This window comes from Microvirga sp. TS319, assembly GCF_041276405.1.
In the GTDB taxonomy this organism is placed as follows: Bacteria; Pseudomonadota; Alphaproteobacteria; order Rhizobiales; family Beijerinckiaceae; genus Microvirga.
Map to the genome: position 1 here is coordinate 3,823,337 of NZ_JBGGGT010000002.1, position 230,686 is coordinate 4,054,022.

Below are 230,686 nucleotides of genomic sequence, written 5' to 3' on the forward strand. Positions count from 1 at the left end.
ACTGGTACAGAACACGGCTGTCGGGCGCGTCGAACGGGCCACCAGCGCCTGTCCCGCCGCCCGGCCCGATTCGATGGTGTAGTCCCCCGGCAGCACCAGCGCGGGATCAAAAGGCAAGCCTGCAGCCTCGAGACCGTCCTGATATCCAAGGAAGCGCTCCCGCTCGAGAACGTTGTTCTGCGGCCCGCTCACGTAAGCGATGCTTCGGTGACCGAGCGAGGCGAGATGCCGCGTCATGCGGCGGGCCGCGCCACGGTTGTCGATCTCGATCTGAGGAATATCGGCGAAAGGAATGGCCTCACAGAGCGCCACCAGAGGGATGCCGATCCTGGCCGGCGCTCCCTTCCCCTCACGGTTCTGCCCGAAAAGATGCCCATTGAGGAGAATGGCGCCGTCCACGCGACCTGCGGCCGTGAAGGCCGCGAAATGAGCCTCCTTCTCGGGGGATCCGTCGAGATCGCTGATGATCATGCCGTAGCCCGCCTCGAACAGCCGCTCCTCGATGCCGCGCAGAATCCTGGAGAAGAATGTGTTCGCGAGATCCGGCAGGACGACGAGCACCATGTAGGTCTTCTGGGAGCGGAGCGAGCGCGCGGCAGGATTGGGCACATAGCCGGTCTTTGCAATCGCCTCCAGAACACGGGCACGCGCCTCCGGCGACACGCGTTCCGGCGAGGCCAGCGCTCGGCTGACCGTCGCCGTGGAGACTTCCGCGAGCCGTGCCACATCCTGAATACGCACGGCACGACTGCCGGAAACGACCGCGCCGTTCGTTTTGCCCGAAGGCCCGCTCTCGTCCATGATCCTCCCCTACCTTGGTCCTGTTTGACAGAAGCAACCGTTTCGGTAAAGTTTCGATGTAATCGATTACATGGAGGCATTGCCAAAGAACGGCATGTTCCTAGATCGATCGTTCAAGTCCCGCCAGAGGACGCATCGACAAATCGGAGGGAATGATTGCCAGCACGCGCCACGTCCTACTGAGCACTCCGTCTCGAATTGCCTGAACACCGCTGACGCAATCGCGCCTGCGAACGATGTCGTCTACCCGGAGCCATGCATGGATCCTGTTCTTCGCGCAGAGAACATTTCCAAATCCTTCGGCCCCAACGAGGTGCTGAGCGGTATTTCGCTCGATCTGCACCCGGGAGAGGTCCATGCGGTGATCGGCGAGAACGGCGCCGGCAAATCCACCCTCATGCGCATCCTCTCCGGGCACATCGCTCCCACGAAAGGCGGTCTTTACCTCGACGGGCGGCCCATCGCCTTTTCCGGCCCCGCGGATGCGGAAGGCCACGGCATCGTTCTCGTGCACCAGGAAATCCTGCTGGCGGAAGACCTGACGGTGGCGCAGAACCTATTTCTCGGCCGCGAGATCAAGCGTTTCGGGTTCGTGGACGACAAGGCCATGCGCGAACGCACGCGTGGAGTCCTGGCGGAACTCGGCACCCGGATCGACCCGGACTGCGAGGTGCGGCGCCTCTCCATCGCCGACCGGCAGCTTGTGCAGATCGCCCGCGCCCTCCTGGTACCGCACAAGGTCGTGGCCTTCGACGAACCGACCGCTGTTCTCACGCCCGTCGAGGCGGAGAGCCTCTTCGCCATCATCCGGAAGCTGCGCTCCCACGGCGTGGCGGTGCTCTACATCTCCCACCGCCTCAACGAGGTGAAGGCCATTGCGGATCGCGTGACCGTCCTGCGCGACGGCCGCCACATCGCCACCCGCGACATCGAAGGTTTGGAGCCCCTTGAAATGGCCCGCCTGATGGTCGGGCGCGACATGTCGAAGCTCTATCCCGACAAGCCCGCAACGGCCTCGGAACATATCATCCTGTCGGTGCGCGATATGGCCGTCCCCGGTCATGTGGAGAACGCCTCGTTCACCTTGAAGCGCGGCGAGATCCTCGGCTTCGGCGGATTGATCGGTGCCGGTCGCACGGAGCTTTTCGAGGGGCTCGTCGGGCTGCGTCCAAGCCAGGGCGCGATCATTCTCCGTGGCCAGAGCGTACGCTTCCGCGATGCGAGCGACGCCATGGCGGCGGGAATCGTCTATCTCTCCGAGGACCGGAAGGGAAAAGGTCTGCTGCTGCAGCAGAACCTCAGGGTCAATCTCTCTCTGGCCGCCCTCGGCAAGTTCAGCCGTGGTCCCTTCATCGACGCGGGCGCGGAAGAGCAGGCGCTCGACGACGCGATCAGGGATTTCGACATTCGCACCCGAAGCCGCGAACTCCTGGCGGGCCAGCTCTCCGGCGGCAATCAGCAGAAGCTGCTCTTGGCCAAGATGATGCTGATGGAGCCGCGCATCATCATCATCGACGAGCCGACCCGGGGCGTCGACATCGGCACGAAGGAGCAGATCTACCGCTTCATCGCGCGGCTTGCCGAGAACGGCCTTTCCATCGTCGTCATCTCCTCGGAGATGCAGGAGCTGATCGGCCTCTGCCACAGGGTCGTGGTGATGCGCGGCGGTCGTATCGCGGGCGAAATCGACCAGGCCGATCTGTCGGAGGATTCCATCGTTTACCTCGCCACCGGCGTTCATGAAGAAAGGGCGGCGGAAATCGCCGCAGGCCACGCATGACCGAAACCGTGCTTCGCACCAGCGCCGAGAAGCGCAAGATCAAGATCGACATGCGGGCGCTCTCGCCCTTCATCGCGCTCATCGTTCTTGCCGCGGCCGGCGCGATGATCAATCCCGACTTCCTGACGGCCTCGAACATCCTGAACGTGGTCACCCGCTCGGCCTTCATCGCCATCATCGCCGTCGGCGCTACCTTCGTGATCTCCGCCGGTGGCCTCGATCTCTCGGTCGGCTCCATGGCGGCGCTCACGGCGGGCGTCATGATCCTGACCCTGAACACGCTCGGCGGTGCCGATGTGGGCACGCTGGCGATCGGCATGCTGGCCGCCATCGCGCTCAGCGCCGCCTGTGGACTGGCGAACGGCCTCATCGTCACGTTCGGGCGCATCGAGCCCTTCATCGTCACGCTCGGCACGATGGGAATCTTCCGCTCGCTCGTGGTCTGGCTCGCGGCAGGCGGCACCATCACCCTGCGCAATCTCGAGCTCCGCGAGCTTTATCGGCCCGTCTATTTCGGCAGCGTGTTCGGCATCCCCGTTCCGATCATCGCATTTCTCCTGGTTGCCGCCATCGGCGCGCTGATCCTCTATCGCACATCGTTCGGCCGTCATGTGGTGGCCCTCGGCTCCAACGAGGACGTCGCGCGGTATTCCGGCGTCCCGATCTGGCGCGTGCGCACGCTCACCTACATCATCCAGGGCATCTGCGTCGGCATCGCGGTCCTGGTCTATGTGCCGCGCCTCGGCTCCGCCACGCCGACCACGGGACTGCTCTGGGAGCTGCAGGCGATCACCGCCGTCGTCATCGGGGGCACGGCCCTCAAGGGGGGCGTGGGGCGCGTCTGGGGCACCGTGGTCGGTGCGGTGATCCTCGAACTCGTCGCCAACATCATGGTGCTGTCGAATTTCGTCTCCGAGTTCCTCGTGGGCGCAGTTCAAGGTGCCATCATCATTATCGCCATGCTCGTGCAGCGGTCGGTCCACCGCGGGCGATGAGGCCGGGGAGAACTCCACCGGGCAAAGGACAGAGGGCTTACAACCAGAACCCTTCAGGGAGGAACAGATGAAGGCAACACTTCTGAAAGTCGCAGTGGCGGCCGGCCTGACGGCCGGTGTCGCAACCGGTGCCATGGCACAGCAGAAGAACGTGACGATCGCCGTCTCGATTCCGGCCGCTACCCACGGCTGGACCGGCGGCGTGGTCTATCATGCGCAGGAAACCGCCAAGCAGCTCGAGAAGGGCTACCCGGGTCTGAAGGTGATCGTGAAGACATCGCCCGACGGCGCATCCCAGGCGAATGCTCTGGACGATCTGATGGCTCAGAAGGTGGATGCGCTCGTCGTCCTTCCCTTCAATTCGGACGAACTGACCGACCCGGTCCGCGAGGTCAAGAAGCACGGCACCTTCGTGACGGTCGTCGACCGCGGCCTGAAGGACGCGTCGATCCAGGACATCTATGTCGCGGGCAACAATCCGGAATTCGGCCGCGTCGCCGGCAAGTACTTCGCCGACAATCTGAAGGAAGGCAATGTCGTGGTATTCCGCGGCATCCCGACCGTGATCGACGAGGAGCGCGTATCCAATTTCGAGAAGGCGCTCCAGGGCTCGGGCGTGAAGGTCATCGACAAGCAATATGCCAACTGGAACCGTGACGACGCCTTCAAGGTGATGCAGGACTTCCTCTCCAAGCATCCCAAGATCGACGCCGTCTGGGCCTCCGACGACGACATGGCGCTCGGCATCATGGAGGCGATCCGCCAGGCCAAACGCGAAGACATCAAGTTCGTGCTCGGCGGCGCCGGCATGAAGGACATGGTCAAGAAAGTGATGGACGGCGACAAGATGATCCCGGCGGACGTATCCTATCCGCCGTCGATGATCTCCACCGCCATGGGCATCACGGCGGCGCATTTCTACACCAATGCCCCGATGCGCGGCACCTACGTGCTCAATGCCCAGCTGATCACGAAGGATAACGCCAAGGAGCACTACTTCCCCGATTCGCCGTTCTAACGGCGTCGGACTCTCGCCCCTCCCCAAGGAGGGGCGAGGCAACGGCAAGCCGCATGCCGCCCGCAGGCGGCTTCCCGTTGCCTGTCATGTCTTTCTCAATCGCATCTCGGGAGTTCACCCATGAAGACCATGAAGGGGCCCGGTCTCTTCCTCGCTCAATTCGCGGGCGACGAAGCGCCGTTCAATTCGCTCGATTCCATCTGCCGCTGGGCGGCCTCCCTCGGCTACAAAGGCGTTCAGATCCCCACTTGGGACGCGCGCCTCTTCGATCTGGGGAGAGCCTCCGAGTCGGACGCCTATTGCGACGAGGTCCAGGGCATCGTCCGCTCGCACGGACTGGAGATCACCGAGCTCTCCACGCACTTGCAGGGCCAGCTCGTGGCCGTTCACCCGGCCTTGGACGAAGCCTTCGAGGGTTTCGCGGCACCGGAGGTGCGCGGCGACCCGAAGGCGAGGCAGGCCTGGGCCGTCGACCAGATGCTCATGGCCGCCAAGGCGTCCAGGCGCTTCGGGCTGAAGGCGAGCGTCACCTTCTCCGGCGCGCTCGCCTGGCCCTTCGTATATCCCTGGCCGCAGCGCCCGGCGGGCCTCATCGAAACGGCCTTCGAGGAGCTGGGCCGTCGCTGGCGCCCCATCCTCGACGCATATGAGGACGCCGATTGCGACGTCTGCTACGAGATTCATCCCGGCGAGGATATCCACGACGGCGCGACCTTCGAACGTTTCGTGGATGCCGTGGGCGGCCATAAACGCGCCTGCATCAACTACGATCCGAGCCACTTCCTGCTGCAGCAGCTCGATTATGTCGCGTTCATCGACCTCTATCACGAGCGCATCAAGGCGTTCCACGTGAAGGATGCGGAGTTCAACCCGACAGGACGCGTCGGAGTCTACGGTGGCTACGAGAGCTGGATCAACCGCGCGGGCCGCTTCCGCTCGCTCGGAGACGGGCAGGTGGATTTCGGCGCGATCTTCTCCAAGCTCGCACAGTACGACTACGATTCCTGGGCGGTGCTGGAATGGGAATGCGCCCTGAAGCACCCGGAGGACGGTGCACGGGAAGGCGCGGAATTCATCAGGTCTCACATCATCCGCGTCACCGAGAAGGCATTCGACGACTTCGCCGGCGGCGGAACGGACGAAGCTGCCAATCGGCGCCTTCTCGGCATCGATGCGGCTTGAGAGGAGAAGGCCATGACCATTGCAGGATCCCGAACCGAGACGCTGAACCGCCGGCTCCGACTCGGCATGGTCGGCGGCGGCCGCGGCGCCTTCATCGGCGCCGTTCATCGCATCGCGGCCCGCCTCGACGACCGCTGGGAGCTGGTCGCAGGCGCACTCTCGTCCGATCCGGAGCGGGCGCGCCTGTCCGGCGCGGACCTGCTGCTGCCACCGGAGCGGACCTATGACAGCTTTCAGGACATGGCTCGACGCGAGGCGGAGCGTGGCGATCGCATCGATGCGGTTGCGATCGTCACGCCGAACCACGCCCATGCGGCGGCGGCCGAAGCCTTTCTCCAGGCAGGCATCCATGTGATCTGCGACAAGCCCCTCACCACGACGCGGCAGGAAGCCGAGAGACTGGCCCAACTGGCGCACGAGTCGGGGCTGATCTTCGCCGTTACCCATAATTACACCGGTTATCCGCTGGTGCGGCAGGCGCGCGCCATGGTGGCGGGAGGCGAGCTTGGCGCCATTCGTCTGGTTCAGGTGGAATACGCCCAGGATTGGCTCGCGACCCGTGTGGAAGACACCGGCAGCAAGCAGGCCGAGTGGCGCACGGACCCTGCCCGCTCGGGACCTGCGGGCGCGGTCGGCGACATCGGCACCCATGCATTCAACCTGGCGGAATTCATCGCCGGGGATGAGGTCGCTTCGCTGGCGGCCGAACTGCACACCTTTGTGGAAGGCCGTCGGCTCGACGACAATGCCCACATGATGCTGCGCTTTGCGTCCGGCGCGAAGGGGATGCTCTGGTGCAGCCAGGTGGCGGCCGGACAGGAGAACGGTCTTCGCATCCGTGTCTATGGCGAGAAGGCCGGCCTCGAATGGCATCAGGAAAATCCGAACATCCTGCTGTTCTCGCCCTTGGGCGAGCCGCCCCGGATCATCCGCCGCAACGGGTACGGCGCTAACGAAGTGTCGCGCGCAGCCTCGCGCATCCCAGGCGGTCACCCGGAAGGCTATCTGGAGGGCTTCGCTCAGCTCTACACCGATGTCGCAGAGCAGATTGCCGCGCGGATCGAAGGCCGTGCCCCCGATTCCTTCTCCCTCCAGGTTCCGACTGTCGAGCACGGAGTGCGCGGCGTGCGCTTCATCGAGGCAGCGGTCCGATCCTCGCAGGACGAGGCTGCCTGGATCGACGTATGATCCGGTCCCAAAGGAGGCGGATCCATCGGCCGTGGCGGCACGGGCTTTCGCAGGCCCTGCGCCTTCAGAGCGCAGGCTTCTGTCCCGCGCCTTGAAATTACCCCTGCAATGATGACGTATAGGGCGACCCAAGCCTTCCCTGGAAACCTATCCCGTCATGGCAGCGAATCACCACCACGCCCTCGAGGAGTTGAACGACACCCAAAAGCGCGTTCATCGTATTCTCAGCGCGGCCGAGAATCCTCTTTCAGCCTACGAGGTCCTCGACAAGCTGCGGGCCAAGGGGGCTGTCACACCCCCGACCGTTTATCGCTCCCTCGACAAGCTCATCGAGAAGGGGCTCGCTCATCGGCTCGAGAGCCTCAACGCCTATGTGGTGTGCAAGCACCCTCATCATCACGAGATGGCGGCCTTTGCAATTTGTGAGAGCTGCGGCCTAGTCACGGAATTCAGCGATTCGAGCATCAATGAGCGTTTGACGCAGTGGAGCGATGATCATTCCTTCTGTCCCAAGAAGGCTATCGTTGAGATAAGGGGACTCTGCTCGGTCTGCTCGAAGTGATCATGATCTTGTAATATCAGTTCAAACGAAACGTTGCTTCGTGCCGCCCGGCCCGGCTTTGGAGAGATCTCTGCCAAATCGCCAAATTCCGCTGGGGAAAATGCAGAAATGCAATAGAATATTGCAACGATAACACATTGTGCGGAAAACGCTTCACCTATATGAATAGGTAGGTTTTGAAATAACAGGAGCGTGGCCCATGAGCACCAGAGCCCTCAGAAAAGAAGAAGAAGAGAACCTCCTCCGCCGTGCGGACGACCTGTGCCGTCAGAACAATCTTCGTCTGACGCCCATCCGGGAGCGTGTTTACCGCGAGCTGGTCCAGAGCGGCGGCCCGGTGGGTGCTTATGATCTCGTCGACCGTCTCAGCAGCGACAAGAAGCGTTTGGCGCCCGTGACGATCTATCGGGCCCTCGACTTCCTGCGGGATGCCGGCCTCGTTCACCGCCTGGCCACGCAGAACTCCTACGTGGTCTCCCACGGCCAGCCCGACGTGAACGCCATGAAGATCATGTTCGTGGATTCGAAGACCGGCGAAACCATCGAGGTCCATTCCACCGAAGTGGCGGAGGCCGTCCGTAAGGCCGCCGAGCAGGCCGGCTTCAAGTCGGTCTCGCCCTTCATGGAAGTCGAAGGCGAGCTCGTCCGCCAAGGCTGATCCTGGCCGGGTTCAACCAAGGTCGGGTCCGAACAATGGATGGTGCGGAAGCTCCATCCTCCGATAGAGACAAAAAGGCCGGACATCTCTGTCCGGCCTTTTTCGTTTTATTCCGCCGCGAGCGCCGCCTGACGATGGGCGTGCTCTTCACTCGTCCGCCCGCTCCTCACGGTCTCCTTGGAGATGTAGGTGTAGAACATCGGCACCACGAAGAGCGTGAAGATCGTGCCGATCGACATTCCCGACGCGATCACAAGTCCCATGGAGAAGCGAGCCGCCGCACCCGCACCGCTGGCATAGAGCAGTGGCGCGACGCCGAGCACCATGGCGGCCGTGGTCATGAGGATCGGCCGCAGACGCACGCGGGCCGCCTCCTGAATCGCCTCCCGCTTGCTGACGCCGCTCTTCTCCTTCAGTTCGTTGGCGAACTCCACCATCAGAATGCCGTGCTTGGTGATCAGCCCCACCAGGGTGATCAGGCCAACCTGCGTGTAGATGTTGAGCGTCGCCAGGCCCACGTTCAGGAAGATCATGGCACCGAACATGGAGAGCGGCACCGACATCATGATGATGAACGGATCGCGGAAGCTCTCGAACTGCGCGGCAAGCACCAGATAGATCACAATCACGGCAAGGCCGAAGGCGAGCAGAATGGAGCTTCCTTCCTGCACTTCGAGGCGCGACTGACCGGCATAATCCTCATAGAACCCTTGCGGCATTACCTCCTGCGCGATGGAGCGCAGGGTCGCCAGTCCTTCCGAGGTGGTCACGCCGGGCAGAGGCAGCGCCGAGATGGTGGCCGCGTTCAGCTGGTTGAACTGCTCGATCGTCGCGGGCGCGGCATCCGTCTCGATCCTCACCAGAGCCGAGAGCGGAACCATCGACCCATCCGCCGCCCGCACGTAATACTGCCCCAGAAGCTCCGGGTTCAGGCGGTCGGACTGGCGGACCTGGCTCACGACGTCATAGCTGCGGTTGTCCCGATCGAATTTCGAGATCGGAGCACCGCCGACGAGCGCACCCAGCGTGGTGCCGATCTGGCTCACGGGAACCCCGAGAGCGGCGGCGCGATCACGATCGACCGTAATGCGCGCCCGAGGCGTCTCGTAGGAGATCGAGTTCTGCACGACGATGAACTTGCCCGATTTCTGCGCACGCTGACGCACCTGCTCCCCGACCTCGTAGGCCTGAGCCGGATCTCCAATGGTCCGCAGCACATATTGGATCGGGAGGCCGCCGCCGGCGCCCGGCAGGGATGGAGGCGCGAAGACGAAGGCCTGTAGGCCGCCGTTCTCGTTCAGGAGATTCTGAATCTCCTGCTTGGTCTGAGGGCCCTTCTTCTCGCGCTGGTCCCACGGCTTCAGCTTGAAACCGACGAAGCCGCCGCCGCCGCCGTCGATGCCGACGATGAGGAAGCTGGCGTCGATCTCGGGAATATGCTCGGCAGCTCCCGTGAACTGTTTCGAGAACTCCTGCGTATAGTCCGCAGTCGCATATCGCGGCGCGTTGACGAGACCGAGATAGGCACCCTGATCCTCTTCCGGTGCAAGCTCGGACGAGGTCTTCGAGAAGAGATAGCCTGTGGTCCCGAGCAGCGCGAACACGATGATGAGCGTGACGGGGCGATAGTCCAGCGAGCCCTTCAGGCGACGCCCATACCAGTTCTCGAGCCGGGTGAAGGTGCGGTCGACGAAGCTTGCAAACCGGCTCTGCCCGCCGTGAGGCTTCAGGAGCTTCGACGACATCATGGGCGAGAGCGTGATCGCGATGATGCCCGAGATGATCACCGCACCCGCAAGGGTGAAGGCGAACTCGCGGAAGAGCGAGCCGGTCAGGCCCTGCGTGAAGCCGATGGGCGCATACACGGCGGCCAGCGTGACCGTCATGGACACGATCGGCAGGAAGATCTCCTTCATGCCGACGATGGCGGCATCGACCGGCTTCAGCCCCTCCTCGATGTGGCGGTGGATGTTCTCCAGAACCACGATGGCGTCATCGACCACGAGGCCGATGGCGAGCACCATCGCCAGCAGGGTCAGAAGATTGATCGAGTAGCCCAGCGCATAGAGGAAGAAGCACACGCCGATGAGCGAGAGCGGGATCGTCACGATGGGAATCAGCACCGAGCGGAACGAGCCCAGGAACAGCAGGATCACCACCACCACGATGAGCGCGGCCTCAGCGATCGTCTTGAACACCTCCTCGATGGAGGCGGAGATGAAGTCCGACGCATCGTAGACGATCTGCACGGTCATGCCCTTGGGAAGGGTCGGACGGATCTGATCGATCGCTTTCGTCACCTCCGCGGCGACCGTGAGCGGGTTGGCCGAGGGCGTCGGGGTGACACCGATGAAGGTACCCTCCTTGCCGTTGAAGCTCACCTTCACGTCCGTGCTCTTGGGGCCGAGTTCCACATCGGCCACGTCGCGCAGGCGCACGACCTGATCGCCGTTCGAGCGGATGGGCAGCGCACCGAAGGTCTCCGGCGTCTGCAGGGTCGTCTGCATCTGCAACGAGTAGGCGACATACTCGTTCTGCGTTTTGCCGGGCGCTGCGAGGAAGTTGTTGGCACCGATCGCCGACACCACGTCGCCTGCCGTCACACCGCGGGCGGCGAGACGCACGGGATCCATCCACACGCGCATGGCAAAATCTCGGCCGCCGAGAATTTCGGCATTGCCGACACCGTCGAGCGTGGCAAAGCGCGGCTGCACCACGCGCGTCAGGAATTCCGACACCTGCTCCGGGTTCATCTCCGTGCTGGCGAAGGTGATGTACATGAGGGCGAAGGTCTGGCCCGTTCCCTTCATGATCACAGGGTCCTCGGCCTCCTGCGGAAGCTGAGCGCGCACCTGCTGCACCTTTGCGGTCACTTCAGTGAGAGCCGCATTGGGATCGGTGTTCAGGCGCATGCGCACGGAGACCGTGCTCACGCCGAGACGGCTCTGCGTCGTGACATAATCGACGCCCTCCGCGCTCGATACGGACTTGGCGATGGGCGTGCTGATGAAGCCCTGGATCAGGTCCGCGCTTGCGCCCGTGTAGGTCGTCGTGACGGTGATCGTGGTTTCCTCGACCTCAGGATACTGACGCACCTGAAGGTTCATCAGACCCTGCGCGCCGAGCAACAGGATCAGGAGGCTCACCACCATCGACAAGACGGGGCGACGAATGAAAAGCTCTGTGAAACTCATGGCGTTTTGCCTATTGCCCGTTCGCGAGCCTGGTCGCATCGAGCTTCGTCACGTCAATGCTGTTATTGATCTTGACCGTCGCACCGGCCTGCAGCTTGTTCTGCCCCGAGGCGACGACCTGCTGACCCGGCGTAATGCCGGAGAGGACCTCGAGAACGCCGCCGCGGCGGCGGCCGGTCTTCACGAAGACCTGATGTGCGACCTGAACCTGGTTGCCAGCCCGCTCTTCCTGATCGATCGTATAAACGTAGTCGCCGTAGAGACTGGTGATAACGGCCGTCTGTGGCACGGTAATGACGTTGGGTTCCTGGGGCAGGATCACCTCCACGTGGAGGAACTGTCCGGGCAGAACCGCCCTTGCCTTGTTGTCCTCGATGAGAGCCTGCACGGAAACGAGGCGGGTCTTCGGATCGACCCGTGGATCCTTGCCGATGACATGCCCCTTGAACGGAAGGTCTGCCTCGTTCACGCCGATGTGCACTTCCTGGCCGAGCTTGACATCGTTGGCCGTCTGCTCGGGGACCGTGAAGTCAACTTTCATCGAGTCCAGGTCCTGAAAGCTCGCAATCACCGAACCGGGCTGGAGATATTGCCCGACATCGATCCGCGGAATGCCGATCACGCCCGAGAAGGGAGCCTTCAGGGCCTTCTGCTCGATCGTCGCCTGAAGGCGCGCAAGACGGGAGCGAGCGGTGGCGAGCAATGCACTCGCCTGATCGAGGTTGGCCTCGGTGCCATAGCCGCGGGACGACAGGGTCTTGGCGCGCTCGAAGGCGCTCTCCGCGGTCTTCACGGCAGCCTGAACGTCCTGAAGATCTGCCCGCTCGACCGTATCGTCGAGCTGGACGAGAACGTCGCCTTCGCGGATGTTCTGGTTGGCCTTGAACTTGATTTCCTTGACGATTCCCGGTGTCTCGAAGGCAAGCTCGACCCCATTCGCCGCCCTGGCCGTGCCGATGGCGCTGATGCTCGGCGTCCAGGTCTTGGTCTCAACCTTGGCGGCAGTCACGGCCTGCGGCGGCTGCTGCATAGTGGCGAAGAACTGGGTGATCATCTTGTCCCGGAAGATGTTGAACCCCACCAGTCCGGCACAGAGCAAGATCGCGAAAATGAAGACGAGACTGACGATGATGCGCCGTTTCATAGGCTTCTTCCAGGAGTTTGAGACCCGACGGGCGGGCTTAAAGATTGAGTTGGAGGTGCGGCATTAGCGCGACTTGCCCTTGACGCCAATGCTGCGGCAGCATTTATATACCGACTGGACGGTTTAGTTGCAAGAGTAGCGAATGTTCGAGAACGCCCGAGGCCGCAAGAGTTCCCGCGAGAAGATTCTCGACGCGGCCGCGGAACTTGTCGCTGAAATCGGCGCCGGTCGCGTGACCCTCGATGCGGTGGCCGAAAGGGCCGGCCTCAGCAAGGGCGGCCTCCTCTATAACTTTCCGAGCAAGGATGCGCTGCTCCAGGCCATGATCCAGCGCATGATCGACCAGGTTTCCGAGGCCAAGGAGGCTTTACGCGACCAGATGGAGCCTGGTCCCAACCTGGAAGCGCGCGTGGCCACGACGAGCCTGCTGAACATGTGCTGTGGTGGCACGATGCAGGAGATCGCCACCGGCATGATGGCCGCCGCAGCCGAAAACCCGCGCCTGCTCGATCCGGTGCGGGAGGTGATCGCCACAACGGTCGAGCAGTTGATGACCCGGTCGGACGATGTCGAGGCAGCCCTCCTCGGCTGGCTCGCGGTCGAAGGCCTCAGCAATCTGGAAATGCACCAGCTCAGCCCGTTTTCGGATCAGGACCGGGAGCGGATCGTCGGCATGATCAACCGCCTGCTCACCAAGGGCATCGCGCCATAGAGCCGCTTCCAACGATGCGAGAACGGCCCATTGCTTAGAGCATCGGACGCGGGAAGTGGATTTCACTTTTGGGATGGAATCCGACGCTCACTCCTAGAAGAGCGCATCGTTCTGGAAAAACCGGGGCCACTTTTTCTAACGATGCGCTAGGCCATCCAGGCCGGATCGTTCAGGACCTCCTCCGTATGCTCGCCGAGGCGCGGCGAGGGACGCGCAGCCGCCATGGGCTCGCCATTCATGACGATCGGCGAACGCACGGACGGAATCGCACCGCCCTTTGCGTCGGGCGACGGAAGATCGATCTTCATGCCCCGCGCAATCACATGAGGGTCGGCAAAAACATCCGCAACGGTGTTGATGGGGCCGGCCGGAACGCCTTGCTTTTCAAGGGCCGCCAGGAGAGCCTCGCGTGTGGTCTGAAGCGTGAGCCCGGTGAGGATGGGCACGAGTTCGGCACGGTGGCGCACGCGTCCCGCATTGGTGGCGAACCGTTCGTCGTGCGCGAGTTCCGCCTGTCCCAGGACGGCGGCGAAGCGGGAGAACTGCCCATCGTTGCCTACGGCCACGATGACATGGCCGTCGGCAACCGGAAACACCTGGTAGGGCACGATATTGGGATGCGCATTGCCCATGCGGCGGGGCGACTTGCCGGAGGCCAGGTAGTTCATCGCCTGATTGGCCAGTACGCTCGTCTGGACGTCGAGCAGCGCCATGTCGAGATGCGCCCCCTCCCCCGTCTGATCGCGACGGCGCAGGGCCGAGAGAATGCCGACCACCGAATAGACGCCCGTGAAGATATCGACATAGGCCACGCCGATCTTCTGCGGCTCGCCCTCCGGATCGCCCGTGAGGTCCATGATCCCGCCGAGGCCCTGGATCATGAAGTCGTAGCCGGCGCGCGACGCATAAGGCCCGTTCTGGCCGAAGCCCGTGATGGAGCAATACACGAGGCGCGGATTGACCTTCTTGAGGCTCTCGTAATCGAGCCCGTATTTCTTCAGCCCGCCGACCTTGAAGTTCTCGATCACCACATCCGCATGGGCCGCGAGCTTGCGCACGAGCGCCTGCCCCTCCGGGCTCTCGAAATCGACCGCGATGGAGCGCTTGCCCCGATTGCAGGAATGGAAATACGCCGCCGACAGGTCGCCGCCATCGGCGGCCTCCACGAAGGGAGGTCCCCACCCGCGCGTGTCGTCGCCGGCGCCGGGGCGCTCCACCTTCACCACGTCGGCGCCGAGATCGGCGAGCATCTGACCGACCCATGGACCGGCGAGAATGCGGGCGAGTTCAAGGACCTTGAGACCTGCAAGCGGCTTCATGACAATCAATCCATCACGGCATCGAGGCCGCGCTTCAATCCGATGAAGGAAAAGACACGGCGTGCCGCCAGCAAGGTGCCGGCGACATAGGGAGCAGCGGACGATCCGGCATCGTGACGGATCACGAGGCGTTCGTTGTCGGCGCCGAAGACCGCCTCGCAGGAAAGAACGAAGGACGGCATGCGCAGAGAATGGACCTGCACCGGCTCCTTGGCCCCGAGGGCACCGCCGCGCGTCTCACGAACGCCGGTCAGCTCGCCGACCGGCCTCGTGGTCGCTGGCTGACGGATGTCGCTCAGGAGTTCGGCCAGTTCGCGCGCCGTACCGGACGGCGTATCGGGTTTCGGTGCGGACGCGTAATCGATCACCTCCACATCCGGCACGTAGCGGGCGGCCTCCAGCGCGAACCGGCGCAGCAGCGTCGCCGTGATCGAGAAGTTGCCGGCCGCGAGAACGCCCCGTTCGGCATGAAGGGCATGACGGTCGATCTCCGCATAGTCGTCGGCGGAGAGGCCCGACGTGCCGATCACGACGGAGCGGCCGCGAGACAGCGCAGTCAGGGCATGCCCTTTGACCGAGCCCGGCTTGGTGTAATCGATCACCACGTCGGACGGCACCTGCAATGCCTCTTCGAGCGTCGCGCTGACCGCGACGCCGATCCGGGGAAGGCCGGCGGCTTCGCCGGCGTCCCGGCCCGCCGCATTGCGGCTGACCGCACCGACGAGTTCCAAATCGTCGGCGGCCGCGATCGCCTCCACCAGCGCCTTGCCGACCCAGCCGGTCGACCCCGCCAGAGTGATCCGAAGAGGCATGCCGCCTACCTTTCTCAGAAGAAGGCCTGCAGGCCCGTCTGCGCGCGGCCCAGGATGAGAGCATGCACGTCGTGCGTGCCCTCATAGGTATTCACCGTCTCCAGGTTCTGCGCGTGGCGCATCACATGGTATTCCTCCTGGATGCCGTTGCCGCCGTGCATGTCGCGGGCCGCCCGGGCGATCTCGAGCGCCTTGCCGCAGTTGTTGCGCTTGACGAGCGAGATCATCTCCGGAGCCATGCGGCCCTCGTCAAAGAGCCGGCCGACGCGAAGGGAGGCGTGCAGACCGAGGGTGATCTCGGTCATCATGTCCGCGAGCTTCTTCTGCACGAGCTGGGTGGCCGCGAGCGGCTTGTTGAACTGCTTGCGGTCGAGCGTGTATTGAAGCGCCCGGTGCCAGCAATCCTCCGCCGCCCCCATGGCGCCCCAGGAAATGCCGTAGCGCGCGCGGTTGAGGCAGCCGAACGGACCTTTGAGACCGGATACGTTCGGCAGCAGCGCATCCTCGCCGACCTCGACGCCGTCCATGACGATCTCGCCGGTGATGGAGGCGCGCAGGCTGAGCTTTCCGCCGATCTTGGGCGCGGAGAGACCCTTCATGCCCTTCTCCAGCACGAAGCCGCGGATCTGGTTGTCATGGGCCTCCGATTTCGCCCACACCACGAACACGTCCGCGATGGGAGAGTTCGAGATCCACATCTTCGAACCCTTCAGGCGATAACCGCCATCGATCTTCTCGGCACGGGTCTTCATGCCGGCCGGATCGGAGCCGGCATCCGGCTCGGTCAGGCCGAAACAGCCGACGAATTCGCCCGATGCGAGCTTGGGCAGATACTTCCGGCGCTGCTCCTCGGAGCCATAGGCGTAAATGGGATACATGACGAGGGACGATTGCACGCTCATCATGGAACGATAGCCTGAATCGACGCGCTCCACCTCGCGGGCGACGAGGCCATAGGCAACGTAGGAAGCACCCGCGCAGCCGTATTCCTCCGGCAAGGTCACGCCGAGGAGACCGAGCTCACCCATCTCGTTGAAGATCGCGCGGTCCGTATGCTCTTCGCGATAGGCCTCGATCACGCGCGGCAGGAGCTTGTCCTGGGCGTAGGCGCGGGCCGTGTCGCGGATCATGCGCTCATCGTCCGTGAGCAGATCGTCAAGGAGAAGCGGATCCTCCCACTTGAGCTTCGCGATGTCCTGATGTGCACCTGCCATGATGAGCAATCCTCTTCGGTAAAAGCCCGGAAGGCTGTTCCGGAACCCGGTCAAACCCATTGAATTTTGCCGGAAAAATCGCGCTGGACAGGAGAGAAGTAAAGCGACATCTTCGCAGCAGGTTATTCGGAAATGGAATGAACTGGTGCTCCGTCGCGGCTTTCTGCCCAATATCGGCAATCTTCTCGCCTTCGAGGCCACGGCCCGTCATGGCAGCGTCTCCCGCGCCGCGGAGGAGCTGAATCTCACTCAGAGCGCCGTCTCCCGGCAGATCCAGCAGCTCGAGGACTCCCTTGGCGTCTCCCTGTTCAGCCGCTCCCGCCAAAGGGTTGTGCTGACGGATGTGGGACGTCTCTATGCATCGCAGGTCCGCAGCACCCTTTCCGAACTCTCCGATGCCACTCACCAGGCCATTGCGCTTTCGGGCACGAGCGGCGTCCTGAACCTTGCAACCCTGCCGACCTTCGGCACCCGCTGGCTCATTCCCCGCATTTCGCACTTTCTGGCCCAGCACCCGAACGCGACGGTGAATTTCGGCGTGCGCCTCGTGCCGTTCGACTTTTCCGCAGAGCCCTTCGATGCGGCGATCCATTTCGGCGAGCCCCACTGGCCGGGCGCGGTCTGCGATTTGCTGCGGACCGAAGAGGCCGTTCCCGTCTGCAGCCCCGCCTATCGGGAGCGCGAGACAATCCAGGCCCCGAAGGACCTCGCCCGTGCGACCCTGCTGCAACAGAGCACTCGGCCGACTGCCTGGGCGGAATGGTTCGCGAGCGTGAGCGTGGATGCCGGCAACCCTATGCGGGGCCCTCGCTTCGAGCAGTTCGCCATGGTCACGCAGGCAGCCGCGGCAGGGCTGGGGGTCGGCCTGATCCCCCATTTTCTGATCGCGGACGAGCTGGCTGCGGGACGGCTCGAGATTCTTTTCCCGCAAAGCATCCTGAGCGTGGGAGCCTATTATCTCGTCTATCCGGAGCACAAGGCCGAGGCCCCCCTGGTGCGCTCCTTCCGGGACTGGATTCTCACGGAAAGCCGTCAGGGATAAGCGCGTTTCGGCTTCAGAACGCGCATGCTCAGGGTGAAGGCGACCCAGCCGCAGACCGCAATACCGCCCACCATGGACAGCGACGTACCGTCGTAGAGGGCACTCACGAGCGCGATCAGTACCGCACCGGTGCTGAGCTGCAGGGTGCCCATGAGCGCGGATGCCGTCCCGGCAATCGGCCCGTGCTCCTCCAGCGCCAGCACCGCCGTCGACGGAATGACATAGCCGAGACAGCCGAACGAGAGGAACAGGAGCCCCCAAAGGATATAGGCGTTGTCCGCACCCGCCAGGGTCATGATGAGCAGCAGGCTCACCAGAGCCGCAAAGGCGGAGATGGCGGTCCGCACCACGCGCTCGGCGCCGAAACGGCGCATGAACACGCTGTTGAACTGTGCGCTGCCGATGAAGGCGATCGCATTGGAGGCGAAGATCATGCTGTAATGCGACGGCGACAGGCCGAAATGCTCGATGAAAATCACGGATGAGCCGGCGAGATAGGCAAAGAAGCTTGCCTGGCTGAATCCGCCGATGAAGGCGAGCCCCCGAAAATGCCGATCCTTGAGAAGGCTCCTGTAGGCGGCAAAGGTCTGTGCCAAGCTCTGCCGGCCTGCACCGGCGGGTTTCGTTTCCGGAAGCAGGAACAGAATCACCGCCAGACCACCGAGGCCGATCGCGGCGATGGCCCAGAAAATGAACCGCCAGCTGAAGAACTCGGCCAGGGTGCTGCCCGCGAGCGGCGCCAGGATTGGCGACACGCTGAAGACCAGCATCGTGGTCGCCATCAGCCGCGCGGCCTCATGGCCGGTATGCAGATCGCGAATGATCGCCCGCGGGATCACCATGGCCGCGCAGGACCCGACACCCTGCAGAAACCGGAAGGCAATCAGCGTTTCCACGTTCGGGGCATAGCTGCAGCCGATGCTCCCCAGGATGAACAATCCCAGGCCGCCATAGAGGGGGGGCTTGCGCCCGAACCGATCCGAGAGCGGCCCATAGGCCAGCTGGCAGATGGCTACTGCCAGGAAGAAGCTCATCAGGCTCATCTGCACGGCGCCGATATCGACCTGGAACTCGCGTGCAATCGCCGGGAAGGCCGGCAGGTACATATCGATGGCGAACGGCCCGATGGCGGACAGCATGCCGAGAACGAGCGCATTGCGCAGAAAAGCGGATCGCATGGGATAAAGGCTCTCAGGCCTGGGTTCTTGAAGCGGAATCGAAAGACGGCCCGGCCACGGGTCTCAGGTCGGGAGAACGGCTTTTGGAGGCGCCCGGGCTGGCGGTCAAAGCCGCACGACGGAGAAGGCACCCTTGCTTTTAGGCCCTTGAGACTCTCCGTCAAGCGGGCTCCGGGAGGTTTCCAAGGACAACGTTCCCTGAACCGGGACGGCGCTTACTCTTCGTTAACTATGTTTGTCCATGTCTGGTTAAAGTTTTCCCAGAAGTGCCGGACCCCGAGGAGTTGCCCCATTGGAGCGATCTCGTTCGGGAAACCGGCCGGCTGCAAGAATTGGCTCTCCTCATGCTGTTTTCCCGCCCCTGTGATCGGAACGACCTCAGCGCCTCGGCGCTTGCGGTAAGCAGCCGTTCGAGGCGCTGGCTCGGCGCCGGCTTCAGGGGAGCGCTCCTCCTGGCGCCGCTGCTGACGGCCGCCTGCACGACCCGATCCGAGATCGGCTTCGCCACGCTCATGGGCGAGGTTCCGGCCACCCGTGCAATCGTCATGCCGCCTCCCGGCGGTCCTTCCATCGTGGCCGTCCTGGAGCGCCGCTATCAGAATGGCGTTTCGCAGGAAATCGCTCTGTCGACGGCTTCCCTCACGCCCGGACAGAACGCCGTCTATGTGAGCCTCGCCAGCGGAAGCACTCCCCAGTCGGAGATCGAGGATATCCTGAGCCTGCCGTCCATCGCGGAGGATCGGATTTACAGAGAGATGGAAGAGCGTCTGCCCGGCATCGAGATGCAGACGTCCCTCGTCTACGCGCAGAACACGTACGGCCCCTTCGGCTTCGCCACGGGCCGGTCGGCCAGCGGCGACGTGTGCCTCTATGCCTGGCAGCGCATCGAACCCAACGAACCGGCCGTCCTGATGCCGGGCGGCGCCATATCCGTCCGCCTGCGGCTGTGCGATGCGGCCGCCACCGCGGAGCAGCTCCTGCGCATCATGTACGGCTTCTCCATCTCTGCCTACAACGTGTCCGGCTCCTGGAATCCCTATGGCGAGCCACCTCGGGTGCCCGCTCACCTGGGCGAGATCGATGCCCCGATCTATCCGCTGGGCATGAACAGTGCCGCCCCCACGGTCGTCGTTCGCGAACGACGGGTTCAGGCGCGGTCCAATCCGGCTCCGGCGCGCCGCCTCATCGACAAGGATACGGTTCTTCCCGAACAGTCTCCGCAAGCCATCATTCCGGCGCCCCAGGAGCCGATTGCGTCTCCCCTGACCGGTTACCCAGTGGTGCCGCCACCGCCTTCACAGTAAAAGCCAAGAGACGTCGTCGTGATTATATTACGCATATCAGAAAAAATTTACCAGGGTGACAAAAAATCCTAAAGACCACAGGAACAATATTGTATCTCCGCTGATAGACCTTCAGCTGCTCTTCGCGTATGCGTGAGCTCAAGCATACAGCAACCTAGACTGAGAACATGGATGCGTAGGGGTGCACTCGTAGTCTTATGGGCGGTGGCGGCGATGCTCGTCGTCCTGCTGGTCGCCCTTCCCATCAGCCTTCAGACCCATCTCGTGGCAGGCCTCGTCGTCGTCGCGTGCATGATCGTCCTGAAATTCTTCAGGGCGCAGGGGGTCTGGCGTGTCATTGCGCTGTCGCTGGGCACGGCCATCGTGCTGCGCTATGTCTTCTGGCGCACGACGAGCACGATTCCGCCGGTCACCGAGCTCGCGAGCTTCATTCCCGCGTTCCTCCTGTACATTGCCGAAATGTACAGCGTGATGATGCTCTTCTTGAGTCTTTTCGTCGTGGCGAGTCCGATGTCTTCGCGCAAGTCGCCGAAGATCGACCCCGAGAATCTCCCGACCGTCGACGTATTCGTGCCGAGCTACAACGAAGATGCGAGTCTTCTGGCCACGACCCTCGCAGCCGCCAAGGCCATGAGTTATCCGGCGGAGAAGTTCACCGTCTGGCTTCTTGACGATGGTGGAACCGACGAAAAGTGCAATTCGGACAACGCCAAGGCCGCGGCATCCGCCCGCGCCCGGCGCGCCGAACTCCAGGCGCTCTGCGCGGCGCTCGACGTCAAATACCTGACCCGCGCCCGCAATCTTCACGCCAAGGCGGGCAACCTCAACAATGGCCTCGAGCATTCGACGGGCGATCTCGTGGCCGTTTTCGATGCGGACCACGCTCCGGCTCGCAGCTTCCTGGAAGAGACCGTCGGCTTTTTCAGCACCGACAAGAACCTGTTCCTGGTCCAGACGCCTCACTTTTTCATCAATCCCGATCCGCTCGAGCGCAATCTCGGCACCTTTCAGACGATGCCGTCGGAGAACGAAATGTTCTACGGCATCATTCAACGCGGCCTGGACAAATGGGACGCGGCGTTCTTCTGCGGCTCGGCCGCCGTGCTCCGGCGAGAGGCCCTGCAGGAAACGAACGGCTTCAGCGGCCTGAGCATCACCGAAGACTGCGAAACCGCGCTCGAACTGCATTCCCGGGGCTGGAGCAGCGTCTATGTCGACAAGCCGCTGATCGCGGGGCTCCAGCCTGAGACCTTCGCCAGCTTCATCGGCCAGCGTTCCCGCTGGGCCCAGGGCATGATGCAGATCCTGCGCTTCCGCTTCCCGCCCCTGAAACGCGGGCTGAAGTTCACGCAGCGCCTGGCCTATATGTCCAGCACCCTGTTCTGGCTCTTCCCCTTCTCGCGGTTCTGCTTTCTGCTGTCCCCGCTCTGCTATCTTTTCTTCTCTCTGGAGATCTTCACCGCATCGGGCGGCGAGTTCCTGGCCTATACGTTCACCTACATGATGGTGAACTTCATGATGCAGAACTACCTCTATGGTCGTTACCGCTGGCCCTGGATCTCTGATCTCTACGAATACATCCAGACCATCTATCTTCTGCCTGCCATCCTGTCGGTGATCGCCAACCCGAAGAAGCCGACCTTCAAGGTCACGTCCAAGGGCGAATCCATGCTCGAGAGCCGGGTCTCGGAACTCGGCATGCCCTATTTCATCATCTTCGGCATCCTGCTGCTCGGCGTCGTCGCTACAGGCGTCCGCGTGTGGATGGAGCCCTACAAGGCCGATCTCACTCTGGTGACCGGCGCGTGGAACGTGCTCAACCTCATCATCGCGGGTTGCGCATTGGGAGTGGTATCGGAACGCGCATCGCGGCGCATGAGCCATCGCGTGCATATCGACCGCACCTGCCGCTTCCTGTTCGGCGATGAGACCATCGAAGCGTCGGTGCGCGATATTTCCGTGGGCGGAGCCCGCCTGCACGTCGCGCCTTCGCATGAGCCCAGCCTGAAAAAGGGAGCGCTCGGCACCCTCGAGTTCATGCCTCATGCCGATTTGCCGACACAGCATATGCCGGTCGAGATCCGCAAGGTCGGCATGGACGACAAAGGCCTGCTGCTGGGCTGCCGCTTCATGATCGCAACGCCGGAGCACCACAAGCTTGTCGCCGATCTGGTCTTCGCCAATGCGGATCAATGGAGCGCATTCCAGAAGCGCCGCCATCAGGACATCGGCGTGCTTCGCGGGACGCTATGGTTCTTCATGGTCTCTCTCTACCAAACAGGACGAGGCCTTTCCTATCTCTTCGGCCTGCAACGGATCGGCATGTCCAAGCCACCGGTTCCGTCCGTTGCATCGACCGCGAAATAGAGGCCTGCCGTGCGCTCCCTTCTGATCCCTCTCCTCGTCGCCTTCGAATTGCTCGGGGTGCGAATGGCAGGGGCGCAAGTCGCCCCTTTCAATATGGGCGGGCCGCCCGCCACGCCGCCGGCTGGCGCGAACCCGCCCGTGCAGCCGCAGTCCCCGCAGCGGGCAGCCCCTTCCGGCACGTTCGACATGCGCGGCTCCTCCCCCGCGCCGCAGGCACCGGTTCCGCAAAGCGGCCCCTCGTCTCCTGGGAGCTCCGCGGCGCCCTTTCAGACTGCGCCGGGCGCCACATCCAGGCCCTCCGTCCCGACGATACCGGCCCGCCCTGCCCTGGTCCGTATCGAGCGCCCGATCCTGCCCTTTGAAACCATCCGGCTCGAAGGCGAGACGGATGCGCAGTCCTGGACGTTTCATCTGACCCAGGACGAGGCCACGAGTGGCGCATCGATCGCGGTCGGATACAAGAACGCCGTTGTGGTGATGCCGGAAGGCTCCCGGCTGAGGATCGTGATCAACGGCGAGACCGTGGTCGACACCCCCATCCAATCCTCCGAAGACATCAAAAGCGTCACCGCCACGATCCGGCCGGGTCTCTTGCGCGCCGGATCGAACTTCATCCGCATGGAGGCCTTCCAGCGTCACCGGACGGACTGCACCATCGCGGCCACCTACGAACTTTGGACCGATGTCGATTCGGCATCGACCAAGCTCATCTTTGCCGAAGGCGCCACGAAGACCCTGCGCAGCCTCGAGGATCTTCCTGCCGTCGGCGTCGATGCCTCCGGCGTCACGACGATCCGCGTGGTCGCCTCCAAGGTCTACCGCCCCGAAATCCGCGACCGTCTGCTGCGCCTCGTGCAGTTGATCGCCGTGCGCGGACGCTATGCCCGCCCCGTGATCCAGGTGGTCGAAGCCGACCCAGGCCCCTCGCCTGTCGGGACCATCAAGGTGGTGATGGGGCTCGCCGGCGAATTGCGCGGGATGCTTCCGGGCGTCCCGGACAGCGCTCTGGCCCAACCCCTGACCATGATGATGCAGGAACCGGGCTCCATCGGATCGACCCTCGTCGTCTCCGGTCCGAGCTGGAGCGATCTGGATTCCGCCATCTCCGTCATCGGCGCGCAGGCCATCAACACGGGGAAGGTGGGCCAAGGTATCGTCGATACCGCCTCCTGGCACTGGCCCGAGGTTCAAACCGCCTTCAGCCGCCATTCCTTCCGCTTCGCGGATCTCGGTATCGCGACCCAGGAGTTCTCGGGCCGCCGTCTGAAGAGCCGGTTCATCCTGAATCTCCCTCCTGATTTTTATGCGACGGAGTACGGAGAGGCGCTCCTCTACATCGATGCGGCCTATACCACGGCGGTGAGGCCGGGCAGCCACGTGAACGTCTTCGTCAACGACAAGATCAGCACGCAGCTCGTGATCACGGCGCAAGGCGATGTCGTCAAGCGCCACGCCATCCGGCTGCCGTTGAAGCACTTCAAGTCGGGCCTCAACACCGTCTCGGTGGAAGTGGGTCTCCTGGCCGATGCGGATGATCGCTGCGCTCCGGGCGAAACATTGTCGGAGACGAACCGCTTCGTGCTCTTTGACACCAGCAGCCTCGAGTTCCCCGACTTCGGCCGAATCGGACGGCAACCCGATCTCGGCGTGCTGAGTGCCGGCCATTTCCCGAACGAAGACGTTCCGACCACCGTCGTTCTGGCCCGTCCGGACACGCTGAATATCGCGGCCGCCGGTACGTTCCTGGCCCGCATGGCGCGCAACGCCGGCACGCCCATGCGGACCCAATTCGCCAGCGCTGCCTCGGCGGAGGATCCTTCCGTGGTCTTCATCGGCGCCGTCGAACAGATTCCGGCAGGCCTCCTCAACCGTGTGCGGGTCTCCGAACACCTGCGCCTGGTCTGGCCGGCGACCCCGCTTCAGGCGGACGCTGCCTCTCATCGGGCTGCGAATTCGGACTTCTCCATGACCGTGAAGCCGACCTCGGCGGACAGCAGCAGCACGGCCTCGACCGACGAAGTCCGGAAACGCTGGTCGGAATCCTTCCGCCGTCAGGGTTTCCTGCAGCAGACGATCGGCACCCTGCAGGACTGGATGGAGCGGACGTTCAGCCTGTCCCTCAACTCCCTCTCGCTCAACAAACGTCTCGACACTCCCTACGAACCGCCGCAGCGGTCGACCCTGCTCATCGCGCAGAATCGGACTCCCGAAGCGGGCGTCTGGACGCTCGTGACCGCCCGCACGGAGGAAGCTCTGGCCGATGAGATGGCCCGCATGGCCGATCCGCTTCTGTGGTCGAAAGTGTCCGGCCGCGCGATCGCTCTCGACCCGCGAGAATCCAATCTGCAGGTCGAGCCGATTCAGGATTACGTGTTCGTTCAGACGCAGCCGTTTTCCCTGCTGAACATGCGGCTCGTTGCGGCGAACTGGATGTCGGCCAACATTCTCCAATATGCTCTGCTCATGATAGCGTGCTGTCTGTTTCTGGGAACCGGAACGTATCTTCTCCTGAAGCGCCTGGGACGGCCCTCATGAGGAGCCTCGTCGGGCGCAACTCACGGCGCCTGTCCTGGCTTCTTGCCGGGATCATCGCGATCGCCGCCCCGATATCGCCGTCCTGGAGCCTGTCCGTGCAGTCCCTGAACGTGGTCGGTACGCTTTCGCCGGGTGAGTGGGAGGCTTATCGCTCCCACTTCATCGAGGACGATGGGCGCGTCGTCGACAATGCCAACGGCAATATCAGCCATAGCGAGGGGCAGGGCTACGGCCTTCTGCTGGCACTGGCCGCGAACGACCGTGTCACCTTCGAAAGGATCTGGTCCTTCGTCTTCACCGAATTGCTGATTCGCGACGACGGACTGGCCGCCTGGAAATGGGACCCGAAGGCCAAGCCTCGGGTCACGGACCGTAACAACGCGACCGATGGAGACATTCTCATCGCCTATGCGCTGGCGAAGGCCGGCGCGGCCTGGAAGGAGTCCCGATATACGACAGCCGCCCAGAAGCTCGCCAGGGCCATTGGCAAGAACACCTTCGGGCGCGATCGTGGATCCGTCTTCCTCCTGCCGGGCGCCGAAGGCTTCAGCGCGGGCGAGCGCCCGGACGGACCGGTGGTCAACCTGTCCTATTGGATCTTCGAAGCATTCCCCGTGCTCGCGAGCCTTGCGCCGGAATACGAGTGGAACCGCGTCTGGCGGGAAGGTGTCGAACTGCTTCAGCAGGCCACGTCCGGCCGGATTCGGCTCCCTGCCGATTGGATCTCCATTCAAAGCAGAATGCAGACCAAGCCCGCAGACGGGTTTCCTCCGGAGTTCGGTTACAACTCGTTAAGGATACCGCTTTACCTTCTCCGGGCAGGAATGACCGATTTGGAGTGGTTGCGAGCTCTCAAGCAGCGCTGGTCTGCAGAGAACGAGGGGGTTGCCATCGTCAACGTCGTGACAGGAAGTATCCGGGAGCGGCCGAACGATCAGGGCTATGCTCTTCTCTCGGCTGCACTGGCCTGTGCGCTGGACGGAACGCCTGTTCCCGGACAGCTGAAGACGTTCGATCCCCAGCTCTACTATCCGTCGACCCTGTATCTGATAACGAAGTCCTGGCTCGGTGAAAAACGTCCGCAATGCGTCTAGTTAGCAGTGCCATAACGATTGCGGTCCTTATTCTGGGCTTCGCGGCAATCGCGCAACAGGATGGAAAGGAAGGCGGTCAATCCCCGTCCACGCCCTCTCCGTCGCCTGCCCCCGCCCCTGCGGCTTCTCCTGCTCCTTCGAGCAGTCAGCCGCAGGTGGACGAGTCCGCGCTGCGCTACTTCGCATCCCAGGGCGACACGCGCCGTGTGAATGCGGAGATCGCCCGCCTTCGCGCGCTCTACCCGAACTGGACGCCGCCGAGCGACATGTCCCAGCTTTCCGGGACGGTCACGGTCGACCCGATCATCGATCGGTTGTGGAATCTCTATAAGGAGGACCGCATCGCCGAGGTGCGCGCGGCCATTGCGGAACGCCAGTCGTCGAACCCGAACTGGAAGCCGCCGGAGGAGCTGACGACGGCCCTCGAGACCACCGAGGCGCGCCGACGGCTCACCAATGCATTCGATTCCGGCCAATGGCGCACGGTGCTGACGATCGCCACCGAGAATCCTAATCTTCTCACCTGCGTGAACGTGGACGTGCTCTGGCGTGTCGCCGAGGCCTTCGTCAAGACAGAACAATCCGACCGCGGCCGGGACGTCTATACCTATCTCCTCACCAATTGCGCCAACCCCGGCGAGCGCCTTGCGACCCTCCAGAAAGCCCTCGGCCTTCTGCCGGACAACCAGGTGGCGGACCTGCTGCAGTTCGAGCGTAAAACCGGCAACGAACCCGACAATTTCGATTCCATCCGCGAGGAACTGGCGCGCCGCCGTGTCGAGCGTGCATCGAACGACGAGAAGATGACTGCAACCGCAGAGGATCTTGCCGTCGTCGAGCGCATGACCCGCAACTCGGACGAGCCCGGCCCGGTTCTGGTCCTGGCCTGGTACAATTATCATCACGGCAATCCCGCGCGAGCGCTCGACCTGTTCAAGACCGCTCTCAACCGGAAGGGCGGGAACAAGGCTGCGGAAGGCTACGCCATGTCCCTGCGGGCGCTCGAGCGTCTCGCCGAGGCCGAGGCCTTCGCCTATGACTGGCGCGACAAAGCCCCGGAGAACATGAAGGTCTATCTCGACGTGGCCACGGCCCTGTTGTCCCAGGACCCGCCGCCGCGCCTCGAGCCGCGCATCGTGGCCCGCATCGTGCCCATCGTCATAAGCCAGCGCTTCCCGGACGGCGCTCAGGCGCTTGGCTGGTATGCCTACAACACGAGCCAGTTTCAGACGGCCCGGGGCTGGTTCCGTCAGGCTCTCGACTGGCGGGCCGACGACGAACCATCGGCCTACGGCCTCGCCCTCACCACCCAGCGCCTGAACGACCGGGCCGGCTTCAGCACCATCGTGGCCCAATGGCGCGACCGGTCGGAGCGGATCGCGGATCTTGCAGACGGCACCGTTCCCCGGGCGGCCCCGCAGCGCATCCCATCGGTCCAGACGGCTCAGCCCGCGGACACTCTTCCGCAGGTCCCGATGCGCCCCGCTCCGGCGCGGGCGGAAACCTCGCGCACGGTCGTAGAGGCCAGCTCCCTTCCGGTGGAGACCCGTCCACGGACCGTGACGGTCGAGACACGCACAGGGGCACGCCGCGGCTGCCTCGTGACCCGCAATCCGGAGGGGCTTGCCCCCGGCGCTGCGGTTACCCTCGGGTGGTGCCTGATGGAGGCCAACCGTCCCCTGGAAGCGGTCAGCGCCTTCGACGAAGCCATTCGGAGGGGTGGCGGCCGCACCCGTCAAGAAGCGGCCTATGGAAAGTCTCTCGCTTACCTGCGCAAGAATCTGACGTCCGAGGCCGCCGTGGCTGCGGCCCAGGCGCCGCAGACAGGTGAGCGTCGCATCGAACTGAGCGCCTCGATCCTCAGCCAGCGGGCGGTCGCCGCCTATCGCAACGGGCGCTACGTCGAAACCATCCTGGCCCTGAGCGAGCGGGCCCGGATCGTGCCGGAACAGACCGACCTCATGCTGATCCGCGGCTGGTCCTACTACAAACTCGGCCGCTACCAGGATGCCGAGAAAGTCTTCCGTGCAGTGCAGCGCACCGGCAATTCCGAAGACGCCAGCGTCGGCTTGAACGCGGTGATGGAAGCGAGAATTCCCGCTCGCCAGTAGTCCAAGCGCCCGGCCCACCCCATGGGACGGGCCTTAAGCGGGGAGTCGACTGCCCCGCCCGCTGTTTCAGGACCATTGGCCGCAGCCGGGCCAGCTCCAACGCGCATCCTGCCCTTACGGAAGCCGCACTCCGCCCCCTATTTCAGGCAGGAATTGTCGCGACATGCGCCCGCTGTGGATGGCTTGCGGCCCGGCACGCCCCAGAGCCCGTAGAATCTCGGAAATTTGAAACGGCTCGTTTCTTAAAAGAAACTGCGCAAACGGGCACAAAATGGTAAATTTATTCCAAAAATTAGCCAAGGTTGCTGGGACAGATTGACATTATTGAGGCTTCGCACCTTAACTTCGTCACAGAACGGCCACGAGTAGCGCCGTCTCAGAGGACCATCAGAATGAAGAAATCAGCCCTTTTCGCAGCGATCTGCGTTCCGGCTTTCCTGGCCGCAGCTCCGCTGGCCGCCAAAACCCTCGTGTACTGCTCCGAGGGCAGCCCGGAGAACTTTTATCCCGGCGTGAACACCACCGGCACGTCGTTCGACGCCAGCGAGCAGATCTACAACCGCATCGTCGAGTTCGAGCGCGGCGGCACGAAGGTCAATCCGAGCCTCGCCGAGAAATGGGACGTGTCCGCCGACGGCACCGTCTACACCTTCCACCTCCGCAAGGGCGTGAAGTGGCACTCCAACAAGACCTTCAAGCCGACCCGCGAGATGAACGCCGACGACATCGTGTTCATGTTCGAGCGTCAGTGGAAGGAAGACAATCCGTACTTCAAGGTCACCAGCCCGAACCACTCCTACTTTGGCGACATGGGCATGCCCGCCCTGCTGAAGTCGGTCGAGAAGGTCGACGATTATACGGTCCGCGTCACCCTGAACCGCCCGGAGGCTCCGTTCCTGGCCGACCTCGCCATGATGTGGGCGAGCGTCCAGTCGAAGGAATATGCGGATGCCATGCTGAAGGCCGGTACGCCTGAGAAGATCGACCAAGATCCGATCGGCACGGGCCCGTTCTACCTGGTGCAGTACCAGAAGGACGCCATCATCCGCTACAAGGCGTTCCCGGATTACTGGGCCGGCAAGGCCAAGATCGACGACCTCGTCTTCTCGATCACGCCGGACGCTTCGGTGCGCTGGGCCAAGCTCCAGAAGGGCGAGTGCCACGTCATGCCGTATCCGAACCCGGCTGACCTCGACGCCATGAAGAAGGACCCGAACGTCCAGATCCTGGAGCAGCCCGGGCTGAACATCGGCTATCTCGCCTATCAGACGACGAAGAAGCCCTTCGACGACGTCCGCGTCCGCAAGGCCGTGAACATGGCCATGAACAAGAAGGCCATCGTCGACGCCGTGTTCCTGGGCTCCGGCGTTCCGGCCAAGAACCCGATCCCGCCGTCCATGTGGGGCTACAACGATTCCGTGAAGGAAGACGAGTACAACCCGGACGCCGCCAAGAAGCTGCTCGCCGAGGCCGGTTATCCGAACGGTTTCGAGACCGACCTTTGGGCCATGCCGGTTCAGCGTCCCTACAACCCGAATGCGCGCCGCATCGCCGAGCTGATGCAGGCCGACCTTGCCAAAGTCGGCGTGAAGGCCGAGATCAAGAGCTTCGAATGGGGTGAGTATCGCAAGCGGGCCCAGGCCGGCGAGCATCAGATGGCTCAGCTCGGCTGGACGGGCGACAACGGCGATCCGGACAACTTCCTTCACACCCTTCTGGGCTGCGCCTCGGCGGCGAGCGCGTCCGGCTCGAACATCGCGAAGTGGTGCTACAAGCCGTTCGACGATCTCGTGACGAAGGCGAAGGTGACGACCGATCAGGCCGAGCGCACCAAGCTCTACGAGCAGGCTCAGGTGATCTTCAAGGAGCAGGCTCCCTGGTTCACCATCGCTCACGCTGTTCAGCTGAAGCCGGTCCGCAAGGAAGTGGTTGACTTCAAGCTCTCGCCGTTCGGCCGTCATACCTTCTACGGCGTGGACATCAAGGGCAAGTAAGCCTTCCCACTCAACCTATAGCGGAGCGGCTCGTTCAGCCGCTCCGCTTTTTTACATTCAGACGATGCTCAGATTCATCCTCACCCGTGTCAGCCTGATCATCCCGACCTTTCTCGGGATCACGCTGCTTGCCTTCTTCCTGATCCGCCTCGTGCCGGGGGATCCCATTGAAACTCTCGCCGGCGAGCGCGGCATCGACCCCGCCCGCCACGAGCAACTGCTGAAGGAATACGGCCTCGACAAGCCTGTCTTCGTGCAATACGGGATCTACCTGTCCCATGTCCTGCAGGGCGACCTCGGCAAGTCGATGATCACGCAGGAACCGGTTCTGAGCGAGTTCAAGGCCCTGTTTCCGGCGACCGTCGAGCTGGCCCTCTGCGCCATCCTCTTCGCGCTGATCATCGGCCTGCCTGCGGGGATCATCGCGGCGCTCCGACGAAATTCCATCTTCGACCACGGCGTGATGGGCATCTCGCTCACCGGCTATTCCATGCCGATCTTCTGGTGGGGTCTCATCCTCATCCTGGTCTTCTCCGTTCAGTTCGACCTCACGCCGGTCTCCGGCCGCATCGACGTCCTCTACTACATCGAGCCGACGACCGGCTTCCTGCTCATCGATACGCTCCTCTCCGACGAGGAAGGCGCATTCTGGTCGGCGGTCCAGCATCTCATCCTGCCGACCATCGTGCTTGGCACGGTGCCGCTCGCCGTGATCGCCCGCATGACCCGTTCCGCGATGCTGGAAGTCCTCGGCGAGGACTACATCCGAACCGCCAAGGCCAAGGGCCTCTCCCGCTTCCGCATCGTCGCCCTGCACGCGCTGCGCAACGCCCTCATCCCGGTGGTGACCGTGATCGGCCTGCAGATCGGCGTGCTCTTCACCGGCGCGATCCTCACCGAGACCATCTTCTCCTGGCCGGGTGTGGGAAAATGGCTCATCGACGCGATCTTCCGGCGTGATTATCCCGTTCTGCAGGGTGGCGCCCTGCTGCTCGGCGTCGTGGTGATGGGCGTGAACCTGCTCGTCGACCTCGCCTACGGCCTTATCAATCCTCGCATCAGGCATACGCGATGACCACTGAAACCATGGAAACCCCGGCCGTCGCGGCCCCGACGGCCACCCCTCCCCACCCCTTGCGTGAGTTCTGGGGCTATTTCAGCGCCAATCACGGCGCCGTCGCCGGTCTCATCATCATCGTCGCCGTCGTGCTCGTCGCCTTGCTGGCGCCCGTGATCGCGCCGCACGATCCGAACCTCACGAACACCGCCATCGCCCTGAGACCTCCATTCTGGCAGGAGGGCGGCTCGATCTCTCATCCCCTCGGCACGGATCCGATCGGGCGCGATATTCTCTCCCGGCTGATGTTCGGTGCGCAGCTGTCGCTTCTGATCGGCATCGCGGTCGTGACGGTCTCCATCGTCATCGGCACGGTGCTCGGCCTGGTGGCGGGCTTCTTCCGCGGCCTGACCGAGATTTTCATCATGCGTCTGATGGATATCGTCCTCACGCTGCCGAGCCTTCTGCTCGCGATCGTCATCGTGGCGGTTCTCGGCCCCGGCCTGATGAATGCCATGCTCGCGGTCGCCCTCGTGATTTTGCCGCATTACGTGCGCCTTGCACGCGCGGCGGTGATCACCGAAACATCGAAGGACTACGTCATGGCGGCGCGCGTGAGCGGCGCCGGCACGACGCGCCTCATGTTCAAGGAAGTCCTGCCGAACTGCACGGCCCCTCTCATCGTGCAGGCCTCACTCGGCATCTCCACGGCGATCCTCGACGCGGCAGCCCTGGGCTTCCTGGGCCTGGGCGCGCAGCCGCCGTCGCCCGAATGGGGCACCATGCTGGCCGATGCCCGCGAATTCGTGCTCCGTGCGTGGTGGGTCGTGACCTTCCCGGGTCTTGCGATCCTCATCACGGTTCTTGCCTTCAATCTTCTGGGCGACGGCCTCCGCGACGCCCTGGATCCAAAGCTGAAGCGCTGATCATGGCTCTTGTCGAAATCGAAAATCTGTCGGTCGAATTTCCGACCCAAGGCGGCATCATGCGTGCCGTGGACGGGGTCAGCCTTACCCTCGATGAGGGCGAGGTTCTCGGCGTCGTGGGCGAATCCGGCTCCGGAAAAAGCGTGACGATGCTGGCCCTCATGGGCCTCATCCCGTACCCCGGCCGCGTGAAGGCGGACAAGCTCACCTTCAACGGACGCGACCTCCTGACGATCTCGGAACGCGAACGCCGCAGGCTCACGGGCAAGGACGTCGCGATGATCTTCCAGGAGCCGATGACGAGCCTGAACCCATCATTCACCATCGGGTTCCAGCTCACGGAGACCCTGCGCCTGCATGAGGGAATGAACCGCAAGGCCGCCCGCCACAGGGCTATCGACCTGCTCGAGCAGGTCGGCATTCCCTCCCCGGAAAGCCGCCTTTCCGCGTTCCCGCACCAGCTCTCGGGCGGCATGAACCAGCGCGTGATGATCGCCATGGCGATCGCCTGCAATCCGAAGCTGCTCATTGCGGACGAGCCCACCACCGCTCTCGACGTGACGATCCAGGCGCAGATCCTGGACCTTCTCATGACGCTCCAGAAGGAGCGCAACATGGGCCTCGTCATGATCACGCACAACATGGGGGTCGTGGCCGATACCGCCAAGCGCGTGATGGTGATGTATGCGGGCCAGATCATGGAGGAGCGCTCGGCGGCCGACCTCTTCGCCTCGCCGCAGCACCCCTACACGGCGGCCCTGCTGGCGGCCCTGCCGGAACGCAGCGAAGGCGGACGCCTCGCAACGATCCCGGGCGTCGTGCCCGGCCTCTACGACCGTCCGAAGGGCTGCCTGTTCAGCCCGCGCTGCGCCTATGCGACGGAGCATTCGCGCAATGTGCGGCCGGACCTGCGCTCGTGGGCCGGCGGCAAGATCCGGTGCCATTATCCGCTCGGCGACCCGAACCGGAGCGCCGCCATCCAGCACGATCATCCCATTCGGACGGAGACTGCGTCGTGAGCGCTCCCGTTGTTGAGGCCAAGGGCCTGAAGCAGATCTACAAGGTCAAGCGCGGGCTGTTCAAGGAGCCTGCGGCCCTGCAGGCCGTGGGCGGCATTTCGTTTTCCGTCGAGCCGGGCAAAACCCTGGCGGTGGTGGGCGAATCCGGCTGCGGCAAGTCCACCCTCGCCCGCATGGTGACGCTGATCGAGAAGCCGACCGAGGGCGAGCTCTCCCTCGACGGCATCGATGCGGTCAATCCGCCGTCGAATTACGCGCGAGAGCTACGCCGCATGGTGCAGCTCGTTTTCCAGAATCCCTACGGCTCGCTCAATCCTCGCAAGAAGGTCGGCTCCATCCTCGAGGAGCCGCTCGTCATCAACACCAGCCTCTCCTCGGCCGAACGCAAGGAGCGGGTGCGCGCGATGATGGCGAAGGTGGGCCTGCGGCCCGAGCATTACAATCGCTATCCCCACATGTTCTCAGGCGGCCAGCGTCAGCGCATCGCGATCGCGCGCGCGCTGATGCTCTCACCGAAGCTCGTCGTGGCGGATGAACCGGTCTCCGCGCTCGATGTTTCGATCCAGGCCCAGGTGCTGAACCTTCTCGCCGATCTGCAGCAGGAGATGGGCCTCGCCTATCTCTTCATCTCGCACGATCTCGGCGTGGTCAGGCACATCGCCCATGACGTGCTCGTCATGTATCTCGGCTTTGCGGTCGAGCATGGGCCGAAGGACAGGATCTACGAGCGTCCGCTGCATCCCTATACCCAGGCGCTCCTCTCCTCCACGCCCGGCATCACCGGCGTGAAGCGCAAGCGCATCGTGCTGAAAGGCGAACTTCCGTCGCCGCTCAATCCGCCGAAGGGATGCGTGTTCTCCACCCGCTGTCCCTATGTGACGGAGCGCTGCAAGGTCGAGCGTCCGCAGTTGCGGGAGCTCGATGGCCGGCTGGTGGCCTGCCACTACGCCGAGAACTTCCTGAACGAAGCAGCGGCTTGAGGTCAAGCGGGCAGCGGCAGGCGCTTTCCTGCCGCTGCCACGTTCGCGGCCTTGCCGGTCGTGACGGTCTGCGGAAGCTCCTCCTCGCCAGTGGCGACCTTCAGGCATTGAACCACCGCATCGCGCATCGCGGAGACGTAATAGTCAGCGCCCAGCGTGGCGCGCATGGCCTCGCTCTTCAATACCGCGTCCTCCGCGGGCCACAATCCCACGAGAATGGGCGCCTTTGGCGCCTGCCGTCTCAAGCGTCTCAGAAGATAGCGCAGATGCGCGGGCGTACCGCGGATTTCCAGATAGCTGATGCAGATCATCTGAACGCCGGTCATATCGAGATTATAGATCCCCGAGCGTGAGACGGCCTCGTGCGGCACGAGACGGCTCCCGAGCCCATGCTTGTTCAAAAGCTGAGCCAGCATCTCGGAGGCTGCCTCATCGAGGGGACCCCGCCCTGCGATGCACATGACGGCCCCTTCGGCCTTCCATTCTGCGCCGATCCTGTCCTCATGGGGCATCTCCCCCACGACGGCGGGCTCCTTGATGGCGGGCTTCTCGCTCTGGGGAGAGGCAACCGGCTCATCCCGGGTCTCGTGCGGTGGAGGCTCGATATCCTCATGGCCGCCGAGATCCTGCACGAGCGCCTTGACGACCGCCCGCACCTGATCGAGCTGTCGATGAGTGAGCACGCCGCGCGTGGCATCGTTGGCGGCAAGCTGCAAGCCTCTGAGTGCGACCTCGTCGTAATAGGATGTGAGCGAACGCTCCTTCAGAAGAACCTCCGCCGAGTCCAGCGCCTCGTCGGGATCGCCCGCGAGCATGCGCTGGTAAAGGTTTTCCGCGGGTGTCAAAGCAGGCCTGTCGCCGAGCAGCACGTCGAGAAACTCAAGCCGCTCCACATGACGCCCGAGCACAACGAGGCACAACGTGAGCGGCGTTGCGATCAGCAGCCCTACAGGACCCCAGATCCAGGTCCAGAAGATGGCCGAGATGACGACCGCGAAGGGTGAGAGACCGGTGCTCTGCCCGTAGACGATAGGCTCCACCACCTGTCCCATGAGCGGTTCGCCGATCACGAACAACGCCGCTGCCATGATCGCCATGGACCAGCCGGGATCGACGGCGGCCGCAAGCAGAACCGGCGGCGCCGCCGCAAGGAACGAGCCTATATACGGAACGAAACGCATCAATGCGGCGAAGACGCCCCATAATGCGGGGCTCGGCACTCCAATGACCCACAGGCCGATACCCGCGATCAGGCCGAAGGTGGCATTCAACGCGAGCTGGGTGAGGAAATAGCGGCTGAGACGCCGCGCGCCGTCGTCCATGGCTACCGTCGTCCGGTGCAGATCGCTCGATCCGAAAAGACGGATCATGCGGTCGCGCAGGTCTTCCCGCTGCATGAGGATGAAGACGAGAGCCACGAAGACGATGCCCATGGTTGCGAAAGGCTTGAGCAGGGGCAGCAGGAGGTCGCGAGCAACCTGAAACGGTGTCGGCTCGGGCTGATGAACCTCGACAGGCATCGGCTTTTGTTCCTCGGCCGGAGGCGCGGACGTGCCGGGTGAGGACGGGGCTCCCGCTTCCTGCTGATCGCCGACAGCCCTGTCGAACCGGCGGCCGAAATCGCGGAGCATGTTCGGCAGCTTGCCCAGGCTTCCCTCGCGCAACGAGCCGATCTTTCTCTCGATCGTGGTCTGATAGCGCGGCAGGTCCGAGGCGAGACCGGCGAGCTGAAAGCCGATCACGCCAGCGACGGAGGTAATGATCCCGATAGCCACGAGGACGGCAATGATGACGGACGGCACGCGCCCCAGATGCCATCGCCGCATCAGATCGACAAAAGGAGCGAGCACGAAGGCCAGCAGGATGGCGAGCACCATCGGCAGGAAGACCTCACGGCCCACGTAAAGCCCCGCCAGGACGACGACGCCGACGGCCAGGGTCATCAGTCCGGAGAGCCCCGGAACGCCCGGAGGCTCGATTTCCTGCTCGGGAGGCGGCACTGGATCGGAGGCAGGGCGCATCGTTTCAAGGTCTCTGCTGGCTGCGAGACAATCTCGCGGCTCAGCAGACAACGTGCGGAACCGGCAAAACGATCCTTGGCCGTTGTCAGGCGGGGGAAGATCCCGAAAAGCTGGGACCTTTTGCCATCTGCAACCGCCGCGCCCCACTCCCATCTTGAAGATGATCTCGGTTCATTCCCACGAAGCCCAGTCCCGAAGTCCAGCCCCTATGCCGCTCACGAGACGCAGCCTTCTGGCCGGGGCAGCGCTCGCCGCCTCCCCGTCCCTTCTTCACGCCCAGTAGGATTCATTCCACGCGATGCCAGTTCAGGAAAAGCGCAACACCTTCACCAGCGGCGGCAAGACCATTGCCGTGGACACGTTTCAAACCTCGAAAGCGGGGCAGCAACCGTCCGTGCTGATGCTGCATGGCGCAGACGGCTTGAGCTACAACAATCAATATCGCGAAGGCGCGCGGGGCGTCGCCGCATCAGGTTACCAGGTCCATCTCGTCCACTACCTTGACCGCACCGGCGAGAGACGGGCCTCTTTCGCCACGATTTTCCAAAACTTCAAGCCTTGGATGGACACGGTGGAGGATGCGCTCACCTTCGCGACCACCTATCCCGGTGCGGATGCGAACCGGATCGGGATCATCGGCATTTCGCTCGGCGCGGCCCTCGGCCTTGCGGTCTCCTCGACGGACCGGCGGGTCAAGACTCTGGTCAACTACTTCGGGCCCCTGCCTCAGGGCGCCATCGCCACCACGCCGCGCCTTCCCCCGACGCTGGTCCTGCACGGCTCGGCCGACCCGATCGTGCCGGTGGCGAACGCTTACGCAGTGGAGGCGCTGCTTCGGCAGCAGAACGTGCCGCACGAGGTGAAGGTCTATCCCGGCCAGGGCCATGGCTTCCGAGGCGCCGCCGAGAAGGATGCCATGCACAGAGCGCTTGCTTTTCTGCGCCGCTATCTGACCGGCGCCGACACCGCACCTCTTCCGATAGGCGGCTGAGGCTTCTACAGCATCGGGTGTTAAATCGAACCCACATACGATGCTCCCCTTGCTTGAGCATCTTTTCACGCAAAACCGGTTCCCACTTTTGCGTTCGATGCTCTAAGACTTGGAACAGAAAACGATCAGGCGGAGCACCTCAACGATGGCGTCCAACGCGAACCTCTCGGGCAATCCTCTCCTTGCTGCCTGGAATACTCCCTTCGGCATTCCCCCCTTCGAAAACATTGCGCCTGAGCATTACAGACCGGCCTTCGATCGGGCCCTGGCCGAACAGCAAGCCGAGATCGCGGACATTGCCGAGAGCGAGGCAGCTCCCACCTTCGTCAACACGATCGAGGCTCTGGAGCGGAGCGGCGCGACGCTCAAGCGGGTAGGCGGCGTGTTCTTCAATCTCGCAGGCTCCCATACGAACGAGGCGATCCAGGCCGTCGAGCGCGAGATGGCACCGATTCTTGCCAAGCACCGCAACAGCATCTTCATGAACGAGGCGCTCTACAGGCGCGTCGCGGCCCTCTATGAGCAGCGCGAGACCCTCGGCCTGAATGGCGAGCAGGCACGGGTGCTCGACCGCTATCATACGATCTTCGTGCGGGCCGGGGCCAAGCTCGGCCCCAACGAGAAGAAGCGCCTCGCCGCCATTACGGAGCGTCTTGCGAGCCTCGGCACGCAATTCTCCCAGAATGTGCTCGCCGACGAGAAGTCCTATCAGCTCGTGCTGGAGGGTGAAGAGGATCTCGCAGGTCTTCCCTCCTTTCTGCGCGAAGCCGCGGCACAGGCTGCGGAAGAACGCGGCCTGAAGGGCAAGCACGTCATCACCCTCTCACGCTCCAGCATCGAGCCGTTTCTGCAGTTTTCCAGGAGGCGCGATCTGCGCGAGCAGGCCTTCAAGGCCTGGGCGTCGCGCGGCGACAACAACGGTCCGACGGACAACAAGGCGATCATCGCCGAGATGGCGGCGCTTCGCGTCGAGCGCGCGAGGCTGCTGGGTCACAAGACCTTCGCCGATTTCAAGCTGTCCGACACCATGGCGAAGACTCCGGACGCGGTGCTGAAGCTTCTCAACGATGTATGGAGCCCCGCCCGCGCCCGTGCGGAGGCCGAGCGGGACGATCTGCAGGCACTCGCCCAGGCTCAAGGCGACAATATCGTGATCGAGCCGTGGGATTGGCGCTTCTATGCGGATCAGGTGCGGATGGCCCGTCACAATCTCGACGAAGCGACGATCAAGCCGTATTTCCGGCTCGACCGGATCATCGAAGCTGCCTTCGAGACGGCGCACCGGCTCTTCGGCCTGAGCTTCCGGGAATTGGAGGATTTCCCGAAATACCATCCCGATATCCGCGCCTGGCAGGTGCTCGATGCGGACGGCGCCCCTATCGGCACCTTCATCGGCGATTACTTCGCGCGCTCCTCCAAGCGCAGCGGCGCCTGGATGAGTGCCTTCCGGTCGCAGGAGAAGCTCACAGGCGACGTGCGGCCCATCATCGTGAACGTGATGAACTTCGCGAAGGGCGGAGCGGGGGAGCCGTCCCTGCTCAGCTTCGATGACGCGCGCACGCTCTTCCATGAATTCGGTCATGGCTTGCACGGGCTTCTCTCGAACGTGACCTATCCGCTCCTCGCGGGCACATCCGTTTCGACGGATTTCGTGGAGTTGCCGTCGCAGCTCTTCGAGCATTGGCTATCGCAGCCCGAGATCCTTCGCGGCTATGCCACTCATTACCGGACCGGCGAGCCGATGCCGGAGGAACTGCTCGAGCGCCTGATGGCGGCGAGAAACTTCAATCAGGGTTTCGCCACGGTGGAGTATCTGGCGTCCGCCTTCGTCGATCTCGAGCTGCATCGCCGCAAGGACGTAACGGATCTCGACATTAGTGCCTTCGAGAAGGACACGCTGAATAAGATCGGCATGCCGCGCGAAATCATCATGCGCCATCGCACACCTCATTTCACCCACGTGTTCTCGGGCGACGGCTATTCCTCGGGCTATTACAGCTATCTCTGGTCTGAGGTTCTGGACGCGGATGCCTTCATGGCGTTCGAGGAGACCGGGGATGCCTTCAACGAGGAAATGGCCGAGAAGCTCAAACGCTTCATCTATTCCGCCGGAAATCTTCGCGATCCGGCTGAAGCCTACACGGCATTCCGGGGACGTCTGCCGACCGCAGACGCGCTCTTGGCCAAGCGCGGGCTGGCGGCTTAAGGCTCGACGGTCGGGATGCGAAACGATGCGCTCTTTCCAAGAAGGGAGCATCGGATGGGGTCCCAAAAGTGCAAATCCACTTTTGGGTCCGAGGCTCTAGACCAGATCGGGCATAAACTGCTTCGGTCGGCTGGACAGGCGGAAATGCATCCGGACGTTCTGGGGGAGGCGTCTCGACGGGGCAGCTTCCCTCGGCTCCGTCGGGGCGACAGGCACTGGGCGCAATACGCTCAAGAGGAAAGCCATTCCTTGAGGATCGTTTTCGAGGGCTTTCGCATCGAGCACAGGCATAGGGAGCATCCCCTTCGTGGTTGGTGTTTTTCTTGTACGCAACGCCGCAGGGAAAAACGGCCGACACGAAGTGAAGTTCCCGTAGCGCATCGTGCGGAAAAGTGGACCCGGTTTTCCGCTCAAACGATGCGCTCTTTCCAGGAAGGAAGCATCGTGCGGAAAAGTGGACCCGGTTTTCCGCGCAAACGATGCGCTTCTCTAGGAGGAAGCATCGGATTCAATCCCAAAAGTGGATTCCACTTTTCACGTCCGATGCTCTAGCTTGAGAACCTCAACTCGCTGACTTGGTTTGAAACCTGCCCCGGTTCCAGAATTGACGATGGAAAATGGGCTTTATTGGGGCTGTCGGGAAATCTCTGGGGCTCCAGGCAAAGACCCGCATGAGGCCGGTATTGTGCACCGTTCAGGCCTGGAACCGGCATCCTGATCAGGTGTCCGTCATAGAACTGCAGGCCAGGCTCCGTCGTCCAGAGCTCCATTTTCAGGCCGTTTCTCAAGGAGGCGAGCGTCGCAGCCTGACGGAGTACCCCATAAGGGCCTCGCAACACGAAGTTCGTGTCGTAGAGTGCCGGCTCCGGCATGAACTCCGCCGCGCCGATCGGCCTTGATGTCGTGAAGTCGTATGGCGTGTCCGCCACGCGCCTGATCTCTCCGGTTGGGATGAGATCCGGATGTGTCGGAGTGATGTAATCGCCTGCGATCATCAGATCGTGGGACAGAATGTCGGCGCTGCCGTCGAGATTGAAATAGCCGTGCGTGGTGAGATTGACCGGGGTCGGCCGGTCTGTCGTGGCCGTGAGTTCGATCCTTACGGTCGATGAAGCCAGAAGGCTGTAGGTACAGGTGGCGACGAGACGTCCGGGATAGCCCATGTCGCCATCCTCGGAAACGAGGCTCAAGGTGACGCTGGACGGCCTCTGCTCGATGATGCTCCACAGCCGCGTTCCGAAGCCCATGACGCCACCGTGGAGCTGATTGATTCCCTCGTTGGCATTGAGCCTGTAGGTCCGGTCCCCCAGGGTGAACCGCGCTTTCCCGATGCGGTTTGCATAGCGGCCGACGATGGCGCCGAAATAGGGGGAATGGGCGATATAGTCCTCGATGGTATTCAACCCCAGGAGCACGCTCTGCGGCCCCATGGGAGTGGGCACGACGAGGTCGCGGATCACGGCGCCCCAGGTCAGCACCCGCATTTCGCCTCCGTCGGGACCGGTCAGCGTGATCTGCAGAACGTCCTCTCCCTCCGCAGACCCGAACCGTTCGATCGCCATGATCTCACCCCTGGAAAATGTTGGCCTTCAGCCCGCGGATGCCGCCGGTCTCGACCCTGAAGAGATGGCCCGCCATGGGATCCACGTGAGGATCGTGCCCGACGGAGGCCGTGGTGATGTAGAGCGCGGTGAGATCAGGACCGCCGAAAGCGCATTTGGTCACCTGGGCGGTCGGCACCGGCACGGTGCGCTCGACCGACCCATCGGGCGCGAAGCGCGTGATGCGCGAGCCGCCCCAGTGACAGACCCACACATAGCCTTCCGCATCCACGGCCATGCCGTCCGGGTGCCCCCACCCTTCCTCGAAATGCACGAATCGCCGCCGCCCGCCGGCCTGCCCGTTATCGACGTCATAGGCATAGATCATGCCGTTCACCGTGTCGGTGGCATACAGCGTCTGCCCGTCCGGGCTGAAGGCGGGGCCGTTGGTGACGGTGAAGCCGGACTGGAATTCGGTGAGTTCCTTGCCGTCCCAGCGCCAGAAGGAGCCGCTCTCATCCGACTCGTCGTCGTCCATGGTGCCGAAATAGATCGCCCCGTCCGGTCCCACATAACCGTCGTTGATGCGATTGCCCGGCTTGTCCTTCTCAGGCGCGATGACGGGCTCGGCCTCCCTCGTCTTCAGATTGAAGCGTCCGAGCCCCGATTTGAAGCCTGCGATCACCACATCGGGGTCGGGCGTCAACGCAATGAAGCCGATGCGTTCGGGGGCCACAACGCATGAGTGCTCGTTCGTCTCCGGGTGGTAGCGCCAGACGGCCGGGTTCTTGATATCGACCCAGAACAGGGTGTTCGAGCGATCGTCCCACACGGGTCCTTCGCCGAGCAGGCAGGCGCTGGCGACCGCCACATGGGGCATGTGAGGGTGGACGATGGGATTGGTCATGATGTCCCCTTTTTCAGATCGGCCTGCCAGCCGGCAACGGTGCCTGTCGGTAACGAGGACAAGGCAGGCACGGTTCAATCATGCGAACGCTCCGTCCGCGATCCGGCGCGCCAGGCTCACGAGGCTCAGATCGGAACCGGCCGGCCCCATGAGCGATAGCCCGAGCGGCGCGCCCTGCCGGGAGGCAAGCGGGATCGACACCTGCGGCAGGCCGGAGAGCACCGACAGGCAGAGCAGGTTCAGCGCCTTGTTGCGATAGTCGTTGAGCGTGTCGTCGGTCTCGGAGAGGAGCGGCGCCACATCCGGCATGGTCGGCAGGACGAGCACCGTATTCTGTGCCAGGAGGGCATTGAAGCGAGCCCGGAAGGCGCTGCGGATCACCTGAGCTTCGGTCACCTGCGAATCGGTAACGGCCTTCGAGAACTCGAACCGGTCGGCGACCCCCGGTCCCAGGGGCGGATGATAGCGCTCGATCATGGGCCCGTCGATGCCCCAGGCCTCCCGGCTCTGGATGTAGCGCATGGCCCAGTAGAGGGAGGTGAACCCCTCGGTGGCGACGGTCACGGTCTCGGGCGCGCCGAGCACCGCTTCGACCTGATGGGCGGCCGGAGCCAGGGCATCCTTCACGTCCTGGCCGAGAAGCCCGAACGCATCCTTCGCCAGAAGAACGGCGGGGTCGGAGGAGAGCGGATTGCTGTCGGCGCCGAGCAGAACTTCGCCGACCCGCACGAAGGTGGCACCGTCGCGGGTGAAATAACCGCATGTATCGAAGGACGGGGCGAGATCGTGACAGAGTTCCAGGCTCACCCGGCCATGGGTCGGGCGGATTCCGAAGAGGCCGCAATGGCTCGCCGGAGCGCGCACGGAACCGCCCGTATCCGTCCCGAGGGCGAAATCGCACAGGCCGTTGGAGACGGCCGCCGCCGAACCCGAGGACGACCCGCCGGGGATGCGATCGGGTGCGCCGCCGTTCACGGGCGTCCCGAAATGAGCGTTCTTGCCGCTCATGGAGAAGGCGAGCTCATCGGTGATCGTCTTGCCCACGAGGCGTGCCCCCGCGTCGAGGAGCCTCTGCACGGTCGGCGCGGTGCGGGTCTTGATCCCCGACATCGCCAGCATGTGGGGAGACCCGCAGCTGGTCGGATAGCCTGCGACATCGAACAGGTCCTTGGCCGCGAAGGTCAGCCCGGACAGGGAGCCGCGCTCCGTCTGAGGCACGGGGACGGCCGGGTAAGGCATGAAGGCGCGGGCGGGATCGGCATCGAGAAGCATAGCGTCACGGCAAATGAGGAACGGGACAGAGAATGTGTCATTCCTCTCCCGGAACATGCAAGGTATGAATCCGGTAACCTTGGCAGTTTGGCCTTTCTTCGGGTAGCGAAAGACCCTACATCCAGGCCGATCCTCGAGACAGGAACCGCACAATGACGAAGGCATCGATGACCCGCTGGCTAGCCCTTGGATTGGCTCTCGCGCTCTCCGGCCCGGCGGTCCAGGCACAGCCGGCCCCCATCAAGCTCGGCGAGCTCAACTCCTATGCGCGCTGGGCCGCCTTCACGGTACCTTACCGCAACGGGTGGCAGATGGCGCTGGACGAGATCAACGCCAAGGGCGGCGTGCTCGGCCGCAAGCTCGAAATCGTCTCCCGCGACGACGGGGCGACCACGGGCGATGCCACCCGCGTCGCCGACGAACTGGTCAATCGCGAGGGCGTGTCCCTGCTGTTCGGATCCTTCCAGTCGAATGTCGGCATCGCCATGGCGGATTACGCCAACCAGAAGAAGATCCTCTACATCGCCGCCGAGCCGCTGACCGATGCCATCACCATGGCCCAGGGCAACCGGTACACCTTCCGTATCCGCCCCAGCAACTACATGCAGGTCGGCATGCTGGTGGACCGCGCGAAGGCATCCGGCGCGAAGCGCTGGGCCATCGTCGCGCCGAACTACGAATACGGCCAATCGGCGGCGGAAGTGTTCAAGCGCCTCATCAAGGAGCGTGTGCCGGGGGCCGAGATCGTCGCCGAGCAGTATCCGGCACTCGGGAAGATCGAGGCGGGCTCCACCGTCTCGGCATTGGAGCAGGCCAAGCCCGACGGCATCTTCAACGTGCTCTTCGGCCCGGACCTCACGCAATTCGTGCGCGAGGGCAACACGCGCGGCCTCTTCGAAGGCGCGACGGTGCTCTCGCTCCTCACGGGCGAGCCCGAATGGCTGCTGCCGCTGAAGGATGAGGTTCCGGAGGGATGGACGGTCACCGGCTATCCCTGGGACGAGATCACCGATCCCAAGCACAAGGCCTTCGTCGATGCTTATCGGGCGAAATTCAAGGACACGCCGCGACTCGGCTCGCTCCTGGGCTACATGGTGGTCTACATGATCCGCGACACCATCGAGCGCGCGGGCTCGGTCGACACCGACGCCATGATCAAAGCGCTCGAAGATGCGAAATTCGACACGGTCATCGGCCCCGTCACCATGCGCGGCATCGACAACCAGGCCTCCATGGGCGCCTGGGTCGGCAAGCTCGTGCTCAAGGGCGCGAATGGCGGCATGACGGATTGGACCTACCAGGACGGCACGTCCTTCATGCCGAGCGAAGCCGAGGTGAAGGCTGCCCGCAAGGACTGACGGATTGACGCCAGAGCGCGAACGGCACCCGTTGAGAGAGTAGGACATGGACCCTTCCTTCCTGGCCATTCAGGCTCTCAACGGGCTGTCCAGCGCATCGTCCCTCTTCATCACCGCCTGCGGTCTCACGATCGTTTTCGGCGTCACGCGGATCGTGAACTTCGCGCATGGTTCGCTCTACATGATCGGCGCCTACACGGCCGCGACGCTCGTGCCGCGGCTGCTCGAACTCTCCTTCGGCCCCCTTGCCTTCTGGGCCGGCATCCTGGCCTCCGCCATCGTCGTCGGGCTGATCGGCGTGCTGATCGAAGTGCTGCTCCTGCGCCGGATCTATGGCGCGCCGGAACTCTTCCAGCTGCTTGCCACCTTCGGTGTCGTGCTCGTGGTGCAGGACGTCACGATCCTGATTTTCGGCCCCGAGGACATCCTCGGCCCGCGGGCGCCGGGCCTTCGCGCCCCGGTCGAGATCCTCGGCCGGCGGTTTCCATCCTACGAGCTCGTGCTGATCGCAGCCGGCCCCATCGTGCTGGGCCTGATCTGGTTCCTGCTGCGCAGGACGCGATTCGGGATCCTGGTGCGGGCAGCCACGCAGGATCGCGAGATGATCGCGGCCCTCGGCGTGAACCAGGCGCTGCTTTTCACCGGCACGCTCTTTCTCGGCGCATTCTTGGCGGGGCTGGGCGGCGCATTGCAGATCCCGCGCGTGTCGGCTCATGCGGGCATGGACCTTTCGATCATCGCGGAAGCCTTCGTCGTCACCGTCGTCGGCGGCATGGGCAGCGTACCCGGCGCTTTCCTGGCGGCGCTCGTCATCGGCGAGTTGCAGGCCTTCGGCATCCTGATCTTTCCCAAGAGCACGCTGGTCGTGGTGTTCCTGCTCATGGCGGTCGTTCTCGCAATCCGCCCCTACGGATTCTTCGGCCGTCCCGAGGTGATCGGGGGCACGCACGCAGTCGGCATCGCAAGCCGCGAGCGACCGCCTTACGCGATACCGGCTGCCATCGGGGCCATCGGCATTCTCGCGGCCCTTCCCCTGATCGGCGACGCCTATATGCTGAAGGTCGCCACCGAGATCCTGATTTTCGCACTCTTCGCCTTCAGCCTGCAGCTTCTCATCGGGGTCGGCGGCCTCGTGAGCTTCGGCCATGCGGCATTCTTCGGCCTGGGCGCATACGGTGCCGCGCTCGCCGTGAAATGGTTCGCCTTTCCCATGGAGGCGGCGCTGCCTGCGGGCCTGCTGCTTGCGGCTCTCGGCGCAGCCGTCATCGGCGCGTTCGTCGTGCGGTTGTCCGGCATCTATCTTGCCATGATGACTCTTGCCGCCGCGCAGATCGTCTTTGCCGTTGCCTTTCAATGGGTGGATGTGACCGGAGGCGACAACGGCATCGTCGGGGTCTGGCCTCCCGCCTGGGCGAGCGGACAGACAGCCTATTATCTCTTCACGCTCGCTCTCACGGCCATCGTGGCTCTCTTGCTGACGCGCGTCATCAACGCTCCCTTCGGCTATGCGCTGCGCGCCGCGCGCGACTCCGAGGCGCGTGCCGAGGCCATCGGGCTCAACATCCGAGGTCATCGTTGGCTCGCCTTCACCCTCGCGGGCGCAGCCGCGGGCCTCGCCGGCGGGATCTATGCGTTCTCGCGCGGCTCGGTGGATCCGACGCTGCTCGGCATTCCCACGTCGGTCGATGCGCTGACCATGCTGCTTATCGGCGGCATTCAGACGATCTCCGGCCCGCTCGTCGGCGCAGGCGTTCTGCACGTGCTGCGCGACCAGATCATGCCGCTCACGACCCTCTGGCGCCTGTTTCTCGGCTTGAGCATCATCGCGATCGTGCTCGTTTTCCCGCGCGGCATCGTGGGCACTCTTCGCGCATGGGGGGAGGAGCCGGCATGACCCTCCTGTCCGTCCAGCATTTGGGCAAGTCCTTCGGCGGCGTGGCGGCCGCGAGGGATGTGAGCTTCACGCTCGAACGCGGCGAGATGCTCGCCATCATCGGCCCCAATGGAGCCGGCAAGTCGACCGTCTTCAATATGGTCGGCGGGCAACTGCGCCCCGACCGGGGCGCCGTGATGCTCGACGGCCAGAACATCACCGCCGCCTCGCCGCAGAAACGCTTCAGGCTCGGCGTCGGACGCACCTTCCAGGTTGCGCAGACCTTCCTGTCCATGAGCGTGGCGGAGAACGTGCAGATGGCGCTCGTCAGTCACCGTCGTGAAAGCGAGGCGCTGTGGGGTCCGGCCCGTGACCGATATCGCGAAGAGGCCATGGACCTGCTGGCGCAGGTCGGCATGGCCGAGATTGCGGATCGCCCCTGCTCCGCTCTGGCCTATGGCGACGTGAAGCGCGTGGAGCTTGCCGTGGCGCTGGCCGGCAAGCCGAAACTGCTGCTCATGGACGAACCCACGGCCGGCATGGCGGCGCGCGAAAGAGCCGACCTCATGGATCTCACCGCCTCCATTGCGGACGCGGCAGGCATCGGCGTCCTCTTCACCGAACACGACATGGATGTGGTATTCGGCCATGCGGAACGCGTGATCGTGCTCGTGCGCGGCCTGATCATCGCCACGGGATCGCCGGAGGACATCCGGCAGAACCCGGACGTGCGGCGCGCCTATCTCGGCGACGCTCATGCGGTGGAACGGCCGAAAGGATTGAGCCCCGCATGAGCGAGCCGCTTCTGGAAATCTGGAATCTCACCGCATCCTATGGCCGTGCTCAGGTGCTGTTCGGCCTGACGTTCCGGCTGCATCCGGGTGAGGTCCTGGCGCTGGTCGGCCGCAATGGCGCCGGGAAGACCACGACCTTGAAGGCCATCATGGGCCTCGTGCCCGCGACCGCTCAGCAAGCAAGCTTCAAGGGACACTCGCTCTCCCATCTGCCGACCTACAGGATCGCCCGCCTGGGCCTCGGCTATGTGCCCGAGGACAGGCGCATCTTCACGGACCTGACCGTGGAGGAGAACCTGGAGGCGGGCCGGAAGGAGACCGGCTCCGGCCGCTCGCCCTGGACGCCGGAGCGACTTTTCCGGCTTTTTCCCAATCTCGCCGAGATGCGCGGGCGGCGCGGAAACCAGATGTCCGGGGGAGAGCAGCAGATGCTGGCCATCGCCCGCACCCTGATGGGCAATCCGGACGCCATTCTCCTGGACGAACCGTCCGAGGGGATCGCGCCCGTGATCGTTCAGATGATGGCCGAGGCGATACGGACCATGAAGGCCGAGGGCGTGGCCGTGCTTCTGTCCGAGCAGAACTGGGCCTTTGCCGCCGGGATCAGCGACCGGGCCATGGTGATCGAGCGCGGGGAAATGCGCTTCCAGGGCGACATGGCCGAGCTGATCGCCGACGAGGCCCTGAGAGCGGAGACGCTCGGGGTCTAGAGGCCGCTTCGCTTCAGCCGACAATCGAGGCCCTAAGCCATTGACGCGACGGGCCGAAAGGTCGATATCCAGCCCAACCGGCGCGGGCTCCCGCGCCTTTTCCCCGACTTTACGCGAAGGAACTCCCGCTTCATGGGCGTCATCCATGTGACCGACCGGGCCGGCCAGCGCCATACCCTCGAGGCCATCGAGGGCTGGCGGGTGATGGAGATCATCCGGGATTGGGGCCTGCCCATCGAAGGTCTGTGCGGCGGAGCCTGCGAGTGCGCCACCTGCCACGTCTTCGTGGACGAGCAATGGCTGGACAAGCTCTATCCGCCCACCGAGGAGGAGGAGGATCAGCTCGACACGGTGGTCACGAAGCCTAATTCCCGCCTGTCCTGCCAGATCATCTGGACCCCCGAGCTCGACGGCCTGGAGGTCACTCTCGCGCCGACGGGGAACTGATCGTCGCAAGCATTGTCAGGGCAAGCGGACACCGGTTCGCCGCCCGAAATGCGCCAAGTAAGACCGGCTGAGCGGATGAGGATCCGCCGGATCCTCATCCGCTCAGCCTGCCGCATTGCCAAGACCCTGAAGACCGTGCTTTTCGGAAGCGGTCTCTCGAAGGAGCCTGTTCATGACCGACCATATCGAAACGGACGTCGTCATCATCGGTGCCGGGCCCGTGGGCCTGTTCGCCGTGTTCGAGCTGGGCCTCCTCGATATCAAATGTCACCTGATCGACATCCTGCCGAAGGTCGGCGGCCAATGCGCCGAGCTCTATCCGGAGAAGCCGATCTACGACATTCCCGGCTTTCCCATGGTCACGGGCCAGGGCCTCGTCGACAACCTCATGGCGCAGATCGAGCCGTTCCACCCGACCTTCCACCTCAACGAAATGGTGGAGAGCCTGGAATCCATCGGCACGCCGGAAGCGCCGCGCTTTCGCGTGAAGACCTCGGAAAACGGCACGACCTTCGAGTGCAAGGCCGTCATCATCGCGGCGGGCGGCGGCTCGTTCCAGCCCAAGAAACCGCCGATCGACGGAATCGAGTCCTATGAGGGGACCGGCGTCTACTATGCCGTGCGCAAGATGGAGATGTTCCGGAACAAGAGAGTGCTGATCGTCGGCGGCGGCGATTCCGCCCTCGATTGGACCGTGAACCTGCAGCCCATCGCCAAGCGCCTTACCCTCCTCCACCGCCGCGACGCCTTCCGGGCCGCTCCGCATACGGTGGAGAAGATGCGCTCCCTCGTGGCTTCCGGAGACATGGATCTGCATCTCGGCCAGGTGAGCGCCCTGAAGGGCGACGCGCCCGTGCTGGAAGGCGCGGTCATCCGCAAGGACGACGGCTCCGAGCTCAGGGTGGATTGCGACGTGATGCTACCCTTCTTCGGCCTCACCATGAAGCTCGGCCCCATCGCCGATTGGGGCCTGAACCTCCATGAGAACCTGGTCCCGGTCGATACGGAGAAGTTCGAGACCAACGTTCCCGGCATCTTCGCCATCGGCGACATCAACACCTATCCGGGCAAGCTGAAGCTCATTCTCTCCGGCTTCCACGAGGGTGCGCTGGCGGCCCAGAAGGTGCACCGCTACGTGTATCCCGAGAAGAAACTGCTCTTCCAATACACCACGTCCTCGACGAGCCTGCAGAAGAAGCTCGGCGTCGCGGCTTGAACGACGGCCCTCGGGCAGTCGTCAGGCGCTCCGGAACGGGCCCTTCCCTCTTGCGAAACCGGCCCGTTCCTGAAACTCTGTTCCCATGACACACCAAACGGATCTCCCGCTCGGCCGACGCGTGATGGCCATGATCGAGGACCTGGCCCAGCATACGGACGAGGTCGGGCGCCTGACGCGCCTCTATCTCTCGCCCGCCCACCGCGCCGCGGCCGACGCGACGCTGGCATTCATGCGCGAGGCCGGGCTCAGCGCCCATATCGACGCCCTCGGGTCCGTCGTCGGGCGCCTGGAAGGTGCCCATCCTGACGCTCCTGCCCTGCTCATCGGCTCTCATATCGACACCGTCGTGGATGCGGGCCGCTACGACGGCAATCTGGGTGTGGTGCTCGGCATCGTCGTCGTTGGAGCCCTGAAGGCCGCAGGGATCACGCCGGCCTGCCCCATCGAGGTCGTGGCTTTCGGGGACGAGGAGAATGTCCGCTTTCCCACCAATCTCTCGACATCCCATGCCCTTGCCGGCCATTTCGAGCCGACCTGGCTCGACGGCACCGATACGGGCGGCATTTCGCTTCGCGACGCGCTGATCGCATTCGGCGGCGATCCTCTCGGAATCGCGGCCCTTGCCCGTGACCCCGCGCGCTGTCGCGGCTATCTCGAAGTCCATATCGAGCAGGGCCCGCAGCTCGAGGCCGGCAACCTTCCCGTCGGCATCGTATCCGCCATCAACGGCATCACGCGCGCCCGTGCCCATGTGATCGGCGAGGCGGGGCATGCCGGCACCGTGCCCATGACCATGCGCCGCGATGCTCTGGCGGCGGTCGCCGAGATGATCGGCATCGTGGAGCGCGCGAGCTCGACGCGGACCGACACCGTAGCGACCGTCGGGGTGGCGCAGGTGCAGCCGGGGGCCATCAACGTCATCCCGGCCCGGGTCGACTTTACGCTCGATGCCCGCTCGTCGGACGATGCCGTGCGCCGGGCATTGGTGCAGGACATCGTGACCGAATGCGAAGCCGCCGCTCAGCGGCGGGGCGTATCGTTCACGATCGAACCCTTCATGGAATCGCCCGCGACTCCCATGGACAAGCATCTTGCGGAGCATCTGGAAGAAGCCGTGAGACACGCCGGTATCGTCCCGATGCGCCTTGCCTCCGGGGCCGGCCACGATGCGGTGGCCATGGCCAGTCTCTGCCCGTCGGCGATGCTCTTCGTGCGCTGCAAGGGCGGCATCAGCCACAACCCGGCCGAGTCGATCACGGTCGAGGACGCGGACGTTGCGGCCCGTGTCCTTCTCGATGCCGTCAGAAGGATCGTTGCTTGAACTACCACGTTGAGCTTCTCGCCAAGCCGCACAAGATCGTTCGCCAGATCATCCTCAACGGCCTGTCCGACTTCAACCGGACAGCCCTGATGCCGGATCTTGAGATCGAGGATGTGGCCATCGTGATCCGCCATGGCGAGTCCAGGGAGATCCTGGGCGGATTGTGGGGCCGTACGGGCTGGGAATGGCTCACGATCGAATACGTCTTCGTGCCCGAGGACTTGCGCGGTCAGGGGCTCGCGACGCGTCTGATCGCGATGGCGGAAGACGAGGCCGCCGCGCGCGGCTGCCATTCCGCATGGCTCGACACGCTCAACCGGGACGCGCTCAAGCTCTATGAGCGGCTGGGATACGAGCGCTTCGGCGAGTTGGCGGATTTTCCGAAGGGCGGAAGCCGCTTCTTCCTGCAGAAAAAGCTGAAGGAAACCGCTTTGCCATGACGCCCGAGAAAGCGATGCCTGCGTTGGAGATCATCGATGGCAAGGAAGAAGGTTTTCATCGGACGATCTTCAATGGCTATTGTGCCTTCAATGCAAAGTTCTTCCCTGATAGGCCGGCTGGCCAGGAACTTGCGATTGCCTTGCGCGACCCGCAAACAGGCAAGGCGATCGGCGGCCTGACCGGCCATATCTCAGGTGGATGGCTTGTCATTGAGCTGTTCTTCGTGCCGGATGAGTTTCGCGATTTAGGTCTTGCCACACGGCTAATTACGAAGGCGGAGGAGGAAGCCATCAGACAGGGCTGCCATTCCGCCCGGCTCGACACGCACAACCCGAAAGCGATGCATCTTTGTCAACGCCTCGGCTATGCTGTGTTCGGCGAACTCGATGACTGTCCCGTCCGCTACAGCCGCACTCTCTATCTGCGGAAGAAACTCGGCTGAACGTCTCAGCCGCGCCAATCCTCCGACAGGATCGCCCAGCGTTCGTGGTCGCGCCATTCGCCGCCGATCCTGAGATAGCGCGGGGAATAGCCCTCCTGCCGGAACCCGAGACGTTTCGCCAGGGCACGTGACGGCTCGTTTCCCGGCTGGATATTCGCCTCGACGCGATGAAGCGCGAGTTCCGAAAAGGCATGGGTCACGACGAGGCCGACCGCCTCGCGCATCAGGCCACGGCCGTTCATGCCTGAAACCGCGTAGTAGCCCATATAGGCGCTCTGGAAGAACCCTCGCGCGATCTCGCTCAGGTTGACGACGCCCACGATCCGGTTGCTCGCACGCTCGCGTGCGATGAAGCCGACCGACCTGTCACCATCGCAGCGGGCGAGATAGGCTTGAAAGCTCACCCAATCCCGGCATGGCGAAACCCACGGCTCGTGCAGCTCGAGGCTCGCCAGATTCGCGGCGATCAGCTCGGCGCCGTCCTGTGGCCGGGTGTAATCGATGACGACGCGCTGAACCATGCGTTCATCCCCATGTCAGGAACCATGACCTAGGCTTTCCGTTATCGTCACTCTCCAGCACGAAGGATAGGATCATGCGAGCCTTCATCATTCCTGCCGCCGCCGTCGTTTTCGGCGCCGCCCTTTTCGGTACCGCTCCCGAGGCACAGGCCCGTTTCGGCCCGCAGACGATCGAAACACCTTCGCTTGTCGATAACGTGGCCTGCGTCACGCGCCGCGTTCGCACCGTGCGCCCCAACGGCCGGGTGGTTTATCGCACCGTCCGCCAATGCGGCGTGCCGGCCTGGCAGCGCCGTGGCGGACGGTGTCGCGTCGTTCGCGAGCGCGTCTATCGCCCGAACGGCAGCGTGGTCGTGCGCGACGTCCGTCGCTGCCGATAAACGGAACGAGACCATGTCAGGGGCTCGGATCATTCCGAGCCTCCTTTTCTATTCCAGGATCCCGACGGCACTCTCCACGGCTTCCACGACGGTCCCGGAGCGCACGAGGTCGAGAGCCTGCCGCATCTCCGTGGCGTACCAGCGGTCGCCGTCGAGAGCGGGCGGAATGACGGCGCGGATCGCCTCCATGGCGGCCCGCGAGCCCTTGCCGAGCGGATAATCCTTTGCGAGCGGCTCCACGAGGGTCAGCGCCTGCGCGGCCATCAGCAGTTCGCCCGCCACGATCTGTTCCACGTTCTCCACGATGGTGCGCGCCTTGCGTCCGCACCATGTCGAATTGGACACATGATCCTCCGCATTGGACTTCCCGGGAATCGAATCGACCGAACCCGGAGTCGCAAGCCCGCGGTTTTCCATGACGAGAGCCGACATCGAGCACTGCACCGTCGCAAAGCCCGTGTTCAGTCCTCGCTTGCCGGCCAGGAGGTTGCGCGGCAGACCATAGGACATGGTGGGGTCGATGAGGCGCGCGAGGCGGCGCTCGGAAATCGCCCCGAGATCGGCCATGGCGATGCTGAGGAAGTCCATGGCCTGCGCCATGTACTGCCCGTGGAAGTGGCCGCCCGAGATCGACACGTAACCGCCCTGACCGTCGTCGAAGATCAGCGGGTTGTCGGTGGCCGAGTTCATTTCCGTGCCGACGATACGCTCCACGTACTCGATCGCCTCGACGGCGGGCCCATGAACCTGCGGCGTGCAGCGGAGCGAATAGACGTCCTGCACACGTGGGCTTGCGGGCGTTCCGGGCTGGCGCGGCTCGTCGGGGAAGACGATGTCCCGCGCGCCCTGCGAGCAGCGCTTCGAGCCTTCGAGGATGCGCAGGAGATTGCGCGCCACGAGCGCCTGGCCCGGATGCGGGCGCGCCTTGTGCACGCGCGGATCGAAGGCCGCCAATTCGCCGCGCATGGCTTCGAGCGACAGGCACATGGCGATATCCGCCTGTTTCAGAAGGCGGCGCGCATCGCTCGTCGCGAGCGAGGCGAGAGCGAGCGAGGCGGTCGAACCGTTGATGAGCGCGGAGGCGTCCTTCGCTCCCAGCTCGAAGTCGGGATCGAAGCCGGCCAGGCGGATCGCGTCGCGGGCCGGCATCACCCGCCCCTGGTAGACCATTTCCGCTTCCTCGAAGCCGCAGACTGCGCCCGCCATATGGGCGAGCGGCGCGAGATCGCCCGAGGCCCCGACCGAGCCCTTTTGCGGGATGACCGGGTGCAGGCCCGCATTGAGGAAGGCGAGCAGGCGCTCGACCAGCTCGACGCGCGGCCCGGAATAATTGGACGCGAAGGCATTGGCCCGCAGCAGCATCATGGCGCGCGTGACATCCTCCGCGAAGGGCTCGCCGACCCCCGTGGCGTGGGCATAGACGCTCTTTCTCTGGTAGGCAGCCATGTCGGCGATGAGGATCCGCTGATCCTTGAACAGGCCGACGCCGGTATTGAAGGCATACATGAGCGGAGCGTCGTCGTGCATCCAATTGCGGTCGATATAGGCGCGCGTCGCGGCGATCCGCTCGCGCGCCTCGGGAGCCAGCTCCGCTGACGCGAAGCGTCCCTGGGCATCCGGGCGGGCGACCCGCATCACATCCTGAAGCTGAAGCGTTGTTCCGTCGAGCTTGACCGTCATCGCTGATCCTCGCGTTGCTCATTAAGGGATAATGGGGCGGCCCGAAACGTGCAACAGCCGCCCCGAGACGGTCTCGGGGCGGCTGCTCAAGCAAAGGCTAGGCTTGGTGTCGTCTTAGACCCGGCCCAGGCGCTTCGTGGTCTGCGGGTCGAAGAGGTGGACGTTGCCCGGGTCGATGGACAGGGTCAGCCGGCGGCTGTCAGCCGCGATCTGGCCCGTGGAGGCCTGCACCACGAAATCCGTGCCCGATACTTTTCCGTGGAAGAGCTGGGTCGCCCCGAGCTCCTCGACGAAGTCCACGTCCATGTCGAGGCTGCTGGCGCCGGCGGAGCTGCCCGCCTGCACGTCCTCGGGGCGCAGGCCGACCTCGATGGCCGATCCCGGAGCGAGGCCGTCACGCATATCCGTAACGGCGATCACCTGCCCTCCTACCGACACGCGGCCGGGGCCTTCCACCTTGCCGGGGAGGATGTTCATGGGCGGGGAGCCGATGAAGGTGGCAACGAACCGGGTCTCGGGGCGGCGATAGACCTCCGACGGGGAGCCCACCTGCTCGATCTGGCCGCCCGACATCACCACGAGCTTGTCGGAGAGCGTCATAGCCTCGACCTGGTCGTGCGTCACGTAGACGGACGTCACGCCCAGAGCCCTCTGCAGGCGCTTGATCTCCACACGCATCTGGACGCGCAGCTTCGCGTCGAGGTTGGAGAGCGGCTCGTCGAAGAGGAACACCTGCGGCTTGCGCACGATGGCGCGGCCCATGGCGACGCGCTGGCGCTGGCCGCCGGAGAGAGCGCGCGGCTTGCGGTCGAGGAAGGGTTCGATGGCGAGGATGCGGGCTGCTTCCTTGACCCGCTTCTCGATCTCGTCCTTCGGCGTCTTCCGGTTCTTCAGGCCGTAAGCCATGTTGTCGTAGACGCTCATATGCGGGTAGAGCGCGTAGTTCTGGAACACCATCGCGATGTCGCGATCGGCGGGCTCCACCTGGTTGACCACACGGTTGCCGATCTTGATCTCTCCGCCCGAGATCGTCTCCAGACCCGCGATCATGCGAAGAAGCGTGGACTTGCCGCAGCCGGACGGGCCGACCAGCACGCAGAAAGAGCCGTCCTCGATCCCGAGCGAGACGCCTTTCACGGCCTCCACATTGCCCGCATAGATCTTTCGGACAGTATCGAGTGTTACCCCAGCCATTGGTTCATTCCTTTTCACGCCAGCCCGTGCAGCAGGGGGCACCGGGCCGGACAATTCCGATATTGCCTTGGAGCCCCTCCCACCGTGGCGGGAAGGGCGACGCGCGCTTCCCGCGCATCACTTTTCCGTTTCGACGAGACCCTTCACGAAGAGCCGCTGCATGAAGATCACGACCAGCACCGGCGGCACCATGGCGAGCACCGCCGTGGTCATCGCGATCTGCCATTCGGTCAGCGCGTCCGTGGTGGTGATCATCTTCTTGATGCCGATGACGATGGTCTGCATCGAGCTCTTCGTGGTGATCAGCAGCGGCCAGAGATACTGGTTCCAGCCGTAGATGAACTGAATCACGAACAAGGCCGCGATGGTCGTCATGGAAAGCGGAAGCAGCGTATCCTTGAAGAAGCGGAACGCGCCCGCGCCGTCGATCTTGGAAGCCTCCAGAAGCTCGTCCGGGATCGTCATGAAGAACTGACGGAACAGGAGCGTCCCGGTCGCCGACGCGATCAGGGGCATGATGAGTCCCACATAGGTATCGAGCAGGCCCAGATCGGCGACGATCTTGTAGGTCGGGTAGATGCGCACCTCGACGGGGAGCATCAGCGTGATGAAGATGATCCAGAAGGCCGTCTTGCGGAACGGGAACTTGAAGTAGACCACCGCATAGGCGGACAGGATCGAGATCAGGATCTTCCCGAGCGCGATGCCCATCGCCATGATCATGGAGTTGATCATCATGCCCATCACGGGCTCGCGGGCCTGCTTGCCGCCGTAGAACAGCGTGCGGGTGTAGTTTTCGACCGCCTGGTCACCCGGGATCAACGGCATGTTGCCGTTGATGATGGTGGCCGCATCGAAGGTCGACGCCATGATGGCGAGATAGACCGGGAAGGCCACCACGATGACGCCGATAACCAGCGTCAGGTAAGCCATGAATTGTGCGAAGGGACGATTCTCGACCATCAGTACTGCACCTTGCGCTCGACATAGCGGAATTGGATGGCTGTGAGCGCGATCACGATGATCATGAGGATCACCGACTGCGCGGCCGAGCCGCCGAGGTCGCCGCCGAGGCGGCCATCCGCATAAACCTTGTAAACGAGGGTCGTCGTCTGACCGGCCGGACCGCCGCCCGTCACGGCGTCGATGATGCCGAACGTCTCGAAGAACACGTAAACCACCGTGACGACGAGCAGGAAGAAGGTGGTCGGCGAGAGGAGCGGGAACACGATCGTCCAGAAACGGCGCATCGGGCCGGCGCCGTCGATGGCGCCCGCTTCGATCACGCTCCTCGGAATCGCCTGCAGACCCGCCAGGAAAAACAGGAAGTTGTAGCTGACGTGCTTCCAGGTGGCGGAAAGCACCAGCAGGATCATGGCATGGGTGCCGTTGAGCATCGGGTTCCAGTCGATTCCGATCGCGCGGATCGGGCGCGCCAGCGTGCCGAGCGTCGGGTGGAACATGAAGATCCACAGCACGCCCGCAATGGCGGGAGCCACCGCATACGGCCAGATCAGCAGGGTCTTGAAGGCGTGGCCCGCGCGGATGTTCTTGTCGGCCTGGGTCGCGAGGAGCAGCGCGCAGGACATCGAGAAGAAGGCGACCAGCGACGAGAAGATCACCGTCGTGACCATGGCCCGGTAATATTCGGGCTGCTCGAAGAGGCCGAGATAATTCTCAAACCCGACGAATTCGGAGGACAATCCGAAGGCGTCCTCCCTGAGGAAGGACTGCCAGATCGCCTGGGAAGCAGGCCAGTAGAAGAAAATGACGGTGATCGCCATCTGCGGGAGGATCAGCAGAAGCGGCAGCGTCCAACCTGAAAAGTGAGCTCGTTTTTCCATCGCTCTAGGATCGTCCGGTGAGATGGTGCAGATGACGGAATCCACCGGTCTGCGAGGTTATCTATAAGATCATCCCGGGCAGCTTTCGGCCGCCCGGGATGACAGGTCGTTTTTCCGTCGATCAGTCTTAGCGAACGGTGCGCTCGAACTGACGCAGGATCTGGTTGCTGCGCGACACCGCGGCGTCGAGCGCATCCTTGGCAGGCTTCTGACCGGCGAGAGCCGCTTCGATCTCCTCGGAGACTACGTCGCGGATCTGGACCATGTTGCCGAAGCGCAGACCGCGGGAATTCTCGGTCGGCTCCTTGTTGGTCAGCTCCTTCAGAGGCGTCTCGAGAACCGGGTTCTTCTCATAGAAGCCGGAAGCCTTGGTCTTCTCGTAAGCAGCCTTCGTGATCGGGAGATAGCCCGATTCCTGGTGCAGCTTCGCCTGACGGTCGGTGTCGGACAGGAAGGTGAAGAACTTGGCGACGCCCTTGTACTCGTCGGCTGACTTGCCGCCCATCACCCACAGCGAAGCGCCGCCGATGATCGAGTTCTGCGGAGCGCCCTGAACGTCCGGATAATAGGGCATCGGAACCGACGTGAAGTCGAACTTCGCGTTGGCCTTCACGTTGCCGTAGAAGCCCGACGAGGTGAGGAAGATCGCGCATTCGCCGGAGGTGAAGCGGCCTTCGCTCTTCGAGTCGCGGCCCGAATAATCGTAGGTCTTGTCCTTCTGCAGGTCGACGAGGTTCTGCAGGTGCTTCACGTGCAGCGGCGAGTTGAACTTCATCTCGGTGTCGAAGCCGTCGAGACCGTTGGCCTTCGTGGCCATCGGCACGTTGTGCCAGGCCGAGAGCTGCTCGATATTGGCCCAGCTCGCCCAGGCGTTCGAGAAGCCGCAGGTGTCGTGGCCGGCGGCCTTGAGCTTCTTGCCCGCCTCGAACACCTCAGGCCAGGTCTTCGGGATCTCGTTGACGCCGGCCTTCTTCAGCTCGTCCTTGTTGATCCACATGACCATCGAGGAGGAGTTGAACGGGAAGGAGAGCATCTCGCCCTTCGCGGTCGAGTAGTAGCCGGTGATCGCGGGCAGGTAAGCCTTGGGGTCGAACTTCTCGCCGGCATCGGCCATCAGCTGGTAGACCGGCTTGATCGCGCCCTTCGCGCCCATCATGGTCGCGGTGCCGACTTCGAAGACCTGCAGGATGTGCGGAGCGTTGCCCGCGCGGAACGCGGCGATACCGGCGTTCAGGGTGTCGGCGTACTGGCCCTTGTAGCTGACGACGACCTTGTAGTCCTTCTGGGAATTGTTGAACTCTTCGGCCAGGCGGTTCACGACGTCGTTGTTGGCGCCCGTCATGGCGTGCCACCATTGGATCTCCGTCTGTGCGAAGGCGGAGGTGCTCGTCGCAAGACCGAAGGCCAGGGCGCCGAGAAGGGACTTCTTCATCATATTAACCTCTCCCATATCATCCCGCTCGGGGATGTTATTGTCGTTCACCATCCCTGCACGAAAGCCGGATGACGCTTTAATGACACAAACATGACAATCATAGCCGGCTTCAAAATGGAAGCCCTTTTCATTGAAAAGACTTAACGACTGGGGATGGGAACAGGGCGGAAGCGCTCTTCGTTGAAGGGATGTCCATAGGTAAGACGCACATGCCCCAGATGATCACAGCCCTGTTCAGAGATCCCGCCCAGGCCCGCCAGGCCCTTCAGGCCCTTATGGAAATGGGCATCGCCCAGCGCAGGATCGTCGCCGTCGGCACCGAGGACGCCCGCGAGATTTCCTCCATCTCGGGTTTTCGCGCCCTGTCCGCCCGGAACGATTCCCTGGAAGCCCTCCAGGATCTCAACCTCCCGGAGGACGACCGGCGCGTCTTCGAGAGCGGGATTCATGACGGCTGCACGCTGATCGCCGCCCGGGTCGACCGGGACGACATGGAAGACGCCGTGCGGGTCCTGGACATGTTCGAGCCCGTGGACCTCGACGCCGGCAGCCGGGAATGGCTGAAGACCGGCGCGGGGCACGAAGCGGGCGCGGATCTCGGCGCCCCCTTGGGCGCAGGGGTGACCGGCGGCTCCCAGGCGGGCCAGACCAATACGGGCTCGCTCCCCGGCATGGGACTGCTGGCGGAAGGTGCTGACGATCTCGGCTCCGACGATCTGCGTGGGGGCGCCCGGACCACCACGGGAACCGGCTCCCGCCGCGGCGAAGAGCGAGCGGACCGGGAGGGCGTCAACGAACTCGCCGTCGCGTCCCAACCGTCCCCGGATCAGCCCGGACTGATGCAGCGGCACATGAACCGCGGCGGCCGGATCTGGGCCTATCGCTCCCCGGACGAGCCCGGCCTTTAAATGACGTTACGCTCAAGGAGCGGGCGGTTCGCCAGAACGCGCTCGTAACCGAGTTCGGAGAGATCGAGCGTGCGATAGCCGCCATGGACGATCAGCTCGGACAGGCCGCGACCGACCGCCGCAGCCTGCTGCAGGCCATGTCCCGAAAAACCGTTGCAGAGATAGAAGTTCTCGATCTCGCCCGCCTTTCCGATGATGGCGTTATGGTCGACGAGGCTCATGTCGTAGGGCCCCGACCACGCACGGCCCGGCCTGATGGCCTCGAAGGCGGGAACACGGTGCGCGAGCGACGGCCAGATGAACTCCTCGAAGAAGGAAAAATCGATCTCCTGGCTTGCCGGATCCTCGTCGAACCAGTCGGGATCTATATCGGCTTCCGGCGAGGCGCCGCAGATGAAGTTGCCCTCGCCTTCGGGCCGCACATAGGCGCCCGAGGTATCGATGAGCAGCGGGCAGTTCTCCACCGACCCCTTGCAGGAGAAGGTGAACACATAGCGGCGCTTGGCCTGAACGGGAATGGAGAGACCCGCCATCTCGGCGATCGCCCGACCTCCTGAGCCGGCGCAGTTGATGAGCGTGCCGCAGGCGATGCGCGTTCCATCCTTCAGGCGCACGGCGAGGATTCGGTTGCCCTCGCGCTCCACCTCGGCCACTTCGCCCTTCACATACTCGGCGCCGAGCGAACGGGCTTTCTTGCGGAAGGCCTGGAGCAGGCCCCAGCCGTCGAACCAGCCTTCCCCCGAGCGCCCCCAGGTGCCCGCAGCCAGATCCTCGACGTTGAGCCAGGGGAAGCGGCTTTTCAGCTCGTCGGGCTTCAGGAAAAGAATGTCCGCGCCCTCCGCGGCCTGCAGCGCCTGGTTCTCCCGCAGGATCGGCTCGCCCGCCTCCGACGCGCAGTAGAGATAGCCTCCCTCCTTCAACCCGATCTCGGGCGTATCGCCGTCGACGGTGAGGTATTCGCGGATGTTGCGCAGGAAGTGGATGCCATAAAGGGAGATACGGATGTTGACCGCGCTGGAATATTGCTGCCGGATCGATGCGGCCGACAGGGCGGACGCCGAGAGCTGATAGGTGTGATCCTTTTCGATAACGACGACGCGCCCCTTGAAGCCGGAATCGGCCAGGAGATGGTAAGCGGTGGAGGAGCCCATGACGGCACCGCCCACAATCACGACATCGGCGACATTTGAAGCGGAAGAGGTCATCGTTCGAATTTCGTTGAGAGGATGATGGAGGATTGCGTGCGCTCCACGCCCTCCAATGCGCCGATCTTGTCGATGGCGGCATCAAGGGTGGGAACGTCTTCTGCCTCTACCACTGCCAGCAGATCGAAGACACCGGCAACGGAGTGAAGCGCGCGCAATTCTGGCATGCGCTGCAGCGCCGTGGCAACGGCTGCGGAAGCTTTCGGCGCCACCACGATGGTGACATGCGCGCGCACCATGCGCCGGCTGACCTCTTCGGCAAGCCTCAGCGTATAGCCGACGATCACCCCACGCCGCTCAAGGCTCTCCACCCTCGCCTGCACGGTGGTTCGGGAGAGCCTCAGACGGCGGGCAGCCTCAGCGTGGCCGATCCGGGCATTCTCCCGCAAGAGGGCAATCAGGGCGCGGTCCGTCGCATCAAGCATCACAATGGCCATTTGTTACGGCATAATGCCGACAAATACCCGGCTTTCCGTCGGCTTGTCTATGGCACTTTGCAGCGCTTTGCCTTTTTCTCTCCCCATCACTGGGAGACGCACCATATGAAATCGATTCTCGTCATCGGAGCCGGCAAGATCGGCTCGACCATCGTCGACATGCTCAATGAGACCGGCGACTACGACGTGACCGTCGCGGACGCTTCCGCCGAGGCCCTCAAGGCCGCGGCCAAAGACGGCATCAAGACGATCCAGCTCGACTTCAATGACGCGGTGGCCCTCCAGAACGCCCTGAAGGGCCGCTACGCCGTGTTGAGCGCCGCGCCCTATCACCTGACCGGCCACGTGGCTCAGGCGGCGCGGATCGCCGAGGTGAACTATTTCGACCTCACGGAGGATGTCGCCACCACGCGCATGGTGAAGGAACTGTCGGAAGGCGCCACGACGGCCTTCATTCCTCAATGCGGCCTCGCTCCAGGCTTCATCTCCATCGTGGCGCACGACATCGCCAGCCGCTTCGACAAGCTCGACACGGTGCGCCTGCGCGTCGGCGCGCTGCCGCAATATCCGTCGAACGCCCTGTCCTACAATCTCACCTGGAGCACCGACGGGGTCATCAACGAGTATATCGAGCGCTGCGAAGCGATGGTCGACGGCAAGCTGCGCGAAGTTCCGGCCATGGAAGAGCTCGAGGAATTCTCCCTCGACGGCACCCGCTACGAGGCCTTCAATACTTCGGGCGGCCTCGGAACGCTCTGCGAGACGCTCGAAGGCAAGGTGCGCAACCTCAACTACAAGACCATCCGCTATCCGGGCCACTGCGCCCTGATGCGCGTGCTTCTCAACGACCTGCAGCTGCGCAACCGACGCGAAGTCCTGAAGGACATTCTGGAGAACGCCGTTCCCGCCACCATGCAGGACATGGTCATCGTTTTCGTGACGGTGACGGGCGAGCGCAACGGTCGCTATGTGCAGGAAACCTATGCCCGCAGCATCTATGGCCAGAAGGTGGCCGGCGTGCAGCGCACCGCCATCCAGGTCACCACGGCCGCCGGCATCTGCGCCATGCTGGATCTCCTCGTCGAGGACAAGCTTCCGAAACAGGGTTTCGTCCGCCAGGAAGAGATCGATCTCGACACCTTCCTGTCCAACCGCTTCGGCCGGGTCTACGCGGGCGTGCGCCTCGACGAGAGCCGTGAACCGGCCGCGAAGAACATTCGCCTCGACGCTGTTGCATGACGTTTCGGAACAGCCTCTCGCGCCTCACCAGCGGGAGCCTGTCCGGCTTCTTTCCGAAATTGCATGATCCTATTCGGGAAAAGCAGTTCCCACCTTTTGCGATCATGCTTTAAGACGGTAGCCCAAAGGCTGCCGTCGTCTTGTTTCAGGAACAAGCGGGGGTAGCGGGCTCGCCCGATGGGCCCATACCCGATTCCATGGGAGAATGATCATGTCCGCCCTGCCATCCGTTTCGACCTCAGCTGCCAGCGTGGCGGAGGAAGCCCGCGCCATTCTCGCCCGTCTCGGCGTGCCGGACAGCGCATTTGCCTCCACGGGCCGTCCTGCCGTCTCCCCGATCACGGGCGAGGTGATCGCCCATGTCCGCGAGACCACGCCGGACGAGGCCAAGGCCGCCATCGGCCGCGCCGACGCCGCCTTCAAGGCGTGGCGCACGATGCCTGCTCCAAAGCGCGGCGAATTCGTGCGCCTGCTGGGCGAGGAACTCCGCGCCGCGAAGGACGATCTCGGCCGCCTCGTCACGCTCGAGGCCGGCAAGATCGTCTCCGAGGGTCTCGGCGAAGTGCAGGAGATGATCGATATCTGCGATTTCGCGGTCGGTCTTTCCCGTCAGCTTTACGGCCTGACCATCGCTACCGAGCGCGCCGATCACCGCATGATGGAGACGTGGCATCCGCTGGGCGTCTGCGGCGTCATTTCCGCCTTCAACTTCCCGGTCGCCGTTTGGTCCTGGAATGCGGCTCTCGCCCTCGTCTGCGGCGACTCCGTCGTGTGGAAGCCCTCGGAGAAGACCCTTCTGACGGCGCTCGCCACCCACGCCATCGCCGAGCGTGCCGCCAAGCGCTTCGGCGGCGTGCCGGAAGGCCTGCTCGAAGTTCTCCTCGGCGGCCGCGAGATCGGCGAGATCCTCGTCGAGGATCACCGCGTGCCGATTCTCTCGGCCACCGGCTCGACGGCCATGGGCCGCCAGGTCGGCCCGAAGCTCGCCGCCCGCTTCGCCCGCGCGATCCTGGAGCTCGGCGGCAACAACGCTGCGATCGTGGCCCCCTCCGCCGATCTCGACCTCGCCCTGCGCGGCATTGCGTTCGCCGCGATGGGCACGGCGGGCCAGCGCTGCACCACGCTGCGCCGCCTCTTCGTCCATGACAACGTCTACGACCAGCTCGTCCCGCGTCTCGTCAAGGTTTACGGCAGCGCCAAGATCGGCGATCCGCGCGCCGACGGCACCCTCATCGGACCGCTGATCGACAAGGCCGCCTTCGAAGGCATGGAGCGCGCGCTCGACGAGTCCCGCAATGCCGGCGGTACCGTGCATGGCGGCGGACGTTACGCCGATGTGGCGGGCGACGGAATCTATGTCCGTCCCGCCCTCGTCGAGATGCCGGAGCAGACCGGTCCGGTGCTGCGCGAGACCTTCGCGCCGATCCTGTACGTGATGCGCTATACGGATTTCGATCAGGTGATCGAGCTGCACAATGCCGTCGGGGCCGGTCTCTCCTCGTCGATCTTCACGCTCAATCTGCGTGAGGCCGAGACCTTCGTGTCGGCCGTCGGGTCCGATTGCGGCATCGCCAATGTCAATATCGGCCCCTCCGGCGCCGAGATCGGCGGCGCGTTCGGCGGCGAGAAGGAGACGGGCGGCGGCCGCGAGTCGGGCTCGGACGCCTGGAAGGCCTATATGCGCCGCGCCACCAATACGGTCAATTTCGGCACCTCGCTTCCGCTCGCTCAGGGCGTGAAATTCGACGTCGACGCCTGATCGTCCCGAAAGATCACACGGAGGGCAGCGATGCCCTCCGTTTCCTTATCCAACCTCTTTTGCATCGTGAGCCTTCCATGACAGCGACCTCCCGCACCGGCGGCCAGATTCTTGTCGATCAGCTTCTCGTTCACGGAGTCGATCACATCTTCTGCGTGCCGGGCGAGAGTTATCTCGCGGCCCTCGATGCGCTGCACGATGCTAACATCAACGTCACGGTCTGCCGCCAGGAAGGCGGCGCCGCGATGATGGCAGAGGCCTATGGCAAGCTCACGGGCCGCCCGGGCATCTGCTTCGTCACGCGCGGTCCCGGCGCGACCAACGCCTCGCCGGGCATCCACATCGCCAAGCAGGATTCCACGCCGATGATCCTCTTCGTCGGCCAGATCGAGCGCGGCATGCGCGAGCGCGAGGCCTTTCAGGAACTCGACTACCGTGCCGCCTTCGGCCCCCTCGCCAAATGGGCGACGGAAGTGGACGATCCGGCACGCTTCCCCGAGATCGTTTCCCGCGCCTTCCATGTGGCGACATCCGGGCGTCCGGGGCCGGTCGTGATCGCGCTCCCCGAAGACGTCCTGACCGAGATGGCGGAAGTCGCCGACGCGCCGCGTTACCAGGTCATCGAGGCTCATCCCTCGCCGGCGCAAATGGCCGAACTGCAGACGCTCCTGCAGGACGCGAAGAAGCCCGTGGCGCTGCTGGGCGGGAGCCGCTGGTCTGAAGCCGCCGTGCAGGATTTCATGCGCTTCGCCGAGCGTTTCGAGCTGCCCGTCGCCTGCACCTTCCGCCGCCAGATGCTCTTTCCGGCCGATCACCCGTCCTATATGGGCGATCTCGGGCTCGGCGTGAATCCGAAGCTGCTCGCACGCATCAAGGAGGCCGACCTCGTCCTGCTCGTCGGCGGCCGTCTCTCCGAGATCCCCAGTCAGGCCTATACGCTGCTCGACATCCCGGCGCCGCGCTCGCGGCTCGTTCACATCCATCCCGATTCCAGCGAGCTCGGACGGGTCTATTCTCCGCATCTGGCCATCAATGCCTCGCCCGTCGCCTTCGCGGCGGCCTTGGAAGGCGTGAATCCGCCGGCCGCCCTGCCCTGGAGCGAGGGCACGAAGACCGCGCATGCCGATTATCTCGCCTGGAGCGATCCCGCCCCCATCAAGCATGCGGGCAACCTGCAGATGGGCCAGGTGATGGCTCACCTGCGCGAGGTGATGCCCTCCGACACGATCTACTGCAACGGGGCAGGAAACTTCGCCACCTGGGTTCACCGTTTCTGGCCCTTCCGCCATTACGGCACTCAGCTCGCGCCGACCTCTGGCTCCATGGGCTACGGCGTTCCGGCCGGCGTCGGCGCCAAGCGCATCAATCCCGACAGCACGGTCGTGGTGTTCGCGGGCGACGGCGACTTCCTGATGAACGGACAGGAATTCGCGACCGCCGTGCAATACGACCTGCCGATCCTCGTGATCCTGCTCGACAACGGCATGTACGGCACGATCCGCATGCACCAGGAGCGCGAGTATCCGGGCCGCGTCTCGGCCACGATGCTGAAGAACCCGGATTTCGCGGCCTATGCCAAGGCCTTCGGGGGCTATGGCGAGCGCGTCGAGACCACGGACGATTTCCCGGCCGCCCTCCAGCGGGCACTCACCTCGGGCAAGCCCGCGATCCTGCACTGCCTCTTGGATCCCGAGGCGATCACGCCCGCCATGTCCCTCTCGGCCATCCGCGAGAAGGCGCTGGCGAGCCGCGGCTGATTGACGTGACCGGTGAGCGGCTTCTATAAGGAAGCCGTTCAACCTGGAGCTTTTATGCACAGAGAGACCGAGTCCCGGTAAAGCCCGCCACCTGACAGGCGGGCGCGGCTGATCGCACAGCCGAATGCGCGCGTGTGCGCGCCTCTCTCTTGCAACTCAACAAAGCTCAGGGTTTCCCGTGAACGTTTCACGCAATGGTCAGCGCGTGCTGCACGTGCTCGCCCAAGGCGGTCTCATTCGACATTACAAGGACGAGAACGGCCGCATTTTCGAAATCGAATGCCTCACCCGTGAAGGGTGGCTCATGTCGCTCTGCACGATGGATCTGTTCAAGATGCTGCGCCAGAAAGGGCTCATCGCATCGTCGAACGGAGGTCCTTACCGCATCACGCGGCAGGGTTTGCGGGCGGTGAGGAGCCGGCCGGACAACCGCTGAACCGGCTCTTCGGTAACAATGAGGGAGGCGATGATCTCGCCTCCCCTATTCATTTGACCCAGCGGCTCTCAGGCGGCCTTCGCCTCGTCGAGCCGCTTCGCCACGAGGCCGCGCAAGCTGCGCAGATCCTTCACGAACGAACGGATTCCCTCGGCGAGCTTCTCGGTCGCCATCGCATCCTCGTTGAGGGCGAAGCGGAAGGTCTTTTCATCCATGCGCGGCAGCGCCGGGGTCGTCTCGACGCCCTCCGGCGAGAGCTTGCGCGGCAGCTCGCCTTCGGCCTTCGCCAGCTCGTCCAGGAGCGCCGGCGAGATCGTGAGACGGTCGCAGCCGGCGAGCGCTTCGATCTCGCCCGTATTGCGGAAGGATGCGCCCATCACGACGGTCTTGATGCCCTGCGCCTTGTAGGAGGCGTAGATGCTGCGCACGGACAGCACACCCGGATCGGTCTCGCCCGTGTAGGGTCCTCCGCCCGCCTTCACGTGCCAATCGAGAATGCGCCCCACGAAGGGCGAGATGAGGAACACGCCCGCCTCCGCGCAGGCCTGCGCCTGGGCCATGGAGAACAAAAGCGTGAGGTTGCAGTCGATGCCTTCCTTCTGAAGGACCTCCGCCGCGCGGATGCCCTCCCAGGTGGAGGCGATCTTGATCAGGATACGGTCGCGCCCGATGCCGCGTTCCTCGTAGGCTTTGATGATGGCGCGCGCCTTGTTCACCGTCGCTTCGGTGTCGAAGGAGAGATCGGCGTCGACTTCCGTCGAAACGCGCCCCGGCACAATGCCTGCGAGTTCCGCCCCGAAAGCCACGGCGAGCCGGTCGCAGACCGCCGCCACCACGCCCTCGTGGGCGCCGCCCTGCCTGCGCCCCCAGGCCAGCGCCTCTTCGACGATATGGCCATAGGCCGGGGTCTCGACCGCCTTCAGCAGCAGGGTCGGGTTGGTGGTGCAGTCCTGAGGCTTCAGGCGGCGCACTGCGTCGAGGTCACCGGTATCGGCGACGACGACCGTCATGGCGCGCAATTGCTCTAGCTTGGAGGGCATTCCGGTCTCCGTGGGTGTCGTTTGTGCGAGATTTAGAGCATCGGACCCAAAAGTGGAATCCACTTTTGGGATCAAATCCGATGCTCCCTTCTTGGAAAGAGCGCATCGTTCTTGCGAAAAACCGGATCCACTTTTTCGCACGATGCGCTCGTGGGTTAATGCCCCGCCGTGAAGGGAAAATCCGTCACATGAAGAGGCCACGATGGGCCTTCACCCGGTCCAGGATGAAGGCATGAACCTCGGCGACGCGGTGGAGGCTGCGCATCTCGGCATGGGTGACGATCCAATAGGCCCGTGTGAAGGAGATGTCCGGCAGGACGACCTCCAGCTCCGGATATTGCCGGGCGGCGTAATCGTGGAGGATGCCGATGCCGACCCCGGCCCGCACGGCTTCCAGCTGGGCCACGACGCTCGCGCACTCGTATCGCCGGGGCCCGTATTTCTCGAGGCCGGAGAAATATTCGAGGGCCGGGCTGAAGATGAGATCGGCCACGTAGGTGACGAGCAGGCGGCCTAACAGATCCTCGGGCTCGGCAGGCTTGCCGTGGCGGTCGATATAGCTTCGCGAGGCGTAGAGTCTCAGGCGGTAATCGGTGAGCTTGCGCGAAACGAGCCGCCCTTCCGTCGGCTGCTCCACGGTGATCGCGATGTCCGCCTCTCGCTTGGACAGCGAGAAGGTGCGCGGCAGGGCCACCAGCTGGATCGTGAGGTCCGGGTGGCGCTCGGCCAGAGCGCCGAGCTCCGCCGCCAGGAAATAGGTGCCGAGTCCGTCCGGTGCGCCGACCCGCACGATTCCGGAGAGGGCGAGATCCGCCCCGCCGACCTCGTTGGCCACGGCCAGCGCCTGGCTTTCCATGCTCTCCGCCTTGGTCAGCAGGCGTTCGCCCTGCTCGGTCAGGGTATAGCCTTGGGGCTTTCGTTCGAAGAGCTTGGCCTGAAGCGCCTTTTCAAGGGAAGAGATGCGGCGGGAAACCGTGGTATGATCGGCCTCCAGCCGGCGGGCGGCCACCGTCAGCCGGCCTGCGCGGGCGACTGCCAGGAAAAAACGGAGATCGTCCCAATCGAAAGCGCTCATCCCTGCTCTGTAGCATATTGGGATTTTTGCACAACGCGACCTCACCTTCACCCATAGTCGTGCAGTTTCGACAATGCTAGAACGGGACACGCAACATCAGGAGAGAAACGCCATGCGCGAAGTCGGACATTTCATCGGCGGCAAGCAGGTCCCCGGAAAATCGGGCCGCACCACCGAATTCTTCCAGCCCATGACGGGCGAGGTGCTCGGCCGCGTCGCGCTGGCCTCCAAGGACGAACTGCGCCAAGCCGTCGAGAACGCGAAAGCCGCTCAGCCCGGCTGGGCCGCCACCAACCCGCAGCGCCGCGCCCGCGTGATGATGAAATTCCTGGAGCTCATCGCCAAGGAAATGGATTCTCTGGCCGAGCTGCTTGCCCGCGAGCACGGCAAGACCATTCCCGACGCGAAGGGCGATATCCAGCGCGGCGTCGAGGTGGTGGAGTTCGCCTGCGGCATCCCGCAGCTGATGAAGGGCGAGTTCTCGGAAGGCGCGGGACCCGGCATCGACATGTACTCGATCCGTCAGCCGCTCGGCGTCGTGGCCGGCATCACGCCGTTCAACTTCCCGGCCATGATCCCGATGTGGAAGTTCGCGCCGGCCATCGCCTGCGGCAACGCCTTCATCCTGAAGCCCTCAGAGCGCGATCCGGGCGTGCCGATGCGCCTCGCCGAGCTGATGATCGAGGCGGGCCTTCCCGCAGGCATCCTCAACGTGGTCAACGGCGACAAGGAAGTGGTGGACGCGATCCTCGACGATCCGGACATCAAGGCCGTCGGCTTCGTCGGCTCCTCGCCGATCGCGCAGTACGTCTATTCCCGCGCCACCGCCAACGGCAAGCGCGCGCATTGCTTCGGCGGCGCGAAGAACCACATGATCATCATGCCCGACGCCGATCTCGATCAGGCGGCGGACGCGCTCATCGGGGCAGGCTACGGCTCCGCGGGCGAGCGCTGCATGGCCGTGTCGGTCGCCGTGCCGGTCGGCAAAGCGACCGCCGACGCGCTGATGGACAAGCTGATCCCGCGCGTGGAGAACCTGAAAGTGGGCCCGTCCACCGATCCCTCCGCCGATTTCGGTCCCCTCGTGACCAAGGCACACATGGAGAAGGTGCGCGCTTACGTCGATCTCGGCGTCCAGGAAGGCGCGAAGCTCGTGGTCGACGGCCGCGGCTTCAAGATGCAGGGCTACGAGAACGGCTTCTACATGGGCGGCTGCCTCTTCGACGACGTGAAGCCCGATATGCGCATCTACAAGGAGGAGATCTTTGGCCCTGTCCTGTCGGTTGTGCGCGCCAAGAACTACGATGAGGCCCTGCGCCTGCCCTCCGAGCACGAATACGGCAACGGTGTCGCGATCTACACCCGCGACGGCGACGCCGCCCGTGACTTCGCCTCGAAGGTGAATGTGGGCATGGTCGGCATCAACGTGCCGATTCCGGTGCCGCTGGCTTATTACACCTTCGGCGGCTGGAAGGCCTCGGGCTTCGGCGACCTCAACCAACATGGCCCCGACGCGATCCGCTTCTACACCAAGACGAAGACGGTCACCTCGCGCTGGCCGTCCGGCATCAAGGAAGGCGCGGAATTCTCCATTCCGACGATGAAGTGAGCCAGGCTTGAAAGCCTCCTCGCGAAAAACTCTCGCCGCCGCTCTCAGCTTGGGAGCGGCGGTTTTCGCTTGGCCTGTCGAAGCGCTTCAATGTCCTCTTCCGCCCTATTCGCAAGAGGTCTTATCCCTTGGGCAAGCCCCTAAATCTGCCTCCGCCTATGCCCAGGAACGCATCGAGGAAATGCAATCGATCTTTCTCGGGCGCGTTGCGTCCGCTGAGTATATCCCCTTCACGAGCCGAGGCGGCGTTTCCATCATCACGTACGAAGTCTCCGACTGGTTCAAGGGGAGCGATGGGCCTCACGCCAGAATCGTCTGGTATCCAGCCATTCCCTGCGTGGAGAACTGCCCGCTTGAAGAAACGGTTAGCAGCCTGGAAGCCGACAGAACGACGGCCTTTGTCTTCGCGGAGCCCCTGAGCAGGAACATTCAGCTTAAGACAGGCAGGAGCGAGACTTGGGACGGCGAGAACCGCCCTTGTGGGAATCCCTCCCCGCTCCCTGTTACAAGGGAAGCTTTGCCCGGTCGGTCCAGCGCTGAATACGATGAGGTTCTTTTCAGGAACGCTCTGAGATCCGAGATCGAGATTCTAAAGAAGGAGCGGCGCTCCTAGCTTGTCCGATCCGGATTGAGCCTCTGCGATTAGCAAAGAGTAGAACTACAGAGGGGCGCAAGATGCGCTAAGATTGAGCCATGACCCAGTTCTCTCTGACCGAAGACCAGATTGCCGTCCGCGACATGGCCCTCGCCTTCGCGGCGGAGAACCTCGCCCCCCATGCCCTCGAGTGGGACGAGAAGAAGCATTTCCCGGTCGACGTGCTGCGGGAAGCAGCCGCCCTCGGCATGGCTTCGATCTATACCCGCGACGACCTGGGCGGATCGGGCATGACGCGGCTCGACGCCGCGCTCATCTTCGAGGCGCTCGCCACCGGGTGCCCCGCCATCTCGGCGTTTCTGTCGATCCACAACATGGTCGCGTGGATGATCGACCGTTATGGCTCCGAAGAGCAGCGTCAGCGCTTCCTGCCCTCCCTGTGCACCATGGAGCTCATCGGCAGCTATTGCCTCACCGAGCCCGGCTCGGGCTCGGACGCGGCGGCGCTCAAGACGAAGGCGGTGCGCGACGGCGATCACTACGTCGTCAATGGCGTCAAGCAGTTCATCTCAGGCGCCGGCACCTCGGACATCTACGTGACGATGGTGCGCACCGGCGAGGAAGGCCCCTCCGGCATCTCGACGCTCGTCATCGAAAAGTCGATGCCCGGCGTGTCCTTCGGGGCGCAGGAGAAGAAGATGGGCTGGAATGCACAGCCCACCGCCGCCGTCATCTTCGAGGATGTGCGCGTACCCGTCGCCAACCGCCTGTCGGACGAGGGCATGGGCTTCAAGATCGCCATGTCGGGCCTCGACGGTGGCCGGTTGAATATCGGCGCGTGCTCCCTCGGCGGTGCGCAGGCCGCCCTCGACAAGGCTCTCGCCTACACGAACGACCGCAAGGCCTTCGGCAAGCGCATCGCCGACTTCCAGGCCCTGCAGTTCAAGCTCGCCGACATGGCTACCGAACTCGAATGCGCGCGCACTTTTCTGTGGCGCGCCGCCTCCGCGCTCGACGCCAAGGCGCTCGACGCCACCAGGCTTTGCGCCATGGCCAAGCGCATGGCGACCGACACGGGCTTCGAGGTGGCGAACGCGGCGCTCCAGCTCCACGGCGGCTACGGCTATCTCGCCGATTACGGCATCGAGAAGATCGTGCGCGATCTGCGCGTGCATCAGATTCTCGAGGGCACCAACGAGATCATGCGCCTCATCGTGGCGCGCGATCTGGTGGGGCGCGGAAACAGGTAGACAGACCATGGGTGCGCCGCGCTCAACCTGATGCTGCACGCAACGAGCGCGGACGTCATGGCCGCAGGCTCCATATGGCTTTTGCGAACATCGCCACATCCTGGAAAGGGAGGACAATCATGACCAGCATCGCCGTCATCGGCCTCGGCAACATGGGGGGCCCCATGGCCGCCAATCTCGTCAAGGCGGGACACGCCGTGACGGGCTTCGACCTCTCTCCGGCCTCCTGCGATCAGGCGCGCTCCGACGGGGTGAGGATCGCGGGCTCCACGGCCGATGCCGTGCGCGATATGGAGATCGTGGTCACCATGCTGCCCGCGGGCAAGCATGTGCTCTCGGTCTGGGCCGATATCCTGCCGGCCGTACAGGACGGCGCGCTCCTGATCGACTGCTCCACCATCGATGTGGACAGCGCCCGCCAGGCGCACGCGATGGCCCGTGAGCAGGCGCGCAACCTCCTGACGCTCGACGCCCCGGTCTCCGGAGGTGTCGGCGGCGCGAAGGGGGCGACGCTCACCTTCATGGCAGGCGGCGCGAAGGAGGCTTTCGATCGCGCGGAGCCCGTTCTGTCCAAAATGGGCAAGAAGGTCGTCCATTGCGGAGAGGCGGGCGCCGGCCAGGCCGCGAAGATCTGCAACAACATGATCCTCGGCATCTCGATGATCGGCGTCGCTGAGGCGTTCGTGCTGGCCGAGAGGCTCGGGCTCTCGCATCAGGCCTTGTTCGATGTCGCCTCCACATCGTCAGGTCAATGCTGGTCGCTCACGACCTATTGTCCCGTTCCCGGCCCCGTGCCGACCTCGCCCGCGAACAACGGCTACAAGCCCGGCTTCGCCGCAGCCTTGATGCTGAAGGATCTCAGGCTGGCGCAGGACGCGGCTCTCGCGTCCGGCGCATCGACCCCGCTCGGTGCGGAAGCAGCCCAGCTCTACGCGCTCTTCAGCAACGCCGGTCACGAGGGAGACGATTTCTCCGGCATCGTCAACTTCCTCCGCGGGCAGAGAGGCTAACCATAGAGCGGCGGACGCAAAAGTAGGTACCGGTCTTGCGTAGAAAGATGCTCAAGAGCAGAGACTGACTGCATCGGATGTCAATCCGACGTCACGTCCGATGCTGTAGAGCCCGAAACCGTGGTTGTGCCCCTTACGGCCGACCGGGCGGGCCAATAAACGTTATACTATTGAGTATACAAAGGTTTGTGATGTGTTGCACGACACCTACAGCTTTTGTGCGCCTTGTCCGGTAGCGTGATCCTTCCCGATCGCTCAACCGACGATTGCTGTCCGATGGTCCGCTCCGCCCTTCCTACGGCCAATCCTTCCACCGACGCAGCCGCCCTGCTGCGGCGCCTCGGTTTCGCGCTTCTGCTGTTTGCCATTCCTCTGGCCGCGCTCTTCACCCGCAGGGCGCTTGTGATCATGGCCCCTCTGGCCGTGGCGCTCGTCGCCATGGCGGCCCTTCTGGACGGCAGCGCGAAGAACCCTTGGCAGAGGATCGTCGGTTTCGTGACCTCACGGGCCGGTCTCGCAGGGCTCGTTCTGGTGCTCTGGGCCGCCATGTCGCTGATCTGGACCCCCTTCCCGGCCCAGGCCTCGGAACGGCTTCTCAACATCGTCGCCATGGGCCTGATGGGCGTCGCGGGCTACCTGGCTCTGCCGGAACGGATGCGCTCGGCCAATCTGTATCTGCTCCCGGTCGGCGTGGGCCTTGCGGCCCTGATCGGGATCCCCATGCTCCTGCGGGGCGGGGGCCATCTCGACCCGGACGGGTTGGGCGTCGAGCGCGGCATGGTGACCCTCGTCCTGGTGCTCTGGCCCGCCCTGACATGGCTTCACTCCCGCGGCCGCAACCTGGAAGCCGTGGCGCTTGCACTGGCTGTGGCCGTGGGCGCCTTCCTCACGGAGGATCCCCTCCCCCTCATCGGCCTGACCGTCGGCGCACTCGCCTTCGCCCTGACAGCGGCAAGCCCCTGGACGGGATCGCGACTGATCGGCCTTCTCATGGCGGGCCTCCTGATCGCCGCACCCCTTGTCCCCTTCGTCCTGAAACCTGTGGCCGGAGTTCTGGGGGCGGACCCCTCCACCCTCGCAAGCCTGGAGATCTGGCAGGGACTCGTGCTCAAGGAGCCCCTGCGCCTTTTGACCGGTCACGGCCTCGAGACGGCCTGGCGCGGACGCCTGTTCGGCCTCCTGCCTCAGACTGCCCCGTTCAGCCTGCTGTTCGAAATCTGGTACGAACTCGGTCTCGTCGGAGCCGTCTCCGGGGCCGTTCTGCTCTGCCAGGCAGCCTTCGGCGCAAGGGGGGACCGCCCCATTCTCGGTCCCGGCGTCATGGCGTCCTTCGCAACCGCCTTCTCCCTCGGCGTCTGCGGCATCGGCACCGCCCAGATCTGGTGGTTCACGGCGCTCGTCGTGCTGGTCCTGGTCTTCATCGCGGTCGAGCGCGGCCAGTTCCGCACGAAACGCCCGAAGGCCATCCTGCACCGCCTGCGCTGATGCCGGACGGTTGTAAGGGCCGACCAGTCATCTTGACCGGCGGCCCCAGCCTCTGGTTCGCTGGACCCCGTTCGATTCACGCAAAGGACATCCTATGCCCATCATCAACCGCGTCGCCGATCTTGCCGATGAGATCACCGCCTGGCGCCGGGATTTCCACGAAAACCCCGAGCTTGGCTACGACGTTCACCGCACCGCCGGAATCGTGGCCGAGAAGCTGAAGAGTTTCGGATGCGACGAGGTGGTGACCGGCATCGGCCGCACCGGCGTGGTCGGTGTCATCAAAGGCAAGACGAATGCCTCCGGCAAGGTGATCGGCCTGCGTGCCGACATGGATGCGCTGCCGATCCTGGAGGCCACCGACCTGCCTCACGCGTCCAAGGTGCCCGGCAAGATGCATGCCTGCGGCCATGACGGCCACACGGCCATGCTGCTGGGCGCGGCGAAATACCTGGCCGAGACCCGCAACTTCGACGGCACCGCGATCATGATCTTCCAGCCCGCGGAGGAAGGCGGCGGCGGCGGCGACGCAATGGTGAAGGACGGCCTCATGGAGCGCTTCGGCATCCAGGAGGTCTACGGCATGCACAATTGGCCAGGCGTCGGGGTCGGGCAGTTCGCGATGCGCTCGGGCTCCGTCATGGCGGCGGCGGATCGCTTCACGATCACCATCGAAGGCAAGGGCGGCCACGCGGCCTACCCGCATAACTGCATCGACCCCATCGTCACCGCCGCTCACGTGATCACCGCTCTCCAATCCGTGGCATCACGCAGCGTAAATCCCCTTGAATCGGTCGTGGTGTCCGTCTGCACCGTCAAGGCGGGCGATACCTTCAACGTCATCCCGCAGACGGCAACCCTGCTCGGGACCGTTCGCACCCTCTCGCCCGCTATCCGCGATCTGGCGGAAACGAGGATCCGCGCCATCATCGAGAACACCTGCGCAGTCTTCGGCGCCAAGGCCGAGATCGAATACAATCGCGGCTACCCGGTGACCGTGAACGACGCCGAGAAGACCGGGTTCGTCGCGTCGGTCGCAAAGGCCATTGTCGGCGAGAGCGCCGTCCAGACGAATTTCCCGCCCGAGATGGGCGCGGAGGACTTTTCGTACATGCTGGAGAAGCGGCCGGGCGCCTATATCTTCGTCGGCAACGGCGATACGGCGGGCGTGCATCATCCCGCCTACGACTTCAACGATGCGGCAACGCCCTACGGCGTATCGCTCTGGGCGAAGATCATCGAGACCGGGATGCCTGTCGGTCCGGAGGAGCAGCGGCGGTGATGCCGGCCCGCACCCTGCCCTGAACCGCAGAATCTTCAGAATCGTGCTGCCGCCGGTGTGAAACCGGCGGCAGACGCGTCATGTGCGTTCAGTGCAGGACCATCGACCTGAACGGATCGACATAGGCCTGCAGCATGACCAGAATGCCCACAAGGGACGCCAGCACGATGGAGTGCCAGAACACGAACCGCAGAATGCTGCCCTCGTGACCGAACCAGTTCGTGGCCGTGGAGGCCACGACGATGGATTGCGCATCGATCATCTTGCCCATGACGCCGCCGGATGAGTTCGCGGCCGCCATGAGAATGGGCGACAGACCGAGCTGCTCGGACGTGATCTTCTGCAGGCCGCCGAACAGTACGTTGGACGCGGTGTCCGAACCTGTGAGCGCCACGCCGAGCCAGCCGAGCAAGGTGCCGAAGAACGGATACAGAATACCCGTCCCGGCAAAGGCCAGCCCCAGCGTCGCATCGACCCCGGCAAACCGCGTGAGCGTGCCGATCGCGAGCATCGACGCAATGGTGATGAGGGAATAGCGCAGGACCCAGATCGTCTCGAACCAGGCGGTGATGAGCCGCAGGGGCGAGAAGCCCATGAAGAAACCCGCGATGATCGCCGCGATCAGCACACCCGTGCCCGTATAGGACATGTAGGTGAAGGCGAAGACGGCGGCCTCGGGCGTCGGATTGGCCACGATGGGCGCGACCTTCTGCACGAGATTGTGCAGGCCCGGCACCGGATAGTTCCAGATGAAGATGGGGTTCACCAGGGCCTTGAACCAGCCGGTTCCCCAGATGGCGACGATGATGGAGAGAATGATCCATGGCACCCAGGCGCGGATCACCTCGCTGCGTGGCGCATGAGGCGCGATGTTGGTCGCGCCTGCGCCCAAGGGTGCCGGATGGGTCAGAGTACCGGCCGATTCATCCCGTGTGCGCAGGGCGGGAGACGTCCAGATCACCTTCGGCTGCCAGATTCGCATGAAGCCGACGAGACAAGCCATGGAGATGAGCGATGCGCCGATGTCGACGATCCAGGGATTGATGTAATTCGAGATCAGGAACTGCGGAACCGCGAAGGAGACCGCGCAGACCAGGATCGCCGGCCAGACCTGAAGCATGCCGCGGAAGCCCGCGAAGACCCAGATCAGCCAGAACGGCACGATCACCGAAAAGAAGGGCAGTTGGCGTCCGACCATCGCACCGAGCACGTAAGGATCGAAGCCCGTGACCGAGGCCAGTCCCTGAATCGGAGCGCCGAGCGCGCCATAAGCCACGGGAGCGGTGTTGGCGATGAGCGAGAGGCCGGAGGCTGCGAGCGGCGAGAAGCCGAGGCCGATGAGGATGGCGCCCGTCACCGCCACGGGAGTGCCGAAGCCGCCCGCACCTTCGAAGAACGCCCCGAACGAGAAGGCGACGAGCAGCAATTGGAGGCGGCGATCCGTCGTGATGCCGCCCACGGATTGCTGGAGGATCGCGAAGTACCCTTTCTCCACCGTCAGCCGGTAGAGGAAGATCACGTTGAGAATGATCCAGCCGATGGGGAACATGCCGGTCACGACCCCGAAGAGTGCGGCCCGGATGGCAAGCCCGGCGGGCATGGTGAACAGGACGGTGGCGACTACGATCGCCACCAAGAGCGCGATCACGGCGGCGATGTGTGCCTTGACCTTGCCGGAGGCGATCATCACCAGAAGCAGGACCACCGGGATGGCGGCCGCAAGCGTCGACAACGTCGCGTTGCCGAATGGATCGTAGACTTGGCTCCACATGAGCTTTTCCCCTGAACCCGCCAGCGCAAGCCGGCGCACGTGGCATGGCGGTCAGGCCGAAGCGGTCACCCCGCCTCTGGAAAAGCTAGAAGGTTATTCTACTACGACAATATAAACTTAAGGGGAATCTTGGGCGCTCGCCGCCCGGTCAGTCCTTGTTGGAACAGGCGAGCAGCCCTTCGAGATCGATGTAATGGCCCGCGCGATCCCGCTTGGCCGCGAGGTAACTCACATTCTCCGCCGTCGGACGGCCGAGCACGCGGTGGTCCGAGATCACCCGAAGGCCCGCTTCGGAGAGCGCCCGGATCTTCTCCGGGTTATTGGTCATCAGCCGCACCGCGTTCACACCGAGCTTCTTCAGCATGACGGCGGCAAAATCGAAGCGACGCTGGTCGGCCTCGAAGCCGAGGACCTCGTCGGCCTCGTAGGTATCGTAGCCCTGGGACTGAAGCTTGTACGCCCGGATCTTGTTGGCGATGCCGTTTCCGCGCCCCTCCTGATCGAGATAAAGCAGGACCCCGCCTTCGTTCTCGGCCATGAACCGCACGGTTTCGCGCAATTGATCGCCGCAATCGCATTTGAGGCTGCCGAACAGGTCCCCGGTCAGGCAGGCGGAATGGAGCCGCACGGTCACGGGCTTCGAGAGATCCGGCTTTCCGACGATGATCGCCACCTGATCCCGCAGGCCCTCGCCGCCCCGGAAGACGACGAATTCACTGGTGGGAGCCCCTTCGAGCGGCACGGGGGCACGGCTGACGATCGCAAGGTCGGCCGCCTTGGCCCGGCGATAATCGCGGACGGCCGCGCCCGAAACCCGGACCAGAGACCGATCGATCTCGATCCCGGCCGAGAGGGGCACCACGATCACCGGGGGCAGGACCAGGGACAGGCGGGCGAGTTCCAGCGCCTCCTCGTCCAGAGCGTCGGTCGGACGAACCGGCGCATCGATTCGTCCTTCGAGGCTGAGGGCGAGGGTCTCGATCCGCTTCCGCTCGACGACGGGCAGGGCGACGCGTCCGGGCATATCCCGCTCGAGCCCCAACCGGCGCAGGCGGGCCGCCGGAAGGACCAGGTGGGCATGGCCACCGGCCAGGGCCTCGATCTCCGCGCCGCGGCCCTCGTCCAGATCCTCGACCCCGACCACGAGCGCGCTGCCCTCAGGGCCATCGATCACGACCGGCCGGGCGCTGCGGAACTCCATGATCGCCCGCTCGACGGAGGCTGTCGCGGGGTTGTCTGACAGGCTTAAAACGAGACGCATCATCGCTGAACTCTGGGAAGGCCCTTTTCGTGACGGGGGTCAGGATCAACCGGCCGTCCAAAGCCAAGCTGATATTTCCGGGCACCTTATCACAGGCGTCCCATGAACCCTAACCCTGCAGATAGGATGGCTGATATGCTCTATCAACAGCCCGCTCGACGGGGGCTGTCAGCCGGGCTATCTGTGCGACGTTTTCGGCTTGGACCCTTTTCGAGACGGTTTGATGGCGCGCACATTCCTTTCCCGGCTTTTCGCTCTTGGCCTCGCTCTCGGCCTGCTGGGCCTCGTCCCAACGGCCCAGGCCGCCAGCCTCGATGGCTTGTCCGTCAAGGTGACGAACACCAGCGAGCCGGTGCTCTGCGCGGAAAAGGACAACGTCGCCGTCAACTTCGCTTCGCCCGAGGTGAAGAGCTTCCGGATCGAGGCCGTGCACCCGGCCTATATGGGCAGTCTTCGCCAGGACCGTTGGGAACCGGATTGGACGGCCTGCGAGGATATTTCCGAAGAGACCTCCGCGAAGCCGCATCCTGTGATGCACATCCTCTACGAGGACGGGAATCTGCGCATCATGGGGCTCACCTTCAGCGAGTTCTGGCGCCCCACCGACGTCACGGTCACCATCGGCGACAAGGTGTCCCGCAACGTCCACCTGCTTCAGCTCCTGAAGAAGCACAAGGGCAAGGCGGAGGAGGTCATCGCCATGTATCCGGGCGACGGCTATTGGCGGATCAAGCCGCTGCCGCCGCAGCATCTCGATTGGACGGCCTACGGTTCGTCCTTCATCGTCGGCCCGGTGGAATTCGATCAGCGCCCCGTGGCGAACCTGAAGGACGTCGCCTTCGACCCCGAGACCATGCGCTTCACCCTCACCCTCGCCAAGGGCGGCAAGGCTCAGGTCGCGATCGCTAATCTCAACGAAGAGCGCATGACCCTCGACGTGAGCTTCGATCAGGCGGTTTCGGGCGTGCCTTTCGCGACGTTGCGCTCCATGTACGTGACCGAGTTCAACGCGGATGTGGCGCGCATCGCGGTGCGCGAGGAAAAGGCCCGCTCCTGGCGGGAGGACATGATCATGACCTTCCAGGATGCCATGGCGACCGACGCATGGATGGGACGCCTCGTTCCCTCACGTCACAATACGAGCGCGCCGGACATGATGTTCAACCATTTCCGCGCGGAGCCGGCTCCCTCGCGCTGAGCATGCGACCGATCGCGGCCCATGGCCGCCCGTCGATCAGCATGAGACCCGCCGCGATCAGCGCCATGCCCGCCGCGTGGCGCCACTCCAGGGTCTCGCCCAGGATCAGCACGCCGAAGAGAATGGCGCTGACCGGAATGAGAAACGTTACGAGGCCCACATTCGTGGCGCCCGCTCGTGCGAGCAGGCGGAAGAAGATAAGATAGGCGAAAGCCGTCGAGACCAGCGCAAGCGACAGAATGGACAAAACGGTCGCCGTGCTCGGCATGGGCAATGTCCAGGGCCGGTCGACGACGAGGCTGATGGGCAGAAGAATGCAGCTCGAGGCCGTCACCTGCCCTGCGGCCGCGACCAGCGGGGCGATCCCCAAAGTCTTGAAACGACGCCCGAACACACCCGAGAAACCGTATGAGAGAGCCGCCGCGAGGACCGCGAGCTGCGCCAGCACATTGGCGTTCAGGGACGTGAACGCGGCGGCCCCGATCATGACGGCGACGCCGAGAAAGCCGACCACGACTCCGCCCAGGCGTGTCCCCGTCAGCCGTTCGTCATTCGTGAGGTAATGCGCCACGATGACGGTGAAGAGCGGCGTCGTGGCATTGAGAATCGATGCCAGACCGCTCGCGATATGGCCCTGCCCCCAGACGATCAGGCTGAAGGGTATGACATTGTTGAGAATTCCCATTCCAAAGAAGGCGGCCCATGCCCGACGCTCCCGCGGCAGATGCATGCCCATGACCCGCAGCACGACCTGCAGCGCGAGAGCCGCGAGCAGCACCCGCAGGGCCACGATGGTCAGCGGCGGCAGCTCCTTGACCGCGACGCCGACGAACAGGAACGAGCCTCCCCAGATGATGGAGAGGAGCCCGAGCAGCGCCCAATCCGAGGCCGCGATGGTTTTTTGAACAGGTGCCTGAGGCATGAGCCGTTTTCCGGATGAGAATGCTCTCTCATGCCATGACACGAGATGCTCCGCGACCCGATTCCTGTGATGGTATCCATCCGCCCTTCCAGTGGTCCATCCCTGCGCAGGTTGGAAGGCGGCAAGATTTGATTTACGAAAGATGTGGGTTGTTCGCGGTCTTTACCGCTCGTTCATGCCTTCGGTGGAGTTTAGGGGCATCACGCGTCCCTGGAAGCCTCAGGCATGAACCCGCAGACCTCGCACCACTCGCCCTACAGCGCCGGCGATCATCGCTATGGCCAGACGCGCGCCCAGGTGCGATCGAGCTTCTGCATCATGCCCCATACGCCGCACCCCGAGCGCAATGCCAGCTTCATCTTCGGCCGCTCGGATTCGCGCATCCGCCCGCTGCTTAACCAGGCGGAAAGGAACCGGCTGCATTGCTGGTCCATGATCATCGCCCTCGCGTCCGCCGCCGGCGGCACGACCCTGCTCCTGACCGCCATCCTCCGCTGAGAGCCCTTGGGGCGTCATGGGGCGGATCGGAACCGGTTCTCCACACCGAACCACCCTCTCCAGCATCGGACGTGACATCGAACCCGCATCCGATGCTGTAAGACACTGCCGGCGGGCATCTTTCCACGCAAGACCGGGGCGATTTTTTCGCACGATGCGCTAGCGGAGCGGCCAGAAGACCATGATGAGCGGCGTTCCCACGACGACGACGATGATGGAGAGCGGCAGCCCGAGCCGCCAGTAATCACCGAAGCGATAGCCGCCCGGCCCCATCACGAGGGTGTTGCACTGGTGCCCGATGGGGGTGAGGAAATCGCAGGCCGCCCCGATGGCGACCGCCATCAGGAAAGCGTCGGGCCTGAAACCGAGCTGCTTTGCAAAGCTCGCCGCGATGGGCGCCATCACGAGCACGGTCGCTGCATTGTTGAGGAACGGCGTCACCGCCATGGCGGCGATCATGATGAGCACGAGCGCTCCGGTCGGGGGCAGCATGTGCGCCACCGACGACAGCCAGCCCGCGATCAGATCCGTGCCGCCGGTGGTGCGAATGGATTCGCTGACCGGGATGAGGGCTCCGAGCATGACGATGATCGGCCACTCGATGGTCTCGTAGACCTCGCGCAGCGTGAGCGAGCCGAAGAGGACGAGGAGAACGCCCGCGCCGAAGAAGGCAATCGAAACAGGCAACACGTTGAAGGCGACGAGAGCCATCGTGGCGCCCAGGATGGCGACGGGCAGGACGCTGCGGCGGGCGTTGCCGAGGCGGATTTCGCGCTCGGCAAGAGGGAGACACCCGAGGTCGCGCAGCGTATCCGGAAGCTTCTTGAGGTTGCCTTGGAGCACCAGCACGTCGCCGGCCCGCAAGGTGATGGTCCGCAGCCGCTCCTTGAACCGCTCGCCGCTGCGGCTCACCGCGATCAGATTCACGCCGAAGCGCTCATAAAGGCCGATCCGCTCGGCGGACAGGCCGCCGAGCGCCGAGTTCGGCCCGACGATCGCCTCGATCACGCCGATCTCATCCGTCGCCTCTTCGATGACCGGCAGGCGATGCTCCCGGCTGAGCTTGAGACCGGCCCGGGCCACGGCGCTTTCCAGCGCCTCGGACTCCCCCTCCAGCATGAGAAGATCGTTCTCGCGGAGCGTCACGTCCGGCAACGGACTGGAGCTGCGGGTTTCGCGGCGGATGATGGCGGCCACCTTCACCTCGCCGTTGGCGAGCTTGTGAAGATCGGCGACCGTCTGGCCCACCACATCGGATTCCGCGGTGACCCGTGCCTCGGTCACGTAGTCCTTGATGTTGAGCGCCTCGTCCAGGGACGCAGCGCCTTTCCGGCCTTTCGGCAGAAGGCGGTAGCCGAAGGCGAGAAAGGCCACGCCCGCCACCGCGATCCCGATGCCGACCGGCGTGAAGTCGAACATGCCGAAGGGCTCGCCCAGCAATTCGCCGCGCACGCGGGACACGATGATGTTGGGCGATGTTCCCACGAGCGTGACGATGCCGCCCAGGAGAGACCCGAAGGCCATGGGCATCAGAAAGCTGGAAGGCAGCGTGTTGGTCCGGCGTGCGATCTGGAACGCGACGGGGATCATCATCGCCAATGCGCCGATATTCTTCACGAATGCGGACAGGACCGTCACCGAGGCGACCAGCACGACGACCTGGCTCTGCTCGCTGCGCAGGTAAGGCGCCGCCCGGTTGAGCGCGACCTCGAGCACACCCGACTTCGCCACCGCCGCGCTGACCAGAAGAGCGCTCGCGACGATGATGACGATATCGTCGCTGAACCCCGAGAAGGCCTGATTGGCCGGCACGATTCCGACGAGCACCGCAACCAGAAGCGACATCACGGCGACGAGGTCGTATCGGAAACGCCCCCAGACGAAGAGCGCCATCATCCCGGCGACGATGGCGAAGGACAGCATTTGCGGATGGGTCATGGGGGATACGTGAATGAGGGAACCGTCCCTCTAACGCGCGAGCAACCTTCTTTGTGCCCTTTCCTCACTGCCCGAGGACGAGAGCCCAATAGCGGCCATAGCGGTTGTTGGCGTCCGCACGGGCAAGGCCGATCTTGCGGGCCTCGGGCATCAGCAGGTTGACGTTGTGGCCGGGCGAGGCCTTCCAGCGGCCGATGGCGCCGTCGACCGAATCGGAGCCTGCCGAAAGGTTCTCGGCCGCATAGCCCATGATCCCGAACTTATCCATGCGGCTGGCGAAATTGCCGTGACTGAGACTGCCGGCGGCAGCCACCACGCGGGCCTGGTATTCCGCCGCCTCGTTGAGCCTCGAATCCACGGTCACCGGACTCAGGCCCCTGGAGACGCGATAGGCGGAAATGAGTCTCGCGGCTGCGGCCGCATCGTTTGTGGAGCTGGCGAGAACCTTATCGCCGCCCATGAGCGACGTGTCGCCGGCGCAGCCCGCAAGCGCCAGGGCCAGCAGAACGCAAAACGAAAGAACACGCATCGATATTCCCCCTTGAGGCGGCTTGAGGCGCCGCTCCTCTTGAAAAAAGATCCTGTGGCGGTCATGTGCAGGGCGACGGCCCGATGCGTTGAATGCCATGCTGCAGCGCGAGGGTCCAGACGGTTTCCCATCCCCCTTTCCGCGTCAGCTGACCGCATGCCCCCCTCCTCCTCCATATCCCGGGCCGCCATCGTGGGCGGAGGTCCCGCCGGCCTCATCGCGGCGGAAGCCCTTGCAGGCGCCGGCGTTTCCGTGACCGTCTACGATCGGATGCCTTCCGTCGGACGCAAGCTCCTCATGGCGGGCCGGGGCGGACTGAACCTCACCCATTCCGAGGACCTGGAGCGATTCGTCACCCGCTATGCCGAAGCCAAGCCGGTTCTGAAACCTCTGATCGAGGCGTTCGGCCCCCAGGACCTGAGGGCCTGGTGCGAGGGCCTTGGCCAGGACACCTTCGTGGGCTCGAGCGGGCGGGTCTTCCCGAAGGCCTTCAAGGCCTCGCCCCTGCTCCGCGCCTGGCTGGCGCGCCTGGAGGGTCTCGGCGTGCGCTTCGCCCTGCGCCACACGTGGCGGGGCTGGGACCCGGAAGGCGCCCTCGTCTTCACGACTCCCGATGGCGAAACGGTGAGGGCCCGGCCCGACGTCACGATTCTCGCCCTGGGAGGGGCCAGCTGGCCGAGGCTCGGCTCCGACGGTTCCTGGACGGACCTCCTCCGGGAGAAGACGATCGCCATAGCCCCCCTGCGCCCGGCCAATATGGGGTTCACCCTCCCCTGGTCCGACATCATGCGCCGGTTCGAGGGCGAGCCCTTGAAGCGCATCGCCCTGACCTTCGAGGGCGTGACCGTGAAGGGCGAAGCGCTCGTCACGGCTGACGGCATCGAGGGCGGCGCCGTCTATGCCCTCTCGGGGCGCCTGCGCAACGCCGTCGAGCGGCAGGGCAGCGCCCAATTACTGCTCGATCTTCGGCCCGATCTTTCCCTCGATGACCTGACGAAGCGCCTGAGCGCCCCCCGCAAGGGGCAATCGGCCTCCACGTTCCTGAGGAAGGCAGCCGGTTTGAGCCCGCTCGCCGTCGCCCTGCTGCGCGAATCGACGCCCGAGCTTCCTATGGCGCCTGCGGCCCTCGCCCGCCTCATCAAGGCCCTGCCGCTCACGCTGACGGGTACGAAATCCCTGGAACGGGCCATTTCCACAGCAGGCGGGATTCCTTTCAGCGAGGTGGACGACCGCCTCATGCTCAAGCGCCTGCCCGGCGTCTTCGTGGCCGGCGAGATGCTGGATTGGGAGGCTCCGACCGGCGGCTACCTGCTCCAGGCCACCTTCGCGACGGGGCTCGCCGCCGCCCGGGGCGCCCTGATGTTCCTTCGGATTCCCGATGCCGCATTGACCTTGGGACCATCCTCGGCCACACGGCAATCGTGATCGACCCGCGCAAGATTCTCCAAGACGTTTTCGGCTTCCCCTCCTTCCGCGAAGGACAGGAGGAGATCGTGCGCGCCGTGCTGGCGGGCGAGGACGTGCTCGCCATCATGCCGACCGGAGCGGGCAAGTCCCTGTGCTACCAGCTCCCGACGCTGGCCCGCCAAGGCCTGACCGTCGTGGTCTCGCCGCTGATCGCCCTCATGCGCGATCAGGTGGCGGCGCTGCGCCATTTCGGCGTCGAGGCCGGAAGCCTCAACTCCGCCAACGACCAGGAGGAGAACCGCCGCGTGGTCGATGCGGTGCGCGACGGGCGCATGCGGGTTCTCTACGCCTCTCCCGAACGCCTGGCGAACACGGGCACCACCGAGTGGCTGGGGCGCTCCGGCGTGAACCTGCTCGCCATCGACGAGGCTCATTGCGTCTCGCAATGGGGGCACGATTTCCGCCCCGAATACGCGATGCTCGGCGAGGTCCGCCGGCGTCTCGGCAATGTGCAGACCATCGCGCTCACCGCCACCGCCGACGTCGCGACACGCGGCGACATCATGTACCGCCTGTTCGAAGAGGAGCCGCGCCTCTTCATCCATGGCTTCGACCGACCGAACCTCAGGCTCGCCATGCAGGCGAAGGAGCATGCGCGGCGCCAGCTCTTCTCGTTTCTCGACAAGCACCGGCACGAAAGCGGCATCGTCTATTGCTCGTCCCGCGATGCCACGGAGCGGCTCGCCGATTCCTTGAGCCAGGCGGGCTACCGGGCGCTTCCCTATCATGCCGGCATGCATCAGGCCGAGCGGGCCAAGAACCAGGACATCTTCCTGCAGGAGGACGGCGTCGTCATGGTCGCCACCGTCGCCTTCGGCATGGGCATCGACAAGCCGGACGTGCGCTTCGTCGCCCATGCGGCCCTGCCGAAATCCATCGAGGCCTATTACCAGGAGATCGGACGCGCCGGCCGCGACGGAGCGCCCGCCGACACGCTGACCCTCTACGGTCTCGACGACATGCGCCTGCGCCGGCTGCAGATCGAGCAGAGCGATGCGGCGGGCGAGCAGAAGCGGGTCGAACTCCAGCGGCTCAATGCGCTCGTGGCCCTGTGCGAAGCGCCCCGTTGCCGGCGCCAGACCCTGCTCGCCTATTTCGGCGAGACCACCGAGCCCTGCGGCAATTGCGATCTGTGCATCGACGGCGTCATGTCCTTCGACGGTACCATCGAGGCCCAGAAGCTTCTCTCGGCCATCGTGCGCACCGGCGAACGCTTCGGCACGGAACATCTCATCAACATTCTCGTGGGCGAGGGAACCGAGGCCGTCCTCCGCTTCGGTCACGACAAGCTGAAAACCTTCGGCGTCGGCAAGGACCGCTCGAAGAACGAGTGGCGCTCTCTCCTGCGACAGATCTATGCCGCCGGACTCGTGAGCCTGGAGCTTGCCGAATACGGCCGCTGGACGCTGACGGACAAGGGAGTTGCCGTTCTCAAGGGTCAGGAGCGGATCGAGCTTCGCTCGGACGTGCTCGTGAAGCCCGCCGACCGGCGCCGCCGCCGCTCGCGCATCGAGGCGGAGACCGCCGTGCCCTCCGACGACCCGCTGCTCCTCGATCTCAAGGCCCTGCGGACACGCCTCGCCAAGGAAGAGGGCGTTCCGGCCTACGTGATCTTCTCCGACCGCAGCCTCATCGACATGGCGGCCAAGCGTCCGACCACTGCCTTCGGCTTCGGCGAGGTCCATGGCGTCGGTCAGGCCAAGCTCGACCGCTATGCGGATGCGTTTCTCGAGGTTCTGAAGTCGCACGCGGCTTGAGAAATCCTCCCGTCGTGGCCGGACATGTTCCGGCCATCCACGTCTATATGGCTCCGAGAGTCCAAGATGTGGATCACCGGGACGAGCCCGGTGATGACGATGATGCTTCAGTCTCCACCCAGCGTCCCTCACGGGCGCTCTTCGCCATGGCGTCGACCGTGCGTTCGATGCCGATGCCGTCCTCGAACTCGATCAGATGGGCGCTCTCTCCGGCGATGCGCCGCATCAGCTCGCGGCATTCGATGATCTTCAGGTCGTTGAAGCCGAGGCCGTGTCCGGGCGCGGGAATGAACCTGTCGTAGGGCGGGTGCTGCGGCCCGGCCAGGATGGTGCGAAACCCTCGTGTCTCCTTCGGGCCGTCGGCCGTATAGAGCTGCACCTCGTTCATGCGCTCCTGGTCGTACGCGATGGTGCCCTTGGAGCCGAAAAGCTGGAGCGCGATGCGGCCCTTGCGGCCCCAGGCGGAACGGTTGACGGCGAGGAATCCCGACGCGCCGTTCTCCATCTCCATCAGCACGGTCGCGATGTCGTAGGTCTCGACGGCACGGCGTCCACCGCCTTGCACGGGACGATCCGCATAGGGCTTCGCCATGTGGCCGCACACGCGCCGCACGCCCCCGAGAAGCGTCAGGAGGAGGCTCAAAGGATGGACGGCGAAATCGTCGAGCGCGCCATGGCCCGACGAAGCCTCGCTCTTCCAATAGAAGAGGTCCTCGGGATCGGCCATGAAGTCCTCGTCCATTTCGAGGCGCACATGGTTCACGTCACCGATCCGCCCCTCGTCGAGGATGCGGCGGATCAGACGCATGACCGGGTTCTGGATGTAGTTGTAGCCCAGCGCCGCGACCTTGCCGGAAGCCCGCGCCGCTCTGAGCATGCGCTCCGCATCGTCCAGCCTCACGGCCATCGGCTTCTCGCACCACACGTGCTTTCCGGCCTCCAGCGCCGCGATCGCCATGTCCGGATGGAAGGCGTTGGGCGTGGTGATCGACACCACGTCGATTGCGGGATCGCTCACGAGCGCGCGCCAGTCGCCGGTCGCACGCTCGAAGCCGAGTTCGCGCGCTTTTGTCTCGGCGAGATCCTGCGAAGCCTCCGCCAGCATCACGAGATGCGGGCGAGGAACATCACCGAAGACCGGCGCGACGGAGTTCCAGGCCAGGGCATGGCACTTGCCCATATAGCCCGTGCCGATAAGGCCGACCTTGAGTGAACTCATAGTGATCTCCCTTGAGAACTGTGTCGAGAGTTGCAGGTGGCATGGTTTTTCAATAGTAATGATATTACGCTAACTTTCGTTAGTTGGAGGATCGGTGATCCATGCAGGATGAAACCAAGCGGGATTTGGATTTTTCGCCGGAGGAATGGTCGATTATTGTCGGCTTCTCCTCCTGGCGCGGAACTGCGGGAAACCGGCTCGGCTGGTATGCGTCCGCCCTGGGCGCGGTTGTCACCCTTGGTGCCTACGGTGCCTGGAAGGGCGACATCATCGCCGTCGGCTTGGCCTTCATTTGCCTGCCGGCCTATGTGCTTTGGCTCTCTATCGGCCAACTCCGTGGTATCCAGATTTATCAATCGATCTTCAGCAAGATCGTCGCTTTCAAAGAGCCTTCGGAACCGTCGCCCGCTCTCGAAGACTCTCCTGATGCAGGTCTTCCGTTACCCGCTCACCAGAGTAGTCCCTAAACCATCCCGCCGAGCTCCTCCGACACGGCCTGCAATTCCTTGCCGCCGGCCATGAGGTTCTGCAATTGGTCGATGGCGATTGCGGATTTGGCGTAGGTGCCGAGCGTCTTGCCGCGATTGAGCACCGTGAAGCGGTCGCCCACCGCATAGGCGTGGCGCACGTTGTGCGTGATGAAGATGACGCCGAGGCCCTTTTGGCGCACCTGATGGATGTATTTGAGGACCATCGAGGTCTGCGCCACGCCGAGCGCCGAGGTCGGCTCGTCGAGGATCAGCACCTTGGCGCCGAAATAAACCGCGCGGGCGATCGCCACACATTGCCGCTCGCCGCCGGAGAGCGTGCCGACGGCCTGATGCGGATCACGCACATCGATGCCGATCTTGCACATTTCCTCGCGGGTGACCGCGTCGCAACGGTCGAAATCCACGAAGCGGAAGGGAAAGACGCCTTTGACGGGTTCGCGCCCCATGAAGAAATTGCGTGTGACCGACATGAGCGGAATCATGGCCAAGTCCTGATAGACCGTGGCGATGCCTGCATCGAGCGCATCGCGTGGGCTGCCGAAGGCGACATGCTGCCCCTCCACCAGGAACTCGCCCGAGGTCGGCTTGTGAACTCCGGACAGGGTCTTGATGAGAGTGGACTTGCCGGCGCCGTTGTCGCCGAGCAGGCACATCACCTCGCCGCGATTGACCGTGAGCGATACGCCCGAGAGCGCGATCACGGAGCCGAAATGCTTGACGAGGTTGCGGATGTCGATCAGCGGGACGTTCGTGGCGGCCGTATCCATCAGCGCTCTCCCGTCACCTTGCGGCGGATGAAGTTGTTGAAGAGAACCGCCAGCAGCAGCATGGCGCCCAGGAAGACCTGGAACCAGTCCGAGTCGAAGCGGGTATAGGTGAGGCCGATCGACACCATGCCGAAGATGATGGCACCGAAGAAGGCCCCGATGGCCGAGCCGTAGCCGCCGGTGAGCAGGCAGCCGCCGATCACCGCCGCGATGATCGCCTCGAATTCCTTCTGGAAGCCGCGCCGCGCATCGGTCGAGCCTGCGTCGAGCACGGTCAGGATGGCGACAAGAGCCGCCGCGCAGGCGGTGAGCATGAAGAGGCCGGTCTTCACGCGGTCGACCGGAACGCCCGAGTTGCGGGCCGCGTTGGCGTCGCCGCCCGCCGCGAAGATCCAGTTGCCGGCCCGCGTGCGCAGCAGGATCCAGGTAGCGACGAGCGCGAATCCGATGAACCAGAGAATGGAGACCGGAACGCCCGTCACGGTCGGAGTCCCGTTCGGAAATTTCGCGATGAGGTCGTGTGCGGCAAGCCACGCGAACAGGCCCTCGAGCGCGCTCCCCGAAAAGATCTCGCGGACCCAGTCCTCGTTTTCCGACGCGACGATGCCGCGCATCTGCGTGGATCCGCCGGTCGCCCATTTGAGCCCGACGAGGGACAGGCCGCGCAGGATGAACAGGAAGGCCAGCGTGACGATGAAGGAGGGCAGCCGCGTGCGAATGACGATCTGCCCGTTCAGGCCGCCGAGAACGGCCGCCACCGCGAAGGTGGCCGCGATCGCCAGGAGAAGCGGCCATCCGGTCAGCGTGATGAAGGATCCGAAGACAAGGCCCGTGAAGGCCACCATGGAGCCGATGGAGAGATCGAACTCGCCGCCAATCATGAGCAGCGCCGCCGCGATGGCGAGAATGCCGAGCTGCGAAGCCGGCGAGAGAATGTTCATCACGCCCGCGAGCGAGAACATCGAGGCATCGGCGGTGGAGAGAAAGAAGATCGCGACCAGGATCAGGCCCGCCAGGGCACCGAGCTCCGGACGGCGCATGATCTTCGTGAGAAGGGAAACCTCCTTCAGGCGCTCGTCCTGGATCTGCTTGATGGCAGGAGCCGGCGAGATGTCGGCGGTCGGGTGGGTGGTGTCCACCATGGAAGCCTCCCCTTTCAAGAAAACCGTCTGAAAAGAAGAAGCCCGCGAGCAATTGCGATCGCGGGCTTCGACGAGGTTCAGCGAATTCCCTTCGCCGACAGGTCGATCACCTGATTGGCCTTTTCCTTCGTGATCAGGTTCGGGCCGGACGCTACGTTGCCGCCGGGCATCAGGCCGTATTTCGCGTTGAGCGCGAGGAACGTCACGGGCAGATAGCCCTGCAGGAACTGCTGCTGATCGATGGCGAACACAGCCTCGCCCGCGGCCACCGCCTTGAGGAAGCCGGCGGAGAGATCGAAGGTTGCGACGCGCACGGCGCCCGCCTTGCCGGCGTCCTTCACGGCCGCGACGCTCGGCTCGCCCGCCGTTCCGGCGCCGAGGGCCAGGACCGTGTCGATGGAGCCGTCGGCCGCGAGCGCCGCCTTCACCTTGGCGCGCACGTCGGTCGGGTCGTTCGAGACCGGCAGCACCGTGACCTTGCCGCCGAAGCCTTCCGTGAAGCCTTTGCAGCGCAGATCGAGCGAGACGTTGCCGACCTCCTGGTTGACGCAGATTCCGACCTTGCCGCCCATTTCCTTGAGCTTGGCGCCGGCGATGCGTCCGGCCTCGACCTCGTCCTGCCCCACATGGAGCATCGCCCCGAGCTTCTTCGACACGTCCGAGCCGGAATTCATGGAGATCACCGGAATGCCGGCCGCGACGGCCTTCTGAATCGACGGGCCGAGCGCGGAGGCGTCGGGAATCGAGACGACCAGGCCCGCGGGCTTCTGGTTCACGGCCGCATCGATGAGCTGGCTCATGGCGACCATGTCGAAGGTTTCGGGCGCGCGATAATCGACCTGGACATTCATGTCCTTGCCGGCTTCGGCGACGCCGTTCTTGACCACCGACCAGAACGGGTCATTGGCCTGGCCGTGGCTGACGACGATGATGCGATTGTTCTGCTGAGCGGACACGGGGACCGCGGCGGCGACGGTCAAGGCTGCGGCTGCAACGAGACCGGTAACGAACGACTTCATGTGTTTCCTCCCCAAAAGGGTTCCCATTCGCGCGCCGCAACCGGAGATGCCGGTTACGGCGAAGGCAGCGGCCATCATGCCGTGCACAAGTTCGCAGAGGATCACCCCATGACTCGGAGACCGAATCACCCTCTTCTATGTCGTTTCCTCTGCCGCTCCAGTCGTCCATTTCAATGGAACGCCGGAGCCTTTTTGGTTATACAGTGGAATATTCATTCCATTTCTCAGTGAACAGTGTCAAGGTCCGACTTGAACCAGAGTAGCACGTATGGAGACCGAGAAAAGCATGATGGAGGCTGATGCCGCTACGGAAGCACCTGGCGATTACGAAGGTTTGCGGGCGCTGCTGGTCAGCCGCCGCGAAACGATGCCGAAGCGGCTCAAGCAACTGGCCGCCTTCGCCATGGACCATCCCGAGGAGGTCGCTTTCGGCACGGTCGCGGGCATTGCCGAGCGTGCGGGCGTGCAGCCTTCGACCCTCGTGCGCTTCGCCAAGAGCCTCGGCTATGACGGCTTCTCTCACCTGCAGCAGATCTTTCGCGGCCGCCTGAGGGAGCGCTTCCCCGATTATCGTGAGCGGCTGAAAGTGCTGCGCGATCTGGAAGGCGACCACGTCCACGCCGTTTCCCTGCTGGAAGGGTTCACCAGCGCGGCGGCGATCTCCCTCGAGAAGATGCGCGACTCGGTGCGTCCGGAGGAGCTCTCCCGCGCCATCGAAACCCTCGCCAAGGCCGACACGATCTATCTGCTGGGCGCCCGCCGGGTGTTTCCCATCGCGGCCTATTGCGCCTATGCCTTCAGCAAGCTCGGCATCCGCACCATTCTGATCGACCATGTGGGGCAGCTCGGCCCCGAGCAATTGGGCACGGCGACGGTGCGCGACGCGGTTCTCGCCATAAGCTTCACGCCCTATGCACCGGCGACAGCCGATCTCACGGCCGTGGCCGCCCGCGGCAATATCCCCGTGGTGGCGATCACGGATTCCGCCTTCAGTCCGCTGGTGGCGAGCGCCGATGTCTGGCTTGAGGTGGCGGAGGCCGATTTCGGCGCCTTCCGCTCCCTCTCCGCCTCCTTCGCCCTCGCCATGGCGCTCGCCGTCGGCACGGCGGAGAAGCGTGCGGAACGATAACCGGCACGTCGTCCCGGCCATCGAGAGCCGGGAGCACGCAACGGCGATGGCGCGCGAGTGCTGGCGGTGTCATCCCCGCCCGTCTTATCGTCCCCGCGCAGGCGGGGATCCATATCGGCTGACGGTTCAGGAAGAGCGCGGCGATTGCCACGCACTTCCTTCTGCAGCGTCAGCGATCATGGATCCCGGGCGCCGCTGCGCGGCCCCGGGATGACGATGCCTTCGTTCGCGTCAGAGCCTCACGGGCTTCCCGCTCCGCGCGGATTCCGTCGCCGCGTCCGCCAGGCGCTGGGCCATGAGGCCGTCGCGTCCGGTCGGATTGCAGGGCCTGCCGTCGCGGATCGCGTTCAGGAACGTGGCGAGCTCGTCGCGATAGGCCTCCGCGTAGCGCTCCAGGAAGAAATCCTGAACCGGATCGGCCGTGACGCCGGCGGCATTCGCGACTTCCACCGTCGTGCGATGGATGTTGCCCGCGCGGATCATGCCTTTCGACCCATGCACCTCGATGCGCTGGTCGTAGCCGTACGTGGCACGGCGGGAGTTGGAGATCTGCACGATGCGGCCCTTGGCGGTCTTGAGCATGACGGCCGCCGTGTCCACGTCGCCGGCCTCGCCGATGGCCGGGTCCACGAGGGACGAGCCAATGGCGTGCACCTCCACGGGCTCGTCGCCGAGCAGAAGGAAGCGCGCCATGTCGAGATCATGGATCATCATGTCCCGGAACAGGCCGCCGGACGTCTTGATGTAGCTTACCGGCGGTGGGCCGGGATCGCGCGACAGGATCGTCACGAGTTCCACCTCGCCGACCTCGCCGTCCGCCAGGCGGCGGCGCAGGGCTGCGAAATTGGGATCGAAGCGACGGTTGAATCCGATCATCAGCGGAATGCCCGCCTTCTCGACGGCGGTAAGACAGGTCTCGATGCGGTCGCTCGAAAGGTCGACGGGCTTCTCGCAGAACACGGCCTTGCCGGCCCTGGCGCCGCGCTCGATGAGATCCGCATGCGTCGTGGTCGGCGTGCAGATGAGAATGGCGTCCACGTCGGAACGCTCGACGATCTCGTCGAGGGCCGAGACGTCCGCGCCCGTTGCGTCCGCGAGCTCCTGCGCGGAAGGGGCATGCGGATCGGCGACCGCCACGAGGCGAGCGTCGGGATGGCTGGCGGCATTGCGCCCGTGAATGCGGCCGATGCGGCCGGCGCCGAGAACGGCGATCCTGATCATGTGTCCCCCGGTGTCCTTTGCCGGCTATCGGCAAATTTGGAATTGATATTCCGACATGAGATGCTAATAGAATAAACGTTCTACAACTGCAAGGGCCGCAAGGGCCAGAACGCAGCCCTGATCGGGTCTTCGCCAAGAGACCGTCCCCGGAGGAATACCATGAAGCCGACCCTGGATGTGATCACCATCGGCCGCGCCTCGGTCGATCTTTATGGTCAGCAGGTCGGCGGCCGGTTGGAAGACATGGCCTCCTTCTCGAAGGCCGTCGGCGGATGCCCGGCGAACATCGCCATCGGCACGGCGCGTCTCGGGCTGAAATCGGGCCTGATCACCCGCGTGGGCGACGAGGCCATGGGCCGCTTCATCCGTGAACAGATGGAGCGCGAAGGGGTCTCGACCCGAGGCATCGTCACCGATGACGCGCGTCTGACGGCCCTCGTGCTTCTCGGCGTCCGGGACGAGGATTCCTTCCCGCTCATCTTCTATCGCGACAACTGCGCCGACATGGCGCTGACCGAGGACGACATCGACGAAGCCTTCGTGGCCTCCGCCGCCGCGATCGTCGTCACCGGCACGCATTTCTCGCGGGAAGGCACGGCCGCCGCGCAAAAGAAGGCGATCCGCATCGCCAAGGCGAACGGCCGCAAGGTGGTGTTCGACGTGGACTACCGGCCCAATCTCTGGGGCCTGCTCGGCCACGGCGCGGGGGAGTCTCGTTACGTGCGTTCCGATGCGGTCACCGAGGACCTCAAGCCCATCCTGGCCGATTGCGACCTCATCGTCGGCACGGAGGAAGAGCTGCACATCGCGGGCGGATCGGAAGACACGCTCGAGGCCATCCGGGCGATCCGGGCGATCTCCAAAGCGACGGTCGTCTGCAAGCGCGGACCGATGGGCTGCGTGGTCTTTCCGGGCGACATTCCGGCGTCTCTCGACGCCGGCGTGAAGGGTCCCGGCTTCCCGGTCGAGGTCTACAACGTGCTGGGAGCGGGCGACGCCTTCCTGTCCGGGTTCCTGCGGGGATGGCTGAAGGACGAGGTGCTCGAGACCTGCTGCGCCTATGCCAATGCGAGCGGCGCCTTCGCGGTCTCGCGGCTGCTCTGCTCGCCCGAGATCCCGACCTTCCCCGAACTGCAGCATTTCCTCGCGGAGGGCAGCCGCCACAAGGCGTTGCGCTTCGACGAGGCCATCAACCACATTCACTGGGCGACGACGCGCCGGCCCGGATCCGAGACGCTGATGGCTTTCGCCATTGACCACCGCATGCAGCTGGAGGCGCTGGCGAAAGACGTGGGCGCTCCCATCGAGCGCATTCCGGACTTCAAGGTGCTTGCCGTGCAGGCCGCCGCGAAGGTGGCGGACGGCCGTCCCGGCTTCGGCATGCTGATCGACGGCACTTACGGCCGCGAAGCCCTGTTCCGCGCCGCCGACCACCCGTTCTGGATCGGACGCCCCGTGGAGCTGCCGGGCTCGCGCCCGCTCGATTTCGAAGGCGGCGGCAGCATCGGCGCGAAGCTCGTGGAATGGCCGGTGGGCCATACCATCAAGTGCCTGTGCTTCTACCATCCGGACGACCCGCCGGAGCTGAAAGAGCGCCAGGAGCGCGAGCTGCTGCGCATCCATGACGCCGCGCGCCGCATCGGCCGCGAGCTCCTGGTCGAGATCATCGCGGGCAAGCACGGGCCGCTGAAGACCGATACGGTCGCCGGCATCGTCCAGCGCCTCTACCATCTCGGCATCAAGCCGGATTGGTGGAAGCTCGAGCCGCAGCAGGACGAGGCGGCCTGGCGCGCCATCGGCGAGGTGATCACGACGAACGACCCTTACTGCCGGGGCATCGTGCTGCTCGGCCTCGAAGCGCCGGAGGACGAATTGGAAGCCGCCTTCGCGGCCGCCGCCGCCGAGCCCTGGGTCAAGGGCTTCGCGGTCGGCCGGACCCTCTTCAGCGACGCCGCGCGCCGCTGGCTGAAGGGCGAGATCTCGGACGAGGCCGCCGTCGCCGACATGGCGGGCCGCTTCCAGCGTCTCGTCGACGCCTGGCAGCGCGTATCCAGCCAGGCGAAAGCCGCCTAGCGCATCGTGCGGAAAAGTGGACCCGGTTTTCCGCTCAAACGATGCGCTCATCCAAGGAGTGGAGCATCGGATTGATCCCAAAAGTGGGTCCACTTTTGGGTCCGATGCTCTAGGATGAAAGGCGAAGCCGATGATCGACTCCGCCCTCTTTTCATGAACCGCGAAACCTGAGAACGCTGCCGGCATCGATCCCGGCGCCCACCGAGAGAAACGCCCATGAGCACGATCCGCCTCACCATGGCGCAAGCCATCGCCCGGTTCCTCATCGCGCAGAAGACGGAGATCGACGGACAGGTCATGCCGCTGTTTGGCGGCGTCTGGGCCATCTTCGGCCACGGCAACGTCGCCGGCATGGGCGAGGCGCTGCATGGCGTGCGCGACAGGCTTCCCACCTTTCGGGCCCATAACGAGCAGGGCATGGCGCATGCGGCGATTGCCTTCGCGAAGGCCTCCCGCCGCCGCCGCATGATGGCCTGCACCACCTCCATCGGCCCGGGCGCGACCAACATGGTGACGGCCGCCGCCGTGGCGCATGTGAACCGCCTCCCCGTCCTGCTTCTGCCGGGCGACGTGTTCGCCAACCGCAAGCCCGACCCGGTCCTGCAGCAGATCGAGAACTTCTCGGACGGCACGGTGTCGGCCAACGACTGCTTCAGGCCGGTTTCGCGCTATTTCGACCGCATCTGGCGGCCCGAGCAGATCATCCCGGCGCTCCAGCGCGCCATGAGCGTGCTCACGGACCCGGCCGAGTGCGGACCGGTGACGCTCGCGCTCTGCCAGGACACGCAGGCCGAGGCCTACGATTATCCCGAGAGCTTCTTTGCCGAGAAAATCTGGACGCCGCGCCGCATCCGCCCCGATGTTGCGGAACTCGCGGAAGCGGCCGCTCTCATCCGCAACGCGAAGAAGCCGTTCGTCGTGGCAGGCGGCGGCGTGCTCTATTCCGACGCCGAAAAGGCGCTCGCGGATTTCGCGTCGAAGCATGGTCTCTTCGTCGGCGAGACGCAGGCCGGCAAGTCGAGCCTTCCTCACGACCATCAGGCCAATCTCGGCTCCGTGGGCGTCACCGGCACGAAAGCCGCCAATGCCCTCGCCGAGGACGCGGATGTGGTCATCGCCGTGGGCACGCGCCTGCAGGACTTCACCACCGGCTCCTGGGCCCTGTTCAAGAATCCGGAGCGGCGCATCGTGGGCCTGAACGTCCAGGCTTTCGACGCCACGAAGCACAATGCGCTGCCGCTCGTCGGCGATGCGCGCGCGGGCCTCGAAGAACTGAGCCGCGCGCTCGGTGAGTGGAAGGCGCCGGAGGCGTGGAGCGCAAAGGGCCGCGAGGAAAAGGCCCGCTGGTTCGAGATCGCGGCGCGCTTCACGGATCCGACGAACGCGGAGCTGCCCTCGGACGCTCAGGTGATCGGCGCGGTGCAGCGCAGCTCGTCTGCGACCGACGTGGTGGTCTGCGCAGCGGGCGGCCTTCCGGGAGAATTGCACAAGCATTGGAAGGCCAGCACCGCGCTCGGCTACCACATGGAATACGGCTATTCCTGCATGGGCTACGAGATCGCGGGCGGCGTCGGCGTGAAGATGGCGGATCCCTCCCGCGAGGTGATCGTCATGGTGGGCGACGGCTCCTACCTCATGATGAATTCCGAGCTCGCCACATCCGTGATGCTGGGACTGAAACTCATTGTGGTGCTGCTGGACAACCGCGGCTATGGCTGCATCAACCGCCTGCAGCGCGCCACCGGCGGCGAGAGCTTCAACAACCTGCTTCAGCACACGAACCATGTCGCCCTGCCCGAGATCGACTTCGCGGCTCATGCGGCCAGCCTCGGCGCGCGATCGCTGAAGGTGAAGAGCATCGCCGAACTGGAAGATGCGCTCAAACAGGCACGCACGGCCGACCGCAGCACGGTGATCGTCATCGATACCGACCCGCTCCTCTCCACCGACGAGGGCGGCCATTGGTGGGATGTGGCGGTGCCGGAAGTCTCGTCACGCGAGCAGGTGAAGACGGCCCGCAAGACTTATGAAACAGCCCTTGCCGCGCAGCGCGTGGGCGACTGATCAAAAAAGAAGGATAACGACAGATGACGATCCGGATCGGGGCGAACCCCATCGGCTGGTCCAACGACGATATGCTCGAACTCGGCGGCGAGACTCCGTTGGAGGTCTGCCTCGCCGAAGCCAGGGAGGCCGGCTTCGAGGGCATGGAGCTCGGCAACAAATTTCCGCGCGAGCCGGAAGCGCTTAAAAACGCGCTCGCGCCCTTCGGACTCGCCTGCGTGTCCGGCTGGTATTCCGCCGAGCTCCTCAGGCGCGGCGCCGATGCGGAGATGGAGGCGTTGCGTCCGCATCTCGATCTTCTCAAGAGCATGGGCTCGAACGTGCTCGTCTTCGCCGAGACGTCGAACGCCATTCACGGCGACCGCTCCAAGCCCCTCTCGCAGCGTCCCGTCATGCAGGAAGGCGACTGGGCCGAGTTCGGCCGCCGCATCACGCAGGTGGCGGAGCGGACGCTGCAGGAAGGAGTGCGCGTGGTCTATCACCATCACATGGGCACCATCGTGGAATCGGAGGCCGATATCGACGCCTTCATGCGCTCCACGGGCGAGGCCGTCCATCTGCTGCTCGATACGGGCCACGCCACCTGGGGCGGCGCCGACCCGGCGGCGCTGGCGCGCCGCTATCGCAGCCGCATCAGCCACGTGCACACGAAGGACGTCCGCAAGGCCGTGATGGAGACGTCTCGGGCGGAGGGCTGGAGCTTCCTCGATTCCGTCATCGAGGGCGTTTACACGGTGCCTGGCGACGGCATGGTGGATTTCGTCTCCGTGTTCAAGGAACTGCCAGGCTATAGCGGCTGGGTCGTGATCGAAGCCGAGCAGGATCCGAAGAAGGCCCATCCGCTCACCTATGCCAAGATGGGTTATGCCAATCTCACCCGCTTCCTCAAGGAAGCCGGCCTGCGATAAGGAAGGCTCGCGATGTCAAAGCTTCTCGTCAAGCCGTCGAAGCCCGATGCGAACGGGCGCATTCACTCCATCACTCCGGCCTCCGCCGGCTGGACCTATGTGGGGTTCGAGGTCTACCGGCTCGAAAGCGGGCAGAGCCTCAAAGCGCCGACGGGGGACCGGGAAGCCTGCATCGTCATGCTCTCGGGCAAGGCGCATGTGGGAGCGGCAGGCCAGGATTTCGGCGTGATCGGCGGGCGCTCCTCGCCGTTCGAGCCGGATCCGTGGTCGCTCTACGCGCCCGCCCGCTCCGAATGGTCGCTCAAGGCCGAAACGGATTGCGAGATCGCCGTCTGCACCGCGCCGGCCGAGGGCCGATTGCCGGCGCGCGTGATCCGTCCCGACCAGGTCGGACAGGAGACGCGCGGCAAGGGAACCAACACGCGTCACGTGCGCAACATCCTGCCCGAAACCGAGCCTGCGGAAAGCCTGCTGGTGGTGGAGGTGATCACGCCGTCCGGACACTGGTCGAGCTATCCGCCCCACAAGCACGACCGGGATAGGTTGCCGCACGAGTCTCTGCTGGAGGAGACCTACTACCATCGCCTCAATCCGCCGACCGGCTTCGCGCTGCAGCGCGTCTATACCGACGACCGCTCGCTCGACGAGACGCTGGCGGCGAGCGACGGCGACGTGGTTCTGGTGCCCGAGGGCTACCACCCCGTGGGCGCGCCGCACGGGTACGAGCTCTATTACCTGAACGTGATGGCAGGCCCCAAGCGGATCTGGAAATTCCACAACGATCCCGATCACGAATGGATGGTGGCATAGAGCATCGGACGTGAAAAGTGGATCCCACTTTTGGATCGATTCGATGCTTCCACTAGAGCCTTTTCCATGAACTTCGGTTCACGGAAAAGGCATTTGTTGTTTGAGAAAGACGCCTTTTCTTCGCAAAACCGGCATCCACTTTTGCGGAAAAGGCTCTAGAGGACAGCGCATCGTTCCTGCGAAAAACCGGGTCCACTTTTCTGCACGATGCGCTCGAGCGTTTTTCGGCGAAGGGAATCCGGTTCGCCACCCGAAAGCGCGGCACCGCATGAGACGAATGCCACTTCCACGCACATGGGATCGGCAGGCAGGCAGCGGGCGTCTTGAGCGAGTTCGGATTTCGGCATCCGTCGCCCGCGCCTCATGCGCGGGCAATACCGGTTGGCTCGGAAGACCGTGCCCACTCTTCAGCGTGCGACTTCGACCTTTAGGGTGATCGCATCTGCCGGAATGTCGAGAAGCTCCGCGATTTGCCGGCGGGCTTCCTCCAGAATGGCCGATACGCCCGGCGCGTCCTGGGCGAGAGGCGGGAATCTGCCGCCGTCCTGCCTGTGGGCAGGCGCGCCTTCAGTCGGTTTGTCCCCACTGTCCAGGAACATGATCCCGTGGGTTCGCCCGTCATACCAGATGATCTGGGCCCGCCGGGTGATCCTCTTTCTCGGGATCTGCAGTTCGAACTCCGCCGGGATCCTGACCGGTTGAGCGAAGACGAGGCGCGCGCCGGTCGAGGACAGATCCCTGATTGTGCAGTCCATGCGGGAAAGGCCGTTGTTGTAGACGATGCTACCCTCGAGGAGGGTTCTGGTCCGAGGGCTGGTGCGACGTTGCCCGGATGAAGTCATGAGTCCCCCTTGATCTTCCCACCTCGATGATGCGGGGATGGGCTTACGATACGCATTGGCCGCATCGACGGGCCGGATCACCAAGCAGACTCAATGGGTACGGATCGCCGAAGAAACGGGAGCCATCGTAATACAGTATCGAAATTCTTGGCAACCCGGCTCGGCGAGGCCTTGGGATAACCCTGCACGATGGGCCTCAAGGATTGGCGGACCAGGCGGCAATGGTGGACGGGGTCCTCCTCTCGGAAATTTCCGCCGAGACGATTGCGCGAGGAGAGATCGCACGGGCCATGCAGGTCTGCATATGCAGCTTGCGCGCCTCTTCGATCATGGCCCGATAGGGCTCCTGGGACATGTTGTGGGTCCGGTGGATCAGTCTCGTCTCCTTGTAGCAGGCATCCCACCGGGCCGCCTGCTCGCCCGTCGGGGATTTCCAATCCTGGGCGAAGGTCCCTTCGGGGAAGAGTACGGATATGATCACCGCAACAACAGTAACAGCACGCATGTTTATACTCCCTGTTCAGGAGTTTAAACCATGAGGTATCCGCTTGTTGCCCCCTCTCAGGAGAACCTAAGAACTACCTCCTGGGCTCTTTCGGCCTTCGCCCACGGGCATCTATCGCCCCGTGGGCGAAAGGAGTATCCCGGTCGAGACAGTATGAGGCAGAACAGTCGATTTGAGGGGCAGTCTGCCGGCACACACCCATGAGGCTCGGTAAGGATAGCGATCTCTCCCCGCCACGGCTCTGGCGGGAGCAAGACAGCCGGGTTTTCCGCCGTGATGCAGGTCTGGGACGCTGCGGAACGGGCTTAGCTCGGCCGCCACACAAGCACCCTGGCCGACCTGTTCGTTGCGCCTGACAGCGTGGAGCAGATCCGTGCGCTAGAGCATCGGACGCGGGAAGTGGATTTGCCCTTTCGGGATCGCCTCCGGTGCTCCCTTCCTGGGAAGAGTGCATCGTTCTGGCGAAAAACCGGGTCCACTTTTTCGCACGATGTGCTAGCGACCCAGAGGGGCCGTTCGCCTGTGGCGGAAATGTACGTCCGGCAGCTCCTGCAAACGCCGCAGGAACTCCGGCCATAGGTCAACGGAAGCAGGCGGGGATCTTATCGGGACAGTTGTACGGGCTCGCAGGTCACGTGCCTGTCTTGTGCCAAATCAATTGTCATGGAATAGCTCAATAGCTCGCTTAGATTCCGATGCTCCGCACACTGAGGAAGATGATGAAAGGCAGTCGCCTTGAATGTACGGCGCTCATTTCCTTCTGTCTCTCCGGGTTGGCGGGCTGCACTGGCTCCGAAGCTCCCACAGCCGAGACCATGGCGGACAATGTTACGATGACTATCAGCTCGCACCTGAAGGCTGGGGTGACAGCGGTTCAGGACATTGCCGGCAAGCTGCCGCCCACGGCACGGATTGTTTATGCATCAGAGCAGTGCAGCATTTCCCAAAATGGCAGGGCAGAATGCGGGGAAGCTGCCGCCCGTGTCTGCCGGACGAAAGGTTTCAGCTCTGGAAAGCCTGCTGACGTGACAAGTGCTGATTCATGTCGCTTCACCTCATCCCCTGCTCTCCGGCCGGGTATCAGCGCAATCTGCAAAACCAAATATCAGGTCGCAGCTGCCTTCTGTTGGTAAATTAACAGCTTATTAACCCTACAAAGCCGAAGATCACGACAGCCGAAAGGTAGGCGAGGAGCGCGCGGATGTACCGCCTCCTCGCCATTCTGTTCCGAGCACAGCCTAACGCGCCCTCAAAGCAATTGCTGCTGCGTAAGGCACTCGGCGTTCGACTTTAAGAGCCTACTAGCTCGTCTTCTTCTTGGCTGGTGCGCGGCGCTTCGGCTTGGCGGTCTCGGATGGGGTCGTGACAATCTCATCCGACACAGCAGCCGATTTTGCAGCGGTCTTCTTCCTCTGCTGCCCAAGGCCCATTTTCTTGGCGAGTTCCGAACGCTTGGCGGCATAGCTGGGAGCCACCATCGGGTAATCGGCCGGGAGACTCCATTTCTCCCGATACGCACTCGGGGTGAGCCCGAGCTTCCCGAGATGGCGCTTGAGTGACTTGTACTTCTTCCCGTCTTCAAGGCTGATCAGGAAATCCGGCGTGACAGATTTACGAACCGGTATGGCTGGCTGGGGCCTCTCAGTCTCTTCCTGTTTAGGACCGCACAAACCTTGAAGAGCGGCGTGAACGGATGCGATGACGCCCGGCAAGTCGGCCCGTTGAACTGAATTGTTCGCTACGTAGGACGAGACAATATCTGCGGCAATGCTGATGAAATTCTGATTCTGCAAATCCAGTTGGGGCATAACTCTTCCAAGACTAGGTAGGGAGACGCGGGGATACATCGGCCAGTCAGGCCACGGGGTCAAGTCGCAGGATCGCGAGCGACGCACTCAGTTCAGGCCCTGCTCAACCCGGAGATCGCAGCGCCCCTCCTGAAGGAGAACAACCCGGCGAACCGGACTGCTAGAGCCTCGGACGCATATCAGGCGGCCTTGAGATGGTTCCGGCACTCCGGCGGCTCGAGCAGATCGCAGATGTCTCCCAGGGCCCGCCAGAGCGCATCAAAGGTGCGGGCTTCGGCCTTGCGCAGGTGCGCTTTGACCTTGGCAAAGGCCTGCTCAATCGGGTTGAAGTCGGGCGAATAGGCCGGCAGGAATGGCCCGCCTCGACAAAGCCCGCAACCCGCACGCGCAGATCCAAGGAGAAGCTCTGGGACATGATCCACCTCCTGCTATCACAAGAGAATCACACTTCAGCCCAAACCGAAACTTCTTGAACTTGCCTGCCAGTCCGATGTCTTAAAGCATCGGACGCAAAAGTGGGAACCGGGTTTGCGTGAAAAGATGCTCAGAAACATGGACTGACCGCATCGGATGTGGGGTCGATTCCATGTCCGGTGCTGTAGCTTGATACGGCGACCCGATTCGCAGGGAAGGCTAGGCAAGAGAACCCGCATCTATCAATTTTCAAGAGCGCAGGGGCGGCGTCTTTGACACACCACTGGCACACCAGAATAAAATTCCCCCACGGAAGAAGAGCCTATCTCCAGATAAGTGTTTGATACATTTATCAGAAATTGGCGCGCCCGACACGATTCGAACGTGTGACCTTTGCCTTCGGAGAGTAACTCGCTCGCCATAAAATCTTATCGAGCGTTTGAGCGCCGTCTGTGCGCTCCCTGACAGCTTTCTGCCGAATTCACGCAGCGTGTTTTTCCTTCAGCAAGTTGCCCAGAGCGTCTCTTGCCTGCTTTGTACGGGTCGCCGTCGCATTCAAGACGTTGAGCATTTCATCGGTCGAGAGAGGGGCATGCTCAAAGTGAACCAGCAGGGAGCTTCTGCCACAATGCACTCCAAGCGCGGTGCACATGCAGCATGCAGTGGTGTTTACTCGGCCTTATCGTTGACGCAACTGGCGCAGGCCATTGACCCCGTAGGCATCGGCTCGACCACCGGGCGGTGCAAGGCACCCCTGGTACACTCGGAACGGCGAAACAAGGACCGCCGTCTCATGGCGCTAGAAATTCCCAACCGCACCCAACTTTTCCCCGACGCCTCAGATGCCGTTGGCTGTCTGAGGCCTGCGGTGACCATCGTATCCTGATGAGGGAGCGCCTGAGGCGTGCCACATCTCTCTCACGTCTTGACTGCAAAGAGCCTTACCTCTCTTGTGCAGCTGATCCCTGGGAATGCAGCCATGAACAACCCTACGCCAATCATCCTTCGCACCGAGCGCTTCGAGCTGCGCACGATGAACAGGAGTGATTCGCCAGAAGCTTTCATGCGCTGGGCCTCGGATCCGGAGATGATGGCCCCTATGAACCTGCCTCCCCGTTCACTAACGTCCGCCCAGGTTACCGATTACTGGGGAGGCTTTGATAACACGAGCCGCTACTTCTTCGGCATCTTTGAGCGCACAACACAGCAACAGGTCGGCTTCTGGGTGGTCGAGCTCAATGATCTCCACAAGACATCGACATGGCACCTGGCCGTCGACCGAAGCAAATGGGGTGAGGACGTCGCCGTCGAGACAGGCATCATGCTGCTCGATTGGATGTTTAGTAAGATCGGAATTGAGAAAGCAATTTCCACGACCCTGACCACGAACGAAAAGGTCATTCACCGCATGAGGATGGGCGGATGGCAGTTGGAAGGCGTGCTGCGGCAGGAAGTGCGCTCCCTGACAGGAGAGGGGCGCCTCGATCAGATGCGGTTCAGCCTTCTGCGCGACGAGTGGCCTGCGGCCCGGGCCCGGCTGATCGCCGCCTGGGAGAAGTCCCGCCCTTGACTCTGTGGTAATCCGGCAACTCAGGAATAAATCCTTCGTCTTTGAAAGTTTATAACGGATTGAAGAGAGGGCTTCTCTAACGTTTAGTCAGCAAGCTCCTTGCCTGTCCCTCACAAAAGCTTAATCCGCCATGTCTCAACGGACTACCCTGCTGTCCAGCGCCTCGCTGGTCGTGTTCACACTCGTCTCCCATGTCACGGTCTCAACACCGGCTTGGGCTGATTGCACCATTACAAGCGGGGGCGGCTCACTCACGTCCGTCAGCGCCGGGTCACAAATCACCTGTTCGGCACTCCCGCCGAATACGACCGGTATTCTCGGTGCAGCCGACAACGTGAAAGTTGATGTGGGAGCCAATGGCAGCATTGTCGTCCAAGACAACGTTACCGGTGGCGGCCCACCGGTAAGCACTGCCATAGAACTAGGAAACGGCGCTCAGATCACTGTGGCCGGAGATATCGTTTCTTCAGGCAAGACTTCGACGGGTATCCGCACCGGAAACGATCTTTCCCTCCTCATTCTCTCGGGAGGAGAAGTCAGGGCTGATGCTATCGGCAACCCACCCGCGTCTGCATTCGCTGTTCAAACAGGGGACAGAGCAAACATCACTGTTGGCGGTGACATCGTAACAAGCGGCAAAGGTACTGCCATCGATGCCGGCCAGGATCTCACTCTGCTCGTCCTCTCCGGCGGGCGAGTGTCCGGCTACGGCACAGGGATCTCTGTCGGGGATCGGGCCGACGTAACCGTCGGCGGTACGATTGAAGCTTCGTCCGAAACGGGCACAGCGATCAATTTTTATGAATCGAACAACCGCCTCACTTTGCTTCCAGGCTACTCAATCATCGGTAACGTCGTTGGTTTCGACACGACGAACACCTTGCGCCTTGGCGGCACCGGGCAAGGAACGTTCGACGCGTCACAGCTCGGCACTCAGTATTCGAACTTCAGCACGTTTCAGAAGGTTGGCTCCTCTACATGGACGCTAACTGGCACGAACCCGGCCGCTGCTCCAATCGATGTGCTGGAAGGGCGCTTGGTCGCCGACGCAACGATTGAGAATGCAGCTTTCACCGTTGCCGATGGCGCCACTCTTTCGGGTATCGGTACGCTCGGTGCCATTACGGCTGAGAATGGCGCCATCATCGCGCCTGGCAGCGGCGGCATCGGCACGCTGACGGTGAACGGCAATGTCACCTTTGCGGCAGGCTCGATCTACCAGGTCAAAGCCAATCCCACCCAGGCGGATCGCATCACAGCCTCTGGCACGGCGACCCTGAACGGCGGCACGGTGCAGGTGCTGGCGGAGAACGGCAACTATCAGCCCTCCACCACCTATACCATCCTCTCGGCGGATGGCGGGGTGATCGGCACCTTTACGAATGTAAGCTCCAACCTCGCGTTCCTGACCCCGAGCCTCGGCTACGACGCCAAGGCGGTCAACCTGACGCTCGTGCGTAAGACCGAGCCGCAGCCGCCAACGCCTCCGACGCCACCAGCGCCGCAGCCGGTGGCCTTCCATTCTGTGGCCGTGACCGGCAACCAATATGCGGTGGCAGATGCCGTCGAGGCTCTTGGCACCGGCAACCATCTGTTCGATGCTGTGATCGGCCAGAGCGTCCCCGGTGCAAGGCAGGCCTTTGATGCGCTCTCCGGCGAGGCGCACGCTTCGGCCGCGACCACCGCCTTCAGCAGCGCCGGCCATGTGCAGAATGCCGTGCTCAGTCGCCTGCGTGGCAGCCCCATACCTGCCTTCGCGCAGATCGAGGGCACGTACGCGGCGGCCTACGCGGCCGATCGGCCCGGTGTTGCTCGCCAGCCTGCCGCCATTCCGGTGCAGACCTTCGATCCCCGCCGCTTTGCGCTGTGGGGCGAAGGCTTCGGGTCCTGGGGCAAGGTAGACGGCAGTGCCAATGCCGCAAGGCTCGACACCTCCACAGGAGGCTTCATCCTCGGTGCCGATGCCCAAGTGGCGGATGCCTTCCGCGTTGGCTTTGCGGCTGGCTTCACCCGCACCACCTTCGATGTGGACGGCCGTCTCTCCTCGGGCTCGAATGAGACGGTATTCGGCGCACTCTACGGTTCCGGCTCCTGGGGCAACGTCACCCTGCGCGTCGGCGCCTCCTACGCGGGCCATGACATCGACACCCGGCGGCAGGTGCAGTTCCCGGGCTTCAGCGATCAGGTCAGCGCCTCCTATGACGGCTGGACGGCGCAGGCCTTTGGCGAGATCGGCTATCGCGTCGATCTGGCCGCCGCGCAGGTGGAGCCGTTCGTCGGCGCCTCGGTGCTGCGGCTGCACACCAATGCCTTCCGGGAGGAAGGCGGGCCCGCGGCGCTCGCCGGCTACGCTCAGGATCAGGATCTGGCCACCACCACGCTGGGCGTGCGGGCGGAAGCCCGCCTGAGTGATACGGTGCCGCTGATTGCACGCGGCCTGCTCGGCTGGCGCCATGCCTATGGCGATGTCGCGCCTGAAGCGCTGCTCGCCTTCAGCGGTGGCGCATCGGCCTTCACGGTGGCGGGCACGCCGATTGATCGCAATGCGCTGGTGGCGGAGGCCGGTCTCGACTGGCAGATCACTCCCGCTGTGACGCTCGGCGCCGCCTATGTGGGCCAGATCGGATCCCAGGCGCAGGAGCACGCCCTCAAGGGCAACTTCATCTGGAAGTTCTGAGGCCGCGGCCGAACTGAAGTTGCCTGCTGAGGCCGCGCTGCTCGTCTATGGGGCAGCATGGCCTCAATGTTTTGGCCTCTCCGAACTTTCAGTCACTGAACCTCACAGGTCGTTCGGGCCCGAAGGCCCCAGTAGACCTTCACATCCGGATCCGGCAGCGCCTCAAGGCGCGCCGCATAGACCTCATCATCCTCATCGGCCTGTTGAGGATACTCCCAACCTTGAGCAGATACGTCAGCGCCGCCTCGGTGGAGCATCCGTACTGGTTCGCGAACTCTCTCACCCGAGACATCGTCTGATCGTTAATACGCTGAAAGGTTTCGATGATCGCCCTGATGCCCCTGAACATGGCTAGTATTGCGGACGAGCTTTCGCACCCGATCCACCCTAACACTCAAGCAACGAAAAACCCCGCCAAGTCTTTGACGGGGTTTAAGAAATTGATGGCGCACCCGACACGATTCGAACGTGTGACCTTTGCCTTCGGAGGGCAACGCTCTATCCAGCTGAGCTACGGGTGCTTGAGGCGGTAGGGCCTGATCTCTTCCCTACCCGATTAGAGCGCCTAAGACAACCTCTGACGAGGAGGTTGCTGAGGCAACCTCCTCGTCTTGGGTCATGGCCGAAGCGGCGGCCTGCGCGAGAGCTACGCCTCGTTCGCCGTCCTCTGGCGCACGAGATAGCCTATGCCTAGCACGAGGAGCGCTCCAATGATCGCCGTCGGGATTTCAGCCTTGTGGCTGAAACTCTCCCCAAGCTGGCCGACGAGCCAAGGATCGGAAATCAGCATCTCGCCCGCGACCCAGCCCAGGAGAGCCGCTCCGGCCCAGACCAGAAAAGGCAGGCGGTCCAGCAGCATCATGATGAGGGCCGCTCCGGCCACGATCAGGGGGATCGAGATCGCCAGTCCAAGGATCAACAGGAAAGTCGAGTCCTGCGCCACGGCTGCGATGGCCAGAACATTGTCGAGGCTCATGACGGCATCGGCCACCGCAATCGTCCAGACGGCCTGAAGCAGACGATCCGTCTCCTTCACCGAGCCTTCGTCATCCTCGCCCCCGAGCAGCTTCACGGCGATCCAGAGGAGCAGCAGGCCGCCGATGATCTTGAGGAACGGTGTCGACAGGAGGGCCGCGACGATCACCGTGAAGACGATCCGCAGGCCGACCGCAACGGCGGATCCGAGAATCATTCCGAGGCGGCGCTTATCCTGCGGAAGGCCGCGACATGCCAGCGCGATGACCACGGCATTGTCGCCGGAGAGGATGATGTTGATCCAGACAATGCCGAGAACTTTGAGAATTTGAGGGAGTAAGGCTTCCATGGCGAAAACTTGCTTAGCGCTCGAAGAGCGAGGAACCGGCGATCCCGTGGTGTCGTGCAGACCGGTTGTCGTTTCTGAAACCGGCGGTTCAATGCTGTTCGAAGAAGAGACGGCTGCGCTCCTTCCCGGAGACGCAATGCGGGCGGCCGGCGGCAGCTGAATACTGCACGTCCGGATGGATTCAGACGTGAAGAGCCGGTGGTCCCGTCGCGCGCCAGGCTTCGAGAAGATCGAGCGTCAGAAGCGGATCCGTCGCCTCCCGGGTAAAGCCTCGTCCCTGTACGCCAGCCGTCAAGCGGCAGACGGTGGGGAGAAGCGGCGCGTCTCCGTCGCTCCATCGATCCCGGGCCGTCTCCCGGTCACGCTCGCCATCATCGGAAGGGACAGAGAAGGAAAGCGTCTCCTCGATCTGGGGCAGAAACAGGCTCTCCAGCTCATTCCCGACGGCAGGAAGCCATGCCAGGAGCAGCAGCCCCAGCAAGGCCTGCGCGATGAAACGGAAAATGCGGGGCTGAGCCAAGGCTTTATCCAGCTGGGCTAGGGAATGTGAGGCACTCGGCCCGTTCTAGAGCATCGGACGTGAAAAGGGGAATCCACTTTTGGGAATGCATCCGATGCTTCCTCCGAGAGAAGCGCATCGTTCTTGCGAAAAACCGGATCCACTTTTCGCACGATGCTCTAGACCTAACCGATCGGTTGCCCCTGGGCAACCTGGAGAGCGAACGTCGTTCAAGCGCCTTTGGCAGGCGGCAGGAGCAGCCGCAGATCGGCCTCGGTCAGGAGCCTGTATTGCCCGGGCTCCAGATCGGCGGGCAGATCCAGATCCCCAATCCTGTCGCGATGCAGGGCCGTCACGTGATTGCCCAGTGCCGCGAACATCCGGCGGACCTGATGATAGCGTCCTTCGGTAACCGTGAGATGGGCGCTTTGTTCAGACAGCGCCTCCAGGGTCGCCGGCTGGAGCGGCTTGTCCTCGCCCTCCAGCATGAGGGCGCCGGAGGCGAAGATCTCGGCCTCGTTGCCCTCCAGGGGGCGGGCAAGCGTCACGTAGTAACGCTTCGGAACATGCATACGAGGGGAGATGATCCGGTGCAGCAGGCTTCCGTCATCGGTCATGAGCAGGAGCCCGGAGGTGTCCTTGTCGAGGCGACCGATGGTGGAGATCGCCGGATCGCGGCGGCGCCAGCGCTCCGGCAGGAGTCCATAGACCAGTGGCCCGGCCTCTTTATGGGAGCAGGTGACCCCGAGCGGCTTGTGCAGCATCAGGGCCAGACCCGGCGGCGGATCGAGGGGCTTGCCGCGAACGACCATGCGCCCGGAGAGATCCTGCGTGACGGCAACACGCTCGTCGGCATCGTCCACGACGCGCCCATCGAGCGTGACGAGACCGGAGTGGACGAGCTGCTGCACTTCGCGGCGCGAGCCGTAGCCCAAATTGGCGAGCAGCCGGTCGAGACGGAGCGTGGGTGTCTTGCTCATCTCTGGGCCTCGTAGATCTTGTAGCCGTCCGCCTCGAGGTGAGGCGCCACGCGCTTGAACAGTGATTTCAGCACCCCCTCATAAGGCAGGTGACGATTGGCGACCAGCCAGAGCACACCGCCGGGGCGAAGCGCCTCGGCCGCCTTGCGAATGAAAGCCTGACCGAGGCTCTGGTCCTCGGCACCGCCATCGTGAAAAGGCGGATTCATCACGACGAAATCGAGGCCGCCAAGACGCCCCTCCGCGCGCACATCAGCCCAGCGGATCTCGGCGCGGCTGTCCTCGATATTGCGGGCGGCCATCTCGGTCGCCCGGCGATCGAGATCCAGCATCACCAGATGGGTCACTCTAGGCGAGAGGAGAACCGTCCGGGACAGGATTCCGACGCCGCACCCGAAATCGGCCCCCCTGCCACTCAGGGTCGGCAGACTTCCCTGGAGAAGGGCGCTCCCGGGGTCCAAACGATTCCAGCTGAACACGCCTGGCTGCGTCCACGCCCTCAGTTCCTCGTGGAAGCGCGGCGCGCCCTCGGCAACGGCTTCGCGGATGCCGGCGGGATGGACGGGCCTTGTCGCGGAGCAGATGCGGTAGTGACGGCGGGAGGTTTCCCTGATCTCGCAGCCGAAGCTCTTCAGCTCCTTGGCGAGCCGCGAGCCGCCCTTGTCCTTGGGCGCGAGGGCCGTGAAAATGCCTCCGGGAGCGAGCGCCTGCAGCGCCAGTGCGACGGCGTAGCGACGCTCAACGGTGCCGGGAGGGGCGAGCAGCACCATCTCCCTCAAGGACCCCTCGGTCTGGTCCTCCAGCTTTCGGGAGCCGGGAATAAGAGGGGAGAACTGAATGCCGTCTGGTGGCGCTTCGATCAGTTCCGCCGGAGGCGTTCCATAGACGCCAGTCGATATCATGTCTTGCAAAGCTGCTCGGTCCAAGCTGAACGAGCCGTGTTCTTATTACGCCTGAGCCCGAAAGGTAACCCTCGAACGCCCAAAGCCTCGGCCTTAGAGCATCGGACGCAAAAGTGGGAACCGGTTTTTCGCTCGAACGATGCGCTCTTCCCAGGATGAGAGCATCGGGTTCAATCGGCCGTGGGGCCGCCGGGCTGCGCGGCAATGGGCCGGATCTCGGACTCGCCGACAGCCCGTTGGGTGCCGCTCATGGTGTGCCGGATCCGATAGCCCAGCTCGCCGGTGCTGCTTTCCGGCATGAGACGAATGACCTCGTAAATGCCGTCCGTCCGATCCGCGAAACGCATCCCGGCAGAGTGGACCAGCTGCCCCAAGGCGTATTTGTGGCTCACGAAAGCCTCCTCTATCGCGATCAGTTGAGAGACATGGACCGGGGCACCGTATGGGCCCTGATCGGCAGAGTATGCTCGACTTCCGCATCGATCTGCTGATCGATGATTTCGGCCAGCACCATCGTGTCGTCATCCTCCATGGCGCTGGCCGGGTAGATCTGGAACTCGCTGTTGCTTTCCACAACGACAGCGTCCCGCCCGAATCGCAGCACGCAGTTGGTCTGGCGCATGAGCCATTCCGGCACCCTGTCGCCAGCCTCGAACGTCCAAGTCTTTTCAGACATCATTCCCCTTCTCTGGGCCAAGATCCTCGGACCAAGATCCTCAATCCGGTGCGGTTTACCGGCGGCGAAACTGCGGACGACGCGCCGCCGGGCGGGGACCGCCTGCTCCGCTGTCCTTGTGACGGAAGATGAGCCGGCCCTTATCAAGATCGTAGGGCGACATCTCGACGGTGACACGGTCGCCCGCCAAGGTCTTGATGCGATTCTTCTTCATCTTGCCGGCCGTATAAGCGACGATCTCATGACCGTTCTCCAGCTTCACGCGGTAGCGGGAATCCGGCAGGATTTCGACCACCTCACCCTCGAATGTGATCAGTTCTTCCTTCGCCATGGAGACATTCCTTCTATCGAAACAAAAAAGCCGCTCCCGAAGGGCGGCTTTGACAGGCGGCGTGACGCGCACGCCGCCCGATGAAGAGGCGCAGATTTAGGCCGTCTGAATGTTGTTCACGGCGATCTTGCCGGAGCGACGGTCCTCAGCGGTGTCGAACGAGACCTTCTGGCCTTCGCGCAGACCGCGGATGCCGGCCCGCTCGAGAGCGGTCGCGTGGACGAACACGTCCTTGTCGCCGTTGTCCGGCTGAATGAAGCCGAAGCCCTTTTGATCGTTGTAGAACTTAACGGTGCCCGTAATCATGGGTGTATTCCTTGGGTTGTATGCGTCAGTGCACGTGAACGTCAGGCGCGCAAAAGCACGACCGCTCGTTCGGTTCGTCGATGTTTGGGAGAGTGTCTGAACGTGCGCCCGGCATGCCAAGGCGTTACGGCCCGATTGTCCGGCCAAATGTCGATGGCGATTATCTAGTACCACAATCAGGCGATTACAAGGCTTACGGCAAAAGTAATCTGTTTCGGGCCGGTCCTCGCCACGGTTAATGCCTGACGGCCCATGGAAAAGCCTGTCCCGAACAGTGCGAAACCATGCCCCCACACGTCACGCGTGAGCCGTCATTCGACCCGCGCCAGAGCATCGGACAGCGCATCGCTTGCGGCGAAAAACCGGATTCCCCTTTTCGCACGATCCGCTAGCGGCAGACGATGCGAGCGCTCGGGCAGTAGGAAATGTAGGCAGGGGTCGGGCAGTAGGTCTGCGCGAAGGTCTCGGTGATGGTGCAGGTCACATGCACGCGATAGCCCCGCTGCGGGACGCCGACAGCCTCGTGCAACACGGAATAGCCGAGCCCCTGATCGGGCAGGCGGGCGATGGCGCGCTCCGGAATCGCCGGCGCGATGTGGGTCACGCGAGCGGTTCTGGTCACCGTAACCTGCGCCATGTCGGCTGCCTGGGCCTGCTGGGCCAGAAGGCTCGCCATGAGCGCGATCCCTAAGGGTTGAAGCTTCATCTCACGTCCCTCGCCATTTCACACAGTCAACTGCAACGCCTGCGAGAGAATAAATGCCGTAAGGGCCATTCGGATCCAGGCGGCCTCCCGCACGAGGCATCGGAATTCGCATGGCTTTAAACAAGAAGTAGGATGTTGTGCGCGATAACCCTTCCGAAGTGTCGTGAAACAAACAGAATAACATGCATCACATCCACCTTGCCGAAGGGCTGCGCCTCCGTTTTCCAGCACGCAGCGCCGATTTCGATCAAGGCGTCGAGGTCGGCATGCTGGCTGCCCTCATGAGCCAGGAAGTCTCCGAATTCAGCCGCCGCATCTCGAAGTCCAATCTGGGTCAGGTCCGTGCCGTGGCCGAGCAGTTCGGTTACCGCTTGATCGAAGGCGGGACCTTCGAGGAGTGGGTCGAACTCACCTTTTACGGCCGTGCCGCCCGCCCGCGTCTGCGGGTCGTGCATTCGGGAGCCTGAGCGATCAGGCTCCTCCGCGCGCCTGCAGCATGCGGACGCGCTCCCGATAGGCCGTATAGAGGCCGCTCGCCGCGATGATGCAGGCACCCCCAATGGTCCAGCGATCCGGAAAGGCGCTGAAAGCCAGATAGCCGAGCACCCCTGCCCAGATCAGCTGAACGTACGAAAATGGCGCGATCACGGATGCATTGCCGTAACGGTAAGCAAACACGACGAGCCACTGGCCGATCGAGAAGAACAACCCCATGAGAATTCCCAGCCCGATTTCCCTACCCGTCGGCGCGACCCAGTGGAAGGGAAGCAGGAGGATCAGGCCAAGGCAGCCCAGAACGGCCGTGTAGCCAAGGGTGGTCAGCGGTTGATCGCTGCCGCTCATCTTGCGTGTCACCACGGCGCCGGCAGCCCAGCTTGTCGCGCCGAGCAACGGCAGAAGTGCTGTGGCCTGGAAAGCATCGGTGCCAGGGCGGATGACGACCAGAACGCCGCTGAGACCGACAAGGGCTGCGAGCCAGCGCCGCCAGCCCACTGTCTCGCCCAGGAACAGGATCGACATCGCCATGATCAGGATCGGCGAGATGAAATAGATCGCGGTCGATTCAGCGACCGGCAGAAAGCGCAATCCCTGCGCGAAGAACAAAGTCGATCCGATCACGCCCAGGCTCCTCAGCACCTGGAGGCCAGGACGCTTCGAGCGAAACAATGCCCTGCCTCCCGTGAGCAGGATCATTGGAACGACGATGCAGGAGAAAGTGGTGTAGCGAATCCAGGCGATCTCGACTGCGGGCAATGTGGCGGCCAGGGACTTGGTAATGACATCGCAGAGACCGAAGAAGACGGTCGATGCCACGAGAAGCAGAATGCCCCGGACCGGAGATTGAGCCTGCACATGAAGGGACTGGTCGGTGATCCTGGACGAAGTCTCGCTCACGGCGGACTTGGAAACAACGGGCATGGGGGGCTCAAGAAAGAGGCTCGCAGCGCACGCGTGCGAGCCTGGAGGCGATCATGCAGCCCACTAGAGGTTCATCCTGCCGGAATGAGAAGTGCAAAGACCACACCGGCACTATGCTCCCGATGAATGGATCCGCCATTCAGTGATCGGGCGGACAAATCGTTCCAGCGTTGTCTTGACCCAGCCTGGCTATTTCCGGCCCACATGCGGCACACATTAACGTTTTTCTGAACGATCATTCAGGAATACCGTGGACTAAATTTCCCCATCACCAACAATGAAGGTCTCATTGTTGCCCCATTAGCCTTCATTTTGCGCCCATCAACAAAAACAAGGGGATGCATCATGGAACAACGCAAGGTAACATACAGACTGGCCGCAATTCTTCTTTCGGCGCTTGCTGTCACGCCTATTGCAGCGGCCCAGGCACAACCGGCGAAATCATCCGGAAAGGTCGTTCAGAGCGGCCGCGCCTCCTGGTATGGTCCCGGCTTCCACGGGCGCCGGACCGCGAGCGGCGAAGCCTTCAATACCAATGACTTAACTGCGGCTCATCGCACCCTTCCCTTCGGCACCCGCGTGCGGGTCGTCAACAAGCGCACCGGAAAATCCGTGGTAGTGCGCATCAACGACCGGGGACCCTATGCCCATGGTCGCGTCATCGATCTTTCCCGCGCGTCGGCCCAGGCCATCGGCCTGACGGGTGTGGCTTCCGTCACTGTCGCGGTGCTCTGATCGACCCTTCTCCCCCTGGCGATCGATGGAACTTGGAAGCCTCCAGCCCGCTTTTACCCGGTCATCTTTTTTCAAGCAGAGAAAGCTGTTCGGACGATTTCATGCAAACGGGGCGGTTTCTGACAACGACACTTTCCATCGTCGCCCTGCTCTGTGCGGGCGGCTCAATGGCTCTCGGCCGAGAGGCAAGGCCATGGGTCGACCCGCCGGCGGCCAATGGCGCCGCACCTGAGCCCAAGCCATCTGCCCAAAGGCCCCCTGACCAACCTTCGCAGCCCCCCAGACTGCCACCCGTCTCGCCGGGCCCTGAGACGCATCAGGCTGCACAGCCGCCCCAGGCTCTCCCTCAGCTCCCATCGCAAACAAAGGCCGAGCCGCAGACAAAAACGGCCAAACCACAATCGCAGCCGCAGCCGCAAGCCGAGCGGCGCCTTTCGAGAGCGGATGCAGCAAAGAACTTCGCGATCGATTATCTGGCCTCATGGTCGGCCCGCAATGATGTGGCCCTCGGCGCTACGGCCGAGCTTTACGCGCCGCGGGTCCTCTTTCATGGGCGCACCATGAGCCTGGAGCGGCTTTTCAAGGAAAAGCAGCGCTTCGCCCGGCGCTGGCCCGAGCGCGATTACCGCCCTCGTCAGGAGGCCATCGGGGCCGAATGCAACCCGGCTGGCACGGTCTGCACGGTGCATGCCGTGTTTGATTATTCCGCCACCAACCCGATGCGCCGTCGCACCTCGGAAGGATCGGGCGCACTTCAGCTCATTGTGGAATTCATCGGTGAAAAGCCGATGATCGTCGCCGAACACAGCACGCTGCTCAAGCAGACCCGCAAGCGCACGCTTGCTTTGGAGGGAAACTCGAATGAGTGATGGCGCGTCTCATCACGAGACTTCCAGAGACCTGGGCGACACGCCGATCGGCAATGCCGTGCAGATGAGGGAGCAAATGCGCGCACTCATCCATGCGGAAATTGAAAAGCTCAACCCCACCGACGATGCGCGTCGGGCTCTGGAACTCATCATCGAATCGTCGTTGCGCCCCTCACGCGTCGACGGGGACCTCAAGCTCACCGTGATCGATGCCGCGGGACAGCCGCGCATGATCGAAAGGAACGGCCAGCAGGTTCCGTTCACGTTGCAGGACCTGATGGCTGAATTGCGCTCGATTCATCCGGTGCTCTTCAAAACGCCGGCCGCGCCGAAGCCAACCGTTGGCGAGGCGGCGGCGTCTCCGATGCATCTCGTACCGTCGTCCGACGAGAAGGACGGGAAGCGGGATTGGCTAAAGCTCGACTCCAACGAGCCGGAGACTGAAAGCGCGCCGATGCCATCGCTCGGAACCCATGCGCTCGCCCATTGGCGCAAGAGGAAAGTTCGTTTCCACGCATTGTCCACGAGAATGTCCGACACGTTGAATGGCACCCGAACAATAGCGCGTGTTCGGCGGGGAGTGGCCGGTTCCATCGAAGATTCCAAGAACCGCGCTCAGGCGTTCTTCGACAATCTTCAGGACAAGCCCGTCTCTCGTCGTCCCGGCGTTGCTCTGGGTGTCGCGGCGGCGGTCCTGCTGCTGCTCGGCTTCGGCAGCGCCTTCCTGCTCCTTCGGCCCGGAGCCGTCACGCAAGCCGGGATCGACGGGCCCTCGGAAACAGGCGCTCTAGCCTCCCAGGTCGCGACCGCGCAACCTCCCGCAGGCCGGTTGTCCGGGGGACGGACCCTGCACGGCGTGCCGGATGTGATCGATACGGCCACCCTGTCCCTTGAAGGCGAAGTCGTTCGCCTGTTCGGCGTGGAATGGGCACCCGGCGCCGGCAAGCCCGAAGACCTGACGAATTACCTTCGGGGACGCGAAGTCACCTGCGAGCCCACCGGCGGCGCCGACACCTATCGCTGCCGAGTCGGCGAGCAAGACCTGTCACGCGTCATTCTGTTCAACGGCGGCGGTCAGCCCACCGCCGAAGCCACGCCGGAACTCAAGGCCGCCGCGGACAAGGCGCGGGAAGCGGGGATCGGCGTCTGGAACAAGCAGCCATAAGCAAAACGGCCCTCTGCACGGCAGAGGGCCGCCACCATGTTCCAAGGCATCCGATCAGCGCGCGCCGACCGGCGCGGGGATCTCGACCTCGATCTCAAGAGTGGAGATGTCCGCATCGCGGTTCATCTTCACCTGCACGTTCTGGTGTTCGACCATCACGTGACGGCGCACGACAGCGAGGATTTCCTCACGCAGCTGCGCGACGAGATCGGGCTTGCCACCCACGATGCCGCGTTCGTGCGCCAGCAGGATCTGTAGGCGCTCGCGCGCTACAGGCGCCGACGTGCGGCGGTTGAAGAAACTCATGAGGCTCATGCGGCCCTCCGTCCGAACAATTTGCCGAGCAGACCCTTCTTTTCGCTCGGGATCGTGAGCTCGACGGTCTCGCCCTTCAGCCGGCGCGCGGCGTCGAAATAGGCACGGCCCGGTGCGCTGGCAGGATTGTTGAGAGTCACTGGCGATCCCACGTTCGATGCACGCAGAACCTCTTCGCTCTCGGGGATGATGCCGATGAGCGGGATGGAAAGGATTTCCAGAACGTCGTCGACCTTGAGCATCTCGCCACGCTCCGCGCGGGCAGGATCGTAGCGGGTGAGCAGCAGATGCTTCTCGATCCGGTCGCCGTTCTCCGCCTTCTCGGTCTTCGAATCGAGGAGCCCGATGATGCGGTCGGAATCGCGCACCGAGGATACTTCCGGATTGGTCACCACGACGGCCACATCCGCATGGCGCATGGCCATGGTCGCGCCGCGCTCGATTCCGGCCGGGCTATCGCAGATGATCCAGTCGAACTTTTCGCGCAGGTCGCTGAGAACGCGGGCCACGCCCTCTTCCGTCAGAGCGTCCTTGTCGCGGGTCTGCGACGCGGGGAGCAGCGACAGGTTCTCCAGGCGCTTGTCGCGGATGAGCGCCTGGGAGAGCTTCGCATCCCCCTGAACGACGTTGATGAGATCGAACACCACGCGGCGCTCAGCGCCCATGACGAGATCGAGATTGCGCAGGCCGACATCAAAGTCGATGACAACGACCTTGTCGCCGCCATGCGCCAGTGCCGCGCCCAGAGCTGCCGAGGACGTTGTCTTGCCAACGCCACCTTTGCCGGATGTTACGACCAAGACTTTGGCCATTGTCGTCTCTCTTTCTCTCTATCAATCCAGGGTTTGCAGGATGATCGAATCGCCATCCAGGTGAACCTGGATGGGTTGACCGTGGAATTTTGAGCCGAGATCGTCGGCAGTCTTGTAGAGGCCGTCGATGGCAATCAGCTCGGCCTCGAACTTTCTGCAGAAGATGCGGGCGCGGGCATTGCCCGTGCAGCCGGCGATGGCGCGACCGCGCAATGCGCCGTAGATATGGATGGAACCGCCCGCCACGATCTCCGCGCCCGAAGCAACGGAGCCGAGAACCGTCACGTCGCCCTCCGGATGAAGGATCGACTGGCCCGAGCGCACGGAGCCTTCGATCATCAGCGACTTTTCGGCAGACGGCTGATAATCGAGCGGAGCGACAGCGTCCACTGCGGCGGCGGCAGCATCTGCTGCGTCCGGGATATCGATATCACCCGCGGGCTTGCCGCCCGTGATCTGCTGCGGCATGTCGGGCTCGACATTCTCGGGCGCGGCGCCTTCAAGGCCGATGATGCGGATATTGCGCATCTTGAACGCAGCCAGGAGAAACTTCAGCTCGGACTTGGAAGGCTTCAGGCTCGACACATCGGCAATGATCGGACGTCCGGAGAAGAAACCGGGCGAACGTTCCGATACGGCGTCGAGGTCCTCGAGCCAATCCCTCAGCGGCACTTCAGGCGCGAGAACCAGGGCCATGAAGGACCTGCCACGAAAACGAAGAGCGGGACGGGGGCGAACGGCGATGGTCACGGGAGTTCAAATTCCTTTAATACCCCCCGATTTCGAACGCTTATGGTTAATGGACCGTTAAGAGTTTCCCAGCTTGCTAACAATTTTTCAGTAGCCGCTCGGAAAAGCGCCCTTTTCCCAAGGGCTGTGGAGTGTCTTTCCGTTAAGAATTTCAGTCCACTTAAAGGAATATATAGACATACCCATTCCAAACATGGTTATCGTTCATATTCTTACTAATATTGAACCCTATCAATGCACGATCTATCGAATATTTATCGAAAACGACATTAAGTATTGCTCGCTTAAATTTTCACTGTCAGAAAAATTCCTTTCATAATACTTAGCATCCTGGCAAAACGATTAAGGTGGCTTACAGCCAAAAGGCTGGACGGCGCAGCGGTTCCCGGATTTTTCCCCGCCTGGAAAAATGACCCTTAAAGTACGGCCTGCCGACAAGTCGGTCAGGACTAATCCCGAAGGCCATATCCAGCCTCTGTCCCACAGAATTCCGACATGAACCTGCGAGTGCATGGCCCGGAGGGTCTCAGGCTTTCCGGGTGGCCGAGTGTTTCAATGTAACGTCACAAAGGAAGCGTCGGAACCGGCGCCGGGGACGCCTTTAGAACGGCACCCACTCTCCGTTCTCGGTCAGGGCTTCAACGGCTCGCTCCAGAGCGGTACCCGCATCCAGGAGCTGCTGTGCGGTTTGCTGAATGCGCAGGGAAGGACCGGGAAGGGCCGCCACATGCTCGGTCATTTCACGCACGCGCTCGATCAAGTCGATGAGATCCGCGGCCAACGCCGCACGCTCCTCCGCCTCCGAATGGACGGTTCTGGCCTGCTTCAGGCGCGGGGCGAGGGGAATGACGTTCGACATGTGTTCTAAAATCCGCGCTCACGGGCCGAAGAGCAATGGACGCTCAAGCTGCGATCCACAGGAAACCGCAGGTTTTACAGTCTCAAATCGCGCTTTCTCGCCGTTTCCGGCCTCCTTGAGCATCGGACGTGAAAAGTGGGAACCGGTTTCGCGTGAAAAGATACGCTAGACCTTCGCCCTATGGGCTCAGGAGGCATCAACATGCTATGGGCCCGTCCCATTGCCCCCGCCTTTTCCCTCTCCGGATAGATCGGACCATGGAACTTACCACTGCGGCTCTTCTTGCGGCTTCGGGTCTTGCAGCAGGTCTCGTCAACGCCATCGCGGGCGGCGGCACCTTCTTCACATTCTCGGCCCTGGTCGCGGCCGGTCTCCCTCCGGTCGTGGCCAATGCCACGAGCGCAGTGGCGGTCACGCCTGCCAATCTGTCGAGTGCCTGGGCCTACCGGCGCGAATTGGCCGCGAACATCCGGCGCTTCGCAGCTCTGGGCGCAGTGAGCCTGATCGGCGGTCTGGGGGGAGCCTACATCCTCACCGTCACGAACAATGAGGCCTTCCGCCTGCTCGTGCCGTGGCTTCTGCTGTTCGCGACCGTGCTCTTCGCCGCGAGCCCGCGTATCGTGGCGCTTGCCCGCCGCATCGGAAAGAGCGAAGGCAAACATCCCTCTTCCCGTGCCTGGGTGGCGGGTCTCGCCTTCCAGACGCTCGTTGCCATCTATGGTGGATTCTTCGGTGCCGGCATGGGCATCGTGATGCTGGCGGCGCTTGCGATCACCGAAGGCGACGACTTTCACCTCATCAACTCGGCAAAGCATCTCTGCTCCACCCTGATCCAGCTCGTCGCCGTCGTGCTGTTCATTGCCGCGGGTCTCGTGAGCTGGCCCGAAACCTTCATCGTCGGCGCTGCATCCGTGATCGGCGGATATCTCGGCGTCGTGTTCGGGCGTCGCCTGCCGGCGAGCGTGATCCGCTGGCTGGTGATCGGTGTGGGAGCCGCACTGACACTTTATTTCTTCATTCGCTGACCGCGCAAAAACTTCACGCACGATTCTCATTTCTGCGAGCCTGCCCGATTCACGCCACAACAATCCCGCTTTCTGTCACGGTTCGAATCTATATTTTCAGAGGATGATCTCGTGGCTGAAACACAGAAACTTGCAGACCTCACCAGCACACAATCGGTGAGTGCTCTCGGCCTGCGCTGGGCCGCCCTGCGCGGAATGCTGAACTCGCCCCTGATCACCGCCGAGGAGCAGAGGGCGCTCCGCGACGAGCTGCTCGTCGAGCTCGCCACCGTCGAGCAGGATTTCAGCACTTTGCAATCCCGTAACCCGATGGAGATCTCGGCAAAGGTCGATATCGCGAAATCCGCGCTGCGGGACAAAATCGACGCGAGCGAGCTGTGGATGATCGATCTCCTCGAGAGCATCCAAGCCGATCTTCAGAACGTCGCGGTGCCTTCCAAGAACGGGCCAATTCAAGCGACACGCCCGCCGGTCAATCTCTCCCGCACGCATCCGCACCGGGCGGAAGACGGCGATCCGGTGGAGACCAGCACGCCGTCCGCTGCATAAGGCACTCTAACGATCCAACGCCGCGCCGAACCCGAAAGCCGGCGCGGCTTTTTTTGCAGAGACCGCTACACGAGCCCGGGATCGATCGTGCTCTTGCGCTCGAGCCATGCGGGCACGGGCAAGTTCTTTTCGCGCAGGAAGGCAGGGTTGAAGAGCTTCGATTGATAGCGTGTGCCGTAATCGCACAGCACGGTCACGATCGTATGTCCGGGGCCGAGATGGCGCGCGAGACGGATGGCTCCCGCAACATTGATGCCGGTCGATCCGCCGAGGCACAGGCCCTCGTGCTCCAGCAGGTCGAAGATGATCGGCAGCGCCTCCTCGTCGGGAACCTGGAACGCCACGTCGATGGGTGCGCCCTCCAGGTTCTTCGTCACCCGGCCCTGGCCGATGCCTTCGGTGATCGACGTGCCGGTGGCCTTGAGTTCGCCCGTGTTGACCCAGCTCGCGATGGCCGAGCCCATCGGATCGGCCAGCGCGATCGTGATCTTGGGGTTCCGCGCCTTCAATGCGACGCCGACGCCCGCAAGCGTTCCACCGGTGCCGACCGCGCTGGCGAACCCGTCGACCTTGCCGTCGGTCTGCTCCCAGATCTCCGGCCCGGTCGTATCGATATGCGCCTGGCGGTTCGCCACATTGTCGAACTGGTTTGCCCAGATTGCCCCGTTGGGCTCCGAGGCGGCGAGGCGCTCCGCCAAGCGGCCTGACACCTTCACATAATTGTTGGGATTGGCATAAGGGACTGCGGGCACTTCGATGAGTTCGGCGCCCGCGAGCCTCAGCATGTCTTTCTTTTCCTGGCTCTGGGTCTCCGGAATCACGATCACGGTTCTGAAGCCCATGGCATTGGCAACCAAGGCAAGCCCGATGCCGGTATTGCCGGCAGTCCCCTCCACGATCACGCCGCCGGGTTTCAGCAGCCCGCGCTTGACCGCATCCTGAATGATGAAGAGGGCCGCCCGGTCCTTCACCGACTGTCCCGGATTCATGAACTCGGCCTTGCCGAGAATGGTGCATCCGGTGAGGTCGGAGGCACGGCGGAGCTTGATGAGCGGCGTATGGCCGATAGCGGCGGGGACGTCGGGCTTGATGGACATGGCTGCGATCATTCCTTGTGGTTTGGGACCATCCTCGGGCTGCGGTCGAAAGGCGCAATCCGAACCTATTTCACATCAGATTATGATAATAGCTTGCTTTATACACATATTGACGTTCTTTAAAAAGAACCACATGTTCAGTTTGCAGGTCGCGAGACCCCCTGACCCATCGACATAGCAAGGAATGCTCCATGTCCAGCTCTGCCATGGCTCCGCCTCTTTCCTCAGGAAAAAGTGTGAGCTTGACCGTCAATGCTCCCGCCTCGCTCGCCGCCGCAGCCGGCATCCTCGGTGGGGCGGCGCTTCTCGGAGCCATCGTCAACCCGAAGCAGGCAGCCCTTTACGTGCTCGGCGCGGCGCTCGGCCTCGTGCTCTACCACGCCGCCTTCGGCTTTACCTCCGCTTGGCGTGTCTTCATTGCGGACCGGCGCGGCGAAGGCCTTCGCGCACAGATGGTGATGCTGGCGATCGCCTCCATCCTGTTCTTCCCCGTCCTCGCATCCGGAACCCTCTTCGGCCAACCCGTCGCGGGCAATGTCTCACCGGCGGGCATCGGCGTGGTGTTCGGGGCTTTCATCTTCGGCATCGGCATGCAGCTCGGCGGGGGCTGCGCCTCCGGCACGCTCTACACGGTGGGCGGTGGCTCCACGCGCATGCTGATCACGCTTGCGGCCTTCATCGCGGGCTCTGCCATCGGCTCGGCGCACCTGCATTGGTGGACGGCGCTGCCGAGCCTGCCGAAGATCTCGATCATCGAGCTGTGGGGCCCCTGGACCGCTCTGGTCGTGCAGCTCGCCGTCTTTGCGCTGATCGCTGCCGTCACGGTCGTGTTCGAGAAACGCCGGCATGGCAGACTGATCGACGCCGCGCCCTCGCCGCGCCAGGGGCTCTCTCGCTTTCTGCGCGGCCCCTGGCCGATCGTGGCCGGTGCGGTGGCTCTCGCGCTGCTGAACTTCGTCACGCTCTCCCTCGCAGGACGCCCCTGGGGCGTCACCTCCGCCTTTGCCCTGTGGGGTTCGAAGATCGCGGCCGCCATCGGCTTCGATGTGGCAAGCTGGCCTTACTGGTCGTCTCCCGCCCGCCTGGCCGAGCTCAACGGCAGCATCTTCAACGACATCACCACGGTGATGGATTTCGGCATCATCCTCGGTGCCCTGCTCGCGGCAGCGCTCGCCGGCCGCTTCGCACCGGTTTGGAAAATCCCGCTGCGCTCCGCCGTTGCCGCCGTCGCCGGCGGCCTGCTCCTCGGCTACGGCGCGCGCCTCGCCTATGGCTGCAATATCGGGGCCTATTTCTCCGGTATCGCCTCGGGCAGCCTGCATGGCTGGGTCTGGCTCGTAGCGGCCTTCGCCGGCAACGTGATCGGCACCCGCGTGCGTCCGCTCTTCGGTCTCGAAGTGGAACGCGTGAAGCTCACGGGCTGCTGAGGCCGGTCATTCAACCTGTCGGGGGCTCCGTGGTCCTGACCGCGGAGCCCTTTCTGCTCAGGCCGCTTGGCCCTGCCTCACCTGTTTGATGAGGTCGCCGAGAGCGGCGAAATCCTTCTTTCGCCCCGACGTCTTTCGCCAGACGAGACCAAGGGTGCGCTTGGGCGGATCGTCCGGAAACGGGATGAGCGCCACGCGCTGACGGTCGACCTCCGCCGCAGCGCACAGCTCCGGCAGAAGCGTAATGCCATGACCTGCGGCCACCATCTGCATGATGGTAGTGAGCGAAGCCGCCCCAAGCGCTTTCCGGGCCTGCATGTTGGCGATATGGCAGAAATGAAGGGCCTGATCGCGCAGGCAATGCCCCTCTTCCAGCAGGAGGAGGCGTTCCTGCCCGATGCGCTCGTGCAGATCTCGGGAATTCCATTGTTTCGCCGTGTGAGCCTGCACGGCGACGAGGAAGCGGTCCTCGAAAAGTGGCACTCCTTCCAGCTGCGCGTTCGGCGCCGGCAGTGCGATCAGCGCAGCATCGAGATCGCCCCGCAGGAGTTCGTCGAGCAGCATGTCGGTCTGTGTTTCGCGAATCTGCAGATCGAGCGCGGGGTATTGCCGCTCCACGTCGATGAGAATGGCAGGAAGCAGATAGGGCGCGACGGAGGGAATGATTCCGAGACGGACGGTGTTCGACAAGACGCCCTGGTGCTGGCCTGCCAGCTCGGACAATTCCCGCACCTGGCCGAGGATCGCCTCGGCCCGCTCGGCGACCTCCCGCCCGGCCTGGGTCAGGATGACGGAATTGCCTCGCCGCTCGGCCAACTCGACCCCTAGCTCCCGCTCCAGTTCCTTGATCTGCATGGAGAGAGCCGGCTGCGTCACCGCGCATTGGTCGGCCGCCATGCCGAAATGCCGCGTCCGCGCAAGCGCCTCGAAATATCGTAGCTGACGAAATGTGACCATGGTGCCGATAAGAATATCTGATCGGCCGGGACAAGCAAAGCGATTGGACGTGATGACCTTCCAGCCCCATGATGGCCCCGGACTATGGGGACGACCATGACAAAGACAACAACTCTGACAACCACGGCCGGCGCGCCGATTGCCGACAACCAGAACAGCCTGTCCGCCGGCGAGCGCGGCCCTCTGCTGCTGCAGGATTATCAGCTCGTCGAGAAGCTGGCGCATCAGAACCGCGAGCGCATTCCCGAGCGCGTGGTGCACGCCAAGGGCTCCGCCGCCTATGGTACGCTGACCATCACCAACGACATCACCCGATACTCGAAGGCGAAGGTCTTCTCCGAGATCGGCAAGAAAACCGAGGTCTTCCTACGCTTCTCGACCGTAGCCGGCGAGCGCGGCGCCGCGGATGCCGAGCGTGACGTGCGCGGCTTCGCCCTCAAGGTGTACACGGAGGAAGGCAACTGGGACATCGTCGGCAACAACACGCCGGTGTTCTTCATCCGCGACCCGCTGAAATTCCCGGACTTCATTCGCACCCAGAAGCGTCATCCCTCGACGAATCTGCGTTCCCCGACCGCCATGTGGGACTTCTGGTCCCTCAGCCCCGAGAGCCTGCATCAGGTGACGATTCTGTTCTCGGACCGTGGCCTTCCGCAGGGCTATCGCTCCATGCACGGCTTCGGCTCGCACACCTACTCGTTCATCAACGAGGCCGGCGAGCGCTTTTGGGTGAAGTTCCATTTCAAGTCCATGCAGGGCATCAAAACCTGGACGAACCGCGAAGCCGAAGCCGTCGTCGCCAAGGATCGCGAGAGCGCCCAGCGCGATCTCTACGAGGCCATTGATGGCGGTGACTTCCCGCGCTGGAAGTTCTGCGTGCAGATCATGCCCGAGACGGATGTGGAGAAGACCTCGTACAATCCGTTCGACGTCACGAAGGTGTGGCCTCATGCGGAATATCCGCTGATCGAAGTCGGCGTGCTCGAGCTGAACCGCAATGCACAGCACTACTTCGCGGAAGTGGAGCAGTCCTCGTTCTCGCCGTCCAATATCGTGCCGGGCATCGGCTTCTCGCCCGACAAGATGCTGCAGGGCCGCATCTTCGCCTATGCCGACGCGCACCGCTATCGCGTCGGCACTCATTACGAGGCGCTTCCAGTGAATCGCCCGCGCTGCCCGGTCCATCACTATCATGCGGATGGCTCCATGCTGTTCGACATCCCGAACCGGGGCGACGCCTATTACGAGCCGAACTCCTTCAACGGCCCGGTTCAGACCACCCGCGCCGCCGAGCCGCCGCTCAAGATTTCGGGCGACGCCGATCGCTACGATCATCGTGCGGGCAACGACGACTACAAGCAGCCGGGCGATCTCTTCCGCCTCATGACGCCCGACGAGCAGAATCGGCTCATGGACAACATCGCGGAAGCGATGCAGGGCGTGCCGGAGGAGATCGTGAAGCGCCAGATCGTACACTTCTATCTGGCCGACAAGGCCTATGGCCTCGGCGTCGCGGAGCGCATGGGCCTGAAGGGCGCTGTGGCGGTTCAGGCAGCCGAGTAAACCGCCCCTCCGCTTCAAGCAAGACTTGATGGCTCAGGAGCTTTCCTGAGCCATTCTTTATGAAAGCCCACCCGCTTTAGAGCTGTTTCCAATTGCGTGGAATCAGCTCTTTTCTTTGCGCAATCGCATTTTTGGACGATGAACCGGATCCACTTCACCGAATACCGGGTCCGCTTTTCGCTCGCGCGGCCGCTGGGTCCGCACGATGCGCTAGATCAGCCCATCGCCCTGCAGGAAGGGGTTGCTTTGCCGCTCCTGGCCGATGGTGCTCATGGGACCGTGGCCGCAGATGAAGGCGATGTCGTCGCCGAGCGGCAAGAGCTTGTCCTTGATCGATTTGATCAGCGCCTTTCCGTCTCCGCCGGGAAGATCCACGCGGCCAACCGACCCCTGGAACAGCACGTCGCCGACGAGGGCGAAGCGCTCGCTCTTCGAGACCATCACGACGCTGCCGGGCGAATGTCCCGGGCAATGCAGAACGTCGAGCGTGAGCTCGCCGATGCTCACCGTATCGCCTTCCTGGAGCCACCGGTCGGGCGTGACGGCGCGCGCGGGAATGCCATAGGCCTGTCCCTGTTCCGGAAGCCGCTGGAGCAGGAAGTCATCCGCTTCGTGCGGGCCCTCGATCGTCACTCCCAGCTCGTCGCGCAGCTCTGCCGCGCCTGCCGCATGGTCAATGTGACCATGGGTAAGCAGGATCTTTTCCACAGTGACGCCGCTCTGCGCGATGGCATCGCGAATGCGCTCCAAATCCCCTCCGGGGTCGATCACTGCCGCCTTTTTGGTCTTCTCGCACCACAACAACGTGCAGTTCTGCTGAAACGGCGTAACGGGAATGATGGCGGCGCGAACATTGGTCACGGGCTGATCCTTCGATTGTCAAAGGACACATATGAGCGGAAATCGCTTCTGGAAAGCCCAAGAGCGGCGCAGGATCGGAATGGACCTTCCATTGACCTTCCGTCGAGCAGGTTCACATACTCGCGCCACCGAATCGCAATGGAGCAAGAACATGGAAACCAGGGCTGCAGTGGCGTGGGAGGCTGGCAAGCCTCTGACGATTGAGACGATCCGGCTGGAGGGGCCGAAAGCCGGCGAGGTGCTGGTCGAGGTGATGGCCACGGGCGTGTGCCACACCGACGCCTACACCCTCTCGGGCCTCGATTCCGAGGGCAAGTTCCCGGCCATCCTCGGCCATGAGGGCGCCGGCATCGTGCGCGAGGTCGGCCCCGGCGTGACCACGCTCAAGCCCGGCGACCATGTCATCCCGCTCTACACGCCCGAATGCCGCAACTGCAAATCCTGCCTGTCGCGCCGCACCAACCTGTGCACCGCGATCCGGGCCACGCAGGGCCAGGGCGTCATGCCCGACGGCACGAGCCGCTTCCGCTGCGACGGCGAGACCGTGTTCCACTACATGGGCTGCTCGACCTTTGCCAACTTCACCGTGCTGCCCGAGATCGCGCTCGCCAAGGTGCGCGAGGACGCGCCCTTCGACAAGATCTGCTATATCGGCTGCGGGGTGACCACCGGGATCGGGGCGGTGCTCTACACCGCCAAGGTGTGGCCGGGCGCCAACGTGGTGGTGTTCGGCCTGGGCGGCATCGGCCTCAACGTGATCCAGGGCGCGCGCATGGTCGGGGCCGACAAGATCATCGGGGTCGACCTCAACCCGGGCAAGCGCGCGATGGCGGAAAAGTTCGGCATGACCGACTTCGTCAACCCGCAGGAGATCGGCCCCGACAAGGTGGTGCAGGCGATCGTCGACCTGACCGGCGGCGGCGCCGACTTCTCGTTCGACGCCACCGGCAACACCGACGTGATGCGCCAGGCGCTCGAATGCTGCCATCGCGGCTGGGGCGAGAGCATCATCATCGGCGTGGCGGAGGCCGGCAAGGAGATCGCCACGCGGCCGTTCCAGCTGGTGACCGGGCGGGTCTGGAAGGGCACCGCGTTTGGCGGCGCGCGCGGGCGCACGGACGTGCCCAAGATCGTCGACTGGTACATGGAGGGCAAGATCAACATCGACGACCTGATCACCCATCAGATGCCGCTCGAGGAGATCAACACCGCCTTCGACCTCATGCACGAGGGCAAGTCGATCCGCTCCGTGATCGTGTATTGATCAAGGAGGCGATGAGGTGAGCTTCGAGACCGTCTCGCAATCGCGCTCCTTCGGGGGCACGCAGTTCGTCTACCGGCACGTCTCGCAGGCGACCGGCACGCCGATGCGGCTTGCCGCCTTCGTGCCGCCGCAGGCCGAAACGGGCCAGGTGCCGGTGGTGTGGTTCCTGTCGGGCCTGACCTGCACGGAAGAGAATTTCACCGTCAAGGCGGGCGCGCAGCGCATGGCCTCGGAGCTCGGCCTCCTGCTCGTCGCGCCGGACACCAGCCCGCGCGGCGAAGGTGTGCCGGACGACCCCGAGGGCGCCTACGATTTCGGCCTCGGCGCCGGCTTTTACGTCGACGCCGTGCAGGAGCCCTGGGCGCAGAACTACCGCATGCGCTCCTATCTCGAACGCGAGCTGCCGTCCCTGGTGGCGGACAGCCTGCCCGCCGACATGAACCGCCAGGGCATCATGGGGCATTCCATGGGCGGCCACGGGGCGCTCACCATCGCCCTGCGCAATCCCGGGCGCTTCCAGGCGGTCTCGGCCTTCGCGCCGATCGCCGCGCCGATGAACTGCCCGTGGGGCGAGAAGGCCCTGTCGCACTATCTCGGCTCCGACCGCGCCGCCTGGCGCGACTATGATGCCTGCGCGCTGATCGAGCGCGGTGCCCGCGTGCCCGATCTCCTGGTCGATCAGGGGACGGCCGACAGCTTCCTCGAGAGCCAGCTGAAGCCGCAGCTTCTGGAGGCGGCCTGCGCCCGGGCGGGCCAGCCGCTCACCCTGCGCCGGCAGGAGGGGTACGACCATTCCTATTTCTTCATCGCGAGCTTCATCGAGGATCACCTGCGCTGGCACGCCGAGCGCCTCGGCTAAACCAGCCCGAAAGCGTGCGGGTGCCGCAAGTGCAGCGCCTGCACGAGCACCATGGTCTTCATGTCGGCAATGGTGTTGTCGACAACGAAGCCCGCGAGGTCGTCGAAGCCGACCTCCAGCACCTCGATCTCCTCGTGCTCGTCGGCAAGGCCGCCCCCTTCGGCGACGCGGTCTGCCTGCGTGTAGGGCGCGAGGAAGAGGTGCAGCCGCTCCGTGGTGGCTCCGGGCGCCGACCAGAAGCGGCCCAAGGGCTCCAGGCGCTCGATCCGCAATCCCGCCTCCTCCATGCTCTCGCGCCTGGCGCATGTCTCGGGCTCGTCCTCGTCGAGCAGGCCCGCCACCGCCTCCAGGAAATCCGGGTGCCCTTCGACATGCATGACGGGCGCACGAAACTGCCGGACGAGAATCACCTTCCGTCGCCCCAGATCGTAGGGAAGGATGGCTGCGGCTTCGCCGCTGTTGAGCACCTCGCGGATCATGGTTCGCCCGTCCGGCATCTGGACCGTCAGATTCAGGAGCTTGCGCCAGCCCTCATAGACGATGTCGACCTGCTTGATCCGATAGGCTGTCACGTCCGGCTTCCTCCTGTCCGATGTCGCGATATCCCTACAACAACACACAAAACGCTCAAGTTATCCATCTCATTTGAGCCTGAGAGCGTGCTTTGAGCGTTATGGGCAGGGTCGGTTGCAACGAGCCCTCAACGTGCTGGAAGATCTGGTCGGGCCCGGCGTATCGATGACCGTAGGGCTGCCCTTCTGGAGCACCCTGATCGGACACGTGGCGGACAAATTGCATCTCGACACGTCGGACTTCGAGGACGGCGCACTGACCTCTCTGACGGCACCGGCTCTGGAAGACGTGGCGTGGATCAGGCTACGAGCGCGACCGGCCGCCATCCTACGTTTTCATGTTACGCTCGAATCCGGTGGAGCAAGCGGTTCTCGAGCAATTGGGCTGCGCGTTCTCACGGACAAGGATCGCCTGCCGGACGAGGCCCTTGAGGTCTTCCGGAGCAAGCTCTACAACGCGGCCCAGGAATCAGAGAATGACTCCGGTCTTCAGCCGCGCTGAAGATGAATTTTTTGTAATTCGCCCTCCGCTAGCCCCAATGATAAGGTTGAACGTTCATAGATGCGTTCGACTGCATCAGCCTTTGCGCTGCGCCGGGGCAACTTTTTGTCAGCTTGGCGTTTTAGCACGTTACAGATTGAAGAGCAGGTCGATGGCAGCCTCGAAGCGGAATACGACGATTGATTTCTGGCGCGGCCTCGTGCTGGTGATCATTTTCGTCAATCACATCCCGGGCAACCTCATCGAGCACATCACGCCGCGCAATTTCGGCCTCTCCGATTCGACGGAGGCTTTCATCTTCATTTCCGGCCTGTCGATTGCTCTCGTGTATGGCCCTCGCCTGCCGCAGGGCGACCTGTTCGGCGTCGTAAGGCAGTGCCTGCAGCGCGCATTCAAGCTCTATCGGGTTCATCTTCTTCTCACGGCCGGGGCGATCGCCGTCTTCTCGATCGGCTATGAGCTGAGCGAGGAGATCGGCCTCATCGAGGAGCATGGACGCAACGCCGTCTTCGGCGACACGGCCAAGGGGATCACCGGCATCATCCTGCTCGGCCACCAGCTCGGCTATTTCAACATTCTCCCGCTTTATATCACGCTGATGTTCTGGGCTCCCGTCGCGCTCGTCCTGGCGCGGGTCCATGCAGGCCTTGCTCTCCTGGTGTCGGCGGCGGTGTACGTTCTGGCCCGTGCCGGCGTCCTGACCCTCCACAGCTGGCCGGAGCCCGGAACCTGGTTCTTCAACCCGTTTGCATGGCAATTCCTGTTCACGCTTGGGATCGTGACCGGGCTCCTGATGCTCGAACGACCGGTCCCCTACAGGAGGGCCCTCGTCGTCAGCGCGCTTGCCTTCGTCATCTTGTCACTCGTCGCGATGACCGCGGGATTTGGCCTGATGCCCTGGCTGTACGAGATCGCCCTCACCAAGCTCGATCTCGTCAAGCATGACCTTGGCGTCGTCCGCATGCTTCATTTCCTGGCGCTGGCCTATCTGGTGACCCAGTTCCGGATCGGAGACGCTCTCAAAACGACGATCGTCGGCCCCGACCTGGTCCGCCTCGGACAGAACGGCCTCACGGTCTTTGCCGTGGGATCGCTCCTGAGCGCCCTCGGGCAAGTCATCATGACGCTAGCCGCCGTCAAATCGTCTGCTAGTCCGCAGATTATCGGTATGGTATTCACCATTCTTGGTATCATTGGTCTTCTGGCACTGGCGCGATATCTCGAATGGAACAGACAAAACCTAACTGCCCGGCAACAAGGGCAGGCAAAGGGGCTCGGGTTGTCGCCTTCACAGGGGCGGCTCTCTTCCTAGGCCTTGGATTCCTCGGTCCGTCGGCCGTCTCGGCTGCAAGCATCACTGGATGCGTTGCGAAGCGCCAGGTCTTCACGACCTATTCGCCCGCAACGGCCCTCCGCGCCAAGCTCGCCCGCCATGAGCCGATCCGGATCCTCGCCATCGGCTCGTCCTCGACGGAGGGCATCGGCGCCTCGTCGCCCGATCGGGCCTATCCGGCCCAGCTCGAAGGTGAATTGAGCGAGGACTGGAAGGGCAATGTCTCCGTCGTCAACGCCGGCAAAGGTGGCGAGACCGGTGTCCAGACCGTCGAGAGACTCGAGGCTGCCCTCAAGACCCAGCCCTTCGATCTGGTCATCTGGCAGGTGGGAACGAACGACGCCATCAAGGGCGTGAGCGAAGACGATTTCCGGGCCATCCTGGAACGTGGAATCGCGGCCGTGAAGACAACCGGAGCCAGCCTGATCCTCCTTGACCAGCAGTATTTTCCCACGATCAAGGATCCGAGCCGCTACGAACGGTTCGTCCACGTGGTGAGCGCGCTGGGCCGCGAGAGGCAGATTCCCGTCTTCTCCCGCTACGCGCTGATGCAGGACTGGAACAGCCAGTCGGCCGAGGAGCTGCGCTCGATGCTCTCGAGCGACGGTTTCCACATGAGCGACAAGGGATATGATTGCCTGGCCGATCAGGTCGCAGAGGCGATTCAGACCCTCGTGGAGGTGCCTGCTCATGCCCGGCAGGATACGGCGACCCAAATCGCCAAGGTGCATTAACCCTTCTGCAGGGGCTCAGACGCCAACTCCTGCCGATCACGCCTTGAAGGCAGGTCTCTCTTCAATCCGATCACATTGTTCATGGTCCAAACCAAACGCCGACTTTCGCTCAAAGACGTTCTGACCGATGGGCGCATCGCGCTCATGCTGCCCCTGGGCTTTTCATCGGGCCTGCCCTTCCTGCTCGTCTTCAGCACGCTCTCCACCTGGCTTCGGGAGGCGGGCATATCTCTCACGGTCATCGGTTTGATGAGCTGGGTCGGCCTGGCCTATTCCCTCAAATTTCTCTGGGCCCCCATCGTCGACCGCTACGACGTTCCGGGTCTCGCCCGCCTGCTCGGCCGCCGTCGCGGATGGATGGCTTTGGCCCAGCTCGGCGTGATGGCGGCTCTCATCGGCATGGCCCTGACGGGACCGACGACCAGCCTGCCTCTCACCATCGTGTGCGCCGTGCTGATCGCCTTCTTCTCGGCCACGCAGGATGTGGTGATCGACGGCTGGCGCATCGACGCGGCACCCACCGAGCGTCAGGGCATGATGGCGGCAAGCCTTCAGCTCGGCTATCGCCTGGCGCTTCTCTGCGCGGGTGCCGGCGCGCTCTATATCGCCGAGCTCGTGAACTGGCAGAGCGCCTATCTGTCCATGGCCGCGCTCATGGCCGTGGGCCTCGTGGGCACCCTGCTCGCGCCGCGAATCGATGAAATCCGGATTCGCCAGAACCCTCCCTTCGCCCAGGCCATTATCGACCCCCTCGCCGATCTCTACCGGCGCAAGCGCACGATGTTGATCCCGATCCTGGCGCTGATCGCCTGCTATCGCCTGCCTGATTTCATGGCGGGCATCATGGCGAACCCGCTCTATATCGACCTCGGCTTCAGCAAGGCCGATATCGCCAGCATCTCGAAACTCTACGGCGTGTGGATCGGCATCATCGGCGCCTTCGGAGGCGGCCTCGCACTGACCCGCCTCGGCCTGTGGTGGACCCTGCTGATCGGAGCCCTTCTGGCCGCCGGGTCGAACGTGATGTTCTCCTGGCTCGCCGCAGGCCATGCCACCCTCACGGGCCTGACGCTCACGATCAGCATCGACAATTTCGCGCAAGGCTTCGCGGGCGCGGCCCTTGTGGCCTATATGTCGGGGCTCACCTCGCCCGGCTTCGCCGCCACCCAATACGCCCTTCTCAGCTCGCTCTACGCGCTTCCGGGAAAACTCATCGGCGGCGCATCCGGCGCCGTGGTGGATTCTTACGGCTATCCGCTGCTCTTCACCGGCACGGCAGCCCTCGGCATTCCGCTTGCGGTCCTCTGTCTCCTGGTGCGCCGCGACACGATGGAGACCGTGCGGCAGAAGGAGGAAGCGGATGCGCGCGCGGCTCGATCATCGAACGCAAAAGTGGGCACCGGTTTTGCGTGAAAAGATGCTCGAGATCATAGACTTGGAGATCGAACCCAAAAGTGGATTCCACTATTGGGATTGCATCCAACGCTGTCGTGCTCCGGTCGTGTCAGAGGCGCGAGCCTGAGGGAGACGGCATCATCAGCTCGCGCCCGGTCCCGGCGTTGCGCCGGGCGGGCACTTGCCCAAAATGATCATGCCCAGCACCTCGTCCTGCGTGACGTCCTGCACGTTGGCGGAGCCCACGAGCTTGCCGTTCTTCATGACGCTCACCCGATCGGCGAGGCCGAACACGTCGTGGATGTCGTGGCTGATGAGGAAAATGCCGATACCCTCCCTCTTCAGTTGCAGCACCAGATCCGCGACCTGCTGCGTTTCGGCGGGGCCGAGCGCCGCCGTCGGCTCGTCCATGATCAGCACGCGTGCATTGAAATAGATCGCGCGCGCGATCGCCACCGATTGCCGCTGGCCGCCGGAGAGCGCCTTCACGGGCTCCTTGAAGCGGCGAAAATGCGGATTGAGGCGCGCCATCACCTTGCGGGTCTCGGCCTCCATCGCGGCATCGTCGAGCGTGCCATAGGGCGTGAGGACCTCACGGCCGAGAAAGATGTTGCCGGCAGCGTCGATATTGTCGGCGAGCGCCAGGGTCTGATAGATCGTCTCGATGCCGTAACGCTTGGCATCGCGCGGGGTCGCGATTTCGGCGCGCTCGCCGTTCACATAGATCTCGCCCCCATCCGGCCTGTAGGCCCCGGAGAGAATTTTGATGAGCGTCGATTTGCCCGCTCCGTTGTGGCCGAGCAGTCCCACCACCTCGCCGGGTCGCAGATCGACGGACACGTCGTCTACGGCCTTGATGCCGCCGAACGCAATGGAAATGTTGCGCATCTCGACGAGAGGCGTCGCTTCATCGGCTTGCATGATACGTTCCTCTCTCACTTGAGGCGGCGGCGATAGAGGCCGTCGACCCAGACCGCCAGCACGAGAACCGCACCGACCACGATGTTCTGCAAAGGCGTATCGACCCCGAGCAGCACCATGCCGGATTGCAGCGACTGCATGACGAGCGCGCCGAGCATCGCGCCCGCAATGGTGCCGATCCCGCCCGCGAGCGAAGTGCCGCCGATCACGGCGGAGGCGATCACGTAAAGCTCATCGAGCGTGCCCGCCGCATTGGTGGCCGCGTTGAGGCGCGCCGTGGAAATGCAGGCCGAGATGCCGCAGAGCAGGCCCATGAGGCCGAAGACCTTCATCAGTGTCCAGCGGGTATTGATGCCGGAGAGGTCCGCCGCCTCCGGATTGCCCCCGATGGCGAACACATAGCGGCCGAAGCGGCGGCGCGTGGCGATGAAGGTCATCGCGAGGCCCACCACCACGGCGATCAGCACCGGCAGCGCCACGCCATGCGGGATGAACAGGCCGCCCTCGGGCCACGGAATGCCGTTCGCCTCGGCCCAGGTGCGGGCCGTGCCCACGGGCAGGGGATAGGCGTTGAGGATGGCCGCCGCCGCCAGCACCGCGCCGCAGGTGACGAGTGCGATCACCGCATCCGCCCAGCCCGGGCGCACCGGAAAGCCGAAGCTCAGGCGCCGTCGCCGGGACAGGCCGAGACCGATGACGATGAGGCCACAGGCGATGGCCGCGATGATCCAGGTGGCGGTTGCTCCCAGCGCACCCTCGACCCCGCCCCCGAATGCCTTGAAGCGGCTGTCCATGGGCGCGACGGTCTGGCCCGTCGTGACCCACCAGGCCGCGCCGCGCCAGACGAGCAGGCCGCCGAGAGTGACGATGAAGGAGGGAATGCCCAGATAGGCGATGAGCCAGCCCTGGAAGAGGCCGATCGCCCCGCCGACCAGCACCGCGAGCAGCACCATGAGCGGAGCCGTCAGCGGATGCTCGAAGCCGAGATAGGATGGCAGCCATTGTGCCTGCGCGACGCCGATGATCATTCCGACGACGCCGAGGATCGCCCCGACCGAGAGATCGATATTGCGCGTGACGATCACGAGCACCATGCCGGTTGCCATGATCGCGACGGAAGCGGTCTGCACCGACAGGTTCCAGAGATTGCGCGGCGTCAGGAAGACCCCGCCCGACAGCAGATCGAAGCCGATCCAGATCACGGCGAGCGCCGCGATCATGCCGAGCATGCGGACATCGATCTCGAGCTTCGACAGAAGCGATCCGGACGTGGTGCTCGGTGGCTGAGTGGTCGTGGCAACGGGTGCGTTCATGATGCGGATCGCTCTTCTCAAACGTCAGTCCGGGGCCGCGTCGCGGAGCCCGGAACCCATAAACACGATGCTTCAGAAGAGAACGCCGAGCGCTTCGCCTATTCTGCAACGGCGCGGTTATGGATTCCGGGCACGCGCCGAAGGCGCGCCCCGGAATGACCGTATGGGCTTAGTTGCAGGCCTTCACCGTGCCGGGCTTCACGCCTTGGCAGACGACATCCTTCGACGCCCAGCCCGCATTGATGACCACGTCGAGATTGTCCTTCGTGATCGCGACGGGCGTGAGGAAGAGAGCCGTCATGTTCTGCTTCTTCGGTCCCTGGTTCCAGGACTTCGCCCCCTGGATGTCGGTGAGCTTCTTTCCACCGGCGAGCTGAATCGCGATTTCGGCGGCATTGCGGCCGAGTTCGCGGGCGTCCTTGAACACGGTCACGGTCTGCGTGCCGAGCGCGACCCGGTTCAGCGCGGCCTTGTCGGCGTCCTGGCCGGACACCGGCACGGAACCCGCAAGCCCTTGGGCGGCGAGTGCCGCGATGGCGCCGCCGGCGGTGCCGTCATTGGCCGCGATCACGGCATCGACCTTGTTGTTGTTCTTGGTGAGGAACTGCTCCATGTTCCGCTGCGCATTGGCGGGGAGCCAGCCATCCGTATAGGCCTCGCCCACATTCTTGATCTTGCCTGCGTCGATCGCGGGTTTCAGCACTTCCATGGAGCCCTGGAACAGGAAGTTGGCGTTCGGATCGGAACCCGATCCCTTGATGAACACGTAGTTGCCTTCGGGCTTCACCTTGAACACCTCGCGCGCCTGGAGGCGGCCGACCTCGACGTTGTCGAAGGTGAGATAGAAGGCCTGCGGGATCTCGATCAGACGATCATAGCCCACGACCGGAATGCCCTCGGCCACCGCCTTCTCCACGGCGGGCCGCACGGCGTCCGAGTCCTGGGCCAGCACGATCAGCGCCTTCGCGCCGCGGGAGATCAAGCTTTCGATGTCGGTGAGCTGCTTGGCGGGCGATGATTGCGCATCCGCCGACACATAGGTGCCGCCCGCCTTTTCGACCGCAGCCTTGATGGCGGCTTCGTCGGTCTTCCAGCGCTCCTCCTGGAAATTCGACCAGCTGACGCCGACGACCGGACCCTTACCCTGGGCAAGGGCCGTGCCTGCCGAAAGGGCCAGGACAGCGAGGCTGATGAGAGCGTGCTTCTTCGATACCATCGGTTTCCTCCTGGGCCCGCAATGTCCCTCTGGGCCCTGTGCTCATGGCAGGCTGTCTCTCCCGATGAGATCGACAGACGTGGCTCACGCTGCCATGTTTTATTGTTCGAGCACGGAAATAATTACCCGCCCTCTTTTTGCCTTCAAGCGGCAAAGCCCTCATTATTTCGTTGAATATCCCTTTTGCTCCGCATTTATTTATTCATATCTCGAAGAAATATCAGCGATGACCATGCTTTCCCTCTCCCCCCGTGAAGCAGCCCGCCGGCGCCTCCTCGATGCCCTGCGCCGTGAAGGTCCCATGGCGCGCGTGGAGATCGGTCAGCATCTCGGCATGAGTCCGGCCAGCGTCTCGGAGCTGACGGCGGGCCTGCTCGACGAGGGCGTCCTCGTCACCGAAGAGGCGACGGATCAGGGGGCAGGCCTCATCCGGGGACGCCCCAAGGTGCGCCTGTTCTTCGCCGAATCCTTAGGGTCCGTGATCGGCGTGTGGACCGGTTTCAACCGCATCGAGCTGCGGCTGGTGGACAGCGCGGGACGCAACCGGGCGAGCCGCCATATCGAGCGTCCCTTGAGAAGCCTCGGGGCCGAGGAACTGATGGACGTTCTGGTGGACAGCATCACCGCCTTCGCCAGGGAGGCCGGCGCAGCCGACGTGAAGGCCGTCGGCCTTGCCTGCCAGGGCTATGTGGACACCCGCGACGGGGTCGTCGCCTGGAGCCCGGTGCTCGGCACCCGCGACCTCCCCCTCGCGGCGGGCTTGGGCGAACGGCTCGGCAGGCCCGTTCTCATCGAGAACGACGCCAGCGCCATGGCCTTCGCCATCGCCCAGCGCAACCCCGATTTCCGCTCGGGGCGGACGGCCTGCCTGATGGTGGGCGACGGCGTCGGCATGGGTTTTCTCATCCAGGGCGAACTCTATCGCGGCGCACGCTTTGGCGGCAGCGAGTTCGGCCATGTGCGCCTGCGCCGGAGCGGCCCGCAATGCCGCTGCGGCGGGCGCGGCTGCATCGAGGCCTATCTCGCCGATTACGCCCTGCACCGGGACGCGCAGCTCATCGACCATCGCCCGGCGCCCACCTTTCTGCTTCCGGGCGAGGAGGCCATGAGCGCCGTGGTGGAGCAGGCCCGGTCCGGCGACCCTGCCCTCCTCAACCTCTTCCGCGAAGCCGGCGAGGTGCTGGGCGACGCGGTGGGCATCCTGATCCAGACCCTGGAACCCGACCATATCGTGCTCTGCGGCCCCGGCACCCGGGCCATGGACCTGCTTCGCCCCTCCTTCGAGGCGGCCCTCGAATCGCAGACCATTCCGGAGCTCAGGGCGCTCGCGGCCATCCATGTGGTGGAATCCTCCCTCGACCTCCTCACCGAGGGCGTGGTGATGCAGGCCCTCAGGGAGCTCGATCTCGACCTGGCGCGTCTCAGGGCTGCATAAAGGCGCACCGGACGTAGCCATGGGGCGATGAAACCACTATTTGTAGGAGGTCCATTTCCTCCACGAACGAGACCCATGGCTTCCTCCCGTCCCGTCCAAGCCGGCGATCATATTTTCCTCGTCGACGGCTCCTCTTTCATCTTCCGGGCCTACTTCCAGTCCATCAACCAGGACCAGAAGTACAATTCCCGCAGCTCGGACGGCATGCCGACGGGGGCCGTGCGCCTGTTCGTCACCAAGCTCCTGCAGTTCATGCGCGACGGCGCGGCCGGCCTGCAGCCCACGCATCTGGCCATCGTGCTCGACAAGTCCGAGGGGTCGTTCCGCAAGGAGCTCTACGAGGATTACAAGGGCCACCGCCCCGACGCGCCGGAGGACCTGAAGGTTCAGATGCCCCTGATGCGCGAGGCGATCCGTGCCTTCGGGCTCGAACCCGTGGAACTGCAGCGCTACGAGGCAGACGATCTGATCGCCACCTATACCCAGCAGGCCAAGGCGCGCGGCGCGGACGTGCTCATCATCTCCTCGGACAAGGACCTGATGCAGCTCGTCGGCCCGAAGGTGTGCTTCTACGATTTCGAATCCGGCTCCAAGGGCAAGCCCGGCTACCGGCCCGAGCGCAATCTCGACGAAGCCGCCGTAATCGAGAAGTGGGAGGGTATTCCGCCGGAAAAGATCGGCGATGTGCTGGCCCTCATGGGCGACACCTCGGACAACGTGCCGGGCGTCCCTGGCATCGGCCTGAAGACCGCGGCGCAGCTCATCAAGGAATACGGCGACCTCGAAACGCTGCTGGAGCGCGCGAACGAGATCAAGCAGCCCAAGCGCCGCGAGACGCTGATCAACAACGCGGAATCCGCGCGCCTCTCCAAGAAGCTCGTGACCCTCGATTGCGAGGCGCCCCTGCCTGTCCCGCTCGACGATCTGCGCGTGCCCGAACCCGACCCCAAAACGCTCATCGGCTTCCTCAAGGCCATGGAGTTCAGCACGCTCACGCGCCGCGTGGCGGAGCTCTACGATGCCGATCCCGCCATGGTCGAACCGGATCCACGGCTGATGCCGGGCGGCGAGGCGATCCGGTGGGAGCGCAACGGCGGATTTGCAGCTGCCGATACAGAACCTCCTCTGTTCGAAAAGAGCGACGCGATCCCGGGCGAGGTCGATCCGTTCGCAGGGCTCGACCTCCCGGAAACGGGCACGGCCCGCAAGCCTTTCGAGGGTGTCGGAACGCCTTCGCAGCTTGCCGGGAAGCGCGCGACGGAAGCCTCGTCCACGCCTTTCGACGTCTCGGCCTACGAGACCGTCACGAGCCTCGACCGGCTCAAGGAATGGGTCGCCCGGGCGACCGAGCAGGGCTATGTCGCCGTCGACACGGAGACGAGCGATCTCGACGCCAATCTTGCGGACATCGTGGGCTTCTCGCTGTCGCTGGAGCCGGGCAAGGCCTGCTATGTGCCACTTCAGCACCGCGATGAATCCGATCTCTTCGGCGGCGGGCTCGTGACGGGTCAGCTTCCGGTGACCGACGCGCTCGATGCCATTCGGCCGATGCTGGAGGATCCGTCCGTTCTCAAGATCGGCCAGAACCTGAAATACGACTGGATCGTCTTCAAGCGGCACAACATCGATGTCCATCCCATCGACGACACGATGCTGATCTCCTACGTGCTCGACGCCGGAAAAGGCTCGCACGGCATGGATGAATTGTCCCGACGCCATCTCGGCCACGCTCCGATCAGCTTCTCGGAGGTGGCGGGCACCGGCCGGAACAAGGTGACTTTCGACAAGGTCGAGATCTCCAAGGCGACGGCCTATGCGGCGGAAGACGCGGACGTCACCTTGCGCCTCTGGAAGATCCTCAAGCCCCGCCTCACCGCCGAGCATCGGGCCACTGTCTATGAAACGCTCGAGCGCCCGCTCGTCGACGTGATCGCCCGCATGGAGATGCGCGGCATCCTCGTGGATCGGCAGATCCTGAGCCGCCTGTCGGGCGACTTCTCGCAGACGCTCGCGCGCCTCGAGGACGAGATCCACGAGATGGCGGGCGAAAAATTCGCCTTAGGCAGCCCGAAGCAGATCGGCGACATCCTCTTCGGCAAGATGGGCCTGCCCGGCGCCAAGAAGACGCCGTCCGGCCAATGGGCGACGCCTGCGACCCTGCTCGACGAGCTGGCGCAGTCCGGTCACGAACTGCCCGCGAAGATCCTCGAATGGCGCCAGCTCGCGAAGCTGAAATCCACCTATACGGATACCCTGCAGGAGCACATGCACCCCGACACCAAGCGGGTGCACACCTCTTTCTCGCTCGCGGCCACGACGACGGGCCGTCTTTCCTCCTCCGATCCGAACCTGCAGAACATCCCGATCCGCACGGAAGCGGGACGCAAGATCCGCACGGCCTTCATCGCGCCGCCCGGCCAAAAGATCATCTCGGCCGACTACAGCCAGATCGAGCTGCGCATCCTCGCGCATATCGCGGATATTCCGCAATTGCAGGAGGCTTTCGCGAAGGGCCAGGACATTCATGCGGCGACCGCTTCGGCCATGTTCGGCGTCCCGCTCGACCAGATGACGTCCGACCTGCGCCGTCAGGCGAAGACCATCAATTTCGGCATCATCTACGGCATCTCGGCCTTCGGCCTCGCCACGCGCCTCGGCATTCCGAACGCCGAGGCCTCCGCGTTCATCAAGCAGTATTTCGAACGCTTCCCCGGCATCCGCACCTATATCGACGAGACGAAGAAGGCCTGCAAGGACAAGGGCTATGTGACCACGCTCTTCGGGCGCGTGTGCCACTACCCGCAGATCCGTTCGAGCAACCCGTCCGAGCGGGCGGGCGTGGAGCGCCAGGCCATCAATGCGCCGATCCAGGGCACGGCCGCCGACATCATCCGGCGCGCCATGATCCGCATGGAGGATGCGCTGAAAGCGGAGCGCCTCTCCGCGCGCATGCTCCTGCAGGTGCATGACGAACTGGTGTTCGAAGCCCCGGACGAAGAGGTGGAGGCGACACTCCCCGTGATCTCCCGCGTGATGACGGAAGCCCCCTTCCCGGCCGTTACCCTGAAAGTTCCACTCGCCGTGGAAGCCCGGGCCGCGCAGAACTGGGACGAGGCGCATTAGCACATCTTGAATCCCCAGCCTGCAAGGCAGGATCATAAAGGCATGGCGCACTTTTCCCTCCCCATCTCGGGCTTTTCCGAGATGGGGCCTCTGCTTGCCGCAAGTCGGGAACACCAGACCTGCGATGGGGAGGGATGAAGCCTGGGAACGCGACGTCGGGGCGCTATGTATCATCTATGGCACATGACAGCTCGATATCGTCGTGTCCGCAGGTGTTGCGGCCGTCTACGTCTTCAGGAAAAGATGCGCCAACAATGACCTGGATCCCCGGAGCAAGTTAAGGGATGATGGAGAGCGTTGGCTGAGCCACGCACTCGGTCGCACCACCCCGCCCCTACCCCTCCCCGCAAGGGGGACGGAAGCGACCGGTCCGCTTTACGAGCCAAACTCTCGGGTTAATGAGCTTCGAGGCTATTCTGTTGGCCCGACGCGGGAGATCATCGAAGAATGTCCGACATGCAAACCTCCTCGCTTCTCGTGCGAAAAGCCGCCATTGGCGATGCGGAGGCTCTGTTCCGCTTCACAGCGAGCCTGATCGAGGATCATCTTCCCGGCCAGGCGCCCTGGGTCTCGTTGAAGGACATCAAGGAAAAGGGTTTCGGCCCCGATCCGCTGTTCGAGGCCCTGGTGGCCGAGCGCGATCATCAGCCTGTCGGCTTCGTTTCGTTCTTCCGCGGCTATGCCGGCTGGCGCGGGAAGCCTATGGGGATCGTTCACGCACTCTATGTTCAACCGGGGGAGCGCCGCTCCGGCGCGGCGCGATTGCTCATGGCGGGTGTTGCGCGGATTGCGCGGGAGCGCAACTGGATCCGCATCGAGCTTTTCGTCGAGGAGGAGCGCCCCGCCATCCGCTTCTATGAATCCATCGGCATGCGCGATCTCCATCACCGGCATTATCGGCTCGAGGGCGAGGCGCTGGAGCATTTGGCTCGCGAGAGCCTTTGACATCGACTGCGGGCGCTCCATCCTTCCAGGGGCCGTTGCCGCATGAAGGATGGAGCCCTCCATGACCTATGAACTCTACTACTGGCCGACCATCCAGGGACGTGGCGAGTTCGTGCGGCTGGCGCTGGAAGAGGCCGGGGTCGACTATATCGACGTGGCGCGGATGTCGGAAGGCGCCGCTGTGATGATGCGGCTCATGGGGCACGCGGAGCATCCGCCCTTCGCGCCGCCCTTCCTGAAGGATGGCGAGACGATCATCGGTCAGACGGCCGCGATCCTCCTCTATATCGGGGCGAGACACGATCTTGCGCCGAAGGACCCGGCCGGCGGACTGTGGACGCATCAGATCCAGCTCACCATCGCCGATTTCGTAGCGGAAGCGCACGATACGCATCACCCGGTCGCGGTCGGCCTCTATTACGAGGACCAGAAGGCGGAGGCGCTCCGGCGATCCGCCGAGTTCCGTGACGACCGCATCCCGAAATTCCTGGACTGGTTCGAAACGATCCTCGCGCGCAATCCGGCGGGCGATGCGCATCTCGTCGGCAACCGGCTCACCTATGTCGACCTGTCCCTGTTTCAGGTGGTCGAAGGTTTGTCCTACGCTTTTCCGAATGCCGTGAAACGCGCGCTCGAGGACATGCCACGGGTTGCGGCCCTGCACAGGGCCGTCGCTCGGCGGCCGCGCATCAAGGCGTACCTCGCAAGTCCCCGCCGCATCCCCTTCAACGAGGAGGGGATCTTCCGGCATTATCCGGAACTGGATGGCTGACCTTCGCGGTCGCATCGTGCGGAACCGGAGATCGGAGCGCTAAAAGGCGAGGATCGCCTTTCCCGTCCGGCGCTCCGGCAACGATCCGTTAAGCGCTGGGGACGCAATGTGCCGCCTGCCGCGGATCTCGTGCCGGTGATCCGTACCGGGGAGGCGATTGCGCTCAGTCACCGGGAGTCATGAAAGGCTGCCAGCGGCTCGACACGGGCCCTGCCGGCACCTTTCCATCATGCGAGGAGGCGACATGATCGAGGAAACGGAAACCGTTGCGGTCCGTCTGTGGCGCGACCGGGTGCAGCTGCGGGAGCAGGAGCGCAACGAGGCCCAGACCCGCCTGCGGATCGCCGAGGAGAAAGTGGCGATCCTCATGGCCGAAAACGACCGTCTCGCCGCCGAAAACGCCCGCCTGCGCGCTTTGATCGATCCCGATGCGAACAGCGCACGGACGGAAACCCAGAGGCAGATGGAGGAACTCAGGGGCGCGCTCCTGCCGCTCCTGTCGGGGGCGAGCGGCTCTCTGAACTGATATCAGCTCAAAGCGGGAGCCGCTTTTCACGTCCGATGCCCTCCTTGCTGGAGCATCTTTTCACGCAAAACCGGTTCCCACTTTCTCGCACGATGCTCTATGCCGCGATCTGCGCCATGGCCTCGTTGAGGCAATGCACAGCTACGGATTGGTCCGTCCTCGCCACGAGGCAGCAGCCCTTCGGCACCTCGCGCCAGCCCTTGGTCTTGTCGTCGATCGGCTCGGAGACCACGAGCAGGTTGCCCTTCTCCTCACGGAAATAGAGCGTCGGCGGCTTGGCGTCGCAGGCCCAGCGATAAGCCCAGAGGCTTTCGCCATCGGTGAAGGCGGCGGTGAAGCGCAAGGCCTCCTCGATGCACGCCTCGTTCATGAGGCGGCGCACCTGCTTCAGGGTCTGCGCCATGGCCCTCACGGGTTCCTCGGCAAGCCCGTTGGCCAAAGCCACGAGGAAGATCGCTTCGGAATCCGTTGTGCCCTGGCGGCGGTCATAGAGCTCATCCGGGATCATGGCTTCGAGCCGCCGCTTGATATGCCTGTATCCGCCGATCTGGCCGTTGTGCATGAAAAGATGCCGGCCATGAGAGAAGGGATGGCAGTTGGCCCGCGTCGTGGACGTGCCGGTGGAAGCCCGCACATGCGCGAAGAAGAGGCCGGAGCGCACCTGCTCGCAGAGGCTCCTCAGGTTCTCGTCGGACCAGGCGGGGCGCACCTCGCGATAGATGCCGGGCTCCTTGCGCTCCCCATACCAGCCGATCCCGAAGCCGTCGCCGTTCGTCTCCGTCTTGGCCTCGATCGCGTGAAGGGACTGGTGAACCAGCGAATGCGCCGGGGCGCAGACGAGTTCATCGAGGAAGATCGGTTCTCCCCGGTAGGCAAGAAAGCGGCACATCGGCTCCACAACCCCAGGCGCGACTGGCGCATCGTGCGGACCCGGCGGGCCGCGCCAGCGAAAAGAGGATCCGGTTTTCCGCGTCCCACGATGCGCAATTTCAAGGAAAGGGCATCGGACACACACCAAAAGCGGAGGCCACTTTTGGTTGGAGACCCCGGACTTGTAATCCTGTTTTACTCTCGTCCCATCATGGTGAACAGCCGGTTAACGGCCGTGCCGTTGCGGGCGGCTGCGCCTTCCCTTAAACCGTGGCCCAACATCGTAGACATGCCGGGGGCCGGCGAGGGGGGAATCCGAAACATGCGACGCATCTCAAGCACGGCACTCGCAGCCGCCGCCCTGACCGCGCTGCCGCAAGCCGCCTTCGCGGCGGAGCTCGATGGGGCGGCCTTGAGCCCTGTCTGGGCCCTGCCCTTTGCCGGCATCCTCCTCTCCATCGCCTTGCTCCCTCTGGTGGCTGCCCATTTCTGGGAGCATCACCAGGGCAAGATCGCGGCTGTCTGGGGCTTGCTGGTGCTCGTGCCCATGGCCGCCCTCCTGGGGCCCGCCACGGCGGTCCATGCGCTCGCTCACACCGCGCTTCTCGAATACGTTCCGTTCATTCTGCTGCTGCTGGCGCTCTTCACGGTGGCCGGCGGCATCCTGGTCCGGGGCAACCTGCACGGCTCCCCCGGCACGAACACCGTGCTGCTCGCCATCGGTACGGTGCTCGCGAGCTTCATCGGCACAACCGGCGCATCCATGGTGATGATCCGGCCCGTGCTGCGCGCCAACGACGACCGCAAGCACAACGTCCATGTCTTCGTGTTCTTCATCTTCCTGGTCTCGAATGTCGGCGGCTCGCTCACGCCGCTCGGCGATCCGCCGCTTTTCCTCGGCTTCCTGCGCGGCGTCGACTTCTTCTGGACCACCACGCATCTCTTCCCGGAGACGGTCTTCGTCGCCGGCATTCTCCTCGCGCTGTTCTTCGCGATCGATACGGTGATCTACAGGAAGGAAGGCCACATCGCTCCGGACCCGACGCCCGACAATCCGGTCCGCGTGACGGGGGGCATCAATTTCCTGCTGATCTTCATCATCATCGGCGCGATCCTCATGAGCGCCACGATGGATCTCGGCCGCGTAACGGTGCTGGGCGCCGAAATCGAGCTCGCCAACGCCCTGCGCGATCTCATCATGGTCGTCGTGACGATCATCTCCCTGAAGCTCACGCCGAAAGCGAACCGGGCGGAGAACGGCTTCTCCTGGGGACCGATCCAGGAAGTGGCGAAGCTTTTCGCCGGCATCTTCATCGCCATCATTCCCGTGCTCGCGATGCTCAAGGCCGGTACGGACGGTGCTTTCGCGCCCCTCGTCGCCCTGGTGACGAATCCGGACGGCAGCGCCAACAACGCCGCCTATTTCTGGCTCGCCGGCGGCCTGTCCTCATTCCTCGACAACGCCCCGACCTATCTCGTGTTCTTCGAACTCGCCGGCGGCGACGCGCAGGCGCTGATGACCACCGGCGCCCTGACCCTTGCGGCCATCTCCGCCGGCGCCGTGTTCATGGGCGCGAACTCCTATATCGGCAACGCGCCCAACTTCATGGTCTATGCGATTGCCCGCCAGGGCGGCGTGAAGATGCCGAGCTTCTTCGGCTATCTTCTCTGGTCGGGCGGAATCCTGCTGCCGATCTTCGTGGTGGCGACGCTTCTGTTCTTCAGGGGCTAGAGTGTCGGAGGTGAAAAGTAGGAACCGGGATTCGCTGACGCGGCCTTTCGGGTCCGCTCGCAACGATGCGCTCGTCCAGGTGGGGAGCATCGTGCGAAAAGTGGGAACCGGTTTTGCGCTCGATGCTCACAGTCGAAATGTTGAAGCATCGGACATGCAATTGAACTCACGTCCGATGCTTTGGTCGAGCGAATGACCCCCGGCCTTGAGCCGGGGCCCACATCCCTGGTGTTGCGTTTTCAAGACATGGATGGCCGGGTCTGATCCCCGGATCAAGTCCGGGGACGGCCATGACGAAGAGGGTGTCGGAATGGCGGTCTAAGCATCCAGCCTGTCCGCCACTTCCTCGGCAAGTGACAGGCACGAGGTCAAGCCCGGACTTTCGATGCCGAAGAGCTGCACAAGCCCGGCGAGCCCGTGCTCGGCCGGCCCGTCGATCATGAAATCCGCCGCCTTCTCGCCGGGTCCCGTGAGCTTCGGGCGTATGCCCGCATAGTCGGGCACCAGCGCTCCGTCGGGCAAACCCGGCCAGTAGCGGCGGATCGCGGCATAGAAAGCCTCCGTGCGCTCCGGATCGACCTCGTAGATCTCGCGGTCGATCCATTCCACATCCGGCCCGAAGCGCATGCGCCCCGCGAGATCGAGCGTTACATGCGTGCCCAGGCCGCCGTCCACGGGCGCGGGATAGATCAGGCGCGAGAAGGCAGGCCGGCCGAGGCAGCCGAAATAGTTGCCCTTGGCCAGGACGAGAGGCGGGACGCGCTCCGGCGCATAGGCCTCGGTCGTCCGCGCCAGGGCCTGCGCGCCCAGACCGGCCGCGTTGACCACCGCATCGACGGCGATCTCTGTGGGCTGCGCGCCCCCCACGGCGACGTTCCACCCCGTTCCGTTCCGGGCGATCCGCTCGACGGTCGCCTGGAAGGCGATCATGCCGCCCGCCGCCTCGAGATCGCCCTGGAGCGCGAGCATGAGCGCATGGCTGTCGATGATCCCTGTCTCGCGGGACAGCACCGCGCCGGTGCAGGTGAGGTTCGGCTCCAGAGCCGCCGCTTCCGCACCGGTCAGGAAGGAAAGTCCTTCCACGCCGTTGGCGACACCCTGCTCGTAGATGCCTTCGATCTTGGCCTGCTCGAGATCGTCCGTCGCCACGATGAGCTTGCCGCATTTCCTGTGCGGCACGCCATGGCTCTCGCAGAAGGCGTAGAGCAACCGGCGTCCGTTGACGCAGTGACGGGCTCGAAAGGAATCCGCCGGATAATACATGCCTCCATGGATCACCTCGCTGTTGCGCGACGAGACGCCATTGCCGATGCCGCCGGTCTTCTCCGCGACGATGACGTCATGGCCGCGCTGAGCCAGGGCGCGAGCGCAAGCCAGTCCGACCACGCCGGCGCCGATAACGAGTACGTCCATCCTTCTCCCCAATGCAAAGCGGCGGCCCGAAAGCCGCCGCCTCTTGTCGTTGCGATGTCCCGCCGTCAGGCGGCGATCGACATCTGCGGCGCCGCGCGGCGCACGTCGGAATCGACATGCCCCTCGAAGCGCTTGAAGTTCTCGTTGAACATGGCGATCAGACGCTTCGCCGTCTCGGCGAACTCGGCCTTATCCTGCCAGGTCTTGACGGGATAGAGGATGTGCGGCTCGACGCCGGGCACCGAGGTCGGGACCGCGAAACCGAAATAGGGATCGCGGCGGAAATCGGCCCGGGAGAGCGACCCGTCGAGCGCCGCCGTCAGCAGGCGGCGCGTGACGCGGATCGGCATGCGGCGGCCGACGCCGTACTTGCCGCCGGTCCAGCCGGTATTGACGAGCCAGCAATCCACCGAGTGCTTGGCGATGAGATCGCGCAGCAGATTGCCGTATTCGGACGGGTGGCGCGGCATGAAGGGCGCGCCGAAGCAGGTCGAGAAGGTGGCCTCGGGATCCTTTACGCCCTTTTCCGTGCCGGCCACCTTCGCGGTGTAGCCGGAGAGGAAGTGGTACATCGCCTCCGCGGGGGTGAGCTTGGCGATGGGGGGCAGGACGCCGAATGCGTCGCAGGTGAGCATCACGATGTTCTTCGGGATGCCCGCACGGCCCGTGGCGCTCGCATTGGGGATGAAGTCGAGCGGATAGGCGCAGCGGGTGTTCTCGGTCTTCGACGCGTCGTCGTAATCGGGCACCCGGGTGATGGGATCGATCACTACGTTCTCCAGAACCGTGCCGAAGCGCTCGGTCGTGGCGAAGATCTCCGGTTCCGCCTCGCGGGAGAGGCGGATGGTCTTGGCGTAGCAGCCGCCCTCGAAATTGAACACGCCGTTCGGACCCCAGCCATGCTCGTCGTCGCCGAGCAGGATGCGGTTCGGGTCGGCCGACAAGGTCGTCTTGCCGGTGCCGGAGAGGCCGAAGAACACGGCCACGTCGCCCTCGCGGCCCACATTGGCGGAGCAATGCATAGGCATGACGTTTTGCGCGGGCAGCACGTAGTTGAGGTAGGTGAAGACGGACTTCTTCATCTCGCCCGCATAGGACGTGCCGCCGATGAGCACGATCTTGCGGGCGAAATCGCACGCGATGACCGTCTCGGAGCGGCATCCGTGGCGGGCGGGATCGGCCCTGAAGGACGGAAGGTCGATGATCGTCAGGCCGGGCACATAGTCCTTCAGCTCGCCCATGTCGGGGCGGATCAGAAGGTTACGGATGAACAGGGAGTGCCAGGCGAATTCCGTGAAGACACGCGCCTTGACCCGGTAGGCAGGGTCCGCGCCGCCGTAGAGATCCTGGGCGAACAGCTCCTTGCCCTCGGCATGGGCGAGGAAATCCTGCAGCAGGGTGTCGAAGTTCCCGGACGTGATGGCACCGTTGTTGTCCCACCAGACGGAGCTCTCGGTAGCCTCGTCGCGCACCACGAACTTGTCCTTCGGGGAGCGGCCGGTATGGACGCCGGTCTCCGCCAGGAGAGCGCCTCCCTTCACAAGCCTGGTCTCGCCCCGGGTCAATGAATGCTCGTAAAGTGCGGGAGCTTCGAGGTTCCAGTAGACTTTCTTGAGATTGCGGAAGCCGATGGCCTCCGCGCCTTGAGCGCTGTTGAAGACGCCGATGTTATCCACGGAAAACTTCTCCTGGTCGCCGATGGCCAAGCGGCCGGAGGTGCCGCCTTCCGAAGGCTGTCACGGTGTTGCATTCAAGCGGCGCCGGTCCGAAGTCGCGACGCAACCGCCTGAACGTAGGATGTTTAGGTCAGGCGGCCAAGCCGTCAACCGAGCCATTCCATGGCATTCTATTTTTCATGACGCTAGGCCTTGCAAGCTGGGTGGCTGGGTTTTTCCGGCTTTTGTCGCAAATCTTTGGGAGGATTGACGGCCCGCAACTGTGTCACGTAGCATCTCTCCACCTTGGGACACCTTGGGTGCGCCCATTCGCCCAAGGCCGGCAGAACGGAAACGGCTGTAGTTTGTTCATCTCCGGTTGAACCGGCACTTCCTAAACACCACTATCCGTCCGTTCCGCCCCTCGCCTGGAGCTGCGGCAACCATAATTATGCCATCAGTAAGGCGCAGTTGGGCACGTTTCGAGGCCCCCTGCGTTATCGAACGATACGTCACGCGACCATCGTCCGTGTCAGCCAAGGAAGAGTTCATGCCCACGATCGCTCTTGTCGACGACGATCGCAACATCCTGACTTCCGTTTCGATCGCCCTCGAGGCCGAGGGCTACCGTATCCAGACCTATACCGACGGAGCCTCGGCCCTCGACGGTCTGAAACACGCTCCTCCGGATCTTGCCATTTTCGATATCAAGATGCCGCGCATGGACGGCATGGAGCTTCTGCGCCGCCTGCGTCAGAAATCCGACCTTCCCGTGATCTTCCTGACCTCCAAGGACGAGGAGATCGACGAGCTGTTCGGCCTGAAGATGGGCGCGGACGATTTCATCCGGAAGCCCTTCTCCCAGCGCCTTCTGGTCGAGCGCGTGAAGGCGGTGCTGCGCCGCTTCGCGCCCAAGGACCAAAGCACCCCCAAGGAAACCGATCCGAAGGCCCTGGAACGGGGCCAGCTGAAGATGGATCCGGAGCGGCATGCCTGCACCTGGAAGGGCGAGCCCGTCACGCTCACCGTCACCGAGTTCCTGATCCTCCAGGCCCTCGCGACCCGCCCTGGCGTGGTGAAAAGCCGCAATGCGCTCATGGACGCGGCCTATGACGACCAGGTCTATGTGGACGACCGCACCATCGACAGCCACATCAAGCGCCTGCGCAAGAAGTTCAAAGCGGTTGACCAGAGTTTCGAAATGATCGAGACCCTTTACGGCGTCGGCTACCGCTTCAAGGAAGCCTGATGCCTGCAGGACTTGCCTCTTGAAGGCAAAGGACAACCAGGAAAGACCTGCATGGTCCGGAAATCCCTTTCGGATCATGCCTAGATGAGTGGCATGAAGGCTGATCCCACCCACGCCGAGGCGGCGACAGACGATCCGCCTGCTCCTCGCGGCATCCTGGCGCGGCTGAAGCATTTCGGCCGCATGCTCTCGCAACGTGCCTCCTCGAGCCTGACGCGGCGCATCGTCGTGCTCAACCTGGCGGGCCTCGTCGCCCTGCTCATCGGCTTCCTCTATCTCAATCAGTTCCGGGAAGGCCTGATCGAAGCGCGGGTGCAAAGCCTGCTCACCCAGGGCGAGATCATCGCCGGCGCCATCGCCAGCTCGGCGACGGTAGAAACCAACACCATTACCCTCGACCCCGACCAGCTTCTGCAGATGCAGGCGGGCGAGACGGAGCGCCTGCACGACGAGGGTCTCTCCTCCCTCGAATTCTCCATCAACCCGGAGCGGGTGGCCCCCCTGCTGCGGCGGCTCGTCACACCGACCCAGACCCGCGCCCGGATCTTCGACCGTGACGGCCTCCTCCTGCTCGATTCCCGGAATTTCTATTCGCGCGGCGACATCCTGCGCATGGATCTGCCGCCGGTCGGAAACGTGGAGGACACCACGAGCTTCATCGAGCGCACCTGGAACAGCGTGCGCAAGATGTTCCGGCGCACCAAGCGGCCCGTCCTCGATGAGGCGGGGCCCGTCAACGGCAAATCCCTGCCGGAGGTGCAGCAGGCCTTCTCGGGCCAGCAATCGAGCGTGGTGCGCGTGAACAACCGCGGCGAAACGATCGTGTCAGTGGCCGTTCCGGTCCAGCGTTTCCGTACGGTCCAGGGCGTGCTGCTGCTCTCCACGCAGGAGGGCGACATCGACGCCATCATCGCGTCCGAGCGCTTCGCCCTGCTCCAGGTATTCCTGGTGGCAGCGGTGGTGATGATGGTCCTGTCGCTGTTCCTGGCCGGCGCGATCGCAGGCCCTGTGCGCCGCCTGGCGGAGGCGGCGGAGCGTGTCCGCTGGGGCACCAAGTCGCGCCAGGAGATTCCGGACTTCACCAACCGCTCGGACGAGATCGGCCACCTCTCCGGCGCCCTGCGGGACATGACCAAGGCGCTCTACAACCGCATCGACGCCATCGAGAGCTTCGCGGCAGATGTGGCGCACGAACTGAAGAACCCGCTCACCTCGCTGCGGAGCGCCGTGGAAACCCTGCCGCTCGCCCGCAGCGACGACTCCCGCGAGCGGCTCATGTCGATCATCCAGCACGACGTACGGCGCCTCGACCGCCTCATCAGCGACATTTCCGACGCTTCCCGCCTCGACGCCGAGCTCGCCCGGGCCGACGCGGAGCCGGTCGACATGGCGCGTCTGCTCGAAGCGGTCGTATCGGTGGCCAACGAGCGCCGTCAGGAGCACGATCCGCTCATCGAGCTCACTCTCGAAAGCCATCCGCGCGGCCGCGATGCCTTCCTGGTGCTCGGCCACGACAGCCGCCTCGGTCAGGTCTTCAACAACCTCATCGACAATGCCCGTTCCTTCTCGCCGCCCGACGCATCGGTGCGCGTGATGCTGCGGCGGCGCAAGTCAGGGGTCGAGATCCTGGTGGAGGACAGCGGCCCCGGCATCGAACCCGATGCCCTCGACCGGATCTTCGAGCGCTTCTACACGGACCGGCCCGAGCAGGGGTTCGGCCAGAACTCGGGCCTGGGACTGTCCATCTCGCGCCAGATCATCGAGGCCCATCGCGGCACGATCCGTGCGGAAAACCGCCTCGGCCCGCCTGACGAGAGCGGCGAACCGCAACGCCTCGGCGCCCGCTTCGTCATCCGCCTTCCGGCCGCCGAGAATCCAAAAGGCAAGAAAGACCAGAGCAAGAAAGACCAGAGCAGGAAGGAACAGGCCAAGCAGGAACAGGCCCGAACCGCTCAGGGAGAGAAGACGCCGTGAGCACGGGCGAGACCATCCATGCTTCCTGCGTCGTCATCGGCGAGGCCGGTGTGCTGATCCGGGGGCGGTCCGGCTCCGGCAAGTCGACGCTGGCGCGCGAACTGGTGCTGCACGCACTCCAGGCCGGCCAGTTCGGCCGCCTCGTGAGCGACGACAGAACCGGTCTTCGCGCGGAACACGGGCGTCTCTTGGCAAGTCCGGTGGAGCCTCTCGCCGGACATCTCGAGATCCATGGCCTGGGGATCACCCGCCAGCCCTACGAACCCGCCGCCGTCATCCGCCTCGCGATCGACCTGAGCGAGGATCCGCCACGATTTCCCGAAGTCGAGGACGGCAACATTGTTCTGTGCGGCGTCATGATCCCTCGCATCCACATGCGGGCCGGGGCAAGCTTTGCAAGCATCGCACTGAGGCGCTTGAGTGGTGTTTGCGACACGGTCGTGACACTGTGATGAACTTTTCCTCTCAATGCTCTTGCGCTTGGCTTCGCAGTGCACAAAATAGCGGCTCCGCTCTCGGAGCGTTCGGACCTGGAACATTATGATTGGAATGGTGCTCGTTACCCACGGGCAGCTCGCGACGGAGTTCAGAGCCGCGCTTGAGCATGTGGTGGGTCCTCAAGAGCAGCTTGAGACGATCACGATCGGCCCCGACGACGACATGGAAACACGGCGCAAGGACATCATGGCCGCCGTGTGCCGGGTCAATTCGGGCCAGGGCGTCGTGGTCTTGACCGATATGTTCGGGGGCACCCCCTCGAATCTCGCCCTGTCCTGCATGAATGGCGGCTCCGTCGAGGTGGTCGCCGGAATCAACCTGCCCATGCTCATCAAGCTGGCCTCGGTCCGGGACGAGGAACCCCTCGGCGACGCGGTCTCGCACGCCCAGGAGGCCGGAAGGAAATACATCAACATCGCCTCGCGCGTTCTGTCGGGAAAATAAGCACCATGGATCAGCCCCTCGATCAGGATTGTCCCCCGGCTCCTGTGCCCGAGGGGGCCGAAGTCCGGGAGCTGCCGATCGTCAATCGCCGGGGCCTGCATGCCCGCGCCTCTGCCAAGTTCGTCCAGACCGTGGAGCGCTTCGATTCGGACGTCACCGTGACCCGCTGCGGCGAGACCGTGGGCGGTCGTTCCATCATGGGTCTCCTGACCCTGGCGGCGGCCCAGGGCACCACCATCACCGTGACCGCCAAGGGTCCCGACGCGACAGCCTGTCTCCAGGCCATCGACGACCTCATCGCCGGCAGGTTCGGCGAGGACGAATAGCCTTTCGGCAAATCGTGCGGGCCCGACGGGCCGCGCTGGCGCATCGTGCGAGAAAGTGGCTCCGGTTTTTGGCAAGAACGAGGCGCTCTTTCCACGAAGGGAGCATCGGACCCAAAAGCGGATTCCACTTCCCGCGTCCGATGCTCTGGCCCTGACATATAAAGACATCTTTATATCTTGATTGCCTCAGAGGCGCCGCTCTGGTAGAGACTTGCGCCAGCGAAATCCCATCGGGTGCATGGAGGCCATCATGGCTCAGGACTACATCGTCAAAGACATCGGCTTGGCCGATTTCGGCCGCAAGGAAATTTCGATCGCCGAGACCGAGATGCCGGGCCTCATGGCCGTCCGCGAGGAATACGGGCCGAAGCAGCCCCTGAGGGGCGCCCGCATTGCCGGCTCGCTCCACATGACCATTCAGACGGCCGTGCTGATCGAGACCTTGAAGGCTCTCGGGGCCGACATCCGCTGGGTGTCCTGCAACATCTACTCCACCCAGGACCATGCCGCAGCCGCCATCGCGGCAGCCGGCATCCCGGTCTTCGCCTATAAGGGCGAGACCCTGAAGGAATACTGGGACTACACCGCCAAGCTGTTCGACTGGCACGGCGGCGGCATGCCGAACATGATCCTCGACGACGGCGGCGACGCCACGATGCTGGTTCACATGGGCCTGCGCGCCGAGCAGGGCGACACCGCCTTCCTCGACAAGCCGGGCTCCGAGGAGGAAGAGGTTTTCTTCGCTCTCATCAAGCGCCTGCTCTCCGAGAAGCCGAAAGGCTGGTTCGCCGAGCTCGCCGCCGCGATCAAGGGCGTCTCGGAAGAGACCACCACCGGCGTTCACCGCCTCTACATCATGGAGAAGGAGGGCAAGCTCCTCTTCCCGGCGATCAACGTGAACGACTCGGTCACGAAATCGAAGTTCGACAACCTCTACGGCTGCCGCGAATCGCTCGTCGACGGCATTCGCCGCGGCACGGACGTGATGATGGCCGGCAAGGTCGCCATGGTGGCGGGCTTCGGCGACGTGGGCAAGGGCTCGGCCGCTTCGCTCCGCCAGGCCGGCTGCCGCGTGCTGGTGTCGGAAGTCGACCCGATCTGCGCGCTCCAGGCCGCCATGGAAGGCTATGAGGTCACGACGATGGAGGACGCTGCTCCGCGCGCCGACATCTTCGTCACGGCGACCGGCAACAAGGACGTGATCACCATCGAGCACATGCGTGCGATGAAGGACCGCGCCATCGTCTGCAACATCGGTCACTTCGACAACGAAATCCAGGTCGCGGCTCTCAAGAACCTCAAGTGGACCAACATCAAGCCGCAGGTGGACGAGATCGAGTTCGCCGACGGGCACCGGATCATCCTGCTCTCGGAAGGCCGTCTCGTGAACCTCGGCAATGCCATGGGTCACCCCTCCTTCGTGATGTCGGCGTCCTTCACGAACCAGACGCTCGCCCAGATCGAACTCTTCACCAACCAGGGCAGGTACGAGCGCAAGGTCTATACCCTGCCCAAGCACCTGGACGAGAAGGTGGCCTCGCTCCACCTCGAGAAGATCGGCGTGAAGCTCACCAAGCTCCGTCCCGATCAGGCTTCGTATATCGGCGTGTGCGAGACCGGGCCGTTCAAGCCGGATCATTATCGTTATTGATTACAACTTCCGTTACGGAAGTTTCCAGAAAGCCCGGCTTCGTGCCGGGCTTTTTCATGCGGCCGCCGTCGAATCGACGAGATGACGCAACGGCATGTGTGTGTCTCGATTGCAATATCCGTCCGCCAATTGCTCACAGCTTCTCCAAAGGAAGATTAAGACAACGTTAACCCTCTTCCTGGCGGAGTCGGGCGTGGTCTAGAGTGAATGCGATTCGACCGGCAGTACCGCGGTTTTATTCGAAACCATGCCGGAAGTTCCGTTCATGCGTAGGCGGTATCTCCTCTTGGGCACTTCGAGAAGGCTCCAGAGGCATGAACACACTTGGCCTTTTCATCGGGGCCGGAAAGCATTGGGAGGACCATACGGCATGGCCCGGCAGGGGAAGCGCAAGACAGGCAGCCGAGGCGAGGCAGCCATCCTCGCAGGCCTCGCCCGCGTGCCCTTGGGCCTGACATTGCTGTCCGGAACATCGCAAACGGCTCTCGCCGCCGATTCCCCTTTCTCCGCCTTGGATCAGGCCACAGACCTTCTCGATTACCTCTACGGTCTGAATCTCCACAGCGCGGCGGCGTTCGGCCTCTTCATGGGCCTCGTGTCTCTCACCACCATCACGTCCCTGCTGCTGATGGTCGAGCGCCGCCGCTCGGCGCGCGTGGAGCGAACCCTGAGGAAGGAGCTTACGGCTCTGCGCGGCTCCGACGATCTCGCGACTCTGCTCATGGGGTCCGAGCGGCAATTGCTGGTCAGCTGGCATGGCCGAGACAGCGAGCCACGTTTTCAGGGCGATCCCTCCATCATCGGCGAGGGCGCTCCCGCGCAGCGGGCGCTTGCCTTCGGCACCTGGATGCAGCCGAGCGATGCCGCAGCGGCGGAAGCCTCGCTCGAGCAGCTCAAGCAGCGCGGAGAAGCCTTCCGGCAGGTGGCGCATACGCTCTTCAACCGCTTCATCGACGTGGAGGGCCGCACCATCGGGGGACGCGCGATCCTGCGCCTGCGCGACGTCACCGGCGACCGCGCGGATCTGCTCAAGACGCGCGCGGAGCTCGCCACCTCGCGCAGCGACCTGCGCTCCATGACCATGCTCCTCGACGATGTCGCCTATCCGCTCTGGATCCGCGATTCGGGCGATAAACTGATCTGGGCGAACCAGGCCTATCTGCGTGCCGTCGAGGCGCAGGATCTGGACGAGGCGATCTCCCGTTCCATCGAGCTCCTGAGCGAGCGGGCACGCGACGAGGCGAGCCGCCAGCGCCGGAACGGCGCAACCTATGCCGCGCGCGTCACGGCGGTCGTCGCGGGCCAGCGCGCCGTGCTCGACGTGATCGAGCGGCCGACATCCGGCGGCAGCGCGGGCATCGCGGTGGACGTCTCCGAGCTCGAAGCCGTGCGCAACGATCTGCAGCGCCAGATGGACGCGCATGTGCGCACGCTCGACCAATTGCCGACGGCGGTTGCGATCTTCGATGCCGCGCAACACCTGATCTTCAGCAACGCCGCCTATCAGCAGCTCTGGGGCCTCGACGCGGCGTTCCTCGCCTCGCGTCCGACCGATGGCGAAGTGCTCGACCGTCTGCGTGCGGCGCGCAAGCTGCCGGAGCAGGCGGATTTCCGCGCCTGGAAGGCGGATTTTCTCACCGGCTACCGTTCCGTCGAACAGCAGGAAACTTGGTGGCATCTTCCGGATCGCCGCACGCTGCGCGTGGTGATCAATCCCAATCCGCAAGGCGGCGTGACTTATCTGTTCGACGATGTCAGCGAGCGGTTCGAACTCGCATCGCAGGTCAACTCCCTGACGCAGGTTCAGGGCGAGACGCTCAGCACGCTGAAAGAGGGCGTGGCCGTGTTCGGCTCGGACGGGCGCCTCAAACTTCACAACCGCGCCTTCGCCGATATGTGGAATCTGCCGCTCGACCTGACGGCGCAGAATCCCCATGTGGACGTCATCATCAAGGCCTGTCGCCTGCTGGCGCCGCAGGAGGAGCCGTGGATCGACATCCGCGGTGCCGTGGTGGGCCTCGCCGACATGCGCATGGGCCATTCCTGCCGCTTCGAGCGGCGTGACGGCACTGCTCTCGACTGTACCGCGCAGCCCTTGCCGGACGGTGCGACCCTTCTGAGCTTCACCGACGTGACCGCGAGCGTGAACGTGGAGCGTGCGCTGACCGAACGCAACGAAGCGCTGGAGCGCGCCTCGCGGCTTCGCGACGAGTTCGTGCATCACGTGTCCTACGAGCTGCGTTCGCCACTCACCAACATCATCGGATTCACGCAGCTCCTCGGCGACGAGACCGTCGGTGCGCTCAATCCGCGCCAGCGCGATTACGCAGATCACATCATGCGCTCCTCGGCCTCGCTGCTGGCGATCCTCAACGACATCCTCGACCTTGCCTCCATCGATACCGGATCGCTGGAGCTCACGCCGGAAATCGTGGACATCCGCTCCACCATCGAGGCCGCCATGCGCGGCCTGGAGGACCGGCTGGCGGAATCCTCGCTCCACCTCGTCATCGACACGCCGGACGACATCGGAACCTTCGTGGCGGACGGCAAGCGCGTGCGGCAGATCCTGTTCAACCTGCTCTCCAACGCGGTCGGATTCTCCTCGCCGGGGCAGACCATCACGGTCTCGGCCCGCAAGCGTGGCAGCGAGGTGATCTTCGACGTGAAGGATCAGGGCCGCGGCATCCCGCCGGAGATCAAGGCGCGCATCTTCGAGCGGTTCGAGAGCCACACATTGGGCACCCGCCACCGGGGCGTGGGCCTGGGGCTTTCCATCGTGCGCTCCTTCGTGGAGCTGCATGGCGGACGCATCGAGCTCACCTCGGCGCCCGGTCAGGGCACCACGGTGACCTGCATTTTCCCCAATGAGCGGCAGGAATCGCCTTCCGATGGCGGATCCGTCTCATCTGCGCTAACTCCTATAGCCGCCGAGTAGGACTCAAGCGATGGTGAATGGATTGGCCCTCATGTCCGAGCAGGATGTTTCCCAAGCCGCGTGGATCGTGACGCTTCCCGATCACGAGGCCACGGAGGATTTCGCGCGCAAGCTCTCCGAGGAGCTGAGACCCGGCGACCTCGTCACGCTCTCCGGCGACCTCGGAGCCGGCAAGACCACCTTCGCGCGCGCCCTTGTGCGCACCCTGGCGGACGAACCGGAACTCGAGGTCCCGAGCCCCACCTTCACCCTGATGCAGGTCTATGACGGCCTGCTCTGCCCTATCGTCCATGCCGATTTCTACCGCCTCTCGGGCGGGTACGAGCTCGTGGAGCTGGGCTGGGAAGAGGTGACCGAGAATGCGATTGCGCTCGTGGAATGGCCCGAGCGCGCCGAGGGCGCGCTGAACGCCGATCACCTCGACATCCGCCTCGATTTCGCACCCGGAGGCCGCGGGCGCGTCGCCATGCTGACCGGCACCGGCGCCTTCGCGCCGCGTCTCCAGCGCATCAAGGCGTTTCGCAACCTGGTGGATCGCTGCGGCTGGTCGGACGCAGTCCGCCTGCCGATGCCGAGCGACGCATCCGTAATCCGTTCGTACGAGCGGCTGATCAAGATGAACGGCGAAACCGCGCTGCTCATGATCTCGCCGCCCCGGCCCGTCGGCCCGCCCGTTCGGCGCGGCAAGCCCTACACGACCATTGCAAAGCTCGCGGAGACCGTTCACGCCTTCGTGGCCATGGACAAGGGGCTGCGCGCACTGGGCTTGAGCGCACCCTACATCTACGGCGAGGATCTCGATGCGGGCCTCCTGCTGATCGAGGATCTGGGCGCCGATCCCGTGACCGACGAGAACGGCCCGATCCCGGAACGTTATGCGGAAGCCACGCGTCTGCTCGTCAAGCTTCACAGCATCGAGCTGCCGCAGGTGCTGCCCGTGGCGGACGGAATCGAACACGCGCTCCTCCCTTACGATCTCGAAGCGCTTCTGATCGAGGTGGAGCTTCTCGCCGACTGGTACGTGCCGCACATCATCGGCACGCAGCTCTCGGGCTCCGCGCGCGCGGAATTCCTCAATCTCTGGACGGAGGCGCTCGGTGAGATTCTCGCAAGCCCCACGACCTGGACCCTACGCGATTATCATTCGCCGAACCTGATCTGGATGGCGGAGCGCGAGGGCCTGCAGAGCGTGGGCCTCATCGATTTCCAGGATGCGGTTCTGGGCTCGCCCGCCTATGACGTCGCCTCCCTGCTCCAGGATGCGCGCGTCACCGTGCCGGCCGACCTCGAGCTCAAGCCCATCGGCCTTTACGCCCGCGAGCGCAAAGGCGCGGATCCAGCCTTCGACGTATCGGCCTTCGCCCGCGCCTACGCGATCATGGCGGCGCAGCGCGCCACCAAGATCCTCGGCATCTTCGCCCGCCTCGACCGGCGCGACGGCAAGCCCCATTACCTGAAGCACCTGCCGCGGATCGAAGCCTATCTCATCCGCAATCTGGCGCATCCCGCCTTGGCGAAGCTCAAGGTCTGGTATGAGAACTATCTCCCGAGGCTCATCCCGCACGACGATGAGACGCCTCCTTCCGCTTGAGCATTGTCCGTGTCCCATCCCCCTCATCGTCAGCCCCATACCGCCATCATTCTCGCCGCGGGCCTCGGCACGCGCATGCTGCCGATCACGGCCACCATGCCGAAACCGCTCGTGAAGGTGGCGGGCGAGAGCCTGATCGATTTCGCGCTCGACAGGCTGCACGAGGCGGGCATCGGCAAAGTGGTGGTGAACGTGCATTACTTCGCGGACATGCTGGAAGCGCATCTGCGCACCCGGGCAGCTCCGGAGATCGTCGTTTCCGACGAGCGCGACCGGCTCCTCGAAACCGGGGGCGGCGTGAAGAAGGCATTGCCCCTTCTGGGAAAGGATCCCTTCGTCACCTTCAACTCCGATTCCATGTGGATCGAAGGGGGCGAACCGAATCTCAAGCGCCTCGTGGCCGCATGGGAGCCTCGGCGGATGGACATCCTGATGCTCGTCGCCCCGTTATCCACAAGTGTCGGCTACGAGGGCTACGGCGACTTCCATCGCGATCCGGACGGCCGCCTGCACCGCCGGGGCGGCGATCCGCATGCCGATTTCGTCTATGCGGGCGTGGCCATCGTGAAGCCGGATCTCGTGGAGGGAACATCCGAGGGAGCCTTCTCGGCCAACGCTTTCTACGACCGCGCCATCGCGAACGGCCGCCTCTACGGCTTGCCTCTGGAAGGCCAATGGCTGCATGTTGGAGAGCCTCACACCATTGCCGAGGCGGAAAAGTGCCTTGCCGCGAGCAAGCGATGAGGTGTCGTTGTGTCGAGCCAGCCGCGCGTTTTTTCGATCCCTCCGGGTTGCGCCTTTCTGCCGACCCTTGTGGACGCGCTGCTCGAAGGCCGTCTCGTCGGGCCTCTCTCTGACGATCCCGCGGCGCTCGCCGATGTCACGATCTACGTTCCGACCCGCCGCGCCACCCGCGCGCTGATCGCGCTTCTGGCGGAACGCGGCGCGGGCCGCGCCCAGCTCCTGCCGCGCATCGTGCCTCTGGGCGAGACGGACGAAGCGGAATTCGAGCTGACCGGTCTGGAAGGCACGCCGCTCGCGGAAGCCGCGAGCCTGAAGCCGCCGATTCCGCCGCTGGAACGCCGCCTCATTCTCACGCGACTCGTGCAGCGCTGGTCGACCCAGGTGGACCGCGCACTCCTGCAGCTCGGCCCCGAAGTGCCCTTCATGGTGCCCGCCTCCCCGGCCGATGCGGTGAATCTCGCGGGCGATCTGGAAACGCTGATGGATGCCTTCACGACGGAAGGCGTCGACTGGCATGCGCTCGAACTCGCCGTGGATACGGACTATTCGAAATACTTCGAGATCACGCGCCACTTCGTGCAGATCGCGAGCGAGCACTGGCCCGAGATCCTCGCCGAGCGTCAGGCGAGCGATCCCGCGCAGCGGCGCACGGCGCTCCTCGAAGCGGAAGCGCGCAGGCTTTTCCGGGAGCGGCCGGAGCATCCCATCATCGTCGCAGGCTCCACGGGCTCGGTGCCCGCAACCGCCAGTCTGATGGCCGTCATCGCACGCCTGCCGCGAGGGGCCATCGTGCTTCCCGGTCTCGACACGGATCTCGATGAAGAGAGCTGGGCCACCATCGGCGGCGCGGGCGACGACGACAGCGATCCGGTGCACAGTCATCCGCAGGCCTCGCTGCGCCGTCTCGTCGACAGGCATCTGCGCATTCCGCGCTCCGAAATCTCCCTTCTGGGCAAGCCGCCGGAACCGGCGCGAGCGCGCAACCATCTGCTGTCGGAAGCGCTCCGCCCCGCCGATACCACGGACCGCTGGGCGCTCATCGCGCCGGAAGAGCGCCTGCGCATGGGTCGCAGCGGCTGCGAAGGCATCACGATCATCGAGGCCGCGGACGAGCGCGAGGAAGCCTTCGCCATCGCCATTGCCCTGCGCGAGACCCTCGTTCACCCGGACAAGACCGCGGCCCTCGTCACGCCCGACCGTGCCCTGGCGTCACGGGTGACGGCCGAACTCGCCCGCTGGGGACTGAGCGTGGAGGATTCGGCGGGCGTTCCACTGTCCGACACGCCCGCCGGACGGCTCGCGCGTCTGACCGCGGAGGCGGCGGCCGACGATTTGAGCCCCGTGCGCCTGCTTTCCTTGCTGGCGCATCCGCTCGTGCGCCTGGGTTTTCCGCGCGCCACCGTGGACCACGCCGCCAGCGTTCTCGAAATCGGCGTGCTGCGGGGCCCCGCGCCTGCGCCCGGCATCGACGGCATGCGCGCCGCGCTTGCTGCGCGCCGTCAGGGAAAGGACCACCGCACGCCCCGCCCGCGCGCGCGCCTCACCGAGGCGGATTGGGAACTCGCCGATACGCTCCTGCAGCGTGTCGGCCTCACCTTCGAGACCTTCACGCCCGCCGCGCAGGGCGAGAACCGTCTCGACCTCATGGCTCTCGTGACGCACCATCGGCGCGCCTTCGAGCTTCTCTGCGCGCAGCCCGAGGAGGACGAAGAGGGCATGAGCGAGCCGTCCCTCGAGCCGCTCGCCGCTCTCTTCGACGATCTCGAGAATTCGGACATCCGTGAAGAGGAAGGCCATCCGCTCGTCGGCCGCTTCGTCGACTATCCCGCCTTCTTCACCGCGCTCGCCAAGCAGCGCTCCTTGAGCCCCTCCCCGCGCTCCACCCATCGCCGCCTGAAGATCCTCGGTCTCCTGGAGGCACGTCTTCTCACCGTCGACCGCGTCGTGCTCGGCGGCCTGGACGAAGGCACCTGGCCGCCGCGCACGGTGACGGATGCGTTCCTCAATCGCCCCATGCGGGCCCGCGTCGGCCTGATGCCGCCCGAGCGGCGCATCGGCCAGACGGCCCACGATTTCGTGCAGGCGCTCGGCACGCACGACGTGGTGATCACCCGCGCGCATAAACGCGACGGCTCGCCCATGGTGTCCTCGCGCTTCCTGCAGCGCCTCAAGGCCTTCACCGGCAAGGAGGTCTGGGAGCGGATGGTGAAGGCGGGCGACTATTACCGCCGTCTTGCGCGCACCCTCGATACGCCTGCGCCTGCGCCTGCGCTCCCGCGGCCGCGTCCGAAGCCCGATCCCGCCCTCTTCCCGCGCAGCCTGAGCGTCACGGAGGTCGAAACGCTGGTGCGCGATCCCTACTCGATCTTCGCGCGCCACGTTCTCAAGCTCGATGCGCTGGAAGCGATCGCGGTCGCGCCGAGCGCGGCGGAGCGCGGCACGATCATCCACGACGTGATCGGCGGGTTCGCCGAACGCTTTCCGGAGAATCTGCCGGCCCATGCTCAGGAGATCCTGCTGGGCCTCGGCGAGGATGCGTTTGCCGACATCGCAGAGGCCTATCCCGAGCTCTACGCGGAATGGTGGCCCCGCTTCGAGCGATTGGCCGTCGCGTTTCTGGATTGGGAGCAGATGCGCCGTCCCGGGCTCGTGAAAGTCCACGCCGAACGTTCGGGCAGGCTCGCGATCCCGCTCCCGGACGGCTCGGTCTTCAACCTCCGCGCCCGCGCCGACCGGATCGAGCATCGCCGCGACGGCGGCTTCACGATCATCGACTTCAAGACCGGCCAGCCGCCGGGCGTGCGCGAGGTCTATGCGGGGTTCTCGCCGCAACTGACGCTGGAGGCGATGATGCTGATGAAGGGTGCCTTCAAGGGCCTGCCCATGGCGACGGAGACGCCCGATCTCGTCTACGTTCACACGACCGGTGGACGCGAACCGATCAAGCCGCGCGAGATCAAACCGGGACGGGACGAAGAGCGCTCGGTCCCCGAGATCGTGGAAGAACATCGTCGCCGCTTCGAGGGTATGATCGCGCGCTTCACGAAGGGCGAGGCGGCTTACGTCTCGCGGCCCTTCCCGAAATATGCGCGACGCTTCTCCGAATACGATCACCTGGCGCGCGTGAAGGAATGGTCGCTGGCGAGCGCCGGCGGGGGCGAGGGCGGCGAATGAGCAACGATCTCGTCATTCCCGACTACACGAAGGACGCGCAGCGCCGCGCCGCGAACCCGCGCGCTTCCGCATGGGTGTCGGCGAATGCGGGCGCGGGCAAGACGAAGGTGCTGACCGACCGCGTCGTGCGCCTGCTGCTCTCAGGGTCCCTGCCCGGCCGCATCCTGTGCCTCACCTTCACCAAGGCGGCGGCCGCCAACATGGCGATCCGCGTATTCGAGCGGCTGGGACGCTGGGTGACGATGGACGAGGACAGCCTCGTCGCGGAGCTCACGGAGCTCGAAGGCGCACGACCCACGAAAAGCGAAGTGAAACTCGCGCGCACGCTCTTCGCGCGCGCCGTCGAGACGCCGGGCGGCTTGAAGATCGACACCATCCACGCCTTCTGCGAGCGGCTTCTCCATCTCGTGCCGTTCGAGGCCAACGTGCCGGCGCGCTTCGCCGTTCTGGACGAGAGCCAGAGCGACGAGATGCTGGCGCAGGCCGTGAAGAACGTTCTGGCGGATGCCTCGAACGGCAATTTCCCTCAGTTGAAGGATGCGCTCGACATCATCAGCGTGGATGCCGTGGGCGATGCGCTCACCGCCGTGCTCAACGCGGCCCTGCGCTGCAAGTCCTTCCTCCACGATCCCACCGGCGTCGCGCGGTTGCAGCGGGAACTCGGCCTGTCGGGAGACGAGACGCTTGCGGGCATCGAGCAGGCGATGCTGGAGGGCGGCTTCGCACCGGAGAGCTGGCCGGCGGTCGCGCAGGAGCTGATGACCGGGAAAGCCACCGATCAGGAGCGGGCGGCGTCCTTCGTCGCGGCCGCGGAGGCGAGCGATCCCGCCGAGAAGCTCAAGCACTATCTGTCCGTGTTCCTGAAGGAATCCGACGGTCTGCCGCGCGCGGAATCGCGTCTCGTCACCAAGTCGGTCGCTCCCGCCCTGAAGGAGCGGCTGCTCGACGAGCAAAGCCGCATCTGGCGGCTGATGGACAAGCGCAAGGCTGCGCGCGCCCTCGAGCGCACGCGGGCGCTGTTCCTGCTGGCGGCCGAGATTCACGACCGGGTCGAACAGGCGAAGATGCGGCTCGGCGCGCTCGACTTCCAGGATCTCATCGACAGGACGCTGGCCCTGCTCTCGCGCGGCGACACGGCCTGGGTCCTCTACAAGCTCGATCGCGGCATCGACCATGTGCTGATCGACGAGGCGCAGGATACGAACCCGCAGCAATGGGAGATCCTGCGCAAGATCACGGAAGATTTCACCGCAGGCGAAGGCGCCGCGAGCGGGCGCATCCGCACGCGCTTTGCCGTGGGCGACCCCAAGCAGTCGATCTACGGATTCCAGGGGGCGGTTCCCCTGGAATTCGAACTGACGCGCAAGAGCTGGATGAAGGAGGCGAGGAACGCGGCGCTTCATTTCGAAGACGTGTCGCTCACCATGTCCTTCCGCTCCACGAAGGCGGTTCTCTCGGCGGTGGACGCCACCTTCGCGGTCGAGAAGAACTTCAAGGGCCTGTCTTTCGAGGACAAGGCCGTCGGCACCGTGCACGAAAGCGCCCGCCCGCATGCGCCCGGTCTCGTGGAGCTGTGGCCGACGGAGACGCCCGCCACGGAGGAAGAGCCCGAGGCCTGGGTTCTTCCCGTCGACGAGCCCGAGCAGCAATCGCCGCCCGTCGTCGTGGCGCGTCGCGTCGCACAGGCGGTGAAATGCTGGACCACCAAGGGCGACGAGAACGGCCGCATGTGGAGCGCGGGCGACGTGCTCGTTCTCGTGCGCAAGCGCGGCGCCGCCTTCGAGGCGGTGATCCGCGCCTTGAAGGAAGCGGGCGTGCCCGTGGCGGGTGCGGACCGGCTCAATATCGGCGAGCATATCGCGGTGCTCGATCTTGTGGCGGCAGGACGAGCGGCGCTGCTGCCGGATGACGACCTGACGCTTGCGACCGCGCTGAAATCGCCGCTCGTCGGCTTCACCGACGACGATCTCATCCGCATCGCCGCCGGCCGAGCGGACGACGCATCGCTCCATGCGGCTCTGCAGTGCCACGCGCAGGCCGGCGACGCCAAGGCGAAGCGCGGCTGCGAGGCGTTGCAGGCCTGGCGCGAACTTGCGGCGCAGAACGGCCCCTTCGGCTTCTTCGCCACCTTGCTCGGCCCGCGCGGCGGACGTTCGCAGCTCGTCGCGCGCCTGGGCAGCGAAGCGGGCGACGCCATCGACGCCTTTCTCTGCTTCGCGCATCAGTCGGAGATGACGGAAACGCCCTCGCTCACCGTCTTCCTCAATCGTTTCGAGTCGGCCTCGCACACGATCAAGCGCGATCTCGACTCCGTGAACAACGAAGTGCGCGTGATGACGGTGCACGGGGCCAAGGGCCTGGAGGCGCCGATCGTCATTCTCATCGACGGCTGCGAAGTGCTCGGCCGCGACCCGCCGCTGCTGTCGCTGCCGACAAGGACCGGCGAGACGATCCCCGTCTGGGCCCCGGGCCGGAGCGCCGATTGCAGCGTGATGGAGGAGGCGCGCGACGTCCTGCACGCCAAGGGCTACGAGGAGCACAACCGCCTTCTCTACGTGGCCATGACCCGCGCCAAGGACCGGCTGGTGATCGCGCCCTATCTCACGGGACGCAAGGATTCGCCGCATGAGGCCTGGTGCGAGATGATCCGCCACGGGCTCGTCGAGAAGGCGGGCGGCCTGGAGCGCAGCGAAGCTCCCTATGGGCCCATCGAGCTCTGGCGCGAGGGGTCGCCGCTCGCGCGAACGCTCGCGGCGGAATCCGACGTCGCACCCCTCGAAGCCTTCGAGGTGCCGCATTGGCTGAGCCTGACGGCTCGGCCGGAGCCGGAGCCCCTGCCGCCGATCCGCCCCTCCAGCGCCCTGGGCGCGGCCGACCGCATGACGCGGCCGGGGGACGGCCCCTATGCCCCCGAGGCGCGGCTTCGCGGTACCCTGGTCCATGCCCTGCTCGAACGCCTTCCTGCCCTCGATGCGGAGCATCGGGAGGCCATGGCGCGGTCCTATGTGCGGGCCCGGGCCCCGCGCCTCGCCCCCGAGATCTGCGAGACGGTGATCGCCAACGCTCTCGGCGTCCTGGAGCACGAGGATCTGAAGGCGCTTTTCGGGCCAGGCTCCCGGGCGGAAGCCCCCATCGCCGGCAAGGTGTCGACGATGGATGGAGAACTCATGGTCTCCGGCCAGATCGACCGCCTCGCGGTCCTGGAGCGCGAGGTCCTGGTGGCCGACTTCAAGACCACGGCCCGCGCGCCCAGACCTGGCCAGAAGCCGCCCCAAAGCTACGTGGCCCAGCTGGCGCTCTACCGGACCCTGCTCGCCGAGATCTACCCGAACAAGCGCATCCGCACCTTCCTGGTCTGGACCGCTGGACCGGTCATTCACGAGTTGATGGAACCCGAACTGGAATCGGCTCTTACCCTCATCAAAGCGGCGTGAGGGGAAGATAGCCCTTGCTTGATTCCCCGATCCGCCGTTCTTACCTTGGCTCTATCGTCGAGCGGCTCGCCTTGAGTCGCGGTATCAGAAATTCAAAGGTGATGTGATGGCGACCTTTAAGGTGACCGACGCGAGCTTCGCGCAGGACGTCCTGCAATCCTCCGAGCCCGTCGTGGTCGATTTCTGGGCGGAGTGGTGCGGCCCCTGCCGCATGATCGGCCCGGCTCTGGAAGAGATTTCCAACGAGATGGAAGGCCGCGTGAAGATCGCGAAGGTGAACGTGGACGAGAACCCGCAGATCGCCTCGCAGCTCGGCATCCGGTCGATCCCGGCGCTCATGATGTTCAAGGGCGGCCAAGTGGTGGCCCAGAAGATCGGCGCTGCCCCGAAGGGCGACCTCACCAAGTGGATTCAGACCTCGGCCTGATCACTCCAGCGCCTGAGACTGGAAAGGGGCCGAACCGGCCCCTTTTTCGCGTCCGGTCCTTAGCGCATCGTGCGAAAAAGTGGATCCGGTTTTTCGCGAGAACGATGCGCTCTTGCCAAGAAGGGAGCATCGGATCGAATCCCCAAAAGTGCAAGTCCGCTTTTGGGTCCGATGCTCTGACAACCGGACGTGTCATCGAGCTCACGCCCGATGCAGTCAGTCTCTGTTTTCGAGCATCTTTCCACGCAAAACCGGTTCCCACTTTTGCGTTCGATGCTCTAGGCCCGCTCCATGGCATCCTGGTCCATGTAGACGATTTCCCAGATATGCCCGTCGAGATCGCTGAAGCTTCGGCCGAACATGAAGCCGTGATCCTCCGGCTCCCGCATTTCCCGGCCGCCCTGGGCCAGAGCCCTCTCCACCAGCTGGTTCACCCGCTTCCGGCTCTCCACCGCAAGGCTGGTGAGCACCTCGGTCATGCGCGAGGTATCGGCCACGGGTCGGCGAGCGACCTCCCGGAACTTCGCCTCCGTGAGCAGCATGGCGAAGATGTCGTCGGAGATCGCCATGCAGGCGGCGGTCTCATCGCTGAGCTGCGCGTTGAAGCCGAAGCCCATCGTCTCAAAAAACCGCACCGACCGCTGAAGATCCTTCACCGGCAGGTTGACGTAGATTTTGGTGGCCATGGCCGCTTTCCTTATTCGGGCAGCGTTCCATTGGCTGCCAGCACCTCACCTGCCAGATAGAGCGAACCGCAGATCAAGACACGGGGCGGGCGTTCCCAAACGTAGTTGTGGAGCGAAGCCAATGCGGATTCGACACTCGGTGCGACGGAGGTGGTAAGCCCGACGCTCACCGCGATGGCGGCCACTTCCTCGGCGGGACGCGCCGCGATCTGGCCGGAAATCGGCACGGCGATCACCTCCCGCGCGAGGCCGGAGAAGTTCTTGAAGAAGGCCTGGGAGTCCTTGGTGCCGAGCATGCCGGCGATCACCACGAGCGGCGCATCGTTGCGTTCGCTCTGATCGGCCATGGCGGCGGCCAGAACGCGCCCGCCATCGATGTTGTGCCCGCCGTCGAGCCACAACTCGCTGCCGTGCGGGGCGATTTCCGGCAGGCGTCCCTTCGAGAGACGCTGCAACCGTCCGGGCCATTCGGCGCGGGTGAGCCCCGCCTCGAAGGCAGAGGTCTCGAACTGTTCGAAACCGGCCGCCCGCAGGGCCGCGATGGCCGTGCCCGCATTGGTGAACTGATGCCGCCCGATGAGCTTCGGACGCGGCAGGTCGAGCAAGCCCCTCTCGTCCTGGTAGACGAGACGGCCGCCCTCTTCGTGGATGGAGAAGTCCTGCTGGCCGATGATCAGCGGGGAGGCGCCGATGCGCTCCGCTTCGTCGTGCAGGGTCTGATCGGCCTCCACGTAATCCTGCGGCGCGATGATGGCCGGGCATCCGCGTTTGAAGATCCCCGCCTTTTCCTTGGCGATGGCCTCAAGGGTCGTGCCGAGATATTCCGCGTGGTCGTGGCCGATCGGCGTCACAACGGCGGCGGCGGGCCTGTCGATGACGTTCGTGGCGTCGAAGCGCCCGCCCAGCCCCACTTCGAGCAGCAGCACATCGGCCGGCTCCTCCGCGAAGATCAGCAGCGCCGCGGCCGTGGTGATCTCGAATACGGTGATCGGTTCGCCCGCATTCACCGCCTCGCACCGGCGGAAGGCTTCGACGAGGCGATCCTCGCTCACATATTGCCCGCCGCCGAAGCGCCCGAGACGGATGCGCTCGTGGAAACGCACAAGATGGGGTGAGGTATAGACATGAACGGCGAGGCCCGCGCTCTCCAGGATCGCCCGCATGAAGGCGATGGTGGAGCCCTTGCCGTTGGTGCCCGCCACATGAATGACGGGCGGCAGACGGCGCTCGGGATGACCGAGCTTTGCGAGCAGCCGCTGGATGCGCCCGAGCGACAGATCGATGGTCTTCGGGTGCAGGGCGAGAAACCGCGCGATCAGCGCATCGGAAGAGTCCACCGCCCTGCCCTCACTTATTCGGCCGCAGCCGCGACATCGGTCGTGATCGTGCCCTCGGTCGGAGCCGCCGCCGGAGCCTTCATGAACAGGCGCGAGAGACGGGCGATCGTCGGCTTCAGGTCATGGCGGTGCACCACCATGTCCACCATGCCGTGCTCCTTCAGGTATTCGGAACGCTGGAAGCCGTCAGGCAGCTTCTCGCGGATGGTCTGCTCGATCACGCGCGGACCGGCAAAGCCGATGAGCGCGCCGGGCTCAGCGAGATGCACGTCGCCCAGCATGGCATAGGATGCGGTCACGCCGCCGGTGGTCGGGTTCGTGAGCACGACGATATAGGGCAGGCGCGCATCGCGCAGGCGGCGGATCGCCACCGTGGTGCGCGGCATCTGCATGAGCGAGAGAATGCCCTCCTGCATGCGTGCGCCGCCAGAACCGGCGAAGAGCACGAAGGGCGTCTTCTTGTCGAGGGCCGTCTCGGCGCCTTTGACGAAGGCCTCGCCCGCCGCCATGCCCAGCGAGCCGCCCATGAAGCCGAAATCCTGCACGGCGATGGTCATCGGCAGCTCGTCGACGCGGCCGAAGCCCACCTTGAAGGCATCCTGCTGGCCCGTCTTGGTGCGGGCGTCCTTCAGGCGGTCGATGTAGCGCTTCTCATCGCGGAACTTCAGGGGATCGACGGGCACTTCGGGAAGCGCCACATCGAGCCAGGTGCCCCCGTCGAACATGAGCTGGAGGCGCTGCGTGGCCGAGATGCGCATGTGGTGGTTCGAGCCGGGAATGACCCACTGGTTCGCCTCCACGTCCTTGTGGAAGACCACCTGTCCCGTATCCGGGCACTTGATCCAGAGATTGTCCGGCGTCTCGCGCTTGAAGAGCGTCTTGATCTTCGGACGGACGACTTCGGAAATCCAGTTCATCGCTTCAATCCTCTCGTCATGGCCGGGCTTGCCCGGGCCATCCACGTCTGTCCACGCGGTCGAAGGCGTGGATGCCCGCATCGCGTGCGGGCGAGACGTTCAGTGTCATGCCGCCGCGCGCTTTTCCACCGAGCGCACGCCTTCGCTCAATTCCTTCACCAAGGTGGTGACGGCCTCGACCGAACGCGAGGTCGCGCGGCCCTGATCGTCGAGGGTGCCCTTCAGCGCATCGATGAGCGCCGAGCCCACCACGACGCCGTCGGCGCCTTTCGCCACCGCCGCCGCATGCGCGCCGCTCTTCACGCCGAAGCCCACCACGACCGGCAGGGGCGTATGATGCTTGATGCGCTCCACCGCCGTGGCGACCTTGCCGAAATCGGGCGTCGCCGCACCCGTGATGCCGGTGATCGAAACGTAATAAACGAACCCGGCCGTATTGGCGAGCACCGCCGGCAGGCGGCGATCGTCCGTGGTCGGAGTGGCCAGGCGAATGAAGGCAAGTCCCGCCTTCAGGGCCGGCAGGCACAGCTCGTCGTCCTCCTCGGGAGGCAGATCCACCACGATGAGGCCGTCGACCCCGGCATCCTTGGCATCGGTCAGGAAGCGATCGACGCCATAGACGTAGATCGGGTTGAAATAGCCCATCAGGATCACGGGCGTATCCTGATCCTCGGCCCGGAAGCGGCGGATGAGCTCGAGGGTCTTGACCGTGTCCTGGCCCACCTTCAGGGCCCGCAGTCCCGCCGCCTGGATCGCCGGACCGTCGGCCATGGGATCCGTGAACGGCAGGCCGAACTCGACGATGTCGGCCCCCGCCTTGGGCAGGCTCTTCAGGATCGCGAGGGAAGTCTCGGGGTCCGGGTCTCCCGCCATGATGTAGGTCACGAGAGCGGCGCGGCCTTCCGCACGGCATTGTTCAAAACGGGCTTCGATGCGCTTGGTCATGGGCGGGTCTTTAGCACGGGAAGGAGACGGGATGAAATCGTTTAACGCATGTCGTCATGCCCGCGCCTAGCGCGGGTATCCACGTCTTTGCGGCGCTGCGGATGCCAAGACGTGGATGGCCGGGAAATCCCCGGATCGAGTCCGGGGATGACCAAGACAAGCGGAGTGTTAAGCGATCTCGGTCCCCAGATGCTCGGCGATCTGGAACAGGTCCTTGTCGCCGCGGCCGCTGATATTGACCACCATCAGGTGATCCTTCGGCTTCTTGGGCGCGAGCTCCATGACCTTGGCGAGCGCGTGGCTGGGCTCCAGCGCGGGCAGGATGCCCTCGAGACGCGCGCAGAGCTGGAAGGCCTCCAGCGCCTCCTCGTCGGTGGCGGAGATGTAGTTCACGCGGCCCATCTCGTGCAGCCATGCATGCTCGGGGCCGATCCCGGGATAGTCGAGGCCCGCCGAGATCGAGTGGGCGTCGTTGATCTGCCCGTCATGGTTCATGAGCAGATAGGTGCGGTTGCCGTGCAGCACCCCCGGACGACCGCCGCTGAGCGAGGCCGCATGGAGCTTGTCGAGCCCATGGCCCGCGGCCTCCACGCCGTAGATCTCGATGCCCTTGTCGTCGAGGAACGGATGGAACAGCCCGATGGCGTTGGAGCCGCCGCCGATGCAGGCGACGAGCGAATCCGGCAGGCGGCCTTCGGCCTCCATCATCTGCGCGCGGGTCTCGTCGCCGATGACGCATTGGAAATCGCGCACCATGGCGGGATAGGGATGCGGGCCCGCCACCGTGCCGATGCAGTAGAAGGTGTCGGCCACGTTCGTCACCCAATCGCGCAGGGCCTCGTTCATGGCATCCTTGAGCGTCCTGGTGCCCGACTGGACCGGCACCACCTTGGCGCCCAGCATGTTCATGCGGAAGACGTTGGGCTTCTGCCGCTCCACGTCGACAGCGCCCATGTAGACGATGCATTCGAGGCCGAAGCGCGCGCAGAGGGTGGCGGTGGCGACACCATGCTGGCCTGCGCCGGTTTCGGCGATGATGCGCTTCTTGCCCATGCGGCGGGCGAGAAGGATCTGGCCCAGCACGTTGTTCACCTTGTGGGCGCCGGTATGGTTCAGCTCCTCGCGCTTGAAGTAGATCTTCGCGCCCCCGAGATGCTCCGTCATGCGCTCCGCGAAATAGAGCGGGCTCGGACGGCCGATATAGTGCTTGGAGAAATACTCCATGTCGGCATGGAAGGCCGGATCGTTCCTGGCCTCGTCATAAGCCTTCTCCAGCTCGAGAATGTTCGGCATCAGGGTCTCGGCGACGAAACGTCCGCCGAACTGACCGAAATGCCCGCGCTCGTCGGGACCGGTGCGGAAGGAATTGGGGTGGGCTTGAGCTGACACGGGCCTGTCCTGCCTTAAATTGAGCATTTCCCGGAAAGTGGATGCCGGTTTCCCTGTCGAGGAAATGCGTACTTCCTTTTATAGCTGGGCAGCGAATGCTGTCCGGGCTGCCTTGACGAAGGCTTCGATCCTGGCCGGATCCTTCCGGCCCGGTCCGCTTTCCACCCCCGATGAAACGTCGACAGCCTTGGGCCTGGTGAGCCGGATGGCCTCCGCCACGTTGTCGGGGTTGAGACCTCCTGACAACATGATGGAGAGAGCCGGGTCAAGCCCATTCAGGAGCGTCCAGTCGAAGGAGATGCCATTGCCGCCCGGCAAGGAGCCTTCCGCCCGGGGCGGCTTGGCGTCGAGCAGGATGTGCTCGACAGCTCCTGCATAGGGAAGAAGGGCAGCGAGATCGCCTCGCTCGGCGATGCCGAAAGCCTTCATGACGGGACGGCGAAGCATCGAGCGGATCTCGGCGACGCGCTCGGGGCTCTCGTGCCCATGAAGCTGGATCAGGTCTGGGTTGATGGCCTCGACGGCCTGCGCAATCTCCTCGTCGCCGGGATCGACCAGAAGCACGACGCGCTGGGCGCGGCCCTTGGCCTGCAGGGACAGACGATGGCCGAGATCGAGAGTCAGGTGGCGGGGGCTTTTCGGAAAGCGCACGAACCCCACCATGTCCGCGCCGGCATCGAGCGCGGCCGCGAGGGTTTCGGGGGTCGAGAGCCCGCAGATCTTGATCAGATTGGTCATGGGCCCGTTCTACGACGTTTTGGGCAACAAACGCCACACCAGCATCGCCGCAGCCAGATCCTCCAGGGCCGTGCCGACCGATTTGAACAGGGTGACGGCCCCATCGCTCCGCTGCGGCGGATGGCGGCAGAGGTCGAACAGGGTGCCGCGCACATGCCCCGGTTCGATTGTCCCCTCCCGGAGGGAAAGCGCCACGTCCCCGCCTTCGGAGAGCGCGGCCTGGGTATCGACATAGACCAGGGCCTTGCGCAGGGCCTCGTCGTCGGCCTCCCGCATCGTCAGGTTGAACGCGCCCACGAGGTCGAGATGGGCGCCTTCCTTCAGCCATGCGCCCTTCACGACGGGCGCGGTCGAAAGCGTCGCGCAGGAGACGAGGTCGGCCTCGCGCACCGCCGCTTCCAGGTCCGTGACGGCCGTGACCGGGAGGCCCTCGGCACGAAGCTCCGCCGCCAGGGCTTCGGCCTTGCCGGGCCTGTGATTCCAGAGGGAGACCTCGCGAATGGGCCGCTGGCTCGCGTGAGCGCGGATCAGGAAGGGCGCGAGCGCGCCCGATCCCACCATCACCATCCGGGCTGCGTCCGCACGGGCCAGATGCCGCGCGGCGAGCGCGGAGGCCGCGGCCGTGCGCCAGACCGTGAGGCGCGTACCGTCGAGAACGGCGACGGGCTCGCCCGTCTCGCCGTTCATCAGGAGGTACGAGCCCATGACGCTGGGAAGGTTCTTCGCCCCGTTGTCCGGAAAGACGGAAACCACCTTCACGCCCACGAATCCGTCCCCTGCGGCCGGACCGGTCCAGGACGGCATCAGCAGCAGCGTTCCGGAGGAACCCGGGCGCTCGATCTCGTGATGGTGCCGTACCGGCGTGACCATGTCGCCGCGAAAGGCCTCGGCAAGCGCCTCGACGAGAGCCGGAAAGGTGAGGATCCGGTCGATCTCGGCTGACGAAACGACGCGCATGGTCGACGGCGGGCCTGACAGTTTTAGAATCCGGACGATTGCGGGGCCGGCAGGGTGGCCGGCAGGCCCGCCGCGGCATTCTGGCTGCGCAGGCGCTCGGTTTCGTGGCGCAGCTGATCGGCCTCGCGGCGATAGCGGCGCCGGGCCTTGCGGGTCTTGCCCTGAGCCAGCCAGGTCGCCGTGCCGCCAATGACGACGCCGACCATGACGGCGGCGAAGATCACGGCAAAGAGAGGAAGCTGTGCCGCGAATTCAGGCGCATCCTTGGAGAATGGATCCAGCGACAGGGTCACCGGAGCGCGATTCGCGACGGCGAGCAACACGACCAGAATCGCGACCGGCAGAAGAATGAGCGCCTTCAGAAAGCGAATCACGAGCACCTCACGAGCATTGTTATTGGGCCGCGGCGGCCTTCAGCACTTTCGAAGCCGGGGCATTGAGCCGCTGGCGCATTTCCTTGCCCGTCTTGAAGACGGGAACAACCTTTTCGGAAATGGAAACGGACTCGCCCGTGCGCGGGTTGCGGCCGGTGCGGGCGTCGCGCTTCTTGACGGAAAATGCGCCGAAGCCACGCAGCTCCACCCGGTCGCCCCGCGCGAGCGCATCCGCGATCGTGTCGAGAATCGCATTTACGATCTTCTCGACGTCGCGTTGGTACAAATGCGGGTTCTGCTCAGCGAGCTTGAGCACCAGTTCTGATTTGATCATGGATGAGCTATATCTTTGACGATGCTTTATTTTTCTGAAGGTTGCCAGACGACCAGCAGCCCGTCAAGCTGCGCTGCCTCAACGTGAGCATCCGCTCGACGCAGGGCTTGCGCCACTCTCTCGAAGCCGGCGAGGTCCGCCGTCGCCGCCGCCATGGTGAAGATCGAGAAGTCATGGTCGGAGCGCGGTTTCCAATCGCGAATCGGAAGGTTCTTTGCGACGCCCTTCTCGGTCTCGAGCCAGGCGACCGCGTCGCGCTCGCTCCCGAGCCTGTCCACGAGCTTCATGGGCACGCCCTGGCGGCCGCTGAAGACCTGGCCGGTGGAAGCCGTAGCGAGCTCGCTCTCGTTCAGGTGGCGGCGCTCGCGCACGAGAGTCTTGAACCAGTCATAGGTGTCGCCGACGACGGATTGGATGGCCGCGCGGGCTTCGGGCGACGTCGGCGTGAAGGGATTCGGCTCTGCCTTGAGGGGAGCGGATTTGATCGTCTCTACCTTCACTCCGACATTCCCCAGGAGGCCGGACACATCCGGATACTGGAACAGCACCCCGATGGAGCCCACGAGGGAGGTCTCCCGTGCAACGATGTAGTCGGACGCGATGGCCGTGATATAGCCGCCCGAGGCCGCCGTGCCGTCCACGAAGGTGACTACGGGCTTCTTCTCCGAGAGACGGCGGATGTTCCGGTAAAGCTCCTCGGAGCCCGTGGTGGTGCCCCCGGGACTGTTGATGGAGATCACGACGCCGGAGACGAGGCTGGAATCACGCACCCGCTCCATCAGCTCCGCCATGCGCTGGTTGCCGGTGATCACGCCGTCGATCGAGATGCGGGCGATCTGCTGCTGCACGGCGCCATAGCCCATCCGGTCCGCGGCGGCGTAGCCCAGGGCGGCCACGGCGGCGATCAATCCTGAGAAGCCGGCGATGCGCCAGAAGGAGAGCTTGCGGCGCAGACGACGGCGGTCGGCAATGGCTTCGGCATCGATGGACATCGGTTCGTCTCTAACTCGGTTCACTCGCGTGCGGAGGCAGCACCCTAGAGCGGTTTGCGCCGCTATGGAATTGCAAACCCGTCATTTTTCGCGAACCGGATCATCGGGCGGCGAACCGCGATCCGTCTCGCGACGGCTTCAACGCGAAGGCAGATAGGGCGGCTTGGAGCATGTCCAACCCAAATCCATGCATGGATCACGCGGGCTCCGGGCATAAAAAATCCCCGGGCCGAAGCCCGGGGATCCATCAGACCCTGAGATAGGATGAGTCCGATTACTTCTTGTCTGTACGGGCCTTGAGAGCCGCGCCCAGGATGTCGCCGAGCGACGCGCCCGAATCGGCCGAGCCGTACTGAGCCATGGCTTCCTTCTCCTCAGCGACCTCGAGGGCCTTGATGGAGACGGTGACGCGGCGGGCCTTGCGGTCGAACTGCGTGACGCGGGCGTCGATCTTCTCACCCGCAGCAAAGCGCTCGGGACGCTGATCGGCGCGGTCGCGAGCAAGCTCCGAGCGCTTGATGAAGGTGGTGAGGTCGGTATCGACCAGCTTCACCTCGAGGCCGCCGTCCTTCACCTCGAGAACCTCGCAGGTGACGATCTGGCCCTTCCTCAACTCGCCGGCCTCGGCGAAAGGATCGCCCGCCAGCTGCTTGATGCCGAGCGAGATGCGCTCCTTCTCGACGTCCACGTCGAGAACCTGAGCGCGAACCATGTCGCCCTTCTTGAAGTCGTCGATGACCTGCTCGCCCGGACGGTTCCAGTCGAGATCCGAGAGATGGACCATGCCGTCGACGTCGTTCTCGAGGCCGATGAACAGACCGAACTCGGTCTTGTTCTTCACCTCGCCCTCGACGACCGAGCCCACGGGGTGCTTCTCGGCGAAGGCCTCCCACGGGTTCTGCAGCGTCTGCTTCAGGCCGAGCGAGATACGACGCTTCACCTGGTCGACCTCGAGGATCACGACCTCAACCTCCTGAGAGGTGGAGATGATCTTGCCGGGGTGGACGTTCTTCTTCGTCCAGGACATCTCGGAGACGTGGATCAGACCTTCGATGCCCGGCTCGAGCTCGACGAACGCACCGTAATCGGTGATGTTCGTGACGCGGCCCTTCAGCTTGGCGCCGACAGGGTAACGAGCGGCGATGCCCTCCCACGGATCGGCCAGCAGCTGCTTGATGCCAAGCGAGATGCGGTGCGTCTCGTGGTTGATCTTGATGATCTTCACCTTCACCGTCTGGCCGATCGTTACGACCTCGGACGGATGGTTCACGCGGCGCCACGCCATGTCGGTGACGTGCAGCAGGCCGTCGATGCCGCCGAGATCAACGAACGCACCGTATTCGGTGATGTTCTTGACCACGCCGTCGATGACCTGACCCTCTTCGAGGTTGGCCACGAGCTCGGAGCGCTGCTCGGCGCGGCTCTCTTCGAGAACCGTGCGGCGCGACACGACGATGTTGCCGCGGCGGCGATCCATCTTGAGGATCTGGAACGGCTGAGCCACGCCCATGAGCGGGGTGACGTCGCGAACGGGACGGATGTCCACCTGCGAGCGGGGCAGGAACGCCACGGCGCCGTCGAGGTCGACCGTGTAGCCGCCCTTGACCTGGTTGAAGATGGTGCCATTGACGCGCTCGCCGGCCTCGAAGGCCTTCTCGAGCTTCACCCACGACTCTTCGCGGCGGGCCTTGTCACGGGAGATGACGGCCTCGCCCAGCGCATTCTCGATGCGCTCGACATAAACCTCGACCTCATCGCCGACCTTGATCTCACGGTCGCGGTTGGGGCCGGTGAATTCCTTCAGAGCGACGCGACCCTCGGTCTTCGCGCCGATATCGATGACCGCGACATCCTTCTCGATGGCGACCACCTTGCCCTTCACCACCGAGCCTTCGTTGATCTCGGACGTGCGGAAGGATTCTTCGAGCAGAGCAGCAAAATCTTCACGGCTCGGCTGTTGGAAAGCTGCAGACATATGTTCTCCTGAATGGCCCTCGTTTAAAGGGGCAACGCCGGCGGCTCGTGTGAACGGGCCGTTTCCCTCCGTCGCCGCCCAGGACGCCCCCTTGAGGGCCGTGTCCAAGGCGTGCCGCTTCAAAAGCGGGCCGGCGTATCATCGGCGGACGGAAACGCTTTGTTCGTCAAGACTTTAGCGGAACACCTCAGGGGTGCGCATCAGGCACCTTCGAACACGACGCACCGCAAATGTCTGTCGAATAGGCGTTCCTTTATCCCAAATCGCCTTGGATCACAAGACTTTCAACCCCTTGAGCCTCACGGCTCGCGCATCGAGAGGCTCAAGGGATGCCAGGGATGCCTTCAGTCCTCGTGGATCAGGCTGTGATCGCGGGTGTCCTTCATGCGCAGGTAAACGATGAGGGAGAGACCGATCATGATCGTCACGTAGATGAAGAATCCGTACTCCATTCCGGCCTGCTTGAACCAGAGCGCCACGTATTCCGCGGTGCCGCCGAAGACCGTATTGGCGAGGGCATAGGGCAGAGCCACGCCCAGCGCGCGGATATGGGCCGGGAACATCTCCGCCTTCACGACCGCGTTGATGGAGGTGTATCCGGTGACGATCACGAGCGCCGCCAGGGCCAGCGCGAAGGCCGCGTAGGGATTGTTGGTGCCCGCGAGCGTCGAGAAGATCAGGTAGGTAAACAGCACGCCGAGAACGCCGAAGCCGACCATGATCGGCTTGCGCCCGATCCGGTCCGACAGCGAACCCGCCACCGGCTGCAGCACCATGAACACGAAGAGAGCCGCCGCCGTGATCTGGCTCGCCGTCTCGCGGGAGAAGCCGGAGGTGTTGACCAGGAACTTCTGCAGGTAGGTGGTGTAGGCATAGAAGGCGAGCGTGCCGCCGGCCGTGAGCGCGATCACCGTGAAGGCCTCGCGGGGATACTTCGTGAAGAGCGCAAGACCGCTGGAGCGGGGCGCCTTCGCGCCCTTGGCGTTCTTGTAGGACTCCGTCTCGGCCAGCCCGCGCCGGAGATAGAAGACCACCACGGCCAGGATGCCGCCGATGAAGAAGGGAATGCGCCATCCCCAGGCCTCGAGAGCCTGCTCGGACAGCACCTGCTGGAGAACCAAAAGCACGGCCAGGGCCAGGAGCTGCCCCGAGATCAGCGTCACATACTGGAAGCTGGAGAAGAAGCCGCGGCGGCTCTTGCCGGCCATCTCGCTCAAATAGGTGGCGCTGGCGCCGTACTCGCCGCCCACGCTGATGCCTTGGAGCAGGCGGGCCAGGACCAGGATCACGGGAGCCAGCACGCCGATGCTGTCATAGCCCGGTGTGACGGCGATCATCAGCGAGCCGGTGCACATGAGCGTCACGGAGAGGGTCAGGCCGGCCTTGCGTCCCTTGCTGTCCGCATAAATGCCCATGATCCAGGCCCCGATGGGCCGCATGAGGAAGCCGACGGCGAACACCGCCGCCGCGCTCAGGAGCTGCGCGGTCTGATCACCCTTGGGAAAGAAGATCGGGGCGAAGTAGAGGGTAAAGGCGGAATAGACATACCAGTCGTACCATTCGACCATGTTGCCCGCCGATCCGCCGAGGATCGATTTCAGGCGATGCCTGCGATCGGCGAGATTGTTTTCCTTCAGCATAAGTTCGTTCGTTCCAATAATGCATGCCCTCCCCCGCGCCGGGAGAGCGCATGGCCTGAGAAGAGGCTTAATTTTTGTGAGAAAGAAGCAGCAGCGTTGGCGTTCCACTGCAGCATTATATTTCCTGGGGGCATACGCCTGCCATGACGATACGTCAAACTGCAGGGGCCCCAATGCGAGATCTGTACCTTTGCCGTTGCTTCCGGGCTAAATACTTACGCAGATTGCGAAACTGCCGGGCGAGAAATCCCGAATTGTCTACGACTAAAGGCCAATGCGTCTAGAGCGGGACTTCCGAGCGCCGGGCCTGGGTGACCGCCCATTCGAGCGCCTGTTCGAGCCGGTCGTTGCCCCAGAACATTTCTCCGTCCTCGGCGAAGAAGGTCGGAGCCCCAACGACGCCGCGGGAGAGCGCCTCGTCGTTCAGACGCCGCAGGCGGCCTTTGGTGGCATCCGATTGCGCCTCGTGGACAGTCTTCTCCGGGTCGAGCCCGAGGCCGGACAGGATGCCGGAGAGCACCTGCGGGTCGGAGATGTCGCGCCCCTCACCGAACTCCGCCGCGTAGACCGCCTGGGTGAAGACGGGCGTCCAGCCCTTGTCGAGACCGAGAAGGGCGAGGCGGGCGGCCAGGAGCGTGTTCTGTGGAAAGAGACTGGGCCTGTAGAGGGGAAGACCGAAACGCGCGGCTTCCCGCTCCATGTCCCGCCACATGTAGCGGCCCTTGGCCGGATAAAGGTTGAAGGGCGAGGTCTCCCACCCCTGAGCCTTGAAGATCGGGCCGAGAAGAAACGGCCGCCACATGAGCTCCACTCCCGCCTCCTCGGCCGCCTGCTCGATGCGCATGGCCGTCAGATAGGAATAGGGCGAGGCGAATTCGTACCAGAACTCGAAAAACGGGCGGCGGATCATGGGCCTCTCCTTGCCTTTCAGGCCCATCGCTAGAGCATCGCCTGCCCCTTGGGCAGGCCCTGCCATTACGGGCAGGAATGCGAGAGAAGCATGACTTTGCGGGCTGTCAGCCGACCTTGTGGCCGTCGGATTCAATCCGCGTCAATTCCGAAGGGCCGACAATCATCCGGATCGAAGATCAGTCTAGCTTCGGTTTCGGGATCGATGGGATGTTGTCGTCACTGACGCTTATTTTTCCCGATATCAGCACCAGACATCGGATCGGGACGCCCTGATTGACACAATGGCTGGAGACGAAAGAACGCTCGCGCTCCGGCACGGCAGCGATGTTGACTTTGACATCTCCCACAGGCTTTCCATCTTCACTGTATGCCGGGCACCTTCCTTCGTCCAACTCCTTCAGGGAGACCCAGCACAAAAGGTCGACCTCTTGTCCTGAAAAGGCTTGCGGATCACTCACGACTTCCAACGGGATAGTTCGGCCTCCGCGTGCCTCCTTATTCGCCCCGGCCTGGGCCTGCCAGGCAATCGGAAGCAGGGGCAGGAGCCAGGACAGCACCACCAGTATCTGCGCTTTATATCGTATCATTTCAGTTTCGTAGCATCGAACTCCGACACTGCGCAATCGCCGTGCCCCTGGAAGGTCTTGGTTGCACTTCCAAAGCATCCCGGCTAAGTCGCGGATACCCTTTCATTCTGGAACATCGATTATGGCTGAGAAGCGCGTGAACAAGGTCGTGCTCGCCTATTCCGGCGGTCTCGACACCTCCATCATCCTCAAGTGGCTGCAGACCACCTATGGCTGCGAGGTGGTGACCTTCACCGCCGATCTCGGCCAGGGCGAGGAGCTGGAGCCCGCCCGCAAGAAGGCCGAGCTTCTGGGCATCAAGCCGGAAAACATCTTCATCGAGGACCTGCGCGACGAGTTCGTGCGCGACTATGTGTTCCCGATGTTCCGTGCCAACGCGCAGTATGAGGGCCTGTACCTGCTCGGCACCTCCATCGCCCGCCCGCTGATCGCCAAGAAGCAGATCGAGATCGCCGAGAAGGTCGGTGCCGACGCGGTCGCCCACGGTGCGACCGGCAAGGGCAACGACCAGGTGCGCTTCGAGCTGGGCTATTATGCCTTGAAGCCCGACGTGACCGTGATCGCCCCCTGGCGCGAATGGGACCTGCGCTCCCGCGAGCAGCTCATCGCCTTCGCCGAGGCCCATCAGATCCCGATCGCCAAGGACAAGCGCGGCGAGGCTCCGTTCTCCGTGGACGCCAACCTGCTGCACGCCTCCTCCGAGGGCAAGGTCTTGGAAGACCCGTCCCTGGAAGTGCCGGATTACGTCTATTCGCGGACCAACGATCCCGAAACCGCCCCCGACACGCCGACGGTGATCTCCATCACCTTCGAGAAGGGCGATCCGGTCGCCATCGACGGCAAGAAGATGGGTCCGGCAGACCTGCTGGCGAAGCTCAACGAACTCGGCCGCATCAACGGCATCGGCCGTCTCGACCTGGTCGAGAACCGGTTCGTGGGCATGAAGAGCCGCGGCATGTACGAGACGCCCGGCGGCACGATCCTTCACCTCGCCCATCGCGGCATCGAGTCGATCACGCTCGATCGCGGCGCGGCGCACCTGAAGGACGAGCTGATGCCGAAATACGCCGAGCTCATCTATAACGGCTTCTGGTTCAGCCCTGAGCGCGAGATGCTGCAGGCCCTCATCGACAAGTCTCAGGAACTCGTCACCGGCGAAGTGAAGCTGAAGCTCTACAAGGGCGGCGTCCACATCATCGGCCGCGAGAGCCCCTACACCCTCTACGACCAGGACCTGGTCACCTTCGAGGAAGGCGCGGTCGCCTACGACCACCGCGACGCCGCGGGCTTCATCAAGCTCAACGCGCTTCGCCTGCGCACCCTCGCCCAGCGCAAGAAGAAGCTCGGGCTGTAAGCCATGGATGCGTCGGTCGTTGCCGTCAGCCGCAGCCCGACGCATTCCTTTTCCAAGCCGAATGCGGACGGCATCCGGCTCGTTGCCGGGATGGGCGTCGAAGGCGACGCCCATGCGGGAGAAACGGTCAAGCACCGCTCCCGCGTGAAAGTCGACCCCGGCCAGCCGAACCTGCGCCAGGTCCATCTCATCCACGCGGAGCTCTTCGACGAGCTGGCCAGGAAAGGCTTTTCCGTCGCGCCAGGAGAGATGGGCGAGAACATCACCACGCGGGGCCTCGACCTGCTCGCCCTTCCGGTCGGGGCGCGGCTGCATCTCGGGGCATCCGCCGTGGTGGAATTGACGGGGCTGCGCAATCCCTGCGTTCAGATCGACCGCATCCGGAAAGGCCTCATGGCCGCCGTGCTCGACCGCGACCGCGAAGGCCGGCTCGTCCTCAAGGCGGGCGTGATGGGGATCGTTCTGACGGGCGGCGAGGTTCGCCCCGGCGACGGGATCGCCGTCACTCTGCCGCCTGAGCCGCATCGCCGGCTCAAGCGGGTGTGAGGGACGTTCGGCGCGACCACTCGGCCTCGTTGACCTCCGGCTCTCCACGAAAGCGCCGCTCCATCCGGATCGGGAGCCGGCGCACCATGGCATCGCTGCGAAACAGCATGGTCTCCAGCCGCTGAATCCGCTTCAGATCGGCCTGGCGCGACCGACAATCCCTGTCGCGCCGTATCCTTCTCGGACGAGGGTGACGGCTTCTTGGGTCATCCCCGCCCCTCGGATCATCCCCGCGAAAGCGGGAATCCATTTCCTCAAACGTCAGCCGATATGGATCCCAGGCTCAGCCTGCGGCTGCCTCGGGATGCCGATGGCAGCCGGGCGGACCGCCTTTCTCCCGGCTTTGGAAAGCGCCGCCCTCGCCCTACCTTTGATCCCGAAGGCCTCCGGAGAGCAGCCATGCCCTGGTCCATTCCCGTCGCGCGCATCGCCGGCACCGAGATCCGCATCCATGTGACCTTCCTGCTCTTCCTGATCTGGATCGGCGCGGCGCAATGGCAGGCGGGAGGCCGGTCGGCCGCCATCGACGGCGTGGTCTTCATCGTGCTGATCTTCGCCTGCGTGCTGGCCCATGAGTTCGGGCACATCCTCGCGGCGAAGCGCTACGGCATCAAGACGCCCGAGGTGACGCTCTGGCCCATCGGCGGCGTCGCGAGCCTCGAGCGGATCCCCGACAAGCCTCGCGAGGAGCTGGTGGTCGCGGTGGCGGGGCCCCTGGTGAACGTGGCCATCGCGGCGGCCATCATTCTCGTCCTTGGCCTGCGGGTCGACACCGCCGCCGCGACGGCACTCGAAAATCCGCATGCGGGCATCATGATGCGGCTGGCCGCCGCCAATATCTTCCTGGTGGTGTTCAACATGATCCCGGCCTTTCCCATGGACGGCGGGCGCGTCCTGAGGGCGGTCCTCGCGATGCGCATGAACTATGCCGATGCCACCCGCGCCGCAGCGCGGATCGGCCAGGGCGCGGCCTTCCTGTTCGCGCTGCTCGGGCTCTTCAGCAACCCGATGCTGATCATCATCGCCCTTTTCATCTATCTCGCCGCCTCCGCGGAGGCGCAGGACGTCTCGTTCCGGGGCGCAACGCAGGGCCTGCCCGTGCATGCGGGCATGATCAGCTCGGTCGAGACGCTTCAGACATCCTCGACCCTGGACGATGCCGTCGACCTGATGCTGCGCACCTCCCAGAGGGAATTTCCGGTGGTCGACGGTGGGGGCCATCCGCGCGGCCTTTTGACCCGCGACGGCCTGATCGTGGCTCTCCGTCAGGGAGGCCCCATGACCCCGGTCCTCGACGTGATGGCCCGGGACCTGCCGACGGTCCAGGAATGGCAGCCCTTCGAGGCCGCCATCACCCTGCTCAACAAGGCCAAGGCCCCGGCTCTCCTCGTGCTGAACCGGGACGAACAGCTCGTCGGGCTCCTGACGCCCGAGAATCTCGGCGAGATGATGATGGTGCGCAGCGCCCGCCCGGATTGGCGTTTCCGCACCCGGAAATCCTATGTTCAGGGCGGTTTTTGAACCTTCGCGGCCTGTGACGACGGCACGCCCTATTGCCGCCGCAGACTAATCACTATATTGCAAGTCCATCAATTTCTTCGCCCGGTACGAGCCAGGGGCGCGGGGACATCCGCCGCGTGCCGGGCCTCTTTGCCTTGAAAGACCCCTTATGAAACTACGCAATATCGCCATCATCGCCCACGTCGACCACGGCAAGACCACCCTCGTCGACAAGCTGCTCCAGCAATCCGGCGCCTTCCGTGAGAACCAGCGTGTCGAAGAGCGCGCGATGGATTCCAACGACATCGAAAAGGAGCGGGGCATCACCATCCTGGCCAAGGCCACCTCGGTGGTCTGGAAGGACACCCGCATCAACATCGTCGACACCCCCGGCCACGCCGATTTCGGCGGCGAGGTCGAGCGAATCTTGAGCATGGTGGACGGCGCCATCGTGCTTGTTGACGCAGCGGAAGGTCCGATGCCGCAGACCAAGTTCGTGGTCTCCAAGGCCCTCAAGATCGGCCTGCGTCCCATTGTCGCCATCAACAAGATCGACCGCCCCGATGCGCGCCATCAGGAGGTGATCAACGAGGTGTTCGACCTCTTCGCCGCGCTCGACGCCAACGACGAGCAGCTCGACTTCCCGATCCTCTACGGGTCGGGCCGCAACGGCTGGATGGCGAAATCCCCGGAGGGCCCGAGCGATCAGGGCTTGGCCCCGCTCTTCGACCTCGTGCTCGATCACGTGCCCCCGGCCAAGACCGAGGAAGGCCCGTTCCGGATGCTCGGCACGCTGCTCGAATCCAACCCCTTCCTGGGCCGTATCGTCACGGGCCGCATCAGCTCCGGCACGGTGAGGCCGAACCAGTCGATCAAGGTCCTCGACCGCGAAGGCAACGTGGTGGAAACCGGCCGCGTGTCCAAGATCCTGGCCTTCCGCGGCCTCGAGCGCCAGCCCATCGACGTGGGCGAGGCCGGCGACATCGTCTCCATCGCGGGTCTCGTGAAGGGCTCGGTGGCCGATACCTTCTCCGCGCCCGAGAACGACATTCCGATCCAGGCTCAGCCGATCGATCCGCCGACCGTGACCATGTCGTTCATCGTCAATGACAGCCCTCTGGCCGGAACCGAAGGCGACAAGGTCACGAGCCGCATGATCCGCGACCGCCTGTTCAAGGAAGCGGAAGGCAACGTGACCCTCAAGATCGAGGAAGCGGCCGACAAGGACTCGTTCTACGTCTCGGGCCGCGGCGAGTTGCAGCTCGCCATCCTCATCGAAACCATGCGCCGCGAGGGCTTCGAACTCGCCGTATCGCGTCCCCGCGTGGTGTTCGAGAAGGATGAGAACGGCCAGCTTCTCGAGCCCGTCGAGGAAGTGGTGATCGACGTGGACGAGGAATTCTCCGGCGTCGTGGTGCAGAAGATGTCCGAGCGCCGCGCCGAGATGGTCGAAATGCGCCCCTCCGGCGGCAACCGTCAGCGTCTCGTGTTCTACGCTCCGACCCGTGGCCTCATCGGCTATCAGAGCGAGCTTCTGACCGACACCCGCGGCACGGCCATCATGAACCGCCTGTTCCACGCCTACGAGCCCTACAAGGGCGAGATCGCGGGCCGCCGCAACGGCGTTCTGATCTCCAACGATGCGGGCGAGGCCGTGGCCTATGCGCTGTGGAACCTGGAAGATCGCGGCCCGATGATGATCGAGCCCGGCTGGAAGGTCTATCAGGGCATGATCGTCGGCGAGCACAACCGCGAGAACGACCTCGAGGTGAACGTGCTGAAGGGCAAGAAGCTCACCAATATCCGCACGACCTCCAAGGACGAGGCGGTGCGGCTCACGCCTCCGATCCGCATGACCCTCGAGCGCTCGCTCGCCTGGATCGAGGACGACGAGCTCGTGGAGGTCACGCCGAAGTCGATCCGCATCCGCAAGGCGATCCTCGATCCGAACGATCGCAAGCGCGCCGAGAAGCAGAAGGAAGCGCTGAGCGCATAAGATCTGCGTTGAGACATGACCAGAAGGCCGCCCCGAGGGCGGCCTTTTTCGTATGCATGAAGGTCCTTAGCCTTCAGCCTTGTCGCTCTGCCCCTTCTTCGCACCCTCGCCCATGGGTTTGGTGGAATCCTCACCGGACCCATCGGGGTTGTCGCGGCCCTGCGGCGTCAGGCGCGGTGCGTCGATATCCTGTTCGGTCGCCTGGTTGGACTTTTTGTCGGATCGAGCCATCGCTGCTTGTTCCTTTCTCGCATCTCTCGCATCACGTAGTCTTGCATCAGGTCGGGCCGCCGGAGCCGCTCGTCGGCCCGGAGCCGGATTCCGAGCCGGCGTCGCCCTCGTTTCCGAGAGACCGCGAGCCGCTGGGATCGGTAAGACCGGTCGCGCGGGAGCCGGCATCGGTGCCGCGCGATGGGATTCCCTTCGGGCCGCCCGGGATGGTGCCGGAGCCGGTGCCCGTCGCATTGGTCTCGTCGACCGAGCCGCCGAGATCGAAGCCGGGCCGGTCCTCGGATCCGGGCCTCGGATTACGGTCAGCCGATTCGGGGTCGGGGCGCTCCGTCGGGACCCGCGGTCCGGAATTTGGGTTCTGCGTCATGGCCGGGTCCTGTCACGAGCTGGTGGAATCGGTTCCGTCGCGATCGCCGATATCCGGGAGGGCTCCCGCGCCGGGCGTCGCGTCCGGATTGGTCAGCGACGGCTTGCCGTGAGGCCCGACCGCAGGCGGAGCACCGCCGGCTTTGTCCTTGGGTGAGCCCCCGCGACCCGCCGCCGGATCCGGCCGCTCGGAATCGACGTGCTTCTTCGTGTCCTCGGTATGGTTGCCATAGCCTGCATTGCCCATGGCGCTCTCCTGTCAGCCCTGGTTCTTGCCGTTGACGGCCGTCGCCCGCTCGATGGCTTCCGCCGTCGCGTCCTTGTCGTCCGGCGAGAGCGTCGCATCGCTCAAATGCTTCGTGGCCTCGGGCGTCTCGGCGGCGGTGAGTTCGTCATGGCCGTCCATGCCGGCCTGGCTCGTCTGGCCCGTCTGGCCCTGGCGGTAATTGTAGGCCTCGCCGCCCGGCTCGCTCCAGGCACGGCGCATGGTGGCGTTGCCTTCCGGCCCACCGTTCCGGTTCGGGTCGATGGGACTGTCGTCGCCGCCCCGCTGCTCGTTGCGGATCTGGTCCGCGTCCTGGTCTTTCAACGAATGAGGCGCCTTGCGCTCCGCCATGGTGAACTCCGTCAATTCATTTGGAAAATGGTTGAATTCGTCTGCTTCCAGGAGAACCCGACGGGCTGAGGGAAGTTCTTGCCAAGCTTGGATGGCCGCCAAACAAAAAGGGCGGCCTGAAGGCCGCCCTTTCTCGGGTCAGACAGGACGAAATCTTACAGCCCCTCGAACAAAGCCGTCGAGAGATAGCGCTCGGCGAAGGACGGCGCGACGGTGACGATGCGCTTGCCCTTGAACTCGGGACGGGATGCGATCTCCAGGGCGGCCGCCACATTGGCGCCCGTGGAGATGCCGCCCGGGATGCCTTCCAGCTTGGCGAGCCTGCGGGCCATGTCGAACGCGGTCTGGTTGCCGATGGTGATCACGCCGTCGATGCGGGAGCGGTCGAGCACGTCCGGGATGAAGCCGGCGCCCAGCCCCTGGATCTTGTGCGGGCCAGGCTGGCCGCCGGAGAGCACGGGGGAATCCTCCGGCTCCACGGCAAAGACCTTCAGGTCCGGCAGACGCGGCTTGATGACCTGGGCGACGCCCGTAATCGTGCCGCCGGTACCGACGCCCGCCACGAAGGCATCGAGCTGGCCGTGGGTGTCGTTCCAGATCTCCTCGGCCGTGGTCCTGCGATGGATATCGGGATTGGCCGGGTTCTTGAACTGCTGCGGAATGACCGAGCCCGGGATTTCCTTGAGCAGCTCCTCCGCGCGGGCGATCGCGCCCTTCATGCCCTGCGGCCCGGGGGTGAGCTCCAGTTCGGCGCCGAGAAAGGCCAGCATCTTGCGCCGTTCTATGGACATGGTCTCGGGCATCACGAGGATCAGGCGGTAGCCGCGCGCGGCCGCCACGAAGGCGAGCGCAATGCCGGTATTGCCGGAGGTCGGCTCGATCAGCGTGGCGCCGGGCTTGATCTGGCCGGAGGCCTCCAGGGCGTCGATCATGCTGACGCCGATGCGGTCCTTCACACTGGAGATCGGGTTGAAGAACTCGAGCTTGAGGAGAATCTCGGCATCGACTCCATGCTCCTTCGGCAGGCGGTTGAGACGCACGAGCGGGGTATTGCCGATGGTGTCGGTGATGGAGCCGAAAATGCGCCCGCGGCCGGGCTTCGTAGCGGCGTCCGAGGCGTTGAACGTGTCAGCCATAAGATCCTCCATGAGAAGGGCAGGATCCTAGTCCTTTCCGCAACGGGTGTCGATAATTGCGTTAATTCACAAACTATATCGTGAAATCCACGGGAGTGGTCGCTTCGACGACGGCTTCCTCCTGCGCCCGGTTGCACAAGTCCTCCACCGTCACCTTGTCGAGCTCGGCCAGGAAGGCTTCCGTTCCCTTCGTCACGAGCGGAGCCACCACCGCTTCGGCGAGCCGCGATTCCGGAATCGGGGCACTGCCCTCATCCTCCTGCGCCGTCATGGCGGTGCGCACGATGTCTCCCGCCGTGATGCGCCGGCGCTCGCGGGCAAGTTCGTAGCCGCCGCGGGGGCCGCGCACGCCTTTGAGGATCCCCTGCCGCACCAAAGCCTGCAGCACCGGCTCCAGATAACGCGGCGGCAGGTTGTGCCGGGCGGCGAGCGCCTTCGCCGAGACGGGCATCGGCCGCGCATGGAGCGCGATGTCGGTGACGGCGGCGATCGCGAGCAGGGAGCGGCGGGAGAGAAAGTTCATCGCGTGCCTTTCAGTTCAGTCCCGTCGAGCCGAACCCGCCTGCGTCCCGCGCCGTACGATCGACGGCGGCGACCTCCGCCACTTCCACGGTCGTGACGGGGGCAACGATCATCTGCGCGATGCGCATGCCGCGCGTGATCGCGAAGGGCTCCGTGCCGAGATTGACGAGCAGCACCTGCACCTCGCCGCGGTAATCCGCGTCAATGGTGCCGGGCGCATTGAGAACCGTCACGCCGTGCCTGAGGGCGAGGCCCGAGCGCGGCCGCACCTGGGCCTCGAAACCCTGCTCCAGCTGGATGACGAGGCCCGTGGGAACGAGCCTGCGTTCCAGCGGGGCCAGCACCACCGGGGCTTCGGCCGGGTTGGCGGCGATCAGATCCATGCCCGCGGCGCCCGGGGTTTCATAGCGCGGCAGCGGCAGGCCGGCACCGTGAGGCAGGCGCTGGACGCGCAGCACATGGGTCATGGGTTCCGGTCTCCGAGCAAAGCGCCCACATGCGCGACGAGCCGTTCGGCGACCTCGGTCTTCGAGAGCGTCGGCCAGGTCTCGACATTGGTTGACGTTACGAGATGCACCGTATTGCTGTCGCCACCCATGACGCCGGCGGCAGGCGACACGTCGTTGGCGAGGATGAGATCGCAGCCCTTCTTCACGAGTTTCTGCTTCGCGTGTTCGATCACGTTCTCGGTCTCGGCGGCAAAGCCCACCATGAGGGCCGGACGGTTCTGCGCCGATTTCGAGATCGTGGCGAGAATGTCGGGGTTTTCGGCAAGGGCCAGGTTCGGCAGAGCGCCGTCCTTCTTCTTGATCTTCTGCCCGCCCGCATTCGCTACGCGCCAATCGGCGACGGCGGCGGCGAAGATGCCGATATCGGCGGGCAGCGCCTTCTCCACCGCGGCCAGCATCTCGCGTGCGCTCTCCACATGCACGGTGGCGACGCCGGCGGGATCGGGCAGATCGACGGGACCGGAGATCAGCGTCACGCGTGCGCCTGCCGCCGCGGCCGCTCTTGCGATCGCGTGGCCCTGCTTGCCCGAAGACCGGTTGGCGATATAGCGCACCGGATCGATCGGCTCATGCGTCGGGCCCGAGGTCACGATCACATGGCGGCCAGCAAGTGGGCCGGAGGGGGCCAGCAGGCGCTCGACGGCAGCCGCGATTTCGAGGGGCTCGGCCATGCGGCCGGGGCCGATTTCAGCCTCCGCCATCGCGCCGTCGTTCGGCCCGACCGTATGGACGCCATCGGCCCGGAGGGCCTTGAGATTGCGTTGCGTGGCCGGATGCAGCCACATGCGCACGTTCATGGCGGGCGCGATCAGGATGGGCAGCGTGGTGGCGAGCAGGATTGTGGAAGCGAGATCGTCCGCATGCCCTCCCGCCATCTTCGCCATGAGATTGGCGGTCGCGGGCGCGACCACGACGAGATCCGCATCGCGCGCCAGCCGGATGTGCCCGATATCGGCCTCGTCCTCGCGGTCGAAGAGATCGGTATGCGTGCGCTGTCCGGTAAGGGCCGAGGCCGCCAGCTGCGTGATGAATTGCTGCGCGCCATGGGTGAGAACGCAGCGCACCAATGCGCCCCGCTCGCGCAGGCGGCGGATCAGGTCGAGGGACTTGTAGGCCGCGATCCCGCCGCCGATGACGAGGAGAATGCGTTTGCCGGACAGCGTCATGAGAAACCTCTGAACAGCATGATCATCAACGAGACGGCGATGATCCACAAGGCGGCCATGCCCCAGCGGTTGCCGCGCGCCTCCGCGCGCCCGATGGCGGCGATGCTCTCCTGGTTGAGGGCGACGCCCTTGGCGGTCATGTCTTCCATCTGGTTGAGAACCCGCTCGGCCCGCAGGGCGAGATCCGGCAGGTCGCCGATGACGCCCGCGAGAGTCCACAGGCCGCGGCCCGCCTGCTCGACGCGGCCCAAAGGCCCGAGATTGCGCTCGATCCATTCACGCACCACCGGCTCGGATGTGGTCCACATGTCGAGCTTGGGATCGAGCGCGCGCGCGACCCCTTCCACCACCACCATGGTCTTCTGCAGCATCACGAGTTCGGTGCGCGTCGCCATGTCGAACAGGGCCGTGATCTCGAACAGCAGCGTCAGCAGCTTCGCCATCGAGATCTCGTCGGCGCGCCGGTCGTGGATCGGCTCGCCGATGGCGCGGATCGCCTGCGCGAAATCCTCTACCGAATGGTGCGGCGGCACGTAGCCGGCCTCGAAATGCACCTGCGCGACACGCAGGTAGTCGCGGCGGATGAAGCCGAGTAGGATCTCGGCCAGGAAGCGCCGCTCCTTGAGGCCCAGGCGCCCCATGATGCCGAAATCGACCGCGACGAGACGGCCCTCCCGATCCACGAACAGGTTGCCAGGATGCATGTCGGCATGAAAATAGCCGTCGCGGATGGCGTGGCGCAGGAAGGACTGGATCACCGTGCGCGCGAGCGCCTCGCGGTCGAAGCCGGCACGCTCGATACCCTCGATGTCGTTGAGGCGCACGCCGTCGATCCAAGTGGTGGTGAGCACGTCGCGAGCCGTGAGATCCCATTCCGGCTTGGGTACGCGGAAATCGGGATCGCCCTTCGTGTTCTCGGCGAGTTCCGAGACGGCGGCGGCTTCGAGGCGCAGATCCATCTCGACGGAAACGGAGCGCGCCAGCGTCTCCACCACTTCCATGGGCCTGAGGCGGCGCGCATCGGGCACCATGCGCTCGAACAGGCGCGCGGCCGCGCGCATGGCCTGAAGGTCGCGGGCAAAGCCTTCACGGACGCCGGGGCGCACCACCTTCACGGCCACCGTCTCCTCGCCTTCCGGCGTGCGGATGCGAGCCTTGTGGACCTGAGCGATGGAGGCCGCCGCCAGGGGCTCGCTGAAATCGAGGAAGAGAGCGCCGATCGGACGCCCGAGAGCGGCCTCGATCACGGCGACGGCCTGGGCGCGCGGGAACGGAGGCATCCGGTCCTGCAGGCGCTCCAGATCGCGCGCCGCCGCAACGCCCACGATATCGGGACGCGTCGCGAGGAACTGGCCGAATTTCACGTAGGACGGCCCGAGCCGCGTGAGAGCCTTGGAAAGACGCGCCGCGCCGTCCCCCGTCTGCCGACGCTCGATGGTGCGCGCCAATCTCAAGGCAAGGCGCGCGGAGGGCGGCAGGGCGCTCGGATCGAAGAGCCCGAGAGCACCTTCGCGGGCGAGGATGAAGCCGGCGCGCAGATTGCGCGCGAGATGGACGATGCTGCCGATCACGTCTCAGATCTTCCAGCCGGAATGAATGGCGACCACGCCCGCCGTGAGCGGCCGATAGGTGACGCGCTTGAAGCCTGCCTCCTCGATCATCCGGGCGAAAGCGGCGGGCGGCGGGAACTTGCGGATCGATTCCACGAGATACTGGTAGGATTCCGCATCCCCCGTCACCATCCGGCCCATCTGCGGGATCACGTTGAAGGAATAGACGTCGTAGATCCTGTCGAGGAGGGGCACGTCCACCTTCGAGAATTCGAGGCAGAGGAAGCGCCCGCCGGGCTTCAGCACGCGATGCGCCTCACGCAGGGCCACGTCGATGCGCGGCACGTTCCGGATACCGAAGGCGATCGTGTAGGCGTCGTAGCTGTTGGATTCGAGCGGCAGCTCTTCCGCATTGGCCTCGACGAAGTCGATGCGGCCGTCATAGCGGCGACCGGCGCGCTCGGCGCCCACTTTCAGCATCTCGCCGTTGATGTCGAGCACGGTCACATGGGTCCGCGGCCCGCCCGCGTCGAGAATGCGAAAGGCCACGTCGCCCGTGCCGCCGGCCACGTCCAGGTGGCGGAAGGCACGCTCGCGGGGCGGACGCAGGGTGGAGACGAGGCTATCCTTCCAGAGGCGGTGGAGCCCTGCGGACATGAGATCGTTCATGAGGTCGTAGCGGCTCGCCACCGAACGGAAGACCTCGTTCACGCGGCCCTGCTTCTCGTCCAGGGGCACGGATTGAAACCCGAAATGGGTGTTCTCGTCGGTCATGATCCTCAAAAACCCTTTCGTCGCACTCTCAGCGGGATCCATAGCGGAAGCGGGGCCCGATGGCTATGTAAGGACTCCTGCGAACCGAAGAGATGGTTGATGCCCGAACTGCCCGAAGTCGAAACCGTCCGGCGGGGCCTGGAGCCCGCCATGGTGGGAGCCCGCTTCACGAAGGTGGTGCAGCGCCGCCCGGACCTGCGCTTTCCGTTCCCCGAACGCTTCGTGGAGCGCCTGGAGGGACAGGAGGTTAGGGCTCTGGGCCGCCGGGCCAAGTATCTGCTCGCCGATCTCTCCTCCGGGGAGGTGCTGATCATGCATCTGGGCATGTCGGGCCGATTCCTGGTGACGCAAGATGGGGCGAGCCGGATGCCGGGAGAGTTCCACCACGAGCATGGCGGCCTCAACGCGCACGATCACGTGACCTTCCACCTCTCCAACGGAGCGAGCGTCACCTACAACGACGCCCGGCGCTTCGGCTTCATGGATATGGTGCCCCGCTCCGGGATCGAATCCTGCAGGCATTTCGCCCAGATGGGCATCGAACCTCTTGGAAACGAACTCTCAGGGCAGATCATCGCCGATCTGTTCGCGGGCAGGCGGACGCCGCTGAAGGCCGCCCTCCTCGACCAGCGCCTGATCGCGGGGCTCGGCAACATCTATGTCTGCGAAGCCCTGTTCCGCACCGGCCTTCATCCGGAAGCTCCGGCGGGATCGCTCGCCACCAGGGCCGGCAAGCCGACCGACAAGGCGCATCGCCTGGCGGAGGTGATCCGGGAAGTCCTCTCGGAAGCGGTGACGGCGGGCGGATCCACCTTGCGGGATCATGCCCAGGTGGACGGCTCGCTCGGCTATTTCCAGCATTCCTTCCGTGTCTACGACCGGGAGGGGGAGCCCTGCGTCACGCCCGAATGCTCCGGCACGGTCGCGCGTCTGGTGCAGTCCGGCCGATCCACCTTCTATTGCCCGGTCTGCCAGAAGCAGACGCGTGCGCGATAATGTGAACGGCCAAGGCTGCCCCTCCCCGAAAAAGCCTGAAAAGGCATGGACTCTCGTCTCTTGCAGGTTGCGACCTTCACCGTCGGCATCTTCTGCAGGACAGGCTCGCGACCGCTTGAACTCGAGGTTCAGGAGGGCTCGCCATGGCCAAGATCGACGTCGTTTCCCACATCCACCGTGACCCGGTTTCGGAGCACCTCACGATCCGCAGGATCGGCACCTCCGACCTCATGGACGCCTTGAGGCGGGGCGCCGAGGATTTCTGGGCCGCTCCGACCCATCTCTTCTTCATCTGCCTTTTATACCCGATCCTCGGCGTGTTCTTCGCGGGCCTCGCCTTCGGCAACAACATGCTGCCGCTTCTCTTCCCGCTCATGTCGGGCTTCGCCCTCGTGGGGCCGCTCGCGGCCGTGGGCCTCTACGAGATCAGCCGCGAGCGCGAGCGCGGACAGGACGTGTCCGTGAGCAGCGTCTCCAACGTCTTCCGCTCCCACTCCATCGGGTCGATCGCGGCGCTCGGCGTTCTGCTGATGGTGATCTTCATCGCCTGGCTCCTGACGGCCCAGGCGCTTTATCAATCGCTGTTCGGCTGGCATGCCCCGGATTCTCTGAGCGGCTTCCTGCATGAGGTCTTCACCACCCGGGACGGCTGGACCCTCGTCATCGCGGGCAATGCCCTCGGCTTCATCTTCAGCGCCGTCGTCTTCTCCTTGAGCGTGATCTCCTTCCCGCTCCTGCTCGACCGGGACGTGGGCGCGATCCCTGCGATCCTCACATCCTTCAGGGCGGTGGCCGCTAATCCCGGTCCCATGATCGTCTGGGCGCTCATCGTTGCCCTGGCGCTCGTCATCGGCTTCATCCCGCTCTTCGTGGGGCTGGCCGTGGTGCTGCCGATCCTCGGGCACGCGACCTGGCACCTCTATCGCAAGGTGGTGGAATGACCTGTCCGGGCCGTCACGCCCCTCCGGGTCAACTCGCTCCCTCCCGTCATCCCCGTCCCCGGACGTGATCCGGGGATCGCGATAGGGACTTGCCGAGCCCCGCCGCCTCCCGTAACCCAGGGACGCAACAGCGGAGATTCCGGCCATGGCCTATGAAACGATCATCGTCGAGACGCGCGGCAAGGTGGGACTCATCACCCTCAACCGCCCCCAGGCTCTCAACGCCCTCAATTCGGCGCTCCTGAACGAGGTGAACCAGGCCCTCGACACCTTCGAGGCCGATCCGGCGGTCGGCTGCATCGTGGTCACCGGGTCCGAAAAGGCTTTCGCCGCGGGAGCCGACATCAAGGAGATGGCCTCGCTCGCCTATCCGCAGATCTATCTCGACAACCAGTTCTCCGGCTGGGAGAAGGTGGCGGGCCGCCGCAAGCCGATGATCGCCGCGGTCGCGGGCTTTGCGCTCGGCGGCGGCTGCGAATTCGCCATGATGTGCGATTTCATCATCGCGGCCGACAACGCCAAGTTCGGCCAGCCCGAGATCAAGCTGGGCGTCATGCCCGGCATGGGCGGCACGCAGCGCCTCACCCGCCTCGTCGGCCGGGCCAAGGCCATGGAGATGTGCCTGACGGGAAGGATGATGGGCGCGGAAGAGGCCGAGCGCTCCGGCCTCGTCGCCCGCGTGGTGCCCCTCGCGGACCTCATCTCCGAGACCATGAAGACGGCGGAGACCATCGCGGCCATGTCGCTGCCCATCGCCATGATGACGAAGGAAACCATCAACCGGGCCGATGAGGTGTCCTTGTCCGAGGGCATCCGTTTCGAGCGGCGGGTGTTCCACGCCATGTTCGCCACCGCCGACCAGAAGGAAGGCATGGCCGCCTTCGTGGACAAGCGCGCCGCCGAATTCAAAGATCAGTAACCGTGCCGGATATCGGTTTCGACATGATCGCGGCTCTCGCCGCGATCTCTTTTTTCGCGGGCTTCGTGGATTCGATCGCGGGCGGCGGCGGGCTTCTCACGGTGCCTGCTCTCCTGCTCGCAGGTCTCAGTCCGGCGAGCGCCATCGCCACCAACAAGGTGCAGGGCGCCTTCGCGGCGGCATCCGCCACCTACACCTTCGGACGCCGCGAGCTGATCAACTGGCGCAAGGCCTGGGGCTTCACGGCCGTGGCCTTCGTGAGCGGGGTCGCGGGCGCGCTCTGCGTGCGATTCCTGCCGCAATCCCTTCTGCAGATGCTGATCCCGGTGCTCCTGATCGCCATCGCGGTCTATTTCGCCCTGTCGCGCAAAGTGAAGGACGAGGACGCCCATGCCCGGATGACGGCGTTCGCCTTCGGCGCCACCGCTCCGGTCGCCGTCGGCTTCTATGACGGAATCTTCGGACCCGGCGCCGGCTCCTTCTACATGCTCGCCTTCGTGACACTCCTCGGCTACGGGGTGGTTCGGGCGACAGCCCATACCAAGCTTCTGAACCTTGCGAGCAACCTGGGCAGCCTTCTTCTCTATGCGGCCACCGGAGCCGTGATCTGGCCGGTAGGCCTCGTCATGGCAGGAGCCTCGTTTCTCGGGGCGCAGGTGGGCTCGCGGCTCGCCATGCGGCTGGGGAGCCGGATCATCCGTCCGCTGCTGGTCCTGGTCTCGGCCGCCATGGCGCTGAGGCTCCTCGTCGATCCCGCCAATCCGTGGCGCGTCATCCTGTCGGAAGGAGTGCGCGGAGGCCTCTCGGCGCTTTTTTGAGGCGCACAGACCTACGGACATTGACGTTCCCGAGGATCACGTCTATAAGCCGCCCCACACGAGCCCGCGCGTCCGCGGGCTCTTCGGTTTCCATTCATCGACCGGTCGCTGACGGAGCTCCAAGCCGGGCTTGTCGCGTCGGACTTTTAACAAACGAGGATTGGCCATGGCCAACACCGTGTCCGCCAAGAAAATGACCCGCAAGATTGCCAAGCGCACTGCGGTCAACAAGTCCCGCCGCAGCCGCATGCGGACGTTCGTCCGCAAGGTCGAGGAGGCGATCGCCTCCGGCAACCAGACCGAGGCCTTCGCGGCCATGCGCGCCGCCGAGCCGGAAATGATGCGCGCCGCCCAGAAGGGCATCGTGCACAAGAACACCGCTTCCCGGAAGGTTTCGCGCCTGACGAGCCGCATCAAGGCCCTGAGCGCCTAAACCGCTCCCAGGCAGCATCGACGATGTTCGAACCCGGCCCAACGGCCGGGTTTTTTGCTGACCACCCGCCCCATGTCTATCCGGCAGAACTATCCAGCGTAAACCGCCTCCTGCACGCGCCCCTCCCGAACGAGCCGGGCCCGCAAGCGGGAAGGTACTGGTCGCCGCCCCTCCAAACCGCTCCGCGTCCGTTTCCGGCGATTAGAGCATCGGACCCAAACGTAGAATCCACTTGTGGGATTGGATCCGATGCTCGCTTCTAGAGGAGCGCATCGTGCGGACCCCAGCCGAAGCGCGCCCTCCAGGCGGAAGGCCTTGCGATGGAGCAGCTGCGAGCCCCTCCCTTCATTTGCCTCACCTGCCTCACCGTCGAACACCGCCTCCCCCTCCCCCACGGCGGGAACGGACCCGATGCCTCGAACTTCGCTCGCTCAAGCCGTTGGAAGCCAGCTGTCTCCGTCATGCCGCAAAGGGACAGACCGAACAGCCCCGATAGCAGCTTTTTGCTCGCCTTTTATCCACACGGGAGCTTGACTTTATCATCGGAAAACAGGGTGAGAATCCACAAGGCGCAGATTCAAAATGCACATGAAATGCCGATGCCGATCAGTAGCTTAGCAGGCAAAGGTTCGCAAAGCATCGGAATCACCCTCCGGGAGGCGCCGAATCGATCCTGAATCAAGGTTGCGGAAAAAGCTTTTTTCGCGCGTCGAAACAAGCTGGGGCGACACTGTGAATCAGTTGAAGAGTCAGGACTTTATCGCCGCACCCCAAAACCTGTGGACGGGTCTGTGGAGCCTTTTTGGGCATCTTTGCAGGATGCCTGTTGACTCGACCATGTTGCGCGCCCTCGCCCAGCCTGTATATGGTCATCCTGCTTCAACGGCTCGCCGTTAAGTCATCCGTTCAAGTCCCAAGCTATAGAACACAATCATGGGGTCAGGGCTTTGTTTCATTCTGACAAGAAGCAGGCGAAAGCACGTGCCTTCCTCAGAGGTAGTCTTGATAGAGCTTGAAGGGCTATCCAAGGGGTAGCGTTTTCCGACTGCCTCGACTTTGAAGCGGTTCGATAATCTTTAGTACAATTGGGGGCGCCACGTTCTGAACAACCTGTGATTCAGGGCTGCTTTGCTGTTCAGAACGGGTCATGCGTGGGGGTTTTGCTCAATCCGGCAAAGCCTCGTGGAGGAAATTTGATGTATCGCAGCGAGGACCATCGCGCCTTTGCCGCTGCCAATGAGAGCGGCATGGAAGCTTCTGGCGAGCAAACGGCATCGGATGTCTGGACGCGGGTCAAGCGCCGCCTGCGTGCCGAGCTGGGTGAGGATATCTTTGCCAGCTGGTTCGGCCGCCTGGAACTGGATACGGTGATGGAAGGCTGCGCCTATCTGACGGTGCCGACCCGGTTCCTGAAAAGCTGGATCGAGTCCCACTATGCCGACCGGGTGCTGTCGGTGTACCGCTCGGAGACCAAGGATGTGGAGCGCGTGGTGATCGGCGTGCGCAACACGATCGGCCGCGAGGCATCCGCCCAGCGCCGCCCGGGCGAGGCCCCCCGTCCGAACACGCCTGCCCCCATGCCGATGACCGTTCAGGCCAACGAACCCAAGACGCCCTCGCTCACTCTTCCCCAGGAGGAGCGGACGGAAAACTCGGATCTCGGCGGCGCGCCGCTCGATCCGCGCCTGACTTTTGAGAGCTTCATCATCGGCCGCTCCAATGCCCTGGCGCATGCTGCCGCCGACCGGGTCGCCCATGCGGCCAACGGTCAGGTGATCTACAACCCGCTTTATCTTCATGCGGGCGTTGGTCTCGGCAAGACCCATTTGCTCCATGCCATCGGCCATCAGATGCGCGGCCAGGGCCGGCGCGTCATCTATCTCACCGCGGACCGCTTCATGTACGGCTTCGTCGCGTCCCTGAAGGCGCAGACGTCGCTGGCCTTCAAGGAGCGCCTGCGCGGGATCGACCTGCTCATCATCGACGACGTGCAGTTCATCCAGGGCAAGCAGATCCAGCAGGAATTCGGCCACACGCTCAACGCCCTCATCGATGCGGGCCGCCAGATCGTGATCGCCGCCGACCGCCCGCCGGCGGATCTCGAGAACCTGGACGAGCGCGTGCGCTCGCGCCTCGCTGGCGGCCTCGTGGTCGAGGTCACGGCGCTCGACGAAGCCCTTCGCACCTCGATCCTCTCCACCCGCATCGAGGCCCTCAAAACCATTCACTCCACCTTCGAGGTGGGTCCCAACGTCATCGCCTACGTGGCCCGCTCGATCACGGCGAACGGCCGCGATCTCGAAGGTGCGGTGAACCGCCTCCTGGCGCATGCCACGCTCACCGGCTCGGCCATCACCCTCGAGACCGCCGAGACCGCGATCCGCGATCTCGTGCGCAACCGCGAGCCGAAGCGCGTGAAGATCGAGGACATCCAGAAGCTCGTGGCCTCGCGCTACAACGTCTCCCGCTCGGATATCCTCTCGGAACGGCGAACCGCCGCCGTAGTGCGGCCACGCCAGATCGCCATGTATCTGTCCAAGGTGCTGACGCTCCGCTCCCTGCCGGAGATCGGCCGCCGCTTCGGCGGGCGTGATCACACCACCGTGCTCCATGCGGTGCGCAAGATCGAAAAGGCGCTTGGCGAGGATCACGCGCTCTCCGACGAGGTCGAGCTGCTCAAGCGGATGCTCCAGGAGTAAGCCTTTCCGGAGGAGTAAGCCTTTCCGGAGGAATAGGCCCTTCCCGGGCGGCGAGAGGCTCATTCGGAACAGTCGAAACCTGTGGCCTTGCATTCTCGGGCGACAGACGCCAATCTTGCCGCTCCGCTTGTCGCACGGGTGACAGGCCAAGAATTTCACCGACAATAGGTGTCGCTTTATGAGAGTTACTGTTGAGCGCGCCGCTCTGCTGAAGGCGCTGGGGCACGTGCACCGCGTCGTCGAGCGCCGCAACACCATTCCGATTCTGTCGAACGTCCTCTTGCGCGCCGAGGATGGCGCCCTGCGCCTGCGCGCAACCGACCTCGACATCGAGGTCACGGAAACGATCCCGGCCGATATCACGGAGGCAGGCTCCACCACGGTGCCCGCCTACATGATCTACGACATCGTGCGAAAGCTCCCCGACGGCGCCCAGGTCTCCCTCGAGATGACCGCCGACATGGGCCAGATGCAGATCCGCTCGGGCCGCTCGCGCTTCATGCTGCAGGCGCTTCCCGAGAGCGATTTCCCGGATCTCGCCGCCGGCGACCTTCCGCACCGCTTCACCTTGGCGGCTGCCGATCTCAAGCGCCTGATCGAAAAGACCCAGTTCGCGATCTCGACCGAAGAAACGCGCTACTATCTCAACGGCATCTATCTGCACACGCTGGACGTAGGCGGATCGCTCGTGATGCGGGCCGTCGCCACCGACGGCCATCGCCTCGCCCGCGTGGAACTGCCCGCGCCTACGGGTTCGGAGGGCATGCCCGGCGTGATCATTCCACGCAAGGCGGTCGCCGAGATCGTCAAGCTCGTCGAAGACGGTTCGGAGACCATCACGGTGGAGCTGTCCTCGGCGAAGGTCCGCCTGACCTTCGACGGCGTGGTTTTGACCTCCAAGCTCATCGACGGCACCTTCCCCGATTATCAGCGCGTCATTCCTGCCGGCAACGACAAGGTCCTGGTGGTCGAGCGCGCCGATTTCGCCAAGGCCGTCGACCGCGTCTCCACGATCTCCTCGGAGCGTGGGCGCGCCGTGAAGCTGGCGCTCGGCGACGGGCGCCTGACGCTCACCGTCAACAATCCGGATTCGGGCAGCGCGACGGAGGAGATCGAGGTCGATTACGATGCTGCTCCCATCGATATCGGTTTCAACGCCAAGTACCTGCTGGACATCACGGCCCAGCTCGATGGCGACACCGCCCTGTTCAAGCTTGCCGATCCCGGCTCGCCCACCCTCATCCAGGACCGCGAGGGCGCATCCGCCCTCTACGTCCTGATGCCGATGCGCGTTTAAGGCTTCGCAGACGTCATCCCGGCGAAGGCTGGCGCATCGTGCGGACCCAGCGGGCCGCGCTAGCGAAAAGCGGCCCCGGTTTTTCGCTCAAACGATGCGCTCTCTCCAAGAAGGGAGCATCGGATTCAACCCCAAAAGTGGATTCCACTTTTCACGTCCGATGCTCTAGCGCTTGATCTTTCGCGTCCGCTTCTGAAAGAAGGGGACGCATGTCCGCTTCTCCTGTTGCCGCCTCCCGAATCGCTCGCCTGATCCTCCAGGATTTCCGCACCTATGCGAGCCTGGACCTTTCCGTCTCGCGCCAGCTCGTGGCGCTCGTAGGCGAGAACGGGGCGGGCAAGACCAATGTGCTGGAGGCGATCTCCCTCTTCATGCCGGGACGCGGTCTGCGTCGCGCGGAGCTCGCCGACATGGCCCGCCAGGGCGGCACCGGCTCCTTCGCCGTTTCGCTCACTCTCGACACGGCTTACGGCGAGCACCGCCTCGGCACCGGCCTCGAACCGCAGGGAGAAAACGGCCGCGCCTCGCGCCTCTGCCGGATCGACGGCATGGCGGCTTCCTCTCCGACGGCCTTTGCCGAATTCCTGCGGGTCGTCTGGCTCACGCCTGATCTCGATGCCTTGTTTCGTGGTCCGGCCGGCGACCGCCGCCGCTTCCTCGACCGCCTGGTGCTTGCGGTGGATGCGGAGCACGGCACCCGGGTGAACGCCCTGGAGCGTGCGCTGCGCTCCCGCAACCGGGTGCTGGAGGAAAATCCCGACGATCGCCTGTGGCTCGATGCCCTGGAGCGCGAGGTGGCCGAGCTGGCGATCGCGGTCGCCGCCGCGCGCCGCGAGACCGTGGACCGGCTCGCCGCCCTGATCCTGGCGACGCGCGAGGAGGAATCCCCCTTCCCGTTCGCCACGATGGACATCGAAGGCGAGATCGACAGGCTGGTCGCCACGCTTCCGGCCGTCGATGCCGAGGACCGCTACCGCGCGATCCTGCGCGATTATCGTGCGCGCGACCGCGCTGCCGGGCGAACCCTCGTCGGTCCGCAGGCCTCCGACCTGCTCGTGCGCCACGGCCCCAAGGACATCGCGGCCAACACCGCCTCGACGGGCGAACAGAAGGCCCTTCTCATCGGCCTGGTGCTCGCCCATGCGCGGCTGGTGGCCAGCATGAGCGGCATTGCCCCCTTCGTGCTCCTCGACGAGGTTGCCGCCCATCTCGATCCGCGCCGCCGCGCGGGCCTCTTCGCGGCCCTGGAAACACTCGGCGGACAGGTCTGGATGACGGGCGCCGATCCGAGCCTCTTCGCAGAACTCGAAGGCCGGGCGGACGTGCTTCAGGTTTTGCCCGGCGTGATCGAACCCATCACAACTCGTTGATGGCGCAAAGGAGCGTTCTGGCGTATGAGGGAGGTGCAACACAATCTCACGCGCCGGTCATCGTCATGGAACCCGCAGGCCTGATCCTGTTCTCGTCCGCCCTGTTCATCGCCGCAGCCTCGCCCGGGCCGGGGATCGCCGCCATCGTGGCGCGGGTGCTGGGGCGCGGCCCCAAGGAGGCTGTGCCGTTCAGCATCGGAATCGCCCTGGGGGACGTGGTGTGGCTCACCTTCGCGGTCTTAGGCCTCGCCGCCCTGGCGCAGACCTTCCATGAGGTCTTCCTGGCGATCAAATACGCTGGCGCCGCCTATCTGCTCTATCTCGCCTACAAGCTCTGGACGGCTCCCGCCGCAGCCAGGGAGGTCCAGGCCGAGGAGAGGCCCGAGCATCCGGCCAAACTCCTGCTGGGCGGGCTGGCGCTCACCCTCGGCAACCCGAAGACGATGGTGTTCTACCTCGCGCTCCTGCCGACCTTCCTCGATCTCACCCGGATCACGACGCTGGGCTATGCGGAACTCGCTCTCGCCACCCTGGCGGTGCTGGCGGTGGTGTTCGGCGGCTATATCGTGCTCGCGACCCGCGCCCGCAGGCTCTTCACCAGCCCCAACGCCATCCGCATTCTCAACCGCTTCACGGGAACCGTCATGGCGGGAGCGGCGGCGGCCGTGGCGGCCCGCTGACGGATCATGGCGGCAGCCCGGTTGCTGCTTTGGTCCTGCGCCAGCTTTGCGTGTGCCTTCGCGTTTCATGACCGTTATTGGCAAAGGCGGGATTGTTTCAACGAGCTCGGCCGCTGTTACGATACGGAAGCCGGCGTGATGGTCGAGCAGGCTGGCCCGATCTGGGGAACGCTCACGCTTGTTTTCGGCCTTCTCGCGCTGAGGAGCCTCCGGCGGCTCCTGAGACAAAGAACCACCCTCTGAACGCGCCGAATCGGCACTTTTTGGTGGATTTTCGGCCCCCTTTTCACGCGCGCGTATACGCGCGGGGGTGAAATTTCAACCAATCGTCACTAAATATCTGATCTGACGAATCAAAACCCTGGCGCGCCTCTCCTTCTTCCGCTGCGCCTCGAAGGATCCCAAATGGCCGAACCTGCTATCAACGTGAATGCCGACGCCTATGGCGCGGAATCCATCAAGGTGCTCAAAGGCCTTGATGCGGTACGCAAGCGGCCGGGCATGTATATCGGCGATACCGATGACGGCTCGGGCCTGCACCACATGGTCTACGAGGTGGTCGACAACGCCATCGACGAGGCTCTGGCCGGTCACGCAACGGAAGTCACCGTCACGCTCAATGCCGACGGCTCGGTGACCGTCACCGACAACGGCCGCGGCATTCCCACCGACATCCATCAGGGCGAAGGCGTCTCGGCGGCCGAGGTCATCATGACCCAGCTCCATGCGGGCGGCAAGTTCGACCAGAACTCCTACAAGGTGTCGGGGGGCCTCCACGGCGTGGGCGTGTCCGTGGTGAACGCGCTCTCGACCTGGCTGCGCCTGCGCATCTATCGCAACGGCAAGGAACACTTCATGGAGTTCCGCCACGGCGACGCCGCGGCTCCGCTCGCGGTGGTGGGCGACGCGCCGGACAAGCGCGGCACGGAAGTGACCTTCCTGCCCTCCCCCGGGACCTTCACCATGGTGGAGTTCGACTATGCCACCCTCGAGCATCGCCTGCGCGAGCTGGCCTTCCTGAACTCGGGCGTGCGCATCGTCCTCACCGACAAGCGCCATGCGGAGCACAAGCGCGAGGAACTGATGTACGAGGGCGGCGTGGAGGCCTTCGTGCGCTATCTCGACCGCGCCAAGACCCCCCTGATCCAGCAGCCGGTGATGATCCGCTCCGAGAGGGACGGGATCGGCGTGGAAGTGGCCCTGTGGTGGAACGACAGCTATCACGAGAACGTGCTGTGCTTCACCAACAATATCCCGCAGCGGGACGGCGGCACGCATCTCGCGGGCTTCCGCGCGGCGCTCACGCGCCAAGTGAACGGCTATGCCGAATCCTCCGGCATGACCAAGAAGGAGAAAGTCTCGCTGACCGGCGACGATTGCCGCGAAGGCCTGACCGCCGTCGTGTCGGTGAAGGTGCCCGATCCGAAGTTCTCGTCCCAGACCAAGGACAAGCTCGTTTCCTCCGAAGTGCGGCCTGCGGTCGAGAACGTGGTGAACGAGGCGCTCAACAACTGGCTCGAGGAGCACCCGCAGGAAGCCCGCACCCTCGTCGGCAAGGTGGTGGAAGCCGCCGCCGCTCGCGAGGCCGCCCGCAAGGCGCGCGAGCTCACCCGCCGGAAGGGAGCGCTCGACGTGGCCTCGCTGCCCGGCAAGCTCGCCGACTGCCAGGAGCGCGATCCCTCGAAATGCGAGCTCATCCTGGTGGAGGGCGACTCGGCCGGCGGTTCGGCCAAGCAAGGTCGCGACCGTGCCTTCCAGGCCGTGCTGCCCCTGCGCGGCAAGATCCTCAACGTGGAACGCGCCCGCTTCGACAAGATGCTCTCGTCCCAGGAGATCGGCACGCTGATCACGGCGCTGGGCACCGGCATCGGCCGCGAGGAGTTCAACGTCGAGAAGCTGCGCTATCACCGCATCATCATCATGACGGACGCGGACGTGGACGGCTCGCATATCCGCACGCTTCTGCTCACGTTCTTCTTCCGTCAGATGCCGGAGCTGATCGAGCGCGGGCACCTCTACATCGCGCAGCCGCCGCTCTACAAGGCGACCCGCGGCAAGTCCTCGATCTACCTCAAGGACGAGCGCGCACTGGAAGACTATCTCATCGATGCGGGCATCGAAGGCGCATCGCTCCAGCTCGAAACCGGCGTTGAGTTCCAGGGCGACCAGCTCAAAGGCCTGATCGACGAGGCACGCCTCGTGCGCCAGGTGCTGAACAACCTGCATACCCGCTACAACCGCAAGGCCGTCGAGCAGGCGGCCATCGCCGGCGCGCTGCGCCCCGATGTGGTGGAAGATCCCGAACGCGGCCCCTCGGCAGCCGCCTACATTGCCACGCGCCTCGACGCGATCTCCGACGAGCTCGAACGCGGCTGGACGGGCGAAGTGAACGACGGCGGCTATGCGTTCTCGCGCACCGTGCGCGGCGTGACGCAGACCGCCGTTCTCGACCAGGCCCTGATTGCGAGCCAGGAAGCCAAGAAGCTCGACGAGCGCGCCAAGTCGCTGCAGGACGTCTATGCCAAGCCGGCGAAGCTCGTGCGCAAGAGCGACGCGATGCAGATCGACGGTCCGCTTTCCTTGTTCAACGCGGTCATCGCCTACGGCCGCAAGGGCCTGCAGCTCCAGCGCTACAAAGGCCTCGGCGAAATGACCGCCCAGCAGCTCTGGGAAACCACCCTCGACCGCGACGTGCGCTCGCTCCTGCAGGTCAAGGTGAAGGACACGACCGATGCCGACGACCTGTTCGTGAAGCTCATGGGCGACGTGGTGGAACCCCGCCGCGAATTCATTCAGGAGAACGCGCTCTCAGTGGCGAATCTCGACGTGTAAGCGACGAGTTGACCGTTAAGCCGGTATCGCGAAACGGAAACCAATAGGGCGATGCAGTAAAGCAAACTGCGCCGCCCTTCATGGTTTGATTTATTGCTTTCTGGAGCATCGGACGCGGGAAGTGGATTTGCACTTTGAGATTGAATCCGATGCTCCCTTCCTGGAATGAGTGCATCGAACGCAAGAGTAGGGACTGGTCTTGCGGGAACGATGCTCGAACATTTTGGATTGAACATCTTTCCCGCAAAACCGGTGCCCACTTTTGCGTCCGATGCTTTAATGATCCGATGCCATCTTGAGGCCGATCAGACCGATCAGGATGAACAGGGCGCTCCCGACCCGCAGGGCCGTGGCCTGCTCTCCGAGCACGGCGATCCCCACCAAAAACGCACCGATGGCGCCGATCCCCGTCCAGATCACGTAGGCCGTGCCGAGGGGAAGCACCCTCATGGCGAACGACAACAAGCCGAAACTTGCAATCATCGCCACGATGGTCACGATGCTCGGGACGAGCTTCGTGAACCCCATCGATTGCTTCATGGTGTAGGCCCAAAGGACCTCCAGCAGTCCCGCCACGACCAGATAAACCCAAGCCATTATCATAACCTCTCTAGAGCATCGGACGTGAAAAGTGGATTTGCACTTTTGGGATCCATTCCGATGCTCCCACCATAGAAGAGCGTATCGTGCGAAATTTAGTGTCCCGGGTGGAGCGCATCGTTGAGGTAGATGCAGGTCAGCACCGCAAACACATAGGCCTGGAGGACGGCGACGAGAAACTCGAAGCCCGTCAATGCGACGGTCATGGCCAGAGGAAGCGGCGCGAGCACCGCATATCCGGTTCCCGCCGTGCCCAGCGCCACGACGAAGCCGCCGAAGACCTTCAGGGCGATATGCCCGCCCAGCATGTTGGCGAACAGCCGCAGGCTGAGGCTGATCGGCCGTGACAGAAACGAGATGATCTCGATGACCACGAGCACGGGAAGGAGCCATTGGGGCACTCCCGAGGGCACGAACAGCCTGAGGAAGCGGGTGCCGTGTTTCATGAAGCCGTAGCCGATCACGGTTGCGATCACGAGCATGGCAAGGCCGAACGTCACGACGATCTGGCTCGTGACCGTGAAGGAGCCGGGAATCATGCCCAGCAGGTTCAGGACCAGGACGAAGAGGAAGAGCGAGAACACCAGAGGAAAGAACTTCATTCCCTCCCGGCCCGCCGCATCCTGGAGGGTTCCTGCGACGAACTCGTGCAGCATCTCGGCAACCGCCTGGGAGCGGCCCGGCACGAGGGCCTTCCGGCGTGTGGCCCAGAGAAACCCGCCGACGATCAACACGACGGACAAGCTCATGAACACGGACGCGTTCGTCACGCCGAACTCGACTCCGCCCACGCTCCCGAGAGGGACCAGGGTTTTGACGACAAACTGCTCGATAGGGTTGGCCACCGGGGATGCCTCCGCTTTCAGATCGAAGCCACAGAAACGGCAGGTCATGCCGCGACGGTGGGGCCGTCCCCGATGAAGCGAAGGCCAAGGGTCGTCCCGAGGCAGGGTGGCTATATCAAACCCCACGAGGTTGAGGCAAGAGCATGCAAGAGCATGCAAGAGCATGACGGAGGCTGTTGCGGGAATCGGCCCGGCCCGGCCCGGCGCTCCTGGAGGCCGCCCTGCCTCGGCACGGGGCATCTGCGACAGGCCGCCATCACGCGAAGAGGCAGGCACAAGCCATCATCATCCCGTTCTGACGCTCGCTGAATTCGGCCTCCAATCTCCTTCGGCGGAGCCTGCACCCTCGGCAATGAGTTCGTCAATGAAGGCCCGGAAGTGCGGATTGTGCCGGTTCCTGATCTCGCTCCAGCAGGCTCGCGCGCCGGGAGACGCCATGATGGCCTTGATGCTTTCGCGAATGCCCGACCAGTGCGGCGCATGGATCGTGCGGATTTCGCTCTGCACGTAGACGTTCTCGGCCCGGCGCAGGAAGCTGAGCAGCATGAAGCCGAATTGCACTCGCTCGACTTCGCCGAGCAAGGCGAATTCCCGTCCGGCCCGGATGTAGAGATCGACGAGCGCCTTGTCCTTGGCGATGTCGAAGGAGATCGACGCGAAGGAGTTCACTACCTGCTGGAAGGTCGCCGCCCGCACAGCGCGTGTATTATCCCGGATCTGAATGGAAAAGATGATCAGCGTGAAGATGACGCCGACACCGCTGACGGTCGTGGCAAGCCAGGCGAAGTCCTGCAATGTCATGACGAACCTCATGACCTATCCGAGGCAGGCACCGTGTCGACCTTAGATCCGAGAGATCCGCTGCCGCCACGCACTTTCCCTGGATAGTCCCCGATTGCGGCGATTTCCCCGCCGAGGAGGAGGAGATCGGCGACCATGAGGGTCATGAGCGGCTCTTGAATCCCGCTCATGACGTTTTCGAAGACAGGAGCTAGACTGGCTGCCGCGACGAGGGTCTCGGCCGTCCCGCTCCATGCCCGTGAGGCCCTTCGTCGACCGGCGCACCGGCCGCCTTGGCGCTGCCGGCCACCGCTCTGCGCATCCGGACACGAGGAAGAGGAGAGCCCGCCATGCCCCAACCCCACCTCACCCGTCTTGACGGAACAGGTCTCAGCGGACCGGTCGCCCGAAGTCGCTGGTGGCTCTACGCCATCGGGTTCCTGCTCATCGTGGCCGGATTGGCGGCCCTCGCGCTTCCGTTCTTCGCCAGCCTGGCGGTGGAGGCCGTGGTCGGCTGGGCCTTCGTGATCGCGGGCATTTCCCAGTTTCTCTACGCCCTGCGCACCAAGGGCTGGGGCGGCTTCGTCTGGCAGGTGCTGATCGCGGCCGTCTTCCTGGTCGGCGGCTTCACCCTCATCACCAATCCCGTTGCGGGCCTGATCAGCCTGACTCTGGTGATCATCGCCACCTTCGTGGCCAGCGGTATCCTCAAGATCCTGATCGGCTTCCGCCTCAGGCCCATGGACGGATGGGGCTGGTTCGTGCTGCTGGGCGTCCTGTCGCTCGCCGTCGGCCTGCTGATCTGGAACCGCCTGCCGAGTTCGGCAGCCTGGAGCCTGGGGCTGCTCGTGGGCATCGATTTCCTGTCGACCGGGCTCGTGTTCCTGCGCTTCGGCTATCTGGCGGGCCAGACCTCCCGCATCGCCGGCGCGGCGGCATAGAGCATCAACCGCAAAAGTGGGAACCGGTTTTGCGTGAGAAGATGCTCGAAATATAGACCTAAAGCATCCGATGTGGGTCCGATGTCACGTCCGATGCTGTAGCCACCGCCCCCTTCGCTTTCGTTGGGGGGCACAGGGTAGCGGGGATAACAGCATGTCCCCCACCGGCGTCAGGCCGCGCGGGAGAGCCGGTGCACGCGGCCGTCGTCGCCGCTCGTCTGTGTGCCGGTCTCGTCCTGCGCACGATCCATGGGGCCGCGTCGCAGGGCGACGAGGAACTTGCGCACTTCGTCGGCCAGACGGTCGCCCTGGACGGCCACCTGCCTCGACGTGTCGAGGACGGAACCCGCGAGCTGCTTGGTCTCGGCCGTGTTCTGGCTCACGCTGTGGATGTTCTCCGTGACTCCTTGCGTCCCGACCGAGGTCTGCTCGACGCTGCGCGCGATCTCGGCCGTGGCGGCGGTCTGTCCACTGATGCTCTGCGCGATACGCGACGTCGCGTGATCGATATCCGCCACGATGGTGGAGATCTCGGACACGGCGGACACAGCCGCCGTGGAAGCGGAGCGTAGTTCCGCAATCTCGCTGGCGATCTCGTCCGTCGCCTTGGCGGTCTGGGTGGCCAGCGCCTTCACTTCCTGGGCCACGACGGCAAAGCCGCGCCCTGCCTCGCCCGCCCGCGCGGCCTCGATGGTGGCGTTCAGCGCCAGCAGGTTGGTCTGCGACGCGATGCTGGTGATGAGGCCCACGACGGTACTGATGCGCTCGACGGCGGTGTTGAGGCTGTTGACGATGGCGCCCGTGGATTGCGCCTCCTCGGCGGCCTGCCGTGCACGCATGGCGGAGTGGTCGGCTTCGGTTCCGATCTCCTGCGCGGAGGCGGCGAGCTGCGTGACGGCGGCAGCGACTGTCTGCACGTTGACGGCCATGTCGGCCGCGGTCGAGGCCACGAGGCTGGTGCGGTCGTCCGTGAGGGTCGCGCCTTCCTGCAGCACCGAGGACATGGTGCTCATGTCGGTGGAGGATTCCGAAAGGGTTTGGACGATCGTGTTGATGGCCTGCTCGAATTCCGCCGTCGAGTGGTTGAAGGCCGCCAGACGGCATTCGATGACGTGCGAGGCCTCGTTGATGATCGTCGCGCCGTTGAGCAGCGCACCGTGAAGTCCGTCGGGCTGGATGCGCCGGAAATACTGGTTGTTGCGCACCGCGTCCATCGCGGCCGAGGACTCGCGGATATAGGCGTCGACCCGGTCGGTCGTATCGTTGACGGTGTCGTGCAGCTTGCCCAGGGCTCCGCCTTCCCGGCTCCCGATGATGCGGGCCTCGAAGTCGCCATGCCCGATCCGGTCGATGATGTCGGTCGCGGTCGCGATGGCGCGGTACGTGCGCAGCAGCATCACGCCGCCGAAGATGAATCCGGCATCGGCGAGGAGCACCGTGAGCGAGGGCATGGAGCCGGTGACGGCGGACGCGATGGCCTGTCCGGTGACCGCGAGCGCCGCGACGGCGAAGCCGATGCTTGCCTTAGAGAGAGAAGACAAATTCATCATAGCTGGCCTTGTTCGCGGTGGCGGTTTGCATGAGGTGCCGGTGGGAAGCTGCAAGCCCCTCCTTGGCATTGGGGCAGGAGGCTTCGATGCGGGTGAGTTCGGCGTAGAACGGCGCAATGACCTTTTCCACCACGTCCCGCTTCGGAACCCGGCGGTTGGAGTGATAGCCGCAGACCTTCAGATTGCCGTCATAGGACGGCGTCACATGGGCGAAGACCCAGTAGTGATCGCCGTTGCGCGCCATGTTCTTCACATAAGCGAAGACCTCGCGGCCGTCCTGGATCGCGTCCCACAGGACCTTGAAGACCGCGCGCGGCATGTCCGGGTGACGGATCATGCTGTGCGGCTGCCCGGCGAGCTCCTTCTCGGTGTATCCGGCGATCTCGCAGAAAATCCTGTTCGTGTAGGTCAGCCTGCCTTTCAGGTCCGTTTTCGAGACGATGAAGGAATCGGGATCGAAGAAGATCTCGCGCTGAGTGGGAGTGATCAATTGGCTCATCTACGGCGTTAGAGGAGTGGCGACGGCCTGCCTGGCCCCGCCTATCAAACGCGCCTTCTCGCAAAGCTAGCTTGTGCGAGGCTGAGCTTCCTCCCTGAGAGCCGGAACGCTTATTGCGCAAGCAGCCAGGAGGGCCGCCTGCCGTCGGCGATGCCCGTCGCGGCCGCCTCGACGCAGGCCTCGAGACTTCCGAAGTGGAAGCGCCGTCCGGTGAGTCCGGGACCGTAATGGGCGTATTTGCCGGAATTGGTCATGATCGTCCTCGCGTGCGGCGGGATCACCGGCTCGATGATCATGCACCAGCAGGTATCCGTGACGATCTGAATGCCGAATTGCTCCAGCTCCGCCAGAATGCCGGCCTCGCGCACCCGGTCGTAAGTGGCGCGCCCGCAGGTGACGACCATCGTCACGTCCTTGTGCCTCGCGCGGCCCCGGCACAGGGCCGCGAGCCTCTCGCATTCGCCAACGGAGAAGTGCGGATTGCCGAGCGACACGAGATCGACGGATGCGTCCTGTGCATTGTCGAGTTCGCTCCAGCTCCGCGCGAGGTCCTCGATGCCGACGTCGAGCGCCGGAACGGCGGCCCCGCCGGTCGCCTCCTCCACGCTCGCGGCCTCGGGCGTCACGCCGACGATATGGAACATCGGCGCGCTCGACGTGGTCGCGAAGGCGGCCCCGAAGGCCTTCAGGTCGTCCTGCGAGGGCGAAGCCTTTTCCAACCCGACGATCACGGGAATCCGGTTCGCCGCCAGGAGCCCCACATGGTAGCCGATGAGCGGGTAGAACGAATCGTCGAGCCCGTCGAGCGCCGGAAGATTGATGCGCAGAGCGGCACGGCGGCCGCTCTCGACATGGCACCCGGCCAGCGGCGCGCGGCCGGTGAGCGCGATGCAGATGTCCAGATAATCGGGATATTTCATCGTGCGCGCGCCGAGCACGCTGTTGGCAAAGACGACGGCGTTGGATTCCGCCCAGACGATCTGCTCGCCTCGTGCCGGAGCGCTGTCGAGGAGATAGGGCGCGCAGGTGAAGGTCGGTCTCGCGCCCATGTCCACATAGGCGTCGCCGAGCTGACTCGCGGGTTCTCCGAAGGCGGGATCGATGCCCTGCGCCCGCCAGCGGCGATGATCGACCGAGATGGAATTGAGCGTCGTCGGCACGGCGACCCTTCCGCCCCAGTCTCGCAGCCGCTGCGCGAACCGGAGCGAGCCCGGCCCGGTATAGATGCAGCCGTCGATATGGGCCTGGGTCACGTCGATCAGGCGGTCGGCCCCCTGCAGTTCCGCCATGCGCAGGACGATGTTCATCGCCACCTGTGCGGCCTTGCCGTGCGCGCCGTCCAGGAAGGCCCTGTCGGCTTGCGTCAGCTCCATGCGGGAGGCGGGCGGCGCGGCCGGTCCGCGATCGTCCGACACGGCGCTGAGCTCCTCGGGCCGCTCCGCGCATGCGACGCGGGCGCCGTCGACGCGCGCATGGCGTGCCGCCGTCACCCGGCGGAAATCCTTCGGGTCGAGGATGACGACGGGAATCGACTGCCCGAAGACCTCTTCGGCGATCACGACGCCCAGGGTCAGGATGTCGTCCGCCCGCTCGACCACCATGGCGGCGGGCCCCTTGCCGTTGAGGAGCAGTTCGAGGATCACGCCGCTGCCCGAGCAGGAGCCGCGCCCGCCCGGGATGGCGAGGATCTTGCCCGTGAGGATCCGGCCGCTCAAGGGGTGGTGGCGGTCGATCACCTCGCCGGTGACCGGATCGACACCTCCCCAGAAGCTCAGCTCCACATCGCTGGAAATGACCTCGCCTGTGGCCTTGCCACGAACGAAGGCGATACCCGAGAAGACAGCTTCGTTCATGGCATTTCCTTATCCTTAGCGCATCGTGCGGACCCAGCAGGCCGCGCTGGCGAAAAGTGGGCCCGGTTTTTCGCCAGAACGATGCGCTCGTTCCAGGAAGGGGGCATCGGATTCAATCCCAAAAGTGGATTCCACTTTTCACGTCCGATGCTCTAGTGCGGCAGGAGAGCCTGCAGGTCGTCATAGAGGGCCTTCGGGATGCGCACCCCGTTCGCCTTGCTGCGCTCCCGGGCCTCGTAGCGCCGCTGCGAGGGAAGGCGCGCGCCCTGGCCGACGATGGCGTCGAACATCTTTTCCGCGCGGGCCACGTGCTGCTCCGCATCGGCTCCCAGGAACACCTTGGGATCGAAGGCGAGGATCAGCTCGCCATGGCAGGGGGCGGCGCCCACGCCCTCGTCGAAGGCCATGGATTCCGCGCTCGTCATGTCGCCGATCAGGGGGCCGGCCATGAGCTCGATCATCGCCGACAGCGCCGAGCCCTTGTGGCCCCCGAAGGTGAGCATTGCGCCTGCAAGCGCCGCCGTCGCATCGGTGGTGGGATGACCCTCGGCGTCGATGGCCCAGCCGGTGGGAATGGGCTTGCCCGCGCGCCGGTGCAGCTCGATCTCGCCGCGCGCGATGGCGCTGGTAGCGAAGTCGAACACGAAGGGCGGCCCATCGGGGCGCGGCCAGGCGAAGGCGATCGGATTCGTGCCGAACACGGGCTTCTTGCCGCCCGCCGGCGCAACCCAGCTGTGGCTCGGCGTCATGGCGAGTGCTACGAGCCCGTCCTGGCTGATCGCCTCGACCTCTGGCCAGAGGGCCGAGAAATGATAGCAGTTGTTGATCGCCAGGGCGGCAAGGCCCGTCCGGCGCGCCTTCTCGACGAGCAGCGGCCTGCCGCGCTCGAAGGCGAGCGGCGAGAAGCCGAACCGGGCGTCGACGCGCACGACGGCGGGTGCATGGTCCACCACGTCCGGCACGGCGTTCGGATCGACCTTACCCTCCTTCACGGAGCGCACGCAGCCGAGCAGGCGGTACACGCCGTGGGAATGGCACTCGTCGCGCTGGCCGGCATGGACGACGCTCGCGATGGCCTGCGCATGCTCGTCGGACAGACCGCCCGCCTTCAGGACGTCGATGCTGAGACGCCGGACCTCGTCCAACGAAAGGGAAACTTCTTCGCTCATACCTTGTACCTTGCCTTGCCTTGTTCCATTCGGTTCCGTTGATTTTGCGAAAGCGGATGCTTCTTACATCTGCGGCCAGGTATCCGACAACCGATAGCCGGCCGGCCACGGATCTTCGGGATCGAGCATGTGCTGGTGGGTGCCCGTGATCCAGGCGCGTCCGGAGATCATCGGGATGATGCCGGGCCTGCCGCCCACCGTCACCTCGGCCTCGATGCGGCAGATGAACTCGGAATCGATGATCGAGCGGCCGACGAAGCCGTCGCCCACCTTCAGGATGCCGCGCGCATGAAGCACCGCCATGCGGGCCGAGCAGCCCGTGCCGGTCGGCGAGCGGTCGATCTTGCCGGGGCGCACCACGACGGCGTTGGCCCCGTGCGCGACGCCGTCCCGATCGACGAGCGGCGCCGCGATCTGGCAGAACGAAATGTGGTTCCAGCCCGGAAGCTCGGGATGCCGGAAGCCGATCTGCTCATTGGCCGCGCGGGTGATCTTCACGCCGATCTCCGCCAGGTCCTTGGCCTCGTCGGGGCGGATCGCGAAACCGAGCGCCTTCGCGTCCGCGATCACGAAGCTGTCGCCGCCATAGGCGGTGTCGACCGTGAGCGTGCCCACGCCTGCGACTTCGAGCTTCACGTCGAGCTTGTCGGCGAAGGAGGGCACGTTGCGGACCCTGATCCGCTCGGCCTTGCCGTTCCGGCATTCTGCTTCGACTTCGATCAGGCCGCCCGGCGGTTCGAGAACCATGCGGGTGATCGGCTCCTGCATGGGAATGATGCCGGTGTCGAGCAGAACGGTGGACACGCAGATGGAATTCGAGCCCGACATGGGCGGCGTATCGGCCGGCTCCATGATGATCCAGCCCATCTGAGCCCGGGGGTTCTTCGGCGGCACGAGGAGGTTCACGTGACGGAAGACGCCGCCGCGCGGTTCGTTGAGCACGAAATTGCGCAGCGTCTCGTCCTCGGCGATGAAGCGCGACTGCTCCCAGATCGTGTCGCCGGGCGGCGGCGCGACCCCACCCACGATGACGTCGCCCACCTCCCCTTCCGCGTGGCAACTGACGACATGAACGACTTTCGACGTGCGCATTGAACTCTCCGGGTCAGAGATGGGGTTTGGAACGGGGAGGCCGACGCGGATCGCGCCGCCCGTCGCTCTCAGAGAACGGATTTCAGGAACTCGATCGTCTCGGGCTTCTGCGGGTGTCCGATCACCTCTTCGGGCGTGCCGATCTCGTGGATCAGGCCCTTGTGGAAGAAGGCCACCCGGTCGGAGACATCGCGCGCGAAGCGGATCTCGTGGGTGACGAGGATCATGGTCATGCCCTCTTCGGAGAGCATCTTCAACGTGTCCAGCACCTCGCCGACGAGCTGCGGATCGAGCGCGGAAGTCACTTCGTCGAAAAGCATGTAGTCGGGCGACATGGCGAGCGCGCGCGCGATGGCCATGCGCTGCTGCTGGCCGCCGGAGAGCCTGGACGGGTACACCTTCAGCTTCTCGCCGAGGCCCACATGGGTGAGCTGCCTGACGGCGATTTCCTCTGCCTCCCGCTTGCTCTTGCCCAGAACCTTGCGGAGCGCGAGCATCACGTTCTCGAGGACGGTGAGGTGCGGAAAGGCGTTCCACTGCTGGAACACGATGCCGATCCTCTGGCGCAGCTTGTTGAGATCCGTGCCGCGCGCATGGACGTCGATGCCGTCGACGAGGATCTGCCCGCCCTGGATCGGCTCGAGGCCGTTGATGCACATGAGCATCGTGGACTTGCCCGAGCCCGAGCCCCCGATGACGGACAGGACCTCGCCCTTCTGAACCGTGAGGCTGACGCCTTTCAGCACCTCGAGGGCACCGAAGGATTTCCGAACGTCCTTTAACTCAATCATTTTCACGCCACCGCTTTTCGAGCCGCGCCCCGAGCCGGGCGATCGGGAAGCTCATGAGGAAATAGATCAGGCCTGCAATCGACAAAACGAAGAGCGGCTCCTGGATACGCGTCACGATGACCTGCGACGACCGCAGGAGCTCGACGATGCCGATCCAGAGGACGAGCGCCGAATCCTTCATAACGCCGAGCGTGAGGCCGATCCAGCTCGGGAGCGCGACGCGCATGGCCATGGGAAAGACGATGCTCGTCAGATCCTGAGTGTAGGTCATGCCGAGCGAACGGGCCGCCCGGCGGGTCGTCGGCGGCACGGCGAGGATGCCGCCGCGCACGATTTCCGCGCAATAGGCCGCCGTGTAGAGCGCAAGCACCACGCAGCCCACCGTGAACGCCGTCACGTTGAGCTTGAGGATGGACTTGAACGAATTGGCGAGCACGAACTGGATCAGGAGCGGCACCGAACGGAGGATGTCCAGCACGAAGCCGACCGGAATGTTCAGCCACCACGGCGCGGAGGCGCGCACGAGACCGAAGAGCATCCCCAAGATGGTGCCGCCCAGAACGGCCCAGAAGGTGATGGCAATCGTCGTTCCCGCGCCCTGAAGGAGGAACAGGAAGTCGTTCCAGGTGAGGCTTGTCTCGAACATCGTCGTCTCCTCAGTACCGGAACAGGCGCCAGGCGAAGAGGCGCGACGAGAGCGTGATGAGCTTGGCCATGAGGTAATAGATGACGGCCGCGATGGCGAAGAACTCGAAGGTCCGGAAGGTGCGCACGTTCAGATCCTGCGTGACGCCCGTGAGGTCCGTGTTGAGGCCGACCGTGACGCCCAGCGACGTCATCAGGAGCGCCCAGACCATCTGGTTGGACATGGGATAGAAGACGATCCGGAACATCTGCGGCAGGACGATGAGGCGAAACGCCTGCGGCGCACTCATGCCGAGGGAGCGCGCGGCGCGCGTCTGTGTGTCCGGGATGGCGCGAAGGCCGCCGCGGAAGGTCTCCGCGAGATAGCCAGCGTTGTTGAAGGCGATGCCCGCCAGAAGCGCCACGTAGGAATCGAGATGGATGCCGAAGGAGCCCAGGCCGAAATACGTCATGTAGACCTGGAACAGGGCCGGCGTGTTGCGCGCGAGTTCCACCCAGCCGGTCGAAAAGCCGTAGAAGAGCTTGTTGTTCGACTGGCGGCCGAGCGCCAGAAACACGGCCAGGATGACGCCGATCACCATCGACAGCACGGCGATCTGGAGCGAGACAAATGCACCTGCCAGCATGTCTGGCAGAGCATTCAGAGCCGGGCGCCAGTGAAAGGTATAATTCAGCATGAAGGCGTGCCCCAGAACGGAACAAAATCAAAACGGCCGAGGGCCATGCATGGCCCTCGGCCCTGTGCGGAACGATCAGTAATAGACGCCCTTCACGGTCAGGTCCGGGGCCTCGCCGCCGACCCACTTCTGGAACAGTTCCTTGTAGCGGCCGGTGCGGACCTGCTGGTTCACGAAGAGGTTGAGGTAGTTGAGAAGGCCCTGCTCCTGGCGCAGGCCGATGAGCGAGACGTAATCGGTGACGTAGGGCGCATCGCCCTTCACCACGAAGCCCTTGTACTTGCCGGACTTGGCGACGGAATGCGCAACCGTGTTCGTCACGACCGTCGCGTCGATCTGGCCCTGGGAGAGCGCGAGGAACACGTCGGCCTGGGTCTGGTAGGGACGGAACGATCCGGTGCCCCACGCCTTCACGTCCTTCTCGAGCGCGATCGCCTCGAACGTGCCGGAGGTCGAACCGGTCTTCCTGCCCTTGAGGCTCTCATAGGCGTCGATGCCCGTGTCGTCGCGGGTGAGAACGACCATCTTGAAGGCGAAATAGGGGATCGAGAAGCCGATGGTCTTGGCGCGCTCGAGCGTGTCGGAGGTCGAGGCGACGCCCACATCCGCGCGATCCGAGACGAGAGCCGGAATGCGGTCCGGGAACGGCGTTTCGACGATCTCGGCCTTCACGCCGAGGGCCTTCGCGAGGTCGTTGCAGGTATCGACGTCGAAGCCGATGGGCTGGTTCTTGTCGTCGCGTGAGCCCATGGGCGGGAAGTCGAGCGTCACTGCGCAGCGCAGCACGCCGGAGGCGATGATATCGTCGAGCTTGTCCGCCTTGGCCGGCATGGCGGCGATCATGCCGAGAAGAAGTGCGGCCGCTGTTGTCCTCAGTTTCATCGTTCGTCCTCTGATTGTTGCGTCTCCGACGCCCGGCAATCTCACCCGAGGTCAGGTGACGCAACATCCGCATATTGGATACAATTTGCAATATGAAATGTGTTTCACTACGCCTAATGTCTGAGCGACTGTGCCCAGAGATCAGCCAAAAGAATGAGACAAACATCCTCGAAGGCGCAGCTCTCGAGGCGCGCTAGCGCATCGTGCGGACCCGGCGGGTCGCGCTGGCAAAAAGTGGCCCCGGTTTCTCGCAACCACGATGCGCTTTTTCCAAGAAGAGGACATCGGATGGAATTCCAAAAGTGCAGATCCACTTCCCGCGTCCGATGCTCTGGAACCGGTCGCATGCGTCACCACGCCGGACGCGTCTTCGAAGGCATCTTAGCGAAGCGCAACGGCGTGCTTCGCCTTGAGGGTCACATCAGAAGCGCTGCGCCGAAAACGGCTTCAGGTCGATCGTCGCAGGCGATCCGTCCACCAGCTCGGCCACGAGACGGGATGTGATCGCAGCCTGCGTCAGCCCGTGATGAGCGTGCCCGAACGCATAAAGCACACGCTTGTCCCGCGAGGCCTCGCCGATCACAGGAAGAGAATCCGGAATCGAAGGTCTGAAGCCCATCCAGCGCTTTGCCGGCTGCCCGGTATCCAGATGCGGCAGGAAGCGCTTGAGACGCGTGATCATGGCGGAGGTGCGCTCATGGTTGGGCGGCGCTTGCGTGCCTGCGAACTCGACGGCCCCGCCCACCCGGTCGCCCGTATCGAGCGTCGAGGCGACAAAGCCCTCTCCTTCGAACATGACGGGACGATTGAGACCGAACGCGCCCTTTGCGTAGGTGGCGTTGTATCCGCGCTCGGTATCGAGCGGAACATCATCGCCCAGCTGCTTGGCGAGCTGACGGGACCAGACGCCGGCACAGATCAGCACGCGGTCCGCCGCCACGATCCGCATCGCCGCGTCCGTGTGAACGTGAACGGCGTCATCCGTGGGCCGGATGGCAAGGGCTTTGCCCTCGACGCCCGTGGCGCCGCGCCCGATTGCAAGCCGGAGCAGGTCGGAGGCAAGAAGCGCGGGATCGGACACATGGCAGGATGCCGAATAGAGCACCCCCGCTTCGACATGGTGAAGCGCAGGCTCGAGATCGGCGAGCTCACGCGGCCCGAGAACCTCGAGCGGAATGCCGAAATCCTTCTGTCGGTCGATGATGTCCTGAGCCTGCAGGAAGTGGTTGCGGTCGCGCCAGACCGACAGGATGCCCTTCTCGCGCAGATGCTGGTCCAGCCCAAGCGACGAGAGACGCGCCCTCCAGGCCGGCAGGGCCTGCGCGTTGATCGAGCGAATGGCCGCAATGCTGGATTTGATGCGCCCGGGAGACGAGGCCAGCACGAACCGCACCAGCCAGGGCGTCAGCGCGGGAAGATAGGACGGCCTGATGGTGAGCGGGCCGAGCGGATCCATCATCCATCGGGGAAGGTTTCGCCATGCCTTGGGCGAGGCCAGCGGCATCACGTCCATGTCGGCGATCCAGCCCGCATTGCCGTCCGTCGGTCGCTGCGGATTGTTTCCCGGATCGATGAGGGTCACCTGGTGACCTGTGTCGAGAAGCGCATGGGCGGCCGCAAGGCCGACGATACCCGCACCAACGATCGCAATCCGCATCATGAAACCCGTTGTAGAAGAACCCTCACGGACAGGGGCGGTCCGTTTGGGGCCGCCCCTGACAAGCCTTGTCCGATCTATGCGGAACGGCTCTGGTCGACGACCTGGAAACCATTCGCGAACGGATCGCGGTCGTCGATGAAGATGGTGTTGAATCCGGTGACCCGCGCCCAGCCTTCGATGGACGGGATGATCGCATCGCGGTCGCCCACCTTGGCGCGGCCTTCGATGCGGCCGGTGAAGGTGGAGCCGATGATGCTCTCATGCACGAAGGCGTCGCCCTCCTTCAAGGCGCCGCGCGCAGCAAGATGCGCCATGCGGGCGGATGTTCCCGTGCCGCAGGGCGAACGGTCGATCGCCTTGTCGCCGTAGAACACGGCGTTGCGCGCCGTGCCGCCCGGCGTCTGAGCCTTGCCGGTCCACAGAACGTGGGTCAGGCGATCGATGGCCGGGTTTTCGGGATGCGCGATCCTGTAGCGCGCGTTGAAGGCTTCGCGCAGCTTCGGGCTCCAGCGCAGGATGTCGGACGGATTCACGTCGGCGAGGTCCGCATAGAGCGGCTGTTTCTCGACGATGGCATAGAAATTGCCGCCATAGGCTACGTCGACCATGAGTGTCCCGAGCCCCTCGACCTCGACTTCGTAGCCGGTACCGTAGAGGAACGAGGGGATGTTGGTGATGCGCACGCTCTCGATGAAGGGCCCGTTCTGCTCGTAGCGTGCCTCGACGACGCCAGCCGGGGTATCGAGGCGGAGGAGCCCGGGGGTCTTCGGGTGAATCAGCCCGTTCTCGAGCGCGATGGTCACCGTGCCGATGGTGCCGTGGCCGCACATGGGCAGACAGCCGGAGGTCTCGATGAAGAGAATGCCGACATCGCAATCGGGGCGCGTGGGCGGATAGAGGATCGAGCCCGACATCATGTCGTGGCCGCGCGGCTCGAACATGAGGCCCGTGCGGATCCAGTCGTATTCCGCCAGGAAGTGCTGGCGCCTCTCGAACATGGTCTCCCCTTTGAGCTGGGGGATGCTGCCGCCGCCGACCACGCGGACCGGGTTGCCGCAGGTGTGACCGTCGATGCAGAAAAAGGTGTGACGCGCCATGGCTTCGCTCTTGGAATCGAATTCTTGGGATCGAACTCTTAGGATCGAACTTTTGTCGTGAAGGGTCAAAAAATGAGGCGGAGGAGACCTTCGTCTCCCCCGCCGTAATCGTATCAGGCCGCGGGCTTCAATCCCACATCGGGAAGCGCCGGGCGGTTCTTCAGGGCCTTGTCCATGATCGCCTCGACATAGGCGCGGTCCTGGTCGCCCAGGGCAAGGCGCGGCGGACGGGTAAGCGCAGAGCCGCGGCCCATGATCTCCTCGCAGAGCTTGATGCACTGCACGAGATCCGGGCGGGCATCGAGGTGCAGGAGCGGCATGAACCACTCGTAGAGGGCGCGGGCCTCCTCGTAGCGGGCGGCCTTCGCGAGGCGGAACAGGGTCTCGCCCTCCTGCGGGAAGGCGTTCGACATGCCGGAGATCCAGCCCGCCGCGCCGAGCATGACGCTCTCGACCACCACGTCGTCGAGGCCGGCGAACATCACGAAGCGGTCGCCCACCATGTTCTTCACGTCGGTGAAGCGGCGCGTGTCGCCGGACGAATCCTTGAAGCACACGATGGTGTCGCAATCGGCGAGCGAGGCCAGGATCTCGGGCGTCACGTCGTTCTTGTAGATCGGCGGGTTGTTGTAGACCATCACCGGCAGGTCGGTCGCCTTGGAGACGCCGCGGAAATGGGCGGCCGTCTCGTGCGGCTTCGACGAATAGACGAGAGCGGGCATCACCATGACGCCATCGAGCCCGACGCGCGCGGCCTCCTTGGCGACGTCGGACGCGAAGGCCGTTGTGAACTCGGCGATGCCGGCAATCACCGGCACCCGGCCGCGGGAGACGCCCTTCGCGGCTTCCATGACGGCGATCTTTTCGGAGCGCGACAGAGACGTGTTCTCGCCGACGGTGCCGCAAACGATCAGCCCGGAGACTCCGTCGCGGATCAGGCCCTCCATGACCTTGGCGGTTGCCTCGATGTCCAGGTCGTAATTCGACTTGAACTGGGTGGTCACTGCGGGAAAGACGCCTTCCCAGCCGATTTTCTTCGCCATTGTGCTCCAAGCTCCTGCGATGAGGCGTTGAACTTGGTCAATGTAGATTGTATAAAATCGCCGATGTCAAGCGGCGGTCTCTAGCTCTTTCGCCAAAGAGCAATAAGATCCCGTTCCTCTCTTCTTTGTCACAGAACTGTCAGTTGCCATGCCGCCGTCCAGACCCGCTCAGAAATCCCTTCAGCACAGGACCATCTCCTCGGCCGTCGCCGAGGAGCTGCGGCGCCGCATCGTGGATGGGGAGTTCGGCGCGGGCTTCCAGCTCCGCCAGGATGCCTTGGCGGCCGAGTTCGGCGTCAGCCGCATTCCGGTCCGCGAGGCCTTGATGCAGCTCGAGGCGGAGGGGCTGGTGAAGATCCATCCCCATCGGGGCGCCATCGTGTCGGAGCTGTCCACCGAGGAGATCGACGAACTCTTCGAACTGAGGGCTTGGCTCGAACCGCGTTTGCTCAAGGCCTCGGCCCCGCATTTGATGGAAGCCGACTACATCCGCCTTAACGAGATTCTGCAGGAATACAGCTCGGAACTGCGGGCCATGCATATCGGCCGCTGGGGCGAACTGAACACCGAGTTCCACATGGTGCTCTATCAGCATGCGAAGCAGCCGCGCTCGCTCGCCATCATCGCGAATCTTCTCCAGGAGAGCGACCGGCACACACGCCTCCAGCTCTCGCTGACGCAGGGCATGGAGCGCGCCGCCGCCGAACATGCCGAAATTCTCGCGTTATGCACGCAAGGCAAGATCGGCGCGGCCTGCACGCTCCTGAAGAAGCATATCGAGGGCGCGGGACAATCCCTGCGAACCTACCTCGAACAGCACCAGAAGGTAAGTGCGAGGAGATAGCGAGGCGGCGATGAAATTCATCAAGCTCTCTGCACTGGTCCTTACGATCCTGCCGGTCGCTACAGCGAGCTTCGCCCTCATGCCGCTCCCGAAGGAGGAGATCGATGCGCTCAACAAGGCGTGGAGGGCGGCCCCATTTCATGTACAGGTCGAGATTCTACAGACCCGACATCCGCCGGGGCTCGACGCCTCCCGCTGTGGCGAGATCACAGCCATCGTGCGCCGATCCTTCAAGGGAGGCGAGCGCCTTCCTTTGGGAACGTCAGTTGCGTTCGACCGCTGCATCACTGTCCTGGACCTCGGGTTCACCGATTTCGACCGGGACTTTCAGCCCAGGCGAAAGCTGGAAGCGGTCCTGGCCGATGATCCCGTCTCCAGCGGCAAATTCGTGATCGTGAGGGGCGGGATGATGCAGATTCGCGAGATCAGCGAGAAGCCTCAGTTGCCACTGGGCGATTAGAGCATCGGACGCAAATGTGGGAACCGGTTTTGCGTGACAGGATGCTCAAGATCACAATGTTAAAGCGTCGGACGTGAGTTCGATTCCACGTCCGACGCTGTAGCAGCGATGCCGGACAAGCCTAAACCGCCGCCTGCCCCCGATATGCTCTTTCGAGCGTATCGATATCGAGCTTGACCATCGTCGGCATCGCCTCTGTGACCCGTCGAATCGCAGGCAGGGAGCGATCGTCTTCGTCGGGCTATTCCCCCGTGTCTAGAATGACCTGAAAGCCACCGAAGATCAGCCGCTTCGTGTCGAAGGGCACGTCGTTTGCGGCGAGCCGGGGATCGCTCATGAGGGTCTTGTAGGCCTCATCGCGCGCCTCCTTGGACGGCCACACGATCCAGGAGAAGACGACGTTCTCGCTCTCGTGGGCTTTCACCGCGCCCTTGAAATCGGTGACCGTGCCGTCGGGCAGATCGTCGCCCCAGCATTCCACGATGCGGATCGCGCCGTATTCCTTGAAGACCGGCGCGGCCTTCGCGGCCGCCTCTCGATAGGCTTCCCGGTTTCCGGACGGCACGGGTATGAGGAATCCGTCGACATAGCTCATGATGTGGTCCTCCGGTCACGCCGCTTCCGGGATCGAGCGGCCTTCGGCCAGGGCGGCGAGCTGGCCCGCGACGATGCCCCACCCTTCGTGGAAGCCCATGGCCTCGTGCTGCTTGAGCGTCTCCTCGTTCCAGTGGCGGACGCGCGCCGTGTAGCGGGTGCCCGCCCCTTCCGGGTCGAAGGTGACGATCACCACCATGAACGGATTCTGCGGAATCCATCCGGCCCTGAAGGCATCGGTGAACACGAGCTTGCGGTTCGGAACGACCTCGAGGAACACCCCCTCCTGGCGCGGGAGGTCGGTGCCGTCGGGGGCCCGCATGGCCATCAGGCCGCGTCCGCCGGGACGCAGGTCCAGATGAGCCTCCGGCGTCGTGTAGGGACGCGGCGCCCACCATTCGGCGGTGCGCTCGGTCCAGACGCGATAGACGGTTTCAGGCGGTGCGTCTATCAGCCGGGCGATCGACAGCTCATGGGCGGCGGTCTCGTTGGTCATGCACTCGCCCCTCCGCTGCGGCCGTGCGTTCTTACGCGTTCGCCATATCGGCCATCGCCGCCTTGGCCGCTTCGACATCCATCCACATCACTTCCCAGATATGGCCGTCCGGATCCTCGAAGCTGCGGCCGTACATGAAGCCGTAATCCTGCTTCGGGCCGGCATCGGCGCGTCCGCCCGCAGCGGCGGCCTTCGCGACGGTTTCGTCGACTTCCTCGCGACTATCGGCCGAGAGGCAAATCAGGACTTCGGTCGTCTCGCGGGCATCGGCGATCTTTTTCGGCGTGAACTGGCGAAACTTGTCGTGGGTCAGCAGCATCGCGTGAATGGTCTCGGAAAGGACCATGCAGCTCGCGGTGTGATCGCTGAACTGCGGGTTCTTGACGGCACCGATGGCCTGATAGAACGCATCGGCTCGATCGAGGTCGGCGACCGGAAGGTTCACGAAAATGAGTTTCGACATGGCTTTCTCCCCTTTGTGGTTTTGACATTGATTTCAGATAAAGTTATAAATTGCAACTATGAAGTTAAAAAAAATAACTAACAGGTCGGAAACACGGCCGCGGCGTCACTACGAGGACGCCTGCGCGGCAGCCCATGCCCTCGACCTCGTGGGAGAGCGCTGGGCCCTGCTGGTCATGCGCGAACTGATGCTCGGACCGAAACGGTTCGGCGATCTGCGCGAGAGCCTGCCGGGCATCAGCGCGAACGTGCTGACCCAGCGGCTCGACGGGTTGGAGGCCGCGGGCGTCCTCGTCCGCCGCAAGCTGCCGCCGCCTGCCTCCGTTCAGGTCTATGAGCTGACGCAGTGGGGCTACGAGAGCGAGCCCATCTTCCAGGCGCTCGGCCGCTGGGCTGCCCGCTCGCCCCTGCACGACCCGACCCTGCCCTTCAGCGCCGCCTCCTTCATCCTGTCGCTGCGGACGATGCTGGATTCGACAAAAGCCGAGGGCCTGGATGCACGAATCGGCTTTCGCCTGAGCGACACAGAAACCTTCCTGGCGCATCTCGCCGATGGGAGGATCGAGATCGCGCGCGGGCCCCTGGACGGTGCGGACCTGATCTTCTCCGGAGCGCCGCCGGTGATGGCGGGCGCTATCTATGGCGGCCAGCCCATGGCCGCGCTGGAAAGCGCAGGCGTGCTGAAGGTGGAGGGCGACAGGGCCCTGGCCGAACGGTTCGTCGGCCTGTTTCCGCTGCCGCCCAAAGCGTCTCTTCCAGCCTGAGAGCGCATCGGAACCGACGAAACACGACAGGGCCCCCGCGCGAGGGATACAAGGGATCAAGGTCCGCCGGCGAGCGACCCCACAACCGCCATCGCCAGCTCGTCGAGATTGACGCGGCCCTTGATCGTCATCGTCTCGGCCTCTCTCATGTCAACGCGCAGGCCCTGGCTTCCCCTTCCGCCTGCCGTCGCAGCTCGGCGACGATCGCCTCGCGCACCTTGTCTTCGAGATTCATGATGGGCTCCGTCACGGGCATCCCGCCCTGGGATTTCCATCCTCTGCGAACGTCCGGGTCCACTTTTTCGCACGATGCGCGAGGAGGGCACGTTCCGCGCTCAGGACGGAAGCTCGCGCTTCCTGAGGGCGCGGAACTCTTCCGCGTCCATGACGCCGCGCCGGTTGTTGCAGGCCTGGCAGGCGAGAACGAGATTGGCGGGAGTGAGCGGCCCGCCCACGGAGCGCGGCACCACGTGATCGAGCGTCGCGAGAGCGGGCGAGCGGCTCAAGCCCTTCGCCAGATGGTGCGTTTCGACGCCGCAATAGACGCAGCAGCCACCGTCAAGGGCGAAAATCGTCTCGAACAGCTTGATGCGTTGCGCGGCTTTCATGGAGGGGAACCAGGGAGAGATCGGGTGGTTGCTCTTGGCACGGAACAGAACTTGGCACGAAAGAGGAGACCGAGCCATGGTAGACACCCGCCGCAGGAACCGGAACCCCTATAACGACGACAACGGCTATGGCGACGTTCCGACCGGCGCCGTCGGCTTTCGCGGCGAAGGCCGGGAATATCCGGGCGGCTATGGCAGCGATGCCGACGAGTTTTCCGGAGGTGTGGTCGATGACGGCCATGGCGGACCTCGCGACGACGAAGGCTTTGCGCCCTCCTACAGCCGCTACCGTTCGGGTCTCGGCGCTCTCGGAGATCGCGACCCGGACGATCCGGAACTGCGTAGCGGGCGCGACATGGGTCGCCATATGGGCCGCGGCATGTCAGGTCCGCACCGCGGGCGCGGCCCGAAAGGTTACAGACGCTCCGACGAGCGCATTCACGAGGACGTATGCGAACGCCTGACGGAGGACCGCTTCATCGATGCCTCGAACGTCGAGGTGACGGTCAAGGACGGCGAGGTGACGCTCTCCGGCACCGTAGCGAGCCGCGGCCTCAAATATCGTGCCGAGGACCTCGCCGAGCTCGCCTCGGGCGTGCATCATGTGCAGAACAACCTGCGCGTGGAAAGCATCGCGTCATGACCTTGCGCTCTTTGCCGGAACGGTGCGGCGGTCCGCTGTCTCGGCCGGATCTTTTTGAGGCCGAATAACCGGGAGCATGCGCGTCGGGCAGGAATCGTTTCTCTTTAGACGAATTCCCTTGGCCGCGGCCTTGCTTTAGCAAGCAAAGGTCTCAGGACCTCGGGACAGGCGCTTCCATCCGCTCTTCGGTGATCTGCTCATGTTCGGTATCTCGGTTTTCGATCTGGCCTGGCTGGTGGTGGCATTGCTTGCCGCCGGTGCCCTCACCGGGCTTCTGGCGGGCGTGTTCGGCGTCGGCGGCGGCGCCGTGGCGGTGCCGATCCTCTACGAGCTGTTCCGGATCCTGGTGGTGCCCGACGAGGTGCGCATGCCGCTATGCGTCGGCACCTCGCTCGCGATCATCATCCCGACCTCGATCCGCTCCTTCAACGCACACCGCGCCAAAGGCGCGGTCGACATGTCGATCCTCAAGGTCTGGGCCGTGCCGGTCGTGGTGGGCGTCGTGCTCGGCAGCGTCATCGCACGCTACGCGCCCGCCGACCTGTTCAAGGGCGTGTTCGTGGTGGTGGCGGGCTTTTCGGCGATCCGGCTGCTCTTCGGCAAGGACACCTGGCGACTCGGCCTCGACATGCCGGACCGGCCCGTCATGGTGGCCTATGGCGGGCTCATCGGCGTGCTCTCCGCCCTCATGGGGATCGGTGGCGGCCAGCTCTCGAACCTGTTCATGACCTTCTACAACCGGCCCATTCACCAGGCGGTGGCGACCTCCTCGGGCTTAGGCATCCTGATCTCGATCCCCGGCGCGATCGGCTACATCTATGCGGGCTGGCCGCACATGGCCGATTACCCGGACGTCACGGCGTTCCAGCCACCGCTGGCGCTGGGTTATGTCTCGCTGATCGGCCTGCTGCTGTTCATCCCCACCAGCGCCTGGATGGCGCCGGTCGGCGCGCGGCTCGCTCACCGCCTCTCCAAGCGCCGGCTCGAACTCGCCTTCGGGATCTTTCTCGTGCTCGTCTGCGCCCGCTTCGCCGCGAGCCTCATCGCCTAAGGCACCTCGGGAGGCGGCGTCGGGTGGATGACGGGCTTGTCCGGCTCTGGGGGCTGCTCCGGAATCGGCGAGGGAACTCTCGGCGCGTCCGGCGGCACGGGGGTTTCGGGCGGCGTCGGCATGCCTGGAACCGGCTCCGTCGGCGGCGGTTTCGGATAGAATTCGTCGGGCTGCGGGCGACTACTGGCAATCGCGGTCAAGGAAGCCTTCTCCTCATCGTTTCACCGGACAACCGTCCGGGAAGACGAAAAGTTCGGCGGGGCGGCCGTTCACCGCTCCTTGACCTAACGCCGAACCGCCTGCGCGCGATGGCTTGACCTCCCCGGCATTTGCCGTCAGGACGGACTCCCGATCACGCACACACGGTGTCGAACCATGCGCTTTCCGAAATCGCTCAGCCTCGCCACGCTGTTTCTCGCTGGTGCAGGGGCTGGTTCGGCTCAGGCGGCGGATCCGTTCTTCACCCTCCTGCCCGAAAGCCCCTCGGGCTGGATCGTGACGCTCAAAGCCAATCTGCAGGCGCAGCCCGCTTTTCCCGGCGCGGACGATCTGAGCTTCATCGGCTATCCGTCCTTGAGC

209 protein-coding genes, 1 tRNA gene and 1 pseudogene (2 of these 211 cut by a window edge) are annotated in these 230,686 nt (G+C 64.2%); 108 read left to right on the plus strand and 103 right to left on the minus strand.

The genetic code is table 11. The features are described from left to right. Positions 1–801, minus strand: partial view of a LacI family DNA-binding transcriptional regulator gene (locus tag AB8841_RS27445; protein ID WP_370438896.1) — the 5' portion only. 318 nt of this gene lie to the left of the window's left edge; only the first 801 of its 1,119 coding nucleotides appear in the window; it begins with the start codon at positions 799–801; the stop codon falls past the left edge of the window. A 259-nt stretch (positions 802–1,060) separates the two neighbouring features. Between AB8841_RS27445 and AB8841_RS27450 the strand changes: the two genes are divergently transcribed. From AB8841_RS27450 to AB8841_RS27480, 7 genes are all read left to right on the plus strand, one after another. Next, the gene (locus AB8841_RS27450; RefSeq protein ID WP_370438897.1) at positions 1,061–2,581 is read left to right on the plus strand and encodes a sugar ABC transporter ATP-binding protein; all 1,521 of its coding nucleotides are present in this window, start codon (positions 1,061–1,063) and stop codon (positions 2,579–2,581) included. Then, entirely contained in the window at positions 2,578–3,576 is a 999-nt protein-coding gene (locus AB8841_RS27455; RefSeq protein WP_370438898.1) for an ABC transporter permease, read from the plus strand. Before AB8841_RS27450 ends, AB8841_RS27455 begins: the two co-directional genes overlap by 4 nt. A gap of 67 nt (positions 3,577–3,643) precedes the next feature. After that, positions 3,644–4,594, plus strand: coding sequence for a substrate-binding domain-containing protein (locus AB8841_RS27460; protein WP_370438899.1), 951 nt, complete (start codon positions 3,644–3,646; stop codon positions 4,592–4,594). Positions 4,595–4,714: 120 nt separating this feature from the next. Then, complete coding sequence (locus AB8841_RS27465) at positions 4,715–5,776, plus strand: sugar phosphate isomerase/epimerase family protein (protein ID WP_370438900.1); 1,062 nt, start codon at positions 4,715–4,717, stop codon at positions 5,774–5,776. Between the two features lie 12 nt (positions 5,777–5,788). After that, positions 5,789–6,964: a Gfo/Idh/MocA family protein gene (locus tag AB8841_RS27470; protein WP_370438901.1), complete on the plus strand. Its 1,176-nt coding sequence runs from the start codon at positions 5,789–5,791 to the stop codon at positions 6,962–6,964. A gap of 157 nt (positions 6,965–7,121) precedes the next feature. Next, positions 7,122–7,526, plus strand: a complete 405-nt coding sequence (locus tag AB8841_RS27475) for a Fur family transcriptional regulator (protein ID WP_370438902.1) — start codon at positions 7,122–7,124, stop codon at positions 7,524–7,526. 199 nt (positions 7,527–7,725) lie between these two features. Beyond that, the gene (locus tag AB8841_RS27480; protein ID WP_370438903.1) at positions 7,726–8,184 is read left to right on the plus strand and encodes a Fur family transcriptional regulator; all 459 of its coding nucleotides are present in this window, start codon (positions 7,726–7,728) and stop codon (positions 8,182–8,184) included. 107 nt (positions 8,185–8,291) lie between these two features. Here the strand turns inward: AB8841_RS27480 and AB8841_RS27485 are convergent, their stop codons facing one another. Together AB8841_RS27485 and AB8841_RS27490 are read right to left on the minus strand one after the other, a co-directional pair. Further along, entirely contained in the window at positions 8,292–11,378 is a 3,087-nt protein-coding gene (locus AB8841_RS27485; protein ID WP_370438904.1) for an efflux RND transporter permease subunit, read from the minus strand. Between the two features lie 10 nt (positions 11,379–11,388). After that, positions 11,389–12,522 (minus strand): efflux RND transporter periplasmic adaptor subunit, encoded by a 1,134-nt coding sequence (locus tag AB8841_RS27490; protein ID WP_370438905.1) that lies wholly within the window; start codon positions 12,520–12,522, stop codon positions 11,389–11,391. Positions 12,523–12,664: 142 nt separating this feature from the next. Here AB8841_RS27490 and AB8841_RS27495 point away from each other — a divergent pair, with 142 nt between their 5' ends. Further along, positions 12,665–13,234 (plus strand): TetR/AcrR family transcriptional regulator, encoded by a 570-nt coding sequence (locus AB8841_RS27495; protein WP_370438906.1) that lies wholly within the window; start codon positions 12,665–12,667, stop codon positions 13,232–13,234. 146 nt (positions 13,235–13,380) lie between these two features. Here AB8841_RS27495 and AB8841_RS27500 read toward each other — a convergent pair whose 3' ends face one another. The 3 genes from AB8841_RS27500 to AB8841_RS27510 are packed head-to-tail and all read right to left on the minus strand — an operon-like array spanning position 13,381 to position 16,579. Further along, entirely contained in the window at positions 13,381–14,553 is a 1,173-nt protein-coding gene (locus AB8841_RS27500) for a CaiB/BaiF CoA transferase family protein (RefSeq protein ID WP_370438907.1), read from the minus strand. Positions 14,554–14,558: 5 nt separating this feature from the next. Then, a complete protein-coding gene (gene dapB / locus AB8841_RS27505; RefSeq protein WP_370438908.1) occupies positions 14,559–15,365 on the minus strand; it encodes a 4-hydroxy-tetrahydrodipicolinate reductase in 807 nt (268 codons plus the stop codon). A 14-nt stretch (positions 15,366–15,379) separates the two neighbouring features. Further along, complete coding sequence (locus AB8841_RS27510; protein ID WP_370438909.1) at positions 15,380–16,579, minus strand: acyl-CoA dehydrogenase; 1,200 nt, start codon at positions 16,577–16,579, stop codon at positions 15,380–15,382. Positions 16,580–16,724: 145 nt separating this feature from the next. Between AB8841_RS27510 and AB8841_RS27515 the strand changes: the two genes are divergently transcribed. Beyond that, the gene (locus AB8841_RS27515; RefSeq protein WP_370438910.1) at positions 16,725–17,621 is read left to right on the plus strand and encodes a LysR family transcriptional regulator; all 897 of its coding nucleotides are present in this window, start codon (positions 16,725–16,727) and stop codon (positions 17,619–17,621) included. Here AB8841_RS27515 and AB8841_RS27520 read toward each other — a convergent pair. After that, positions 17,612–18,799: a multidrug effflux MFS transporter gene (locus AB8841_RS27520; RefSeq protein ID WP_370438911.1), complete on the minus strand. Its 1,188-nt coding sequence runs from the start codon at positions 18,797–18,799 to the stop codon at positions 17,612–17,614. The genes AB8841_RS27515 and AB8841_RS27520 overlap by 10 nt on opposite strands. Positions 18,800–19,143: 344 nt before the next feature. Here AB8841_RS27520 and bcsN point away from each other — a divergent pair, with 344 nt between their 5' ends. The 10 genes from bcsN (at position 19,144) to AB8841_RS27570 (ending at position 34,186) form a co-directional block, all read left to right on the plus strand. Beyond that, the gene (bcsN, locus tag AB8841_RS27525; RefSeq protein WP_370438912.1) at positions 19,144–20,103 is read left to right on the plus strand and encodes a cellulose biosynthesis protein BcsN; all 960 of its coding nucleotides are present in this window, start codon (positions 19,144–19,146) and stop codon (positions 20,101–20,103) included. A gap of 171 nt (positions 20,104–20,274) precedes the next feature. After that, positions 20,275–22,470, plus strand: coding sequence for a UDP-forming cellulose synthase catalytic subunit (gene bcsA, locus AB8841_RS27530; protein ID WP_370438913.1), 2,196 nt, complete (start codon positions 20,275–20,277; stop codon positions 22,468–22,470). A 9-nt stretch (positions 22,471–22,479) separates the two neighbouring features. Beyond that, positions 22,480–25,005: a cellulose biosynthesis cyclic di-GMP-binding regulatory protein BcsB gene (locus AB8841_RS27535; protein ID WP_370438914.1), complete on the plus strand. Its 2,526-nt coding sequence runs from the start codon at positions 22,480–22,482 to the stop codon at positions 25,003–25,005. Beyond that, positions 25,002–26,099 carry a glycosyl hydrolase family 8 gene (locus tag AB8841_RS27540; RefSeq protein WP_370438915.1) on the plus strand — a complete coding sequence of 366 codons (1,098 nt, stop codon included), beginning with the start codon at positions 25,002–25,004 and terminating at the stop codon, positions 26,097–26,099. The genes AB8841_RS27535 and AB8841_RS27540 overlap by 4 nt, the downstream gene beginning before the upstream one ends. A gap of 155 nt (positions 26,100–26,254) precedes the next feature. Beyond that, positions 26,255–28,210, plus strand: coding sequence for a tetratricopeptide repeat protein (locus AB8841_RS27545; protein ID WP_370438916.1), 1,956 nt, complete (start codon positions 26,255–26,257; stop codon positions 28,208–28,210). A gap of 392 nt (positions 28,211–28,602) precedes the next feature. Further along, complete coding sequence (locus tag AB8841_RS27550; protein ID WP_370438917.1) at positions 28,603–30,204, plus strand: ABC transporter substrate-binding protein; 1,602 nt, start codon at positions 28,603–28,605, stop codon at positions 30,202–30,204. 64 nt (positions 30,205–30,268) lie between these two features. Further along, positions 30,269–31,279, plus strand: coding sequence for an ABC transporter permease subunit (locus tag AB8841_RS27555; RefSeq protein ID WP_370438918.1), 1,011 nt, complete (start codon positions 30,269–30,271; stop codon positions 31,277–31,279). Beyond that, complete coding sequence (locus tag AB8841_RS27560; protein ID WP_370438919.1) at positions 31,276–32,187, plus strand: ABC transporter permease subunit; 912 nt, start codon at positions 31,276–31,278, stop codon at positions 32,185–32,187. Before AB8841_RS27555 ends, AB8841_RS27560 begins: the two co-directional genes overlap by 4 nt. Positions 32,188–32,189: 2 nt before the next feature. Then, positions 32,190–33,206 (plus strand): ABC transporter ATP-binding protein, encoded by a 1,017-nt coding sequence (locus tag AB8841_RS27565; RefSeq protein ID WP_370438920.1) that lies wholly within the window; start codon positions 32,190–32,192, stop codon positions 33,204–33,206. After that, entirely contained in the window at positions 33,203–34,186 is a 984-nt protein-coding gene (locus AB8841_RS27570) for a peptide ABC transporter ATP-binding protein (protein WP_370438921.1), read from the plus strand. Before AB8841_RS27565 ends, AB8841_RS27570 begins: the two co-directional genes overlap by 4 nt. A 2-nt stretch (positions 34,187–34,188) precedes the next feature. Here AB8841_RS27570 and AB8841_RS27575 read toward each other — a convergent pair whose 3' ends face one another. After that, entirely contained in the window at positions 34,189–36,207 is a 2,019-nt protein-coding gene (locus AB8841_RS27575; RefSeq protein ID WP_370438922.1) for an AI-2E family transporter, read from the minus strand. A gap of 298 nt (positions 36,208–36,505) precedes the next feature. Between AB8841_RS27575 and AB8841_RS27580 the strand changes: the two genes are divergently transcribed. Together AB8841_RS27580 and AB8841_RS27585 are read left to right on the plus strand one after the other, a co-directional pair. Further along, positions 36,506–37,198, plus strand: coding sequence for a dienelactone hydrolase family protein (locus AB8841_RS27580; protein WP_370438923.1), 693 nt, complete (start codon positions 36,506–36,508; stop codon positions 37,196–37,198). A gap of 145 nt (positions 37,199–37,343) precedes the next feature. After that, the gene (locus tag AB8841_RS27585) at positions 37,344–39,404 is read left to right on the plus strand and encodes a M3 family metallopeptidase (protein WP_370438924.1); all 2,061 of its coding nucleotides are present in this window, start codon (positions 37,344–37,346) and stop codon (positions 39,402–39,404) included. 548 nt (positions 39,405–39,952) lie between these two features. Here the strand turns inward: AB8841_RS27585 and AB8841_RS27590 are convergent. The 3 genes from AB8841_RS27590 to AB8841_RS27600 all read right to left on the minus strand — a co-directional run bounded on the left by AB8841_RS27590 (position 39,953) and on the right by AB8841_RS27600 (position 43,124). After that, positions 39,953–40,966: an aldose epimerase family protein gene (locus AB8841_RS27590; protein ID WP_370438925.1), complete on the minus strand. Its 1,014-nt coding sequence runs from the start codon at positions 40,964–40,966 to the stop codon at positions 39,953–39,955. Between the two features lie 4 nt (positions 40,967–40,970). Then, complete coding sequence (locus AB8841_RS27595) at positions 40,971–41,852, minus strand: SMP-30/gluconolactonase/LRE family protein (RefSeq protein ID WP_370438926.1); 882 nt, start codon at positions 41,850–41,852, stop codon at positions 40,971–40,973. Between the two features lie 78 nt (positions 41,853–41,930). Beyond that, complete coding sequence (locus AB8841_RS27600; RefSeq protein ID WP_370438927.1) at positions 41,931–43,124, minus strand: amidase; 1,194 nt, start codon at positions 43,122–43,124, stop codon at positions 41,931–41,933. Positions 43,125–43,276: 152 nt separating this feature from the next. Between AB8841_RS27600 and AB8841_RS27605 the strand changes: the two genes are divergently transcribed. The 9 genes from AB8841_RS27605 (at position 43,277) to AB8841_RS27645 (ending at position 51,729) form a co-directional block, all read left to right on the plus strand. Next, positions 43,277–44,482, plus strand: a complete 1,206-nt coding sequence (locus AB8841_RS27605; protein WP_370438928.1) for an ABC transporter substrate-binding protein — start codon at positions 43,277–43,279, stop codon at positions 44,480–44,482. Positions 44,483–44,528: 46 nt separating this feature from the next. Continuing rightward, positions 44,529–46,376, plus strand: a complete 1,848-nt coding sequence (locus AB8841_RS27610) for an ABC transporter permease (protein ID WP_370438929.1) — start codon at positions 44,529–44,531, stop codon at positions 46,374–46,376. Beyond that, positions 46,373–47,149 (plus strand): ABC transporter ATP-binding protein, encoded by a 777-nt coding sequence (locus AB8841_RS27615; RefSeq protein WP_370438930.1) that lies wholly within the window; start codon positions 46,373–46,375, stop codon positions 47,147–47,149. The genes AB8841_RS27610 and AB8841_RS27615 overlap by 4 nt, the downstream gene beginning before the upstream one ends. After that, positions 47,146–47,859: an ABC transporter ATP-binding protein gene (locus AB8841_RS27620; protein WP_370438931.1), complete on the plus strand. Its 714-nt coding sequence runs from the start codon at positions 47,146–47,148 to the stop codon at positions 47,857–47,859. Before AB8841_RS27615 ends, AB8841_RS27620 begins: the two co-directional genes overlap by 4 nt. A 132-nt stretch (positions 47,860–47,991) precedes the next feature. After that, positions 47,992–48,306, plus strand: a complete 315-nt coding sequence (locus AB8841_RS27625; protein WP_370438932.1) for a 2Fe-2S iron-sulfur cluster-binding protein — start codon at positions 47,992–47,994, stop codon at positions 48,304–48,306. Positions 48,307–48,478: 172 nt separating this feature from the next. After that, positions 48,479–49,522 carry an NAD(P)/FAD-dependent oxidoreductase gene (locus AB8841_RS27630; protein ID WP_370438933.1) on the plus strand — a complete coding sequence of 348 codons (1,044 nt, stop codon included), beginning with the start codon at positions 48,479–48,481 and terminating at the stop codon, positions 49,520–49,522. Between the two features lie 85 nt (positions 49,523–49,607). Further along, positions 49,608–50,846, plus strand: a complete 1,239-nt coding sequence (locus tag AB8841_RS27635; RefSeq protein WP_370438934.1) for an allantoate amidohydrolase — start codon at positions 49,608–49,610, stop codon at positions 50,844–50,846. Next, on the plus strand, positions 50,843–51,286 hold the full coding sequence (locus tag AB8841_RS27640; RefSeq protein ID WP_370438935.1) for a GNAT family N-acetyltransferase: 444 nt from the start codon (positions 50,843–50,845) through the stop codon (positions 51,284–51,286). Before AB8841_RS27635 ends, AB8841_RS27640 begins: the two co-directional genes overlap by 4 nt. Then, on the plus strand, positions 51,283–51,729 hold the full coding sequence (locus AB8841_RS27645) for a GNAT family N-acetyltransferase (protein ID WP_370438936.1): 447 nt from the start codon (positions 51,283–51,285) through the stop codon (positions 51,727–51,729). Before AB8841_RS27640 ends, AB8841_RS27645 begins: the two co-directional genes overlap by 4 nt. 5 nt (positions 51,730–51,734) lie before the next feature. Here AB8841_RS27645 and AB8841_RS27650 read toward each other — a convergent pair whose 3' ends face one another. Then, entirely contained in the window at positions 51,735–52,250 is a 516-nt protein-coding gene (locus AB8841_RS27650; RefSeq protein WP_370438937.1) for a GNAT family N-acetyltransferase, read from the minus strand. 74 nt (positions 52,251–52,324) lie between these two features. On the opposite strand from AB8841_RS27650, the gene AB8841_RS27655 reads away from it, so the two are divergent. Further along, on the plus strand, positions 52,325–52,630 hold the full coding sequence (locus tag AB8841_RS27655) for a hypothetical protein (protein ID WP_370438938.1): 306 nt from the start codon (positions 52,325–52,327) through the stop codon (positions 52,628–52,630). A gap of 48 nt (positions 52,631–52,678) precedes the next feature. On the opposite strand, the gene hutH is transcribed toward AB8841_RS27655, so the two are convergent. The 5 genes from hutH to ugpB all read right to left on the minus strand — a co-directional run bounded on the left by hutH (position 52,679) and on the right by ugpB (position 58,783). Continuing rightward, positions 52,679–54,310, minus strand: a complete 1,632-nt coding sequence (gene hutH, locus AB8841_RS27660) for a histidine ammonia-lyase (RefSeq protein ID WP_370438939.1) — start codon at positions 54,308–54,310, stop codon at positions 52,679–52,681. A 114-nt stretch (positions 54,311–54,424) separates the two neighbouring features. Next, a complete protein-coding gene (locus tag AB8841_RS27665; protein WP_370438940.1) occupies positions 54,425–55,504 on the minus strand; it encodes a sn-glycerol-3-phosphate import ATP-binding protein UgpC in 1,080 nt (359 codons plus the stop codon). Between the two features lie 117 nt (positions 55,505–55,621). Next, positions 55,622–56,467: a sn-glycerol-3-phosphate ABC transporter permease UgpE gene (ugpE, locus tag AB8841_RS27670; protein ID WP_370438941.1), complete on the minus strand. Its 846-nt coding sequence runs from the start codon at positions 56,465–56,467 to the stop codon at positions 55,622–55,624. Continuing rightward, positions 56,467–57,348 (minus strand): sn-glycerol-3-phosphate ABC transporter permease UgpA, encoded by an 882-nt coding sequence (ugpA, locus tag AB8841_RS27675; protein WP_370438942.1) that lies wholly within the window; start codon positions 57,346–57,348, stop codon positions 56,467–56,469. Before ugpA ends, ugpE begins: the two co-directional genes overlap by 1 nt. A 127-nt stretch (positions 57,349–57,475) precedes the next feature. Then, positions 57,476–58,783 (minus strand): sn-glycerol-3-phosphate ABC transporter substrate-binding protein UgpB, encoded by a 1,308-nt coding sequence (gene ugpB / locus AB8841_RS27680; RefSeq protein ID WP_370438943.1) that lies wholly within the window; start codon positions 58,781–58,783, stop codon positions 57,476–57,478. A gap of 209 nt (positions 58,784–58,992) precedes the next feature. Here ugpB and AB8841_RS27685 point away from each other — a divergent pair, with 209 nt between their 5' ends. Continuing rightward, on the plus strand, positions 58,993–59,691 hold the full coding sequence (locus tag AB8841_RS27685; RefSeq protein ID WP_370438944.1) for a hypothetical protein: 699 nt from the start codon (positions 58,993–58,995) through the stop codon (positions 59,689–59,691). Here AB8841_RS27685 and AB8841_RS27690 read toward each other — a convergent pair. Together AB8841_RS27690 and AB8841_RS27695 are read right to left on the minus strand one after the other, a co-directional pair. Then, positions 59,688–60,896, minus strand: coding sequence for an NAD(P)/FAD-dependent oxidoreductase (locus AB8841_RS27690; protein WP_370438945.1), 1,209 nt, complete (start codon positions 60,894–60,896; stop codon positions 59,688–59,690). The two genes, AB8841_RS27685 and AB8841_RS27690, sit on opposite strands and share 4 nt — an antisense overlap. After that, on the minus strand, positions 60,893–61,321 hold the full coding sequence (locus AB8841_RS27695; RefSeq protein ID WP_370438946.1) for an Lrp/AsnC family transcriptional regulator: 429 nt from the start codon (positions 61,319–61,321) through the stop codon (positions 60,893–60,895). Before AB8841_RS27695 ends, AB8841_RS27690 begins: the two co-directional genes overlap by 4 nt. 117 nt (positions 61,322–61,438) lie before the next feature. Here AB8841_RS27695 and AB8841_RS27700 point away from each other — a divergent pair, with 117 nt between their 5' ends. The 4 genes from AB8841_RS27700 (at position 61,439) to AB8841_RS27715 (ending at position 66,524) form a co-directional block, all read left to right on the plus strand. Then, on the plus strand, positions 61,439–62,572 hold the full coding sequence (locus AB8841_RS27700) for a saccharopine dehydrogenase family protein (RefSeq protein WP_370438947.1): 1,134 nt from the start codon (positions 61,439–61,441) through the stop codon (positions 62,570–62,572). Between the two features lie 211 nt (positions 62,573–62,783). Then, positions 62,784–64,331, plus strand: a complete 1,548-nt coding sequence (locus AB8841_RS27705; RefSeq protein ID WP_370438948.1) for an aldehyde dehydrogenase family protein — start codon at positions 62,784–62,786, stop codon at positions 64,329–64,331. Positions 64,332–64,408: 77 nt separating this feature from the next. Beyond that, entirely contained in the window at positions 64,409–66,088 is a 1,680-nt protein-coding gene (locus tag AB8841_RS27710; RefSeq protein ID WP_370438949.1) for a thiamine pyrophosphate-binding protein, read from the plus strand. A 178-nt stretch (positions 66,089–66,266) separates the two neighbouring features. After that, positions 66,267–66,524, plus strand: a complete 258-nt coding sequence (locus AB8841_RS27715) for a YjhX family toxin (RefSeq protein WP_370438950.1) — start codon at positions 66,267–66,269, stop codon at positions 66,522–66,524. A gap of 68 nt (positions 66,525–66,592) precedes the next feature. On the opposite strand, the gene tal is transcribed toward AB8841_RS27715, so the two are convergent. Both tal and AB8841_RS27725 read right to left on the minus strand, forming a co-directional pair. Next, positions 66,593–67,564, minus strand: a complete 972-nt coding sequence (tal, locus tag AB8841_RS27720; RefSeq protein WP_370438951.1) for a transaldolase — start codon at positions 67,562–67,564, stop codon at positions 66,593–66,595. 184 nt (positions 67,565–67,748) lie between these two features. Beyond that, complete coding sequence (locus tag AB8841_RS27725) at positions 67,749–68,639, minus strand: LysR family transcriptional regulator (RefSeq protein WP_370438952.1); 891 nt, start codon at positions 68,637–68,639, stop codon at positions 67,749–67,751. 112 nt (positions 68,640–68,751) lie between these two features. On the opposite strand from AB8841_RS27725, the gene AB8841_RS27730 reads away from it, so the two are divergent. The 6 genes from AB8841_RS27730 to AB8841_RS27755 all read left to right on the plus strand — a co-directional run bounded on the left by AB8841_RS27730 (position 68,752) and on the right by AB8841_RS27755 (position 75,870). After that, positions 68,752–70,248 (plus strand): CoA-acylating methylmalonate-semialdehyde dehydrogenase, encoded by a 1,497-nt coding sequence (locus AB8841_RS27730; protein WP_370438953.1) that lies wholly within the window; start codon positions 68,752–68,754, stop codon positions 70,246–70,248. A gap of 181 nt (positions 70,249–70,429) precedes the next feature. Next, entirely contained in the window at positions 70,430–70,861 is a 432-nt protein-coding gene (locus AB8841_RS27735; protein WP_370438954.1) for a hypothetical protein, read from the plus strand. 80 nt (positions 70,862–70,941) lie between these two features. Further along, entirely contained in the window at positions 70,942–72,093 is a 1,152-nt protein-coding gene (locus tag AB8841_RS27740) for an isobutyryl-CoA dehydrogenase (protein ID WP_370438955.1), read from the plus strand. A gap of 119 nt (positions 72,094–72,212) precedes the next feature. After that, complete coding sequence (mmsB, locus tag AB8841_RS27745; RefSeq protein ID WP_370438956.1) at positions 72,213–73,103, plus strand: 3-hydroxyisobutyrate dehydrogenase; 891 nt, start codon at positions 72,213–72,215, stop codon at positions 73,101–73,103. A 276-nt stretch (positions 73,104–73,379) separates the two neighbouring features. Then, the gene (locus tag AB8841_RS27750) at positions 73,380–74,588 is read left to right on the plus strand and encodes a peptide ABC transporter permease (protein ID WP_370438957.1); all 1,209 of its coding nucleotides are present in this window, start codon (positions 73,380–73,382) and stop codon (positions 74,586–74,588) included. A 94-nt stretch (positions 74,589–74,682) separates the two neighbouring features. Next, positions 74,683–75,870 (plus strand): M20 aminoacylase family protein, encoded by a 1,188-nt coding sequence (locus tag AB8841_RS27755; protein WP_370438958.1) that lies wholly within the window; start codon positions 74,683–74,685, stop codon positions 75,868–75,870. An 88-nt stretch (positions 75,871–75,958) separates the two neighbouring features. On the opposite strand, the gene AB8841_RS27760 is transcribed toward AB8841_RS27755, so the two are convergent. Together AB8841_RS27760 and ribA are read right to left on the minus strand one after the other, a co-directional pair. Further along, positions 75,959–77,641 carry an L-lactate permease gene (locus AB8841_RS27760; RefSeq protein WP_370438959.1) on the minus strand — a complete coding sequence of 561 codons (1,683 nt, stop codon included), beginning with the start codon at positions 77,639–77,641 and terminating at the stop codon, positions 75,959–75,961. A gap of 148 nt (positions 77,642–77,789) precedes the next feature. Then, positions 77,790–78,902 (minus strand): GTP cyclohydrolase II RibA, encoded by a 1,113-nt coding sequence (gene ribA, locus AB8841_RS27765; protein ID WP_370439392.1) that lies wholly within the window; start codon positions 78,900–78,902, stop codon positions 77,790–77,792. A 223-nt stretch (positions 78,903–79,125) separates the two neighbouring features. On the opposite strand from ribA, the gene AB8841_RS27770 reads away from it, so the two are divergent. Continuing rightward, positions 79,126–80,100: a hypothetical protein gene (locus AB8841_RS27770; RefSeq protein WP_370438960.1), complete on the plus strand. Its 975-nt coding sequence runs from the start codon at positions 79,126–79,128 to the stop codon at positions 80,098–80,100. On the opposite strand, the gene AB8841_RS27775 is transcribed toward AB8841_RS27770, so the two are convergent. Beyond that, positions 80,063–81,022: a DMT family transporter gene (locus AB8841_RS27775; protein WP_370438961.1), complete on the minus strand. Its 960-nt coding sequence runs from the start codon at positions 81,020–81,022 to the stop codon at positions 80,063–80,065. The two genes, AB8841_RS27770 and AB8841_RS27775, sit on opposite strands and share 38 nt — an antisense overlap. A gap of 225 nt (positions 81,023–81,247) precedes the next feature. Here AB8841_RS27775 and AB8841_RS27780 point away from each other — a divergent pair, with 225 nt between their 5' ends. Next, positions 81,248–81,520 (plus strand): hypothetical protein, encoded by a 273-nt coding sequence (locus AB8841_RS27780; protein ID WP_370438962.1) that lies wholly within the window; start codon positions 81,248–81,250, stop codon positions 81,518–81,520. Between the two features lie 159 nt (positions 81,521–81,679). On the opposite strand, the gene AB8841_RS27785 is transcribed toward AB8841_RS27780, so the two are convergent. After that, the gene (locus AB8841_RS27785; protein WP_370438963.1) at positions 81,680–83,458 is read right to left on the minus strand and encodes an SLC13 family permease; all 1,779 of its coding nucleotides are present in this window, start codon (positions 83,456–83,458) and stop codon (positions 81,680–81,682) included. Positions 83,459–83,522: 64 nt separating this feature from the next. Further along, the gene (locus AB8841_RS27790; protein ID WP_370438964.1) at positions 83,523–83,987 is read right to left on the minus strand and encodes a CAP domain-containing protein; all 465 of its coding nucleotides are present in this window, start codon (positions 83,985–83,987) and stop codon (positions 83,523–83,525) included. 156 nt (positions 83,988–84,143) lie between these two features. On the opposite strand from AB8841_RS27790, the gene AB8841_RS27795 reads away from it, so the two are divergent. Next, complete coding sequence (locus AB8841_RS27795) at positions 84,144–85,412, plus strand: NAD(P)/FAD-dependent oxidoreductase (protein ID WP_370438965.1); 1,269 nt, start codon at positions 84,144–84,146, stop codon at positions 85,410–85,412. Further along, complete coding sequence (gene recQ, locus AB8841_RS27800; protein ID WP_370438966.1) at positions 85,409–87,211, plus strand: DNA helicase RecQ; 1,803 nt, start codon at positions 85,409–85,411, stop codon at positions 87,209–87,211. The genes AB8841_RS27795 and recQ overlap by 4 nt, the downstream gene beginning before the upstream one ends. Positions 87,212–87,284: 73 nt before the next feature. Here recQ and AB8841_RS27805 read toward each other — a convergent pair whose 3' ends face one another. After that, positions 87,285–88,430: a Gfo/Idh/MocA family protein gene (locus tag AB8841_RS27805; RefSeq protein ID WP_370438967.1), complete on the minus strand. Its 1,146-nt coding sequence runs from the start codon at positions 88,428–88,430 to the stop codon at positions 87,285–87,287. Between the two features lie 101 nt (positions 88,431–88,531). Between AB8841_RS27805 and AB8841_RS27810 the strand changes: the two genes are divergently transcribed. After that, positions 88,532–88,897, plus strand: coding sequence for a hypothetical protein (locus AB8841_RS27810; protein ID WP_370438968.1), 366 nt, complete (start codon positions 88,532–88,534; stop codon positions 88,895–88,897). Here the strand turns inward: AB8841_RS27810 and AB8841_RS27815 are convergent. The 3 genes from AB8841_RS27815 to AB8841_RS27825 all read right to left on the minus strand — a co-directional run bounded on the left by AB8841_RS27815 (position 88,894) and on the right by AB8841_RS27825 (position 91,849). After that, the gene (locus tag AB8841_RS27815) at positions 88,894–89,688 is read right to left on the minus strand and encodes an ATP-binding cassette domain-containing protein (protein WP_370438969.1); all 795 of its coding nucleotides are present in this window, start codon (positions 89,686–89,688) and stop codon (positions 88,894–88,896) included. The two genes, AB8841_RS27810 and AB8841_RS27815, sit on opposite strands and share 4 nt — an antisense overlap. Continuing rightward, a complete protein-coding gene (locus tag AB8841_RS27820; RefSeq protein WP_370438970.1) occupies positions 89,688–90,830 on the minus strand; it encodes an ABC transporter permease in 1,143 nt (380 codons plus the stop codon). The genes AB8841_RS27815 and AB8841_RS27820 overlap by 1 nt, the downstream gene beginning before the upstream one ends. Positions 90,831–90,907: 77 nt before the next feature. Beyond that, positions 90,908–91,849 carry a sugar ABC transporter substrate-binding protein gene (locus AB8841_RS27825; protein ID WP_370438971.1) on the minus strand — a complete coding sequence of 314 codons (942 nt, stop codon included), beginning with the start codon at positions 91,847–91,849 and terminating at the stop codon, positions 90,908–90,910. 286 nt (positions 91,850–92,135) lie between these two features. On the opposite strand from AB8841_RS27825, the gene AB8841_RS27830 reads away from it, so the two are divergent. Next, positions 92,136–92,978 carry a MurR/RpiR family transcriptional regulator gene (locus AB8841_RS27830; RefSeq protein ID WP_370438972.1) on the plus strand — a complete coding sequence of 281 codons (843 nt, stop codon included), beginning with the start codon at positions 92,136–92,138 and terminating at the stop codon, positions 92,976–92,978. 231 nt (positions 92,979–93,209) lie between these two features. On the opposite strand, the gene iolG is transcribed toward AB8841_RS27830, so the two are convergent. Then, a complete protein-coding gene (gene iolG, locus AB8841_RS27835) occupies positions 93,210–94,199 on the minus strand; it encodes an inositol 2-dehydrogenase (RefSeq protein WP_370438973.1) in 990 nt (329 codons plus the stop codon). A gap of 159 nt (positions 94,200–94,358) precedes the next feature. Between iolG and iolC the strand changes: the two genes are divergently transcribed. From iolC to iolB, 4 genes are all read left to right on the plus strand, one after another. Beyond that, positions 94,359–96,272 carry a 5-dehydro-2-deoxygluconokinase gene (gene iolC, locus AB8841_RS27840; protein ID WP_370438974.1) on the plus strand — a complete coding sequence of 638 codons (1,914 nt, stop codon included), beginning with the start codon at positions 94,359–94,361 and terminating at the stop codon, positions 96,270–96,272. Between the two features lie 216 nt (positions 96,273–96,488). After that, entirely contained in the window at positions 96,489–98,336 is a 1,848-nt protein-coding gene (gene iolD, locus AB8841_RS27845) for a 3D-(3,5/4)-trihydroxycyclohexane-1,2-dione acylhydrolase (decyclizing) (protein ID WP_370438975.1), read from the plus strand. Positions 98,337–98,359: 23 nt separating this feature from the next. Beyond that, positions 98,360–99,244, plus strand: a complete 885-nt coding sequence (iolE, locus tag AB8841_RS27850; protein WP_370438976.1) for a myo-inosose-2 dehydratase — start codon at positions 98,360–98,362, stop codon at positions 99,242–99,244. Between the two features lie 12 nt (positions 99,245–99,256). Continuing rightward, positions 99,257–100,054, plus strand: a complete 798-nt coding sequence (gene iolB / locus AB8841_RS27855; protein ID WP_370438977.1) for a 5-deoxy-glucuronate isomerase — start codon at positions 99,257–99,259, stop codon at positions 100,052–100,054. A 407-nt stretch (positions 100,055–100,461) separates the two neighbouring features. Here iolB and AB8841_RS27860 read toward each other — a convergent pair whose 3' ends face one another. The 4 genes and pseudogenes from AB8841_RS27860 to AB8841_RS27875 form a co-directional block, all read right to left on the minus strand. Next, positions 100,462–100,896, minus strand: coding sequence for a PilZ domain-containing protein (locus AB8841_RS27860; RefSeq protein ID WP_370438978.1), 435 nt, complete (start codon positions 100,894–100,896; stop codon positions 100,462–100,464). A 196-nt stretch (positions 100,897–101,092) separates the two neighbouring features. Continuing rightward, positions 101,093–101,401: a hypothetical protein gene (locus tag AB8841_RS27865; RefSeq protein ID WP_370438979.1), complete on the minus strand. Its 309-nt coding sequence runs from the start codon at positions 101,399–101,401 to the stop codon at positions 101,093–101,095. A 1,301-nt stretch (positions 101,402–102,702) separates the two neighbouring features. Next, positions 102,703–103,209, minus strand: coding sequence for a MucR family transcriptional regulator (locus tag AB8841_RS27870; RefSeq protein ID WP_370438980.1), 507 nt, complete (start codon positions 103,207–103,209; stop codon positions 102,703–102,705). Positions 103,210–103,388: 179 nt separating this feature from the next. Further along, a pseudogene (locus AB8841_RS27875) lies at positions 103,389–103,562 on the minus strand (transposase); the annotation flags it as partial. Positions 103,563–104,602: 1,040 nt separating this feature from the next. Here AB8841_RS27875 and AB8841_RS27880 point away from each other — a divergent pair. Both AB8841_RS27880 and AB8841_RS27885 read left to right on the plus strand, forming a co-directional pair. Beyond that, a complete protein-coding gene (locus AB8841_RS27880) occupies positions 104,603–105,193 on the plus strand; it encodes a GNAT family N-acetyltransferase (RefSeq protein WP_370438981.1) in 591 nt (196 codons plus the stop codon). A gap of 172 nt (positions 105,194–105,365) precedes the next feature. After that, complete coding sequence (locus AB8841_RS27885) at positions 105,366–107,870, plus strand: autotransporter domain-containing protein (protein ID WP_370438982.1); 2,505 nt, start codon at positions 105,366–105,368, stop codon at positions 107,868–107,870. A gap of 444 nt (positions 107,871–108,314) precedes the next feature. On the opposite strand, the gene AB8841_RS27890 is transcribed toward AB8841_RS27885, so the two are convergent. From AB8841_RS27890 to AB8841_RS27935, 10 genes are all read right to left on the minus strand, one after another. Then, positions 108,315–108,391: transfer RNA gene (locus AB8841_RS27890), tRNA-Arg, on the minus strand. Between the two features lie 125 nt (positions 108,392–108,516). Next, positions 108,517–109,194, minus strand: a complete 678-nt coding sequence (locus AB8841_RS27895) for a TerC family protein (RefSeq protein WP_370438983.1) — start codon at positions 109,192–109,194, stop codon at positions 108,517–108,519. Between the two features lie 181 nt (positions 109,195–109,375). Beyond that, positions 109,376–109,714 carry a hypothetical protein gene (locus tag AB8841_RS27900; protein ID WP_370438984.1) on the minus strand — a complete coding sequence of 113 codons (339 nt, stop codon included), beginning with the start codon at positions 109,712–109,714 and terminating at the stop codon, positions 109,376–109,378. Positions 109,715–109,923: 209 nt separating this feature from the next. After that, on the minus strand, positions 109,924–110,673 hold the full coding sequence (locus AB8841_RS27905) for a pseudouridine synthase (RefSeq protein ID WP_370438985.1): 750 nt from the start codon (positions 110,671–110,673) through the stop codon (positions 109,924–109,926). Next, a complete protein-coding gene (locus AB8841_RS27910; protein WP_370438986.1) occupies positions 110,670–111,575 on the minus strand; it encodes a class I SAM-dependent methyltransferase in 906 nt (301 codons plus the stop codon). The genes AB8841_RS27905 and AB8841_RS27910 overlap by 4 nt, the downstream gene beginning before the upstream one ends. A gap of 170 nt (positions 111,576–111,745) precedes the next feature. Continuing rightward, the gene (locus AB8841_RS27915; protein WP_370438987.1) at positions 111,746–111,967 is read right to left on the minus strand and encodes a hypothetical protein; all 222 of its coding nucleotides are present in this window, start codon (positions 111,965–111,967) and stop codon (positions 111,746–111,748) included. Between the two features lie 20 nt (positions 111,968–111,987). Further along, on the minus strand, positions 111,988–112,254 hold the full coding sequence (locus AB8841_RS27920; protein ID WP_370438988.1) for a hypothetical protein: 267 nt from the start codon (positions 112,252–112,254) through the stop codon (positions 111,988–111,990). 52 nt (positions 112,255–112,306) lie between these two features. Next, the gene (gene infA, locus AB8841_RS27925) at positions 112,307–112,582 is read right to left on the minus strand and encodes a translation initiation factor IF-1 (RefSeq protein ID WP_370438989.1); all 276 of its coding nucleotides are present in this window, start codon (positions 112,580–112,582) and stop codon (positions 112,307–112,309) included. Positions 112,583–112,678: 96 nt separating this feature from the next. Beyond that, positions 112,679–112,888: a cold-shock protein gene (locus tag AB8841_RS27930; protein ID WP_370438990.1), complete on the minus strand. Its 210-nt coding sequence runs from the start codon at positions 112,886–112,888 to the stop codon at positions 112,679–112,681. Positions 112,889–113,276: 388 nt separating this feature from the next. After that, the gene (locus AB8841_RS27935; protein ID WP_370438991.1) at positions 113,277–113,594 is read right to left on the minus strand and encodes a hypothetical protein; all 318 of its coding nucleotides are present in this window, start codon (positions 113,592–113,594) and stop codon (positions 113,277–113,279) included. Positions 113,595–113,776: 182 nt separating this feature from the next. Between AB8841_RS27935 and AB8841_RS27940 the strand changes: the two genes are divergently transcribed. After that, the gene (locus AB8841_RS27940; RefSeq protein ID WP_370438992.1) at positions 113,777–114,061 is read left to right on the plus strand and encodes a hypothetical protein; all 285 of its coding nucleotides are present in this window, start codon (positions 113,777–113,779) and stop codon (positions 114,059–114,061) included. A 4-nt stretch (positions 114,062–114,065) separates the two neighbouring features. Here AB8841_RS27940 and AB8841_RS27945 read toward each other — a convergent pair whose 3' ends face one another. Further along, positions 114,066–115,013, minus strand: coding sequence for a DMT family transporter (locus tag AB8841_RS27945; RefSeq protein WP_370438993.1), 948 nt, complete (start codon positions 115,011–115,013; stop codon positions 114,066–114,068). A gap of 345 nt (positions 115,014–115,358) precedes the next feature. On the opposite strand from AB8841_RS27945, the gene AB8841_RS27950 reads away from it, so the two are divergent. The 3 genes from AB8841_RS27950 to AB8841_RS27960 are packed head-to-tail and all read left to right on the plus strand — an operon-like array spanning position 115,359 to position 117,782. Beyond that, a complete protein-coding gene (locus tag AB8841_RS27950) occupies positions 115,359–115,748 on the plus strand; it encodes a septal ring lytic transglycosylase RlpA family protein (RefSeq protein WP_370438994.1) in 390 nt (129 codons plus the stop codon). A 32-nt stretch (positions 115,749–115,780) separates the two neighbouring features. Further along, the gene (locus tag AB8841_RS27955; protein WP_370438995.1) at positions 115,781–116,617 is read left to right on the plus strand and encodes a hypothetical protein; all 837 of its coding nucleotides are present in this window, start codon (positions 115,781–115,783) and stop codon (positions 116,615–116,617) included. Beyond that, a complete protein-coding gene (locus tag AB8841_RS27960; protein ID WP_370438996.1) occupies positions 116,610–117,782 on the plus strand; it encodes a thermonuclease family protein in 1,173 nt (390 codons plus the stop codon). The genes AB8841_RS27955 and AB8841_RS27960 overlap by 8 nt, the downstream gene beginning before the upstream one ends. A 54-nt stretch (positions 117,783–117,836) precedes the next feature. On the opposite strand, the gene minE is transcribed toward AB8841_RS27960, so the two are convergent. The 4 genes from minE to AB8841_RS27980 form a co-directional block, all read right to left on the minus strand. Beyond that, entirely contained in the window at positions 117,837–118,097 is a 261-nt protein-coding gene (gene minE / locus AB8841_RS27965) for a cell division topological specificity factor MinE (protein WP_370438997.1), read from the minus strand. Next, positions 118,094–118,909, minus strand: coding sequence for a septum site-determining protein MinD (gene minD, locus AB8841_RS27970; protein ID WP_370438998.1), 816 nt, complete (start codon positions 118,907–118,909; stop codon positions 118,094–118,096). Before minD ends, minE begins: the two co-directional genes overlap by 4 nt. Before the next feature lie 21 nt (positions 118,910–118,930). Further along, positions 118,931–119,659, minus strand: coding sequence for a septum site-determining protein MinC (gene minC, locus AB8841_RS27975; protein ID WP_370438999.1), 729 nt, complete (start codon positions 119,657–119,659; stop codon positions 118,931–118,933). 601 nt (positions 119,660–120,260) lie between these two features. Then, positions 120,261–120,518 carry a hypothetical protein gene (locus AB8841_RS27980; protein WP_370439000.1) on the minus strand — a complete coding sequence of 86 codons (258 nt, stop codon included), beginning with the start codon at positions 120,516–120,518 and terminating at the stop codon, positions 120,261–120,263. Positions 120,519–120,775: 257 nt separating this feature from the next. Here AB8841_RS27980 and AB8841_RS27985 point away from each other — a divergent pair, with 257 nt between their 5' ends. Then, complete coding sequence (locus AB8841_RS27985) at positions 120,776–121,543, plus strand: sulfite exporter TauE/SafE family protein (RefSeq protein ID WP_370439001.1); 768 nt, start codon at positions 120,776–120,778, stop codon at positions 121,541–121,543. 111 nt (positions 121,544–121,654) lie between these two features. Then, positions 121,655–122,092, plus strand: a complete 438-nt coding sequence (locus AB8841_RS27990; protein ID WP_370439002.1) for a hypothetical protein — start codon at positions 121,655–121,657, stop codon at positions 122,090–122,092. A 65-nt stretch (positions 122,093–122,157) separates the two neighbouring features. Here the strand turns inward: AB8841_RS27990 and AB8841_RS27995 are convergent, their stop codons facing one another. Beyond that, a complete protein-coding gene (locus AB8841_RS27995; RefSeq protein WP_370439003.1) occupies positions 122,158–123,189 on the minus strand; it encodes a cysteine synthase A in 1,032 nt (343 codons plus the stop codon). Positions 123,190–123,380: 191 nt separating this feature from the next. Here AB8841_RS27995 and AB8841_RS28000 point away from each other — a divergent pair, with 191 nt between their 5' ends. Further along, entirely contained in the window at positions 123,381–124,616 is a 1,236-nt protein-coding gene (locus tag AB8841_RS28000; protein ID WP_370439004.1) for a YeeE/YedE family protein, read from the plus strand. Positions 124,617–124,673: 57 nt separating this feature from the next. Here the strand turns inward: AB8841_RS28000 and AB8841_RS28005 are convergent, their stop codons facing one another. Next, complete coding sequence (locus AB8841_RS28005) at positions 124,674–125,573, minus strand: LysR substrate-binding domain-containing protein (RefSeq protein ID WP_370439005.1); 900 nt, start codon at positions 125,571–125,573, stop codon at positions 124,674–124,676. Positions 125,574–125,669: 96 nt separating this feature from the next. Here AB8841_RS28005 and AB8841_RS28010 point away from each other — a divergent pair, with 96 nt between their 5' ends. After that, positions 125,670–127,136 carry a catalase gene (locus tag AB8841_RS28010; protein WP_370439006.1) on the plus strand — a complete coding sequence of 489 codons (1,467 nt, stop codon included), beginning with the start codon at positions 125,670–125,672 and terminating at the stop codon, positions 127,134–127,136. A gap of 210 nt (positions 127,137–127,346) precedes the next feature. Here AB8841_RS28010 and AB8841_RS28015 read toward each other — a convergent pair whose 3' ends face one another. Further along, entirely contained in the window at positions 127,347–127,997 is a 651-nt protein-coding gene (locus tag AB8841_RS28015; protein ID WP_370439007.1) for an MBL fold metallo-hydrolase, read from the minus strand. A 151-nt stretch (positions 127,998–128,148) separates the two neighbouring features. On the opposite strand from AB8841_RS28015, the gene AB8841_RS28020 reads away from it, so the two are divergent. Both AB8841_RS28020 and fghA read left to right on the plus strand, forming a co-directional pair. Then, positions 128,149–129,261 carry an S-(hydroxymethyl)glutathione dehydrogenase/class III alcohol dehydrogenase gene (locus tag AB8841_RS28020; protein WP_370439008.1) on the plus strand — a complete coding sequence of 371 codons (1,113 nt, stop codon included), beginning with the start codon at positions 128,149–128,151 and terminating at the stop codon, positions 129,259–129,261. A gap of 16 nt (positions 129,262–129,277) precedes the next feature. Continuing rightward, positions 129,278–130,120 (plus strand): S-formylglutathione hydrolase, encoded by an 843-nt coding sequence (gene fghA, locus AB8841_RS28025; protein WP_370435162.1) that lies wholly within the window; start codon positions 129,278–129,280, stop codon positions 130,118–130,120. On the opposite strand, the gene AB8841_RS28030 is transcribed toward fghA, so the two are convergent. Continuing rightward, entirely contained in the window at positions 130,117–130,692 is a 576-nt protein-coding gene (locus tag AB8841_RS28030; RefSeq protein WP_370439009.1) for an NUDIX domain-containing protein, read from the minus strand. The two genes, fghA and AB8841_RS28030, sit on opposite strands and share 4 nt — an antisense overlap. Positions 130,693–130,825: 133 nt before the next feature. On the opposite strand from AB8841_RS28030, the gene AB8841_RS28035 reads away from it, so the two are divergent. The 4 genes from AB8841_RS28035 to AB8841_RS28050 all read left to right on the plus strand — a co-directional run bounded on the left by AB8841_RS28035 (position 130,826) and on the right by AB8841_RS28050 (position 134,674). Beyond that, complete coding sequence (locus tag AB8841_RS28035; RefSeq protein ID WP_370439010.1) at positions 130,826–131,194, plus strand: hypothetical protein; 369 nt, start codon at positions 130,826–130,828, stop codon at positions 131,192–131,194. A 151-nt stretch (positions 131,195–131,345) separates the two neighbouring features. Beyond that, complete coding sequence (locus AB8841_RS28040) at positions 131,346–132,506, plus strand: OpgC family protein (protein WP_370439011.1); 1,161 nt, start codon at positions 131,346–131,348, stop codon at positions 132,504–132,506. After that, on the plus strand, positions 132,419–133,261 hold the full coding sequence (locus tag AB8841_RS28045) for an SGNH/GDSL hydrolase family protein (RefSeq protein ID WP_370439012.1): 843 nt from the start codon (positions 132,419–132,421) through the stop codon (positions 133,259–133,261). The genes AB8841_RS28040 and AB8841_RS28045 overlap by 88 nt, the downstream gene beginning before the upstream one ends. 81 nt (positions 133,262–133,342) lie before the next feature. Continuing rightward, positions 133,343–134,674 (plus strand): MFS transporter, encoded by a 1,332-nt coding sequence (locus tag AB8841_RS28050; protein ID WP_370439013.1) that lies wholly within the window; start codon positions 133,343–133,345, stop codon positions 134,672–134,674. Positions 134,675–134,797: 123 nt separating this feature from the next. Here the strand turns inward: AB8841_RS28050 and AB8841_RS28055 are convergent, their stop codons facing one another. From AB8841_RS28055 to xylF, 3 genes are all read right to left on the minus strand, one after another. Further along, the gene (locus AB8841_RS28055) at positions 134,798–135,577 is read right to left on the minus strand and encodes an ATP-binding cassette domain-containing protein (RefSeq protein ID WP_370439014.1); all 780 of its coding nucleotides are present in this window, start codon (positions 135,575–135,577) and stop codon (positions 134,798–134,800) included. A gap of 14 nt (positions 135,578–135,591) precedes the next feature. Continuing rightward, on the minus strand, positions 135,592–136,890 hold the full coding sequence (locus AB8841_RS28060) for a sugar ABC transporter permease (RefSeq protein ID WP_370439015.1): 1,299 nt from the start codon (positions 136,888–136,890) through the stop codon (positions 135,592–135,594). A gap of 169 nt (positions 136,891–137,059) precedes the next feature. Further along, positions 137,060–138,106 (minus strand): D-xylose ABC transporter substrate-binding protein, encoded by a 1,047-nt coding sequence (xylF, locus tag AB8841_RS28065; RefSeq protein WP_370439016.1) that lies wholly within the window; start codon positions 138,104–138,106, stop codon positions 137,060–137,062. A gap of 226 nt (positions 138,107–138,332) precedes the next feature. Here xylF and AB8841_RS28070 point away from each other — a divergent pair, with 226 nt between their 5' ends. From AB8841_RS28070 to AB8841_RS28090, 5 genes are all read left to right on the plus strand, one after another. Continuing rightward, entirely contained in the window at positions 138,333–139,541 is a 1,209-nt protein-coding gene (locus tag AB8841_RS28070; protein ID WP_370439017.1) for an ROK family protein, read from the plus strand. 75 nt (positions 139,542–139,616) lie between these two features. Next, positions 139,617–142,664, plus strand: a complete 3,048-nt coding sequence (gene polA, locus AB8841_RS28075) for a DNA polymerase I (protein WP_370439018.1) — start codon at positions 139,617–139,619, stop codon at positions 142,662–142,664. 447 nt (positions 142,665–143,111) lie between these two features. Next, the gene (locus AB8841_RS28080) at positions 143,112–143,609 is read left to right on the plus strand and encodes an N-acetyltransferase family protein (protein WP_370439019.1); all 498 of its coding nucleotides are present in this window, start codon (positions 143,112–143,114) and stop codon (positions 143,607–143,609) included. Between the two features lie 61 nt (positions 143,610–143,670). Then, positions 143,671–144,381, plus strand: a complete 711-nt coding sequence (locus AB8841_RS28085) for a glutathione S-transferase (protein WP_370439020.1) — start codon at positions 143,671–143,673, stop codon at positions 144,379–144,381. A gap of 244 nt (positions 144,382–144,625) precedes the next feature. Beyond that, positions 144,626–144,907, plus strand: a complete 282-nt coding sequence (locus AB8841_RS28090) for a hypothetical protein (protein WP_370439021.1) — start codon at positions 144,626–144,628, stop codon at positions 144,905–144,907. Positions 144,908–145,004: 97 nt separating this feature from the next. On the opposite strand, the gene AB8841_RS28095 is transcribed toward AB8841_RS28090, so the two are convergent. Then, positions 145,005–145,796 (minus strand): class II glutamine amidotransferase, encoded by a 792-nt coding sequence (locus tag AB8841_RS28095; protein WP_370439022.1) that lies wholly within the window; start codon positions 145,794–145,796, stop codon positions 145,005–145,007. A 303-nt stretch (positions 145,797–146,099) separates the two neighbouring features. On the opposite strand from AB8841_RS28095, the gene AB8841_RS28100 reads away from it, so the two are divergent. Then, positions 146,100–147,509, plus strand: a complete 1,410-nt coding sequence (locus AB8841_RS28100; RefSeq protein WP_370439023.1) for a sodium:proton antiporter — start codon at positions 146,100–146,102, stop codon at positions 147,507–147,509. Positions 147,510–147,827: 318 nt separating this feature from the next. Here AB8841_RS28100 and AB8841_RS28105 read toward each other — a convergent pair whose 3' ends face one another. Both AB8841_RS28105 and AB8841_RS28110 read right to left on the minus strand, forming a co-directional pair. Beyond that, positions 147,828–148,922, minus strand: a complete 1,095-nt coding sequence (locus tag AB8841_RS28105) for an NAD(P)/FAD-dependent oxidoreductase (protein ID WP_370439024.1) — start codon at positions 148,920–148,922, stop codon at positions 147,828–147,830. Between the two features lie 65 nt (positions 148,923–148,987). Then, positions 148,988–150,598: a phosphoenolpyruvate carboxykinase gene (locus AB8841_RS28110; protein ID WP_370439025.1), complete on the minus strand. Its 1,611-nt coding sequence runs from the start codon at positions 150,596–150,598 to the stop codon at positions 148,988–148,990. A 529-nt stretch (positions 150,599–151,127) separates the two neighbouring features. On the opposite strand from AB8841_RS28110, the gene AB8841_RS28115 reads away from it, so the two are divergent. The 12 genes from AB8841_RS28115 to trxA all read left to right on the plus strand — a co-directional run bounded on the left by AB8841_RS28115 (position 151,128) and on the right by trxA (position 169,027). After that, positions 151,128–151,826: a response regulator transcription factor gene (locus AB8841_RS28115; RefSeq protein WP_370439026.1), complete on the plus strand. Its 699-nt coding sequence runs from the start codon at positions 151,128–151,130 to the stop codon at positions 151,824–151,826. Between the two features lie 93 nt (positions 151,827–151,919). Further along, complete coding sequence (locus AB8841_RS28120; protein ID WP_370439027.1) at positions 151,920–153,800, plus strand: stimulus-sensing domain-containing protein; 1,881 nt, start codon at positions 151,920–151,922, stop codon at positions 153,798–153,800. Beyond that, the gene (locus tag AB8841_RS28125) at positions 153,797–154,252 is read left to right on the plus strand and encodes an HPr kinase/phosphorylase (protein ID WP_370439028.1); all 456 of its coding nucleotides are present in this window, start codon (positions 153,797–153,799) and stop codon (positions 154,250–154,252) included. Before AB8841_RS28120 ends, AB8841_RS28125 begins: the two co-directional genes overlap by 4 nt. Positions 154,253–154,340: 88 nt before the next feature. Next, positions 154,341–154,742: a PTS sugar transporter subunit IIA gene (locus tag AB8841_RS28130; protein ID WP_370439029.1), complete on the plus strand. Its 402-nt coding sequence runs from the start codon at positions 154,341–154,343 to the stop codon at positions 154,740–154,742. A gap of 5 nt (positions 154,743–154,747) precedes the next feature. After that, positions 154,748–155,068 (plus strand): HPr family phosphocarrier protein, encoded by a 321-nt coding sequence (locus AB8841_RS28135; RefSeq protein WP_370439030.1) that lies wholly within the window; start codon positions 154,748–154,750, stop codon positions 155,066–155,068. A 250-nt stretch (positions 155,069–155,318) separates the two neighbouring features. Then, entirely contained in the window at positions 155,319–156,719 is a 1,401-nt protein-coding gene (ahcY, locus tag AB8841_RS28140; RefSeq protein ID WP_370439031.1) for an adenosylhomocysteinase, read from the plus strand. 370 nt (positions 156,720–157,089) lie between these two features. Beyond that, positions 157,090–159,657 carry a PAS-domain containing protein gene (locus AB8841_RS28145; RefSeq protein ID WP_370439032.1) on the plus strand — a complete coding sequence of 856 codons (2,568 nt, stop codon included), beginning with the start codon at positions 157,090–157,092 and terminating at the stop codon, positions 159,655–159,657. Between the two features lie 31 nt (positions 159,658–159,688). Then, positions 159,689–161,248, plus strand: a complete 1,560-nt coding sequence (gene tsaE, locus AB8841_RS28150) for a tRNA (adenosine(37)-N6)-threonylcarbamoyltransferase complex ATPase subunit type 1 TsaE (protein ID WP_370439033.1) — start codon at positions 159,689–159,691, stop codon at positions 161,246–161,248. 9 nt (positions 161,249–161,257) lie between these two features. After that, a complete protein-coding gene (locus AB8841_RS28155; RefSeq protein WP_370439034.1) occupies positions 161,258–161,992 on the plus strand; it encodes a nucleotidyltransferase family protein in 735 nt (244 codons plus the stop codon). A gap of 9 nt (positions 161,993–162,001) precedes the next feature. After that, on the plus strand, positions 162,002–165,166 hold the full coding sequence (addB, locus tag AB8841_RS28160; RefSeq protein WP_370439035.1) for a double-strand break repair protein AddB: 3,165 nt from the start codon (positions 162,002–162,004) through the stop codon (positions 165,164–165,166). Next, entirely contained in the window at positions 165,163–168,600 is a 3,438-nt protein-coding gene (gene addA, locus AB8841_RS28165) for a double-strand break repair helicase AddA (RefSeq protein WP_370439036.1), read from the plus strand. Before addB ends, addA begins: the two co-directional genes overlap by 4 nt. Positions 168,601–168,706: 106 nt before the next feature. Beyond that, positions 168,707–169,027, plus strand: coding sequence for a thioredoxin (trxA, locus tag AB8841_RS28170; RefSeq protein ID WP_370439037.1), 321 nt, complete (start codon positions 168,707–168,709; stop codon positions 169,025–169,027). A gap of 278 nt (positions 169,028–169,305) precedes the next feature. Here trxA and AB8841_RS28175 read toward each other — a convergent pair whose 3' ends face one another. The 14 genes from AB8841_RS28175 to AB8841_RS28240 all read right to left on the minus strand — a co-directional run bounded on the left by AB8841_RS28175 (position 169,306) and on the right by AB8841_RS28240 (position 182,810). Continuing rightward, positions 169,306–169,713 carry a VOC family protein gene (locus AB8841_RS28175; RefSeq protein ID WP_370439038.1) on the minus strand — a complete coding sequence of 136 codons (408 nt, stop codon included), beginning with the start codon at positions 169,711–169,713 and terminating at the stop codon, positions 169,306–169,308. Between the two features lie 11 nt (positions 169,714–169,724). Further along, a complete protein-coding gene (locus tag AB8841_RS28180; protein ID WP_370439039.1) occupies positions 169,725–171,050 on the minus strand; it encodes a folylpolyglutamate synthase/dihydrofolate synthase family protein in 1,326 nt (441 codons plus the stop codon). Between the two features lie 14 nt (positions 171,051–171,064). Further along, positions 171,065–171,967, minus strand: a complete 903-nt coding sequence (gene accD / locus AB8841_RS28185; protein WP_370439040.1) for an acetyl-CoA carboxylase, carboxyltransferase subunit beta — start codon at positions 171,965–171,967, stop codon at positions 171,065–171,067. Between the two features lie 105 nt (positions 171,968–172,072). After that, complete coding sequence (gene trpA / locus AB8841_RS28190; protein WP_370439041.1) at positions 172,073–172,912, minus strand: tryptophan synthase subunit alpha; 840 nt, start codon at positions 172,910–172,912, stop codon at positions 172,073–172,075. A 168-nt stretch (positions 172,913–173,080) separates the two neighbouring features. Continuing rightward, positions 173,081–174,301, minus strand: coding sequence for a tryptophan synthase subunit beta (trpB, locus tag AB8841_RS28195; RefSeq protein WP_370439042.1), 1,221 nt, complete (start codon positions 174,299–174,301; stop codon positions 173,081–173,083). Positions 174,302–174,379: 78 nt separating this feature from the next. Next, positions 174,380–175,039, minus strand: coding sequence for a phosphoribosylanthranilate isomerase (locus AB8841_RS28200; RefSeq protein ID WP_370439043.1), 660 nt, complete (start codon positions 175,037–175,039; stop codon positions 174,380–174,382). Positions 175,040–175,048: 9 nt separating this feature from the next. After that, positions 175,049–175,996 (minus strand): ornithine cyclodeaminase family protein, encoded by a 948-nt coding sequence (locus AB8841_RS28205; RefSeq protein WP_370439044.1) that lies wholly within the window; start codon positions 175,994–175,996, stop codon positions 175,049–175,051. Positions 175,997–176,019: 23 nt separating this feature from the next. Next, complete coding sequence (locus tag AB8841_RS28210) at positions 176,020–176,370, minus strand: lipopolysaccharide assembly protein LapA domain-containing protein (RefSeq protein ID WP_370439045.1); 351 nt, start codon at positions 176,368–176,370, stop codon at positions 176,020–176,022. A gap of 19 nt (positions 176,371–176,389) precedes the next feature. Next, a complete protein-coding gene (gene ihfB, locus AB8841_RS28215) occupies positions 176,390–176,704 on the minus strand; it encodes an integration host factor subunit beta (protein WP_370439046.1) in 315 nt (104 codons plus the stop codon). A 26-nt stretch (positions 176,705–176,730) separates the two neighbouring features. Continuing rightward, a complete protein-coding gene (gene sppA, locus AB8841_RS28220) occupies positions 176,731–177,696 on the minus strand; it encodes a signal peptide peptidase SppA (protein ID WP_370439047.1) in 966 nt (321 codons plus the stop codon). A gap of 274 nt (positions 177,697–177,970) precedes the next feature. Next, entirely contained in the window at positions 177,971–179,671 is a 1,701-nt protein-coding gene (gene rpsA / locus AB8841_RS28225; protein WP_370439048.1) for a 30S ribosomal protein S1, read from the minus strand. Positions 179,672–180,015: 344 nt separating this feature from the next. Then, positions 180,016–181,311 (minus strand): MFS transporter, encoded by a 1,296-nt coding sequence (locus AB8841_RS28230; protein WP_370439049.1) that lies wholly within the window; start codon positions 181,309–181,311, stop codon positions 180,016–180,018. Between the two features lie 280 nt (positions 181,312–181,591). Then, entirely contained in the window at positions 181,592–182,221 is a 630-nt protein-coding gene (locus AB8841_RS28235; protein WP_370439050.1) for a 2-hydroxychromene-2-carboxylate isomerase, read from the minus strand. Between the two features lie 178 nt (positions 182,222–182,399). Continuing rightward, the gene (locus tag AB8841_RS28240) at positions 182,400–182,810 is read right to left on the minus strand and encodes a hypothetical protein (RefSeq protein WP_370439051.1); all 411 of its coding nucleotides are present in this window, start codon (positions 182,808–182,810) and stop codon (positions 182,400–182,402) included. Between the two features lie 121 nt (positions 182,811–182,931). Here AB8841_RS28240 and AB8841_RS28245 point away from each other — a divergent pair, with 121 nt between their 5' ends. From AB8841_RS28245 to typA, 4 genes are all read left to right on the plus strand, one after another. Continuing rightward, complete coding sequence (locus tag AB8841_RS28245; protein ID WP_370439052.1) at positions 182,932–184,164, plus strand: argininosuccinate synthase; 1,233 nt, start codon at positions 182,932–182,934, stop codon at positions 184,162–184,164. 3 nt (positions 184,165–184,167) lie between these two features. Continuing rightward, entirely contained in the window at positions 184,168–184,710 is a 543-nt protein-coding gene (locus AB8841_RS28250; protein WP_370439053.1) for an MOSC domain-containing protein, read from the plus strand. 399 nt (positions 184,711–185,109) lie between these two features. Beyond that, positions 185,110–186,231 carry a site-2 protease family protein gene (locus AB8841_RS28255; RefSeq protein WP_370439054.1) on the plus strand — a complete coding sequence of 374 codons (1,122 nt, stop codon included), beginning with the start codon at positions 185,110–185,112 and terminating at the stop codon, positions 186,229–186,231. A 148-nt stretch (positions 186,232–186,379) separates the two neighbouring features. After that, on the plus strand, positions 186,380–188,206 hold the full coding sequence (gene typA / locus AB8841_RS28260) for a translational GTPase TypA (RefSeq protein WP_370439055.1): 1,827 nt from the start codon (positions 186,380–186,382) through the stop codon (positions 188,204–188,206). A gap of 66 nt (positions 188,207–188,272) precedes the next feature. On the opposite strand, the gene AB8841_RS28265 is transcribed toward typA, so the two are convergent. The 10 genes from AB8841_RS28265 to ubiE all read right to left on the minus strand — a co-directional run bounded on the left by AB8841_RS28265 (position 188,273) and on the right by ubiE (position 195,076). Beyond that, positions 188,273–188,437 (minus strand): hypothetical protein, encoded by a 165-nt coding sequence (locus AB8841_RS28265; protein WP_370439056.1) that lies wholly within the window; start codon positions 188,435–188,437, stop codon positions 188,273–188,275. 46 nt (positions 188,438–188,483) lie between these two features. Continuing rightward, positions 188,484–188,804, minus strand: a complete 321-nt coding sequence (locus AB8841_RS28270; RefSeq protein WP_370439057.1) for a hypothetical protein — start codon at positions 188,802–188,804, stop codon at positions 188,484–188,486. 12 nt (positions 188,805–188,816) lie between these two features. Then, on the minus strand, positions 188,817–189,050 hold the full coding sequence (locus AB8841_RS28275; RefSeq protein WP_370439058.1) for a hypothetical protein: 234 nt from the start codon (positions 189,048–189,050) through the stop codon (positions 188,817–188,819). A gap of 12 nt (positions 189,051–189,062) precedes the next feature. Next, a complete protein-coding gene (locus tag AB8841_RS28280; RefSeq protein WP_370439059.1) occupies positions 189,063–189,419 on the minus strand; it encodes a hypothetical protein in 357 nt (118 codons plus the stop codon). A 155-nt stretch (positions 189,420–189,574) separates the two neighbouring features. Then, on the minus strand, positions 189,575–190,555 hold the full coding sequence (gene cysK / locus AB8841_RS28285) for a cysteine synthase A (protein WP_370439060.1): 981 nt from the start codon (positions 190,553–190,555) through the stop codon (positions 189,575–189,577). Between the two features lie 73 nt (positions 190,556–190,628). Beyond that, entirely contained in the window at positions 190,629–191,078 is a 450-nt protein-coding gene (locus AB8841_RS28290; protein WP_370439061.1) for an Rrf2 family transcriptional regulator, read from the minus strand. 10 nt (positions 191,079–191,088) lie between these two features. Further along, complete coding sequence (dut, locus tag AB8841_RS28295) at positions 191,089–191,544, minus strand: dUTP diphosphatase (protein WP_370439062.1); 456 nt, start codon at positions 191,542–191,544, stop codon at positions 191,089–191,091. Continuing rightward, complete coding sequence (coaBC, locus tag AB8841_RS28300; RefSeq protein WP_370439063.1) at positions 191,541–192,752, minus strand: bifunctional phosphopantothenoylcysteine decarboxylase/phosphopantothenate--cysteine ligase CoaBC; 1,212 nt, start codon at positions 192,750–192,752, stop codon at positions 191,541–191,543. The genes dut and coaBC overlap by 4 nt, the downstream gene beginning before the upstream one ends. Then, positions 192,749–194,323 (minus strand): 2-polyprenylphenol 6-hydroxylase, encoded by a 1,575-nt coding sequence (gene ubiB, locus AB8841_RS28305; protein WP_370439064.1) that lies wholly within the window; start codon positions 194,321–194,323, stop codon positions 192,749–192,751. The genes coaBC and ubiB overlap by 4 nt, the downstream gene beginning before the upstream one ends. Before the next feature lie 3 nt (positions 194,324–194,326). Further along, positions 194,327–195,076, minus strand: a complete 750-nt coding sequence (gene ubiE, locus AB8841_RS28310; protein ID WP_370439065.1) for a bifunctional demethylmenaquinone methyltransferase/2-methoxy-6-polyprenyl-1,4-benzoquinol methylase UbiE — start codon at positions 195,074–195,076, stop codon at positions 194,327–194,329. A gap of 99 nt (positions 195,077–195,175) precedes the next feature. Between ubiE and mutM the strand changes: the two genes are divergently transcribed. From mutM to gyrB, 10 genes are all read left to right on the plus strand, one after another. Then, entirely contained in the window at positions 195,176–196,072 is an 897-nt protein-coding gene (mutM, locus tag AB8841_RS28315) for a bifunctional DNA-formamidopyrimidine glycosylase/DNA-(apurinic or apyrimidinic site) lyase (protein WP_370439066.1), read from the plus strand. Positions 196,073–196,215: 143 nt separating this feature from the next. Then, entirely contained in the window at positions 196,216–197,013 is a 798-nt protein-coding gene (locus AB8841_RS28320; protein ID WP_370439067.1) for a DUF2189 domain-containing protein, read from the plus strand. 145 nt (positions 197,014–197,158) lie between these two features. Next, entirely contained in the window at positions 197,159–197,932 is a 774-nt protein-coding gene (locus tag AB8841_RS28325; protein WP_370439068.1) for an enoyl-CoA hydratase, read from the plus strand. A gap of 2 nt (positions 197,933–197,934) precedes the next feature. Further along, entirely contained in the window at positions 197,935–198,750 is an 816-nt protein-coding gene (locus AB8841_RS28330) for a TSUP family transporter (RefSeq protein ID WP_370439069.1), read from the plus strand. 166 nt (positions 198,751–198,916) lie between these two features. Next, on the plus strand, positions 198,917–199,183 hold the full coding sequence (gene rpsT / locus AB8841_RS28335) for a 30S ribosomal protein S20 (protein WP_370439070.1): 267 nt from the start codon (positions 198,917–198,919) through the stop codon (positions 199,181–199,183). A 1,247-nt stretch (positions 199,184–200,430) separates the two neighbouring features. Continuing rightward, complete coding sequence (dnaA, locus tag AB8841_RS28340; RefSeq protein WP_370439071.1) at positions 200,431–201,882, plus strand: chromosomal replication initiator protein DnaA; 1,452 nt, start codon at positions 200,431–200,433, stop codon at positions 201,880–201,882. A 178-nt stretch (positions 201,883–202,060) separates the two neighbouring features. After that, positions 202,061–203,179, plus strand: a complete 1,119-nt coding sequence (gene dnaN / locus AB8841_RS28345) for a DNA polymerase III subunit beta (RefSeq protein ID WP_370439072.1) — start codon at positions 202,061–202,063, stop codon at positions 203,177–203,179. A 209-nt stretch (positions 203,180–203,388) separates the two neighbouring features. Beyond that, complete coding sequence (gene recF, locus AB8841_RS28350) at positions 203,389–204,549, plus strand: DNA replication/repair protein RecF (RefSeq protein ID WP_370439073.1); 1,161 nt, start codon at positions 203,389–203,391, stop codon at positions 204,547–204,549. A 65-nt stretch (positions 204,550–204,614) separates the two neighbouring features. Next, entirely contained in the window at positions 204,615–205,229 is a 615-nt protein-coding gene (locus AB8841_RS28355) for a LysE family translocator (RefSeq protein WP_370439074.1), read from the plus strand. A 405-nt stretch (positions 205,230–205,634) separates the two neighbouring features. Beyond that, positions 205,635–208,061 (plus strand): DNA topoisomerase (ATP-hydrolyzing) subunit B, encoded by a 2,427-nt coding sequence (gene gyrB, locus AB8841_RS28360; protein ID WP_370439075.1) that lies wholly within the window; start codon positions 205,635–205,637, stop codon positions 208,059–208,061. A gap of 276 nt (positions 208,062–208,337) precedes the next feature. On the opposite strand, the gene AB8841_RS28365 is transcribed toward gyrB, so the two are convergent. The 3 genes from AB8841_RS28365 to AB8841_RS28375 form a co-directional block, all read right to left on the minus strand. After that, positions 208,338–208,658: a multidrug efflux SMR transporter gene (locus tag AB8841_RS28365; protein ID WP_370439076.1), complete on the minus strand. Its 321-nt coding sequence runs from the start codon at positions 208,656–208,658 to the stop codon at positions 208,338–208,340. A 98-nt stretch (positions 208,659–208,756) separates the two neighbouring features. Next, the gene (locus AB8841_RS28370; protein ID WP_370439077.1) at positions 208,757–209,554 is read right to left on the minus strand and encodes a F0F1 ATP synthase subunit A; all 798 of its coding nucleotides are present in this window, start codon (positions 209,552–209,554) and stop codon (positions 208,757–208,759) included. Between the two features lie 237 nt (positions 209,555–209,791). Next, on the minus strand, positions 209,792–210,307 hold the full coding sequence (locus AB8841_RS28375) for a hypothetical protein (protein WP_370439078.1): 516 nt from the start codon (positions 210,305–210,307) through the stop codon (positions 209,792–209,794). A 329-nt stretch (positions 210,308–210,636) separates the two neighbouring features. On the opposite strand from AB8841_RS28375, the gene AB8841_RS28380 reads away from it, so the two are divergent. Beyond that, a complete protein-coding gene (locus AB8841_RS28380; protein ID WP_370439079.1) occupies positions 210,637–211,227 on the plus strand; it encodes an HdeD family acid-resistance protein in 591 nt (196 codons plus the stop codon). Positions 211,228–211,397: 170 nt separating this feature from the next. On the opposite strand, the gene AB8841_RS28385 is transcribed toward AB8841_RS28380, so the two are convergent. The 12 genes from AB8841_RS28385 to AB8841_RS28440 form a co-directional block, all read right to left on the minus strand. Beyond that, positions 211,398–212,768, minus strand: coding sequence for a methyl-accepting chemotaxis protein (locus AB8841_RS28385; RefSeq protein ID WP_370439080.1), 1,371 nt, complete (start codon positions 212,766–212,768; stop codon positions 211,398–211,400). Further along, positions 212,752–213,276: a PAS domain-containing protein gene (locus AB8841_RS28390; protein ID WP_370439081.1), complete on the minus strand. Its 525-nt coding sequence runs from the start codon at positions 213,274–213,276 to the stop codon at positions 212,752–212,754. Before AB8841_RS28390 ends, AB8841_RS28385 begins: the two co-directional genes overlap by 17 nt. Before the next feature lie 110 nt (positions 213,277–213,386). Next, the gene (locus tag AB8841_RS28395) at positions 213,387–215,129 is read right to left on the minus strand and encodes an aconitase X (protein WP_370439082.1); all 1,743 of its coding nucleotides are present in this window, start codon (positions 215,127–215,129) and stop codon (positions 213,387–213,389) included. Positions 215,130–215,281: 152 nt separating this feature from the next. Beyond that, complete coding sequence (locus AB8841_RS28400; protein ID WP_370439083.1) at positions 215,282–216,298, minus strand: Ldh family oxidoreductase; 1,017 nt, start codon at positions 216,296–216,298, stop codon at positions 215,282–215,284. Between the two features lie 63 nt (positions 216,299–216,361). Beyond that, on the minus strand, positions 216,362–217,390 hold the full coding sequence (locus AB8841_RS28405) for a proline racemase family protein (protein ID WP_370439084.1): 1,029 nt from the start codon (positions 217,388–217,390) through the stop codon (positions 216,362–216,364). A gap of 68 nt (positions 217,391–217,458) precedes the next feature. Beyond that, a complete protein-coding gene (locus tag AB8841_RS28410) occupies positions 217,459–218,181 on the minus strand; it encodes an amino acid ABC transporter ATP-binding protein (protein ID WP_370439085.1) in 723 nt (240 codons plus the stop codon). Next, on the minus strand, positions 218,174–218,827 hold the full coding sequence (locus tag AB8841_RS28415) for an amino acid ABC transporter permease (RefSeq protein WP_370439086.1): 654 nt from the start codon (positions 218,825–218,827) through the stop codon (positions 218,174–218,176). Before AB8841_RS28415 ends, AB8841_RS28410 begins: the two co-directional genes overlap by 8 nt. A 10-nt stretch (positions 218,828–218,837) precedes the next feature. Then, entirely contained in the window at positions 218,838–219,503 is a 666-nt protein-coding gene (locus AB8841_RS28420) for an amino acid ABC transporter permease (RefSeq protein WP_370439087.1), read from the minus strand. Between the two features lie 75 nt (positions 219,504–219,578). Beyond that, positions 219,579–220,385, minus strand: a complete 807-nt coding sequence (locus AB8841_RS28425) for a transporter substrate-binding domain-containing protein (RefSeq protein ID WP_370439088.1) — start codon at positions 220,383–220,385, stop codon at positions 219,579–219,581. 421 nt (positions 220,386–220,806) lie between these two features. Next, the gene (locus AB8841_RS28430; protein ID WP_370439089.1) at positions 220,807–222,045 is read right to left on the minus strand and encodes an NAD(P)/FAD-dependent oxidoreductase; all 1,239 of its coding nucleotides are present in this window, start codon (positions 222,043–222,045) and stop codon (positions 220,807–220,809) included. A gap of 74 nt (positions 222,046–222,119) precedes the next feature. Continuing rightward, positions 222,120–223,142 carry a 4-hydroxyproline epimerase gene (locus AB8841_RS28435; protein WP_370439090.1) on the minus strand — a complete coding sequence of 341 codons (1,023 nt, stop codon included), beginning with the start codon at positions 223,140–223,142 and terminating at the stop codon, positions 222,120–222,122. A gap of 113 nt (positions 223,143–223,255) precedes the next feature. After that, positions 223,256–224,185, minus strand: coding sequence for a dihydrodipicolinate synthase family protein (locus tag AB8841_RS28440; RefSeq protein WP_370439091.1), 930 nt, complete (start codon positions 224,183–224,185; stop codon positions 223,256–223,258). Between the two features lie 148 nt (positions 224,186–224,333). Between AB8841_RS28440 and AB8841_RS28445 the strand changes: the two genes are divergently transcribed. Both AB8841_RS28445 and AB8841_RS28450 read left to right on the plus strand, forming a co-directional pair. Beyond that, entirely contained in the window at positions 224,334–225,029 is a 696-nt protein-coding gene (locus AB8841_RS28445) for a GntR family transcriptional regulator (protein WP_370439092.1), read from the plus strand. 10 nt (positions 225,030–225,039) lie between these two features. Next, the gene (locus tag AB8841_RS28450; protein ID WP_370439093.1) at positions 225,040–225,489 is read left to right on the plus strand and encodes a hypothetical protein; all 450 of its coding nucleotides are present in this window, start codon (positions 225,040–225,042) and stop codon (positions 225,487–225,489) included. Between the two features lie 241 nt (positions 225,490–225,730). Here AB8841_RS28450 and AB8841_RS28455 read toward each other — a convergent pair whose 3' ends face one another. From AB8841_RS28455 to AB8841_RS28465, 3 genes are read right to left on the minus strand one after another with little or no spacing between them, the layout of a single operon-like run. Then, positions 225,731–226,084: a DUF1428 domain-containing protein gene (locus AB8841_RS28455; protein ID WP_370439094.1), complete on the minus strand. Its 354-nt coding sequence runs from the start codon at positions 226,082–226,084 to the stop codon at positions 225,731–225,733. 15 nt (positions 226,085–226,099) lie between these two features. After that, positions 226,100–226,579: an SRPBCC family protein gene (locus AB8841_RS28460; RefSeq protein ID WP_370439095.1), complete on the minus strand. Its 480-nt coding sequence runs from the start codon at positions 226,577–226,579 to the stop codon at positions 226,100–226,102. 31 nt (positions 226,580–226,610) lie between these two features. Continuing rightward, on the minus strand, positions 226,611–227,042 hold the full coding sequence (locus AB8841_RS28465) for a VOC family protein (protein WP_370439096.1): 432 nt from the start codon (positions 227,040–227,042) through the stop codon (positions 226,611–226,613). 58 nt (positions 227,043–227,100) lie between these two features. Between AB8841_RS28465 and AB8841_RS28470 the strand changes: the two genes are divergently transcribed. Further along, positions 227,101–227,805 carry a winged helix-turn-helix transcriptional regulator gene (locus AB8841_RS28470; RefSeq protein WP_370439097.1) on the plus strand — a complete coding sequence of 235 codons (705 nt, stop codon included), beginning with the start codon at positions 227,101–227,103 and terminating at the stop codon, positions 227,803–227,805. Between the two features lie 335 nt (positions 227,806–228,140). On the opposite strand, the gene AB8841_RS28475 is transcribed toward AB8841_RS28470, so the two are convergent. Next, a complete protein-coding gene (locus tag AB8841_RS28475) occupies positions 228,141–228,491 on the minus strand; it encodes an HNH endonuclease (protein WP_370439098.1) in 351 nt (116 codons plus the stop codon). On the opposite strand from AB8841_RS28475, the gene AB8841_RS28480 reads away from it, so the two are divergent. The 4 genes from AB8841_RS28480 to AB8841_RS28495 all read left to right on the plus strand — a co-directional run. Beyond that, entirely contained in the window at positions 228,490–229,056 is a 567-nt protein-coding gene (locus AB8841_RS28480) for a BON domain-containing protein (RefSeq protein ID WP_370439099.1), read from the plus strand. The two genes, AB8841_RS28475 and AB8841_RS28480, sit on opposite strands and share 2 nt — an antisense overlap. Before the next feature lie 199 nt (positions 229,057–229,255). After that, positions 229,256–230,107: a sulfite exporter TauE/SafE family protein gene (locus AB8841_RS28485; RefSeq protein ID WP_370439100.1), complete on the plus strand. Its 852-nt coding sequence runs from the start codon at positions 229,256–229,258 to the stop codon at positions 230,105–230,107. A gap of 36 nt (positions 230,108–230,143) precedes the next feature. Next, positions 230,144–230,266 (plus strand): hypothetical protein, encoded by a 123-nt coding sequence (locus AB8841_RS28490; protein ID WP_370439101.1) that lies wholly within the window; start codon positions 230,144–230,146, stop codon positions 230,264–230,266. A 216-nt stretch (positions 230,267–230,482) separates the two neighbouring features. Then, positions 230,483–230,686, plus strand: the 5' portion of a protein-coding gene (locus AB8841_RS28495) for a MipA/OmpV family protein (protein WP_370439102.1). Its footprint extends 618 nt past the window's final position; the window shows 204 of its 822 coding nt (coding positions 1–204); its start codon is at positions 230,483–230,485; its stop codon lies off the right edge, out of view.

Coding starts and splice junctions, on each gene's coding strand:
- AB8841_RS27450 (WP_370438897.1), top strand. CDS start 1,061: ATGGATCCTGTTCTTCGCGCAGAGAACATTTCCAAATCCTTCGGCCCC.
- AB8841_RS27455 (WP_370438898.1), top strand. CDS start 2,578: ATGACCGAAACCGTGCTTCGCACCAGCGCCGAGAAGCGCAAGATCAAG.
- AB8841_RS27460 (WP_370438899.1), top strand. CDS start 3,644: ATGAAGGCAACACTTCTGAAAGTCGCAGTGGCGGCCGGCCTGACGGCC.
- AB8841_RS27465 (WP_370438900.1), top strand. CDS start 4,715: ATGAAGACCATGAAGGGGCCCGGTCTCTTCCTCGCTCAATTCGCGGGC.
- AB8841_RS27470 (WP_370438901.1), top strand. CDS start 5,789: ATGACCATTGCAGGATCCCGAACCGAGACGCTGAACCGCCGGCTCCGA.
- AB8841_RS27475 (WP_370438902.1), top strand. CDS start 7,122: ATGGCAGCGAATCACCACCACGCCCTCGAGGAGTTGAACGACACCCAA.
- AB8841_RS27480 (WP_370438903.1), top strand. CDS start 7,726: ATGAGCACCAGAGCCCTCAGAAAAGAAGAAGAAGAGAACCTCCTCCGC.
- AB8841_RS27485 (WP_370438904.1), bottom strand. CDS start 11,378: ATGAGTTTCACAGAGCTTTTCATTCGTCGCCCCGTCTTGTCGATGGTG.
- AB8841_RS27490 (WP_370438905.1), bottom strand. CDS start 12,522: ATGAAACGGCGCATCATCGTCAGTCTCGTCTTCATTTTCGCGATCTTG.
- AB8841_RS27495 (WP_370438906.1), top strand. CDS start 12,665: ATGTTCGAGAACGCCCGAGGCCGCAAGAGTTCCCGCGAGAAGATTCTC.
- AB8841_RS27500 (WP_370438907.1), bottom strand. CDS start 14,553: ATGAAGCCGCTTGCAGGTCTCAAGGTCCTTGAACTCGCCCGCATTCTC.
- dapB (WP_370438908.1), bottom strand. CDS start 15,365: ATGCCTCTTCGGATCACTCTGGCGGGGTCGACCGGCTGGGTCGGCAAG.
- AB8841_RS27510 (WP_370438909.1), bottom strand. CDS start 16,579: ATGGCAGGTGCACATCAGGACATCGCGAAGCTCAAGTGGGAGGATCCG.
- AB8841_RS27520 (WP_370438911.1), bottom strand. CDS start 18,799: ATGCGATCCGCTTTTCTGCGCAATGCGCTCGTTCTCGGCATGCTGTCC.
- bcsN (WP_370438912.1), top strand. CDS start 19,144: ATGCTGTTTTCCCGCCCCTGTGATCGGAACGACCTCAGCGCCTCGGCG.
- bcsA (WP_370438913.1), top strand. CDS start 20,275: ATGCGTAGGGGTGCACTCGTAGTCTTATGGGCGGTGGCGGCGATGCTC.
- AB8841_RS27540 (WP_370438915.1), top strand. CDS start 25,002: ATGAGGAGCCTCGTCGGGCGCAACTCACGGCGCCTGTCCTGGCTTCTT.
- AB8841_RS27550 (WP_370438917.1), top strand. CDS start 28,603: ATGAAGAAATCAGCCCTTTTCGCAGCGATCTGCGTTCCGGCTTTCCTG.
- AB8841_RS27555 (WP_370438918.1), top strand. CDS start 30,269: ATGCTCAGATTCATCCTCACCCGTGTCAGCCTGATCATCCCGACCTTT.
- AB8841_RS27560 (WP_370438919.1), top strand. CDS start 31,276: ATGACCACTGAAACCATGGAAACCCCGGCCGTCGCGGCCCCGACGGCC.
- AB8841_RS27565 (WP_370438920.1), top strand. CDS start 32,190: ATGGCTCTTGTCGAAATCGAAAATCTGTCGGTCGAATTTCCGACCCAA.
- AB8841_RS27575 (WP_370438922.1), bottom strand. CDS start 36,207: ATGCGCCCTGCCTCCGATCCAGTGCCGCCTCCCGAGCAGGAAATCGAG.
- AB8841_RS27580 (WP_370438923.1), top strand. CDS start 36,506: ATGCCAGTTCAGGAAAAGCGCAACACCTTCACCAGCGGCGGCAAGACC.
- AB8841_RS27585 (WP_370438924.1), top strand. CDS start 37,344: ATGGCGTCCAACGCGAACCTCTCGGGCAATCCTCTCCTTGCTGCCTGG.
- AB8841_RS27590 (WP_370438925.1), bottom strand. CDS start 40,966: ATGGCGATCGAACGGTTCGGGTCTGCGGAGGGAGAGGACGTTCTGCAG.
- AB8841_RS27595 (WP_370438926.1), bottom strand. CDS start 41,852: ATGACCAATCCCATCGTCCACCCTCACATGCCCCATGTGGCGGTCGCC.
- AB8841_RS27600 (WP_370438927.1), bottom strand. CDS start 43,124: ATGCTTCTCGATGCCGATCCCGCCCGCGCCTTCATGCCTTACCCGGCC.
- AB8841_RS27605 (WP_370438928.1), top strand. CDS start 43,277: ATGACGAAGGCATCGATGACCCGCTGGCTAGCCCTTGGATTGGCTCTC.
- AB8841_RS27610 (WP_370438929.1), top strand. CDS start 44,529: ATGGACCCTTCCTTCCTGGCCATTCAGGCTCTCAACGGGCTGTCCAGC.
- AB8841_RS27615 (WP_370438930.1), top strand. CDS start 46,373: ATGACCCTCCTGTCCGTCCAGCATTTGGGCAAGTCCTTCGGCGGCGTG.
- AB8841_RS27620 (WP_370438931.1), top strand. CDS start 47,146: ATGAGCGAGCCGCTTCTGGAAATCTGGAATCTCACCGCATCCTATGGC.
- AB8841_RS27625 (WP_370438932.1), top strand. CDS start 47,992: ATGGGCGTCATCCATGTGACCGACCGGGCCGGCCAGCGCCATACCCTC.
- AB8841_RS27630 (WP_370438933.1), top strand. CDS start 48,479: ATGACCGACCATATCGAAACGGACGTCGTCATCATCGGTGCCGGGCCC.
- AB8841_RS27635 (WP_370438934.1), top strand. CDS start 49,608: ATGACACACCAAACGGATCTCCCGCTCGGCCGACGCGTGATGGCCATG.
- AB8841_RS27645 (WP_370438936.1), top strand. CDS start 51,283: ATGACGCCCGAGAAAGCGATGCCTGCGTTGGAGATCATCGATGGCAAG.
- AB8841_RS27650 (WP_370438937.1), bottom strand. CDS start 52,250: ATGGTTCAGCGCGTCGTCATCGATTACACCCGGCCACAGGACGGCGCC.
- AB8841_RS27655 (WP_370438938.1), top strand. CDS start 52,325: ATGCGAGCCTTCATCATTCCTGCCGCCGCCGTCGTTTTCGGCGCCGCC.
- hutH (WP_370438939.1), bottom strand. CDS start 54,310: ATGACGGTCAAGCTCGACGGAACAACGCTTCAGCTTCAGGATGTGATG.
- AB8841_RS27665 (WP_370438940.1), bottom strand. CDS start 55,504: ATGGCTGGGGTAACACTCGATACTGTCCGAAAGATCTATGCGGGCAAT.
- ugpE (WP_370438941.1), bottom strand. CDS start 56,467: ATGGTCGAGAATCGTCCCTTCGCACAATTCATGGCTTACCTGACGCTG.
- ugpA (WP_370438942.1), bottom strand. CDS start 57,348: ATGGAAAAACGAGCTCACTTTTCAGGTTGGACGCTGCCGCTTCTGCTG.
- ugpB (WP_370438943.1), bottom strand. CDS start 58,783: ATGATGAAGAAGTCCCTTCTCGGCGCCCTGGCCTTCGGTCTTGCGACG.
- AB8841_RS27685 (WP_370438944.1), top strand. CDS start 58,993: ATGCCCCAGATGATCACAGCCCTGTTCAGAGATCCCGCCCAGGCCCGC.
- AB8841_RS27690 (WP_370438945.1), bottom strand. CDS start 60,896: ATGACCTCTTCCGCTTCAAATGTCGCCGATGTCGTGATTGTGGGCGGT.
- AB8841_RS27695 (WP_370438946.1), bottom strand. CDS start 61,321: ATGCTTGATGCGACGGACCGCGCCCTGATTGCCCTCTTGCGGGAGAAT.
- AB8841_RS27700 (WP_370438947.1), top strand. CDS start 61,439: ATGAAATCGATTCTCGTCATCGGAGCCGGCAAGATCGGCTCGACCATC.
- AB8841_RS27705 (WP_370438948.1), top strand. CDS start 62,784: ATGTCCGCCCTGCCATCCGTTTCGACCTCAGCTGCCAGCGTGGCGGAG.
- AB8841_RS27710 (WP_370438949.1), top strand. CDS start 64,409: ATGACAGCGACCTCCCGCACCGGCGGCCAGATTCTTGTCGATCAGCTT.
- tal (WP_370438951.1), bottom strand. CDS start 67,564: ATGCCCTCCAAGCTAGAGCAATTGCGCGCCATGACGGTCGTCGTCGCC.
- AB8841_RS27725 (WP_370438952.1), bottom strand. CDS start 68,639: ATGAGCGCTTTCGATTGGGACGATCTCCGTTTTTTCCTGGCAGTCGCC.
- AB8841_RS27730 (WP_370438953.1), top strand. CDS start 68,752: ATGCGCGAAGTCGGACATTTCATCGGCGGCAAGCAGGTCCCCGGAAAA.
- AB8841_RS27735 (WP_370438954.1), top strand. CDS start 70,430: ATGCAATCGATCTTTCTCGGGCGCGTTGCGTCCGCTGAGTATATCCCC.
- AB8841_RS27740 (WP_370438955.1), top strand. CDS start 70,942: ATGACCCAGTTCTCTCTGACCGAAGACCAGATTGCCGTCCGCGACATG.
- mmsB (WP_370438956.1), top strand. CDS start 72,213: ATGACCAGCATCGCCGTCATCGGCCTCGGCAACATGGGGGGCCCCATG.
- AB8841_RS27750 (WP_370438957.1), top strand. CDS start 73,380: ATGGTCCGCTCCGCCCTTCCTACGGCCAATCCTTCCACCGACGCAGCC.
- AB8841_RS27755 (WP_370438958.1), top strand. CDS start 74,683: ATGCCCATCATCAACCGCGTCGCCGATCTTGCCGATGAGATCACCGCC.
- AB8841_RS27760 (WP_370438959.1), bottom strand. CDS start 77,641: ATGTGGAGCCAAGTCTACGATCCATTCGGCAACGCGACGTTGTCGACG.
- ribA (WP_370439392.1), bottom strand. CDS start 78,902: ATGCGTCTCGTTTTAAGCCTGTCAGACAACCCCGCGACAGCCTCCGTC.
- AB8841_RS27770 (WP_370438960.1), top strand. CDS start 79,126: ATGGCGCGCACATTCCTTTCCCGGCTTTTCGCTCTTGGCCTCGCTCTC.
- AB8841_RS27775 (WP_370438961.1), bottom strand. CDS start 81,022: ATGCCTCAGGCACCTGTTCAAAAAACCATCGCGGCCTCGGATTGGGCG.
- AB8841_RS27780 (WP_370438962.1), top strand. CDS start 81,248: ATGAACCCGCAGACCTCGCACCACTCGCCCTACAGCGCCGGCGATCAT.
- AB8841_RS27785 (WP_370438963.1), bottom strand. CDS start 83,458: ATGACCCATCCGCAAATGCTGTCCTTCGCCATCGTCGCCGGGATGATG.
- AB8841_RS27790 (WP_370438964.1), bottom strand. CDS start 83,987: ATGCGTGTTCTTTCGTTTTGCGTTCTGCTGGCCCTGGCGCTTGCGGGC.
- AB8841_RS27795 (WP_370438965.1), top strand. CDS start 84,144: ATGCCCCCCTCCTCCTCCATATCCCGGGCCGCCATCGTGGGCGGAGGT.
- AB8841_RS27805 (WP_370438967.1), bottom strand. CDS start 88,430: ATGAGTTCACTCAAGGTCGGCCTTATCGGCACGGGCTATATGGGCAAG.
- AB8841_RS27810 (WP_370438968.1), top strand. CDS start 88,532: ATGCAGGATGAAACCAAGCGGGATTTGGATTTTTCGCCGGAGGAATGG.
- AB8841_RS27815 (WP_370438969.1), bottom strand. CDS start 89,688: ATGGATACGGCCGCCACGAACGTCCCGCTGATCGACATCCGCAACCTC.
- AB8841_RS27820 (WP_370438970.1), bottom strand. CDS start 90,830: ATGGTGGACACCACCCACCCGACCGCCGACATCTCGCCGGCTCCTGCC.
- AB8841_RS27825 (WP_370438971.1), bottom strand. CDS start 91,849: ATGAAGTCGTTCGTTACCGGTCTCGTTGCAGCCGCAGCCTTGACCGTC.
- AB8841_RS27830 (WP_370438972.1), top strand. CDS start 92,136: ATGATGGAGGCTGATGCCGCTACGGAAGCACCTGGCGATTACGAAGGT.
- iolG (WP_370438973.1), bottom strand. CDS start 94,199: ATGATCAGGATCGCCGTTCTCGGCGCCGGCCGCATCGGCCGCATTCAC.
- iolC (WP_370438974.1), top strand. CDS start 94,359: ATGAAGCCGACCCTGGATGTGATCACCATCGGCCGCGCCTCGGTCGAT.
- iolD (WP_370438975.1), top strand. CDS start 96,489: ATGAGCACGATCCGCCTCACCATGGCGCAAGCCATCGCCCGGTTCCTC.
- iolE (WP_370438976.1), top strand. CDS start 98,360: ATGACGATCCGGATCGGGGCGAACCCCATCGGCTGGTCCAACGACGAT.
- iolB (WP_370438977.1), top strand. CDS start 99,257: ATGTCAAAGCTTCTCGTCAAGCCGTCGAAGCCCGATGCGAACGGGCGC.
- AB8841_RS27860 (WP_370438978.1), bottom strand. CDS start 100,896: ATGACTTCATCCGGGCAACGTCGCACCAGCCCTCGGACCAGAACCCTC.
- AB8841_RS27865 (WP_370438979.1), bottom strand. CDS start 101,401: ATGCGTGCTGTTACTGTTGTTGCGGTGATCATATCCGTACTCTTCCCC.
- AB8841_RS27870 (WP_370438980.1), bottom strand. CDS start 103,209: ATGCCCCAACTGGATTTGCAGAATCAGAATTTCATCAGCATTGCCGCA.
- AB8841_RS27880 (WP_370438981.1), top strand. CDS start 104,603: ATGAACAACCCTACGCCAATCATCCTTCGCACCGAGCGCTTCGAGCTG.
- AB8841_RS27895 (WP_370438983.1), bottom strand. CDS start 109,194: ATGGAAGCCTTACTCCCTCAAATTCTCAAAGTTCTCGGCATTGTCTGG.
- AB8841_RS27905 (WP_370438985.1), bottom strand. CDS start 110,673: ATGAGCAAGACACCCACGCTCCGTCTCGACCGGCTGCTCGCCAATTTG.
- AB8841_RS27910 (WP_370438986.1), bottom strand. CDS start 111,575: ATGATATCGACTGGCGTCTATGGAACGCCTCCGGCGGAACTGATCGAA.
- AB8841_RS27920 (WP_370438988.1), bottom strand. CDS start 112,254: ATGATGTCTGAAAAGACTTGGACGTTCGAGGCTGGCGACAGGGTGCCG.
- infA (WP_370438989.1), bottom strand. CDS start 112,582: ATGGCGAAGGAAGAACTGATCACATTCGAGGGTGAGGTGGTCGAAATC.
- AB8841_RS27930 (WP_370438990.1), bottom strand. CDS start 112,888: ATGATTACGGGCACCGTTAAGTTCTACAACGATCAAAAGGGCTTCGGC.
- AB8841_RS27935 (WP_370438991.1), bottom strand. CDS start 113,594: ATGAAGCTTCAACCCTTAGGGATCGCGCTCATGGCGAGCCTTCTGGCC.
- AB8841_RS27940 (WP_370438992.1), top strand. CDS start 113,777: ATGCATCACATCCACCTTGCCGAAGGGCTGCGCCTCCGTTTTCCAGCA.
- AB8841_RS27945 (WP_370438993.1), bottom strand. CDS start 115,013: ATGCCCGTTGTTTCCAAGTCCGCCGTGAGCGAGACTTCGTCCAGGATC.
- AB8841_RS27950 (WP_370438994.1), top strand. CDS start 115,359: ATGGAACAACGCAAGGTAACATACAGACTGGCCGCAATTCTTCTTTCG.
- AB8841_RS27960 (WP_370438996.1), top strand. CDS start 116,610: ATGAGTGATGGCGCGTCTCATCACGAGACTTCCAGAGACCTGGGCGAC.
- minE (WP_370438997.1), bottom strand. CDS start 118,097: ATGAGCCTCATGAGTTTCTTCAACCGCCGCACGTCGGCGCCTGTAGCG.
- minD (WP_370438998.1), bottom strand. CDS start 118,909: ATGGCCAAAGTCTTGGTCGTAACATCCGGCAAAGGTGGCGTTGGCAAG.
- AB8841_RS27980 (WP_370439000.1), bottom strand. CDS start 120,518: ATGTCGAACGTCATTCCCCTCGCCCCGCGCCTGAAGCAGGCCAGAACC.
- AB8841_RS27985 (WP_370439001.1), top strand. CDS start 120,776: ATGGAACTTACCACTGCGGCTCTTCTTGCGGCTTCGGGTCTTGCAGCA.
- AB8841_RS27995 (WP_370439003.1), bottom strand. CDS start 123,189: ATGTCCATCAAGCCCGACGTCCCCGCCGCTATCGGCCATACGCCGCTC.
- AB8841_RS28000 (WP_370439004.1), top strand. CDS start 123,381: ATGTCCAGCTCTGCCATGGCTCCGCCTCTTTCCTCAGGAAAAAGTGTG.
- AB8841_RS28005 (WP_370439005.1), bottom strand. CDS start 125,573: ATGGTCACATTTCGTCAGCTACGATATTTCGAGGCGCTTGCGCGGACG.
- AB8841_RS28010 (WP_370439006.1), top strand. CDS start 125,670: ATGACAAAGACAACAACTCTGACAACCACGGCCGGCGCGCCGATTGCC.
- AB8841_RS28020 (WP_370439008.1), top strand. CDS start 128,149: ATGGAAACCAGGGCTGCAGTGGCGTGGGAGGCTGGCAAGCCTCTGACG.
- AB8841_RS28040 (WP_370439011.1), top strand. CDS start 131,346: ATGGCAGCCTCGAAGCGGAATACGACGATTGATTTCTGGCGCGGCCTC.
- AB8841_RS28045 (WP_370439012.1), top strand. CDS start 132,419: ATGGAACAGACAAAACCTAACTGCCCGGCAACAAGGGCAGGCAAAGGG.
- AB8841_RS28050 (WP_370439013.1), top strand. CDS start 133,343: ATGGTCCAAACCAAACGCCGACTTTCGCTCAAAGACGTTCTGACCGAT.
- AB8841_RS28055 (WP_370439014.1), bottom strand. CDS start 135,577: ATGCAAGCCGATGAAGCGACGCCTCTCGTCGAGATGCGCAACATTTCC.
- AB8841_RS28060 (WP_370439015.1), bottom strand. CDS start 136,890: ATGAACGCACCCGTTGCCACGACCACTCAGCCACCGAGCACCACGTCC.
- xylF (WP_370439016.1), bottom strand. CDS start 138,106: ATGGTATCGAAGAAGCACGCTCTCATCAGCCTCGCTGTCCTGGCCCTT.
- AB8841_RS28070 (WP_370439017.1), top strand. CDS start 138,333: ATGACCATGCTTTCCCTCTCCCCCCGTGAAGCAGCCCGCCGGCGCCTC.
- polA (WP_370439018.1), top strand. CDS start 139,617: ATGGCTTCCTCCCGTCCCGTCCAAGCCGGCGATCATATTTTCCTCGTC.
- AB8841_RS28080 (WP_370439019.1), top strand. CDS start 143,112: ATGTCCGACATGCAAACCTCCTCGCTTCTCGTGCGAAAAGCCGCCATT.
- AB8841_RS28085 (WP_370439020.1), top strand. CDS start 143,671: ATGACCTATGAACTCTACTACTGGCCGACCATCCAGGGACGTGGCGAG.
- AB8841_RS28090 (WP_370439021.1), top strand. CDS start 144,626: ATGATCGAGGAAACGGAAACCGTTGCGGTCCGTCTGTGGCGCGACCGG.
- AB8841_RS28095 (WP_370439022.1), bottom strand. CDS start 145,796: ATGTGCCGCTTTCTTGCCTACCGGGGAGAACCGATCTTCCTCGATGAA.
- AB8841_RS28100 (WP_370439023.1), top strand. CDS start 146,100: ATGCGACGCATCTCAAGCACGGCACTCGCAGCCGCCGCCCTGACCGCG.
- AB8841_RS28105 (WP_370439024.1), bottom strand. CDS start 148,922: ATGGACGTACTCGTTATCGGCGCCGGCGTGGTCGGACTGGCTTGCGCT.
- AB8841_RS28115 (WP_370439026.1), top strand. CDS start 151,128: ATGCCCACGATCGCTCTTGTCGACGACGATCGCAACATCCTGACTTCC.
- AB8841_RS28120 (WP_370439027.1), top strand. CDS start 151,920: ATGAAGGCTGATCCCACCCACGCCGAGGCGGCGACAGACGATCCGCCT.
- AB8841_RS28130 (WP_370439029.1), top strand. CDS start 154,341: ATGATTGGAATGGTGCTCGTTACCCACGGGCAGCTCGCGACGGAGTTC.
- AB8841_RS28135 (WP_370439030.1), top strand. CDS start 154,748: ATGGATCAGCCCCTCGATCAGGATTGTCCCCCGGCTCCTGTGCCCGAG.
- ahcY (WP_370439031.1), top strand. CDS start 155,319: ATGGCTCAGGACTACATCGTCAAAGACATCGGCTTGGCCGATTTCGGC.
- AB8841_RS28145 (WP_370439032.1), top strand. CDS start 157,090: ATGGCCCGGCAGGGGAAGCGCAAGACAGGCAGCCGAGGCGAGGCAGCC.
- tsaE (WP_370439033.1), top strand. CDS start 159,689: ATGTCCGAGCAGGATGTTTCCCAAGCCGCGTGGATCGTGACGCTTCCC.
- addA (WP_370439036.1), top strand. CDS start 165,163: ATGAGCAACGATCTCGTCATTCCCGACTACACGAAGGACGCGCAGCGC.
- trxA (WP_370439037.1), top strand. CDS start 168,707: ATGGCGACCTTTAAGGTGACCGACGCGAGCTTCGCGCAGGACGTCCTG.
- AB8841_RS28175 (WP_370439038.1), bottom strand. CDS start 169,713: ATGGCCACCAAAATCTACGTCAACCTGCCGGTGAAGGATCTTCAGCGG.
- accD (WP_370439040.1), bottom strand. CDS start 171,967: ATGAACTGGATTTCCGAAGTCGTCCGTCCGAAGATCAAGACGCTCTTC.
- trpA (WP_370439041.1), bottom strand. CDS start 172,912: ATGACCAAGCGCATCGAAGCCCGTTTTGAACAATGCCGTGCGGAAGGC.
- AB8841_RS28200 (WP_370439043.1), bottom strand. CDS start 175,039: ATGACCAATCTGATCAAGATCTGCGGGCTCTCGACCCCCGAAACCCTC.
- AB8841_RS28205 (WP_370439044.1), bottom strand. CDS start 175,996: ATGCGCGTCGTTTCGTCAGCCGAGATCGACCGGATCCTCACCTTTCCG.
- ihfB (WP_370439046.1), bottom strand. CDS start 176,704: ATGATCAAATCAGAACTGGTGCTCAAGCTCGCTGAGCAGAACCCGCAT.
- sppA (WP_370439047.1), bottom strand. CDS start 177,696: ATGTCCATCGATGCCGAAGCCATTGCCGACCGCCGTCGTCTGCGCCGC.
- rpsA (WP_370439048.1), bottom strand. CDS start 179,671: ATGTCTGCAGCTTTCCAACAGCCGAGCCGTGAAGATTTTGCTGCTCTG.
- AB8841_RS28230 (WP_370439049.1), bottom strand. CDS start 181,311: ATGCTGAAGGAAAACAATCTCGCCGATCGCAGGCATCGCCTGAAATCG.
- AB8841_RS28235 (WP_370439050.1), bottom strand. CDS start 182,221: ATGATCCGCCGCCCGTTTTTCGAGTTCTGGTACGAATTCGCCTCGCCC.
- AB8841_RS28240 (WP_370439051.1), bottom strand. CDS start 182,810: ATGATACGATATAAAGCGCAGATACTGGTGGTGCTGTCCTGGCTCCTG.
- AB8841_RS28245 (WP_370439052.1), top strand. CDS start 182,932: ATGGCTGAGAAGCGCGTGAACAAGGTCGTGCTCGCCTATTCCGGCGGT.
- AB8841_RS28250 (WP_370439053.1), top strand. CDS start 184,168: ATGGATGCGTCGGTCGTTGCCGTCAGCCGCAGCCCGACGCATTCCTTT.
- AB8841_RS28255 (WP_370439054.1), top strand. CDS start 185,110: ATGCCCTGGTCCATTCCCGTCGCGCGCATCGCCGGCACCGAGATCCGC.
- typA (WP_370439055.1), top strand. CDS start 186,380: ATGAAACTACGCAATATCGCCATCATCGCCCACGTCGACCACGGCAAG.
- AB8841_RS28265 (WP_370439056.1), bottom strand. CDS start 188,437: ATGGCTCGATCCGACAAAAAGTCCAACCAGGCGACCGAACAGGATATC.
- AB8841_RS28270 (WP_370439057.1), bottom strand. CDS start 188,804: ATGACGCAGAACCCAAATTCCGGACCGCGGGTCCCGACGGAGCGCCCC.
- AB8841_RS28275 (WP_370439058.1), bottom strand. CDS start 189,050: ATGGGCAATGCAGGCTATGGCAACCATACCGAGGACACGAAGAAGCAC.
- AB8841_RS28280 (WP_370439059.1), bottom strand. CDS start 189,419: ATGGCGGAGCGCAAGGCGCCTCATTCGTTGAAAGACCAGGACGCGGAC.
- cysK (WP_370439060.1), bottom strand. CDS start 190,555: ATGGCTGACACGTTCAACGCCTCGGACGCCGCTACGAAGCCCGGCCGC.
- AB8841_RS28290 (WP_370439061.1), bottom strand. CDS start 191,078: ATGAACTTTCTCTCCCGCCGCTCCCTGCTCGCGATCGCCGCCGTCACC.
- dut (WP_370439062.1), bottom strand. CDS start 191,544: ATGACCCATGTGCTGCGCGTCCAGCGCCTGCCTCACGGTGCCGGCCTG.
- coaBC (WP_370439063.1), bottom strand. CDS start 192,752: ATGACGCTGTCCGGCAAACGCATTCTCCTCGTCATCGGCGGCGGGATC.
- ubiE (WP_370439065.1), bottom strand. CDS start 195,076: ATGACCGACGAGAACACCCATTTCGGGTTTCAATCCGTGCCCCTGGAC.
- mutM (WP_370439066.1), top strand. CDS start 195,176: ATGCCCGAACTGCCCGAAGTCGAAACCGTCCGGCGGGGCCTGGAGCCC.
- AB8841_RS28320 (WP_370439067.1), top strand. CDS start 196,216: ATGGCCAAGATCGACGTCGTTTCCCACATCCACCGTGACCCGGTTTCG.
- AB8841_RS28325 (WP_370439068.1), top strand. CDS start 197,159: ATGGCCTATGAAACGATCATCGTCGAGACGCGCGGCAAGGTGGGACTC.
- rpsT (WP_370439070.1), top strand. CDS start 198,917: ATGGCCAACACCGTGTCCGCCAAGAAAATGACCCGCAAGATTGCCAAG.
- dnaA (WP_370439071.1), top strand. CDS start 200,431: ATGGAAGCTTCTGGCGAGCAAACGGCATCGGATGTCTGGACGCGGGTC.
- dnaN (WP_370439072.1), top strand. CDS start 202,061: ATGAGAGTTACTGTTGAGCGCGCCGCTCTGCTGAAGGCGCTGGGGCAC.
- recF (WP_370439073.1), top strand. CDS start 203,389: ATGTCCGCTTCTCCTGTTGCCGCCTCCCGAATCGCTCGCCTGATCCTC.
- AB8841_RS28355 (WP_370439074.1), top strand. CDS start 204,615: ATGGAACCCGCAGGCCTGATCCTGTTCTCGTCCGCCCTGTTCATCGCC.
- gyrB (WP_370439075.1), top strand. CDS start 205,635: ATGGCCGAACCTGCTATCAACGTGAATGCCGACGCCTATGGCGCGGAA.
- AB8841_RS28365 (WP_370439076.1), bottom strand. CDS start 208,658: ATGGCTTGGGTTTATCTGGTCGTGGCGGGACTGCTGGAGGTCCTTTGG.
- AB8841_RS28370 (WP_370439077.1), bottom strand. CDS start 209,554: ATGACCTGCCGTTTCTGTGGCTTCGATCTGAAAGCGGAGGCATCCCCG.
- AB8841_RS28375 (WP_370439078.1), bottom strand. CDS start 210,307: ATGACATTGCAGGACTTCGCCTGGCTTGCCACGACCGTCAGCGGTGTC.
- AB8841_RS28380 (WP_370439079.1), top strand. CDS start 210,637: ATGCCCCAACCCCACCTCACCCGTCTTGACGGAACAGGTCTCAGCGGA.
- AB8841_RS28390 (WP_370439081.1), bottom strand. CDS start 213,276: ATGAGCCAATTGATCACTCCCACTCAGCGCGAGATCTTCTTCGATCCC.
- AB8841_RS28395 (WP_370439082.1), bottom strand. CDS start 215,129: ATGAACGAAGCTGTCTTCTCGGGTATCGCCTTCGTTCGTGGCAAGGCC.
- AB8841_RS28400 (WP_370439083.1), bottom strand. CDS start 216,298: ATGAGCGAAGAAGTTTCCCTTTCGTTGGACGAGGTCCGGCGTCTCAGC.
- AB8841_RS28405 (WP_370439084.1), bottom strand. CDS start 217,390: ATGCGCACGTCGAAAGTCGTTCATGTCGTCAGTTGCCACGCGGAAGGG.
- AB8841_RS28410 (WP_370439085.1), bottom strand. CDS start 218,181: ATGATTGAGTTAAAGGACGTTCGGAAATCCTTCGGTGCCCTCGAGGTG.
- AB8841_RS28415 (WP_370439086.1), bottom strand. CDS start 218,827: ATGTTCGAGACAAGCCTCACCTGGAACGACTTCCTGTTCCTCCTTCAG.
- AB8841_RS28420 (WP_370439087.1), bottom strand. CDS start 219,503: ATGCTGAATTATACCTTTCACTGGCGCCCGGCTCTGAATGCTCTGCCA.
- AB8841_RS28425 (WP_370439088.1), bottom strand. CDS start 220,385: ATGAAACTGAGGACAACAGCGGCCGCACTTCTTCTCGGCATGATCGCC.
- AB8841_RS28430 (WP_370439089.1), bottom strand. CDS start 222,045: ATGATGCGGATTGCGATCGTTGGTGCGGGTATCGTCGGCCTTGCGGCC.
- AB8841_RS28435 (WP_370439090.1), bottom strand. CDS start 223,142: ATGGCGCGTCACACCTTTTTCTGCATCGACGGTCACACCTGCGGCAAC.
- AB8841_RS28440 (WP_370439091.1), bottom strand. CDS start 224,185: ATGGCGAAGAAAATCGGCTGGGAAGGCGTCTTTCCCGCAGTGACCACC.
- AB8841_RS28445 (WP_370439092.1), top strand. CDS start 224,334: ATGCCGCCGTCCAGACCCGCTCAGAAATCCCTTCAGCACAGGACCATC.
- AB8841_RS28450 (WP_370439093.1), top strand. CDS start 225,040: ATGAAATTCATCAAGCTCTCTGCACTGGTCCTTACGATCCTGCCGGTC.
- AB8841_RS28455 (WP_370439094.1), bottom strand. CDS start 226,084: ATGAGCTATGTCGACGGATTCCTCATACCCGTGCCGTCCGGAAACCGG.
- AB8841_RS28460 (WP_370439095.1), bottom strand. CDS start 226,579: ATGACCAACGAGACCGCCGCCCATGAGCTGTCGATCGCCCGGCTGATA.
- AB8841_RS28465 (WP_370439096.1), bottom strand. CDS start 227,042: ATGTCGAAACTCATTTTCGTGAACCTTCCGGTCGCCGACCTCGATCGA.
- AB8841_RS28470 (WP_370439097.1), top strand. CDS start 227,101: ATGAAGTTAAAAAAAATAACTAACAGGTCGGAAACACGGCCGCGGCGT.
- AB8841_RS28480 (WP_370439099.1), top strand. CDS start 228,490: ATGGTAGACACCCGCCGCAGGAACCGGAACCCCTATAACGACGACAAC.
- AB8841_RS28475 (WP_370439098.1), bottom strand. CDS start 228,491: ATGGCTCGGTCTCCTCTTTCGTGCCAAGTTCTGTTCCGTGCCAAGAGC.
- AB8841_RS28485 (WP_370439100.1), top strand. CDS start 229,256: ATGTTCGGTATCTCGGTTTTCGATCTGGCCTGGCTGGTGGTGGCATTG.